The sequence below is a fragment of the Microbacterium sp. F01 genome (assembly GCF_056156365.1).
Genome location: NZ_CM149592.1, coordinates 3,758,051 through 3,988,736, shown reverse-complemented (window position 1 = coordinate 3,988,736; position 230,686 = coordinate 3,758,051). Strand labels below are relative to the sequence as shown.

Sequence of the window (230,686 nt, the reverse complement as noted above, 5' to 3'; positions counted from 1 at the left end):
CGCGGCACTCCGCGCCTCCGCGCCGGCCGGCATCGAGGACCCCAACGTCGTCGTGCTGACGCCCGGGGTCTACAACTCCGCGTACTTCGAGCACACGCTCCTGGCCCGCCTCATGGGCGTCGAACTCGTCGAGGGCCGCGACCTGCTGTGCATCGGCGGCAAGGTCTTCATGCGCACGACCCGCGGCCCGAAGCGCGTCGACGTCATCTACCGCCGCGTCGACGACGACTTCCTCGACCCGCTGCAGTTCCGCGCCGACTCGATGCTCGGCGCGCCCGGGCTCATGCTCGCGGCGCGCCTCGGCAACGTCACGATCGCCAACGCTGTCGGCAACGGCGTCGCCGACGACAAGCTGCTCTACACCTACGTGCCCGACCTCATCCGGTACTACCTCGCCGAGGAGCCGATCCTCAAGAACGTCGACACGTGGCGCCTCGAAGACCCGAACGCCCTCGAGGAGGTGCTCGACCGGCTCGACGAGCTCGTCGTGAAGCCCGTCGACGGTTCGGGCGGCAAGGGCCTCGTCGTGGGCCCGGATGCGTCACCTGCCGAGCTCGAGAAGCTCCGCAAGAACCTGCTCGCCGACCCTCGCGGCTGGATCGCGCAGCCCGTGGTCATGCTCTCGACGATCCCCACGCTCGTCGAGGACGGTATGCGCCCGCGGCACGCCGACCTCCGCCCCTTCGCGGTGAACGACGGCGAGGACGTGTGGGTGCTCCCCGGCGGCCTCACCCGCGTGGCCCTGCCCGAGGGGCAGCTCGTGGTGAACTCGTCGCAGGGCGGCGGGTCGAAGGACACCTGGATCGTCGGCGGCGCCGCACCGGGTCAGGTCGAATACGCACAGGGTCAGAGCGTGGCCGGCCTCGTCGCCGACCAGGCCGCCACGGTGACGGCGGCGATCCCGATCATCTACGACGCCCAGACCGAGCCCACGCACTCGCCGCAGGACCGCCCGCGCTCCCGCGTCGAGCAGCAGGAGCAGCAACAGCAGGCTGCGGAGCAGGACGGAGGCGCGTCATGCTGAGCCGCATCGCGGAGTCGCTCTTCTGGATCGGGCGCTACATCGAGCGCAGCGACGGCACGGCCCGCATCCTCGACGTGCACCTGCAGCTCCTCCTCGAGGACCCGTGGATCGATGAAGACACGGCGTGCCGGTCGCTCCTCAGCGTCATGGGCTCGCTCCCGCCGGAGGGCGTCGACCAGGTGCGCCGCGAGGACGTGCTGTCGCGTCTCGCGGTCGACCGCATGAACCCGTCGAGCATCGCGTACGCCCTCACCGCCGCGCGCGAGAACGCCCGCCGTGCCCGCGAGATCGTCTCGACGGAACTGTGGGAGACGCTCAACACGACGAACGCCCGCATGCCGCGTCGCCTGCAGAACGACCGCGTGCACGAGTTCTTCCAGTGGGTGCGCGAGCGCGCGGCGCTCGCGGTCGGCATCGTGGACTCGTCGACGAGCCGCGACGAGGCCTGGCAGTTCTTCACGCTGGGCCGCAGCATCGAGCGCACCGACATGACCGCGCGCCTGCTGGCGACGAGGTCGCTGACCGAGGCATCCGGTCCGTCGTGGACCACGATCCTGCGCTCGTGCGGCGCCTACGAGGCGTACCTGCGCACGTACCGCGGCATGCCGAGCGCGCGCAATGCCGCCGAATTCCTGCTGCTCGACCGGCTCTTCCCGCGCTCGATCATCTACTCGATCCAGCGCGCCGAGGAGTGCATGAGCGCCATCGACCCCCGCGCCGACCGCGTGGGCCACTCCAACACGGTGCTGCGGGCCCTCGGCCAGATCCGCAACGACCTCGAGTACCGGCCGATCTCCGAGATCCTCGGCGAGCTGCCGACGCACATGGACCGCGTGCAGACCGTCACGCGCGAGGCATCCGAAGCCATCCGCGGCCGGTTCTTCCCGACGCAGGCCGAGCCCAGCTGGATCGGAGAGATCTCATGAAGCGCCTCCGGATCGAGCATCAGACCGGCTTCAGCTATCAGGGCGACGTGACCGCGTCGTACAACGAGGCGCGCATGCTGCCGGGCTCCACCGACAGCCAGTTCGTGCTCAACTCGTCGCTCGACATCGAGCCGTCCACCTCCGTCAACCAGTACGTCGACTACTTCGGTACGCGGGTCGCCGCGTTCGACGTGCTGTCGCCGCACTCGTCGCTCACGATCACCGCACGCTCGCTGGTGGAGGTGCGCCCCCGGCCGCTCGAGCACATCGATGTGACGTGGGAGGGGCTCGCCCGCGAGGCGGCCCGCTCGCTCGAGACCGTCGAGCAGATGTCGCAGACGCGGCGCACCCGCCCGCACGAGGAGGTCGCCGAGCTCGCCCGGTCGATCGCCGCGCAGCACGATCACCCCGGCCGGGCCGCCCACGCGATCGCGGTCGCGATCGGCGACGCCGTCGAGTACATGCACGGCATCACCGGCGTCCACTCGACCGCGGCCGAGGCGTGGGAGGCGCGCAAGGGCGTCTGCCAGGACATGGCGCACATCGCCCTCGGCGCGCTGCGCGAGGTCGGCATCCCGGCGCGATACGTGTCGGGCTACCTGCACCCGCGCCCTTCGGCCGAGGTCGGCGTCGCCGTGACCGGCGAGTCCCACGCGTGGATCGAGTGGTTCGCTGGCGAGTGGCAGGGCTTCGACCCCACGAACAACATCGAGATCGGCGACCGCCACGTGCTCGTGGGCCGCGGCCGCGACTACGGCGACGTGCCGCCGCTGCGCGGCGTGTACGCCGGCCCGTTCAAGAGCAACCTGCACGTGAAGGTGACGATCACGCGCGAGGCGTAGGCCCCGGCCCCGCTCAGGCCGGGGGATTGTCGGGGTCGAGCGTCTCGAGGGTGTCCTCCTCGACGGGGTTGTCGGCCTCGAGCTGCTCCTCGGTGGTCTCGTCGCCGCCGATCGGGTTCTCGCCCTCGGGAGGCTCGTGTTCGGTTCGCCGTTCGTCCATGACTCCACGTTCGTCTGCGCCGGCGCGGCGGCACAAGGACTTGACGCGAGCCCCGCCGCGTGAGTCGGCGGGGGCGAGGTACGTTTGCACTGCAGAAGCCACTCCCGAGGAGAAGAATGACGGACCCTCGTCCACCGCGCCGTGCGACGATCGAGGATGTCGCGACCCGGGCAGGCGTGTCGCGCGCGGCAGTGTCGAAGGTACTGCGCGATGCGTACGGCGTGAGCGACGCGATGCGTGAGCGTGTGACAGCGGCAATGACCGAGCTGAACTATCGCCCCAGCATCGCCGCGCGCGGCATGCGAGGCCGTACCTACACGATCGGCATCGAACTCCCGGACCTCTCGAACCAGTTCTTCCCGCGCATCGTCCGCGGTGCGGCGGGCGCGCTCGAGGGCACCCCGTACCAGCTCATCCTGGCGCCCGCCGAGACCGGCACCCGGTATGGTTTTCGCGCGCTTGAAGCGCTTGTGGACCGGCAGGTCGACGGGCTCATCGCCGTGTCGCCGCGCGTCGAGGAGCCGGCGCTGGAGCGGATCGCGGCATCCGTCCCGCTCGTGATGTTCGGCCGGCTCGACACCTCCGATCGATACGACGTGGTCGCGGGCGACGACCTGGGCGGGGCTCGCCTCGCGATGCAGCACCTGTTCGACCTCGGTCATAGGCGGATCGCCCACCTGACTCTCAACGAAGAGGACCCGAGTTCCCCGTTTCCGCACAGCGGGCGCCTGCGCGAGTATTTCGCGGAGATGGCCGCGCGAGGCTACGACGCCGAGGTGTGGAACGCCGACGACGGCCAGGATCCGGCTTACCAGGCCACGCGCCGTGCGATCGAGGGCGGTACCCCGGCCACCGCCGTGTTCGCGGGGCACGACGAGCTGGCCTTCGGTGCGATGCGCGCGATCGCCGACACCGGCGCTGACCTCTCGGTGATCGGCTATGACGACGTCGCTCTCGCCTCGCACCCGGCGCTCGGCCTCACGAGCATCAATCAGCCCGGTGAGCGCATGGGTGCGCGGGCCGTCGAGATGCTGTTGGAGCGCATCGCCGGCCGCACCGCAGCCGTGCACGAGGTCTTCGAGGTCCGACTCGAGCCCCGCGCCTCCACACGGCCGCCGCGCGGCTGACCGGCTCACCGCGGTGACGTGGCGTTCAGGGCGGCCTCAGATGCCCGACACCACCGCGTTGTCGAGCTCGTCGGCGTCGACGCCCGGCCGCTCGGCCTGGTTCGTCAGCAGCACCCACGCGACGCCCGCGGTCGGGTGCACCCAGAACTCGGTGCCCGCCCAGCCTGCGTGGCCGAACACGTCGCGGTCGATCAGGCCTGGCGCCCGGGTGCGCAGGTTGAACGTGAAGCCCCAGTCCTGGCCGCGTTCAGCCGGGTATGGCTCGAGCCGCGGGATGTCGCAAGTGAGTGGGCGTCGCATCATGTCCAGGGTCGCCGGCTGCACGACGCCGCCGGCTTCGCCCTGCCCGATTCGCAGCAGCGCCGAGCCGAGCGCGAGCAGATCGCCGGCCGTGCCGATCATGCCGGCGCCGGGATTGCGATGGCTCGCGAACCCGGCCATGTCGAGGCCCAGGCGCTCCGCGTCGACGACGGTGTGCGGATCGACGCCCGGATCGAGCGTGAAGCCGGTCGCGCCGAGCGCGGGAGCCCACGCCGAGACGTCAGCATCCCAGTCCCGTCCCGTGGTGTGCCGGACGAGCTCGGCGATGCCGTCGAACGCCACCGTCGAGTAGCGCGAGGCGGTGCCGGCGGCGAAGTCGCGCCCTGGCGCGAGCAGGGCGGCGCGCAGCCCTTCGGCAGGGTCGAGCGTGGGTTCGCGGATGCCCGCCGTATGGCTCACGAGGTGGCGGAGGCGCACCACGTCGTCACGGGTGCGGCCGAACTCGGCAAGCGCGGCGCTGAGCGGCGTCTCGGTGGTGAGCAGCCCGCGCTCGATCGCGCGCGCGGCGGTGAGGCCGGTGAGCACCTTGGTGATCGAGAAGAGCCAGTACGGGTCTTCGACGCGGGCCGTGCGTCCGTTCGTCGCACCGAAGGCATCGAGTGCGACCACACCGTCGGCGGTCGCGACGCCGAGCACCGCGCTGGGCAGGCGCCCCGCCTCGACGTGGCGCCGGGCCCAGTCGAACGCGGCCGCGTAGCCGGTCACGACCGCGGCTCGTAGCGCTCGGGAGAGACGGATGCCGCCACCACGCGCCGCAGATCCTCCAGGCTCGCGTCGGGGCCGAACCAGCCGTGCGCGCGCGCCTGCACGAGCACGTTGCCGAGCGCGGTCGCCTCGACCGGGCCGGCGAGCACGGGAAGGCCCGAGCGGTCTGCGGTCGCCTGGCACAGCAGCCGGTTGAGCGCGCCGCCGCCGACGATGTGGATCACGTCGATGTCGCGGTCGGTGAGGCGGCCTGCGGTCGCGACCGCATCGGCGAACGCCTGCGCGATGCTCTCGACGATCGTCCGCGCGAACGCCTCGCGGCTCGCGGGCACTGCGGCGCCGGCCTCGCCGAGCACCGCTGCGATCCGCGCGGGCATGTCGCCGGGCGCCGACAAACGCGCGTCGTTGGCGTCGAACAGCGGGATCTCGCCGTCGACGGAGGCCGCAGCATCCAGCAATCCCGGAAGATCGATCGCCGCACCGTCCTCGGCCTCCCACGTGCGCACGGCCTCGCTCAAGAGCCACAGGCCCGTGACGTTGTGGAGGAAGCGCACGCGGCCATCGACGCCGCCCTCGTTCGTGAAGTTCGCCTCGCGGGCCGCGTCGCTGACGACCGGGTCGTCGAGCTCGACGCCGACGAGGCCCCACGTGCCGCACGAGATGTACGCCGCGTCGGGGGTGCTCAGCGGCACCGCGACGACGGCCGACGCCGTATCGTGCGAGCCGACCGCGATCACCTCGAGCGGAGCGCCGACGCGCTCGCGCGCCTCGCCGTGCAGCGTGCCGAGGTGGGCACCCGCGTCGACGAGGGCGGGGAGGATGGATGCCGGAATCCCCAGCTTCGCCGCGAGTTCGAGGTCCCACTCACCGGTGGACACATCCACCAGGCCGGTCGTCGAGGCGTTGGTGCGCTCAGCGACCCGTGCGCCGGTCAGCAGGAACGCGACGAGGTCGGGGACGAGCAGCGCGGAGCTCGCGTCGGGCAGCGCCGACTCCACGACGTACTGGTAGAGCGTGTTGAACGGCAGGAACTGCAGCCCGTTGCGGCGGTAGAGCTCGTCGAACGGCACGCGCGCGTGCACCATCTCGACGCCGCGCGCGGTGCGCGCGTCGCGATAGTGGAACGGCTCGCCGAGCAGCTCCTCACCGTTCACCAGGCCGTAGTCGACGGCCCACGAGTCGATGCCGATGCTCGCGATGCCCGGCTCGCGGCGCAGCGCCTCGGTGAGGCCCTCGACGATGTGCCGGTACAGCGCCGTGAAGTCCCAGTGCAGCGTGCCGTCGGCGCCGGGCACGGGTCCGTTCGGGAATCGCGAGACCTGCTCGAGGCGCAGCATCCTGTCGCTCACGTAGCCGAGCATGACGCGCCCGCTGGTCGCGCCGAGGTCGACCGCCGCGACCACGCCCCCGGTCATGCCGCACCTCCACTCAGGAATCGCGAAAGGGAAGAGCTCCGCACGCCGTGAGCGTCACACCGTGCCGTGATATACCCTCTCGCGGTTCCGTGTCGCTCTGTCATCGCAGGAACGCGGCGGCGACGCCGGAGTCGACGGGGATGTGGAGGCCCGTGGTGCGGCTCAGCTCGGGGCCGGTGAGCACGTACACCGCGTCGGCGACGTTCTCGGGCACGACCTCGCGCTTGAGGATGGTGCGGTTGGCGTAGAACTGGCCGAGGTCCTCTTCCTTGACGCCGTAGGTCGCGGCGCGGTTGGCGCCCCAGCCGGCGGCGAAGATGCCCGAGCCGCGCACGACGCCGTCGGGGTTGATGCCGTTCACGCGCACGCCGTGCTCGCCGAGCTCGACCGCGAGCAGGCGCACCTGGTGGGCCTGGTCGGCCTTGGTGGCCGAGTACGCGATGTTGTTCGGGCCGGCGAAGACGGAGTTCTTCGACGAGATGTAGATGACGTCGCCGCCGAGCTTCTGCTCGATGAGGATCTTCGCGGCCGCCTTCGACACCAGGAACGAGCCCTTCGCCATCACGTCGTGCTGCAGGTCCCAGTCCTTCTCGGTGGTCTCCAGCAGCGGCTTCGACAGCGACAGCCCGGCGTTGTTCACGACGAGGTCGACCCCGCCGAACGCGAGCACAGCGGCGTCGAACGCGGCCTGGATCGCGTCGGCGTCGGCGACGTTCGCGGCCACGCCGATGGCGACGTCCGTGCCTCCGAGCTCGGCTGCGGCGGCCCGCGCCTTCTCGAGGTCGAGGTCGGCGACGACCACGCACGCGCCCTCGGCGGCGAGGCGGACGGCGATGGCCTTGCCGATGCCGGATGCTGCGCCCGTGACGAGCGCGATACGGCCCTGGTGGGTCTTGGGCTTCGGCATGCGCTGCAGCTTCGCCTCTTCGAGGGCCCAATACTCGATGCGGAACTTCTCGGCGTCGGAGATGGGCGAGTACGTCGACAGCGCCTCGGCGCCGCGCATCACGTTGATCGCGTTGACGTAGAACTCGCCCGCGACCCGGGCGGTCTGCTTGTTCGCACCGTACGAGAACATGCCCACACCGGGGATCAGGACGATGAGCGGGTCGGCGCCGCGGATCGCGGGGGACTCGGTCGTCGCGTACGCGTCGTAGTACGCCTGGTAGTCGGCGCGGTACGCCTCGTGCAGCTCCTTCAGGCGTGCGAGGGAGTCCTCGACCGACGCGTCGGCGGGCAGGTCGAGGATGAGCGGCTTGACCTTGGTGCGCAGGAAGTGGTCGGGGCAGCTGGTGCCGAGCGCGGCGAGCTCGGGAGCGCGCTCCGAGGCGAGGAAGTCGGTGACGACCGCGGCGTCGGTGAAGTGGCCCACCATCGGCTTGTCGGTCGACGCGAGACCGCGGATCGTCGCGGCGAGAGCGGCGGCCTTGGCGCGACGCTCCGTCTCGGGGAGAGCCTCGAAGCCGGCGCGCACGCCGCCGAACGGGTCGGACTTGCCGTTGGCGTCGATGTACGCCTGCGCGGTCTCGATGATCCAGAGCGAGTTCTGCTCGGCCTCGTCCGACGTGTCGCCCCAGGCCGTGATGCCGTGGCCGCCGAGGATCGTGCCGATCGCCTGCGGGTTCTGCTCCTTGATCGCCGCGATGTCCAGACCCAGCTGGAAGCCGGGACGACGCCACGGCACCCACACCACCTTGTCGCCGAAGATCTTCGCGGTCAGCTCCTCGCCGTCCGCGGCGGTCGCGATCGCGATGCCCGAGTCGGGGTGCAGGTGGTCCACGTGCGCCGCGTCGACGAGACCGTGCATGGCGGTGTCGATCGAGGGGGCGGCGCCCCCCTTGCCGTGCAGGCAGTAATCGAACGCGGCGACCATCTCGTCCTCGCGGTCGACGCCGGGGTAGACGTCGACGAGGGCGCGCATGCGGTCCAGGCGCAGCACCGCGAGGCCGGACTCCTTGAGCGTGCCGAGGTCGCCGCCCGAGCCCTTGACCCACAGCAACTCGACGGGCTCACCGGTGACCGGATCGGTCTCGGTGCCCTTCGCCGACGTGTTGCCGCCGGCATAGTTCGTGTTCTTCGGGTCGGCGCCGAGGCGGTTCGACCGGGAGATGAGGTCGGAGACGGCCGGGTTGGTCATGATTGCGTTCCTTCTGATGTGGCTGAGGGCGCTCAGACGAGCGAAGTGGTGGCGGGCTGGGGGTGACTGACGGGGAGGGCGGCGAGGCGGGTCGCGAAGCGTGCGATGGTGACGGATGCTGCGGCCTCTTGCGGACGGTTCAGATGGCCGTGCTCGGTGCCGAGCTCGGTGACCATCTCGATGGGGCGGCCGGCGGCGCGCAGCGACGCGGCGAACGCCTCTCCCGAGACGCGGAGCTCGTCGACGTCGCCGTTGACGATGAGGGTGGGCGGGAACTGCGCGAGGTCGACGGGGCGCGCGAGCCCCGGAATCGCGCCGAGCGGGGCGCGGTCGACCGGGCCGCCGAGGTAGTTCTCGTACATCGCCCGCACCAGGTCGGCGCCGAAGCGGTCGGCCTCGGGCTGCGCGTCGAGCGCGGCGCGCAGCGCGGCGTCGGGCGCCGGCTGCACCGCGAGCAGCGTCGGGTAGGCGAGCAGCACGAGGGCGGGCAGCGCCGCGCGGCGCTCGATCAAGCGCAGCGTCGCACCCGCGGCGAGGTTGCCCCCGGCGCTCGTCCCGCCGATGGCGATGCGGTCGCGGTCGATGCGCAGGCGGCCGGCGTTCTCGGCGACCCACGACCAGGCGGCGAGCACATCGTCGGAGGCGGCGGGGTAGCGGTGTCCGCCCGGGCGGCGGCCCGCAGCATCCCATCCATTCGGAACCGGAGCGAGGCGGTAGTCGACCGACACGACAGTCGTGCCCCGCGCGGCGAGCTGGGAGGCGACCCAGTCGGACTCGGGCATGTCGAGGTCGCCGAACGCGAACGCGCCTCCGTGCGCCCAGACGAGTCCGGTGCCGTTCGGCTCGCGCGCGGGGTAGACGCGGACGAGACCGTCGGCGGCGGAGTAGGGCTCGCTCATTCGGATCCTTCGGTTCGGGCCGGCGTCGGTGCCGGGTTCGAAGTGGTGCACCGGAGGCTCGAGGATCGGCATCCCGAGCCTCCGGTGGGTCTGCGTCTGGGGCTTACGCGCCCCAGCCGGCCTGGGTGCCGCCGACGCGGTCGGCCGCGATCTGCTGCTGATAGCCGGATGCCGCGTACGCGGCCATCGGGTCGGCGGCGAGTCCGCGCGACTCGCGCCACTCGGCGAGGGCCGGACGCACGTCGGTGTAGAACGCGTCCATGAAGACGGCGTTCGCGGCGAGCACGTCGTTCTGCTGCTGCGCGGCGGCGAGGGCGTCGCGGTCGACGAGCAGGGCGCGGGCGGTCATCTCCTGGACGTTGAGCACGGAGCGGATCTGGCCGGGGATCTTGTCCTCGACGTTGTGGCACTGGTCGAGCATGAAGGCCACGTCGGGGTTGTTCAGGCCACCGCCGCGCACCACCTCGAAGATGATGCGGAACAGCTGGAACGGGTCGGCCGCGCCGACGATGAGGTCGTCGTCGGCGTAGAAGCGCGAGTTGAAGTCGAACGAGCCGAGCTTCCCGAGGCGCAGCAGCTGCATCACGATGAACTCGATGTTCGTGCCCGGCGCGTGGTGGCCGGTGTCGAGGCACACCATCGCCTTGTCGCCGAGGCTCGCGACCTGGGCGTACGAGGTGCCCCAGTCCGGAACGTCGGTGTGGTAGAACGCCGGCTCGAAGAACTTGTACTCGAGGACGAGGCGCTGCTCATCGGACAGGCGGTCGTAGATCTTCTGCAGCGAATCCTGCAGGCGGTCCTGGCGGGCGCGCATGTCGCCCTGGCCCGGGTAGTTCGAGCCCTCGGCGAGCCAGATCTTGAGGTCGCGCGAGCCCGTCGCATCCATGATGTCGATGCACTCGAGGTGGTGGTCGATCGCCTTGTTGCGGATGCGGTCGTCGTGGTGCGTGAGCGCCCCGAACTTGTAGTCCTCGTCCTGGAACGTGTTCGAGTTGATGGTGCCCAGGCTCACCCCGAGGTCCTCCGCGTGACGGCGGAGGTCGGAGTAGTCGTCGACCTTGTCCCACGGGATGTGCAGGGCGACGCTCGGCGCGAGCTTCGTGTAGGCGTTGACCTGCGCGGCATCCGCGATCTTCTCGTACGGGTCGCGCGGGGTGCCGGGCGTGGTGAACACGCGGAACCGGGTGCCGGAGTTGCCGAACGCCCAGCTGGGCAGCTCGATGCCCTGGCCTTCGAGCGCGGACTGGATGTCGGGTGACAGCGTCGTCATGATGCGTTGCCTTCTTCGGTGGTGTCGGTCGCCGCGCCCCGGGCAGCGGCGAGTTGGTCGTGGAGGTTGAAGACTTCGGTGAGGGAGGTGGCCGCCTGGTCGGGTCGGCCCTCGAGGCCGACGAAGAACCGGCCCATCTCGGCCTCCCAGCGGGCGGCGATCTCGGAACTCGCGAGGTAGGCCTGTGCGGCCTCGTCGTCGTCGGTCTCGTAGTAGCCGATGAGGCGTCCGCCGTCGCCGAGGAAGAGCGTGTAGTTGCGGCGCCCGGAGGCGGCGATCTCGGCGAGCATCTCAGGCCACACCGGGCTGTGGCGGGCGATGTACTCGTCCAGCAGTTCGGGCCGCACCATCAGCTGGAAGCAGACGCGCTTCGTCGCGGTCGCGCTCGTCATGAGTGGGTGCTCCTCGGGTGGTGGGGGATGCCTGTCGACACCGGCCGTGTAATGAATCGTTTCAACGATAGGGGTCCAACTCGTTCTTCGCAAGTGGGAGAGCGCTTTCCGTTGAATCGCACGCCGAGGGCCGCGGTGTGTCGATAGCGTGAGAGCGGATTCGACGCGAAGGAGCACGGATGCAGCAGCAGGAGCGGGCGCTCGAGGCCTACGTGGATTCGGTGCGCGACGAGCCGGGCGCACTCGGCGTGGTGCTCGTCGGCTCGGTGGCGCAGGGGAGAGAACGCGAGGACTCCGATGTCGACGTGTATTTCGTCGTCGACGAGGACCGCTTCGCCGCCGAGACCGCGCGGGGCCGGTACGCGTGGGTTGAACGGCGCGACGTCGAGTACCCGGGCTCGTACATCGACATCAAGCTCGTGAGCCCGTCGTACCTCGCCGCGGCCGTCGAGCGCGCCGACGACCCCACGCGCGCATCGTTCATCGACGCTCGCGTCGCATGGAGCGTGCTCCCGGGACTCGACGACACCGTCGCCCGCATCGCGGAGCTGCCCGACGAGGCCTGGGGTGAACGCGTGCGCTCCTACGTGGCGCAGGCCCAGCTCTACGGCGGCTACTTCCTGCGTCAGGCGGTCGAGCGCGACGACGGATTCCTTCGCCGCCACGCCGGTCTGCACCTGGCACTCGCGGCCGCCCGCGCGGCGCTGGCGGCCAACCGGGTGATGCTTCCCGGCCCCAAATACATCTCGAGGCTGGTGCACGAGGTGGCCACGCCCGACGGCTTCGTCGAGGCCTGGAGCCGGGTCGTGGACGACCCCGACGCCGACTCCGGCCGCGACCTGCTGCGCATCCTCGAGGACTGGCTCGCCGATGGGCTCACCCCCGACGAGGCGCTGTCGACGTTCATCCGCGACAACGAACTCGCCTGGCTCCGGGGGACCGTCCCCGCGGAGTACTGGTGAACCCACGGCGCGTCACCCCTTGACCGCTCCGCTGGTCATGCCCGCGACGATCTGCCGGTTGAAGAAGATGTACATGATCAGCGGCGGGATCGTGATGAGCAGGATGTCCATGAACAGCAGGTTCCACTGGCTGAGGTTCTGGCTCGAGAAGTTGTAGAGCGTCAGCTGCACCGTCGCGTTCGCCTCACCGGGGAAGAAGTACAGCGGTCCGGTGAAGTCGTTGAAGACGGCGACCGCCTGCACGACGATGACGGTGATCACGACGGGCTTCAGCAGCGGCAGCACGACCTGGAAGAACAGCCGGATCGGGCCGGCGCCGTCGATCACCGCCGCCTCGTCGAGCTCCTTCGGGATCGTCGAGACGAACGCCCGGAAGAGCAGGATGCAGAACGAGAGTCCGAAGGTCACCTCGATGAGGATCATCCCGGGCATCGTCTTGAACAGGCCGAGACCCTGCATCACCCAAATGGTCGGCACCACCGCCGGCGGAACGATCAGGCCCGCGAGGACGAAGAAGTTGACCAACGCGTTCCACTTCGACTTGCGGCGCTGGAGCACGTAGCCGACCATGGCGGCGAGCACGACCATGAGTGCCACGGAGGCGACGGTCAGGATCGTGCTGTTGATGAAGGCGGTCAGCAGGATGTAGTCGCGCGCCGAGAAGACGGTCACGAGGTTCTCCCACAGCTGCCACCCCTGCTCCGGAAGTGTGAACTGCAGCAGCGAGGCCTCTTGCTCGTTCTTGGCGGCGGTCACGAAGATGAACGCGAACGGCACGATGAAGATCACGATCGACGCCAGGATCGCGACGATGCCGACGAAGTACTTCTTCATGAATCGTCTGAACGTCAGCGGCCGCCGATCGGGCTTGACCCGAGCCTCCTTCGGCCCGGCGGTGGTGATGGTGCGCGTGAGGCTCATGACTCGACCTGCCGCTTCGTGAGGAAGTAGTTGAGGGGCAGGACGATGGCGGTCACGATGATGAACAGCACCACGTTGCCCGCCGTCGACAGGCCGTAGAACCCGGCCTGGTACTGCTTGTAGATGACGGACGCGATCACGTCGCTCGAGAATCCCGGGCCGCCTCGGGTCATCGCCCAGATGATCTCGAACGAGCGGAGGCCTCCGATGAGCGAGAGCAGGACGACGGTCGCGGTCGCGGGCTGGACGAGGGGAAGCGTGATGTTCTTGAACGTCTGCCAGGCGCTGGCGCCGTCGACCTTGGCGGCCTCGAAGAACTCCTGGGGAATCGCCACGATGCCGGCGATGTAGATCAACGTCGCGATGCCGACGCCCTTCCAGACGTCGACCAGGGCGACGGAGATCAGAGCGAGGTTGGGATCGGTGAGCCATGCCGGCCCCTGGATGCCGAACACCGCGAGGGTCTCATTGATGAGGCCGTCGAACGGGTCCATCAGCACCTTGAAGGTCACTCCGATGCCGATGGTCGAGACGAGGACCGGGAAGAAGATGGTGGCGCGAAGATAGCCGCGGCCGAGGATGCTGCCGGTCAGCAGCAGTGCGAGGGCGAGCCCGAAGACCACCTTCAGGCCGGAAGTGATGAAGCCGTAGATGAAGGTGTTGATGAGGCTCTGGTAGAGCATCGGCTCGGTGAAGAACGTCACGAAGTTGTCGAAGCCGATGAACTCGACGTCGAACAGCGACCAGCGCGTGAGGCTGAAGTAGAACGACGCGAACGTCGGAACGGCGAAGAGCGCGATGAACAGCACTCCGGCCGGGATGTAGAACCAGAGCGGGTACATGCTCGTCATCGAGCGCCGCTTGTCGCGTGGTGGCGGTGGCGTCTTCTGCTGCTGCGGGCGTTCCGCGATCGTTGTCATCTCATCTCCATTGATGTGGGTCGGGGGCCGCGCCGCCTGCGACGCGGCCCCCGACGGTCAGCTGTCAGAGCCGGTGGATCACCAGCCCTCGAGGCCCAGCTGCTGCGCCTGCTTGACGACATCCTCGTCGTACAGGGCGGCGCCGTCATCGGCGGTGTTGATGCCGGAGCCCACCGCGACCGTGATGTTCTCGAGGTTCGGTCCCTTGATCGGCGACAGGAACTCGAGAGCGGGGTTGGTGTTGCCCTCGTCGAAGTACGGCTGCATGTCCTTCAGCAGGCCGGGCACGTCGTCGGGCAGCGTGCACGCGCTCGTGGCGAACGGACCGCTGGGCACCATGACCGTCGTCTGGATCTCGCAGCCGGCCGGGGAGTTGATGAACGCGACGAACTTCTTCGCGGCCTCGAGCTTGTCGCCCTCCGTCGTCTTCGGGATGTAGACGGCGTTCGGCAGCCAGACCGTGAGCTTGGTGTCGGCAGCGTCGGCTGCAGGCAGCGCGAACACGCCGATGTTCTCGAGGTCGTCCGGGTAGTTCTGCTGGAACGTCGAGACGATGCCGGTCAGGATCGGGTAGTGCGCGCCCTCACCCGTCGCGACCATGCGAGCCCCGTCGTCGTAGAGTGCCGACGCGAAGTCCTCGTTCCACCAGCCCTTGTCGAAGCCCTCCTGCTGGTTCGCGAAGCCCGCCAGTGCCGGCTCGTCGACGTACTTGCGGTCGCCGGCGGTGTACGCCTCGGCCCAGTCGGGATCGGCCGCGAGCACGTTGCCGAAGTCTCCGAGCACGAACAGCTGGCTCGTCCACGTGTCGCCGTACGTCTGGATGACAGGTGTGATCCCCGCCGCCTTGATCGCCTCGTTGTTGGCGGCGAACTCGTCCCAGCTCGTCGGGATCTCGAGGCCGAGGTCGGCGTAGACCTTCTTGTTGTAAACGACCGCGCCCGCCTGGCTCGCGCCGATCGGCGCACCGTAGATGTGGTCATCGGTGGAGACGACCGCCTTCATCGTGTCGATCAGGTCGCCGACCCATTCCTCGTCGTCGAGGGGGACGAGGTTCTGGTCCGGGTTCATCGCTTGGAAGAGCGAACCGGAGTTGTAGCCGAAGACGTCCTCCATCTCGCCGGTGGCGAGCTTGGTCTTGATGAGGTTGTCGCCCTCGGTGCCGGCGGGCTGGGTCTCCAGTCGCACGGTGATGTCGGGGTTCTCCTCTTCGAACGCCTCGATGAATGCCTCCGCGACGGGGACGTTCGTTCCGGTGTTCTGCGTCAGGAATGAGATCTCGACCGTTCCGTCGTCGGATCCGCCGCCTCCGCCGCTGCACGCGGCCAGCGGCAGGGCGAGAGCAAGTACACCTGCGCCTGCGACGAGCACTCTCCGTGTCGGGGAGCTCTTCATCTTTACCTCCTTGTAAAGCCGAGCGGATGGTCCGCCCACGCTGCCGGATTCCCTGGTGCTGCGCTGATCGGATTCTCCGCCATCGGGCGTTGAAACCATTCAACCCTCGTAAGGTACGTCCGTTCCGGAGCGGGGTCAACAGCCCGATACGATCTGGCCCGTCACGATTGTGTAACGGTCTACACTTTGATTGACAATAACCCTGAATCGTTTCACGATGGTCACGCGGGTCGGCGACGCGGCCGACCGCCGAAAGGACTCAGCCATGACGGCTCTTCCCTCTCCCGCCGCAGTCGACGCCGCCGTGCGTGTCGCCGGACTGCGCACCCAGCACGGCGACGGACTGCTCGGCGTGCCGCGCGCAGGTCTCCGCCTGAGCTGGCGTGCCGAGAGCGACGACCCCGATGCCCGCCTCGTCGGCTACCAGCTCCGCGCAGGCGCCGAGGGCGACGAGCAGGCCGTGGCTGAGCCCATCGCGAGCCCTCGCACGGTCGGCATCGCCGTCGCCGGCGAGCTCGCCGCCCGCGAGCGCCGCGCCTTCTCCGTCCGCGTCGCCACGCAGCGCGGCTGGAGCGCGTGGAGCGAATTCCTCGTCGTCGAGGCCGGTATCGATGGGCCGGATCTCGAGGCGGCCGTGATCGGGGCCGATATCCCCGCCGGCGGTCCTGTTCCGCTGCTGCGCACCGAGTTCGTCCTCGAGAGCGCGCCCGAGACCGCACGCCTGCGCCTCAGCGCCCTCGGCCTGGTCGACGCCTGGATCAACGGCGTCCGCGCGACCGACGCCCTCCTCACTCCGGGCTGGACGTCGTACCAGGAGCGCATCCTCGTCGACACGCTCGACGTCACGTCCCTCCTGCGACCCGGCGCGAACGTCATCGTGCTCGCCGTCGCCGACGGCTGGTATCGCGGCAGCTTCGGCTTCGCCCGCCGCCAGGCCATCTACGGCGATCGCACCGGCGCGCTCGCGCAGGTCGAGGTCGACGGCGAGATCGTGTGCTCGACGGATGCCTCGTGGAAGACCGGCTTCGGACCGCTCCGCAGCGCCAGCATCTACGACGGCACCTCGACCGACCTGCGCCTCGCCGACCCCGCCGTGCACGAGCCCGGGTTCGCGGGCGAGGGGTGGGTCGCAGCATCCATCGTCGACATCGACTTCACGCGATTCGAGCCGCGCTCGGCGCCGCCGGTGCGCGTGGTGGCGGAGCTGCCGATGGCGACGACGCCGCACGGCGGCCGCACGCGCCTGGACGGCGGGCAGAACGTGTCGGGCTGGGTTCGTCTGGTCGTGCGCGGGAGCGCGGGCGATGTCGTCACGGTGCGCCACGCCGAGGTGCTCGAGCCCTCCGGCGACCTGCACGTCAAGGCACTGCGCTCGGCGAAGGCCACCGATGTGTACACGCTCGACCGCGACGGCGAGCACACGCTCGAGCCCGCCTTCACGTTCCACGGCTTCCGCTACGCCGACGTCGAGGGCGCCGAGGTCGTCTCGGCGACGGCCGTCGCGATCTCGAGCGGCCTTGCACCGCGCAGCACCTTCGCCTCGTCGCACGAGGCGCTCGACCGGTTCCACTCGAACGTCTTCTGGTCGCAGCGCGACAACTTCGTGTCGGTGCCCACCGACTGCCCGCAGCGCGACGAGCGTCTCGGCTGGACCGGCGACGCGCAGGCGTTCGCCGCGACGGCGAACACCCTCATGGACACAGAGTCGTTCTGGATGTCGTGGCTGCGCGACCTCGAGATCGACCAGACCGACACCGGCGGCGTGCCCGCTGTCGTGCCCGACATCATCCGCCCGCAGGACATGCTGATGGGCGGCGTGCCGACCGAGAACATGGGCAGGGCCGGATGGGCGGATGCTGCGACCATCGTGCCGCTCGCGGTCTACGAGTCGTACGGCTCGACGGAGGTGCTCGCGCGCCAGCGCAGCAGCATGCGGCGGTGGGTCGAGCATCTGCGCCGCCGCGCCGGCGACGGCGTCGTGCTCCCCGGCGGCGACTTCCAGTTCGGCGACTGGCTCGACCCGGACGCCCCCGGCGAGCGGCCCTGGGAGGCCAAGGTCTCGAGCGAGTTCGTCGCGAACGCGTTCTACTCGTGGTCGGCCCGACTGCTGTCCCGGGCGGAGCGCATCCTCGGTGACCGCGAGAGCGCCGACGACTACGAGGCCCTCGCCGACCGCGTCGGCGCAGCGACCTTCGAGCGCTGGGGCGAGGAGGCGATCCTCACGCAGAGCGGTGCCGCGATCGCCCTCGAGTTCGCCCTGGCTCCGGCCGAGCGTCGCGCCGAGATCGCCGACGCGCTCGCCGCGAACGTGCGCCGCGAGAACGGGCGCATCGCGACGGGTTTCCTCGGCACGCCGCTCGTGCTGTTCGCGCTGTCGAACTCGGGCCATCTCGACGAGGCGTATCTCATGCTGCTGCGGCGCGAGGCCCCGTCATGGCTCTACCAGGTGGACCGCGGGGCGACCACGGTCTGGGAGCGCTGGGACGCGATCCTGCCCGACGGCAGCATCCACTCCGGCGCCATGGACGCCCTCCCCACCGAGGACGCCTCCGAAGATGACACCGGCATGCTGTCGTTCAACCACTACGCGTACGGCGCGATGATCGACTGGGTCTACCGCACCGTGGCGGGACTGGCTCCGGATGCTGCCGACCCCGGGTATCGCACCGTGCACGTGGCTCCGCGCCCGGCAGTGGGGATCGAGCACGCCTCGGCGTCGATCCAGACCTCTCTGGGGCGGCTCGCGATCGACTGGCGCGTCGACGGCGACGTCTTCGAAGCCACCCTCGAGGTGCCGTTCGGCTCGCGAGCCGTGCTCGACCTGCCGGTGACCGCCGGTTCGGCCTCGACCGTCGACGGCGCTCCCGCCCCCGCCGAACTCGGCCACGGCACGCACCGCATCGCGGTCACCGCGCCGGCCGTCGCGACACCGGGCGCGGTCGTGCCCGCCTGATCGCAGCATCCGTCCACAGAACACCGAAGCCCCACACACCAGACCCTTCAAGGAGTGCCATGAGCGGCCCCGTTCCCCACATCGTCATCGACGCGCCCTACGGCAGCGACGTCGTCGCCTCGCCTGTCCCTGAGATCGGCTGGTGCACCGAGACCGACACCCCCGACTGGCTGCAGGCGGGTGCCGAGGTCGAGGTCACGCGAGCCGGCGAGGTGTCGTCGCACCGCGTCGAGGGCCGCGCGTCCACGCGGATCCCGTGGCCGTTCGCACCGCTCGCCGCACGCGAGGAGGCCTCGCTGCGGGTGCGGGTCACCGGCGTCGACGCCGCCCCGGGCGACTGGAGCGAGCCGCAGCGTGTCGTCGCCGGGTTCCTCGCCGAGGGCGAGTGGCAGGCCGTGACGATCGGCCTCGGCGAGCCTGCCGAGAACGCCCAGCCGGCGTACCTGCGCACCGAGTTCGACGTGACCGGCCCGGTCGCGCGCGCCACGCTCTATGCGACGGCGCTCGGTGTGTATCAGGTGGCGATCGGCGGCGTCGACGTCGATGACCAGGTCATGAAGCCCGGCTGGACGCCGTACGCACACCGCACCATCCATGAGACGACCGACGTCACCCGCCTCCTCGCGGAGGGCCGCAACGCGATCGGGGTGCGCCTCGCGGGCGCGTGGGCGACGGAGAGCTTCGGGTTCCGCGAGAACGCGCGGCCCCTCTACGCCGACCAGCCGCGCTTCGCGGGCCAGCTGCTCATCGAGTACGCCGACGGGTCGAGCCGGTGGATCGTCACGGGTGCCGCGTGGCAGGCGTCCACCGGACCGATCACGGCCAGCGGGCTCTACGCGGGCGAGGACCACGACGCCCGGCGGGCCCTCGTGGACGGCGACGGCCGCGGCTTCGCCGAGGCGGGCTACAGCGCCGACGACTGGGCGCCGGTCGCCGAACTCGAGGCGCTCCGCACACCCGAGGCCCGGGTGTCGCCCTTCGTGCGTCGCATCGAAGACATCGCGGTGCGCGAGGTCATCACCACCCCGAGCGGCAGGACCGTCCTCGACTTCGGGCAGAACCTGGTCGGCCGGCTTCGGATCCGTGTCTCGGGCCCGGCGGGCACCGTGATCACGCTGAAGCACGCCGAGGTGCTCGAGCACGGCGAGCTCGGAACGAGGCCGCTGCGCGCCGCCGCCGCGACCGACCACTACACGCTGGCAGGCGAGGGCGTCGAGGAGTGGGAGCCGGAGTTCACCTTCCACGGCTTCCGCTACGCCGAGATCGAGGGGTGGCCCGGGGAGTTCGACCCGTCGTCCGTCACCGCGGTCGTCATCCACAGCGACATGGAGCGCACCGGCTGGTTCGAGGCATCCCACCCCCTCGTCAACCAGCTGCACGAGAATATCGTGTGGGGCCTGCGCGGCAACTTCCTGTACCTGCCGACCGACTGCCCGCAGCGCGACGAGCGCCTCGGCTGGACGGGCGACATCCAGGTGTTCGCGCCGACAGCGTCGTTCCTCTACGACGTGCGCGGGTTCCTGGACTCGTGGCTGCGCGACCTCGCACTCGAGCAGGTCGACGGCGTGGTGCCGTTCGTCGTGCCGAACGCGCTCGGCGTCGCCCGCCCCGCCGCGGCGTGGGGCGATGCCGCGACGATCGTGCCGTGGGTGCTGCACGAGCGCTACGCCGACGTCGCCACCGTCGAGCGCCAGTACCCGAGCATGAAGGGCTGGGCGGACGTGCTGATCCGCCTGGCCGGGCCGCGCCGGCTGTGGGAGGGCATGTTCCAATTCGGCGACTGGCTCGACCCCGACGCGCCGCCCCACCTGCCCGCGAACGCGAAGACGGATGCCGACATCGTGGCGTCGGCGTACCTCTTCCGGTCGGCGGACGCCGTTGCCCGCGCCGCCGCCCTCCTCGGAAAGGACGACGAGGCACGGGAGTACGCGCAGATCGCAGAGGAGGTGCGCGCCGCGTTCCTCGCCGAGTACGTGACGCCCGCCGGGCGCATGATGTCGGACGCGCAGACCGCGTACGCCATGGCGATCGTGTTCGACATCGCGCCGGCCGACCAGCACGAGGTGCTCGGCGCGCGGCTCGCCGAGCTCACTCGACTGTCGGGCTACCGCATCAGCACCGGGTTCGTCGGCACGCCGATCATCCAGGACGCCCTGACGCGCACCGGCAACCTCGAGACCGCACGCCGCCTGCTGGTGCAGACGGAGAACCCGTCGTGGCTGTACCCGGTCACCATGGGGGCGACCACCATCTGGGAGCGGTGGGACTCGATGCTCCCCGACGGGTCGATCAATCCGGGTGAGATGACATCGTTCAACCACTACGCGCTCGGCGCGGTCGGGGACTGGCTGCACCGCGTGGTCGCGGGCCTCGCGCCCGACGCTCCCGGGTATGAGCGGATCCGCATCCAGCCGCACCCGCTCGCCGAGTTCGACCACGCGTCGGCCGAGCACCTCACGCCCTACGGGACCGCCCGTGCGGGGTGGTCGCGCGAGGACGGCGTGCTGCGCGTCGAGGCGACCGTGCCGCCGAACACGACGGCCGTCGTCGTGCTGCCCGACGGACGCGAGCTCGAGGTCGGCTCGGGGACCCACGAGTGGGAGGTCGCCGACCCCGCACCCGCGGCCCCCGCGTCGCGCATCGGCATGGACTCCACCCTCGCCGCCGTCATCGACGACCTCGAGGCGTACGAGGCCATCGGCCAGGTGCTCGAGGCGTCGAGCCCCGAGGCCGCGCACGGCTTCCGCACGCACACGAAGTGGTCGGACGCCCGCGAGCTCGGAGAGGCGCTGTTCATGCACGCCGGCCCCGAGACGCAGCAGGAGATCGCCGCGGCGCTCGCCGCGCTGTCGGCCGAGCGTGAGGGGTCGACCGCGAATGCGTAAGCCCGTCCGGGGCGAGGGGGAGACCGCTTGCCTCGTGCCCTACACTCGCGGGAAGCGGATCTGAACCCTGGGGGAGCAATGGTGGTGAGCGTGCGCGATGTCGCGGCTGCGGCATCCGTCTCCGTCGGCACAGTCTCGAACGTGCTCAATCGTCCCGAGAAGGTGTCGCCCGCGACCGTCGAGCGTGTGACGCAGGCGATCGAGGAGCTGGGCTTCGTGCGCAATGACGCCGCGCGGCAGCTCAGAGCCGGCCGCAGCCGCAGCATCGCGCTCATTGTGCTGGACGCCGGCAACCCGTTCTTCGCGGAGGTCGCCCGAGGCGCGGAGGACCGCGCCGCAGAGGCCGGGATGAGCGTGCTGCTCGGCAACAGCGACGAGCGCTCCGACCGCGAGGACGCCTACCTCGAGCTCTTCCGCGAGCAGCGGGTGAACGGCGTGCTCGTCACGCCCGTCGACGGCGACCTCGCCGGGCTCGCCCGCCTGCACGCCGGCGGGGTCCCGGTGGTGCTCGTCGACCACGAGGACGCCGAACGGGCGTTCGGGTCGGTGTCGGTGGACGACGTCGAGGGCGGCTACCTCGCGGCGGCGCACCTGCTGTCGACCGGGCGCCGGCGTATCGCGTTCATCGGCGGTCCCCGCACCATCCGCCAGGTCGCGGACCGCCTCGAGGGGGCGCGCCGCGCGGTCGCCGAGGTGGGCGGGGCGAGCATCGAGGTCGTCGAGATGTCGGCGCTGTCGGTGCTGCAGGGGCGGGAGGCGGGTGAGCTCCTCCGCGGCCGCGCCCCCGCCGACCGGCCCGATGCCGTGTTCGCGGCGAACGACCTGCTCGCCGTCGGCGCGCTGCAGGCGTTCACGCTGATGGCCGACGTGCAGGTGCCGCGCGACATCGCGCTGATCGGCTACGACGACATCGACTTCGCGTCGGCGACTGTCGTGCCGCTGAGCTCGATCCGTCAGCCGGCCCACCTCATCGGGTACACCGCCGTCGACCTGCTCCTCAAGGATCTCGAAGAGCCCGACGGCGACCACGCGCGCACCGTGCGCTTCCAGCCCGAGCTCGTCGTGCGGGAGTCCACGGCCGGCTGACCTCAGGGGGTCGACGCCGGCCGGGTGGCCTCCTCGAGCAGCTCGAGCACGTGGCGGTAGTCGGCTCCGGTGGCGCGCGTCATGCCCAGCTCGCACGTGCGGTTGCACGACGCGTGCGCGTCGGCGCCCAGGGCCTGGACCTCGGCGGCCTCGGCGGCCGTGGCGGACGCGGTCAGCTCGGGATGCAGCATCCCGCGGTCCCCGGCGAAGCCGCAGCACGACCACGCGTCCGGCACGACCACCTCGGTCGCGACGGCCTCGGCCACGCGGCGCAGCGCGGGGTCCAGGCCGAGCTGGGTCGACGAGCACGTGGGGTGCAGTGCCAGAGAGCCGACGAGCGGCGACACTTCGCCCAGGCGGGGGAGCAGCACGCGCTCGGCGAAGGCGACGGCGTCTTCGACACGGGCGTTCACGCCGGCATCGGCGAGCAGGTGGATGAAGCCCTCGGTGCAGCTCGCAGCATCCGTCACGATCGTGAGCGCTCCGCCGCGCGAGGCGTCTGCGATCGACGCGGCCACCCGGCGGGCCATGACCTCGCGCCCGCCCAAATACCCCTTGGAGGTCCAGGGCGTGCTGCAGCACAGCGCGTCGACATCGTCGGGCACCGCGAGCCGCACGCCCGCGCGTTCGGCGAGCCGGCGGAGGGCCTCGGTCACGCCCACCCCGTCGCCCGCCGGGCCGAACATGGTGTTCACGCACGCGGGGAGGTAGACAGCGACCGGCGCCTCGGTTCCCGCGCCGACCGTCGCGCCGAGACGCGAGCGCGCGCGTCCGCCGCGCGGGAGATCGTCCGAGTAGCGCGGCATGGTGTCGGCGCCGAGCGCAGCGCGCCCGACGTCGGTCACCGCCGTGACGGCCACGGCCGGCAGCTTGTCGGCGAGCGTCAGGCCGATGCTCGCGACCCGCGTGGCGGCGCCCCACGCGGTGGCAGCGCCCTTCCACGACGCACTCGCCACCGGGTGAGCGCTCTCGCGGCGCAGGCGCTTCACGAGGGTGCCCGTGTTGATGAGCACAGGGCACGCGGTCTGGCACATGCCGTCGACGGCGCACGTGTCGACGCCGGCGTAGTCGTAGTCGTGTTCCAGCTCGCGCACGAGCGCGTGATCGCCGGATGCCTCGGCCCGGGCGATCGCGCGCCGCGTGACGATGCGCTGGCGCGGCGTGAGGGTGAGGTCCCGGCTCGGGCACACCGGCTCGCAGTAGCCGCACTCGACGCACCGGTCGGCTTCCGGCTCGATCGGGTCGGCGAGCTTGATGTTGCGCAGGTGCGCCTCGTGGTCGTCGTCGATGATGACACCCGGGTTCAGGATCCCCGCCGGGTCGCACCGTTGTTTGAGCTCGCGCATGACGTCGTAGAGCTCGTCGCCGTACTGCCGGCGCACGTAGGGCGCCATGACGCGGCCGGTGCCGTGCTCGGCCTTGAGGTTGCCGCCGGCGTCGAGCACGAGCTCGACCATGTCTTCCGTGAACGCGCGGTAGCGGGCGAGCTGGTCGGGCGACTCGAAGCGGTCGGTCAGCATGAAGTGGATGTTGCCGTCCTTCGCGTGCCCGAAGATGACGCTGTCATCGTAGGCGTACCGCTCGAACAGCGCCTGCAGCGTCGCGCAGGTCGGTGCGAGGCGGTCGACCGGCACGACGACGTCTTCGAGGAGTGCTGTCGTGCCGCTCGGGCGCGCGCCGGCGACCGACGCGTACAGGCCCTTGCGCAGCTTCCACGCGGCGGCGCGCGCCACCGGGTCGGACGAGAAGGATGCTGCGGCCTCGAGCGGCTGCGTGGCGAGGGTCTGTGAGCCCTGCGCGACGAGCCCGGCCAGTTCGTCGTCATCGTGCGCGTGGAACTCGACGAGGAGCGCAGCCTGGTCGCGCACCGCGAGCCCCGTGATCTCGCGCGGGGCGCCGGCGAGCGACTGGCCGACACGCAGGGAGGTGGCATCCATCAGCTCGAGGGTCGCCGCGCCGGTCGCGACCAGCTCGGGGAGCGCACGCGTGGCGGCCGCGAGATCGGGGAAGACCGTGAGCGCCGTCGCCATGCGCGGGAGGATCGGCACCGTGCGGTACGTCGCCTCCGCGACGAACGCCAGCGTCCCCTCGCTGCCCACCACGAGGTGCGCCAGCAGCTCTGCCGGGGTGTCGAAGTCGAGGAACGCGTTCACGGCGTACCCCATCGTGTTCTTCATCGCGAACTGCCGGCGGATGATCTCGACGGACCGCGGGTTCGAGACCACGCGTTCGCGCAGTCTCATCAGGCCGTCGACCAGATCGGGCTCGGCTGCCCGGAGCGCCGCGTCGGCATCGGGCGCGCCCGAGTCGACGACCGTGCCCGACGGCAGCACGAACACGAGCGACTCGAGCGTCTGGTACGTGTTCTCGGTGATGCCGCAGGCCATGCCGCTGGAGTTGTTGTTGACGACCCCGCCGATCGTGCAGGCGAGCTCGCTCGCCGGGTCGGGGCCGAGCCGGAAGCCGTGGCGGGCAAGCCGCGCGTTGACCTGCCGCACCGTCGCGCCGGGCTGCACGCGCACGCGGCGCCCGCCGTCGAGCACGTCGATGCGGCGGAACCGCTGCCGCACGTCGACGAGCAGTCCGTCGGTGGACGCCTGGCCCGAGAGGCTCGTGCCGCCCGAGCGGAACGTGAGCCGCGCCCCGCTGCGGCCGGCTTCCCGCATCACGCGGCCGACCTCGGCCGCGTCGGCGGCGACGAGCACGGCCTCGGGGGTGAGCAGGAAGTGGGAGGCGTCGCTCGCGTACGCGACGCGGTCGATGGCGCGGGTCTTGAGGCGCGATGCCTCGCCGACGGCGTGCGCGACACCGTCCGGAACGGCGGCGGCGGACAGGGTCGCGGCAGCGGCGCTTCTTGCCATGGGAACTCCTCGCTGAGCTAGACTGCAATCACATTCAAGAGAGAATGGATATGCAAGCTCCTATGGACATGCAGACTAGCGGATCGTCCACCGCCATCTCCACCGAGCTCGACTTCTCCGGCGCCGACATCGCGCGGTACTGGGAGAGCACCGCCCCGGGAGCAGGACGACGGATGCCGCGTGCCGGCGCCGTGGGCGACGCCCCGGTGCTGAACCTCAACGGGGTGTGGCGCTTCCGGCTCTCGCCGACCGCTTCGGGGACGGGGAAGGCGTGGCTCGCCGACGACTTCGACGACTCCGGCTGGGACGCCATGCCGGTGCCGTCGCACTGGGTGCTCGAGGAGTTCACGCCGCTCGCCGGTGGCCCGGCGCGCCGCATGCTCGGCACGGAAGAGGGACCGCTCTACACGAACACGGCCTACCCGATCCCGCTCGACCCGCCCCGCATCCCGACGGAGAACCCGACGGGCGACTATCGGCTCGCCTTCGACGTCCCCGACGGGTTCGGGCCGGTGGCGCTGCGCTTCCAGGGCGTCGACTCGTGCGCGAAGGTGTGGCTCAACGGCGAGGAGCTCGGCTGGTCGATGGGCAGCCGCCTGCCGTTCGAGTTCGACGCGCCGATGCGGTCCGGCCGCAACGTGCTGTGCGTGCGCGTGCACCGCTGGTCGGCCGGCACGTACCTCGAGGACCAGGACATGTGGTGGCTCCCCGGCATCTTCCGCGACGTCGAGTTGCTCGGGCGACCCGACGGCGCGATCGATGACCACTTCGTGCACGCCGACTACGACGCTGCAACGGGGCTCGGCACGCTGCGAGTGGATGCCTCGACCGAGGCCGTCGTCGAGATCCCCGAGCTCGGCATCCGTGTCCCGACGGGCGAGACGGTGACGGTCGCCGTCGAGCCGTGGAGCGCGGAGCGTCCCCGCCTGTATCGCGGCACCCTGCGTTCGAGCGGTGAGAGCATCGAACTCGCCGTCGGGTTCCGCCACGTCGAGATCGTCGACGGCGTGTTCACGGTGAACGGACGGCCCGTCACGTTCCGCGGCGTCAATCGCCACGAGCACCACCCCGACACGGGGCGCGCCCTCGACCGCGGCGCGATGATCCAGGACGTCGTGATGATGAAGCGGGCGAACATCGACGCCGTGCGCACCAGCCACTACCCGCCGCATCCGGAGTTCCTCCGCCTGTGCGACGAGTACGGGCTGTGGGTGATCGTCGAAGCCGACCTCGAGACGCACGGCTTCATCTACGAGGGCTGGGCGCACAACCCGCCGGCGCTGCCCGAGTGGCGGGGCGCTGTCATGGATCGCCTGCTCCGCACGGTCGAGCCGCACAAGAACCACCCGAGCATCGTCGTCTGGTCGCTCGCCAACGAGAGCATGACCGGCGACGGCTTCGCCGAGATGCGCCGCTGGCTCGACGAGCGCGATCTGTCACGCGCCGTGCTCTACGAGCGCGACCCGAGCTACCGCGACTCGGATTTCTACTCGCTCATGTACCCGTCGCTCGAGCTGCTCGAGCGGATCGGCCGTCACGAAGAGCCGCGCGGCGGCCGGCTGAGCATGCACGGCATGATGTTCAACGAATCCGATGGTGTCGCACCGCTGCCTCCGGGCGTGACCGAGGCGGACGAGGAGCGCCGCCGCGGTCTCCCCTTCCTCCTCGTCGAGTACGCCCACGCGCAGGGAAACGGGCCCGGATCCCTGCAGGACTACTGGCGCATCATCCGCGCCCACGACCGCCTGTGCGGCGCGTTCGTGTGGGAGTGGATCGATCACGGCTTGAACACCCTGACCGACGACGGGGTGCCGCTCGTCATGCACGGGGACGACGTGGACTACGAGCCGCGCGGCGGTCGCTTCGGCCTGCACGGGCTGGTGTTCAGCGACCGTTCGCCGACGCCGGGCCTCGCCGAACTGGCCAAAGCGCACGAGACCGTCGCGATCACCGTGCGCGACGACACCGTGCACATCGCGAACGACCGACACAGTGCCGACACCGCGGACCTCGCCTTCCGCTGGTCGGTCGAGGCCGACGGCGGGGTCGCCGCGAGTGGCCCGCTTGCCGTTCCGGTGCTCGTGCCGGGGGAGTCGGTCGAGGTCGCGATCCCGGATGCTGCGACCCGTGTGCTCGTGGCGGGTGGCAACGACGTCGTGCTCACGGTCGAGGCAGCGCTCGCCGTCGATGAGCTGTGGGCGCCCGCCGGCCACGTCGTCGCGTGGGGTCAGCGGGTGCTCGCTGCTCGCGTCGCCGAGAAACCTCAGCCCGATCCAGACACCGCGCCGCGCGCGGTTTCCTCACACGTCCACGATCTCTCACGCGCAGAGGCCGAGATCGTGGTGGGATCGGCCGCGTTCGACCGAGCGACCGGCCGGCTCGTGCGGCTCGGCGGCCTGGAGCTCGACGGCCCGGTGCTCGACCTGTACCGCGCACCCACCGAGAACGACTACGGCCAGGGCGAGACCAACAACATCGCCGGGGTGTGGCGCAAGACGATGCTGCACCGGCTGCTGCACCGCGTCGACGAGGTCGACGCGAGCGACGGGCGGCTGCGGGTCGCGGGCCGCACGGCCCCGCGCACGCATCCGCACGGCGTCGCGTGGACGATGACGTGGACGCCTGACGGTGACGGTCTCGTGCTCGAGGTCGACGCGGACTTCGTCGGGCCATGGACCGACACCCCGTACATGCATCGAGACATCCTCGTGCCCCGCCTCGGGCTGCTGTTCGGGTTGCCCGGAGCCACCGAGCGGGTCACGTGGTTCGGACGCGGCCCGGGTGAGACGTACGTCGACTCGTTCGAGGCCTCGCGCGTCGGGCGCTTCGCCCGGTCGATCGACGACCTCCAGGTGCCCTACCCCGTGCCGCAGGAGAACGGCAACCACGTGCAGACGCGCTGGCTGGAGGTCGCCGGCGCCGGCATCCCGTCGCTTCGGGTCGACGGCCGTCCCGAGTTCGACTTCACCGCCCGCCGCTGGACGTCGCACGACCTCGACCGCGCGACCAAGCCGCACGAACTCGTCGACTCGGGCCGGGTCTGGCTCAACATCGATCACGCGCAGCAGGGTGTGGGCTCGGCATCCGTCGGCCCTGCCCTTCCGGAGCAGTACCGGATCCCGCGCGAGCGCACGTCGTGGAGCGTGCGGCTCGAGGCCCGCTGAGGTCGTCGGCGGCGCGGGCGCGTCAGAAGCCGTGCGCGAGGAGGGTCGCTCCGGCGCCCTGGCGCAGTGCGACCAGCGCCTCGCGCTCGTACTCGGGCATGCGGTCGGGCAGCGCGTCGATGTCGAACCACTCCAACGCCGCGCACTTGTGTGGCTCGAGGATCTCGGGCTCGCCCTCCCACACGTCGCACACGAAGAACCAGTCGACGCGCTGCTCGATCGGGTTGTCGGTGCCGTCCGTGCGCTGCATGACCGCGACGGGCGTCAGCGCGGCGGGCGCGAGCGAAAGCCCGAGCTCTTCGCGCACCTCGCGGAGCGCGGCGTCCACCGCGGTCTCGCCGAGCTCGACGTGTCCTGCCGCGCCGGCGGCCCAGCATCCGTCCATGTAGCCGGTGTTCTGACGCAGCTGCAGCATCACTGCACCGCCGCGGCGGAGATAGACGTACGACGAGGGGACGACGGAGAAGCGGGGCACGGCGACCCAACCTACCGTCAGCCGAGCGCGGCGACGTCGGTGAACAGGGTGTCGGCGCCCACCTGTCCGCCCTTGAGCAGCAGCTCCAGTCCGTCGATGGCGGGGTCGGCGGCGTGCGCCTGCAGCAGCACGACGTTGCCCCACGGGTTCGCGGCGATCGAGAGCGACTCGACGCCGAGCAGGCGCGCGACGCGGCTGGAGGTGTCGCCTCCGCACACGATCACGCGGCGTGTCGCGCCGTCGCGGGCGACGGTGGAGATGACGGATGCTGCAGCCTCGGCGATCGCCTCGAGCACCGGGCGGTCGCCGGCCGAGGTCGCGTCGGCGTCGTCGGAGGTGAGCACGACGCCGCGCTCCGCGCGCAGGGCGGCGAGGAGGACCGGCATGATGGCCTCCACCCCGGCATCGTCGAGCGGCAGCGGCCGCACCAGCCAGCCTGCGCCGGCGGCGGCATCCGCCTGGCGGCGCGTCTGGGCCGAGCGGCTGCCTGAGACCACGACCACCGGGCCCGTCGAGGGCGTCGACACGGGCACGGCGGGGCCGCCGCGCGGGTCCGCAGCAGCGATGCCGTGGGAGAGGCCGCCCGAGCCGATGGCGAACACCGGAGCGGGCAGCGCCGCGACGGCCTCGCCGATGGCGACGAGGTGCTCGTCGGTGAGGGCGTCGAGCACGAGCGCGGCCTCGGGTGCGCCGCGCAGCAGCGGCTCGAGGTCGTCGTAGACGACGAGGGGGAGCGAGCCGACGGGCAGCTCCGTCTGGCGGCCGATGTGGACCGCGAGGTCGGCCTCGGTCATCGGCGTCGACGGGTGGTGCGACATCGTCGGCTGCCGGTCGAGCCGGTACACCGTGCCCCGCTCTGCCGCGAAGTGCTGGCCGAACAGCGTGTACCGCCCGAAGTCGGGCTGGGCGAAGAGCATCGGCACGGGGCGGTCGCCGAACGTCTCGCGCGCGAGCTCGACCACGCGACCGAGGCTCCCCACGTGCGGAGCGGAGTCGGCTGTCGAGCACGCCTTGTACTGCACGATCGCGGGCTCGAGCTCTGCGAACGCGGTGAAGACCGGACGCAGCTCGGCGTCCATCTCGTCGGGCGAGAGCGAACGCGAGATGCCAGCCACGCCGACCACGTCCACCTCGTCCGCCGCACGGCGCAGGGCGGCAGCATCCGGGAGTCCCGTGAAGAGCCGCCCCGTCCAGCCGCGCCGCGCGAACTGCAGGAGCGCGTCGACGCTGCCGGTGAAGTCGTCGCCGTAGAACAGGGCGGCGCGGTGAGCGGCTCTAGGCACGGACCGGACCGAAGAGCTCGGCGGCCCGGCGGAGGGCGGAGGAGCTCTCGTACGCGTCGTCGATGGTCTCGCCGCGCGCCGCCGACGCCCACGCGTCGCGCATGCTCGCGACACCGGCTGCCGCACCGTCGGGATGACCGTGGATGCCGCCGCCGGCGAGGACGAGCAGGTCGGTGGTGCCCACCGCGGCGTAGGTCGCGTGCGCGAGCCCGCCCCACTGACCCGACGACAGCACGGGCAGCGTGGGCGTGAGGCCCAGCAGCGGCTCACGCACCGCGGCGATGGAGTCGAGCACCTGTTCGTCCGTCTCGTAGAACTTGTTGCTGATGCCGTTCGTGTGCAGGTGATCGGCGCCGGCGAGCCGCGCGAGCTTCTGCCACGCACGGAACCCTATCCCCACCTGCTCCGAGCGGCCGAACGAGCCGAACATCGCACGGTGCCCGTGGATCGGCACACTGCTGTGGCTGCGGAGGAACTCGAGGCCCGGCAGGCCGATGAGGTTGATGCACGCCATCACGCACGTGCCGCCGGCGGCCACGACGAGGTCGTGGTTCGCCTCGAGCCGGCCGATGTCGTCCGTGATGTTGAACGCGTACATGGGCTTGCGGCCGGTGCGGTCGGCGTAGCGCTCGAGCACCGGCATGACGGCGGCGACCCGCTCGGCCAGCGGGGCGCTCGGCCCGTTGCCCTGCAGTTCGTCGTCCTTGATGAAGTCGATGCCCGACTCGGCGAGCTGACCGACGACCTCGGCGAGGTCGGCGGGGGACAGGCCGATGCTGGGCTTGACGATCGTGCCGATGAGCGCGCCCTCCGGGCGTCCGACCAGCTGGCGCGTGCCCTCGACCCCGAACGCGGGACCGGGGTAGCGCTCGGCGAACGCCGGCGGCAGCTCGAGGTCGACCAAGCGGATCGCCGCCAGTTCCTTGATCTCGAAGAGGTTCCCCGCGACAGCGGCGAGGAGGTTCGGGAGGGACGGGCCGAAGTTGTCGAGCGGGAACCGCAGCCGCAGCCGCGCGCGGCGCCGCAGCGCCGGATCGCCGACCGCTCCCGGCAGGGGCGAGGCGCCGGTGAGGGGCAGCTCGTCGATGGACTCGACCTGGGCGGCGAAGCGCGCGCGCAGGTCGTCGGACTCGCGCTCGACGCGGACGAACGTGCCGGTCGACTGCTCGCCGGCGAGCACCTCGGCGGCCTGCCGCAGGGGCAGCGAGGTCTCGATGATGTACGTCGCGACGACGTGCTGGGACGTGAAGGGTGAGGTGGACATCTGCGTCACCAGGCCAGTGGGAGCCAGACCGACATCTCACCGGCGCCGCGATTGCCCCACGCGAAGTAGGGGATCAGTCGCACGGGCGCCGTCGAGAGCGCGGTGTCTGCGAGGTCGTCGTACAGTGCGTCTTCGTCGGAGCCCGGGAGCACGACCGCCTCCGTGTCGAGAGCGATCACGCGGTGGCCGGCGACCTCGGCCTCGACCGGCGTCAACGGCGTGCCGCGCCGCAGCGCGACCTGCTCGAGCACGACGCCCGCGGGAAGGTCGGCGCTCTCGACGCAGTACACGATCGGTCCGCGGCGCACCGCGACCTGGTTGGTCGCCTCCTCCGCGAGTCGGTGAGCGCGGAGTACCCGGACAGGCATGGGCAGGGTCAGCTCGACGACGTCGCCGGCCTGCCACTCGCGCTCTATGCGCGTGTACGTGCCGGGTTCGGTCACCGGCGCCGGCGACCCGTTGACGGTGAGCGTCGCCCCCGACGACCAGCCGGGAATGCGGAGGTGGAGCGGGATGCCCCCGGCGGCAGCATCCGTCACGGTGAACGTGATCTGCTCGCTCCAGGGGTAGTCGCCGTCTTCGCGCAGGGCGAGACGGCGCCTGTCGTCGGTCGTCACGTCGAGCGTGCTGCCACCGTAGAGGTGGACGAACAGGCCCTGATCTCCCGACGGCCCCGCGCCGAGCGACGCGGCGCGCTCGTGGAACCGTGCGAGCGTGCGAGCGATGTTCGGCGGGCAGCAGAAGCAGCTGAGGTACGGCTCGCGCAGCCGCTCGTCTGACGGAGGCGGCGTCGGCACCGGGTGGATCGCGGTGTCGCCTGGGCGGCGGAGCGGATAGGGGAGGTCGCGCACCTGGCGCAGCGCGTTCGTGTAGAAGTACTCGGAGCCCGCGAGGCTGATGCTCGACAGGAGGCTGTTGAAGGCCACCTGCTCGATGACGTCGGCGTAGGCCGCGTCGCCCGTCAACGCCAGCATCCGCTCGCCCCACAGGATCAGGCCGATGTTCGCGCACGACTCGTTGTGCGCAGTGGTGTGCGGCAGCTGGAACGCACGGCCGTACGCCTGGTGCACGCGGCTGATCTGGTGCTGCCACGGCGAGCCGTCGGGGGAGGCGCCGTCGTAGAGCGCACCGGCGCCACCGGTGATGTAGAGCTTCGTGTCGACCACGTCGCGCCACAGGTTCTCGAGCACCGACTCGAGCTCTTCGTCGCCGGTCTCGGCGACGAAGTCGGCGAGACCCGCATAGAGGTAGTTGGCCCGCACGGCGTGACCGGCGACGACCGTCTGCTCGCGGACGGGGACACGGTCCTGGTTGTCGTCGCCGCCCTCGAAGTCGTCGCGGACGCGGATGAACGCCTCCGACAGGCGCAGGTACTGCTCATCGCCGGTCGCGCGGTAGAGGTCGATGACCGCCATGTAGTGGGACGGGCAGATCGCGCTGCGCGCGAGCTCGAGCGGCCTGTTGGTCGCGAGGTCCTCGAGGAAGCCCGCAGCCTTGCGTGCGGCGTCCAGCAGCGTCGTCGACCCGGTCACTTCGTAGTGGCGGACGCCCGCGGTGATGAGGTGGCCGAGGTTGTACGTCTCGAAGTTGAAGCGGTCGGCGAGCGCGATCGCGTCCTCGTGGTTGCGCGTCGAGATGAGGGTCGGCGTGTGGAGGTAGCCGTCCTCGCGCTGCACCGAGGCGATGAGCCGTGCGATCTCCTCGATGCGGGCGGCGAGCTCGGGGTCGGGGTCGGTCTCGAGGCGGGCGACGGCCGCCTCGAACCACTTGTAGAAATCGCCGTCCATGAAGGGCGGGCCGGCGTGCGAGCCCTCCTCGAGGCCGGCGGCGATGCGGAAGTTCGCCAGCCCGGCGCTCACGGCGGGGTCGCTGAGCGAGGACCAGATCTGCGGGATGGTCACGTCGCGCGTGCGCTCGTGGACGTCGCCCCAGAAGCCGCTCGCCCAGCGCGCGCTGTCGGCGCCGAGCGGTCGCAGCCGGGCGTGGGCCCTGGTCGCGGTGGTGGCGGTCATCGTTGTTCCTTCCGAGTGGCGTTCAGTCTCGTGCTGGTCGCGGCGTCGCGGCAAGACGGGGCAGATGCGGGTCAGACTAAGCAGCGCTGAAAAATCTCGCAACGCTGCATGGAAATGCAGTCTAGCCCCTGAATCGTCTCAAAGTGAATAGAATTTCAGTACTGACTGTTGACACACGCCGAAATCGTGCCTACTGTCGTGCTCGTACCTTTCACCCGCATGGTCGTCGTCAAGGAGGACGCTATGAACACCCGCAGCAACCGCCGCCGCATCGCGGCGCTGGGAATCGCACTCGCCGCGGTGCTGCCGCTGGCCGCCTGTGCCGGTGGCGGCACTCCCGACACCGGATCTTCCGAGGGGGGCGGCGCCGGTGCCGGCGGCACCGATCCCGAAGCCTTCACCGTCATGACGGCGAACGAGAACCCCGTGCTCGAGGAGCAGCTCACAGCGCTGTCGGAAGGCGCCTGCAAGGCCGAGAACGAGGCCCTGCCGATCGAGCATCAGAAGGTCGCGCAGGCCGACACCGTGCAGAAGGTCACCCTGCTCGCCAGCCAGGGCGCGCTGCCCACGCACACGATCGCCGGCACGGCGCTCATCCGTCCCGACGGCGACCTCAACGCGGCCGGCCTGGTCGGCGACCTCAAGGCAGCCCTCGAGGGTTCCGGCGCGTGGGACAACGTGCTCCCCGCTGCGGCGTCCACCGTCGAGCAGGTCTACGGCGGCATGTTCTCGATGCCGTACCAGTACAACGTCGAGGGCATCTTCTACAACAAGGAGATCCTCGCCGACAACGACATCGAAGAGCCCCAGACCTGGGACGACCTCGTCGACGCCGCCGACGCACTGGCCGACGCGGGCGTCGTCCCCATGACCGAGGCGGGCGCCAACGGCTGGCCGCTCACCCGCATCATGGGCATGTACATCTTCCGCAACGTCGGCCCCGACGCGATGGCGGCGGTGCGCGACGGCGACGCGAAGCTCACCGACCCGGAGTACGTCGAGGGCGCGCAGGCGCTCGCCGACTTCGCCGAGGCCGGCTATTTCGGCGAGGGCTTCTCCACGCGTGACGGCGACACCTCGTCGAACATGTTCCTCACCGGCCAGGCCGCGATGACGTACGACGGATCCTGGCTGCTGAGCGCCATCAACGACCCCGAGCGCAACCAGATCGGCGGCGAGAACGTCGGCTTCATGCCGTTCCCCGAGGTCGACGGCGGCAAGGGCTCCATCGACCAGTACGCCGCGAACGCGGGCGCCCCGATGATCATCAACGCCGAGCAGTTCGGCCCGAAGGTCGTCGACTGGATCAGCTGCATCGCCGAGAACTACGGCCAGCAGGCCCTGCAGGACGCCGGCGTGATCTCCGGCTTCAAGGTCAACGGCGAGGTCACCGACGTCTCGGCGAACACCGCCGAGATCCAGGAGCGGATCGCGGGCATCGACGAGACCGTACTGTGGTTCGAGGCCCTCATGGATTCGAAGAGCAACTCGCTCGCCTCGACGAACGCGACGCTGCTGACGACCGGTCAGATGACCGCCGAGGAGTACATGACCCAGCTCCAGGCGAGCATCGACGCCAACGGCTGAGACCCCGTACCGGCTCCCCGGGCGCTCGCCCGGGGAGCCGGCTCTTCGAGAAAGAAAGCAGTTCGCAGATGAACTCGATCTTCGGAGATCGGAAGACGATCTTCATCCTGCTGGCGCCGGCGCTGGTGCTCTACACCCTGCTGAAGGTGGTGCCGGTCGGCTGGTCCCTCGGCCTCTCGTTCTTCGAGGGCAACTCGCTGCGCGGGTTCGACTGGGTGGGCCTGCAGAACTTCGCCACCTTCTTCACCGACCCGAACGCGCTCCAGTCGATGTGGGTCAGCGTGTTCTTCGCGATCGTCGCCACGATCGGCCAGGTCGCTCTCGGCTATGGTCTCGCGCTCCTGTACGTCTTCGTCCTGCGCAAGGGCTCGACGCTCGTGCGGACGTTCGTCTTCTTCCCGACCGTGCTCCCGACCGTCGCCGTGGCGCTGCTGTTCCGCAGCTTCGTCGCCGTCGGCGACAACCAGGGCCCGGTGAACGACATCATCAACTTCTTCGGCGGCGAGAGCGTCGAGGTGCTCGCCTCCACCGTGGGCACCATGACCCTGGCGATCGTCATGACGCTGTGGAGCTCGATGGGCTTCTACGCCGTGCTCCTCTACGCGGGACTCCTCGACATCCCCGAAGAGGTGATCGAATCCGCCCGCCTGGACGGTGCGAACGGCCTGAAACTCGTCCGCCACATCGTGGTGCCGCTGTCGCTGCCGATCCTGCTGTCGTCGATCATCTTCAGCCTCAACGCGACGCTCAAGGTCTTCGACAGCCTGCTCGCCCTCAACGGCGGCGGACCCGGCACGTCGACCGCGCCGATGACCCTGTACATGTACCGCACCGCATTCGAGTACGCCGAGTACGGCTACGGCTCGACGATCGCCGTCCTCCTCACCGCGCTCTGCCTGGTGTTCACCCTGGCGATCTTCCGATCGTCGCGCCGCAAGGCGGAGGTCTGACATGACTCTGACGCACACCGAGAAGCCCGCCTACACCGTCGCGACGCCGACGGTCCGCAGGCCCGGCCCGGGCCGCGCCAAGCGCACCGCGGTGAAGGCGCTCCGACGCCTGCCGGTATGGATCCTCGTCGCAGTCCTGATGGTCGTGGTGCTGTACCCGCAGGTCTGGATGGTGCTCGGCTCGTTCAAGACGCAGTCCGAGTTCCTCTCGAACCCCGCGCTGTCGCTTCCCGAGACGTGGAACTTCGACAACTACGTCACCGCCCTCACCAACGGCAACGTCGCGCGCAACTGGCTCAACAGCGTGCTCGTGACGATCCCGTCGGTCATCTTCATCGTGTTCATCGGCGTCGCCGCCGGCTACGCGCTCGAGGTGATGATCTGGAAGGGCCGCAACGGGGTCCTGCTGTACATCCTCGCGGGCATCATGGTGCCCGGTCAGATGATCCTCGTCCCGCTGTTCATCACGTACTTCCGCATCGGCATCACCGACACGCTGTGGCCGCTGATCATCACGTACACCGTGATGGGGCTCCCGCTGACGACGTTCCTCATGGCGACGTACTTCCGGTCGGTGCCGCGCGAGATCTTCGAGGCCGCGACCGTCGACGGCTCGGGGCCGCTGCGCTCGTTCTTCGTGATCGGGATCCCGATGATGAAGAACGCCATCCTCACGATCGGTCTCGTGCAGTTCTTCAGCGTGTGGAACGACCTGCTCATCGCGCTGACGTTCACGACGCGCCCCGAGCTCGCGACGATCCAGGTGGGCCTGTTGAGCCTCAGCGACGAGTACGGGTCGACGCAGTACGGCCCGCTGTTCGCGGCCGTCAGCATCAACATCGTGGTGCTGCTGATCCTCTTCCTGACGCTCAACAAGAAGATCATGGCCGGCATGTCCGGCGGCGCCCTCAAGGGCTGAGAAGCTGAGAGGCTGGTCCTGTGACCTCGACCCCACCGCGCATCGCGTTCCTGCACACCGGAGCCGTCAACATCGCGCCGTTCGGCGCGCTGGCTGCGGAGTTCCTGCCGGGCGCGACAGTCGTGAACTATCTCGACGACCGCATCGTCGCCGACCTCGGCGATGAGGCGCGCGCGGACTCGGTGCCCGAGCGCATCGACGAGCTCGTACGCGCGGCGGCGGCAGGGGGAGCGGATGCCGTGATGTTCACGTGCTCGTCGATCTCCGAGCTCGCCGCGCCCGCCGCCGCGGCGGCAGGTGTGCCGGTCCTCCGCGTGGATGAGGCGATGGCGGATGCTGCGGTCCGCACGGGACGCCGCATCCGTGTGCTCGCGACCCTGCCGACGACGTGCCGCCCGACCCTGGGCCTGCTCCAGGAGCGCGCGGCCCTCGCCGGCGTCGAGCCGGAGTTCACGAGCGAGGTCATCGAGGGCGCGTTCGCGGCCGTCGCGGGCGGCGACCGCCCGACCCACGACCGTCTGGTCGCCGCCGCCATCCAGCGCGGCGCCGCCGAGGCCGACGTCATCGTGCTGGCTCAGGCCTCCATGGCCTCCGCCGCCGACGCCGTGTCGGTCGACGTGCCTGTGCTCACGAGCCCGCGGCTCGGGGTCGAGCGCCTCGCGGCGTCGCTCGCCGACCGCTGACCCGGCGGCGAGCCCGCTGCCCGGGTGTTCGTGCGTGGGTGCTTCGCGTCCTCAATTGAGGACCTGAGCCGGAATGAGGACGCTACAGCCGTGTTGCGCCCTCAGCTCAGCCCTCGTCCTCATTTGAGGAGGTGCGTCGACGACGGTTCGAGCATCCCTGGCGGTATCGTCGCAGCCGTCGTCCTCATTTGAGGACGCGAAGCGTTCGTGCGCGTGCTTCGGACGAGGAGCGGCACCGCGGCCGAGTCAGCGCTCGGCGAGAGCTTCGGCCGAGCGCAGGTCGGTCACCAGCGTCGTGACCCAGTCGCCCGCCAGGGCGCCGTGGATCGCCTCGAGCTTGCGCTCGCCGCCGGCGATGCCGACGCGGCGCGGGATGCGCCGCAGATTCTCTACGGTGATCGCGATGATCCGGTCGTCGAGCGCGCCGCGCACGAGCGACCCGTCGGCGCGGAATATGCGGTGGCAGATGTCGCCGACGGCGCCCTCGTCGAGAAGGGCCTGGCGCTCCTCGGCGGCGAAGGCGTTGCCGCTCGCGGCGAGGGCGTCGGACGGCTCGATGCTGCCGATGCCCATGATCGCCATCGTGAGCTCGTTCCAGTGGCGTGCGACCTCCTGCATCGAGGGGTCCTGCAGCAGGCTGTCGCGGATCGCCGGGTCGCCGACGACGCCCGGGGCCTGCACGTAGACGGGCTCTGCGCCGAGCGTGCGCGCGAGTTCGCCGAGGAGGCGGTTCGAGTGGCTCTGCGCCTCGGGGGCGCCGACGCCGCCGAGCAGCTGCACGACCTCTGTCGCGCCGCGCACCGTGAAGGGGCGCATGCGGTCGACCATCGCGAGGATCGTCTGGCTCCACGACGAGACGCCGATGCGGTCTGCGCCCGAGAGGGTCGCCTCGAGGTACGCGGCCGCCCCCGCTCCGAGCGAGGCCAGCAGCTCGCCCCCGTCGGCCTCGGGGTCGACGTCGACGATGACGGCCTCGGCGAGGCCGTACTTCTCTTCGAGCTGCTCTTCGAGATCGGCGTAGACGCCCGGGGCGACGGTCACGATGGTGCGCACGATGCCCACGGATTCCGCACGCTTGAGCAGACGCGAGACCTTGGCCTGTGAGATATTGAGCGCGGCCGCGATGTCGGCCTGGCGCACGCCGCGCTCGTGGTACATGCGCGCGACCTTCGTGAGCAGGCGCACCTGCCCGTCCGCGGGCCGGGTGTAGGGCGTCAGGGGCACGGCGTCTCCGATCGTGGCGATCCGAAGTGTGTATTCGGATTCGCTAACGAAAGGATATTCACTCCCCGCGGAGAACGCCAGTGCCGATGACGCGCGGATTCACACAGCGACCGGGGATTTCGGATGCTGCGGGCCGCAGCATCCGAAATCCGACACGGTCGGCGGTGATCGAACGCGGATCAGGCGGGGACGGCGGCCCCCGTCGACACGGGCACCGTACGGGTGTGCGTGCCATGGCTCAGCGTCTCAGCGTCGGCGCCCTCCAGGTCGAGCACGGCCTCGGCGCCGACAGGGACCGTCAGCTCGACGTGCAGCCGCCCGTCCTCGAGGCGCCACGAGATCGCCGCCTCGCCGTACGCGGTGAGCTGACGCGCCGACGCCGACGTGAGCCCTCCGCCGGGGCGCGGTGCGAAGCGGATGCGGCGGTAGCCGGGGGCGTCCGGCGCGAGTCCGCCGATGACGCGGTGCATCCAGTCGGCGACGGCGCCCAGCGCGTAGTGGTTGAACGAGGTCATCTGTCCCGGGTTCACGGTGCCGTCGGGCAGCAGCGAGTCCCACCGCTCCCACACCGTGGTGGCGCCCTGCTCGACCTGATAGAGCCAGGACGGGCACTCCCGCTCCAGCAGCAGATCGTACGCGGTCGAAATCTGGCCGCCCGAGCTCAGCGCGTCGGAGACGAGCGGCGTGCCGACGAAGCCCGTCGCGATGCGGTTGCCCGCGGCGTGCACAAGGTCGGCGAGGCGTGTGGCCGCAGCATCCCGCCTGACGGGGTCGGTGATGAGGTCGAACTGCAGACCGAGCGCGTACGCCGTCTGCGCGTCGCTCGTCATCGTGCCGTCGTCGTTCACATACGTCGTCTGGAACGCCGCGACCACCTCGTCGGCGAGCGCGTCGTAGTGCGCGCGCTCGTCGGCGAGTCCGAGCACCTCGGCGATGCGCGCCACCGTGCGCGCCGACTTCGCGAAGTACGCTGTCGCGACGAGGTAGCGGTCCGTGAGGGCGTCGGCGGGGTCGTCCGGCGGGGCGGCCGGGTCGAGCCAGTCGCCGAGCTGGAAGCCCGAGTCCCACAGGCGCGAGGGCCCCGCGAGGCGCTCGAGCAGGTCGACCCAGCGGTGCGCGCTGTCCCATTGTGCGGCGAGCACGCCGACGTCGCCGAACCGCTCGTACAGGGTCCAGGGGAGGAGCGTCGCGACGTCGCCCCACGCGGCGCCCGGACGTATCGGCGTCCACGCCCTGTCGGAGGGGATCACCGGCACGTACCAGGGCACGGTGCCGTCGGGCAGCTGCTCGATGGCGAGGTCCGTCAGCCACCCCGAGAGCATTCCCGACACGTCGTAAAGGGTGGATGCCGTCGGCCCGAAGACCTGGATGTCGCCGGTCCAGCCGATGCGCTCGTCGCGCTGCGGGCAGTCGGTGGGGATGTCGACGAAGTTGCCGCGCATGCCCCAGCGCACGTTCTCGTGGAGGCGGTTGAGGGCGGGATCGGACGACTCGAACCAGCCGGTGCGCTCGAGGTCCGTGTGGTACACCCGGGCGACGAGGGCGCCCGCGGCGGCATCGGCGTCGAGGTCGCCCGGCCAGCCGGTGACCTCGACGTACCGGAAGCCGTGGAAGGTGAAGCGCGGCTCCCACTCCTCGACCTCGCGGCCGGCGAGCGTGTAGTTGTCCGTCGAGCGTGCGGCGCGGAGCGGTCGGGTGTAGATCTCGCCGTCCTGCATGACCTCCGCGGTGCGCAGGCTCACCGTAACGCCGGCCTCACCCGAGACCCGGATCCGCACGCGGCCGACGAGGTTCTGGCCGAAGTCGAGGATGCGCGAGCCGCTGGGCCCGGTCAGCACCGCGATCGGCCGCACCTCCTCGGTGGAGCGCACGGGGGGAGCGGTCGGCGCGACGAGCGTCGCGGGGTCGCGGTGGCGCTCCTGCACGCCCTCCCACGCCGAGTCGTCGTAGCCGGGGGCGGACCAGCCGGGCAGCTCCTCGCGGGCGTCGTAGTCCTCGCCGTCGTAGATGCCGCTGGCGAGGATGGGGCTCGGCGCCGAACGCCACGAGTGGTCGGTCGCCACGATCTCGCGGGATCCGTCGGCGTACGTGAGCTCGAGCTGGCCGAGGAACGACTGGTCGTCGCCGTAGAGGTTGCGGAAGCCGCCGCGCCAGCCGAGGCGCCCGCGATACCAGCCGTCGCCGAGCCACGCGCCCAGCGCGTTGGCGCCGGGAGTCACGAGGTCGGTCACGTCGTACGTGTAGTAGCGCAGGCGCTTGCCGTACACGGTCCAGCCGGGTGAGAGCGTGTCGTCGCCGACGCGGGCGCCGTTGAGCTCGGCCTCGTACACGCCGTGAGCCGTTGCGTAGAGGCGCGCGCGCACGAGCCCGTCGCGCACGTCGAAGCCGCGGCGCACGAGCGAGGGCCGCCGCTGGTCCGACATGGGGTTCTCGTTGCGCGTCGCGCCGACGGGCCGGGCGACCCAGTCCGAGGGCTCGAGCAGCCCGGCCTCGACAACGGTGGGGACGGATGCTGCGGACCACGCGCCGTCCGCACCGCGAACGGAGACCCGCACCGAGACGATCTCCCGCGAACGCAGGGGTTCGGCGGGCCAGGCGACGAGCAACTGCTCTTCGGAGTCGATGACGTAGGTCGTGACGTCGCCGTCGCCGCGGTCGACCTCGACCGAGTACGACGTCTGGCGCCAGCCGGACGGGGCCGAGACGACGCGCCACGAGAGGCGCGGCATCCGTTCCCCGATGCCGAGCGGCTCGCGATGGTGTTCGATGCGGGGTGCGTCGACGATGACGGACATCGGGGTCCTTTCCGAGAGAACTGAAACGTTTCGGTTTCGACGTGTACAGTGAGTGTCGCACCGAATTCGAAACGTTTCAAGCCGCGTTCGAGGGGTGAGTACACGGAGGTACGACATGCGCATCGGCGTCACCGGCAGCGGAGGCAAGCTCGGGCGGGCCACGGTCGAGCGACTGCGCGCCGACGGCCACGAGGTGATGGGGTTCGATCTCGCCGGAACGCCGGGTCCCGGCTTCACGCGGGTCGACCTCACCGACTTCGGACAGACCCTTGACGCCTTCCTCTCCGTCACCGCGCGCCACGACGGGCTCGACGCGCTCGTGCACCTCGCTGCGATCCCGGTGAACGGGCTCGTGCCCGATGCGGCGACCTTCCACAACAACGTCGCGGTGTCGTTCAACGCGCTGTTCGCCGCGCATCGCGCTGGCATCCGCACGATCGTGCTCGCGTCGAGCATCACGGCGATGGGCTTCCCCTTCGACGAGGCGCCCCCGTTCCTCCCCGTCGACGAGACGTACACGAGCGCCAACAACACCTACGGTCTCGGCAAGGTGGCGGAAGAGGCGATCGCCGCACAGCTGGTGCGTTGGCACCCCGAGACGTCGATCACGGCGCTGCGGTTCACCAACGTGGTCGCGTCCGACGAGTACGCCACGTTCGAGCGGGCTTCCGAGCCGGGCTATCGCCGCGACCTCGTCGGCTCGTGGGTCGATGCGCGCGACGGGGCGCTCGCGGTGGCCCTCGCGCTGGAGGCCGCCGAGCCCGGATTCGAGGTGTACAACGTCGCGGCACCGGAGTCCGGCAACGCGCAGCCCTCCCGCGAGGTCGCCGAGCGCTGGTTCCCCGGCACCGCGGTCGCGGATGACCTCGGCGAGTTCGAGTCGCTGATGTCGACCCGCAAGATCCGCGAGCGCCTCGGGTTCGTCGCCGAGCACGACTGGCGCTGACATGTCCCGCCCCGGAATCCGTCAGGTGGCCGCCCGCGCCGGCGTCGCGGTCGGCACGGTCTCGGCGTACCTCAATCACCCCGATCGCGTCTCGCCCGAGCGGGCGGGGCGCATCGCCGAGGCGATCGACGAACTCGGCTTCGTGCCCTCGAGCGCCGGCCGCCAGCTGCGCCTCGGGGTCTCGAGCCTCATCGGGTACCTGTCGCCCGACGTCAGCAACCCGCACTTCAGCGAGCTCGCGCAGGAGGTCGAGTACCGCGCCGAGCGCCTCGGCATGACGGTGTTCTTCGCGCACTCCCACGGCGACCGCGAGCGTGAGGACGCGTACCTCGAGGCCTTCGAGCAGCGGCAGGTGCGCGGGATCCTCGTCTCCTCTTTCCAGCCGATCGAGGCGCGGCTCGCGACGATGCGCGAGCGCGGCACGCCCTCGGTCCTCGTCGGCCGGCGCGCGTGCGACGAGCTGCAGCCGTCGGTGTCGATCGACGACGACTCGGGAGGCCGGCAGGCGGGCGAGCACCTCATCGCGAACGAATGCCGCCGCCTCGCGTTCGTCGGCGGCCCGCTGCCCGTGCAGCAGGTGGGCGATCGCCTCGAGGGCATGCGGAGCGCCGCGGTCGCAGCATCCGTCCACCCTCCGGAGGTCATCGAGGTCGCAGAGCGGTCCATCGCCGCCGGACGCGCGGTCGGTGCGGCCCTGGCGGCTCGCCCCGCGGCCCAGCGGCCGGACGGTGTCTTCGCGGCGAACGACGTGCTGGCACTCGGCCTGCTGCAGGCGCTCGTCGCCGGCGGCGTCTCGGTTCCCGGCGAGCTCGCACTCGTCGGATACGACGACAACGAGTTCGCGGAGGCCTCCCTCATCCCGCTCACGAGCGTGCGCGCGCGCCACGACGACTTCGGCGCGGCCGCGGTCGACCTGCTGTTCGAGGCGATCGAGCGCGGGACGGGCTCGACCGCCGACGGCACCACGGTGCACCGCGTCTACGAACCCGAGCTGATCGTGCGCGAGAGCTCGCGCCGCGTCCGCTGACCCCCACGACATCGAAGGAGAATCCCCGTGTCCTCTGAGCATCGCGCTCCCCAGCCCGAGCTGTACCGCCCCGTCGAGTTGACGTTCGCCGGTACCGGCGTGATCCCCGCCGACCGCACGCCCGTGACCGTGCGCGCGCGGCACGAGGCATCCGGAGCCGAGCGCGTGGTGCCCGGCTTCTGGGACGGCGGCACCACCTACCGCGTGCGGTTCGCGCCCGACCTCGAGGGGCAGTGGTCGTGGACGAGCGAGAGCACGGATGCTGCGCTCTCGGGCCTGTCGGGCACGTTCGAGGTGGTGCGCGGCACCGACCACGGGCCGGTGCGCGTGGCGCACCGCTTCCACTTCGCGCACGCCGACGGCACGCCGTTCCGGCCGGTCGGCGCGACCGCCTACAACTGGCTGCATCAGGACGAGCCGCTGTTCTCGTCGACGGTCGACGCGATCGCGGAGGCCGGCTTCAACAAGTTCCGCTTCATGGTGTTCCCGCAGGGCGGCGGGTACATCGAGCACGTCCCGACGCTCATGCCCTTCGAGAAGACCGACGGACGATGGGACGTCGCAAAGCCCGTGCCGGAGTTCTTCCAGCGTCTCGACCGCGCCGTCGAGGTGCTCGGGGAGCGCGGCATCCAGGCCGACGTGCTGATCTACAACGCGTACGACCGCGGCCAGTTCGGGTTGAACGAGCTCACCGAGGAGGAGGACGCGATCTACCTCCGCTACCTCGTCGCGCGGCTCGCCGCGTACCCGCACGTGTGGTGGTCGCTGTGCAACGAGTTCGACCAGCTCGAGCGCCCCGACGACCGCTGGGATCGCACCGGCGCGCTCCTCGCCGAGATCGATCCGTACGATCACCTCCGCTCCATCCACAACTGGATCGAGCTCTACGACAACAACCAACCCTGGGTCACGCACGCGTCGATCCAGAACGGCTCGGTGACCACCGACTTCGGCCGCGCGAACCTGTACCGCGACGTGTACGGCAAGCCGGTCGTGCTCGACGAGATCAAGTACGAGGGCGACATCCCCGACCGCTGGGGCCACCTCGACGCCGAGCAGCTCGTGCACCAATTCTGGATCTCGACCGTCGCCGGCACGTACGCCTCGCACGGCGAGAGCTTCGTCACCGCGTCGGGGAGCCTCCACATGGTCGAGGGCGGTCCCTTCCGCGGCGACTCGCCCTCGCGACTGGCGTTCCTCCGCACGATCCTCGAGGAGGTCGACGGAGCGGGCCTCGACCCGATCGACAAGTGGGACGACCCGGCGTACGTCGCCGGCATTCCGCGCCGCCTCTACGTGCAGTACCTCGGCGCCTCGGCACCGGCGACGTGGGACTTCCGCCTGCCGATCGGCGTCCCCGGCGAACGGCCGGAGCCCGGCGACCGGTTCGAGGTCGACGTCATCGACACGTGGAACATGACGGTCACCCCTGTGGGCCGCGTCTTCACGCTCGACGACGTGCAGCGCAACGACGCCTACGACCGCACGTCAGCCCCGGTGGAGCTGCCCGAGGGCGAGGCGCTCGCGCTGCGCATCACGCGCGTCGGGGGCTGAGCCGTGGCATCCGTCGATCGCCTGCGGGCGTGGCGGGGCGGCCCGCGCCTTGGCACGGCGTACTACAACGAGTACCTGCCCGATCCGGCTCGGCTCGAGACCGACCTCCGGCTGATGACGGAGGCGGGGATCACGTGCATCCGCGTCGGCGAATCGGTGTGGTCGACCTGGGAGCCGCGAGACGGCGAGTTCGACCTCGAGTGGATGACGCCGGTCCTCGACGCCGCGCACCGGCACGGGATCGGGGTCATCCTCGGCACGCCCACCTACGCGGTGCCGCCGTGGCTGGCGCGCGCCCACCCCGAGCTCGCGGTCGTGCGCCGCGACGGGTCGTCGGTGCCGTGGGGCGGGCGGCAGGAGGTCGACTACACGTCGGAGCTCTTCCGCGACTACGCCGAGCGGGTGATCCGCGCCGTCGTCGGCCGGCATGGCCGGCATCCGGCCGTGATCGGGGTGCAGCTCGGCAATGAAGCGGGCCTCCACCTCATCCACAACGTCGACGTCGTGCAGCGCTTCCGCGAGTGGGTCGCGGCGTGCTACGGCGATGTCGAGACGCTCAACCGGGAGTGGGGACTGACGTACTGGTCGCACCGCATCGGCGCCTTCGATGAGCTGTGGCACCCGGCCGGCAACACCACCCCCGCCTACGACCTCGCGTGGCGCCGGTTCCAGGCGGAGCTCACGGCGGACTTCATCGGCTGGCAGGCGGGTGTCGTCCGCGACCTCGTCGACGACGCGACCTTCTTGACGACGTGCATCGCCTACCAGCGCCCGGCGATGGACGACGTCGCGGTCGGCGCACAGCTCGACATCGCGAGCGGCAACGCCTACTACCTCGCACAGGACGCGCTCGATCTCGACCGCGCGGGCGCCGGCGGCCAGTGGTACGCCGACGACGTCCCCCAGCTCGTGCTCATGGCCGACCGCATGCGGGCGACGACGCAGGGACCGTTCCTCGTCACCGAGACCGGCGCCGCGTCCATCGGCCCCGCGTGGCTCACGCGCCCGCCGTACGACGGGCAGCTCGCCCAGGCGGCCTGGCTGCTCGTCGCGCGCGGCGCGCGGCTCGTCTCGTACTGGCACTGGCACACATTGCACTCCGGCGCCGAGGTGCACTGGGGCGGCATCCTCGGGCACGACCTCGAGCCCGGTCGTGTCTACGGCGAGGTCGCCCGAATCGGGCGCGAGTTCGCCGCGGCCGCGGAATGGCTGACGGATGCTGAGTCCGACGCCGACGTCGGGCTCGTGTACGCGCACGACAGCGAGTGGATGATGTCGTTCGAGCCGCCGCTCGCCGCCGGGGCCGAGGGTGACCGCGGGTCGTACGCGCGGATCGTCGGAGCCTTCGGCCGCGCCGCGATCGATGCCGGGCTGCAGGTCGGCTACGTGAACGAACGCCAGCTGCCCGAGGCCGGCGAGCTCGTGCGGCAGTACCCGGTGCTCGTGGTCGCGGGCCTGGTCGCGGCATCCGATCCGACTCTCGAGACGCTGGTCGACTACGCGCGCCTCGGCGGCCGGCTCGTCGTGGGCCCGCGGACGGGATACGGCGACGACGAGGGCCGCATGCGCGCGGCGTCGGCGCCCGCGATCGTGGGCGCCTCGGCGGGAGTCGGCTACCGGGAGTTCGCGGCGCTCGCCGCGCCGTTCGACGTGGTCCGCGGCGGCGAGGTCGTCGGGAGCACCCACGGCTGGGTCGACGGCCTCGAGGCCGACGAGGCCGAGGTCGTGCTCGGGTACCGGCACGAGCTGTTCGGACGGTGGGCCGCCGTGACGCGGCGGGACGTCGGCGAGGGGTCGATCACCGTGGTGGGCTCGCTCCTCGACCGGGCGACGCTCGCCGAGGTGATCGCCGACGTCGCGGGCGCGCGCCCGGGGATCCTGGCGGCGCGGCCGAGCTCCGTCACGGCGCACTCCCTCACGGGGACCCGGGGCCGGGTGTGGGTGGTGCACAACTGGTCGCCCGAGCCTCGCGCGGTGGTTGTCGCCCGGGCCGCAGCATCCGTCCTCGATGACACGGTGTTCGACGCAGGTACCGAGGTGACACTCGCCCCCTGGGACGCGCGCGTCTGGCGCGAGGCCTGAGTCAGACGCGGACGAAGCATCCGGGGGCGAGTTCCGCCGTGCGGATCTCCCCGCCCGGGAGCTCGACCTCGACGGTGCGCGAACGGCGGTCGACGTTGGCGACGAGCACGACGTCGCCGTCGGCGGTGCGGGCACCGAGCGCCCACACGAGGCCGTCGGGAGACTCGCCGCGGAGGCCGGGCGCGCCCGCAAGCGCCGCGAGTGCGGTGACGGCGTCGAACGCCGGCCGAGTGGTGCCGTCGACCGTGCGCACCCCACGAGGGCCCCACTCCTCGAAGTACGCGAGGGTCGCGACGCCGGGCACGGCGAAGGCCGCGGCGCTGGCGACGGTCCACGCGGCCAGTTCGGGGGCCGTCTGGCGCGCGTCGACGGCGTCCGTCAGGGCCGAGCCGTAGCCGTCGCGCAGGTCGTCGTGCGCCGGCATCGGCGGCGGGGTCGTCGCCACGTCGTTGAAGTGCGGCCGCAGCGAGATCGGCCCGATGTGGACCGGCAGCCCGCCGGCGAGACGGACGCCCTGGGCGGCGACCAGCCGTTGCATCGGCAGCGCTTCGACGAGCTGGGCGGAGCTGAGGCTGTGGAACAGGGGCGTGCTGCTGAAGACGATCCCGTCGAGGCCTCGCGGGAGGCGGTGGTGCTCTCGGTTGAGCTCGGTGAAGTGCGAGCGGGCGCCGCCGACCACCTCGGCCTCGACGCCCGCCTCGGTGAGCGCGTGGCGCAGGGCTCCGATCGCATCGATGTCCGACACGTGCCTCGCCGCGCCCGTGGGCGGGAACGCGGTCACGCGGGCGACGGCGAGATCGCGCAACGCGGGGACGGCGCGGTCGATGGCCGCGGGGTCGTCGTCGGCGAGCACGAACCTGACATCGAGTGGGAGACCGGATGCTGCCGCCCGGTCGAGTGCGGCGCGCCAATTGCGGGTCGCGAGGTCGAGCTCGACGAGCACCGCGGAGCCCGTGGGGGCGAAGGCGGGATCGGGATCGGGCGCGGTGGACGCCGACACCGCGATCGCGGGCAGCGCCGGCCCTTGCTCGAGCCGGATGCGGGTGACCGGGTCCTCGTCCACCGGCGTTGGGACTCCCGACACCTTGATGTCGATCGACTGCACGATCCGCTCACCCGCCGCGAGCGGGTACGGGAAGGGCAGCGCGAGCGGGCGGCTGTACGTCTTGTACGAGGCATCCGTCCAGTTGCGCTGGTCTTCCATCTCGAACACGTCACCGGCGAAGCGCACGTCGACGTCGAGGCCGTCGTGCGACCACGACAGGCCGGCGATGTCGAATGCGGGCTGATGCGGGCTGATGTCGGCGGGAAACCGGGAATGCGTCACTGCGCCGTCGGGGTGGCGGACGTCCATCGCGGCGCCCGCGAGCGCAGGCGGGTGCAGGGCGACGAGACCCGTGCGGTTCGTCTGGAACTCCGAGGTCGATTCGAGGTCGGCGAGCAGGCGCAGGCGCCCGCCGCCGCGCACCTCGGCGCGGACGACACCGCGGAGGTCCGAGCCGAGATCGACCGAGTGCACGTGAAGCGTCAGCGCGATGCCCGACGCGTCGACGCCGTCGACGACAAGGTCCGCTGTGTCCCAGTTGCGATCGCGGACGACCGCGCGCACCGAACGGAGCACGACGCGGCCTTCGTACGCGATGTCGGCGAACTCGTCGTCACGGAGTTCGAGCGACCACGGGCCGCTCTGCCACTCGCGCGCCGGCTCGCCGTTCCACAGGTCCGTCATGGTCCCCATCCTCGTCCTCCGCGTCCGGTCCTGCGCCACCCCCGAGGTGCGCGGCCCGTCGTCGTTCCGGGTCCGGGGCGCCGAATCGCCGTTCGGGGCGCTCGAAATGCGCCCCGAACGGACGAAGTGCGCCCCGAACCCGAAGGGCTCCGGGTCAGAGCGAGGTCATCCCGCCGTCGACCTGGAAGGTGGCACCCGTCGCGAACGCGCCGTCGTCGCTGGCGAGGTACACCATGATGCCCGCGACATCGTCGGGGGTGCCGGCGCGGCCGATCGGGATGCGGCTGATGATCGCGGCGCGCGACTCGGGGTCCTCGCTGATCGCCGCCACCAGCGGCGTCTCGGTGTACGCCGGCTGCACCGTGTTGACGCGGATGCCCTTGTCGGCGTACGCCGCCGCGACCGTGCGGCCGAGGCCGTGCATGCCGGCCTTCGACGCGCTGTACGCGGTGAAGTCCTTGCCCTCGCCGTTGACCGCGGTGGGGCTGCCGGTGAGGATGATCGACCCGCCGCCGAGCTTCAGCATCGTGCGCACCGCGTACTTGACCGTCAGGAAAGTGCCCGTCAGGTTGATGTCGATCGTGCGCCGCCAGACATCCAGGTCGAGGTCGGCTGCCGGGGCGTCCTGCCCGAACAGCTGCACGCCGGCGTTGGCCACGACGACGTCGGGCGCCCAGCCGGCCGCTTCCACCTCAGCGAAGGCCGCGGCGACCGCGTGCTCGTCGGAGATGTCCATCGTGACGGCACGGGCGTTGTCGCCGATCTGGGCAGCGGCCGCGGCCGCGCCCTCGCCGTTGCGGTCGGCGAGGATGACCCGCGCGCCCTCACGAGCGAACCGCGTCGCGACGGCGAGGCCGATACCGAGCGCCCCGCCCGTGACGAGCGCGGTCTTGCCCTCGAGCTGTCCCATGGATCAGCGCTCGATGTGGTCGAGGTGCAGCATGCGCGCGAGGTTCTTGTCGAGCTCGTCGTCGCGGAAGATCTTCTTCCAGTCGTCCTTGATGATCGACTCGCGACCGTAGTCCATGGCGATCAGGCACGCGTCCGAGAACGGGTTGTCACCGCGGAGTCCGTTGGCGAGCGCCACCTGCGTGTGGCCGTACAGGATGCTGCGCGCCGCCGCCTCGGGGACGCCCATGGTGTTGATCGCCTCGTCGAGCGCTTCGTTGAGGAGCGCGCCGATCATGCAGGCGACGGTCTCGACGAGGGTCGGCTCGAGCTGGGCGAGCTGCTTGACGGTGACGAAGTGCACGTCGATGACGGGGGCGTAGATCGCGCGGACGGTCGCCTCGACGATGGCCTTGTGCGCCGGGTCGTCGGATTCGACGGCCGCGATGGCGTCCTGCGGGGCGGCGATGCCGCCGAACGTGTCGGCCCACTCCTCCTTGGTGGTGCGCTCGAGGAACACCGACGGGTGGCACGGGTGCGCGACGGCCTGGATGACGTCCTCGCGGGTGGTGAGCAGGCCCGCGTACGCGGCGGCCGGGTCGAGCGTGAGAACGATCGCGCCGGACTTGAGCTGCGGCACGAGGTCGGCGGTGACGGGGCCGAGGGCGAGGTCAGGCACCGCCAGCACGACGATGTCGGCGTCGGCGACGGCGGTGGCGGCATCCGTCAGCTCACGGCCCGCGTCGATCGTGCGCTGCTGGCCGGCGGGCGAGTTCTCGACGTACCAGACGGTGTGGTCGGTCTTGACGAGGTTGTTGGACACGCGCATGCCCATCTTCCCGCCGGCGCCGACGACGGCGATCTTGTACGTCTCTGTCGAAGTGGTGCTCATGTCGTGCTCCTCAGATATTCGATGGTGCGGCGGGTCCATTCCCGCTCGGTGCGGACAGTGGTCTCGGGGTCTCCCTGCCAGGAGAGCCAGTGCTCGACGACCTCGTTGATCCCGCGCTCGCGCGGGCGGACGGTCTCGAGCAGGTGGGGGTAGTCGTGGAGGCCGTCGCCCATCGGCGCGCCCCCGTACGTGAAGCCGACCCAGCCCGGCTGGCGGGCGAAGGCGAAGTCCTTCACGTGGATGTTCTTGACGTGCGTGGTGGTCAGCTCGACGCAGTCGCGGGGGCGCTCGAGGTGGGCGACGACGTTCGCGGGGTCGAGGCAGATGCCGAGTCGGTCGCTCCCGATGCGCGCGACGAGGTCGACGAGGTCTGCCGTGGCGACCTGCTCGTAGGTCTCGAGCGCGAGGTCGACGCCGGCGGCCTCGAACGAGGGGAGCACGGCGCCGAGCCACTCCTCGGCCTGGTCGAGGGTCGGACGGGTGTCGGCCGAGTAGAGCATGCTGCGCACCAGGGTGGTGTCGAACGCGCTCGCGAGGTCGAGGAAGCGGGTCAGCCGGTGCGGCTCGATGCCCTTGGTGCCGAGCTCGATGGTGAGGCCGAGGTCGCGTGCGGCGGCCGCGGCATCGGTGAGCTCGGCGCCGGTCATCTCCTCGAGGGGCGCGTAGTCGCAGATCTGGAACAGGTCGACGCCGAGCTCTCTCGTCGCCTCGAACGCTCCGATCAACGAGAGCGGCTCGGGCACCTGGTCGGAGTGCTGCCAGAAGAAGGCGTACGTGCCGAGGCCGATCATGCGTCGACCTCCGACCGGGAGGAGGCGAGGGCGGATGCTTCGTCCCAGACGGCGACGAGGGCATCGGGGTCGTGGGCGAAGCGGCCGAGGAAGAGGCCGTCGACGCTGCCTGCGAGGCGGGTGAGCAGGCCGGGGCCCGCGGAGCCGCCGTAGATCACGACGCTGCCGGTGCGGGCGGGGTCGGCGTCGACCGCGGCGCGGAGGGCGCGGGTGACGGTGGCGATGTGGTCGTCGGGGGCGGGCTCGGCGGCGCCGATCGCCCACACCGGCTCGTACGCGACGATGACCGGACCGGCCGGGACGTCCTCGAGGTTGGCGGCGAGCTGTTCGACGTTCGCGAGTGCGGCGGCGGGCGCGCCGAGGTGTTCGGCCTCGCCGATGCAGAGCACGGGGGTGATGCCGTGGCTGAGGGCGGCGGTGGCCTTGCCGGCGGTGACGGTGTCGGTCTCGTCGAACAGGCGGCGGCGTTCGGCGTGGCCGATCTCGGCGACCTGCACGCCGACCTCGGCAAGCTCTTCGGCGGTGACCTCGCCGGTGTATGCGCCGGGCGGGTAGGCCGAGACGTCCTGCGCGCCGACCAGCACCGGGGTGCCGGCGAACGCGGCGAGGGCTGCCGGGATCTGCAGGTAGGTGGGGATCACGAAGAACCGCACGTCCCCTGCGGCCACGGCGGGGTGGCCGGCCGCGCGCCGCGCCACGTCGGCGAACCAGGCGCGCGCCCGCTCGTGCCCGAAGTACGTCTTCAGGCTCACCCCGACCGTGACCTCGGTCATCAGCAGGACCCGGTGGTCTCGAACTCGTCGATGACGGCGACCTTGTCGGCCGACGCCGAGGTGGTGTCGAACCGGTAGGTGAGCCACTCCCGCACCAGGCGGCGGGCGAGTTCGATGCCGACGACGCGCTGGCCCATGGTGAGCACCTGCGCGTTGTTGGAGAGCACGCCGCGCTCGACCGAGAACGAGTCGTGGGCGGTGACGGCGCGGATGCCGGGGACCTTGTTCGCCGCGATCGCGACGCCCAGGCCGGTGCCGCAGATCAGCAGTGCGCGGTCGGCGTCGCCGTTCGCGACCTGCTGGGCGGCCTCGATGGCGACCTTCGGGTACGGGGTGTGGCCGTCGGCGTCCACGCCCACGTCGATGACCTCCACCACACCGGGGTTGGCGAGGAGGTCCTTCTTGAGAATCTCCTTGTAGTCGAATCCGGCGTCGTCGGCGCCGATCACGATGCGCAGCGGCTCAGGCATCTGCGTTCTCCTTCTGGGTCTGGGCCGTGAGGGTCTCGCCCACGGCGGTCACGATGAGCGCGAGACTGATCGCGCCCGGGTCGGGGGTGCCCACGCTGTTCTGGCCGTGCGTGCGCGCGCGGCCCATGCGGGGCAGGAGCTCGGCGGTCGCGATCGCGGCGCGGGTCGCAGCATCCGCCGCCGTCCGCCACGCGTCGACCAGACCCGCACCCGCGTCCACCGCACCGGTGAGGGTGGTGCTGAACGGCACGAGCGCGTCGACGAGGGTCTTGTCGCCGACCTCGGCCTTGCCGTAGTCCGTGACGCCGCGCGAGCCGGCCGCGACGCCCGCGGCGACCGCGGCGGCGTCGGGGCGGCCCTCGTCGGCGAGTTTCGCGGCGACCGCGTTCAGGATGACGCCCCACAGCGCCCCCGACGTGCCGCCGGCCTTGTCGGCCCACGCGTCGGCGGCGTGCGCGAGCGTGGTGCGGGCGCCGGCACCGGCGTCGACGGCGGCCGTCGCGGCGGCGAGCGCCGCGTGCGAGCCGCGCTGCATGCCGATGCCGTGGTCGCCGTCACCGGCGATCGCATCGATCCGGCCGAGCTCGTCGACGTGCGCGTCGACGGTCTCCGAGATGGTGCGCACCGCGGCGAGCACCGTGCGGGCGACGGACTGGGATGCCTCGTCCCCGGGCTGAATCTCCTCCGCCACGGTGGCGGTGCTGTCGGCGGCGACGAGCCGCTGCTGGGGTGCAACGGAACCTCGCCGGTAGGCGGGGGTGTCGACGGGGGTCTCCCACAGGGGCGCGAGCTCGTCGTCCAGCCAGAACAGGGTCAGCGACGTGCCGGCCATGTCGAAGCTCGTGCAGTACTCGCCCACGTGCGGGTCGACGATCTCCAGGCCCGCGTCGGTGAGCAGCTGGGCGATGCGCCGGTAGACGACGAACATCTCCTCGTACTTCAGCGAGCCCAGGCCGTTCAGGATGGGAACGACGCGGGCCCCCCGGACCGCGTCGACACCCGTCGGCACCTCGGCCAGCAGCCGCGAGACGAGCAGCTCGGCCAGCCCGTCGGCGGTGGGGATGTCGGTCTCGTCGATGCCCGGCTCGCCGTGGATGCCCAGGCCGATCGCCATCCGCCCCTCGGGGACGGTGAACAGCGGCTGCTCGGCGCCCGGCAGGGTGCAGCCGGTGAACGCGACCCCGAACGACCGGGTGCGCTCGTTCGCGAGGCGCGCGAGACGGGTGACCTCGGCGAGGTCGGCGCCGGCCTCGGCCGCGGCGGCCGCGATGCGGAACACCGTCAGGTCGCCGGCGATGCCGCGACGCTTGTGCTTCTCATCCGCCGATGCCGACACGATGTCGTCGGTGACCGTGACGGTCTCGCACGCGATGCCCTCGGCACGCAGCCGCTCCTGCGCCGCGTCGAAGTTCAGTACATCGCCGGCGTAGTTGCCGTACGAGAAGAACACGCCGCCGCCGTTGTCGGCGGCCTTCGCGACCGCGAACACCTGCTGCGTCGACGGGGACGCGAACAGGTTGCCCATCGCCGCGCCGTGCGCGAGCCCGGGGCCGACGAGCCCGCCGAACGCGGGGTAGTGGCCCGAACCGCCGCCGACCACGACCGCGACCTGACCCGCCGGCGACACCGTCGAACGCACCACACCACCGGGCACCCGGCGCACATACCGCTCGTTCGCCGCGACGAACCCGTCGATCATCTCGTCGGCGAAATCCGCCGGCTCGTTCCACAGACGGGTCATCGCGCGTCGCCCTTGGGGTCGGCCGCGGTGTGCAGGGCATCCGCGCCCTCGGCGGGTGCAGCACTTGCACTGAGCGACGGAGGAGTCGAAGTGTCCGTCTCCGCGCCCGCGTCGTCGACGACGACCGGGTTGATGCGGTTGCTGCGGGCGAGCAGCACCATGAGCACCGCCGAGACGAGCATGACGAAGCCGACGATGAACATCGGGACCTCGTAGCCGCCGGTCCAGTCGTGCACGAAGCCCGTGACGAACGGAGCCGAGAAGCCGGCCAGGTTGCCGATCGTGTTGATGAGCGCGACGCCCGCTGCGGCCGCGGCGCCCGTCAGGAAGCGGGTCGGGAGCGTCCAGAAGTTCGGCAGCGCGGCGAAGATCGCGCAGGCCGTGACCGTGATGACCGCGATCGTGGCGGCCGGTGATCCCATGAACAGGGCGAGCGGGATGCTGATCGCCCCGGCGATCGCAGGACCCGCGATGTGCCATGTCTTGAGGCCGCGCTTGGAGGCGTCGCGCGACCAGAAGTACATGACGATCGCCGCGGGCAGGTACGGGATCGCGGTGATGAGGCCCTTCTGCAGCGTGTCGAAGGTCTGCCCGGTCTGGCTCTGGAAGCCCTCGATGATCGTGGGCAGGAAGAAGGCCAGCGCGTAGAGGCCGTAGATGAAGCCGAAGTAGATGAAGGACAGCACCCACACGCGACCGCTCTTGAAGGCGAAGCGCGCCGACACGTGGCCGTGCTCCTGCTTCTGCGTCGCCGCCTTCTCGCGGTCGAGCGCGTCGGTCAGCCAGACCTGCTCGTCACGGGTGAGCCACTTCGCGTCGGCCGGCTTGTCCTTGAGGTAGAACCACGCGACGACACCCACGATGATCGCGGGGATTGCGACGCCGAAGAACATGAAGCGCCAGCCCTCGAGGCCGAAGAAGACCTCGTGCTGCTGGATGAGCCAGCCGGCCAGCGGGGCGCCGATGACCGTCGTGAGCGGCTGCGCCAGGTAGAACAGCATGAGGATGCGGCCGCGGTACTGCGCGGGCACCCAGAGGCTGAGGAAGAGGATCGCGCCGGGGAAGAAGCCCGCCTCGGCGACGCCGAGGAGGAAGCGCAGCACGACGAGCTGCTCGAAGTTCTGCACCCACGTGAACAGCAGCGCGACGATGCCCCAGCTCACCATGATGCGGGAGAGCCAGCGGCGGGCGCCGAACTTGTGCAGAGCCAGGTTCGACGGCACCTCGAGCAGGATGTAGCCGATGAAGAAGACCCCCGACGCGAAGCCGAACTGAGCGGCGCTGAGCGCGAGGTCTTCGTTCATGCCGTTGGGGGCGGCGAAGCCGATCGCGGTGCGGTCGAGGTAGTTGATGAAGAACATCAGCGCGACGAACGGCACGAGGCGGATCGACACCTTGCGGATTGCGGATCGCGCGACGGGCGGCGCGTCTGCGACTGTCTGGTTCTGGTCCACGGTGACTCCTGGCTCATCGACGGTGATCGAGGGTGATTCCGACGACAATTGTGACAAACCGGTTGACCAATTGCAAGTGCGAATGGATGCCTCGTCCGCCCCGCCGCCTCAGGCGCGGGGGTGTGCGCGACTCCAGGTGGGTGCGGGCGGGGTTCAGTCGACGCGTCGGGCCGCAGCATCCGCGATCTCGAACTCGAGGATCTCGCCGCTGGGATTCGTCGCGGAGATGCGCAGTTCGACCTCGCCGAAGCGTTGCGTCCACACGTCCGCCGCGCCCGCGTGCGCGGCGATCGCCTCGTGCGCGGCGGGATCGGCGAACGTCTCGTACACGATCCAGCGCCCGTCGCCGACCCGCGCCGAGCGCGAGCGATCAGGATCGCACAGCCAGGCGGCGACGAGCACTGTCGCTCCGGCCGCCGCGCGGGCATGCAGCGCGTCGAGCGTCGCACGCGGGAGGCGGCTGCCCGCGACCACGACGAGACCCGCGTCGGCGAGCTGGTCGGCGCGCACGTGCTCGTCGAACACGAGCACGCTGCGGGTCGCCTGGAACAGCCCGTGCATGTGCGTCTGCTCGGCGGCTCCCGCCTGGAGCGGGAACTGCGATCGCGGGATGCCATCGAGCTCATGACGGGGGAAGTCGTACCCGGCGATGTGGAGGCAGCTCCCATGGTCGGGAAGCTGCCCGTGGCTGAGCGCGTGCCAGGCCTCGAAGACGCTGCGCGAGGCGCTCGGCGCTGTCGTCGCGCGGTTGCCGAACGGCCGGGCGCCGCGTCCGAAGTCGCTGTCGTCGGCGTGGATGAGGGCGATGTCGGCGCGCGCGTCGCGATGGCTCCAGCGGAGCGGATGCCGCGGCACGAAGTCGCGCACGAACTCCCGCCAGACCTCGCCGTGGGCGGTGCGCTCGAATGTGCCGGCGCCGCGGTGGCGCACCAGCACGTCGATGTTCTCGACGAACAGCCGCGTCGGGGCGAACAGGTAGGCGAGTCGCAGCGCCGACGCGAACTCGGCGGGGGAGTGCCCGGGGAAGCCCGGGGCGCGGGTGAGCCAGGGGCCGATGTCGGGGCCCCACAGGTCCGCGCAGATCCAGAGCTCGCGGCCGTACTGCCGCGCCGCGCCCAGCGCGGTGCCCAGCTGCACGGGCTGGAACGACTCCTTCATCACCTTGGGCGTCGGCGTCATCCCGGCGCGGGCGAGCGTGTGGAACATCACCGGGAACACCTGTTCGGCGAGCACGGGCACGGGCGGGCCGCCCGCCGCGGAGGTCGCGGAGTCGACGTCACGCACGATGCCGCGCACGGTGTCGTCGATCACCGCGATCGCCTCCTCTGTCGCGAGTCCATCGGTCTGCCCGAAGTGGGGCAGGTGGGCGTCGTGGCGGTACTGATCCGCGTGGATCTGGAGGTGCTCGGGCTCGTCGTACAGCACGCCGGTGAGAACGCCGGCGGCCGCAGCATCCCGGATCAGCTCCGACGGCACGTCGTACCGGTTCGTGCCGTCGACGAAGGGCCCGTTGATGTTGCCGTACTCGTTGCCCAGCACGAGGTCGATGCCTGCCTCGGCGAGGTCGCCCAGCAGGCCGCCGTGATCGGAGTACGTCGGAATGACGTGGTGCACGTAGAAGTCGGCGCCGAGATCGCGCAGCGCGGCGACGAACTCGCGCGCCGTCGGCGCCGGGTCCTGCGACGGGATGGGGATGCCGGTGCCGGTGCGCATGATCTCGTCGGACGCGGATCCCGCCCAGGGATCCTGGAACGCGACGACCGGGCCCTGGATGCCGAGCGACGGCCGAGGCGGAGCGGGGACGGATGAGGGGGCGGTGGATTCGTCGACGGGCATGGGGAGACTCCTCGGAGCGTGAAAGGGAAGGTGCGGCGGCCGACGTTCCCTGGCGCCGGCCGCCGCGCGCGACGGGTTACTGGCTCAGCACCACGTCCATCTCGGCGAAGAACTGCTCGACGGCCTGGTCGACCGTGAGCGTGCCGAAGTTGAGCTCCTCGGTCAGCTCGCGGAACTTCTCGTGCAACGAGCCGTAGCCGACGATAGGCGCCGGCGGCGCTTCGCCCAGCCGGTCGGCGATCGACGCCTCATAGTCCACGATGTCCTGGCTCACCGGATCCAGGTCCGCGGCCTCGCGTGCCGTCGCCGACGCCGGCAGACCGCGGTTGGTGCCGAAGATCTCGCCCGACTCCGGCGAGTTGATGAGGAAGTCGATGAGCGTGGCGGCCGCGGCGGGGTGCTCCGAGTTCGCCGCGATGGAGTACATCTGCGACGCCTTCAGGTAGAGGTCCTTCGCACCGTCCACCGACAGCGGCGGAGCCTGCAGTGTGACCTCGTAGCCCTCGCCGAGGTTGGCGAGATAGCCCGCGAGGAAGTTGTCGGTCTGCGTGTCGCTCGCGCCGAGCCAGGCATCGAACGCCGTCAGCGGCTGTACCTCGGCGACCCGCTGCTGCGGGACGAACTTTCCACCCTCGCGCGCGTCGGCACCCTCATCCCAGTACTCCGTCAACCGCTCCTCGTCGAAGCCGGGGTCGCCCTCGTCGTCGAAGAGGTCCTCGCCCTCGGCGCGGAGCTGCATCTCGAAGTTCACGAAGCGCGAGGACGGATCGACGCCGCCCCAGACGTCCGGCACGCCGGCCGCCTGAGCGGCATCGGTCACCTCGGCGACCCACTCGTAGTAGTCGTCCCACGTGCCGCCTGCGAACGGCTCGACGCCGATCTCGTCGAGGATCGTCGTGTTCATGAACATCGACCACGCATTGGTGGAGATCGGCACGGCCGTGGTGACCCCGTCGACCACGCCGGCGCCGAGCACCGACGGCTCGATCGGGTCGGTCTGGATGATGCTGCCGAGGTACGGCTCCAGGTCGAGCAGCGAGCCGCTCTCGGAGTACTGGCGGATGTAGGCGAGATCCATGGTGACCACGTCGGGGAGTCCTCCGCCGCCGGCTTCGATCTGGCGCTTCTCCCAGTAGTCGTTGGGTGAGAGGAACAGCACGGAGACATCGATGTTGGGGTGCTGCTCCTCGAAGGCCGCGATCGCCTCGTTGTAGAGCTCGGCGCGCACGTCGTTGCCCCAGAACGTGAAGGTGATCGACACCTCCTCGTCGGGGTCGAGGGTCGGTTGCGAGCTGGACGGGGCGGCCGAAGCGCATCCCGTCAATCCGACGAGGGTCGCCAGGGTCACGCCCGCCGCACCCGCCATCAGCTTCCTGCTCCGGAACTTCATCGTTGATTCGCCTCTCGTCGTCGAGCTCAGGAAACGTTTTCTCGCAGTGCCGCGAGAAAGGCGACTGACGTCGCCTTCCCACAGTCTGACAAACCGGTTGACCGAAAGCAATACAAGATCGCCTCGACCTGCCGTAAGTTGTTCGCATGCCCGCCTACCCCGACGACCGCTCGGCCGAGATCACGGCGGCCCTGGGCGCCCTTCCGACGGGCACGCCCGTGTCGGAGGTCGCCCGTCGCCTGATGGACCTCTTCACCAGCGGCGACCTCGAGGCCGGCACCCGCCTGCCCCCCGAGCGGCAGCTGGCGGCGACGCTCGGCGTCGGGCGATCCGCGGTACGGGAGGCCCTGGCCGCGCTCGAGATCCTCGGCATCGTCGACGTGCGTCCGGGCTCGGGCACATACCTCCGCGGCACCGCGAGCGAACTCCTGCCGCAGACGCTGCGCTGGGGACTGCTGATCGGGCAGAAGAACACCGCCGAGCTGCTCGAGCTGCGCTCCGGGCTCGAGATCTACGTCGCACGTCTCGCCGCCGGCCGGGCCGCGGCATCCGATCTGAGCGCCATCTCGGGCTCGCTCGAACGCATGCGCGGCGGCGTGGGCGACCTCAAGGCGTTCGCGCGGGCCGACCTCGATTTCCACAACGCGCTGGCGGCGGCCGCGGGCAACGACACGCTCATCGACCTGCTGCACGTGGTGCGATCGCTGCTTCAGGTGTACGCCGACCGCGCCGTGCACGACGAGGACGAGGCCCGCACCGCCATCGACGAGCACGACGCGGTCTTCCGCGCGATCGAGGCGGGGGATGAGGATGCCGCGGCCTCCGCGATGGCGCTGCACATGGCGACCGCCTCGCAACGGCTCGCGGCCGAAGCCGCGCACTGAACCGCAGATCCGAGAAGGGGGCGCGATGGCGCGCAATTGGGCTGGAACCTACGAGTACTCCGCACCGCGGATCGTCGAGGCGACCTCGGTCGACGACGTCGTGCGGGTGCTGCGCGAACCCGGCCGGGTGCGCGCGCTCGGTACCCGGCACTCCTTCACCGACCTCCCCGACACCACCGGCACGCTCGTCGACGTGACCGGGTTCGCGGCCGAGTTCGAGCTCGACGAAGCAGCGCAGACGGTCACCGTGCCCGCCGGCATCCGCTACGGCGTGCTCGCGGTGTGGCTCGACGACCGCGGATGGGCTCTGCGCAACATGGGGTCGCTCCCGCACATCAACGTCGGCGGCGCGACGGCCACCGGAACCCACGGTTCGGGCGACGCGAACCCGGTGCTGTCGGCATCCGTCCGCGCACTGCGCTACGTCGGGGCCGATGCCGAGGTGCACGACGTGCGCCGCGGCGACCCCGACTTCGACGCCCTCGTGGTCGGGCTCGGCGCCTACGGCATCGTGGTGTCGCTGACCCTCGACATCGTGCCCGCCTTCCGCGCCCGGCAGGACATCTACTCCGGCGTCTCGTGGGAGGCCGCGCTCGCCTCCTACGACGAGCTCACCTCGGCCGGGTACAGCGTCTCGGTGTTCTCGCGCTGGGAGGAGTCGTCGATCGGCTTCATCTGGGTGAAGACGCGACTGGACGCCGACGACGACGCCGTGCCCGACACGATCCTCGACGGGGTGCGCGCCCAGGCGGAGGAATCGCCGCTCGGCGTGGAGGACAACGTCACGGAACTCTCCGAGCCAGGACCCTGGATGCTGCGACTCCCGCACTTCCGCCTCGACGCCGAGCCCTCGTTCGGCGACGAGATCCAGAGCGAGTACTTCGTCGCCCGCGCCGATGCGACCGCGGCGCTGAACGCGGTGCGGGCGCTGGGCGACAGCATCCGTCCCCATCTGATCTGGACCGAGCTGCGCACCGCCGCCGCCGACGAGCTGTGGCTGAGCCCCGCATACCGGCGCGACGTCGTGATCATCCACTTCACCTGGTTCAACCACCCCGACGACGTGGCCGCCGCGGTGGCCCGCGTGGAGGCCGCGCTCGAGCCCTTCGGGGCGCGCCCGCACTGGGGCAAGCTTCACGGCTTCGACCGCGCCGCGATCGAGCGGGTGCACCCGCGCCTCGCCGACGCGCGCGCCGTGTTCGAGCGGCTGGACCCCGAGGGCCGCTTCTCGAACGCGCACCTCGAGCGCCTCGGCGTGCGCGAGGCACGGTGACCCGAGGCCCGATGTCCCTCGCCGTGATCCCCTGGACGGTCGCCGGATGAGCGATCGGCGCTTTCCCCGTTCGGTGTTCTCGCGGGGAACCGAACCAGACGCCCGGTTCACGCTCGCCAGCGAGCGCACCTTCCTCGCGTGGATCCGCACCGCGCTCGCCCTGATCGCGGGCGGGGTCGCGCTCGAAGTGCTCGGGCTGGACCTTCACGCGGGTCTTCGCCTGGCAGCGTCTCTGGTGCTCGTCGTCGTCGGAGTCCTCACCCCCGCGTTCGCCTGGTTCGGCTGGATGCGCACCGAGCTCGCGCTCCGCGAGACAAGGCCCCTGCCGACTTCGCCGCTCGGGGTCATCCTCGGCTCCTCGGTCACGCTGGCCGGGATCCTCGTGGTCCTGGCGATCCTGCTGCGATGACCCCGCTCTTCGACGACGGCCTGCAGCCCGAGCGCACCGAACTGGCGTGGCGGCGCACGGCGCTGGCACTCGCCGTCGGCTCGCTCGTGGCGTTCCGTCTCCTGCCCTCGGCATTCGGCGATGCCTGGTGGGCGCTCGGCGGCGTCGCGGGCCTTCTGGCCACCGCCTGGCTCTACCTCAGCGCGCGACGGCGCTACCGCCGCGTGAACGAGGTTCTCCGCCTCGAGGGTGACAGGGCGAGGATGCCGGGCGCCGGCGTCCTCGGCATCCTCGCGCTGTTCATCCTCGCGGTTGGGATCGCCGGCCTCGCGGTCGTCCTCGCCGTGGCCGTGCGAGGCGGCGCAACGGTCTGATCGATGTCGGTCGCCCGGCGGCCGGCGTGTTCACACCCGTCAGTCGGCGACGCGGATCGCGCGGACGGCCATGAACTGGCGGCCGGGCAGGGGCACCCGAACTGTGGTGCGGTGGGTGCCCTCGAGGCGCTCGACGGTCATGTTCCAGGTGTCGATGACGTCGATCGTCCACTCGCCGTCGCCGAGCACGACGTTGCGGAAGCGCGGGCGGTTGAAGCCGAAGTAGCCGACGCGGTGGGTGTCGGCGCCGCCCCACGGGACGTCCCAGTCGGACGGGAGCGGGTCCCACACGCCCTCGGGCGCGTCGGCGAGCAGTCGCTCGAGGAACCCGATGCGGGCAGGAGACGTGCCGTGCAGGACGCCGCCCTTCGACCACCACAGCACCTCGTCGTCGAGCCCGAGCGCCGAGGGGAGGTAGGTCTCGCCGTGGCCGACGTAGCCGCCGCGCACCGCACCCTCCCAGAACCGGCGCACCATCTCCTCGCCGGTGATGTTGCCCCAGCCCTGATCGATGTCGCCCTCGTAGGCGCACTCGTCGATCACGACGGGCTTGCCCCAGTTCTCACGCCACTCGTCGGTGTTCTCGGCGGTGCGGTAGACGTCGACGCGCTGGATGCTGACGTGCGTGATCCAGGGCTTCGCGTAGTCGTAGAGAGGGCGGCAGTTGTGGATCGAGTTGAGGTGCCCGAACGGGTCCTCCTCGCCGACGACCGCGGCCAGGCGCTCCCAGTCGGCGCCGGTCTTCGACCACAGCAGGTCGTACTCGTTCGCCATCGACCACCACACGTTCGAGAACGCGGCGAGGCGGCGGACAGCGTAGCGCAGGTAGCGCTCGTCGACGGCGGGTCCGAGGTCGGCGAAGCCCCACCGGTCGTACGCGTGGAACAGGATGAGGTCGGCCTCGATGCCCAGCTCGCCCAGCTGCGCGATGCGCTGCTCGAGCCGGCGGAAGTGGGCGGGGTCGAACCGCTCGAGGTCGAAGCCGTCGTCGAGCGACCCGGGGAACACGAAATCGGCCGGCTCGTTCGCGTTGAACAGGTAGGACTTCGGGAACAGGCACATGCGGATCTTCGTGAACGGCGCGTCGGCGAGCGTCTGCAGGGTCTGCTCCTGCAGCTCATCGCTCTGGTGCGTCCATGCGTACGCCGTCGTGCCGAGGGGGCGGTGGCGCGTGCCGTCGGCGTGCCGGAAGTGGAAGCCGTCGACCCGCACCGGCCCGTGCGCGCCCTCGCGCGCCGCCGTCACGGTGACCGTGCCGCCGAGACCGTCGAGCGAACGCGCCGTCGAGCGCGTGACGAACGTCCAGTCGCCCTCCGCGTCGGCGAGCGCGCGCACGAGGTACCGGCCGTCGCCGTCGTAGAAGCCGCCGACCCGCACGGTCGAGGTGTCCGGGCGCGTGAATACCGCGTCGAACTCGACGTCGACGAACGGGTTGCCGTGGCTCGGCCCGTCGACGCGCACCTCGAGGACGCCCCACTTCGCCGTCGGGGAGGGAAGGACGACGGATGCTGAGCCCCGCGTCACCTCGTCGCCCTCGTAGCCGGGGTCGGGGTTGATCGCCGGCGCGTAGGGCGCACGGGCGTCGTCGCCGTCCTCGACGGCGGCCAGCGCATCCCACAGGAGCTCCTGCGCCGCGAGGTCTTCGAGCGCCGGTACGAGCGCCACGAGCTGGCCGAGCCGCACGCCCCGGTACTGCGCCGCCATCGGCGAGGCGGCGATGCCGGGGAGATGGGTCTCGAGCACGGCACGGCCGGCGGGGCTGTCGAGGGTGTCTCCGAAGGTGGAGGCGCGGTCGAACACGGGGTTCCTTCCGGTCAGAGGGTCGAGGTCAGCGGGGCACGGCGCGGCGCGCAGCGGCGGCGCGGGCGAACGCGGTGGCGATCCGGGAGCGCGGGAGGAGCAGCATCCGTCATTCGTCGTGTCCTTCCGCGACCCAGTGCAGCATGGCGATGTCGCCCTCGACGGCGTACACGCCGATGACGCGGCCGGTGAACGACTCCGCGACCTCCGACGACAGGAACCGCCCGTCGACCTCGGCGAGTTCGACGCGCTCGCCGCCGTCGGTCGTGAACCCGACGTGGAAGATGTCGCTCGTCGAGACCATGCGCCAGCCGGGGCCGGGCTTCGCGGAGTCGAGGTGCAGGTCGACGACGTCGCCCTCGAGCGGGGCGCTCCACTCCTGCAGCAGGCCGCCGAGCGACGCGCGGGCGGTCACGGTGCCGCGACCCGCCTCGATCTCGAGTCGGAAGCCCTCGTCGTAGCGCACGGCCAGGCCGCCCACGCCGCCGCTGACGTCGACACGCACGGTCACGGCATTGTTCAGGTGCTCCTGGCGGCGGCCCACGAAGACGGGACGCGCGTCGGCGAGCGTCGTGCCGTCGGCATGGAGCACGAGCGCGCCCGGCCGGGCCTCGACGTCGGCGATTTCGGAGGGCAGACGGCGGATGCCGACCCACTCGTGGTCGAGCGGGCCGTCGAAGGCGACCTCGACGCGTGTCCCGGGCCGCGGGTTCAGCTCGACGGGCGCGATCGCGGGCCACCCGTCGTCCCACGTCACCGGCGTCACGAAGGTCTCGCGCCCGAGCGCCGAGAACGCGCGGGTGCCGCTGCGCGGCCGCACGCCGAGCAGCACACACAGCCAGTCGCCGTCGGGGCCGACGACGAGGTCGCCGTGGCCGGTGTTCTGGATGGGCCGCGGCGTCGAGCGGGCCGAGACGAGGGGGTTGCCCGGAGAGCCGACGAACGGGCCTTCGGGCGAGGAGCCCCGCGCGATCGAGATCGAGTGTCCGCGCTCGGTGCCGCCCTCGGCGATCAGGAGGTACCACGCGCCGTCGATCTCGTAGAGGTGCGGTGCCTCGGGGAACATCAGCCCCGTGCCCGACCACAGCGAGCGCGGCTCCTCGAGCGCGCGGTGCGCCGCGAGGTCGACGCGCACCTGCTGGATGCCGAGGTGCGCCGGCTGGTTGGGGTTCAGCGCCCCGGTCAGCTGCAGCCCCGAGAACGTGACGTAGCAGGCGCCGTCGGCATCCCAGGCGATGTCGGGGTCGATGCCCTCGATCGTGCCCGTGCCGTCCGCCTTGAGCAGCAGGTCGCCGTCGCTCCACGGACCCGCAGTATCCTGCGCGGTGAAGTGCAGCATGCCGCGGCCCATCGCGTCGGTGATGACGAGGTGGAAGACCCCGTCGTGATGACGGATCGTCGGCGCCCACGCGCCGCCCCCGGTCGGCACGTCCTCGACGCCCAGCTGTCCAGGTCGCGTCGCGACGTGGCCGATGAGCTCCCACGTCTCGAAGTCCGTCGAGCGGTGGATCGGGATCCCGGGCAGGTACTCGAAGGTCGAGGTGGCGAGGTAGTACACGCCGTCGACCGCGACGACGCTGGGGTCGGGGTGGAAGCCGTTGAGGAGCGGGTTGTGGAGCGTGGTCACGAGGTTCCTTCGGAGGGGAGGTTCAGGACGAGAGACGGATGCCGAGTTCCCGGGCGAGCGCCACGGCGCGGGGGTCCGCGCCGCCCGGCCACGGACCGCGCGCGATGGTCCACGCGAAGGCCAGGCCGGTGTCGGGGTCGACGCAGGCCAGGGCCCCCGCCGCGCCGTCGTGGCCGAACGCACGCGGCCCGCCGAACGCGAGCTGCTGCGACGGCTTCTGGAACACGATCGCGTGGGCGCGGTCCTGCTGGTGCAGCACTTCGTCATAGCCGCGGATCTGCTGCTGGCCGATCTCAGCCACCGTGTCGGCGCTGAGGAACGGATCGGCGCCGTCGACGCCGGTGACCGCCGAGGCGAAGAGGCGCGCGATGCCCCGGGCCGTCCCCGTGCCCGAACCGGCGGGATGGCCGTACTCCCAGCTGCGGCGCGAGTTGGCGAGGTCGACCTCGCCGCCCATCGAGCCGAACACGACCGGGCCGAGCGCCGAGAAGGTCGGCGCGGAGGTGTCGGAGACCGGCTTGATCATCGGCAGCACGTCCACGCGGCGCGACTCGTACTCGGCGGGGAGGCCGAGGAAGAAGTCGATGCCGTGCGGGGCGCGGATCTCCTGCTCGTAGAACTCGTGCAGCGTCCGGCCGGTCACCCGGAACACGAGCTCGTCGCCGAGGTTGCCGATCGTGATGGCGTGGTAGCCGAAGGCGCTCCCGGGGTGCCAGAACGGGCGGCTCGCGGCGAGCCGCTCCGCCGCCGAGTGGTGGTCGAGCAGCTCGTCCCACGTGAGCGCGGGCTCCGCCTGCGGGAGGCCGGCCTGGTGCGACAGCAGCTGCCGCACCGTGACAGGCTGCTTGCCCTTCGCGGCGAACTCGGGCCAGTAGGTCGCGACGCGCTCGTCGAGGTCGAGCTCGCCCCGCTCGACGAGCAGGCCGATCGCGACCCCGATCGTGTTCTTCGTGACCGAGTAGGGCACGATGACCGAGTCCTCCGCCATGTGCGGCCCGCCCCACGCGTCGAGCACAGGGTGCCCGTCGTGGAACGCCGCGACCTGGAACGACAGGTCGGGGTCGGCGGCGAGGAGCCCGTCGAGGCGCTCGACGATGTCCTCGAGGCGCGCGTCGGCGCTCCCGCTCAGGCGGGCGCTGTCCAGCGCCTTCACTCGACAGTCCAGTCGACCGACAGCGGCAGGTCTGCCACCGAGGCGCCGGCGCGGAGCGTGAACGCGCCGGGCTCGACGACCCACTCGCCTGCCCAGTGCGCGAGGCGACGCTGCGGGACGGGGATGATCGCGGTCACCGTCTCGCCGGGGGCGGCGTGCACGGTCGCGAAGCCGACGAGCCAGCGCTCGGGGCGCTCCACCGCAGACTCCGCGCGCTCGGCGTACACCTGCACGACCTGCTTGCCGGCGCGATCGCCGGTGTTGGCGAGCGTGACCTCGACGGAGTCGCCGTTGCGCTGCGCCGCACCCCACGACCACGTCGTGTAGCCGAGGCCGTGGCCGAACGGGAACGCCGGCTCGGTGTCCGCCTTCAGCCACGCGCGGTAGCCGATGTGCAGGCCCTCGCGGTACTCCAGGCGGCCGTCCGTGGGAACGACCTCGGTCACCGGCACGTCGGCGAGCGCAGCCGGCCACGTCGTAGGAAGGCGTCCGCCGGGCTCGGCGGCGCCGGTGAGCACGTCCGCGATCGCGTGCCCGAACTCCTCGCCCCCGAAGTATCCCTGCACGACGGCCGCGACCTCGTCCGCCCACGGCAGCACGACCGGCGAGCCGGCGTTGACGACGACGATGGTCGGGGTCCCGGTGGCGGCGACGGCGCGGACGAGGTCGTCCTGGCGGCCGGGCAGGTCGAGGCTGGTCCGGTCGTAGCCCTCCGACTCGACCTTCGAGTTCGTGCCCACGACGACGATCGCGACCTCGGATGCCGCGGCCTCCGCGACCGCGCGGGCGATCAGCTCGTCGGAGTCGGTGCGCTCGGGCGCGATGCCGAGCGTGGCGCTGAGCGCGCCCGACAGCGCGCCGTGGCTCTCGCGCGTGAACTCGACGCGCACGGCGGTCTCGCGACCGGCCTCGACCGCGACGGTGGCCGTGATCGACGGCGGGTTGAGGAACGCCGCGCCGAGGTCGGTGCCCTCGATGATCGGGGCGTCGTCGAGGACGAGACGCTCGTCCACGTACAGCTTGCCCGGGTTCGCGCCGGCGAAGCCGAGCTCGATCTCGCCCGACTCGGTCGGCGTGTACAGCGTCTCGAACACCACCGTGGCGCTCGCCGAGATCGGGGCGTCGCCGCCGAACCAGACCAGCGCCGTGGAGCGGCGGTTCTCGGCGAAGAGCTCCGTGCCGTCCGCGTCGAAGAACGCGACGCGGATGCCGGCCTCGCCGGTCGCCGGGTTGGTGAGCTGCGCGAGCGGGATCTCGGCGACCCCCTCCTGCACGACCGCGCCGATCTCGAAGCGGACGTCGGCGCCGGGCGCGGCGGCGCGGATGGCGTCGAGCGGCGAGACCACGGACTCGGGGATCACGGTGGCGCTGCCGCCGCCCTGTGTGCGGGCCTCGCGCGCGTTCTGCCCGATGACGGCGACGCGGCCGAGGGACGCGGCATCCATCGGCAGAACACCCTCGTTGCGCAGCAGCACGGTGCCCTCGATGGCGGCGGCGCGCGCGAACGCCGGACCGTCGAGCGGAGCAGGTTCGAGCGGCCTCGCGTCGCCGAGGGCGCCGACGCGTTCGGCGAGCAGGAGCAGGCGCAGCACCTTGCGGTCGAGGTCGGCCTCATTCACGCGGCCGTCGCGGATCGCGTCCACCAGGTCGGCCCACGCCGGGGCGGGACCGGGCATCGCGAGGTCCTGCGCGGCGGGCACCGACCCCAGCGAACGGACCGCGGTCCAGTCGCTGACCACGACGCCGTCGAAGCCCCACTCGGAGTTGAGCGGCGTCTCGAGCAGGTCGTTCTCGGTCATGGTCACGCCGTCGACCGCGTTGTATGCGCTCATGAGGGTCCACGCTCCGGCCTCGACCGCGCGCTCGAACGGCGCAAGGTAGAGCTCCCGCAGCGCCCGGTCGTCGACGCGCACGTCCACGGTGACGCGGTCGGTCTCGGCGTCGTTCGCGACATAGTGCTTGGGGCACGCGGCGACGCCGTTCTCCTGCAGGCCCCGCACGTACGCGGCGGCGAGCTCGGCGCTCAGCTCGGGGTCTTCGCTGAAGCATTCGAAGTGACGGCCGCCGAGCGGCGAGCGATGCAGGTTTATCGTCGGTCCGAGGACGACGTCGACACCCTTGCGGCGGGCCTCGGATGCTGCGGCCGCGCCGTACCGGTAGGCGAGGTCGACGTCCCACGAGGCGGCGAGGGCCGATCCCGACGGCAGGTTGAGCGACGGCTCGCGCTCGTCCCAGCGAGGACCGCGGACCCCTGCGGGGCCGTCCGACAGGGTCATCGCCCGGAGCCCGATCTCGGGCAGGGGGACGGTGGTCCAGAAGTCGGCGCCCTGCACGAGGGCGGCCTTCTGCTCGAGCGTGAGGCGCTCGAGCAGCGGAACGAGGTGCAGCACCGAGTCCGGGTGGGTGGAGGTGGCGGTGTCGGTCATCGGGGAGGGTTCTTTCTCGCAGGAGTTTCGGGGGCGGATGCTGCGACCCGGGGTGCACGGACCGGCCGGGCCGGAGTATCCGTCTTCGTCAGGCGACGCTCGCGGACGCTTCGGCGTCGAGGAGGGCACGGCGCGCGATGCGGCGCTCCTCCTGCTTGTCGGGGTCGGGGACCGGCGCGGCCATGAAGAGACGCTGGGTGTACGGGTGCTGGGGCTCGGAGGTCACCCGGTCGCCGTCGCCGGTCTCGACGATCTCGCCGCGGTACATCACGGCCACGCGGTGGCTGATGTGGCGCACCACCGCGAGGTCGTGGGTCACGAAGAGGTACGCGACGCCGGTGCGGTTCTGGATGTCGATGAAGAGGTCCAGCACGCGGGCCTGCGTCGACAGGTCGAGCGCCGACACCGGCTCGTCGCACACGATGAGCCGCGGCTCCAGGGCGAGCGCCCGCGCGATCGCGACGCGCTGCCGCTGCCCACCCGAGAACTCGCGGGGGAGGCGTCCGCGCGCGTCGGCGGGCAGGCCCACCTGGTCGAGAAGGTCGCGCACCCGGGACTTCGCCTCGCTCGAGCTCACGCCCGCCGCGGTGAGCGGCTCGGTGAGGATCTGCTCGATCGTCATCGACGGGTTCAGCGACGAGTACGGGTCCTGGAACACGACCTGGATCTCGGAGCTGAGCGCGCGGCGCTCCTGGCGCTTCAGGTGCGAGATGTCCTTGCCGTCGTAGACGATCGACCCCTCGGTCACCGGGGCGAGGCCGAGGGCAGCACGGCCGAGAGTGGTCTTACCCGAGCCCGACTCGCCGACGAGGCCGACCGTCTCGCCCGGCAGGATGTCGAGCGAGACGCCCTTGAGGGCCCGGAACGGCTGGGCGCGGAAGCCCTTGCCCGGGTACTCGACGACGAGGTCCTTGATGTCCAGCAGCGGGGTGCTCATGCGCTTGCTCCCTTCATGACGAGCGGACCGCGGGCGGGACCCTCGTCGAGGATCGCGTCCAGCAGCGACCGCGTGTACGGGTGCTGCGCGTCGTTGAAGATCGCGCGCACCGGGCCCTGCTCGACGAACCTGCCGCTCTGCATGACGGTGACCCGGTCGCACAGGTCGGCGACGACGCCGAAGTTGTGGGTCACCAGGAGCATCGCCATGTGGCGCTCGGCTTGCAGGTCGCGCAGCAGCTCGAGCACCTCGGCCTGCACCGTGACGTCGAGGGCCGTGGTCGGCTCGTCGGCGATGATGAGGTCGGGGTCGGTCGAGACGGCGCCCGCGATGAGCACGCGCTGCGCCATGCCGCCCGAGACCTCGAACGGGTAGGCGTCGAACGTGCGCTTGGGCTGCGGGATGCCGACTCGTGCCAGCAGCTCGAGGGAGCGGTCGGTCGCGGCCTTCTTCGACAGCCCGAGGTTCTTGCGCAGCGGCTCGACCAGCTGGCTGCCGATCGTGAACGACGGGTCGAGGTTCGACATCGGCTCCTGCGGGATGTACCCGATGCGCTTGCCGCGCAGGCCCGCGTAGGTGCGGTCGTCGCCGTCGGCGATCTCGGTGCCTTCGTAGAGGATCGAACCGCCGGTGACGTGGCCGCCGCGGGGGAGCAGGCCCAGCACGGCGAACGCGGTCTGGGTCTTTCCCGAGCCGGACTCGCCGATGAGACCGTGCACCTCGCGCTTGCGGATGTCGAGCGAGACGCCGTGCACGACCTCGATGTGCGAGCCGTCGGGCTGGTCGTAACCGACGTGCAGGTCGCGGACGTCGAGCACCTTCTCAGTCGCTTTGCTGCGGGCGTCGCCCTTGTGGACGATGACGCCGTCGCTCTCGAAGACCGGCGGTTCGTCGAGGTCGACGACGTCGCCGCCGCTGAGCCCGACGGAGGTCGTCACCGCGGCCACCGAGCCGGTGGCGGTGGCGACCGCGCGCCGGCGCTTGCGGCGCACCGACACCGTGCGCTCCAGCTCGTCGCGCATCACGTTGGCGAGAAGCGTCAGCGCGATGCAGGTGAGGGCGATCGCAAGCGACGGCCAGAGCATCAGGAGCGGCTCTTTGTAGATGTTCTTGAAGCCGTCGTTGAGCATCTGGCCCCACGTGGGAACGGAGATGTCGCCGAGGCCCAGGAACTCGAGGCCCGACTGGATCGCGATGGCGATGCCGGCGATGATCGCCGACTGGATGATGATCGGAGCCCGCACCACCGAGAGCACGTGGCGGCCGATGATGCGCGTGTCGCTGAGGCCAGACACGCGGGCCGCGTCGACGTACAGCTCGGTGCGCACGGCGGTCACGGAGGCGTACACCAGCCGGTAGAACGCCGGGGCGAGCAGGATGCCGAAGATGAACATCGAGATCCACACCGACGGGCCGAGCACGGCGCGCGCCGCCAGCAGCACCACGATGCCGGGCAGGGCCATGTTGAGCTCCGTCACCCATGTCGCCGTGCTGTTGAACCAGCCCTGGTAGTAGCCGGCGATGAGGCCGCTGATGACACCGAGGATGAGCGCCACGACGAGGGCGAGCAGCGCTGCGGCGACCGTCGTCTGGGTCGCCGCCAGCAGTCGCGAGAACACGTCACGGCCGCTGCCGTCGGTGCCGAGGAGATGCGCGGCGCTCGGCGGCGCGAGCACATTGCGGATGTCGGCGTAGTTCGGATCCTGCGGAGCGATCGCCGGGCCGACGACCGCGATGATCCCGAGGAAGACCAGGAAGATCAGCGAGGCGAGGCCGATCGGCCGGCGCAGCAGACGGCGCCAGAGCGAGACGCGTACCGGGGCGACCGGCACGTCGAGGGGGACGTCGATGGCGGTCATGAGAGTCGCACCTTCGGGTTCAGCGCCGCCTGGGCGAGGTCGATGAGGAGGTTCACGATGACGACGATGATCGCGAAGGCGATCACGACGCCCATGACGACGGGGATGTCGCCGAGGGTGGTGGCGCGGACGGTGAGCTGGCCCATGCCGGGGATGGCGAAGACCTGCTCGACGATCACTGCCCCGCCGAGGAGGCCGATGAACTGCACGGCGAGGACCGCCAGCGCGGGGCCGCCGGCGTTGCGGAGCACGTGGCGGTACACGACCGAGTTCGTGCTGAGGCCGCGCGAGCGGAGCGTGCGGACGTAGTCCCGCGACATCGCGTCGATGACCGAGCCGCGGACCTGCTGCGACACCGCCGCGATCGCGCCGATCGACAGCGCCACGATGGGCAGGGTCACGGAAGACAGCCAGCCCGACACCGAGGTGGTCAGAGGCACGTAGCCGGTGGCCTTGAACCAGCCGAGGTTGATCGCGAACACGAGCACGAGGCCCAGCGCGATGAGGAAGCCGGGGATGGCGAAGCCGATGAGCGCGACCACCTGGACGCTGCCGTCGACCCAGCCGCCGCGGCGCGCGGCGAGGATGCCGAGGACGACCGCGACGATCGCCGACACGAGGGTCGCACCGATCACGATCGCGAGGGTGACCGAGAGGCGGTTGCTGACGCTCGTCGACACCAGCTCGCCGGTGAACCAGCTGCGACCGAGGTTGCCGGTGAGAGCGCCGGTGACCCAGTTCCAGTACTGCTGGAGCAGCGGCTGATCCAGCCCGAGCTGCTCGGTCTTCTTGGCGACGGTCTCGGCGGTGGCGTTCTCGCCGAGGATGCGGCGGGCGATGTCGCCGCCGGCCGCATAGAGGAGGACGAACGCGAGGAACGAGATCACCGCGATGAGGATGACGCCCGACAGCAGGCGCCGGAGGATGAATGCAAGCATGTCGCTTTCCCGTGGGGTGGTGTCTCCCCGTCCGCCCGCGGAGCGCGGGCGGACGGGGAGAGGATTCAGTTCTTCGGCGAGAAGTCGAAGATCGACGGGTAGGCGTTGGTGGGCCAGAACTCGAGGTTCGTGTTCGCGTCCGTGGCGTAGGTGCCCTGGACCCGGAAGAACGGCGCGAACCAGGCCTGCTCGACCAGGTAGGCGTTGAGGTCCTTCGTCGCCTGCTCGGCCTCGTCCTCGGTGCCCATCTGGATCGTCGAGATGTACTCGTCGACCTGGGGGTCCTGCGAGTGGAACGGGTTGAACGTGGCGTCAGGAGCGATCATGAAGTTGATCAGCTGCCAGTCGGGGTTCTGCTCGAGCGCCATCCACGTCGCCGGGTACTTCGGGGCGAGCATGTCGGTGATGAAGTTGCCGGTGCCGGGGTCGGTGTAGTTCACCGTGACTCCGATGTCGGCGAGCTGCTGCGCGACGAGGTCGAACGTGGTCTGGAACGCGGGCGTCGACATCATGTCGATCGAGAACCCGTCGGGGTAGCCGGCCTCGGCGAGGAGCTCCTTGGCGCCTTCGGGGTCGTACTCGTAGGTGCTGTCGAGCGCCTCGTCGTAGCCGACCGACGTCGCGGGGAAGACCTGCTCGGTGACGGTGCCGTAGCCGGCCTGGAGCGCCTCGAGCAGCGCCTCGCGGTCGAAGGCCATGTTGATGGCCTGGCGCACCTTGACGTCGGCGAGCTCGGGCGCCATCGTTCCCGCGCGGTCGAACAGCAAGAGGCCCTGGAAGTCGAGCTCGTTCGACTCGATCGTCCAGCCGGATGCCTCGATCTCGGGGATCGTGTCGTTGTTCACGATCTTCGCGCCGTTGGCCTCGCCCGCCTTGAGGGCGTTGAGCGTCGCGGTCGGGTCCTCGATGACGTTGATCGTGAGGTTGTCGTACTTGACGGCATCCGGGTTCCAGTAGTCCGGGTTGGCCGTGTAGACGTAGGTCGTGCCGGTGACGGTGGCCGCCGTGTCGAGCACGTAGGGACCGGAGCCGATGGGCTCGGTGGCCGAATCCGGGTCGTCGAACGTCGAGGGCGCCTGGATGAGGCCGGGTGCGATCGACAGCATGTTGACCAGCGAGGGGTCGGGGGCGGTCTGCGTGATGGTGACGGTCGTGGCGTCGACCGCCGCGAACTCCTTGCCGGCGAGCGTCGCGGCCTGCGGCGAGGTGCCGTCGCGGAAGCGCTCGAGGCTCGCGACCACGGCGTCGGCATCGAGCTTCGTGCCGTCGGTGAACTCGACGTCGTCGCGGAGCGTCAGCGTCAGCACGGTGTTGTCTTCGTTGTACGCCCACTCGGTAGCGAGCCAGGGCTCGATCTCACCGGCCGAGTTCTTCTGGAGCAGCGTGTCGAACACGGCCTGGAAGAACGGGCTGCGGTTGCCGTATTCGGCGCCCTGGCCGATGTCGTAGCTCGTGGGCCCGATGATCGCGGTGAGGGTGAGTCGGTCTGCTCGACCGGATTCGCTGGCGCCCGACCCGTCGTCTCCTGCGCCGGCGCAGCCGGTGAGAGCGAGAGCGGCGATCGCGATGGTGGCTGCTGCGGCCTTCCAACGGAACATCCTTGGTCCCTTCATCAGTGGCGATGCCCCTGCGGATCGCCTACTGCCGGGAGACGCTAACAGCAATTTCTAGTGGACGCTAGGTTTTTGAGCTAAAAAACTAGCGAGCATTTGGAATTCGTTATAGAACGGAGAAGAGGGACCCGGACGGGCGCCGACGGAGGTGCTCGGGATGACGCGGGGATACGGTGTGACGATGACCGAGACGACTTCCGCTCCAGGCAAGGCGGAGACCGCTCCCACGAGGACGCGCAAGCCGCGCGGCGAGTACGCCAAGTCGAAGGAGACGCGGACCGCGATCCTCGACGCCGCCCTGGAGGTGTTCGCAGAGTCGGGTTACCGCGCGGGCTCGCTGCGGGAAGTGGCCGAACGCGTGGGCATGAGCGAAGCAGGGCTGCTCCACCACTTCCGCAGCAAGAGCGCGCTGCTGCTGGCGCTGCTGGATCACCGCGACCAGCTGGCGCGGGGGCGCGTCGACTTCGACATCCCCGACGGGGTCGAGGCGCTGCGTGCGCTCGCGGAGCTGGCGCGCTTCAACGCCGCCAACCCCGGCATCGTCGAGCTTTACTGCGTGCTGTCGGCCGAAGCCACATCGCCGGCGCACCCGGCGCACGACTACTTCGTCAATCGCTACGAGACGGTGCGCGCGAGCGTGACGGGCTCGTTCGAGCGGGCGGCCGCCGCCGGGCGCCTCAACGACGGCGTGGATCCCGCTCGCGCAGCGGTCGCCACGATCGCCCTGATGGACGGTCTGCAGGTGCAGTGGCTCCTCGCTCGGGAGGCCACCGACATGGCGGAGGCGCTGCATGACAGCTTCCGCAGCCTGATCCGGGGCTACGACCTCGTTGCGATCGAGAATGCACTCGACGTGCTCGACGCGGAGACCGAGGCCGCCGACGCCGATTCGCCTGCCGAGCGGATCGAGGAGCAGGCGTGATCCGCGCGCCGTTCCTCGACGGCTGGACCGTCGGCCCGAAGCTCGGCGCCTTCGAGGCGCCCACCCCCGAGTCCGCACCCCGAGCCGTGCGGCTGCCGCACGACGCCGTGCGCGACCTGCCCCGCTCGGCCGACAGCGACCAGGGCGTGCACACCGGCTACGTCCCCGGCGGCGTGTTCGAGTACGCCAAGACCTTCGACGTACCCGACGGGTGGCGCGAGAAGACCGTGCGGCTGGAGTTCGAGGGCGTCTACCGCGACGCCGTCGTGTTCCTCAACGGCGATGCCGTCGTGCACGAGCCCAACGGCTACAACGCGTTCGAAGCCGTGCTGGACCCGTACCTCCGCTACGGCGAGCCCAATCGCGTCACCGTGGAGGCTCGCGCGCACCGTGACACCCGGTGGTATTCCGGCGCGGGCATCTATCGCCCGGTCCATCTTGTGGTGGCCGATCCCGTGCACATCCCGCTCGACGGCACGCGCGTCACGACGCCCGACACCGACGCGGATCGTGCCCTCGTGGAACTCGCGACGACGGTGCGCAACACCTCGCGCCACACCCGCACCATGCGGCTCACCTGGACGGTGTCGGCGCCGGACGGCTCGGACGTCGCGTCCGCAACGGCGCCAGTGACGGTGCTCCCCGGCGCCGACGCCGTGGCGCGCGTGCGCCTCGCGGTCGACGACCCCTCGCTCTGGAGCGTCGACGCGCCCTCACTGCACCGCGCGTTGACGACCCTCGCCGATGGGGGCGGAGAGCTGATCGACACGGATGCTGCGGACTTCGGCATCCGTCGCCTGCAGGTTGATGCGGCGCGCGGGCTGCGGATCAACGGCGAGACCGTGAAGCTGCGGGGCGCGTGCGTGCACCATGACAGCGGACCCCTGGGAGCGGCGACTTTCGCCGCGGCCGAGGACCGGCGGGTGCGCGTGCTCAAACAAGCCGGCTTCAACGCGCTGCGGAGCTCCCACAACCCGATGAGCCGCGCGATGCTCGACGCGTGCGACCGTCACGGCGTGCTCGTGATGGACGAGCTCACCGACACGTGGACCCGCTCCAAGGTCGCGTTCGACGCCGCCCCGAGCTTCCCCGAGCGCTGGCGACGTGATGTCGCGGCGCTCATCGCGAAGGACCTCAACCATCCCAGCGTCATCATGTACTCGATCGGGAATGAGATCCTCGAGCTGGCGACGCCGGCGGGCTCCGCGTGGAGCCGACGCCTCGCCGAGGAGATCCGCGCGCACGACGACACCCGCTTCGTGACGAACGGCATCAACGGGATCATCGCGAACCTCGACAAGATGGGCCGCCCCGAGGACGCCGGCGAGACCGGACCGGCGGACCCGAACACGATGATGGCGACCATGGGCGACACGATGGCGCGGGCCAACGCATCCGAGCTCGTGACCGCGTCGACCGAGGAGTCGGCGTCGGTGCTCGATGTCGTGGGCTTCAACTACGCCGAGTCCCGGTATGAGCTCGACCGCGAGCTGTTCCCGAACCGCGTGATCGTCGGGTCCGAGACGTTCCCGTCGCGCATCGAGAAGATGTGGGAGCTCGTCGAGCGGCTCGATCACGTCATCGGCGACTTCACCTGGACCGGCTGGGACTACCTCGGCGAGGCCGGCATCGGCCGCGTGGACTACACCGACGAGCCGGGTTACGAGCCGACCGGAACAGCCGGGCCGTACCCACACCTGCTCGCCGGCTGCGGCGACATCGACATCACGGGCTTTCGCCGCCCGGTCTCGTACTACCGCGAGATCGTGTTCGGGCTGCGCGCCGAGCCGTACCTGGCGGTGCATCCGCCGCGGCACCACGGCCGGCCCACCGCGACGACCCCGTGGTCGTGGGACGACTCCGTGTCGTCGTGGACGTGGGATGCCGGGCCCGGCGCTCCGGTCACGGTCGACGTGTACGCGCCGGCGGAGGAGGTGGAGCTCCAGCTCGACGGCGTCTCGCTGGGCGTCGCCCCCGTCGGAGCCGAGAAGGCGTTCCGCGCGCGCTTCGAGACCGAGTACCGCCCGGGCGAGCTCGTCGCGATCGCCCGCATCGCCGGTGACGAAGTGGGGCGCGCGACGCTGCGCACGGCCGGCGAGGTGGGGCTCGCGGCATCCGTCGAGCAGTCCGAGATGACGGCCGACGGACTCGGGTTCGTCGCGATTTCGCTGGCCGACGCCGACGGGGTCGTGGCGACGCAGGCCGACCGGCTCGTGACGGTGAAGGTCGACGGCCCCGCCGAGCTCATCGGCCTCGGCACTGGGCGCATCCGCACCGAGGAGTCCTTCGCCGGGCCTTCGGTCACGACGCACGACGGGAGAGCGCTCGCGATCGTGCGGCCGACAGGCCCCGGCAGCGCGACCGTGACGGTCAGCGCCGACGGCCTGGCCGCGGCATCCATCTCCCTCACCGTGTCCTGACGACGCTGGACCGAGGGAATCGCGAAAGGGTAGGTTTCCGCACGCGCGGTGTGCGGAAACCTACCCTTTCGCGTTTCCGCGTCAGCTCGCGCGGGCGCGGGTGCGGATCTCGTCCTCGTCGCCGGGAAGCACGCGGATCGGCGTCGTGCCGGCGACCTCGTCGCTGAACTCCTCGGGAGCGACGATCGTGAGCGGGCGCGTCTCATCGAGCGTGAGGCGGAACCGCTTCTCTTCGTGACGGTGGAGGCGTCCCGACCACAGCAGCCATGTGGCGCCGATCGCGAAGGCGACGAAGGCGGCGACGGCGCCGACGAGGATCGCCATGCGGGGGCCGAACTCGGCGGCGACCCATCCGACGATCGGCGCGCCGATGGGCGTGCCGCCCATCAGGATCGCCATGTACAGCGCGAGCACGCGGCCGCGCAGCACTGGGTCGGTGGTCGTCTGCACGTAGCCGTTCGCCGTCGTCATCATCGTGACGACCGCGAAGCCGGTGAACATGAGCGTGATCGCGTACAGCCAGTACGTCGGCATGAACGCCGACACCACAGCCGCGATGCCGAACATCGCGGTGCCGATGATGAGGACGCGCAGTCGCGCGCGGTCGCGGCGGGCTGCCATGAGCGCGCCCGCGACCGAGCCGATCGCGAGGATCGAGCTCAGCAGGCCGAACCCGTCGGCCTCCTTGCCGAACTCGACCGCCATCGTCGACGCGAGGATGGGGAAGTTCATGCCGAACGCGCCGATGAGGAACACCATCGCGCACGTCACGATGAGGTCGGGGCGGCCGGCGACGTAGCGGAATCCGTCGGCGAGGCGCGAGGACTGCGGCACCTTCACCCGCGGCACGAGCTCGTGCGTGCGGATCAGGAGGAGCGCCGCCAGCATCGCGAGGAACGTCACCGCGTTGGCGACGAACACCCACCCCGTCCCGACCGCGACGATGACGATGCCGGCGACGGCCGGGCCGATCATGCGCGCGCCGTTGAACGACGCGGCGTTCAGCGCGACCGCGTTCGAGGCGTTCTCGCGGGCGACGAGGTCGGACACGAAGGCCTGGCGCGCCGGGTTGTCGAACGCGGCGACGACGCCCAGCGCCAGCGCGAACGCGTACATGGTCGGCAGCGTCATCACGCCGGCGAAGATGAGCACGCCGATCGCGACGCCGAGCAGGAGCAGCAGGCTCTGCGTGACGAGGAGCAGCTTGCGGCGGTCGAAGCGGTCGGCCACGAGGCCGGTGACGCCGACGAGCAGCAGCGGCGGGGCGAACTGCAGCGCCATCGTCACGCCCATCGCGGCGGCGTCGTTGTCGGTGAGCTCGGTGAGCACCACCCAGCTGATCGCCGTCGACTGCATCCACGCGCCGATGTTCGACACCAGCGCGCCGATGAACCACACGCGGTAGTTGAAGGCGGAGAAGGACCGGAACATCGCGCTCATCGGGCCACCATCCGCTCCATGATCTCGGCGGCGGCGGCGAGCGTCTCGCGTTCGGCCGGCGTGAGCTCGGCGAGCGTGGCCTCGACCCACGCGTCGCGGCGACGGGCGGTCTCTTCGACGACCGCGACCCCCTCGGGGGTCAGCGAGATCACGACCTTGCGGCCGTCGCGCTCGTCGGCGCCGCGCACGATGTAGCCGGAGTCCTGCAGGCAGTTGACCGTGCGGTTCATCGACGGGGCCGAGACGCGCTCACGCTCGGCGAGGTCGCCGAGCGTGTGGGGGCCGTGCACCTTGAGGGCCGCGAGCACCGCGAACTGCCCGTCGCTCATCGAGTCGACGGCGCGCTGCGTGCGCATGCGCCGAGCGAGACGGAAGGTCGCGATGCGCAGCTGCGAGGCGGCGGGGGAGAGGTCGGCGTGAGTACCGGCGTCGGGGCCGGTGTCTGAATCTGAAGTCTCGATGCTGCTCATCCGGTTAGTTAGCATAGCTCATTAGTCTTGCTAAAGAAACTTCGGCGGGGATGGATGCTGCGTCCCCGCGTCAGACGCGGGGTGCGATGTTCCGCGCCCATAGACTTCTGCGCATGCCCGAGTTCATCGATGCGCATGACATCACGATCCACTACGACGTGCATCCGGCCGAGGCGTCGCCGCGCGCGATCGTGCAGCTGCTGCACGGCATCGGCGAGCACGCCGGACGATACGGTGCGCTGATCGCCGCGCTCGTCGCCGAGGGGTACATCGTCTACGCGGCTGATCACCGCGGCCACGGCCGCACCGGCATGGGCCAGCACGGCGGCGACGCGACTCGTCTCGGGCACCTGGGCAAGGGCGGGCTGCGCGGCGCGCTCGCCGCGATGTGGCAGTTCACGCAGCAGATCCGCGGACAGAACCCCGGGCTGCCGCTCGTGCTGCTGGGGCACTCCGGCGGCTCGGTGCTCGCGCAGATGCTCGTCAACGACCACCCCGACGCGTACGACGCGGTCGTGCTGACCGGCACCGCGCTGCGCATGCCGGGGTCCATCCACACCACGGGCCTCAACAAGCCGTGGGACGGTCCCGGAGCGATGGGCACCGAGTGGCTGTCGAGCGACCTGTCGGTGGGTCAGGCCTTCCTCGACGACCCGCTCACCACCAGCGAGGACCCGATCAAGCTCATCGGGGTGGTCGACTCCCTTCGCATGTGCGGTCTGCCGCGCAAGAACCTCGGCCGCGACATCCCGACGCTCCTCATGATCGGCCGCGACGACACCGTCGGCGGTCCGCGCAGCGTGCACCGCCTCGCCGACGCGTACCGCACGCGCTCGGGCTTCACCGACGTGACGACGCTCATCTACCCCGACGCGCGCCACGAGATCTTCAACGAGGTCATGCAGGCCGAGGTGCGCGCCGACCTGCTCGCCTGGCTCGACAGGCACATCGCCGACCGGAGCTGAGGGCGGCGGCGCATGCCCGATCGGCGTCCGTGCCCGCCGCGCGAATAGGCTGAAGCCCATGCACGGCGAATACAAGGTGCCCGGCGGCAAGCTCGTGGTGGTCGACCTCGAGGAGCGCGACGGGCGCATCGCGGACTTCCACCTCGCGGGGGACTTCTTCCTCGAACCCGACGACGCGCTCGCCGACATCGACGCGGCGGTCAACGGGCTGCCGATCGAGGCGGATGTCGCGACCATCGCCGCCGCCGTGCGCTCGGCGCTCCCCGAAGGTGCGCAGCTCCTCGGCTTCACTCCCGAGGCGGTCGGCACGGCGGTGCGCCGCGCGTTCGTGACCGCCCCCGGCTGGCGCGACTTCGACTGGGAGATCGTGCACGAGAAGCCGGTCTCGCCGCGCATGAACCTCGCCCTCGACGAGGTGCTCACCGGCCGTGTCGGCGACGGCCGCCGGCGCCCGACGCTGCGCATCTGGGAGTGGGACGAGAACGCCGTCGTGATCGGCTCGTTCCAGTCCCTCCGCAACGAGGTCGATCCCGAGGGTGCTGCGACGCACGGCTACGACGTGGTCCGCCGCATCTCGGGCGGCGGCGCCATGCTCATGGGCGCGAACTCCATCGTCACGTACTCGCTGTACGTGCCCGCGTCCCTCGTCGCGGGGCTCACCTTCGCCGACTCGTACGCCTTCCTCGACGACTGGGTGCTGCAGGCGCTGCGCGCCCTCGGCATCGAGGCGACCTATCAGCCGCTCAACGACATCGCCTCCCCGCAGGGCAAGATCGGCGGCGCCGCGCAGAAGCGCCTCGCGAACGGCGGAGTGCTGCACCACGCGACCCTCAGCTACGACATGGACGGCAACGTCATGACCGAGGTGCTGCGCATCGGCCGCGAGAAGCTCAGCGACAAAGGCACGACGTCGGCCGCCAAGCGCGTCGACCCGCTGCGGCGGCAGACGGGTCTGCCCCGTGAGGCGATCATCGCCAAGCTCGAGGAGACCTTCACGAACCTCTACGGCGCCGTCCCCGGACACATCACCGACGACGAATACGCCGAGGCGGAAGCCCTCGTGGCGTCGAAGTTCGCGACGGACGCATGGCTTCGCCGGGTTCCTTGATCGGGGCGACGGATGCTGCGCCCCCCGGCTCCGTCGAGATCCACCACGGCGACAACCTCGTGGTGTCGCGAACGCTGCCCGACGCGTCGTTCACCCTGATCTATCTCGACCCGCCCTTCAACACCGGCCGCCCGCAGGAGCGGTCCATCGAGATCGCGCGGACCGCAGCATCCGTCGCTCCCTCCGGCGAAGCGATCGTGCGGCGAGGGTTCCACGGGCGCGAGTACGAGCGGATCCGCGGCGACCTGCGCGCGTACGACGACAGCTTCGACGACTACTGGGGGTTCCTCGAGCCGCGGCTGCTCGAGGCGTGGCGGCTGCTCGCCGACGACGGCACGCTGTATCTGCACCTCGACTACCGCGAGGCGCATTACGCGAAGGTGCTGCTGGACGCCCTCGTCGGGCGCGAGCGGTTCCTCAACGAGCTCATCTGGGCGTACGACTACGGCGCCAAGACGCGCAAACGGTGGCCCACGAAGCACGACACGATCCTGGTGTACGTGAAGGACCCGAAGGCGTACTGGTTCGACTCGGACGCTGTCGACCGCGAGCCGTACATGGCACCGGGACTCGTCACGCCTGAGAAGGCCGAGCGCGGCAAGCTGCCCACCGACGTCTGGTGGCACACGATCGTGCCCACGACCGGGCGGGAGAAGACCGGCTACCCGACGCAGAAGCCCGAGGGGATCCTGCGGCGCATCGTGCAGGCCTCGTCGCGTCCTGGCGACCGTGTGCTCGACTTCTTCGCGGGCAGCGGCACGACCGGCGCTGTCGCGTCGGCGCTCGGCCGTGACGCCGTGCTCGTCGACCACAACCCCGCCGCGATCGCGGTGATGCGCGAACGGATGCCGCACGCCCGGGTCGTGGAGAACGTTTCCTGAACGGCGGATCCGGGCCCGTCGCGCGCCCTTAGGCTGGGGCCCATGCGTTTCGGAACCTTCATCCCCCAGGGCTGGCGATTCGATCTCGTCGGCATCGATCCTTCGGAGCACTGGGCGGTGATGAAAGGGCTCGCGCAGCGCGCCGACGCGGGGCCGTGGGAGTCGCTCTGGGTCTACGACCACTTCCACACCACCCCGGTGCCGAGCGACGAGGCCACTCACGAGGCGTGGACGCTGATGGCGGCCTTCGCGGCGTCGACCGACCGCATCCGCCTCGGCCAGATGTGCACCTGCATGGGGTACCGCAGTCCCGCGTACCTCGCGAAGGTCGCCGCGACCGTCGACATCGTCTCGGGCGGACGCACCGAGATGGGCATCGGCGGCGGGTGGTACGAGCACGAGTGGGAGGCCTACGGCTACGGTTTCCCGCCGGTTCCCGAACGGCTCCGGATGCTGCGCGAGGGCGTCGACATCATGCAGCAGGCCTGGACGACCGGGCGTGCCACGCTCGCCGGCACGCACTACCAGGTGGACGGCGCGATCGTGCAGCCGCTGCCGCTGCAGGACGGCGGCATCCCCATCTGGGTCGCCGGCGGCGGCGAGAAGGTCACGCTCAAGATCGCGGCGAAGTACGCGTCGTACACGAACTACACCGGTTCGCTCGACGACATCGACCGCAAGAGCGCGGTCCTGCAGGGCCACTGCGACGCGCTCGGCCGCGACTTCTCCGAGATCACGCGCACGTCGAACTTCAACACCATCGTCGGTGCAACCGAGGCCGAGGCGCGCGATCGCCTGGCCGCCGTCAAGGCGCGCCTGCTCCCGCACGTCGGGCAGGAGCGCGCCGACCACATCGAGCACGACTATCTGAACTCGCCCGCCTTCGGCACGCCCGAGCAGGTCGCGGAGCGCCTCGCCGAGCGCGAGCGCCACGGCATCGCCTACGCGATCCACTACTTCCCCGAGGCCGCCTACGACCTCTCGGGCGTGGAGCTGTTCGAGCGCGAGGTCGTCGCCGCGCTGTCCTGACGCACTTCGTGCATACGAAAGGGTGGGTCCTCGCCGCTGCATCGGCGGGGACCCACCCTTTCGCGATTCCCCCGCTGCAGGGGCGGCGGGAGCCTGCGGTCAGACGAGCGCCGCGATCGCGGCGTAACCGTGTGCGTCGACGCCGGGCGAGCCGGACGACCCGCCGAACACCCGCGTCGTACCCGGCGCGCCCGACCACGCGGGCCAGCCGGGATCGCCGTCGACGATCAGCCCGACGGCCGCCGCGTGCGTCTGATCGGCGAGCTGCTGCGGCGGGTTCGGGCCGGTGAGGGGCTCGATCTGCACCGAGTCGAGGCAGTCGAACCAGAACGGCACGTCGATGCAGTGCACCGCCGACCCGTTGACCGCACCGGGCTGTGACGAGCGGAACGCGTAGCGGTACACCCACGTCGGGGCGGCGCCGCGCGCCCGCGCCGTGCGCACGACGGCGCTGCGGAACATGCGGTCGGTGATGTACCGGCCGAGCACGGCGGCGTGGCCGCGGGCGACGACGTCCCGGTTCGCGGCGACGTAGGCCTTGCGCTGAGCGCCCTTGAGACCCGACCGGCCGAGCAGAAAGCCCAGCGGGATCCAGCGGAGCGTCTTCGCCTGGCCCGCCACGACCATCGAGAACTCGTCGTCGGTCGCGCCGAGCACGAGCGGCTTGTCGGCCCCGACACCGGCTGCGATCGATGCCATCGTGGGCCGGGTGAGGAGATCGCCGTCGATCGACGGGCCGAGCAGCAGCCCGTCGTCGAGCAGCTTGGTGATGGCATCCGGGCCTGCCACGCTCGTCGCCTTCTTCTGCGCCTCGATGATGCGCTCCTCCGGCACCGTCGACAGCGCCGCCCGGGTCGGTGCGACACCGACCCGGGCCGCCACATCCCGTCCGATCGCCTCCCAGCGGTCGGCCGCCACGTCGGCGGTGGCGCCGGACAGCGCCCACACCGAGTGGAACAGGTGCTGGGCCGCCGGCATCCCGAGCAGCGTCAGCACCGCCCCGCCGCCGGCAGACTGGCCCGCGATCGTCACGCGCGACGGGTCGCCGCCGAAGCCCCGGATGTTGTCCTGCACCCACTCGAGGGCCAGCAGCCAGTCGCGCACGCCGCGGTTCGACGGCGCGTCCTCGATCCAGCCGAAGCCGTCGAAGCCGAGCCGGTACGAGATCGTCACGGTGACCACGCCGTCGCGGTTGAACGAGCGGCCGTCGTACCAAGGGCTCGCCGGCGAGCCGGCGGAGTAGCCGCCGCCGTGGATCCAGACGAGCACCGGGAGCGCAGCATCCGTCACTGCCGGCACCGGCGTGAAGACGTTGACGTTGAGCGTCGACTCGCCCGGCACGGACGGCTCGGGGATGAGGGTCACGCCGGGGTCGCCGCGCTGCGCGGTGGCGCCGAACGCGAGGGCATCGCGCACGCCCTCCCACGGCTCGGCCGGCTCCGGCGCCGTGAACCGCAGCTCCCCGACGGGCGGCTTCGCGAACGGGATGCCGAGGAACGCGGCCGACCCCCCGGCGCCGGGCTCACCCCGCCAGAAGCCGCGCACCCTTCCGGTGACGGTGTCGGCCTCCGCAAAGAGCGTGATGGTCGTCATCGCTTCTCCGGGGTGAGCAGCTCGAAGAGGGCGCCCACCGTGGCGGCCATGTCGACGTCGGGCTCGAGCATCCACTGCAGCTGCATGCCGTCGGCGACGGCCTGGAAGATGCGTGCGAGGGTCTCGGGATCGATGCGGGCGTCGAGCTCGCCGGCCGACTGCTTCGCCGCGATCGCCGAGGAGAAGAACCTGCGGAGGTTCTCGCCGCGGGTCAGGAAGAACTGGTGTGCGGGATGCGCCGGATCCGCGGCGTCGACCGACAGCCGGGCGAACAGGTGCACGAGGCCCGGGACGTCGGCGTTGTGACGGATGAGCTGGACGTAGCCGGCGCGGATGTCGGGATCCTCGCCGGTCGCCGTCGCGAGTCCATGCTCGAGGTCGCCGGTCATCCCCTGGTCGCCCGCGTCGACCTCGTCGCGCTTGCGGAGGATCTCGGTGAAGAGCTCCTCCTTGCTGTCGAAGTAGTGGAGGAGTCCTGCCTGGCTGAGGCCCACGGCATCCGCCAGCTCCCTCACCGACGCGCCGCGATAGCCTTCGCGGGCGATCACGTCGAGTGCGCGCGCGAGGATCTCTTCGCGCTTGGCGACGCCCTTCGCGTAGGAGCCGCGTCGCCCCGTGCCGCTCTCTGTCATAGGGAAAGTAAACCCGAATATCGCTTGATTTCTCAAAACCAAATGACATAAGGTTTTGGTCGAGCGCTCACTGCGGAGCCTCGTCACTCCAGCGTGGAAGGAACGCCATGAGCATCCCGGATCTCACGGAACTCACCCTCGAAGAGAAGGCGTCGCTCACCAGCGGCGCGAGCTTCTGGTACACCAAGCCCGTCGAGCGCGTGGGCGTGCCCGCGATCATGGTGACCGACGGCCCGCACGGCCTGCGCAAGCAGCGCGAGGGCGGCGACCACCTCGGCATCGGCGACAGCGTGCCCGCGACCTGCTTCCCGCCCGCCGTCGGCCTCGGCTCGTCGTGGGACGTCGACCTCGTCCATCGCGTGGGCGAGGCGCTCGGCACCGAGACCTCGATCGAGAACGTCGCGGTGCTGCTCGGGCCCGGCATCAACATCAAGCGGTCGCCCCTGTGCGGTCGCAACTTCGAGTACCTCTCCGAGGACCCCATCGTGTCGGGCGTGCTCGGCGCCGCGATCGTGCAGGGCATCCAGTCGAAGGGCGTGGGCACCTCGCTCAAGCACTTCGCGGCCAACAACCAGGAGAACGACCGCATGCGGTCCTCGTCCGACGTCGACCCGCGCCCGCTGCGTGAGATCTATCTGCGCGGCTTCCAGCGGGTCGTCGAGGACGCCCAGCCGTGGACGGTCATGTGCTCGTACAACCGCATCAACGGCGTGTACGCCTCGGAGGACCCGTGGCTGCTCACCCAGGTGCTGCGCGACGAGTGGGGCTTCGAGGGACTGGTCGTCTCGGACTGGGGCGCCGTCAACGAGCGCGTGCCGGGTCTCGCCGCGGGCATGGACCTCGAGATGCCGTCATCGAACGGCGTCACAGACGCACAGATCGTGGCAGCCGTGCAGGACGGCTCCCTCGACGAGTCGGCGGTGGATGTCGCCGCCGGACGCGTGCTGGACCTCGTGCGCAAGGCGACCGAGGGCGCGGGCGCTGTCGCAGGACCCCTCGACGTCGACGCCCACCACGCCCTCGCCCGCGAGGCCGCCGGCCGCTCGATCGTGCTGCTCAAGAACGAGGGAGGCGCTCTCCCGCTCGCGAAGGACGCGAAGATCGCGGTCATCGGCGAGTTCGCCGCGACGCCTCGCTACCAGGGCGCCGGTTCCTCCATGATCAACCCGACGCGTCTCGACACCGCGCTCGACGGGATCCGCGCGCTCGCGGCGGGCGACGTCGCGTACGCGCAGGGCTTCAGCAACGCGCTCGAGGTCTCGGCCGACGAGGCGTCGGCCCTGCGCGACGAGGCCGTGGCCGCAGCATCCGTCTCCGATGTCGCGGTGCTGTTCCTGGGCCTTCCCGCCCGTCTCGAGTCCGAGGGCTACGACCGCGACGACATCGACCTGCCCGCCGCGCAGCTCGAACTCGTCGACGCGGTGCTCGCCGTGAACCCGAACACCGTGGTGGTCCTGTCGAACGGCGGCGTGGTCGCGCTGCCGTTCGCCGACCGCGTTCCGGCGATCCTCGAGGCCTGGCTGCTCGGTCAGGCCGGCGGCGGTGCGACCGCCGACGTGCTGTTCGGCGACGTCAACCCGTCGGCGAAGCTCACCGAGACGATCCCGGTGCGCCTCGAAGACACGCCCGCGTTCCTCGACTTCCCGGGGGAGTTCTCGCACACCCGCTACGGCGAGGGTCTGTTCGTCGGCTACCGCTGGTACGACGCGCGTCGCCTCGATGTCGCGTTCCCGTTCGGCCACGGCCTGTCGTACACGTCTTTCTCGTACACGGATGCCGCGGCCCAGGTCGACGCGAACGGAGACGTCGAGGTGACCGTCGCCGTCACCAACACCGGCGACCGCGCGGGTCGCGAGGTCGTGCAGGTCTACACGTCGCTGAAGGCATCGTCGGTGCAGCGCGCGCCGCGCGAGCTGAAGGCTTTCGCGTCGGTCGCTCTCGAACCGGGCGAGACCCGGACGGTGGCGCTTACCGTGCGCCGCCAGGACCTCGCCTACTGGGACATCCGTGCCGACCGCTGGGTCGTCGAGGGCGGCGAGTACGCGGTCGATGTCGCGGCGTCGAGCCGCGACATCCGCTCGTCCGTCGCCGTGGCGGTCGAAGGCGACGTGCTCACGCTGCCGCTGTCGCGCACGTCGTCGATGGGCGAGGTGCTGAGCCACCCCGTCGCGGGCCCGGTCGTGCAGGCCGCGATCGCCCAGATGATGGGCGGGCTCGGCGACAGCGCCGCGTCGATCATGCCCGAGGGCGTCGACATGTCCAAGATGATGGAGTCCTTCCCCATCGGCCGGATCGGCATGATGGGCGCCCTCGCCGGCGACGGCGCCGCAGCCGGCCCCGAGATGATCGACGGCCTCCTCGCGATGGCGAACGCCGGCGGCGCGCCCGAGCAGGACTGACGCCGACGACCGGATGCCCGGCGTCGGCCGTCGCGGGCCGGCGCCGGGGCATCCGGGCGATGTCGTGCCGTCGGGCACCGTCACAGACTTCGCAGGGTCGCGCCGACTTCGCAGGTCTCCCGCGATCCGCTGCGAGCCCGGCGTCCTTCTGCGAAGTCTGTGAAGCTCGGGGATGCCGCGCGACCCGCGGCATCCGGAGTCTCAGCTGTTGAGGAAGGCGAGCAGCGCCTCGTTGACCTCGGCGCCGTGCGTCCATAGGAGTCCGTGCGGGGCGCCCTCGAGCTCGACGTAGGTCGCGTCGGGGAGGAGGTCCTTGAAGCGGCGGGCCGTGACGTCGATCGGCAGGATGTTGTCAGCGGTGCCGTGCAGGATGAGCGCGGGCACGTCGATCGCGGGGATGTCGGCGCGGAAGTCCGTGGGCCAGGTGAGCGGCGCTGTGGCGATCGCGGTGTTGCCGGCGTACGTCGCGACCTGGATGCTCGCGTCGAGCGCCTCCTGCGAGATGCGCGAGCCCAGCGTGTCGTCGAGGTTGTAGAAGTCCTTGTAGAACCCGGCGATGAACGCGTAGCGGTCGTCGCGCACCGACTGCGCGATGCCGTCGAAGAACTCCTGCGGGCCGGCGCCCTCGGGGTTGTCCTCGGTCTTGAGGAGGTACGGCTCGAGCGACCCGAGGAACGCCGCCTTCGCGACCCGGCCGCTGCCGTAGCGCGACAGGTAGCGGGCGATCTCGCCGGTGCCCATCGAGAAGCCCACGAGCACGGCGTCGTGGAGGTCGAGATCCTCGATGAGAGCGTGCAGATCGCCGGCGAACGTGTCGTAGTCGTACCCCGAGCCGACCTTGCTCGACTGCCCGAACCCGCGGCGGTCGTACGCGATCACGCGGTAACCGGCGTCCAGCAGCGCCGCCTGCTGCTTGCCCCACGACTCGCCGTTCAGCGGGAAGCCGTGGATCAGCACGACGGGCTGGGCATCCGACGGACCCTGGTCGGTGTAGTAGAGGTCGATGTCCACCGAGTTCTCGGTCCCGACGGTGATGTACGCCACGATCGCTCCTTCCGGGTCGCGAACGGATGCCGCGGCCCTGCGTTCGACGCTAGGCCGCGGCATCCGTCATCGCCAGTGGCTTGCGTCCGCGCGTCACGAGCGTTCACGCGGCGTTCAGCCATTCTTGCGCGCGGGTCAGTCGCGCCCCGCTCCGGCCGACGGCGTCACCGTGAAGATCGTGGGAGCGGCGAAGCCGGCGGCCGCGAAGGCGGCGGTCGCGGCATCCGTGACCGCTCCGACGAGATCGTGCGCGACGAGCGCGATCGCGGCGCCGCCGAACCCGCCACCCGTCATGCGGGCGCCGACGGCACCCGCCGCGAGGGCGGCTTCGACCGCCGTGTCGAGCTCGGGGACCGAGATCTCGAAGTCGTCGCGCATCGACGCGTGCGACGCGACGAGGAGGTCGCCGATGGCGGTGGGTCCCTGCTCGCGGAGCGTGCGCACAGTGTCGAGCACCCGCTGGTTCTCGGTGACGACGTGGCGCACGCGGCGGTAGGTGACGTCGTCGACGAGCTCCGCGAGGCGCGGGAGATCGTCGACGCTCACGTCACGCAGCGCCGGCACGCCCAGCGCTGCTGCGCCCCGCTCGCACGCGGCGCGGCGCTCGCCGTATCCACCTGTGGCGTGGGAGTGCTTCACGCCGGTGTCGATGACGACGAGCTCGAGGCCGGCATCTGCGAAGCCGAGGTCGATGACCTGTGCCTCGAGGGAGCGGCAGTCCAGGAAGATGGCCGCGTCTGCCCGGCCGAGCAGCGACGCCATCTGGTCCATGATGCCCGTGGGCGCGCCGACGGCCTCGTTCTCGGCGCGTCGTCCGACCTTCGCCAGGGCGATCCGGTCGAGGTCGATGCCCCACGTGTCGGCGAGGGCGACGGCGGTCGCGCCCTCGATCGCGGCCGACGACGACAGACCCGCACCCACCGGCACGTCCGACGCGAACGCGAGGTCGACGCCCGTGACGGTCGAAGGATCGGTTCCGGATGCTGCGAGCAGCGTCCACGCGACACCCAGGGGGTAGCGGGCCCACTCCGGGACGTCGTCGCGCTGCGCGGGGAAGAGCGCGTCGAGCTCGTCGAGGGCGACCTCGACGGTCGCGTCGTCGAACGTCGAGGCGACGCGCGCGCGGAAGACGCCGTCGGCGCGCGGCGCGAGCGCGACATGGGTGCGGTGCTGGATCGCGAACGGCAGCACGAAGCCGTCGTTGTAGTCGGTGTGCTCGCCGATGAGGTTCACGCGTCCGGGAGCCGACCAGGTGCCGACCGGATCTGCGCCGAACCGTGCGGCGAAGAGCGCGCGCGCGATGGCGGCGGTGCGGATATCGGTGGCGGTCACAGGGTCTCCTCGGGGATGGATGCGACGGCATCGCGCAACTTCGCCGCGGCCGTCTCGGGCGGGATGTCGCCGATCCAGGCGCCCATGGCGGCCTCGGATCCGGCGAGGAACTTGAGCTTGTCGGCCGCGCGGCGCGGCGACGTGAGCTGCAGATGCAGGCGCGCCGCGTCGCGGCCGCGATGCGCCGGCGCCTGGTGCCAGGCGGCGATGTAGGGCGTGGGGGAGTCGTAGAGCGCGTCGACGCCGCGGAGCAGCCGCAGGTAGAGCGGGGCGAGCTCGTCGCGTTCTGCATCCGTCGTCTCGGCGAAGTCGGCGACGTGACGGTGGGGGAGCAGGTGGATCTCGATCGGCCACCGCGCGGCGAACGGCACGAACGCCGTCCAGTGCTCGCCCTCGAGGATCACGCGGTCGCCCGCGCGCTCGAACTCGAGGATGCGCGCGAACAGGTCGGGCCCCTCGCGATCGATCGACGTGAGCAGGCTCGTCGTGCGCGGTGTGATGTAGGGGTAGGCGTAGATCTGCCCGTGCGGGTGGGGGAGCGTCACGCCGATCGCCTCGCCGCGGTTCTCGAACGGAAAGACCTGCTCGATGCCCGGCAGTGCCGACAGCGCCGCCGTGCGGTCGGCCCACGCCTCGATCACGGTGCGGGCGCGGGTCGCCGAGAGCGACCCGAACGAACCCGAGTGCTCGGGGCTGAAGCACACGACCTCGCAGCGGCCCACACTCGTGCGCGTTCGGCCGAGGCCCGGGGCGACCAGGTCGTCGAGGTCGCGGGGAGCATCGACACCGGCCGGGGCGTCGCCGTGGGCGACCGCCAGCGCGGGACCGAACGACGGCGACTTGTTCTCGAACACGGCCACGTCGTACAGCGACGGGATCTCGGACGGGTTCGTCGGCGTCTGCGGCGCGAGCGGGTCGAGGTGGGCAGGCGGCAGGAACGCGCGGTTCTGGCGCGCCGCGGCGATCGACACCCAGTCGCCGGTCAGCACGTCGCGGCGCATGGTCGCGGTGTCGGGACGCGGCGCGAGCTCGCGGGCGTCGATCGCGCGGTCGGGGCCGAGCGTCGTCTCGGGATCGTCGTAGTAGATCAGCTCGCGGCCGTCGGCGAGGCGGGTCGGGCGCTTGACGACGCCGGCGCGGAGCAACTCAGCGGGCAGATCGCGGGCGGACACGACGGTGTCGTCCTGAGGGATGTTCACGTCAACACGGTACCAAATCGGCTATGTTAGCGTCAACATGGATGCTGCATCCGACGTGATGGCGACGGCATCCGGTGGATCGGGGTGAAGCATGACAGCCAGGCGCGTGTCGATGGCGGACGTCGCGGAGCGCGCGGGCGTCTCGGGCCAGACCGTGTCGCGGGTGGTCAACGCGAGCCCCCGCGTCGACCCCGAGACCCGGGCCCGCGTCGAGGCGGCGATGAGCGCGCTCGGCTACCGACCGCACCGTGCCGCGCGCGCCCTGCGCACCGGACGCACGCAGACCATCGGGCTCGTGGTGTCGACCCTCGCCTCGGTGGGCAACTCCCGCATGCTGCAGGCGGTGGCGGATGCCGCGGCCACCCGCGGTTACGCACTTACGGTCGTGACGCTCGGCGCCGACGGCGACGTGGCTGCCGCCTTCGAGCGGCTGGCAGAGCAGGGCGTGGACGGGGCGATCGTGCTGAACGAGGCCACCGCTCGGGTCCGTGGCGCCGATGCCGGCGCACCCGGGCTGCGCCTCGTCGTCGTCGACTCGCCGCCTGACGACCGGTTCGGGGTGGTCGAGACCGATCACGCCGCGGGCGCGCGGTCGGCGGTCGAGCATCTGCTCGCACTCGGCCACGCCACCGTGCATCACCTCGCCGGGCCCGAAGGATCGTTCGCCACGGCCGAGCGCGAGCGGGGCTGGCGCGAGGCACTGGCGGCGGCGCGCGCCGCGCAGCCGCCCGTGGTGCGCGGAGACTGGACGTCCGCGTCGGGGTTCGCCGCAGCATCCACTCTTCTCGAAGCGGGTGCGACCGCCGTCTTCGCCGCCAACGACCAGATGGCGCTCGGGGTGCTCCGCGCCGTGGCAGAGTCGGGTCGCGAGGTGCCGGGTGATGTGAGTGTCGTCGGCTTCGATGACGTGGCGGATGCCGCGGACTACCGTCCCCCGCTCACCACCGTGCGCCAGGACTTCGATGCCCTCGGCGCGCATGCTGTCGCCGCACTCGTCGACGGGATCGAGGCGGGCACACCGGTGGCGTTCGAGACGGTGCCCACGCGCCTCGTCGTGCGCGAGAGCACCGCGCCCGCGCGCTGAGCTCGAGCACAGCATCGGAGGTGATGCGCGACGCGCCGGGTGGCGGCATCCGCTTCCCGGCGTGTCGGCTGAATAGTCCGATTCTGTGCGCGATCAGCTCGCGGCCCGACGGGCCTCCCAGCCGGTGCGGACCATCTCGTCGACGGTGTAGCGGTTCTTCCAGTCGAGGTCGCGCGCGGCCAGCTCGCCGGTCGCGACGATGCGGTCGGGGTCGCCGGGGCGGCGGGGCGCGATCTCGGGCGTGAAGTCGATGCCCGTGACGCGGGCCATCGCGTCCATGATCTCGCGGACGCTCAGGCCGTTCTGCGAGCCCAGGTTGTAGGCGGGTTCGATCGGGCGGTTCGCGAGCAGACGCTGCGCGGCCGCCACGTGTGCCGCCGCGATGTCGGCCACGTGGACGTAGTCGCGCACGTTGGTGCCGTCGGGGGTGTCGTAGTCGTCGCCGTTGATGCGGGGAGTCTTGCCCGCGAGCAGCGCTTCGAACACGAGCGGGAAGAGGTTGTGCGGGCTGGTGTCGTAGACCGACGGGTCACCTGAGCCGACCACGTTGAAGTAGCGCAACGCGGTGTACCGGAGCGCGTGCTCGGAGGTTGCGGTTGCGATCGCCTGGTCGCGGATGATCCACTCGCCGATGAGCTTCGACTCGCCGTACGGCGAGGCGGGGCGCTTGGGCAGGTCCTCGGTGACGAGCGGCACGTCGGGGGTGCCGTACACGGCGGCCGACGACGAGAACACGAGGTTGGCGACATTCGCCGCCTGCATCGCGGCGAGGAGCACGCGCGTGCCCTCGACGTTCTGCGCGTAGGTGTGCAGCGGACGCTGCACCGAGACCCCGGCGTACTTGAAGCCGGCGAGGTGGATGACGCCCACGACCTTGTTCTCGCGCAAGGTGCGCTCGACGAGCTCGCCGTCGAGGATCGAGCCCTGCACGAACGGCACGCCCTCGGGAACGAACGGCGCGTGCCCGCTCGAGAGGTCGTCGATGACGACGGAGTTCAGGCCCGCATCTGCGAGCGCACGGACGATGTGGGCGCCGATGTAGCCGGCACCTCCGGTCACGAGCCAGGACATGTCACTCCGGATTCAGGTGGGGGCGGATACGCCGAGCGGCGCCGTCTCCATTCTGCCCGGTCGGACGGATGCTGCGTTCCCGGCGTGCGCCGAGCCTCAGGCGCGCGCCGCCCAGCGCGCGGCGCGCTGGAGCAGAGCCACGTGTTCGGGGGAGTCGTAGGAACGCTCGTCGTGGCCGAGGGAGCACACGACGGCGCGGGTCGGCTGCTCCCGCACCCACACGGCGGGATGCCCGGCGCCGTCGACGTCGTGCACGGCGAGCACGCGCGCGCCGTCGTCGACCACGAGGTCGCTGTAGCGCTCGTCGAAGACGTCGAGGTGCAGCATCCGCTCGCTCACGGGGTGGTCGCCGTCGACGACTCTCACCCGTGCCTCGCCGATCGGCGGATGCCACGAGAGCCCGGGCTGCCATTCGCCGCCGATGGCCTCCCGCCAGGCAGGGTGGTCGCGCAGGCTCGAGAGCGCGGCGTGCACGGCGACCAGTCCGATGCCGCGGGCGATCGCGGTGCGCAGGCCGGCGGCGGGGTCGGCGCGATGGCCGAGGTCGGTCGCGCCCTCGCGCCACGGGTCGCCGGCGTTCACCACGAGCAGGTCGAAGCCGTCGAGGTGCGCCAGGGCGTGGTCGACGTCGTCGTCGACCACGACCTCCCAGCCGTCCGCGCGCAGCGCGTCGGCGATGCGGGCCGAGGTGGCGGGGAACGGATGCCACGGGTCGGCGTATCGGCCGGTGCCGGTGGCGATCACCGCCCGGCGTGGGGTGGGCTCGGCTTCCGGACGCTCCATGGATACCATGATCTGGAGGATAACGCTTTCCCGCGAGGATCGCGCCGGAAGCGATAAGACCGCGCATGTCCGAGGAGAATGACGCCATGTCCCACACCGTCGTGATCGCCCCCGATTCGTTCAAGGGAACGATCGCCGCCGCGGCCGCCGCCGAGGCGCTCGCCGCCGGGTGGCGTCGCGAGCGCCCCGACAGCGAGCTCCGGCTGATGCCGATGGCCGACGGCGGCGAGGGCACCGTCGACGCCTTCGCGGCCGCGGTGCCGGGCGCCCGGCGCATGCCGGTGACCGTGACTGGCCCTGAGGGCGAGCCCATCGAGACGTCGTGGGTCGTGCTGCCGCCGACAGCCGAGGCGCCGGGTGGCACCGCTGTCGTCGAGCTCGCGAACACGAGCGGCATCGAGCTGCTCGGCACCCCGCCGCGCCTGCGCGCCTTCGACGCCCACACCGGCGGCTTCGGCGAGGCGATCGCCGACGCCCTCGCGCACGGGGTGTCCCGCCTCGTGCTCGGGATCGGCTCGAGCTCGTCGACGGATGGGGGAACCGGCATGCTCACGGCGCTCGGAGCGCGATTCACGGATGCTGCGGACCGGCCCGTCGCCGCCGGCGCGCGCGGACTCGACTCGGTGGCGGCGGCCGACCTGTCAGGGCTCGCACCGCTCCCGTCCGGCGGAGTGACGGTGCTGAGTGACGTGACGAACCCGCTCCTCGGCGCGCGCGGCGCTGCGGCCGTCTTCGGCCCGCAGAAGGGTGCCGGGCCCGATGACATCGCGGTGCTCGACGCCGATCTCGCACGACTCGCCGCGCTGGTCGACGCGGATCCCGAGACCCCGGGGGCGGGCGCCGCGGGCGGCACCGGGTTCGGGTTGCTGGCGTGGGGTGCGCGGCTCGTTCCGGGCTCAGCGGCGGTCGCGGAGCTCGTGGGACTCGACGCGGCGGTGGCCGCAGCATCCGTCGTCGTCACCGGCGAAGGGTCGTACGACGGTCAGTCCGCGGCGGGCAAGGTGCCCGCCCACGTCGGCGCCGTGGCCTCGGCCGCGGGCGTGCCGGTGGCGCTCGTCGCGGGCCGCATCGCCGCGGATGCCGACACCTCCGGCTTCGCCGCGACGGCCTCGCTCACCGAGCTCGCGGGCTCCGGCGAGGCCGCGATGGCCGAGACCGGGCGGTGGCTCGAGGAGGCCGGGGCACGGCTGGCGCGCGAGTTCGACCCCCGCTGATCCCGGTGACCCCCAGCGATCGCCGCCACCACGTTCGTTCGTCACAGATGTACGCGAAACCCGCCTCGGGGCGTACATCCGTGACGAACGAACAGAGTGGTCGCGTCAGCGGCCCGTGTGGAGCACTCCGTTGCGGCGGTGCGGCAGACGCGTCAACGCCGCGTCGCGTAGCGCGTCCGGCAGCAGCGCTTCGGGGGCGTCCTGGAACACGACCGGCCGGAGGAACCGGCGGATCGCGGTCGCGCCGACCGACGTGTGCAGCGACGTCGTCGCGGGCCACGGGCCGCCGTGGTGCTGTGACCAGGTCACGGCGACGCCCGTCGGCCAGCCCGCGAACAGCACGCGCCCGGCCTTGCGGGTGAGCACTTCGAGAACGTCCGCGACGTCGTCGCCGGCCTCGGAGTGCAGCGTCGCGGTGAGAGAGCCCGGCACCGCTTCGAGCGCGGCCTGCAACTCGTCGTCCGAGGAGTAGCGCACGAGCAGCGTGACCGGCCCGAAGCACTCCTCCAACAGCGTCGAAGGGCGCGCGGCGACGGCCGCGGCATCCGTCGACAGCACGACCGGCTGCGCCGAACCGGCCTCGGCGGGAAGGCCCTGAGCGACCACCGACACCGACGGGTCGGCCTCCAGGTGCTCGATGCCCGACGGGAACGCCGCGGTGATGCGGTCGGTGAGCAGCGGCCCGCCCGCGGCACCGGCCGCGAAGCCGGCGACGAGTTCCTCGAAGCCGGCGCCCTCGGGCACGAACACGACGCCGGGCTTGGTGCAGAACTGGCCGACGCCGAGCGTGAAGGAGCCGACGAGGCCCTGCGCGAGCGCCTCGCCGCGCGCCGCGACGGCGGCCGGCGTGATGACGACCGGGTTCACCGATCCGAGCTCCCCGTAGAACGGGATCGGGTCGGGGCGGCCCGACGCCAGATCGAACAGGGCGCGGCCGCCGCCGAGCGAGCCGGTGAAGCCCGCAGCCTGGATGGACGGATGCTGCACCAGCGCGTTGCCCGCCTCGCGACCTTCGACCAGGGCGAGGGAACCCTCGGGCGCGCCGGCCTCGACGAGGGCGGTGGCCACGATGGCGGCGGTGCGCTCCGACAGGCGCGGGTGGCCCGAGTGGGCCTTCACGATGACCGGGTTGCCGGCCGCGAGGGCCGAGGCGGTGTCGCCGCCTGCGACCGAGAACGCGAACGGGAAGTTCGATGCCGAGAAGACCGCGACCGGGCCCACGCCGGTGAGCATGCGGCGCAGCTCGGGGCGGGGCGGGGTCGCCGACGCGTCCGCGTCGTCGACCGTGAGCTCGAGGTACGAGCCCTCCTCGACGACGCCCGCGAAGAGGCGCAGCTGGCCGGTCGTGCGTCCGACCTCGCCGCGCAGGCGCGTCTCGCCCAGGCGGGTCTCCTCGTCGGCGATCGCGACGAGCTCGTCGATGTTCGCGTCGAGCGCGTCGGCCGCCGCGCGCAGCCACGAGGCGCGGGTCGCAGCATCCGTCGCCCGCCAGATGGGTGCGGCAGCGGCGGCGGCCTGCGTGAGCGCCTCGAGTTCGGCCGTGGTCGTCGTGGTCGTGGTGGTGGTCATGGGGGAACCTTCCGATCAGGTGGGATCAGGCGAAGCGGATGCCGAGGCCGACGTGCGGGACCTCGGTGAGGGCGCCGTTCGCGATGCGCACGGGCGACGGATCGCGGAGCGCGCCGAGCGCGCCGAAGCCGGCGTCTTCGACGTCTTCGACCAGAGGCTCCGGCACACCCGGCACGGCGCGGAGGCACAGGGCGAGCTGGCCCGACAGCTCGGGCAGCAGGTGCGGGTGCACCGCCGCGCCATAGGCGCCCGCGATGCCCGTGATGCCGAGGAACGGGGTGATCCCGCCGACGCGCACGATGTTCGGCTGCACGATCTGTGCCGCTCCGGTGCGCAGGAAGTCGTCGAACCGGTACACGTTGTGCAGGTTCTCGCCTACCGCGATCGGGATGCCGCTCGACGCGCTCAGCCGCTTGGACAGCTCATAGTGGCCGTACAGGTCGTCGGCGCGCAACGGCTCTTCGATCCAGGCGGGCGAGACCTCGGCGAGCACCTCGAGGCTCCGGGTCGCGCGGTCGAGCTCCCACCGCTGGTTCGCGTCGATCATGAGCGCGCGGTCGGGGCCGAGCACCTCGCGCACCGCCTCTATGCGGTCGAGGTCCTCGGCGACGTCGGGCTTTCCGACCTTCACCTTCACCGCGTCGAAGCCGGCGCCGACCCAGCGCCGCACCTGCGCGACGAGCTCGTCGAGCGAGTAGTGCAGGTTCACGCCCGAGCCGTAGGCCCGGACACTCTCGCGCTGCGGGCCGAGCCACTGCGCCACCGACCGGTCGTCGGCACGCGCCGCGGCGTCCCAGAGGGCGAGGTCGAGCCCGGCCATCGCGATCGTCGTGATCCCGCCGCCGCCGGCCTCGTGCAGGTGCTGCCAGAGCGGGAGCCACGTCTCTCCCGGCTCGGCCGAGCGGCCGACTGCCCACGCCGCGATGTCGTGGGCGAGCAGCGCGTGCACCGCCTCGGCGCCGATCTGCGGCGTCCACGAGAAGCCCCAGCCCTCGGCGCCGTCCGAGCGCACGACGTGCGTCGCCACGACGCCGACCGACGTCACGTCGGCCGCCCACGGCCGCGTCAGCGGCACGCGGAGGAGCCGCGCGTCGAACGACGCGATCGTGGTGCGGGGCGACGCCGCCGAAGCCGAAGCGGAGGTCACAGCAGCGCTCGTCCCGCCTCGAGGATCTCGGCCAGACGCGCCTCCTGCGCGGGCGTCGGGTCGACGAGCGGCGCACGCACCGAGCCGACGGGCAGGCCACCCAGGCGCAGGCCGGTCTTGATGAGCGAGACACCGAAGCCCGGGGTCTCGTCGCGCAGCGCGACGAGCGGCGAATAGAAGCCGTCGAGGAGCTCGGCGCGCCGCGCCTCGTGGCCGTCGACGTACGCGCGGTGGTACGCGTTGGCGACCTCGGGGATCATGGCGAACGCGGCCGACGAGTACAGCGGGATGCCGATGCCGCGGTACGCGCCCTGCGTCAGCTCCGCCGTGAGCAGACCGTTGAAGAACGCGAAGTCCTCGCGGCCTTCCGCAGCGACGGCGCGCACGATCTGCTGGGCGAGGCCGACGTCGCCGACGCCGTCCTTGAAGCCCACCACCTTCGGGTTCTGCGCCAGGCGGCGCACCGAGTCGACCGAGTACTGGGCGGTGCCGCGGTGGTAGATGACGACGGGGAGATCGGATGCTGCCGCCACCGCCTCGACATAGGCGACGAGTCCGGCCTGCGGACCGCCGACCAGGTACGGCGGCAGCACGAGCAGCGCGTCGGCTCCGGCGTCGGCCGCGGCACGCGCGAGCGTCGTCGCGTGTCCGAGCGGACCGCCGGTGCCGGCGACGACGGGCACGCGGCCCGCGACGGTCTCGGTCGCGATCTGCACGACGCGGGTCGCTTCGTCGGTCGACAGGGCGTGGAACTCGCCGGTGCCGCACGCCGGGAACACGCCGCCGGGCGCGTGCGCGAGGGTGGTGTCGAGGTGCTGCCGCAGCACGTCCTCGTCGACGCGGCCGTCGGTGTCGAAGGGGGTGACGGGGAAGAAGAGGATGCCGTCGAAGTTCACGCCAGCACGTCCTTTCGGGCGGGGTCGGGGATGGGGGCGGAGTCGTGGGCGATCGCGGGGCCAGCGTCGTACGTCGGCTCGCCGAGCTCGCCGCGCCAGGTGTGGGCAGGGCGCCAGCCCAGCACGTGCCGGGCTTTCGCGTTCGAGAAGGCCGGCGCCGTGCCGGTGAGCCCCGCCGCGAGGTCGTCGGTCCCGGGCACGAACCGCGGCAGCAGCTCGGCGAGCGGCCGGCGCGCGAGCGCGTCGTCCGCTCCGACGAAGAACACCTCGGCGTTCGGGATCTCGGGGAGTGCGACCAGCAGAGTGTCCACGAAGGTCGCGACGTCGCGCGCGTCGACGTAGTTGAAGAGCGCGGGTGCCGACAGCGCGGGGTCGGCGAGACGCTCGCGCACCGTGTGGCCCTGCTGCGTGAGTGCGCCCTGCCACTCCTCGGGGGCGATGACGTAGCACGGCCGGAACGCGGCGAAGCGGGTGGCGTCGCCGGTCTGGCGTGCCAGCATCGCGATCGTCTGCTCGGCGAGGTGCTTCGACAGCGCGTAGGCGTTCCACGGCTTCGGCGTCGTCTCCTCGTCGAGCGGGAACCGATCGGGGAGCCAGCCCGTGGGCGAGTTGTACCCGAGGACGGTCGGGCTCGACGCCGTCACGATCTTCGGGATGCCCGCTGCCACGCCGGCCGACATCACGTTGAGCGCCATCGCCGCGTTCGTGCGCAGGATGACGTCCTCGGGCGCGCTGAAGGGCACGGCGATCGCGGCGAGGTGGATCAGGGCGTCGGCCCGGGTCTCGGCGATCGCGCGGGTCGCAGCATCCGTGTCGGTCAGGTCCACGGCGATCTGCTCGATGTCGTGCAGCTCCCCGGCGTCCGAGACGGCGCGGTCGAGCGACACGAGCTCATGCCCCGCGGCGGCGAGTCCCGCGACGAGGCTGCGACCGAGGCGCCCGGCGCCGCCGGTGACGGCGGTGCGCGTCATGCCCGGACGGCCTCGGCGCTCGCCGCGTCGCTCGCGAGGAAGCGGATGCCGAGGTCGGCGACCTTGACGGGGAGGCCGGTCTCGAGGGAGCGGTTGCCGGCGATGCCGACCGCGATGGAGCGGACGCCGTCGCGCCAGTCGGCGGGACGCGCGAGCGGGTCGTCGCCGGGGCCCTCGAACACGTCGGCCAGCAGGAGTGCGTCGCCGCCGCCGTGGCCGTCGCTGTTGCCCTCGAGCGGGACCTCGTAGGCGGCCTCCCAGTGGCGCTGCACGAGGAGCCGCTCGCCCTCGGGGCGGAGGGATCCGGTGGTGCCGGCGTCGCTGGCGGACGGGTCGAGCACCGGGTGCAGACCCTCGTCGGCGAGCACGGCACCGCGTTCGACGACCTCGAGCTCGGCGCGGCCGAGGGTGCCGTTGACGGCGACCCGGTAGCCCTCCCACGGGGAGTGGGCGTTGAGCGAGTAGCTCAGGGTGGCGCCGGAGGCGTAGTCGACGACGAGGGCGAGGTTGTCCTCGATGGTGATCCCTTCACCGAACACGTCGCGGTCGCGGAGGTACCCGTCGTGCTGCTCGGCGTCCAAATACAGGGCCTTCAGGCGCTCGTCGTCGCGCAGGTCGAGCTCGAAGGCATCGCCGCCGTCGTGGGTGCCGCGCGCCGGGCGCTCGCCGAGGCCTCGGGCGGCGGCGTTCTCGGCACCGTAGAAGCGCAGCGCGCCGGACGCGTACACGCGGCGCGGGGCGGAGCGGATCCACCAGTTCACGAGGTCGAAGTGATGGCTGGCCTTGTGCACCAGCAGGCCGCCGGAGTGCGCCTTCTCACGGTGCCAGCGGCGGAAGTAGTCCGCACCGTGCTTGGTGTCGAGCACCCACGAGAAGTCCACCGAGGTGACCTCGCCGATGGTGCCGTCCTGGATGACCTGGCGCAGCGCCGAGTTGCGCGGCGAGTACCGGTAGTTGAACGTGATGACGACCTCGCGGCCGGTGCGGTCGATCGCATCCTCGATCGCCGCCGCGGACGGTCCGTCGATGGTCAGCGGCTTCTCGACGACGACGTCGGCGCCGGCATCCAGCGCCCGCACGATCAGCGGAGCGTGCAGGTCGTCGCGCGCGCAGATCAGCACGCGGTCCACTTGCAGCTCGCGGATCATCGTCTCGAGGTCGCCGGGACCGTAGACCGCGGGCGCGGCGAACCCGGCCTCGACCACGCGGTCGACGTAGTACTGGGCGCGCACCGGGTTCGGCTCGCAGATCGCGACCAGCGCGGCGTCGTCGGCATACCGCCCGATGATCGCGTCGACGTACATCTGGGCGCGGTGACCCGCACCGACGAGGGCATACCGGCGGTGACTCATCTCACTCCTTCAGGAAACGTTTTCTCAGCGTACCACGAGTGATTCGGGAACGCGCTCGCCCGATGCTTCCGGCTGCAGGAATCGCGAAAGGGTAGATTCCCGCACGGCGCGGTGTGCGGGAATCTACCCTCTCGCGATCCCCGACATTGGGCTCAGGCGGGCGCCGGGCCGGTCGTGCCGCGGACCGTCAGCTCGGGAAGGACGGTGAGCGGATGCCCCGGCTCGGCGCCTTCGAGCAGCTCGCGCATGCGCGCCCACGCCTGTACGCCGAGCTCCGTGGCGGGCACGGCCGCGGTCGTCAGCGGGGGAGTCGTGTACCGCGCGAACGGGATGTCGTCGAACCCCACGATCGAGAGGTCGTCGGGGACGCGGCATCCGTCCGCCTGCACGGCGCTCAACAGACCCATCGCCACGAGGTCGTTGAAGGCGAGTGCGGCTGTCGCGCCGGACGCCCGCACCGCGGGGCCTGCGGCCGCGCCCGCTTCGAAGTCGACGCCGCAGGGGATCTCGGCGACCTCGGTGTCGGGGTGCTCGGCGACGAAGGACGCGATCGCCTCGAGGCGCGCGGTGTTCGCGACGCTGCCCGGAGCACCGGCGAGGAAGACGATCCGCCGGTGTCCGAGCCCGTGGAGGTGGGCGAGCTCGGTGGCGAGGGCGGTGCGGTAGTCCGCGCGCACGTGCGGTACGCCGCCGGCGGCGCGGTTGATCAGCACGACCGGCCGGAGCCCGCCGACGAGCCTGTCGAGCTCGTCCTGCGGCAGGCGTGGCGCGCACAGGATGACGCCGTCGGTGCGTCGCCGCGTCGTGCCCGCGAGCACGCGCTCCTCCTCGACGGACTCCGCCGAGTCGGCGACCAGCACGTGGTAGTCGTCGGCCGCGGCGGCGTGGCTGAGTCCGCGCAGGATCGCCTGGAAGGTGGGGTTGCCGAGGTCCGGCACCACGACCGCGACGGTCTGCGTGCGGCCGAGCACGAGGCTGCGCGCGACGGGGCTCGCGGTGTAGTCGAGTTCTGCGGCGGCCTCCCTCACGCGCTCCGCGAGCGCGGGGTCCACCGTGGGATTGCCGTTCAGCGCGCGGGACACCGTCGACAGCGACACCCCCGCCCGGGCGGCGACATCGGCGATGGTGACGCGCGTCGAGCGGTCGGCGCGGGGCGGTCGAGGCATCCGTGTGTCTCCCTGGGTCTCGGCGCGCTCAGCCTACCCGGAAGCGTTTCCTCACCGGGGCATACCCCCGGTCGTCGGCGCCATCGCGCGTGTCAGCTGCGCGGCGGGGTGCTGCCGCGCACGATCACCTCGAGCGGGAGCTGCGGCTCGGCGGCGTCCCATTCCGGGTCGGTCGCGGCGTGCAGAGCGCGGTAGCCGAGATCCTCGAGGGGGACGCGGACGGTCGTCAGACCGGGACGGATGTCGCGTCCCGTGGCGATGTCGTCGAAACCGGCGACGGCGATGTCGGCGCCGACCTGGCGCCCGGCGTCGCGCACTGCCGACATGATGCCGATCGCGACGACGTCGCTGATGCCGAAGATCAGCGTGCCCTCGGGTACGTCGCCCTCGAGCAGCTCCGCCGCTGCCGCGTATCCGGCGTCGCGGGTGAAGCCCGCGCGGCGGACCTCGCGCACCGTGCCGCCCGCCGCGGTGAAGCCCTCGGTGAACCCGTCGACGCGGTCGTCGGAGGTGCGGATACCCTCGGATGCCGCGAGCACGATCGCATCGCGATAGCCGAGGCCGGCGAGCTCGGCGCCGAGCGCCGCCGCGCCGCCGCGGTTGTCGACCGCGACCGAACGGGCGGAGCCCCCGCCGGGACCGACGACGACGACGCGGCCGCCCATGTTCGAGAACGCCTCGAGCTCGCCCTGCAGGCCCACGGCGTCGGGTCCTTCGACGCGGGAGGCCGCCAGGATCAGGCCGCGCGGCCGTTGTCCGCGGAGGGCCCGCACCAGTCTGACCTCGCGCTGCGGATCGCGCTCGGTGATCGCGATCGTGACGACGAGGCCCGCCTCGTCGGCGCCGCGTGCGACACCGGAGGCGAGCTGGCCGAAGTAGGGGTCGGCGATGTCGGCGACCAGGAGCGCGACGATGGCAGCGGTGCCTCGCGCGGTGGCCTGGGCGGAGAGATTGGCCGTGTAGCCGAGCTTCTCGGCGGCGGTCTCGACGCGCTCGCGGTAGCTCTCGGCCACCTTCCGCGTCGAGCCGTTGAGCACCCGCGACGCGGTCGCGAGCGAGACCCCAGCCTCGCGCGCGACATCGTGAAGGGTGGCGGCGCCTCGGGTAGGCGCGATCATGTCGCTCACAGGCCAGAGTCTAGAGCCTGTGTCCGGTTCCGGCGATAGGTTGGGAAGCGATTTCCCCTTTCCCTTTTCCCCAGTTGAGGAACCACATGCCCCGCACTGCAGAGAAGCAGTTCGTCTCCGTCGCCGATGTGCGCCTCGCCGGCGCCGAGCTCGACGCGCAGCGCACCGTCAGCGCGACGCTCCAGCGGCTCGATCCTGAGCGGCTCCTGGCCCCGTTCCGGCGAGAGGCCGGGCTCCCCGCGCGGGCCGAGAACTACGGCGGGTGGGAGTCCGACGGACTCGACGGCCACACGGCCGGTCATGTGCTGTCGGCGGCGAGCATGCTCGCCGCATCCGGGGACGCGGAGGCGGCGGCGCTCGCGCGGACCCTCGTGCGCAGCATCCGTGAATGTCAGCTCGCGAACGGGACGGGGTACCTCGGTGGCGTGCCCGACGGCGAGGCGCTGTGGGACGAACTGCGCGCCGGAGATGTCCAGGCGGGCGCGTTCCACCTCAACGGGCGGTGGGTGCCGCTGTACAACCTGCACAAGATTCTCGCCGGACTCGTCGACGCGGTCGAGCTGACCGGCGACTCAACCGCGCGCGAGACCCTCGAGCACCTCGGCGCCTGGTGGCTGCGTGTCACCGGCGACCTCGACGACGAGACGTTCGAGCGCATCCTCGAGTGCGAGTTCGGCGGCATGACCGAGGCGTTCGCGCGACTGGCGATCGTGCTGCAGGATGCTGCGTACCTGCGGCTCGCGCGCCGGTTCGCGCGGCGCGGGCTCGTGGAGCCGCTCGCCGCCGGCCGCGACGAGCTCGACGGCCTGCACGCGAACACCCAGATCCCGGTGGCCGTCGGCTTCGCGACCATCGAGCGCGCGGCGCGCACGCTCGCGCCGGAGCTGCTGCCCGACATCGAAGTGCGCGAAGGGGCGGCCGCCCGCGTGTTCTTCGATCGCGTCGCGCGGCATCGCAGCGCCGCCATCGGCGGAGACAGCGTGCGGGAGCACTTCCCCCAGGACTTCGCGAGCATGTTCATCGCCCGCGAGGGCCCCGAGACCTGCAACACGCACAACATGATCAAGCTCGCGGCCGAGCTGCACCAGCTCACCGCCGACGACGCCTACCTGCTGTGGGCGGAGCGCGCGCGGGCGAACCACCTGCGCTCGGCGCAGCACCCCGGCCACGGCGGACTGGTGTACTTCACGCCGCAGCGCCCCGCGCACTACCGCGTGTACTCGCCGGAGGCCGAAGGCTTCTGGTGCTGCATGGGCTCGGGCTTCGAGGCGCAGGCGCGGCATGGCGCGCTCATGTACTCGACCGATGGCGACGCGGTGCTCGTCAACGCACTCGTTCCATCCCGCGCCGTGCTCGGCACGGTCGAGGTTGCGCTCGACGTCGACGACACCACCGACCCCGGGTCGGTGCGTGCGACTCTCGAGGTGCAGGCGACCGTCCCCGCGCGCCTCGCCGTGCTCGTGCCGGACTGGGTCGACGGCGACGCGGTCGCCTTCACCGCCGGTGCTGCGATGACGGATGCCGCCACCGCCGTGGGCACGCGCGTGCGGATCGAACTCGGTGCCGGGGCGTCCGTGGTGACGCTCACGCTGCCGCGACGGCTGCGGTTCGAGCGTCCGGCCGACGGCTCGGCGTGGGCGTGGGTCGTCGACGGCCCCGACGTGCTGGCGTTGCGGCTCCCCGACGACGGCGTCGCCTACCGGGGATCCGGCGCGCGCATGGGGCACATCGCGGTCGGGCCTCTCCGCCCGCTCGCGGCGACCCCGGTGCTCGCCCCCGACGGGCTCGCGCGCGCGGTGCGGCTCGGCGCCGGCCGGGTGCGCGTCCCCACGGCAGACGGCGGCAGCGTCGAGCTCGAGCCGTTCGCCGGCATCCACGACGCGCGCTACACCCTCGCGTGGCCGGTCGCCGCCGACGGCCGCGCCGAGTCGGTCGCCGCACGTCGTGCGGAGCTCGAGGCGATCGACGCCGCCTCGCTCGGGCTCGAGGCCCGCACGCGCGATGTCGTGACGTTCGGCGAGCAGCAGCCGGAGTCCGATCATGGCCTCGCCGCCTCCGACGAGGAGATCGGCGTGGAGGGCGACGCCCGCTGGCGCCGCACCCGCGGCGCGATCACGGTGACCCTGCGCGACTGGAGCGGCACGGCCGAGACGCTGCGTCTGTCGTGGCTCGCGCCCGACGAACCGGCGCACGTGCGGGTGACGGCGGGAGATGTCGTCGTGCTCGATGAGCGCGTGCCGGCCGGTGCGGAGGTGCTCACGCGTGAGGTGCCCCTGGGCGCCGCGACCGGCACCGTGGAGTTGCCCGTTCGCATCGAGGCGGGACGCTCGGCGACCCCGCGCCTGCGCGAGCTGCGCCTGCTCGCCGCGGCCTCCGACCGCTGAGCACCCGACCACGCCGAGCACTGTCCGCTGAACCGGCCTTCACCTCGCAGGAACGACGAAGCGCCCGCGGGGGCCAAGAACCCCGCGGGCGCTTCGAGACTGCGGCGGACCGTCAGCTCGCGACGCGAGCCCGCAGGTGCGGGGAGACGGATGCTGCGAACCCGGCGGCCGTGCGCTGCACGGCGATCAGCGCGTCGGTGGCCCAGATCTCCTCGTTGAAGATCTCGACCTCGATGTCGCGGTCGTAGCCGGTCGCCTCGACGGCCTCGGTCAGCGACGCGAAGTCGATGACGCCGTCGCCCGGGTAGTGGCGGCTGAGGAGCGGATCCGCGGCGAGCGGCGTCTTCCAGTCGCACACCTGGTACGTCGCGATGCGGCCCTCGCGGCCCGCGCGCGCGATCGACGCCAGCACGTCCGGGTCCCACCAGATGTGGAACGTGTCGACGGTCGCACCGACGACGGCCGGGTCGAAGTCCGCCGCGATGTCGAGTGCCTGCCCGAGCGTCGAAACGACACAGCGGTCGGACGCGTACATCGGGTGCAGCGGCTCGATGGCCAGCGTCACACCCGCGGCCGCAGCATCCGGTGCCAGCTCGCCGATGGCGTCGCGCACCCGCTCGCGCGCGCCCACCAGGTCGCGGGAGCCCTCGGGCAGCCCGCCGGCGACGAGCACGAGGATCGCGGTCGAGCCCTCGGCGCCTGCGGCGGCGAGCGTCGCGGCCTCCTCGATCGCGACGCGGTTGTCGTCGATCGACGCGCGGCGCGCCGGACCCTCGGGCATCGTGAAGAAGCCCGAGCGGCAGTGCGTCGTGAAGCGCCGACCCGAGTCGGTCAGCATCGAGGCGGCGGTCCGGAGACCCACCTCCTGCACCGGCTCGCGCCACAGGCCGATCGCCTGCACGCCCGCCTCCGCCGTCACGCGCAGCGCGGTGGCGAGGTCGGCGTATTTGATCGTCGCCTGATTGATCGACAGGCGCGGATCCACCGTCATGAGATCACCCCCGGAACATCGATGCCGTTGTGGCGCAGCATCCCGTGCCAGCGGACGGCCGCCAGCTCGGGACGCTCGAAGGCGAGCGATGCGTTCGCGAGCTCGACGATGCGCGACAGGTGCGGAAGGCTCCGCGCCGAGTGCAGGCCGCCGACCATCTGGAACGCCGGCTGGTGGCCGTTGAGCCACGACAGAAAGGCGACACCGGTCTTGTAGTAGAACGTCGGCGCGGCGAACACCTGGCGGCTGAGCTCCTCGGTCGGGCCGAGGATCTCGAGGTACCGCGCGGGGTCGCCGGCGTCGAGCGCCTGGATCGCCGCCGACGCCACCGGCGTGATCGCCGCGAAGGCGCCGAGCAGCGCGTCGGAGTGCTGGCGGGCGGATGCTGCGTTCCGCTCGGGCTGGGTCGCCTCGGGCACGTCCTGCCCGCCGATGAGGCCGACATAGTTGAAGTCGTCGCCGGTGAACATGCGCACGCCCTCGGGCAGGCGCTCGCGCACCGACACCTCGGAGGCGGCATCGAGCAGGCTCATCTTGACGCCCGCGACCTTGTCGACGTTCTCCTCGATGATCTCCAGCAGCACCGCCGACGCCTCGCGCCACGAGGGCGAGCCGAAGTAGCCCTCGAGCACCGGGTCGAACGCCGTGCCCAGCCAGTGGAGCACCACCGGTACGGTCGCCGACTGCAGCACCTCGCGGTACACGTGGCGGTAGTCGTCCGCCGACTCGGCGACGCGCGCCAGGTGGCGCGAGGCCATGAGCACGGGGCCCGCGCCCTGCTCCTCGGTGAAGTGCAGCTGCTCCTTGTAGGCGTCGATGACCTCCTGGAGCGAGATGCGCTCGGCCTCGACGTGGTCGGTGTTGACCCCGACCACGACCGAGCCGCCCTCTTCACGGGCGACCTCGGCCGACCGTGCGATGAGGTCGCGCGTCGCCGCGGCGTCGAGGCCCATGTTGCGCTGGGCGGTGTCCATGGCGTCGGCGACGCCGAGACCCCACGAGTACACGGCGCGCCGGAAGTCGAGCGTCGCGTCCCAGTCGACCTCGGCGGGCTGGCCCGGGGTGTTGTCAGCCCAGGTCTTCGGCACGACGTGCGCCGCGGCGTACGCCACGCGGCTCTTCAGCGCGCCCTCGGGCTTGGTGTAGCCCGGGGACTCGTTCAGCTCGACGGCCGAGAGCGCCCCGGCATCGGAGAGAAGGGTGAGCTTCGGCATCCGTGCTTCCCGTCAGTCCAGCGACAGCGTCGGCAGCTCGACCTTGCGGCCTTCGCGGCTCGACTGCAGGCCGGCCTCGGCGAGCAGCACGCCGCGCGCGCCCGACAGCAGGTCGAACTCGTACTCGGTGCCCTGGACGTACGAGACGAGGAACTCCTCCCACTGCTGGCGGAAGCCGTTCTGGAACACGTCGTTCGTGGGGACCTCGGCCCAGTCGGCGTCGTAGTCGTGGTCGTCGGCCAGGTCGGGGTTCCAGACCGGCTTCGGGGTCGCGTTGCGGTGCTGGATCTTCGCGCCGAACAGGCCCACGACTGCCGAGCCGTGCGTGCCGTCGACGTGGAACTCGACGAGCTCGTCGCGGTTCACGCGCACGGTCCACGACGAGTTGATCTGCGCGACGATGTCGCCCTCGAGCTCGAAGATGCCGTATGCGGCGTCCTCGGCGGTGGCGGTGTAGTGCTCGCCGTTCTCGTCCCAGCGGTCCGCGATGTGCACGGCTGCCTGCGCGTACACGCTCTTGACCTCGCCGAACAGGTTCTCGAGCACGTAGTTCCAGTGCGGGAACATGTCGACGATGATGCCGCCGCCGTCCTCCGCGCGGTAGTTCCAGGACGGACGCTGCGCGGGCTGCCAGTCGCCTTCGAAGACCCAGTAGCCGAATTCGCCGCGCACCGACAGGATGCGGCCGAAGAAGCCGGAGTCGATGAGGCGCTTCAGCTTCTGCAGGCCCGGCAGGTACAGCTTGTCGTGGACGACGCCGGTCTTGACGCCGGCTGCCTGCGCGAGCTTCGCGAGCTCGAGGGCCTCGTCGACCGTCTCGGCCGTGGGCTTCTCGGTGTAGATGGTCTTGCCGGCGGCGATCGCCTTGCGCAGCGCCGACGCGCGGGCCTTGGTGACGAGGAAGTCGGCGTAGATCTCCCAGCGCGGGTCGGCGAGGGCGGCGTCGAGGTCGGTCGTGTAGTCCTCGATGCCGTGCTTGGCGGCGAGCTCGGCGAGCTTGGCCTCGCTGCGGCCGACGAGGAGCGGCTTCACGGTGACCTTGGTGCCGTCGGGCAGCTCGATGCCGCCCTGCTCGCGGATCGCGAGGATCGAGCGCACCAGGTGCTGGCGGTAGCCCATCCGGCCCGAGACGCCGTTCATGATGATGCCGATCTCACGCACGGAGGGACGGACGGACGCATCGGCAGACGCCGGGGCGAGAGTCGTGTCAGTCATGGGGTCCTGCTTTCTGCTCTGAAGGCTGTGGGTACCCGGCTCCGGCAACGGGACCGAAAGGCGGGTAAACGCTTTCCAATAGTGTGACACGGGATCGGATGCGGCGCAAGCGCTTTCCCAGCAGCATCCGATCACCGTTCCGTCAGGCGCGCAAGAGCACGCACCCGTGCGGCTCGAGCGACACCCGCACGACCGAGCTGCCGGGAGCGACCCCGCGCGCGGCATCCGACTGCTCGTGCACGGCTTCGACCGGAATGGATGCTGCGCCCCACACGTCCACGACGGCGACCGGCGCGGGACCCAACCCGAGGGAGCGGGTGTCGAACGGCACCTCGCGCGCCTCGTCGGCGGTGTTGAAGACGGCGACCCAGCGGGTGGCGCCGCGTTCGGCGGTCCAGACCACCAGGTCGCGCTCGCGCAGCAGCTCGCGGTTGCCGGTGGAGTCCTGCAGGATCTCGAGCACGTCGTCGTTCTGGAAGAGCGCGACCGTCTCGGGCGCGCTCGTCGGCAGGTCGCCGCCGATCATGAGCGGGGAGCGCGCCATGACCCAGAGCGTGACGAGCGAACGGCGCTCGGCGAGCGTGAGCGCGCCCTCGCGCGGTTCGCCGCGCTCGGCGCGGATGCCGATGCGGCCGAGCGGCAGCATGTCGGCGTCGGGCCAGCCCTCGGGTCCGGCCGACGGCGCCCAGCGCGCGAGGCGCGCGAAGTTCGCCTCGAGGTCGTCCCACCGGTCCCAGAGGTCGTCGCAGATGCGCCACATGGTGGCGTGCGCGCGCAGGTGCTCGAGGTGCGCGGCCGACAGGTCGCGGCCGGGCGACAGCGACAGGGCGATCTCGCGCGGCGCGGTCTCGATCGCCGTCGAGAGGGCCTCGATCTCGGCGGCCTGGTACGGCCACAGCATGTCGTCCGCCTTGATGAAGTCGACGCCCCACTGCGCGTACTGGTCGGCGATCGAGTGGTAGTAGGCCGCCGCACCTGGCGTGCTGTGGTCGAGCCCGACGTAGTGCGGGTTCCACTCGCAGGCGTTCGCCGGTTCGGCGATGCCCGCCGCGGTGGCCTCGACACCGAGCACGGGCACGTCGCGATCGACGGCGATCCGCGGGATGCCGCGCATGATGTGGATGCCGAACTTCAGGCCCAGCTCGTGCACGCGCGCCGCGAGCGGGCCGAACCCGGCGCCGCCGGCCGCCGAGGGGAAGCGCACCGGATCCGGTTGGACGCGTCCGAACCCGTCGATCACCAGCGGGGCGGACTCGTTGTAGCCGTGCGACCGGGCGGTGGGGTCTGCCCAGTCGATGTCGACGACGATCGTGTCCCAGCCATGGGGGAGCAGGTGCTCGGCCATGAACTCGGCGTTGGCGAGCACCTCGGCCTCGGTCACGGTCGTGCCATAGCAGTCCCAGCTGTTCCACCCCATGGGCGGGGTGGCGGCCTTGCGCAGCGTCATCGCTGTCTCGCCTTCCTGTCGTGGCTCTTCAGCGGATCTCGCGCCAGAGGGCGCGCTGGTCGACACGGGCGTCGTCGAGCTCGCAGAGCCCGTCGGCCGACGCCGCGAGGCGGGCCGCGGCGTCCTCCGGCAGATGCACGCCGGTGCCGCGCCGCAGCGGAAGGACGTGCAGCTCGACGCTCGCGTCGGGGCGTGCGCCGACGTCGCGGAGATTCGCGACGAGTTCGGAGCCGTCCCAGAACCGGTCGGTCGCGGTCACGCCGTCGACGCGCAGCTGCGCGACGTCGCCCGCCCATCGCACACGGAGCACGGCGTCGGCATCGAGGCCCGACGGGATCTCGAGCCGGTACACCGCCGCGTGTGCGTCGAGCACGGCGTCGTCCGGCGCCGCCTGCCGGCCGTCGCGCGAACCGTAGTCCCCGGACGGCAGCGTCGACGCGCGTGTGAGACTGAAGGGAACGGATGCTGCGATCCCAGCGCCGTCCACGTGCCCCCACTCCGGCGTCTTCCAGGTGCCGGCGCGGTACTCGCGCACATCGGGTTCCGCGCCGCTCGCGCGGACCGAGACCTCGCCGCCGGCGTCCCACGTGAGCTCGTCGGATCCGACGAAGAGCCGTCGCCCGCCCGCGGCAGCGTCGACGACCCACACGCGGGGGGCATCCGCGGCGGGGAGCACGAGCACGTCGAGGTTCGCGCCGTCGGCCTCCTCGATCCGCACCGGCGCCGCGCCCGGCGTCACCGCGTGCGCGAAGCCGTCGTGCGCGACTTCGACGGGGATGCCGGCGTCCTCGATCAGCACGAGCGTCGGCGGAGTGCTCCCCGACCCGGGCAGCACCGTGACCGCGGAGGCCGTCGCCCAGTCGATCGTGACGCCGGCGACCTGGAGCCCGAGCGGCCAGCGGGCCAGCGTCCCGGGTGGGATGTCGACCGGTGCGCTCGGCAGCTCGACCGGGCCGTGGCTCGTGTCGATGCGGAGGCGCGCGCCGCGATACGTCGGCAGCGGCACGTGCGGCTGATGCCACCCGATGAAGACGAACCCCGCGCCGTCGTCGGCACGCACCGCCCAGCGAAGCGTCTCCGAATCCTCGACGCCCGACGGACGCACATCGGGAAGATGCGACGGCAGCGGCGCGAGCCCATCGCCGAACGCCTCGACGAACGCGTGCTGCAGGCGCAGCGCCGCGTGACTCGGCGCGGTGCGGCCGGCCTCGCCGATGGGCGCGTGGAAGTCGTAGCTCAGCCGCGTCATGTCGTTGGGGTAGCCCGTGGACTGCGTCTCCTCGAGGCCGGGCCCGGGGTTCGTGCCCCCGGTGTACATGTAGTACCCCTGCCACGCCGAGCCGCTTCCGAGCTTCGCGTGCGCGACGGCCGCGATGTCGAGCGCGTCAGGACGCGGGCGCCGATGGTAGGCCGTGGCCATGCCGCCGCCCAGCTCGCAGGTCGCCGCGGGGAACCACGGCGACAGCTCGGACTGCCGCGCGGCATCCTCGCCCCGCACATCCGCGCCGATGCCGGGGTCGTCCCACGCGTCGGAGAAGAAGTAGTGCGCGCGGAACGTCGGGTCCCAGGGCTCGCCGGGGTCGACCCAGAATCCGTCGCCGTAGCCGCCCCACAGCGGCAGCACCTCGGGATCGGGGAGCTGCGCGCCGCCCCACGCCGTCGCGGTCCACAGCGGCGCGGACAACCCTGCCTCCCGAACCAGCCGCTTCAGCGTGACGAGGTGCCCGGGCTGGTCGTAGAGCTCGTTGTCGAGCTGGATCCCGAGCACGGTCTCGGGCGTGCAGCGGCCGTCGAGCGCGGCCGCGAGGTGCGCGAACCACTCCCGGACGAGTTCGAGGTAGGCGGGGTCGTCGGTGCGATGCTTCACGTGGGCCTGCTGCACCCAGTCGGGGAACCCGCCGTTGCGCATCTCGCCGTGCGCCCACGGCCCGATCCGCATGATGATCTCGAGGCCTTCAGCGCGGACGGCGTCGACGAACGCTGCCACGTCGTAACGCCCGTCGAAGCGGGTCTCGCCGCGCACCGGCTCGTGGTGCAGCCAGAACACGTAAGTCGACACGACCGAGATGCCGCCCGCGCGCATCAGCCGCAGTCGCTCGGTCCACCGCTCGCGCGGCACGCGCGTGTAGTGCAGCTCGCCCGACACCGGCAGCCACGGCCGACCGTCGCGCAGGAGCGCGCGACTGGTGAGCGTGAGCCCTGCGCGCGTGTCCTCGGTGTTCGCCATCGCCGGACGCAGCTCCGCGCGGGAGTGGCCGGCGGCGTCGGCGCGCAGCATCCGTGTGTCCGTCCGAAGAGTCGGCGAAGCGCTCACGCGAGCCGGACCGCCGTCCATGACACGGCCGGCAGTGCCAGCGACAGTACATCGCCGTCGATGGATGCTGCGGCCTCGCGCACGCCGACCCGCTCACGGTCTTCGAGCGTGTTGGCCGCGTAGAGGTCGTCGTCGTGGAGCAGGTGCGACTCGACGACCGCGACCTCGCGACCGAGGGCGCGCACCAGCGGAGCGAGGTCGACGCGCAGGTCCGCGGCATCCGTCGTCGAACGGTTCACGACGAACAGCGACACGCCCTCGTCGTCGACGGTGGCGACCGCGTTCACCGCCTCGACCTCGCCGAGCTTCTCGCTGGTGAACGTGCCCGCCGACACCGGCACGCGCACGGCGCGGCCCTGCGCGAGGCGCGAGGTGATCGAGAACGGGAAGAACGTCGTCTGGCGCCAGGCGGGTCCGCCCGGCTCGGTCATGATCGGGGCGATCACGTTGACGAGCTGCGCGAGCGACGCCGAGCGCACGCGGTCGGCGTGCTGCAGCAGCGTGATCATGAGGTCGCCGAACACGACGGCGTCGAGGGCGCTGTAGGTGTCTTCGAGCAGGCGCGGTGCGACCGGCCAGCCCTTCTCCTCGGGCTTGTCGTTCTGACCGCCCTGGTCGTCGTGGAGGTACCAGACGTTCCATTCGTCGAACGAGATCATGATGCGCTTGTCGCTCTTCTTCGTCGCGGCGACCGTGTCGGCGATGGCGACCACCGACTCGATGAAGCGCGCCATGTCGACGCCCGACGCCAGGAACTCCTGCGCGTCGCCGCCCTGCTCCTGGTAGTAGGAGTGGCACGAGATGAACTCGACGTCGTCGAACGTGTGCTCGAGGACCGTGCGCTCCCACGTGCCGAAGGTGGGCATAGACCGGGCGGACGAGCCGCACACGACCAGCTCGACACCGGGGTCGATCATGCGCATCGCCTTCGCGGTCTGCGCGGCGAGCTTGCCGTAGTCGTCGGCGTTCTTGTGCCCGACCTGCCACGGCCCGTCCATCTCGTTGCCGAGACACCACATCTTCACGGAGAACGGCGTCTCGCGCCCGTTGGCTGCGCGCTGGTCGGTCCATGCCGTCTGCGTGTCGGCGTTGGCGTACTCGAGCAGGTCGAGCGCCTCCTGCGTGCCGCGGGTGCCGAGGTTGACGGCGAGCATCAGCTCGCTGCCGACGCGGTCGAGCCAAGCCTGGAACTCGTGCAGGCCCACCTCGTTGGTCTCGGTCGAGTGCCACGCCAGGTCGAGGCGGCGCGGGCGCTCTGACACCGGGCCGATGCCGTCCTCCCACTTGTAGCCGGACACGAAATTGCCGCCCGGGTAGCGGATGGTCGAGACGCCCAGCTCCTTCACGAGCTCGACGACGTCGGTGCGGAAGCCGTCGGCGTCGGCGGAGGGGTGCCCCGGCTCGAAGATGCCGTCGTAGATGTGGCGTCCGAGGTGCTCGACGAAGCCGCCGAACAGGCGGCGGTCGATGTCGGCGATCTCGTAGTGCGGGTCGAGTCGTGCGGTCGCGTCGGTCACGGGGTGGTCCTCTCGAGTGCGGGGGAGCGGATGCTGCGGCACGGGGCCGTGCCGCAGCATCCGCTCACGTGAATCTGGTCGGATCAGCCGAGGATGGCGTCCGCCTCGGCGAAGAACTGGGTCACGGCGTCGTCGACCGAGAGCACACCGAGGCCGATCGACTTGCCGGCGTCCCAGAAGGCCTGCTCGAGCGAGCCGTAGCCGACCACGGGGACCGGCGGGGCATCGCCGATGCGCTCGGACGCCGACTCGATGTAATCGGCGACCTGCTTGTCGGCACCCTCGAGCGTCGTGCCCTCGAGCTTCGACGAGGACGCGGGGAAGCCGAGCGTGGTGCCGAAGATCTCGCCTGCCTCCGGGCTGTTCACGACGAAGTCGAGGAAGAGCGCCGCTGCCTCGGGGTGCTCCGTGTTCGCGGCGATCGCGACTTGGAGGCCCGCCTGGCGGTAGAGGTCCTTCGAGCCCTCCTTCGCGGTGGGCGGCGCGACGAGCGAGATCGACGAGGCGCCGGAGTCGGCGAGATAGCCGCCCAGGAAGTTGCTCCAGCTCATCTCACTCGCGGTGATGCCGGCGCCGAAACCGGACTTGGGCGAGAGCTCCTCGAGCTTCTGCTGCGGCACGGTGACCCCGTCGCGGATCTCGGCGCCGGACTCCCAGAACTCGCGCAGGTCGTCCTCGGTGAACCCGAGCTCGCCGTCCTCGGTGTAGAGGTTGTCGCCGTTCGCCCGCAGCTGCAGCTCGAAGACCTGGATGCGCTGCGTGTAGTCGGTGCCGCCGTACACCGCGCCGCCGGTGGCGTCGGTGACCGAGGCCATCCACTCGTCGAAGTCGGCGAAGCTCGTGCCGCCCTCCGGCGCCTCGACGCCCGCCTGCGTGACGAGGTCGTCGTTGACGAAGTTCGCCCACAGGCTGTAGCCGGTCGGCAGCGAGTACTGCACGCCCTCCAGGGCGCCCGTGCCGAGCAGCGACTCCTCGAAGGTCGTGGTGTCGATGTAGTCCGACACGTCGGCGAGATCGAGCAGGTTCCCCGACTCCGCGTACTGGCGGAGGTAGCTGTCGGAGAACTGGAACACGTCCGGGAGGCCCCCGCCGGCCGCCTCGGTCTGGCGCTTCTCCCAGAAGCTCGGGAAGTCGGTGAACGACGTGTTGATCGTGATGTTCGGGTACTCCTCGTTGAACGCCGCGATCAGGTCGTTGTAGCGGGTCGCGCGGTCGTCATTTCCCCAGAAGGCGAAGTCGATGCTGACCTTCTCGTCCGGGTCGAACGCGGCGGCGTCCTCCTGGGCGCCGCCGGAGCAGCCCGAGAGGACGAGCGCGGCGCCGGCGGTCAGGGCGGCGGCCGCGAGCAGGGGGCGAGGTGCAGGCATGGAGGTGCTCCAGTCGTGTGTGGTGGTGAGGGTCAGGAGTGGGTCGCGGTGGCGCGGGCGCGGGGCGCGGCGGCGCCTGCGGTGGCGACCGGCGCCGACACGAACGCGACGCCCTGCGGATCGAGCACCACGCGCTCGACGGCGACACCGGTCTCGGCATCCGTCCCGTCGAGCGCGATCTCGACGCGCACGTCGCCGTGGTTGATGAGCGTGACGAGGTCGCCCCGGCGCGCGGCCTCGACACCGGCGGGCAGATCCGCCACGACGGGACGGACACCGGATGCTGCGACCACGGCCGCGACGACGGCGTCGAGCGCGTCGGAGGCCGGTCCGCCGGCCGAACCGCCGTCGGTCACCGGCTGCGTGGCGGTGTACCAGGCCTCGCCCGAGCCGAAGCGGTGGCGCGTGAGTGCGGGGGCACCGGCCTGCGGGCCCGAGGAGAACGCTGCGACCACTGTCGCGCCGGCGGCGTGGACCGCCTCGGCGACCAGGCGCCCCGGCAGCTCGACCCCGTCGAGCTCGAACGTCACGGTGCCGCGACTCGCGGCATCGCGTGCGGCCTGGACGGCGTCGGCGCTCAGCGCGCCGACGCCCGAACCGCCCGAGGATCGGCCGGCGAGCACGTTGAAGTCCTCGAAGCGCAGGCCCAGCACCGGGCCGAGCTGCGTCAGGAAGCCGCCGGTGCGGAACTGGTCGTGCCCGTCGACGATGTCGGTGAACGGGCCGGTGAGGAGCGTCCCGCCGTCGTCGACGAAGCGGGCGAGCGCCGAGGCGCCCTCGTCGCGCAGCAGGTAGAGGGCCGGGGCGACGACGAGGTCGTACGAGTGGTCGACCTCCTCGGGGCCGACGATGTCGACCTGGATGCCCCGAGCGTGGAAGGCGCCGTACCACTCGAGCACGAGCGCGAGGTAGTCGACCTCGGTGGGGTGGTCCCGCTCTTCGACGGCCCACCAGTTCTCCCAGTCGAACACCAGGGCGACCTGCGCGTCGCGCCCGGGCGCCGGGAGCTCCGGCAGCGCGGCCAGGCGCGCGCCGAGTTCGGTCACCGCGTCCCACGTGCGGGTCTCGGTGCCGGCGTGGGGGAGCATCGCCGAGTGGAACTTCTCGCTGCCGGCGCGGGACTGGCGCCACTGGAAGAACATGATGCCGTCGGCGCCGCGCGCGATGGACTGCGCTGTCTCGGCCATCAGGGCGCCCGGGCGCTTGCCGGGATTCGCGGGACGCCAGTTGACGGCATCCGTCGCCTGCTCCCACAGGAGCCACGGCACGCCGGGCTTCAGCGAGCGGACGAGGTCGCGCTGGAACGCGGCGTCGCGCACGCGGTTCGGGTTCGCGGGGTCGGGGTAGCAGTCGTCGGCGATGACGTCCATGAACGGCGCCCATCTGCGGTAGTCCGCCGGCTTGAACGGGCCCATGAAGTTCGTGGTGATCGGCTGCGTGGCACCCGCCTCGAGCAGGATCTCCCGCTCCATGAGGTAGCACTCGAGCAGCATGTCGCTCGTGAACCGGCGCCAGTCGAGCATCGACGAGGGGTTGTGGCTGTAGGGGGCGAGGCGCGGCGGGAAGATCTCGTCGAACGAGCCGTAGCGCTGCGACCAGAAGCTCGTGCCCCAGGCCTCGTTGAGCGCCTCGACGGTGGCGTAGCGCTTGTGGAGCCAATCGCGGTACGCGTCGCGCGCAGCATCCGAGAAGTCCATCCAGAGGTGGCAGCCGAATTCGTTGCCGACGTGCCACATCACCACGGCGGGATGGTGCGCGTAGCGCTCCGCGAGCCGGCGCACCAGCTCGGCGGCGAGGCGGCGGTAGGTCGGCGACGACGGGGCGAAGTGCTGGCGGCTGCCCGGCCAGTACGACGCGCCCGACTCGTTCGCCGGCAGCGTCTCGGGGTAGGTCTTGCTCACCCACGGCGGGGGAGAGGCGGTCGCCGTCGCGAGGTTCACGGCGATGCCTCCCGCGTGCAGCTTCTCGATGACGGTGTCGAGCCACGCGAAGTCCCACGCGTCCTCGGTGGGCTGGATGCGCGACCACGCGAAGATGCCGAGGCTCACGATGTTGACGCCGGCCTCCTGCATGAGACGCACGTCGTCGTCCCACACCTCCTCGGGCCACTGGTCGGGGTTGTAGTCGGCGCCGTACAGCACGTCGAGCAGCTCCTTCTGGCTGGTCTTGCTATCGAGAGGGGTGTGTGCGCGGTCAGCGGCGGCCGCGGCGCGCCGGCAGAGCGACGACGGCGAACGTTGCGCAGCCGAGTCCCGCGATGATGAGGGGCGCGAGCATCCACGACATGACGCCGACCAGCACCGCGGCGGCCGCCAGGTACAGGGCGGCGATCGGGTCGGAGGTGAGGGACGACGGGATGCTGCGCACCGCCGCGCGCCAGCCGCCCTCGGGCGTCCACGCACCCGCGGCGACGAGCAGCGCCACGGAGCCTGCGACCAGGCCCGCCCAGCCGACGATCGAGATGAGGCCGCCGCCGGGGAGGGCCCCGGAGTTCGCGAGGTAGATGTCGAGCGTGAGGACGAAGGTGAGGACGACGGCGGCGACGCCGACGACGAGTCCGCCGGGGAGGGCGCGGCGCCAGTCCTGCCAGAACGTCTTCACGTGCGACTGCTCCGCGTTCACGTAGCGGCGCAGGTGACGGATGCCGGCGGCCAGCGCCGCGGGCAGCGTCACGACCAGGAGCCCTGCCGCGGTGACCAGCAGCCCGGTCAGCAGCACCTCGCCGAACAGGGCGAACGCTCCCTTGGCGCCCGGGTAGCGGGCCGGAGCGCGCTCCTCGAGCGTCGGCCCGGCGCCGGACGCGTCGGCGCGACGCGCGGCGCGGAGTTCTCGGCGGTCCATGGTGGGGTCCTATCCCTTGAGGCCCTGGGTGGCGACGCCGTCGACGAGGAAGCGCTGGAACACCAGGAAGAACAGCAGCACCGGCAGCAGCGCGATGAAGGAGGCGGTGACGGTGGCGCCGTAGTCGCTGACGGAGGTCTGGTCGTTGTAGAGGCGCAGCGCGATGGGGAGCGGGTAGTTCTCGGGGCTGGTGAGGTACAGCAGCGGTCCGAGGAAGTCGTTCCAGGCCCAGATGAACGCGAAGATCGAGCAGGTGATCAGCGCGGGCTTGATCAGCGGCAGGATGATCGACCAGAAGATCCGGAGGTGTCCGGCGCCGTCGATGCGGGCGGCCTCGTCCATGTCGCGGGGCATCTGGCGGATGAACTGCACCAGCAGGAACACGAAGAACGCCTCGGTGGCGAGGAACTTCGGCAGCAGCAGCGGGATGAACGTGTCGATCATGTCGAGGCGCTGGAAGATGATGTACTGCGGGATGATCACGACGTGGAACGGCAGCAGCAGGGTGCCGATCATCGCGGCGAACAGGATGCCGAGGCCCTTGAACTGGATGCGGGCGAACGCGTACGCGGCCAGTGACGAGGACAGCAGCACGCCGATCACGGAGCCGACGGCGATGATGAGGCTGTTGGCGAAGAATCGCCACATCGGGACGCCGGCGATGCCCTCCATCACCTTCGCGTAATTGTCCAGGGTGGGGTTGTTCGGCAGCAGGCCCATGTTGGAGCCGAACTCGCTGTTGGGCTTGAAGGTGGAGAACAGCAGCCAGACCAGCGGGTAGAGCACGACCGCGGTGATGACGAGCAGCACGACGAACCAGATGATGGTCTGCCAGGTGGAGCGCTTGACCTTGCGGCGGGGCTGCTGCGGGGTGGCGTCGAGCTGGTTCTCGAGGGTGGCGATGGCGGGTTCGCCGAAGCTTGTGGTGCTCATCGGTTGTCTCCGGCGTAGTGGACCCAGCTGCGCTGGGTGCGGAAGAGGATGAAGGCGATGATCGCGACGACGATCAGCAGGACCCAGGCGATGGCGGCGGCGTAGCCCATCTGGCCGTCGCTGAAGCCACGCTTGTACAGGTACAGGGTGATGAAGTTCGTCATGCCGGCGGGGCCGCCGGTGCCGTTGGAGATGATGTAGGCGGACGCGAACACCTGGAACGCGCCGATCAGGCCGAGCAGCAGGTTGAAGAAGATCACCGGTGACAGCATCGGCAGGGTCACCGCGCGGAAGCGGTGCCAGGGGCCGGCGCCGTCCATCTCGGCCGCCTCGTACAGCTCCTTGGGGATCTGCTTCAGGCCGGCGAGGAAGATGACCATGGTGGCGCCGAACATCCAGATCGCCAGCAGGATCATCGCCGGCAGCACCAGGGCGGGGTTGCCGATCCAGCCACCCAGGTCGATCCCGATGGAGGAGAGGGCGGTGTCGACGGGGCCGTCACTGGCGAACATGGCCCGCCACACGATCGCGACCGAGACGGAGCCGCCGATGAGGGAGGGGGCGTAGAACGCGGAGCGGAAGAACCCGGCGCCCTTGTCGCGGTAGTTCAGCAGCATCGCGACGCCCAGCGCGGCGGCGAGGGTGATCGGGGTGCCGACGAGCACGTAGATCAGGGTGATCTGCGCGGACTGCACGAACGCGGGGTCGTTCGTGAACATCCGGATGTAATTGTCGAAGCCGATCCACTTCGGCGGCGCGAAGATGTTGTACCGCGTGAACGACAGGTACAGCGAGTACGCCATCGGGATCAGCGTCAAGCCGAAGAACCCGATCAGCCACGGCACGAGGAACCCGTACCCGGCCAGCGTCTCCTTCACGACACGCTGCCGCTGACCCGGCCGATTCACGTGCTCAGGGCTGCTCCGGCGGAACAGGGACCGGCGTGAGGACTTCTCACCGGTCACGATGACTCTGGTCGCTGTGGTGCTCACGAGACTCTCCGATACGGGTTGTGGAGGAGTGGTTTTCCGGGCCCGGGCGCATCGTACGCCCGGACCCGGAAGCTGTCACTGGTTGAGGACGACGTCCATCTCGGAGAAGAACTGCGAGACCGCTTCTTCCACCGTGACGGTGCCGAAGTTGAGCTCGGTGCCGAGCTGGCGGAACTTCTCTTCCAGGGTGCCGTAGCCGACGATCGGCACGGGCGGGGCGTCGCCGAGGCGGTCGGCGATCGACGCCTCGTAGTCCTTGACCTGCTGGCTCAGCGGGTCGAGCTCGGCCGCCTCGAGGGCGGTCTCCGACGCGGGCAGGCCGCGGTTGGTGCCGAAGATCTCACCGGACTCGGGCGAGTTCACGAGGAAGTTGACGAGAGTGGCCGCCGCCTCCGGGTGCTCGGTGTTGGCCGAGATCGTGTGCAGCATGGACGGCTTGAGGTACAGGTCCTTCGCGCCCTCCTCGGTCACCGGCGGAGCGATGAGGCCGAGCTCGGTGTAGCCCTCGCCGAGACCGGCGAGGTAGCCGGCGCCGAAGTTGTCCCACGTCAGCTCGCTCGCGGTGAGCGCACTGTCGAAGGCGCCCTTCGGGGCGACCTCCTCGACACGCTGCTGCGGGATGCCGATGCCGTCGCGGATGTCCTGGCCGGACTCCCAGAACTCGGTGAGGCGCTCCTCGTCGAAGCCGGGCTCGCCGTCCTCGCTGAACAGGTACGAGCCCTCCGAGCGCAGCTGCAGCTCGAAGTTCTGGATGCGGCCGGTGTAGTCGCCGCCACCCCAGAACGCGCCGCCGGCGCCGTCGGTGACCTCACCCATCCACTCGGCGTAGTCGTCCCAGCTGCCCCCGGCGAACTCCTCGACGCCGGCCTGCTCGAGCAGGACCGGGTTGGTGAACAGGCCCCATGCGTTGGTCGAGGTCGGGATGCCGGTGGTCTCGTCGCCGACGACGCCGATGCTGAGGATGTTCTCGGGCAGCGGCTCGGTCTCGATGATGTTGCCGAGGTACGGGTCGAGGGGAAGCAGCAGGCCGTTCTCGGAGTACTGGCGGAGGTACGAGTAGTCGAACTGCATGACGTCGGGAAGGTTGCCGCCGGCAGCCTCGGTCTGACGCTTCTCCCAGAACTCCGGGAACGCGAGGAACGTCGCGTTCACCGTGATGTTCGGGTACTCCTCGTTGAACGCGGCGATGGCCTCGTTGTAGAGCTCGGCACGCACGTCGTTGCCCCAGAATGCGAGGTCGAGCGTGACCTCTTCGTTCGGGTCGAACGTGGGCGCGGCATCCGGGGTCTCGTCGCTGCCGCCGGCGCAGCCGGCAAGCACCAGGGCGGCGCCGGCCGCGAACGCGGCTGCGGCGAATGCCCGCTTCTTGCTGAACATCCTTGTCCTCCTTGTGAACGTCTGCGTTCTCTTGTCCGCGCGAGACGTTCCTCGTCTGTGTGTGCGGTGTAGGGCGCTCGTGGTGCTGATCTTGCAATGCTGGAAAGCGCTTGCCCGCTACGGTACTCGCTCTAAAAACGTTTCGCAAGACGTGCGGATGAGAATTTTGAACGATTCAGTAACGGCCCTGTCGCGACGCGAGCGGACGACCTGTGCGCGGTCCCAGTCAGGGGGCGGATCAGCGCTCGGCGACGAGCTCGCCGTCGGCCACGCGCAGGCGCGCGACGTGGATCGCGCTGCGCCGGTGGCTGCGCTCTTCGACGTCGGCGAGCTCGCTGCCGTCCCACCACGGATGCGTGAAGTAGTACAGCCGGGCCTCATCGCCGATCACGACGACCGAGCCGTGCCGCCCGATCTGGATGCCGTCTCGCGGAGCGCCGCTCTCACCGAGGATGACAGCATCCGTCCCGCCCTGCCGCTCCCACGTGACGGCGTCGGTGCTGCGGTAGACGGCCATCCCGCGCCATTCGTCGGTGAGGAGGAACCACGTGCCCTCGAGCGCGAAGACGAACGGGCCCTCGTGCGGGCGCCCGCCGATGGCCGTGCCGTCCAGGCGCCACGTGTCGAGGTCGTCCGACACCGCGACCGCGGTCGTCGAATCCGCCGCCTCATCCTTGTACCAGAGCCGCCAGAGCCCGTCCGGGCAGCGCGCGACGGCGGCGTCGATCACCCGGTCGCTCGCGAGCGGCAGTGGGTCGCGACGGGTCCACGTGAGCAGGTCGGCCGAGTGATACTCGACGATCCGGCGCTCGTGCCCCTCCCACCGTGTGGGCACGCCGTCGATCTCGGTGAGGTACATGCGCCAGCGGGTGCCGTCGTGGATGATCTCGGGCGCCCAGTGCGTGCCGCCGACTGCGGCGGGCGGCGGTCCTTCGCGGAGGCGCAGGCCCGCAGCATCCGGTTCCAGAGTCCCCACGTAGGTCCAGCGCAGGCCGTCGTCGCTGCGCGCGACGCCGATGCGCGTGCCGTGAACCCACGCGACGCCGTCGCCGGGGTGCGGGTGTGTGGCGTGGCGCTGCGTGTAGAACATCCACCAGCCCTCCGCGTCCTGCACCACGGTGGGGTCGGTCGCGCCGTCGTAGACGGGATCGCGGTAGATCTCGCGGGGCGCCGGCGCGCCGGGGTCGAGGGTCGGGTCGACCGTCATCGGGCGGGCCGCAGGTCGATCACGGCGCTCGCGAAGCTCTTGCGGTGCGTCGGGTGTGCCGCGAGGTCGGCGGGCGTGACGACCGCACCGTCGGCGTCGGCCGACGCGTAGATCGCGGCGACCAGCTCGATCGAACGCGCCGGCGCCTCGGCAGTGGGCGGGAGCGGCGCGCCCGAGCGGAGGGCGTCGAACACGTCGCGCAGCAGCGGCGCGTGGTCGCTGCGCTCCTCGGGTCCGGTGATCTCCCAGGCCGCAGCCTCGTCGGCCTCGACGAAGGGCGCCGGGGTGATGCGCCAGTTCTCGTGGCCGTGGCCGTAGAGGTGGTCGACGGTGATCGTGGCCTTCTCGGTGTCGATGCGGATCGAGCTCGTCTCCCGCGGCGACAGCGTGCTCGAGACCACCTGCGCGACGACCCCGCCCTCGAAGACCACGGTCGCGGTCGAGACGTCCTCCGTGTTCGTCTCTCGGTCGAGGCGCCAGAGGCGGCCCTCGACGCGCGTCCAGTCGCCGAGCAGGAAGGCCAGCAGGTCGAGCTGGTGGATGGCGTGGCCGAGTGTCGTGCCGCCGCCCTCGGTCTCCCACTTCCCCCGCCACGGCACGGCGAAGTACGACGCGTCGCGGTACCAGAGGGTCTGGCACTGCGCGACGAGCGGCCGCCCCAGCGCGCCGGAGTCGAGCAGGCGCTTCACGTGGGCGGGGGCGGTGCCGGTGCGCTGCTGGAAGACGACCGCGAGCTCGCGGCCCGCGGCGGCTGCAGCGTCCGTCATCTCCTGCAGTTCGTCGAGGGAGGGAGCCGGGGGTTTCTCGACCACGACGTGCGCGCCGGCCGCGAATGCGGCGAGCGTCTGTGCGGGGTGCGCGCCCGGGGGAGTGCAGACGTGGACGACGTCCGGGTGCTCGGCGGCGAGCAGGGCATCGAGGCCGTCGTACACGGTGGGCGAGCCGTACGTGGCGGCGAAGGCCTCCGCCGACGCGCGGCTGAGGTCGTTGACGGCCACCAGCTCGGCGTGCGGGTAGGCCGCGATGGCCTTGGCATGCATGTGCGCGATCGCACCGGTGCCCACGATGGCGCAGCGGAGGGTATCGGTCACGGTGGCTCCTTCGGGTGGATCGCGAACGGATGCTGCGGCCCCGCCGCACCCGCTCCTCCAGGGTAGGCGGTGGGAACGGAAAGCGCTATCCCGCCGCGCAATCTGGTCCCGGTCAGCGGGGGAGGCCGGTCTGCGTCGCGTGCAGGTGGGCGTAACGGCCGGCAGCGGCGACGAGGGCGTCGTGCCCGCCGATCTCGACGACCTCGCCGTGCTCGAGCACCACGATGCGGTCGGCCTGGCGGATCGTCGACAGACGGTGTGCGACGACGAGAGTGGTGCGGCCCTTCATCAGGCGGTTGAGCGCCTCCTTGACGAGCTCCTCCGACTCGGGGTCGAGGGCCGAGGTCGCCTCGTCGAGCAGCAGGATGCGGGGGTCTCGCACCAGCGCCCGCGCGATCGCGAGGCGCTGACGCTGGCCGCCGGAGAGGCGTGCACCGCGTTCGCCCACCACGGTGTCCCAGCCGTCGGGGAGCCGGTCGACGAACTCCGCGGCGTTCGCATCGCGCAGGGCCGCGCGGAGGCGATCGTCCGTCACGTCGTCGAGGCCGTACGCGATGTTCTCCCGGATCGTGCCCTCGAAGAGCACCGACTCCTGCGGCACCACCGACACCGACTGGCGCACAGTGCGCAGGTCGAGGGCCTGCATGTCGACGCCGTCGAGCAGGATGCGGCCCGAGGTCGGGCGCACGAAGCCGAGCACGAGGTTGAGCATCGTCGACTTGCCCGAGCCCGACGAGCCCACGAAGGCCACAGTCTCGCCGGGCGTGATGTCCAGCGAGATGTCGTGCACGGCATCCCGCTCCGCCTCGTCATAGCGGTGCGACACATGCTCCAGCTCCAGGTGTCCGCCGACGTCCGCGACGGCGCGCTTGCCCTCGTTCTGCTCGAGGTCGGGCTCCTGCAGCACCTCCGAGATCGACCGCATCGACTCCAGGCCGCGCGCGCCGACCGGGATCAGCATGAGGAGCTGTGTCAGGCCGCCGGTCAAGAGCGTGAAGTAGGTCGACAGCAGCACGACCTCGCCCGGGGTGATGGGCAGGAATCCGGTGAGCGAGAAGATCGCCGCGAGCACGAGGCATCCCACTCCCAGAATCTGCATCGCGACCCACGAGATCGAGGCGACATGGCCGTTCAGCATGTCGAGGTGCAGGCCCGCGCGACGCACGCCGTCGGCGCCCGAGGCCACTCGCGTGACGGCGGTCTGCTCGAGGCCGTGCGCGCGGGTGACGGGGATGAGCGACGCCATCTCACCGACGCGTGCGGAGAGGGTCTCGACCTCGCGGCGGAACACCTCGTTGCGCTCGCGCGAGCGGTTGCGCAGTCCATAGCGGATGCCGATGGCGATCGGGATCGCGAGCGCATAGACGGGCAGGAACTGCGGCACGGCGATCGCGGTCATCGAGATCGCGCCGATCATGACCATCGTCGCCGACAGCAGCGGGTGGGTCACCTGCTGGAGCATGAGCTCGATGTTCTCGACGTCGCGCACGACCTTCGTCTGCACGATCGACGAGCTCACCCGCGTGTGGTAGCCGATCGAGAGGCTCTGCAGCCGCGCGGCGAGCGCGTTGCGCAGGTCGGCCCCGGTGTCGCGCACGACCGTCATGAAGTTGCGCGTGTAGACGATGTGCATCGGGTAGTTCTGGAGGAGCAGCACTGCCGCCACCGCGAACCAGATGAGCACCGTGGAGACCTCGCCGCCGGTCGCGACGATGTCGATGATCCGTGCCGTGACGACCGGCAGGAACCACAGCGGGATCTCCTTGCAGGCGAACGCGAGGATGGCCAGCGTCATGCGGCCGGGCCGGCGTGCGAGCAGCTTCAGCACGGAGCGGCCAGGGCGGGGGTTCTGGGCGATCGAGATGATGCGGATGGGTCCGGTAAACGCTTTCTGCGTCATGCCGACATGGTACTGGCGCGAACGATCAGTTCGGGTCGATAGACCACATTTCCGAGGTCGGCGCCCGCGGTGCCGCTGATCCGGGCGAGCAGCATCTCGGCTGCGGTGCGGCCCATCTCGCGGGCCGGCTGGCGCACGGAGGTCAGCGGAACCCCGGCGATCGCCGCGAACTCGATGTCGTCGTAGCCGACGACGGCGACGTCCTCGGGCACTCGCACGCCGCGCGAGATGAGGCCGTGCACGAGTCCGATGGCGAGGTGGTCGTTCGAGGCGACCAGTCCGTCGGGGCGATCGGCGGGGGAGCGGGCGGCGAGCTGCTCGCCGAACGCCACGCCGCGGTCCGACGTCGTGCGCTCGGTCCAGATCGGCTCGAGGGTCGCTCCTGGGCAGCCGGCGACGGCGAGGCGCGCGCCCTGCAGTCGCTCCCGCACCTGCCGTACCGCTTCGCGCGCGCCGACGAAGGCGAGCCGCCGCCGCCCGGTCGCCAGCAGATGCTCGGCGGCGAGCCGGCCGCCGGCGACGTCGTCGAACGACACCGAGGGCAGTTCGCCGGTGTCGTCGATCGCGTCGACGAGGACGACCGGGATGCCGCGGCCCCGCAATCGCTGCAGCCAGGGTTCGAGGGGGCCGAACGGGCTCACCAGCGCCCCCTCGACCTGCACGCGCTCGAACAGCTCGAGGTGGTCGCGCTCCTTGGCGACGTCGTCGCTCGAGTTGCCGACCAGCACCCGCAGCCCCGCGGCGGAGGCGGCATCCTCGGCGCCGGCGACCATGTCGGCGAAGAAGGGGTTCGCGATGTTGATGACCGTCATGCCGAGCAGGCCCGAGCGCCCCGCCCGAAGCTGCTGGGCTGCCTGGAGCGGCACGTAGCCCAGCTGGTCGGCCGCGGAGCGCACGCGGTCGACGAGTCGCTCGCTGACCATGTGCGGTCGGTTGAGGGCGTTCGAGACGGTGCTGATGGAGACGCCCGCGCGCTCGGCGACATCGCGGATGCCGACTCGCTTCATGTCGTTCGTCCTGTCCTGCTCACCGGATCGGGTCCGGGGCCGGACGCCCCCGCGCGTCCGATGCGACCATGGTAGGCGCTTTCCGACCCGTGGGAGAGGACCGCGAGCGCTCCTGATCGTTACCTCCGCGTTACGAGGAGACATTTGACGAATCGAGCACTGCCGCCTACTCTTCAATCGAAGCGGTTCGAAATCGAAGCGGTTCGACGAATGAACCTCGGATCCCGCCTCTCGACAGAGCGGCAGCCACGTACACGAAGGAGTGACATGGAACGGCATGCTCACCCGGCGGCCCCCTCGGCGGATGCCGCGACCCGGGGCACGCTCCGATGACCACTCAGGCGCAGTCGCAGGTCGTCTTCCAGGAGGCGGCCGTCCACAACCTCGACCAGAACGCGAAGAAGGGACGGGGACGGCGGCTGCGTCCCGCGGGCAGCCGCACGTCGTTCACGCTGTTCCTCTGCATCGTGCCGTTCCTGGTGCTGGCGTTCCTGTTCTCGTACCTGCCGCTGTACGGCTGGATCTACTCGCTGTACGACTACAAGCCGGCGCTCGGACTCGAGGGCAGTGAGTTCGTCGGCCTGCAGTGGTTCCAGATGCTGGTCTCCTCTCCCACCCAGATGGCGCAGATCGGCCAGGTGCTGCTGAACACGCTGGCGATCAGCTTCCTCGGGATCGCGACATCCGTCCTGCCGCTGTTCTTCGCGATCCTCCTCAACGAGATCAAGGCGCCGTGGTTCCGCAACTCCGTGCAGACGCTCACGGCCCTCCCGAACTTCATCTCGTGGGTGCTCGTGTACATGATCGCGTTCTCGCTGTTCTCGAGCTCGGGCCTCGTCAACGACGTCCTCACCGACGCGGGACTCATCACGGCGCCCATCAAGTTCCTCGACACCGACCAGAACGTCTGGATCACCATGACGCTCTGGAGCATCTGGAAGGGACTCGGCTGGGGCGCGATCATCTACCTCGCCGCGATCGCGGGCATCGACCAGTCGCTGTACGAATCGGCGCGCATCGACGGCGCCGGCCGCTTCCAGCTCATGCGGTACATCACGATCCCGCAGCTGATGCCGACCTACCTCGTGCTCCTGCTGCTGTCGATCGCGAACATCCTCAACAACGGGATGGAGCAGTACTACGTGTTCCAGAACGCGTTCAACAAGCAGTGGATCCAGGTGCTCGACCTGTACGTCTACAACATCGGCATGACCGGCAACAGCCTGTCGATGGCCACCGCGATCGGCATGCTCAAGAGCCTCATCTCGGTCGCCCTGCTGCTCACCGTCAATGCGGTCTCCAAGCGCGTCCGCGGCGAATCGATCGTCTGAGAGGCCAGGACATGACCACGACGATGACGAAGACGCTCACCACGACGAAGAAGGGCGACACCTCGGCCCGCTATCGCGGGACCGTCGGCGATGCGGTGTTCCGCCTCGCGAACTACGCGCTGTTCCTCCTCTTCGCGCTGATCTGCGCGTACCCCTTCTACTACCTGATCATCAACTCCGTCAGCGCCAACGACATCTCGGCGCTCGGCGACGTGCGCCTGTGGCCCGTCGGGTTCCACCTGTCGAACTACGCCCAGGTCTTCCAGCTGCCGGGCCTGCCGATGGCGACCGTCGTCAGCGTCGGCCGCACGGTGATCGGCACGGCGCTCACGGTGCTCGCGTCCGCGTTCCTCGGGTTCATGTTCACGCAGACCCGCATGTGGGGACGCAAGTTCTGGTACCGCTTCCTGATCATCACGATGTACTTCAGCGCGGGCCTGATCCCGGTGTTCATCATCATGAAGACGCTGGGGCTCACCAACAACTTCTGGGTCTACGTGCTCCCGTTCGTGGTGCAGCCGTTCAACGTCATCCTCGCGAAGACCTACGTCGAGTCGATGCCGAAGGAGCTGCAGGAGGCGGCCGAGGTCGACGGCGCCAACATCCTCCAGGTCTTCTTCAAGGTGTACCTGCCGAACATGACGCCGATCCTCGCGACGATCGCGATCTTCAGCGCCGTGACGCAGTGGAACAGCTTCCAGGACACCCTGATCTACATCACCGACCAGAGCCTGTACACGCTGCAGTACCTGCTCTACATGTTCATCAACCAGGCATCGAGCCTCGCTCAGGCCGCGCAGAACGCCGGCGGCAACATCGGCCAGATCGCCGGACTCGCCACCGAGCAGACGCCCACCTCGATACGCATGACCGTCTCGGTGCTCGTCGTGCTGCCCATCATCTTCATCTATCCCCTCTTCCAGCGCTTCTTCGTGAAGGGCATCATGCTGGGCGCCGTCAAGGGTTGACGGCGGCCACGGACCACCAACAGAACCACCAAGAAAGGAAAGCAATGACGCTTCGAAAGAAGGTGTCCCTGGCTCTCGTGGCGCTGCTCGCCGCGGGCTCGCTCGCCTCCTGCAGCGCGGGCGGCGGAGACGACCAGGGCGCGATCGACAAGTTCCCCGAGAAGTGGGACGAGGAGATCACGATCGACGTGTTCGACGGTCTCGCGAACTACATGGGCGTCCAGCAGGGCTGGTTCGCCAAGATCGTCGAAGACAAGTTCAACATGAAGCTGAACATCATCGCCCCGAACGTCGCGGGCGGCGGTGACACGCTCTACAACACGCGGGTCGCGGCCGGCGACCTCGGTGACCTGATCATCACCGACAAGGGCGAGAAGCTCGACGAGCTCATCGAGGGCGGACTGGTCAAGGACTCGGCGAACTACTACGGCGCGATGGACAATCTCGCGAAGTTCGACGCCGCGGTCGAGCACCTCAACGAGGGCAAGGACGGCGTCTACGGCTTCCCGTCGGCCGTCTCGTCGATCAAGCCCACCGAGCCGTCCGAGGGCCTCAACCCCACCTTCGGCCCCTACCTCCGCTGGGACTACTACAAGGAGGCCGGCTACCCCGAGCTCGCCACCCTCGAGGACCTGCTGCCCGTGCTCGCCGACATGCAGGCCGCGCACCCCACCGCCGACAACGGCCAGCCCACGTACGCCTTCTCGCTGTTCAAGGACTGGGACGGCAACATGATGGTCACGGCCAAGCAGCCCGCGTGCTTCTACGGCTACGACGAGATCGGCTTCGTGCTGGCCAAGGCGGACGGCTCGGACTACCAGAGCATCCTCGACCCCGACAGCGAGTACATCCGCAACCTGAAGCTGTACTTCGACGCCAACCAGCTCGGCCTCGTCGACCCCGAGTCGACGACGCAGAACTACGACACCCTCTTCTCGAAGTTCCAGAACGGCCAGGTGCTGTTCTCGTGGTGGCCGTGGCTGGGCCAGTCCGCCTTCAACACCGAGGAGAACATGGCCGCCGGCAAGGGTTTCGAGATGGTGCCCCTGCAGGACCAGAACATCTTCTCGTACGGCGCCGAGGCGTACGGCGGCAAGCAGGTGTTCGCGATCGGCTCGAAGGCCGAGGACCCCGAGCGCATCGCCGCGTTCATCGACTGGCTCTACTCGCCCGAGGGTGCGTACGCCAACAGCAGCCAGACCGGTGCGTCCGCGGGCCCGAAGGGTCTCACGTGGGACGTCAACGACGCGGGCGAGCCCGAGCTCACCGAGTTCGGCAACGAGGTCTTCCTGCAGGGCGGTGCGACCGTTCCCGAAGAGTGGGGCGGCGGTGAGTACGCCGACGGCGTGTCGGCGCTGAACCTCAGCGCGGTGCTCCCGAACGACACCGACCCCGAGACGGGTCTGCCGTACAGCTACACGTTCTGGCCGACGTACCAGGCCTCGATCGCCAACCCGCTGACCGTCGACTGGTCGGCGAAGATGGGCGGCGCGACCTCGACCATGGAGTACCTGCAGACCAACAACCAGGTGCTGGTCGCCCCGGGTGCGAGCTACGCGGCTCCAGCCGACGACTCCGAGATCGAGACCCTCCGCAACCAGGTCAAGGAGATCATCAAGCAGTTCTCGTGGCAGATGGTCTTCGCCGAGAACGAGGCCCAGTTCGAGTCGCTGCGCGACGAGCTCGTCGAGACGGCGAACGGGCTCGGCTACGAGAAGGTGCTCGACTTCGACATGACCAACGCGAAGTCGCAGAACGACGCGCGCGAAGCCGTGGCAGAGGAGTTCGCAGGCTAGTACGCCGGCACGAATGAAGGGCTCGGGATGCTGCATCCCGAGCCCTTCGTCGTGTCCGCTCGCGCCAGTGTCCTCATCCGAGGAGATCTGCCGAGATGAGGACCCCGGCGTCGGGATGCGTCCGCAGCTGGGCTCTCGTCCTCAGTTGAGGATCACGGATGCTGCGGGCCGGGGCCTCCGTTCCTCGCGTCGCGTCCTCAGATGAGGCGAGGGCGTCGCGTCCTCAGATGAGGCGATGCGCCGAGATGAGGATCCCGGCGTCGGGATGCGTCCGCAGCTGGGCTCTCGTCCTCAGTTGAGGATCACGGATGCTGCGGGGTCGCAGCATCCGTCACCGCGAAGGCCGAAGGGTCAGGCCTCGTGGCGGGTGAAGACGCTGCGGAAGAGGAAGGCCGTGGCGTAGGCGCCGACGGAGAAGCCGATCGTCGCCACGAGGATCGCGACGGGCGGGAAGAGGATCGTCAGAGCGACCGCCGTCACCGGGATGACCAGCACACCGAGGGTGCGCACGGGCTCCGCGGCCGGGAGCAGCAGCGAGTTCTTCAGCGTCTGGCGCACGGGGGCCGTGAGGTATGCGACCTGCGCCATGGCGTAGAGGAACGCGGCGAAGAGGTAGACCGCGCCGATCACCGCGACGACCCCCGCCACGCCCCCGAACAGCGCGGGGTACGAGAACCAGAACACGCTCGAGAACCCGAGCAGCACGGCGGGCAGGAGCAGGCACAGCATCAGCACCGTCGCGCGGCCGAAGTTCGCGCGGAACGCCGGGAAGAAGTCCTTGAGGGGGCGTCCGCTCTCGTCGTCGGAATAGCGGATCGTGACCTCGTACAGTGCGCTCGTCGCGGCGCCGATCGTGACGATCGGCAGGCACACGAGGATGTAGAGCAGGTTGAGCCCGACGAAGGTCAGGAACGTCGAGAAGCCGCCGAGGGCGCGGCTGTCGGGGTCGATCCTCATGCCGCGGTCAGGGTGTCGTAGAGGCGCCGGTCAGCGCCGGCGGCAGCAGCCGCACGGCGGGCTTCGCACCGCTGGAGAGGATCTCGCAGATCATGTCGGTCGCCGCGGCGCCGATCGCCTCGGCGGGCACCGCGATGCTGTCGGCGAGCCCCGGCACCGAGCGGGCCACGTCGTCGGGGCACAGCGCCACGATCGCCGGCTCGTCGCCGCGCTGGCGGCCGCGCTGGGCGATCGTCGTCGCGACGTGGGGGAGGGCGCCCTCGTTGTGCACGAAGAAGCCGGTGATGCCCGGGTCCTCGGTCATCACGGCGTCGACGGTGGCAATGGACTCGGCGGAGCTCGGGCACGCGTGCACGGTGCCCGTCACGCCGTTCGCCTCGCACGCTGCGTGGAAACCGCGGGCCAGGCGGTCGGCGTACGACGTGTGGCGCGACATGACCTCGGGCGGCGAGCCGATGAGCGCGATGCGCTTGTGTCCCAGTGCGACGAGCCGGTCGACGGCGAGCCAGCCGGCAGCCTCGAAGTCGAAGTCCACGCAGGGCACGGCGCGGCGCCCCGCCGGCAGCCCGATGAGCACGCTCGGATGCCCCAGACCCGACAGCGTGTCGATGCGCGGGTCGTCGGACTCGACGTCCATCACCAGCAGCGCGTCGACCATCGACCCCTTCGCCGCGCGCTGCAGCGCCTTCGAGTCGTCGCTCGCGAGCAGCAGGATGTCGTACCCGTGCTTGCGCGCCTGGGTGACGACGCCGGTGACGATCTGCATCACGACGTGCACGTCGACGCCGGTGCGCAGCGGTGCCTGCAGGCCGATGACGTTCGTCGAGCGGGAAGCGAGCGAGCGCGCGCCCGCGTGCGGGCTGAAGCCGAGGCTGTCTATCGCCTTCTCGACGCGGTCGCGCGTCTCCTGCGAGATGGCTCGCTTGCCGCTCATGACGTACGACACCGTCGAGATCGACACGCCCGCCTTCTGCGCGACGTCCGCGATCGTCACCATGAGGTCCCCCGCTCTCCTTGTTCGATCACCCGTGTGGTTCCGGGTGCGAGCTCGTACGTTCCGATCGAACCGTCCGGCCCGTGCACACTCATTGTCACCGCTCGCGCGCCCGCGCGAAGCCGCGCCCCCACGAGTTCGCCGCCGGCCCACTCCACGTCGACCGACACGTCCCCTCGGGAACGGATGCCGCGTACCCGGCCGTCCGGCCACGCCGGGGGCAGTGCGGGCAGCAGTCGCAGCGTGACGCGGACCGGCTCGGCGGCCGCCGCGGCGGGCCCGTCGAACGACTGGACGAGGGCCTCTGCGATCGCCGCGGTCACGCCGAGGTTGCCGTCGATCTGGTACGGCGGGTGGGCGCTGAAGAGGTTCGGGTAGAGGCCGCCGCGGTGCTCCTCGCCGGCGCCGGACTCCGCCGGACGCAGCGCGAGGCGCAGCTGCGTGTGGACGGCCTCGCCGTCGCCCAGACGCGCCTGCATCGCCGCCCGCCAGGCGAGCGCCCAGCCGGTCGATTCCGGGCCGCGCAGACGGATGGACGCGGATGCTGCGCGCGCAAGGCCCGGCGTCGCGTCCGGTGTGATCTGCGCCAGCGGGAACAGGCCGACGAGGTGTGAAAGGTGGCGGTGCTCGGGTTCGGCCTCGACGCGCTCGCGGTCCCACTCGAGGAGGTCGCCGCGCGCCGACACCTGCGGGTCGGGGAGGGCGTCGGTGAGCCGGGTGAGCTCCGCGATCCACGCGTCGTCGAGGTCGAGCATCGCGGCGGCTGTGCGGCACACACTCGCCAGCTCTCGCAGCAGCGCGACGTCCATCGTGGCCGACACCGCGACGCCGCGCTCGCGGCCTTCGGCGTCGAGGTAGTGGTTCTCGGGTGACGTCGAAGGGCTCGTCCACGCGCGCTCGCCGTCTGTCTGGATCCACGACAGCGCGAACGCGGCGGCCGACGCCAGCACCGGCCAGGCCTCGTCGCGCAGGTACGACCGGTCGCGGCCGAACGCGTAGTGCTCCCACAGGTGCAGCGCGAGCCACACGCCGCCGAGCGACCAGTTCGCCCAGGCCGGATCGCCGTGGCCGGCGCCGACGGGCGCGGCGAACGCCCAGGCGTCCGAGTTGTGGTGCAGGGCCCAGCCGTCCGCGCCGTAGAGCTCGCGGGCGACCACAGGGCCCGTCGTCTCGGAGACCCGTCGGGTGAACCGCAGCAGCGGCTCGTGGCACTCGGCGAGGTCGGTCGTCTCGGCCGGCCAGTACGCCATCTGGGTGTTGATGTTGAGCGTGTACGCGCTCGACCACGGACCCGGAAGCTCCGCGTTCCACAGGCCCTGCAGTGTGACCGGCAGCCCGCCGGGCTGCGACGACGCGATGAGCAGGTACCGCCCGTAGTGGAACATGAGGGCGGCGAGAGCCGGGTCGTCGTGCTCCTGCGCGCGGTCGATGCGGGCCACTGTGTCGAGTTCCGCGATCTCGTCCGCCACCGGCAGTTCGAGCGCGCAACGCGCATAGAGCTCGCCGTGCGCCGTTTCGTGCGCGGTGCGCAGGTCGGCGGCGGTCGCGTGCACATCGAAGGACCCACGGATGCCGCGCAGCAGCGCCGCGGCGTGGCCCTCGGCATCGCGGCCGTCGGCCGGGTCGCCGGGCAGCGAGGGAGCAGTGGCGGTCGCGATCGCGAACAGGTGGGTCGTCGCGGAGGCGTCGACGAGCGCCCCGTCGACGACCTCGGAGGCGCCGCGGGCCTGCACCACGATCGCGCCGTGGCGGCCGTGCTCCTCGTCGTAGCGGATGGGTTCGGCGGGGTCCTCATGGCCCGGGGCGACGTCGACGGGAAGCCACCACTCGGTGGCGAGGTCGCCGCCCGCCGACCGCGGCCCCGAGCGCGGGCGCAGCAGCGACCCGACCTGGACGCGCACCCGCACCGGCTCGCTCGCCGCGACCTCGTGCATGACGGCGCCGGTCACGAGATCCGCCCAGGTGCGGTGGCGCACCTCCACATCGCCCAGCGTGTACTGGTGCGTTGCGACGCCGGTAGCGAGTTCGAGGCGCCGGGCATGAACCGCGGGCGCGGGCGCGGGTGGGGCAGCATCCGTCTCCACCGTCAGATCGACCCACCCGAGCGGCAGGTACGCCTGCACCCACGGTGCCTGCATGCCCTGCAGCAGTTCCTCGGCGGCGTCGATGTCGTCGGCGTCGATCGCGGCGCGCACCGATTCGAGCGCCTCCGGACCGCGGGCCGTGACCCCGTCCAGCGGGTCGGCGTCCGCGTGCCCCGACCACGCCGTGATGTCGTTCAGCCACAGTCGCTCGCCGCCGACGTGCCCCGCGCACATGGCACCCCGCACTCCGTTGCCGACCGGATACGCCTCGAGCCATCGCGCCGCGGGCGCCGAGGCGCGCAGCACGTGCAGGGCCTCGGAGAGGGCTGGCGGGACCGCATCATCGCGGCGCGTGGACATCGTCACCCTCGTAGTATACCTTCTCAGTGTTGAAGCGCTTCGAAAGTTCGACGCCCTTCTCGCCGACAATCCCATGACCGCCCGATCGAAACTCAGCGAAGAGGTTCCCCGCTCCATGGCCACCATCTCCGACCCGCGCCGCATCGACGCGTTCTCCGAGATCACCCGCGACCTCGGCATCTGCTTCGGCGGTGACTACAACCCCGAGCAGTGGCCGCGCGAGGTCTGGCGGGAGGATGCCGAGCTCATGGTCCGGGCCGGCGTCAACCTCGTGACCGTCGGCGTGTTCAGCTGGGCGCGCCTCGAGCCGTCGCCGGGCGAGTACGACTTCGCGTGGCTCGACCAGGTGCTCGACCTGCTGCACGCGCACGGCATCGCCGTGGACCTCGCCACCCCGACCGCGTCGCCCCCGCCGTGGCTCGGCATCCTTCATCCCGAAACGCTCCCGGTGAACCCCGACGGTGTGCGCCTCGCCGCGGGGTCGCGCAACCAGTTCACGCCGGCCTCGCGGGTCTACCGCGAGTACGCCCTGGCGATCGCGACCGCCCTGGCCGAGCGCTACGTGGCTCACCCTGCCGTTCGCATGTGGCACGTCGGCAACGAGTTCGGCCAGATCGACTTCGGTGACGAGGCGGCCCGCGAGTTCCGGCTGTGGCTGCGCGAGCGGTACGGCTCCATCGACGCGCTCAACGATGCGTGGGGAACTCTCGTCTGGTCGCAGCGCTACCGCGACTTCGACGAGGTCGTGCCGCCCCGGCGCATGCCGTATCTCGTGAACCCCGCGCAGTCGCTCGACTTCCGCCGATACACGTCGTGGGCGCTGCAGCGCGTCTTCACCGAGCAGCGCGACGCGATCCGCAGGGCCGGGGCGACCCAGCCCGTCACCACGAACTTCATGGGCTTCGAGCCGCTCACCGACCTGTGGGAGTGGGCCGGCGACGTCGATGTCGTCGCCGACGATCAGTACCCCGACCACGCCACCGCCACGTCGTCATCCGACATCGCGCTCGTGCAGGACCTCATGCGCTCGCTGGGCCGCGGCCGGCCGTGGGTGCTCATGGAGCAGGCCGTCAGCGCGACGTCGTGGCGCCCGCACAACCTGCCCAAGAGCCGCGACCGCGCCCGCCTCGACTCACTGCAGGCGATCGCCCGCGGAGCCGACGCGATCTGCTTCTTCCAGTGGCGTCAGGCCCGCACCGGCGCCGAGCGCTTCCACTCGGCGATGCTGCCGCACGCCGGCGCCGACACCGAGGTCTTCGAGACCACGTGCGCGCTCGGCGCCGATCTGCGTCGACTGCGGTCCGTGGTCGGCGGGCGGGTCGCAGCATCCGTCGCCCTGCTCTTCGACTGGCCGTCGCGGTGGGCCGCCGACGAGCCCGGTCGCCCGACGCAGCGCCTCGACACGCTCGAGCAGGTGCAGCGCTGGCACCGCGCGCTGTGGCGCCGCGGCATCGCGGTCGACCTCGTGCGTCCGGGCGCCGACCTCTCCGCATACGCCGCGGTGCTGGTGCCGCACACGTACATCGTGGAGACGGATGCCGCCGCCACCCTCCGTGCGGCGGTGGAACGCGGTGCGAGCCTCGTGGTGGGCCCGTTCTCGGGGGTGTCGGACGGCAACGCCGGCATACTCACCGGGCGCTCGCCGGTGCTGCTGCGCGACCTGCTCGGCGTGAGCGGCGAGGAGTGGGTCGGTCTTCCCGACGCGCTCACCCCGCTCGTCGTGGAGCACACCTGGGCGACCGCCCCCGCGGCGGCCGAGGCATCCGTCCTCGGCGAACGGCTTCGCGCAGACGGCGCCACCGTGCTCGCGCGGTTCGGTGCGGGTCACCTCGCCGGCGCTCCCGCGATCACCCGCCACCGCGTCGGCGACGGCACGGCGTGGTATCTCGGCGCCGTCGTCTCGGACGACGCGCTCGCCGCGGTGCTCGATGACGCCCTCGACGCCGCGGGCGTCGCCGGCGTCACCCCCGACCGCGTGCTGCCCGACGACGTCGAGGCCGTGCAACGCGGCGAGGCCCTCTTCCTCCTCAACCACGGCGAACGGGACCGCAGCGTCACGCTGCCCGGCCGCCGCCACGATCTCCTGTCGGACGCGGACGTCGAGGCGCAGCTGACGCTCGCCCCCGGCGCCGCCATGGTGCTCATCGAAAGGCACGCAGAGTGAAGTTCACCGATGGCTACTGGCTGACCCGGCCCGGCCTCGCCCCGCTGTACGCGGTCGAGGTCGACGACATCCGCGTCGACGAGGCGGCGGGCACGATGACCGTGTACGCGCCGACCGCCGCGATCCGCGATCGGGGCGACACCCTCAACCGCGCGATGCTCACGATGACCTTCTCGGCGCCGGCGCCGGGCGTCGTCAAGGTGCGGGTCGAGCGTCACGCGGGCGCCGTGCACCGCGGTCCCGACTTCGAGATCTTCGGCGCGGAGGGGTTCCGGCCCGCGATCACCGTCGGTGACGACGAGGGCGTGCTCGACGCCGGCCCGCTGAAGGTGCGCGTCGGCCGCGCGGCTGGCCAGTGGCGCGTCGACTTCCTCGAGGCCGACGGACGCGTGCTCACGAGCTCGCTGCCGCGGTCGATCGGCCACTTCACCGACACGACGGGCAAGAACGGCACCGCCGCCACCGCGGGCACGGCAGGCACAGCGGGCACAGCCGCCGGGGGCACGAAGCCGACGTGGGTGCACCAGCAGCTCAGCATCGAGCCGGGCGAGCGCGTCTACGGACTCGGCGAGCGCTTCGGCGCCTTCATCAAGAACGGCCAGGTCGTCGACACGTGGAACGCCGACGGCGGCACCTCCAGCGAGCAGGCGTACAAGAACGTGCCGTTCTACCTCACCTCTCGCGGGTACGGCGTGTTCGTCGACCACCCCGAGAACGTCTCGTTCGAGGTCGGCAGCGAGGTCAACTCGCGCGTGCAGTTCTCGGTCGGCGGCGAGTCCCTCGACTACTACGTCATCGCCGGCCCCGAGCCGAAGGACGTGCTGCGCCGTTACACCGCGCTCACCGGCCGGCCGGCGCGCGTGCCCGCGTGGTCGTTCGGACTGTGGCTCACGACATCCTTCACCGCCAGCTACGACGAAGACACGGTCAGCGCGTTCGTCGACGGCATGGCCGAGCGCGACATCCCGCTGTCGGTATTCCACTACGACTGCTTCTGGATGCGCGAGTACCAGTGGAGCGACTTCGAGTGGGACTCCCGCGCGTTCCACGATCCTGTGGGGCAGATCGCCCGCATGCACGAGCGCGACGTGCACGTGTCGTTGTGGATCAACCCCTACATCGCACAGCGCTCGGCGCTCTTCCGCGAGGCGGCCGACAACGGCTACCTGCTCAAGCGCACCGACGGCAGCGTGTGGCAGTGGGACATGTGGCAGGCGGGCATGGGGCTTGTCGACTTCACGAACCCGGATGCCGCGGACTGGTATGTCGCGAAGCTGCAGGGCCTGCTCGACCAGGGCGTCGACGCGTTCAAGACGGACTTCGGTGAGCGGATCCCGGTCGAAGGCGTCGTGTGGCACGACGGGTCCGACCCGCACCGCATGCACAACTACTACGCGAAGCTCTACAACGAGGTCGTGTTCCGCGCGCTCGAGCGGCACCATGGCGTCGGCGACGCGGTCGTCTTCGCCCGTTCGGCGACCGCGGGCTCGCAGCAGTTCCCGGTGCACTGGGGCGGCGACAACGACTCGACGTTCCTGTCGATGGCCGAGTCCCTCCGCGGCGGGCTGTCTCTCGCGATGTCGGGCTTCGGCTACTGGAGCCACGACATCGGCGGATTCGAGGGCACGCCCGATCCGGGCCTGTTCAAGCGCTGGCTCGCCTTCGGCCTGCTGTCGTCGCACTCGCGGCTGCACGGCTCGTCGTCGGTGCGCGTGCCGTGGGCTTTCGACGAGGAGGCCGTCGACATCGCCCGCGCGTTCACGAAGCTCAAGATGCGGCTCATGCCGTACCTCGCGGGTGCCGCCGAACAGGCACACCGCTGCGGGACCCCGATGATGCGCCCGATGGCGCTCGAGTTCCCCGGCGACCGCTCCGGGTTCGACGCCGACACCCAGTACATGCTGGGCGACGCGCTGCTGGTCGCCCCGATCTTCACCGCCGACGGCAGTGTCGAGTACTACGTGCCCGAGGGGGAGTGGACCTCGCTCCTCGACGGATCCATCGTCGACGGCCGCCGGTGGGTCTCCGAGACCCACGGCTACGACTCGGTGCCGTTGCGCGTGCGTCCGGGCACCGTGCTGCCCTTCGGCGCCGACGACAGCCGCCCCGACTACGACTGGTCGGACGGTGTGACGCTGCGGTGCTTCGAGCTGCCCGACGGCTATGACCGTGAGACCCGGGTGCCGGGCCACGACGCCAAGGGATCCATCGACGGCGTCGGAGCGACGACGTTCCGCGTGCGTCGCGAGGGCGCCACGGTCATCGCGTCGACGGACGACGCGCACGCCCCGTGGGCGCTGCAGGTGGGGGAGAGGATCGCCCGGGCCGCAGCATCCGGAGAGATCCGCATCCAACTCGACGAGGAGACCGCACGATGACTGACACGATCACGGATGCTGCGACCATGACGCTCCCCGACGACCAGACGCCCGTGTTCCGGCAGGTCGACCAGCCGCTCGCCACCCGCGCTCGCGACCTGCTCGACCGGCTGACACCCGACGAGCGCATCGCGATGCTGCACCAGGCCGCGCCCGCGGTCGAGCGGCTCGGCGTGGCGGCGTGGCACACGGGATGCGAGGCGCTGCACGGTGCTGCGTGGCTCGGGCGTGCGACGGTGTTCCCGCAGCCGGTCGGCCTCGCCGCGACGTGGGACACCGAGCTCGTCGAGAAGGTCGGCGAGGTCGCCGCGATCGAGGTGCGCGCGAAGCGCGCCGAGAACCCGCTGGTGAGCCTCAACGTCTGGGCGCCGGTCGTCAACACGCTGCGTCACCCGGGGTGGGGCCGCAACGAGGAGGGCTACTCCGAAGACCCGCACGTGACCGCGGTGTTCGGCACCGCGTACTCACGGGGGCTTCGCGGCGACCACCCGCGCGTGTGGCGCACCGTGCCCGCGCTCAAGCACTTCCTGGCCTACAACAACGAGACCGACCGCTCGACGACGTCGTCCGAGATGTCGCTGCGCACGCTCCACGAGGAGGAGCTGCCCGCCTTCCGGCAGGCGATCGAGGAGGGCGTCGCGGGCGGCATGATGCTCGCGTACAACCGCGTGAACGGCGTCCCGGCGCACACGCAGCCCGAGCTCGTCGCCGAGGCCCGGACGTGGTCCGACGAGTCGATCGCGGTGGTGTCGGATGCCGGCGCCCCGACCTTCCTCGTCACCACGCAGCGCACCCAGCCCGACCACGTGCACGCCGCGGCGGCCCTCGTGACCTCGGGGCTCGACTCGTTCACCGACAACGACGCGAACGCCGCTCCCACCATCGGGTACGTGACGGAGGCGCTCGCCGAGGGCCTGCTCACCGCGGACGACGTCGACCAGGCGGTGCTGCGGCTGCTCGAGCTGCGCCTCCGCACCGGCGAGTTCGACGGCGACGCCGACCCGTACGCGGGGATCGGCGTCGACGCCATCGACGCGCCCGGAGCCCGTGAACTCGCTCGGGAGGCGGTGGTGCGCTCGGTCGTCGTGCTGCGGAACGACGCCGGCGTGCTGCCGCTCTCCCGGGCGTCACGGGTCGCGGTCGTGGGCCCGCTCGCCGACCTCGTGCTCACCGACTGGTACGCCGGCACCCCGCCGTATGCGGTCGGGATCGGCGCGGCCGCCGCAGAGCGGTTCGGTGAAGCCGAGGTCGTGACCGGCGCCGACACGATCGCGCTCCGGGCATCGTCCAACGGACGGTACGTCGTGGCCGACGCCGACGGTTCGGTGGTCGAGGCGGCCGGCGACGCCGCGGCCGGCGACGCGCTGTTCGACGTGACGGACTGGGGCGACGGCATCCTGACCCTCCGCTCCCACGCGAGCGGACTGCTGCTCACCGGTGCGAAGTGGCCGATGCGCGCCGACGCCACCCGCGTCGGCGAATGGGTCGTGCAGGAGAGCTTCCGCAAGCATGTCCACCCCGACGGCACGTGGTCGCTGCTGCACCTCGGGTCGGGGCGGTGGCTGCGGGTGTTCCGCGATTCGGGGTTGCTCGCCGCCGAGGCCGTCACGCTCGACAAGGCCGAGCGCTTCGGCGTGCGTGTGGTGCGATCGGGCGCCGCGGCGGTGGTCGAGGCTGCCGCGCGTGCCGACGCCGTCGTCGTCGCGGTCGGCAACGACCCGCACCTCAACGGCCGCGAGACCGAGGATCGTCCGCATCTGCGCCTTCCCGCCGCGTGGGCCGAGCTGTGGCGCGCGGCCCGCGAGGCGAACCCGCGCGCCGTGCTCACGATCGTGTCGAGCTACCCCTACGTGCTCGAGGGCGTCGAGGCCGAGACCGTCGTATGGTCGAGCCACGGCGGGCAGGAACTCGGGCACGGCGTGATCGACGTGCTCTCGGGCGACCGTGAGCCGTCGGGCCGCCTCTCGCAGAGCTGGCCCGCCACCGAGGAGCAGGCGGGCGACCTGTTCGACTACGACACCCTCCGCCAGGGTGCGACCTACCGTCACCAGCCCGACGAGCCGACGTTCGCGTTCGGCCACGGGCTCACGTACACGTCCGTCGTGTACGAGTCGGTTTCGCTGACGGATGCTGCGACCCCCGCGCCCGCGCCGACCCACCGGCACGCCGGCTTCGCGCCGCGCGCCGACGAGTCCGTGGTGAACGCGGTGGTGCGGATGCGCAACTCCGGCGACCGCGACGCCGAGGAGCTCGTGCAGCTGTACGCGCTGTCGTCGGGCCTCCCGCTGCCGACGCCGCGGCGACTGCTCGTGGCTTATCGCCGCGTGCTGCTCGCGCCCGGCGAGACCCGCGACGTGGAGCTGTCGTTCTCGCCCGCGCGCCTCGCCGTGTGGGACGACGCCGTGCGCCTCCCGGGTACGGTCGACGACTGGCTGCACGCCGGCGCGCTGCGCGTGCAGCCCGGCACGTATGCGATCGCCGCAGGCCCGTCGGCGTGGGATCTGCCCGTCCGGGCCGAGCTCGAGATCACGCCGACCGAGTAACCCGTGCCTGAGCGCGGCGCAGGGCTCCGAGCGCGAGCTCCTCCGCGAGAGCCCGCGTCTCGTCCGGAGTCCACACGCGGTCGCCGAAGACGTGACGATGCGCGAGCGACACGTCGGCGCCCGGGGCCAGCACCACGTACTCGTCGAACGACGGGGACGGCGCCAGCACCGGGATCGGCGCGCTCCGCACGAACCAGCGGATCGGCGGCGCACCGGTCGACGTGCCCGCGAACGCGAGGATCGTGGCACCGCCGTCGACGTCGTCGTGTTGGCCCGAGAAGGCCACCCACGGCGCGACGCGGCCCATGACGCCGTCGTCGCCGGCGTCGTCAGGGAAGCCGCCCGCCAGGACACGGCCGCCGGTCCACGCCCGAGGCATCCGGATCATGAAGCCGGTGTAGCCGGCACCGGGGCGTCCCTCGGTCGTCGGGCTGCCGAGCTCGAGCTCGCGGCCGGAGACGTTGCGCAGCGTCGTCGAGAAGTCGAGCACCCAGAGGCCGCGGTCGGTGTCGACGCCGTGGAAGCGGTGGGTGCGAGTCTCGGTGATCCACTCCTCGCCGTTCTGCGTGATCCACGTGAGCTCCTCGGTGAACGCGACCTCGGATCCGGCGTCAGCGACCGTGGTGAAAGCGTCGTGGCGGATGCTGCCGACGTTGTCGAGGAGTGCGTAGTCGCCGTGCTCCGGCCGGAAGGTGTTGCCGCCCCAGAAGTTCTGACCCGAGACGTGGGTCCACGTCATCTGCAGGCCCTTGTGCCACCGGTGATCCCACGGGCGGAAGCCGGTGAGCAGCGCGCCGTCGAGCGCTCGCAGCGGGTGCAGGAAGGGCTTGGGTCCCTCCGAGATCTCCCCGCCGGGGTCGAACGCGTAGCGCGCGATGTCGACGCCGGCAGCGGTGACGGTCAGGTCGGTCTGGTCGAGGCGGAGGGTGAGGTCGGTCACCGCCCCATTGTGGCCCAGATCCTTGGAAAGCGTTTGCCCACTGCGCGGACGCGTAATGTACCGCTCCCGAGGCTCGAGCGGTAGAGGCCTCCGCGTGGGGAAGCGCGGCGATAGCGTCTTCGTCATCTCATACGAGACACCGCACCCCCCGCGGCGTCCACGAGACAGAAGGAGAGAAACATGCTCTGGACCATTCTCGGCCTGATCCTCATCGGCCTCATCGCCGGTCTCATCGCTCGCGCCATCATCCCCGGCAAGCAGAGCATGGGCATCCTGCTGACGATCGTCCTCGGAATCGTCGGCTCGTTCGTCGGCGGCTTCCTCGGCTTCCTGCTGTTCGGCAGCGACCCCAACGGCGGCTTCCTGCAGCCGTCGGGCATCATCGGCTCGATCCTCGGCTCGATCGTCGTGCTGGGTCTCTACGTGCTCTTCACGCGCCGCCGCGGCGTCAACCGCGCCTGACCGGCTGCCCCGGGCTCGAACCCCTCGCCCGGACCTGTGCGCTCCCTCGCACGGGTCCGGGCGTCGCTGTATGTGGCGGCGGTCAGGCGCCCGCGAGCGCCTCCGACACCACCTCGCGGGCCTCGGCCTGCACCTGCGCGAGGTGTTCGGGGCCGCGCAGCGACTCGGCGTAGAGCTTGTAGACGTCTTCGGTGCCCGACGGGCGGGCGGCGAACCACGCGTGCTCGGTCTGCACCTTGAGGCCGCCGATCGCGGCGCCGTTGCCCGGCGCGTGCGAGAGCTTCGCGGTGATGGGCTCACCGGCGAGCTCGGTCGCGGTCACGGCTTCGGGGGCGAGCTTGCCGAGCGCCGCCTTCTGCGCAGGGGAAGCTGGAGCATCCACGCGCTGATACGCCGAAGCGCCGAACTCGGCCTCGAGCTCGGCGTAGCGCTGCGAGGGCGTCTTGCCGGTGACGGCGAGGATCTCGGATGCGAGGAGGCACAGCAGGATGCCGTCCTTATCGGTCGTCCACACCGAGCCGTCCTTGCGGAGGAACGACGCGCCCGCCGATTCCTCGCCGCCGAAGGCGACCGATCCGTCCAGCAGCCCAGGCACGAACCACTTGAACCCGACCGGAACCTCCAGCAGTTCGCGGCCCAGCGATTCGGCCACGCGGTCGATGATCATCGAGCTCACCAGGGTCTTGCCGATCGCGGCATCCGTCGGCCAATCCGGCCGGTGCGAGTACAGGTAGTCGATCGCGACGGCGAGGTAGTGGTTGGGGTTCATGAGGCCGGCGTCGGGCGTGACGATGCCGTGGCGGTCGGCGTCGGCGTCGTTGCCGGTGAGGATGTCGTACTCCTCGCGGCGGCCGATGAGCCCGGCCATCGCCGACGGCGACGACGGGTCCATGCGGATCTTCTCGTCCCAGTCGAGCGTCATGAACTTCCACGTCGGGTCGACGTCGGGGTTCACGACCGTGAGATCGAGGCCGTGCACCTCGGCGATGAGCGCCCAGTATTCGACCGACGCGCCGCCCAGCGGGTCGGCGCCGATGCGCACACCGGCGGAGCGGATCGCGTCGACGTCGATGATGTTCGCGAGGTCGCGCACGTAGGCGTCCCGGAAGTCGTACTCGCCCAGCTTGTCGCCGTCGATGTCCTTGAACGGCGTGCGGGCGACGCCCTCGAGGCCGGCCGCGATGAGCTCGTTCGCGCGGTTCGCGATCCAGCCGGTCGCGTCGGTGTCGGCGGGGCCGCCGTTCGGCGGGTTGTACTTGAAGCCGCCGTCGCGCGGCGGGTTGTGGCTGGGCGTCACGACGATGCCGTCGGCGCGGGTGGGATCCGCGGCATCCTTCCCGCGGTTGAAGGTGAGGATCGCGTGGCTGAGCGCGGGGGTGGGCACCCATGAGTCCCGCGAGTCGACCCGCACGTCGACGCCGTTGGCGACGAGCACTTCGATGGCGCTGCGCTCGGCCGGCAGCGACAGACCGTGCGTGTCGCGGCCGAGGAAGAGCGGGCCCTCGATGCCCTGAGAGCGCCGGTAGTCGACGATCGCCTGCGTCGTGGCGAGGATGTGGTTCTCGTTGAAGCTGGCCGACAGGGACGAGCCGCGGTGACCGCTCGTCCCGAACGCGACCCGCTGCTCGGGGACGGCGGGGTCTGGCTTGACGTCGTAATAAGCGGCGATCAGCTCATCGATGTCGATGAGGTCGGATGCTTCGGCGGGCTGTCCTGCGCGAGTCATGCGTCCCAGTCTGCCCGTCCTCGGCCCGCCGTGCACGATCCGTGACGCCGGTGCCCGGTTCGCAATTCAGGATGAGCGCGGCGTGGGATCGGCGGCGCTCCCGGATTTCCGCGGGCTGGCTGGATGTCGCACCGCGTTCATCCTGAATTGCGCACGGGATCGGGCGGACATGGCCCGGGCTAGGCTGGCACGCGTGACTTCCGAGGTCGCCTCCGCCGAGGCATCCGTTCCCGTCCGCCGCACGTACAGCTACCTGGGGCCCGCGGGCACGTTCACCGAGGCGGCGCTCGCCCAGGTGCCCGAGGCCCGCGGCCAGGAATGGCGTCCCGTGCGCAACGTGGGCGAGGCGCTCGCCGATGTCGTCGACGGCCGCTCCGACGCCGCGATGATCGCGATCGAGAACTCCGTCGACGGCGGTGTGTCGACCGCGCAGGACGCCCTCGCCACCGTGCCGGGGCTGCGTATCGTGGGCGAATACCTCGTGCCGGTCGAGTTCGTGCTGGTCGGGCGCCCGGGCGCGCGACTCGAGGACGTCTCGCTCATCGCCGCGCACCCGGTCGCCTACGCGCAGTGCCTGCAGTGGCTCTCGGCCGCACTGCCCGCGCACGCGCACGTGCCGGCGGCGAGCAATGTCGCGAGCGCGATGAGCCTCCTCGACGGATCGAGCGACGCGGACGCGGCGATCGCGCCGCCCGGGATCCTCGAGCACCACCAGCTCGAGCTGCTCGCCTCGAACATCGGCGACAATCCCAACGCCGTCACCCGGTTCGTGCTGGTCAGCCGCACCGTCGTGCCCCCGCCGCCGACCGGCGCCGACAAGACCTCGCTCATCGTCGAGCTGCCCGACGACCACCCCGGCGGCCTGCTCGAGATGCTGGAGCAGTTCGCCACCCGCGGCATCAACCTCTCGCTCCTGGCATCGCGCCCGATCGGCGATGAACTCGGCCGGTACCGCTTCGTCGTCGACGCCGACGGGCACCTCGAGGACGAGCGCATGGCCGACGCCCTGATGGGGCTGCGCCGCTTCAGCCCCCGGGTCACGTTCCTCGGGTCGTATCCGCGTGCCGACCGCACCGTCGTCCGCTATCCCGAGCGCTACGCCGACGACGTCTTCGTCGAGGCGCGCGATTGGTTGCGGGGTCTCATCTCCGGGGAGCCCGAAGTTCAGGACTAGGACTTAAGACCCGGCGTTCGGAGCCTGCCCAACCACCGGCCAGCGCAGGTGCGAAGTCCGGACTTCGGCGCTCTCGGGGCGTCTCATGCCCGGCTTGTCCGGACTTCGGTGGGGTGTGTTCGAACGCGTGGGTTCGGCCGGCGTCAACGGTGGGTGCGAAGTCCGGACTTCGCACGCTGCGAGTTCTGCGATCCCGCGTTGTCCGGACTTCGCTCAGGAGTGCACGCCGGGCGATCCCATTCCGCCGACTTCTGCGGTGGGCAGCAGGGCCGCGCCCGGTACTAGAGCCCCAGCTCGGCGGCCAGCAGCTCGAGGGTCTGCAGGCGGCCGGGTGCGGCATCCATCGGCTCATTCTCGTACGACCCCGCGATGGGCGAGATCATCACCTCGTCGACGCCGTGCTTCGTGGCGAAGGAGCGGAGATCGGATGCTACGGCCGACGCCGTGCCGACGAACCACTTCGCGCGGGCCGAGGCGATGAACGTGTCGCCCAGGCCGGCGAAGTCGGCCGCGTTCGCGAGGGCGTGCTCCACCGTCTCGAGCGGAACCAGCGGCTTGTTGGTGCGCAGCCGCGCCGTCATGCGCAGGTTCGGCAGGGCGCGCTCCTCGGCTTCATCCTGCGTCGATGCGACCAGCACGTTCGCGGTGAGGAAGGTCCGCGGTGCCGGGAGTGCCTCCGACGGCACGAACGCCGAGCGATAGAGGTCGAGCGCGCGCTCGAGGCCCTCGCCCGAGAAGTGGTTCGCGAAGACGTACGGCAGACCCAGCGACGCGGCGAGCTGCGCCGAGTAGTCGCTCGACCCGAGCAGCCACACCTCGGGTGTCGTCGTCGCGGCGGGCGTCGCGTGCACGTCGTAGGTGCCGCCGGACGTGAATCGCAGCGAGGCGCCGTCGGGGGCGACGAGGGAGAGGATGTCGCGCACGTGGTCGGGGAACCGCTCGACGTCGCTCGTCGTGCCGCTCTGGCGCAGCAGCTGCGTGATCACCGGGTCGGATCCGGGCGCTCGCCCGAGCCCGAGATCGATGCGACCCGGCGCGAGAGCCTCCAGGGCCGCGAACTGCTCGGCGACGACGAGCGGGGAGTGGTTCGGCAGCATCACGCCACCCGACCCGAGCCGGATGCGCGACGTTCGCGCGGCGGCCGCCGCCGCGAGCACCGGCGGCGTCGTCGACGCGACTGCCGGCATGTTGTGGTGCTCGGCGAACCAGTACCGGCGATAGCCGAGTCGATCCGCCGCATCCACGAGGGAGAGGGATGCCGCGACCGCCTGCGCGCTCGTCTGCCCGGTGCGCACCGGAACGAGGTCGAGAACGGACAGGGCCGGGGCGGAGGTCGCAGTGCTCATCGTCTTCTGCAACCCCGCGCCCCGGCATCCGCATTCCGGATCTTCGATTTTGGCGAGTCGCCGGAATCGGTCGCTGGTGGGTGGGCTTCGTGGCGACTCGCCAAGAAGCGCCCCCACTGGGCAGGGTTACGGCAGGCGGTTGGCCTTGGCGAGGTTGTCGCGCAGCTCGCCGGCGGTCTGCGCGACGACGTACGCGGGGCGGTCTCGCTCGAGGCGCCACGATTCGCTCAGGGGACCCGCGCTCACGGTGTCGAAGCCCAGCGCGTCGTAGACGCCGGTGACGAACTCGATCGCATCGGCGTCGTCGCTCGCGGTGCCGAGGGCACGGCGCTGCGGGTCGCCGGCGGCGAGCCCGCCGGCGTTGATGTCGGACGCGTACAGGTGGTTGAAGGCCTTCACGACCTTCGACGAGGGCAGGTGCTCCTGGAGGAGCCCGGACGTCGTGGCCTCGCCGCGGTCGAGGGCGTCGATGCGGCCGTCGCGCTCGAAGTAGTAGTTGTTCGTGTCGAGCACGATCTTGCCGGCGAGCGGCTCGACCGGGACGTCCTTCAGCGCCTTGAGCGGCACCGTCACGACGGCGATGTCCGCAGCCGCGGCCGCGTCGACGGCGGTCGCCGCGCTGACCTGGGGTCCCAGTTCGTCGACGAGTCCCGTGAGGCTCTCGGGTCCGCGAGAGTTCGAGATCACGACGTCGTAGCCGAGTCCCGAGAAGGCGCGGGCGAGCGCGCTGCCGATGTGTCCTGCACCGATGATTCCGATCGTGGTCATGACGGCGGCAACCGCGGGGCGCAGCATCCCATTCCGGAATTCCGTCACGGGACGTAACCCGCGCCGCGCGCTCAGCGGCGCACGGCCCGCTTGACGTGCTCGTAGGCCTCGAGCGCGGCCTTGCGCGTCTCGCCGAGATCGACGAGCGGCTCGGGGGCGTCGTCGCCGAGCGCATCGGGTGCCCACTCGCGCACGTAGTGTGCGTCGGCGTCGAACTTCTTCGCCTGCAGTTCGGGGTTGAAGATCCGGAAGTACGGTGCCGCGTCGGCACCGGAGCCCGCAACCCACTGCCAGTTGAACGGGTTGTTGGCCTCGTCGGCGTCGACGAGCGTGTCCCAGAACCACTCCTCGCCGCGCCGCCAGTCGATGAGCAGGTTCTTCACGAGGAAGGACGCCGCGACCATCCGCACGCGATTGTGCATGTAGCCGGTCGTCCAGAGCTCGCGCATCCCCGCGTCGACGAGCGGGACGCCCGTCTGCCCGTGCTGCCACGCCGCGAGGTGCGTCGGCTTGATCCGGGGCCACGGGAACGCGTCGAACTCCGGCCGGAGGTTCTTCGTCGCGAGCGCGGGGAAATGGAACAGCGTGTGCCACGCGAACTCGCGCCAGCCGAGCTCCGAGAGGAAGCGTCCGCCATGCCCTGCCTCGACCGTCTCGTGCCACACCGTGAACGGGCTCACCTCGCCCCACCGCAGCCGCGGCGACAGCAGCGACGTCGCACCGGCCGCCGGCTCGTCACGCGCGCGGTCGTATACGGCGAGGTCGTCGTCGAGGAACTCGCGCAGACGCCGTCGTGCCGCGGGTTCGCCCGGCTCCCACGTCTCGCGCAGCCCGCCCGCCCAGTCCGGGTTGCGGGGGAGCAGTCCCCATTCATCGAGGGAGTCGGATGCTGCGCCCCGGCGCACGCCGTCGAGCTCGCGCGCCTCGGGCAGAGGTGCCCGAGGCGACGGCAGCGCGAGGCACGCGCGCCAGAAGGGCGTGAACACGGAGAAATGCGTTCCGGCGCCCGTCTTCACGGTCCACGGCTCGAACAGCAGCGATCCCGCGAAGGAGCCGACCTCGACGCCCTCGTCCCGCAGCCCCGCCTTGAGCGCGGCGTCGATCTCGCGCTCGGGACCGCCGTAGCGCCGGTTCCAGAAGACGGCGCCGGCCGAGGCATCCGTCACCACTTCCCGAACGACGCGCTCAGCCGGGCCGCGCCGCAGGACGAGGGTCGCGCCGCGCTCGCGCAATCTCTCGTCGAGCGAGGCGAGGGAGTGATGCAGCCACCAGCGTGCGGCGCCGCCGAGCGCGCGGATTCCGGGCGACTCCTCGTCGAGCACGTAGAGGGCGATGATCGGCTCACCACGGTCGATCGCCGCGCGCAGCGCGGGGTTGTCGGCGAGGCGGAGGTCATCGCGGAACCACACGATCGACGGGCTGGCCATGGCCCCATCCTCGCCCGCCGGCCGTCGCGCGCGCCCGGCATTGACAGGCGGGCGCGCGTCTGTCTCGTCAGAGGTCGTCGGTCGTGTGCCCCTTGGGAACCACGACGAGAAGCGCCGAGGCCGCGACCCGGGTCTTGACCGAGAGGGCCTCGCCGAATTCGTCGCCGTCGAGCTGCACGGGACGCGGCTCATGCGTCGCGAGCTCGATCCCCGCGCCCCTCGAGTAGATGACGGAGTTGTCCTTGGTTCGCAGCGACAGCACGCGGCGGCCGGCGCGGAAGCGTCGCAGGAAGCTGTTGTCCCAGGCGACGCGGCGCCACACGAACAGCCAGCCGAACAGGCCCTTGGGCTGGAAGATCACGATGTCGAGTGACCCGTCCGCCACCGATGCCTCCGGGATGAGGTCGAGGCCGGCCGGCAGCTTGCCGCAGTTCGCGAACAGCACGCTCTGCACGCGGGACGAGTGCAGCCGGTGTCCTGGCAGCTCGTAGACGACGCGGAAGGGCTTCGCGTTCGGCAGCGACCGTGCCGCGCCGTCGACGTACGCGACCCAGCCGACGGTCTTCTTCAGCTGCGGGTTCGTGTTGGCGATCATCGCCGCGTCGAGCCCGATGCCGCCCATCACGACGAACGCGTGCTCGGCCGTCGTGCCGTCGGGGCGGGCGAGCTCGGTCCACCCGACGTCCATCGCGAGGGTGTCGCCGTCGAAGACCGCCTGCACCATCGCGGTGGGCTCGGTGAGAGGGAGCTTCAGATTGCGGGCCAGCAGGTTGCCGGTGCCACTGGGGACGATCGCGAGGGGAACGCCGGTGCCGCTCATCGCCTCCGACACCGCGCGCACCGTGCCGTCGCCGCCCGCGACCAGCACGGCGTCCACGCCCTCCTCGAGCGCCTGACGCGTCACGTCGTCGCCGAGGTCGTCGACTGTCGTCTCGTAGAAGAGCGGCTCCGACCAGCCCGCCTGCGCCGCGAGGCGGGTGACCGTGTCGCGGAGCGAGGCGGCGTCGACCTTGATCGGGTTGTACACCAGCGCCGCCTTCGGCGAGGGGCGCTCGCCGTTCTCCGAGATCGGTCGGGTGGCGCCCTCCTGGCCGACGCGACGCGCGTGGCCGCTCCCGTCCTCGGCCGAGTCGGGCGCGACGTCGCCGGGCTGGCGGATCACGTCGTCGGGCTCGGCGGCCTTCTCGGGGTCGGGCGCGTCGGCACCGGACGATGACACGGAGGCCGGGGGCGCAGCATCCGTCATCCCCTCCTGCACCTCGGCGAGATCGAGCTCGGAGGTGTCGGGGCCGTCGGCGTAGATCTTGTCGGCGGGGTGGGGAGTGAGGTCGTCGGGGCGATCGCCGTCGCTGGATCCGGATGCCGCCGCCATGAAGTACAGATTAGGACCCGGAGGGGTCCCCGGGCGCAAACGACGTGGAGATACCTGGTCGGGTGCCGGTTCGCGGTCGCCGACTAAGCTTGCAGGGTGATCGATCCCGTGCTGCTTCGCGACAATCCCGAGCTGGTCAAGCGCTCGCAGGAAGCGCGGGGCGAGTCACCCGACACCGTCGACGCCGCCGTCGAGGCCGACCGCGCGCGACGCGCCGCCATCACCGCCTTCGAAGAGCTCCGCGCGGCGCAGAACGCGCACGGCAAGAAGGTCGCGCAGGCGCCGAAAGAGGAGAAGGCGGCACTCGTCGCCGAGGCCAAGGAGCTCAGCGAGCGGGTGAAGCAGGCCCAGCACGCGGTCGCCGCCGCGGAGGAGGCCGCCGCCGAGGCCTTCGGCGTCCTCGAGAACATCGTGATCGACGGCGTGCCCTCCGGAGGCGAGGACGACTTCATCACCCTGCGCACGCACGGCGACGTTCCGGCGTTCGGCTTCGAGCCGCGCGACCACCTCGAGCTCGGCGAGAAGCTCGGCGCGATCGACATGGAGCGCGGCACCAAGGTGTCGGGCAGCCGCTTCTACTTCCTCACGGGCATCGGTGCGCGGCTCGAGATCGCGCTCATGAACCTCGCACTCGACCGCGCGCTGCAGGCCGGCTTCACGCCGATCATCCCGCCGACGCTGGTGCGTCCCGAGGTGATGCGCGGCACCGGGTTCCTCGGCAAGCACGCCGCCGAGGTCTATCACCTCGAAGACGACGACCTCTACCTCGTCGGCACCAGCGAGGTGCCCCTCGCCGGGTACCACATGGACGAGATCCTCGACCTGACGCGCGGCGCGAAGCGCTACGCGGGCTGGTCGACCTGCTACCGCAGCGAGGCCGGCTCGTACGGCAAAGACACCCGCGGCATCATCCGCGTGCACCAGTTCAACAAGCTCGAGATGTTCGTCTACACGACGCCCGAGGAGGCGGAGGCCGAGCACCTGCGCCTCGTCGCGATGCAGGAGGGGATGCTGCAGGACCTCGGCCTCTCGTACCGCGTGATCGACGTCGCCGCCGGCGATCTCGGCTCGAGCGCCGCCCGCAAGTACGACGTCGAAGCCTGGGTCCCCACGCAGAACGCGTACCGCGAGCTCACCTCGACCTCGAACTGCACGACATACCAGGCGCGCCGGCTCGACATCCGCTACCGGCCCGGGGGCGGCAAGACGCAGCCGGTCGCGACCCTCAACGGCACGCTCGCGACCACCCGCTGGATCGTCGCGCTGCTCGAGACCCACCAGCGTGAGGACGGATCCGTCACGGTCCCCGAGGTGCTCAGGCCCTTCCTCGGCGGACTCGAGGTGATGGAGCCGATCGCGTGAGCGAAGCGCACCTGCCCAAGACCGGCTCCATCAAGGTCGTCGCGCCGAAGAAGGCCGCGAAGATCGTCGAGCAGGTGGCGCGCGACACCGAGAACCCCGCCGTCGCAACCGAGCAGCTGCTCATCGCGCTCGACATCGACGGCACCGTCCTCCTCGAAGACGAATCGCTGAGCCCCGGCGTCGTCGACGCCGTCGAGCACGCCCACCGCGCCGGCCACGAGGTGATGGTCGCGACCGGACGCAGCTGGGAGGGCACGCGTGGCATCGTGCGCGTGCTCGGCATCGCGCCCGAGTTCGTGGTCTGTTCCAACGGCGCTGTGGTGCTCAAGCGCGTCGAGGCCGACGAGCTGCGCTACGACCGCTGGCATGTCGAGACCTTCGACCCGCGCGAGGTGCTGGAGCAGTTGCGCGTGCACCTGCCCGATGCCCGCTACCTCGTCGAGCTCGCCGACGGGCGGCGCCTGTACACCGAGTACCTCGAGGACTGGAACCTCACGCAGGCTCGACGTGTGCCGTTCGAGGAACTCGGCGCGCAGCCGGTGTGCCGCGTGGTCGTCGTCTCGCCCGACAAGGGCGAGCAGGACTTCGTCGACCTCGTCAAGCGCATCGGCCTCAACCACGTCTCGTACGCGGTCGGCTGGACGGCGTGGCTCGACATCGCCCCGAAGGGCGTCGACAAGAGCACCGGCCTGGAGCTCGTGCGCACCGAGCTCGGTATCGACCCCGCGCACGTGCTGGTGATGGGCGACGGACGAAACGACGTCGGCATGTTCCGCTGGGCGCTCGACAACGGCGGCCGCGCCGTCGCGATGGCGCAGGGCCCGCAGGAAGTGCGGGACGCGGCGGGCGAGATCACCGACTCGGTGCACGAGGGCGGCGTGGCCGCAGTGCTCCGCCGCCTCTGACTCCGTCGGCTAGACTCGACGACTGTTCGACGGATGCCTCCCCCCGGGGCGGGATCGGTCGGGAGGGTTGTCCGAGCGGCCGATGGACCTGGTCTTGAAAACCAGTGGGCAGCAATGTCCCGTGGGTTCGAATCCCACACCCTCCGCAGTGTGCTGTCCGACTCAGCCGATCTTCGACAGGCGGACGTTGCGGGAGCCTTCCGGGCTGGCGAAAAGCGCGCCGCAGTCGGCGTCGACGGTGACTTCGGTGTGGTTGGGGCCGGGCGAGTGACGCAGCTCCAGCGGGCCGAGATCGCCGTCGGGCAGCTGGACTTCGTACGAGATCGTCCGCTCTTCGCCCATCTCCAGGAGGAGCGTGCGGCTGAGTGCGGTGTTGTCGTGGTCGACACCTGAGCGGTCGCGGAAACGGTTGCCCTGCCAATTGGCGGAGTCCTGCCAGTCGCCCCGCTTGGGGTCGGTCGAGAGGATCTCCGCCCCCGGCGGTGCGAAGAACAGCACGTCCAGCATCATCGTCCTCGGGTCGATCCCGCGGAACTGGTTGCGCAGCCCCAGGGTGTACTCGCTCTTGATGTCCTCAGTCATGCGACTGTGCAGATCCATCGTGACCGTGATCGTGCGCTCTTCCACGTTGCAGCTCGCACGCTGCGAGTAGTCCAGCCAGTAGTTCAGCTTGCCGACGGTGTAGTCGTTGAAGTAGATGCCGAGCTGGGTGGCCTCGGTGGTGTCCTCCCGGAGGATCCCGTCCAGCCCGTACTCATGTGCGAGCGCCTGCAGGCCGTCGTCCTCGAACCATGCGAAGACGCGGCCTTCCTCGGCGCTGCGCACGAGCTGATCCCACATCGCGCCGATCTCCCAGTCGCCGCCGGTGAGGGCATCGAACATGACGGTCGTCACCTCACTGAAGTACGCGTCCATCGCGGCGTTGTCCGTGCCGAACCGCTCGTAGGGCTCGCTCATCAGCAGGGAAGCGGTGTTCTCGGCGTTCACGACCTCGCCGGAGGCGAGAGTCAGCGGTCCGGTCGCCTCGAGCATGTGAGCAAGCACGACGGGATCGATCGAGATCACCCCGTCGAACTCCGTCTTCCCGGTCAGCTCCCGCGTCGCCTGGAACAGCTCCACGGCGCGGGGGAAGTGCGGCGTCATCGTGAAGTTCGAAGACCAGTTCGTCAGCTCGAAGGGATACAGCGAACGGGTCTCGGCCGGCAGCCTGAGGAGCGACCCGTTCACGGTGTCGAACCCCAGTGCGGGGAGCTCGCTGTACATCAGGTCCACGCCGTTCTCCTGGCCGAGCATCTCCACCTGACCGTTCTCGACCTTCAGGACGAGCCAGTGGGCGGGCCCGCCGCCGGTCGCGCGGATCTCCGCCGGCGTCTGGATCACCAGCTGGTACACCATGGGCCCGTCCGCACCCGCCGCGTGCAGGATGGCCGGGAGGTGCTCCTGGACGATGTTCAGGGTGGGGATGGCGACGGCGATGAGCTCCACCATCCCGTCGAGGGGCTCGTACACGGCGGGGAGGACGCCCGTCCGATCCATGCCCGCCGCGATCGCCGACGCCTCCTCGAGGGACGAGATGATCGTGGGGAGAACAGGACCCGCCCCGAGGAACGGCCGTAGATCGATCCCGAGGCTGTCCCCGGTGCGCTCCTCCGCGCCGGCGGCGGCCATCATGTCGACGAGGGGCGGGAGGGACTGCGAGGTGATCGTGTTCACCGCTTCCGCCACGGTGCGCACCGCCAGCACGTTGTTCCCGACCTGAGGAAGCTCCGCAGCGAGATCCCACAGGATGCCGTTCGACGTGGCGTGCGCTCGGGTCGTCCGGGTGACGACGTCATCGCTCGCCTGCTCGAGCAGGTTGACATCCATGGACACCGCGGCGGCGGCGAGGACCTTCAGCTGCTCCTTCGCGGCCTCCATGTCGTCGCGAACCTGCAGCACCTGCTGCACGAACGCCCCGACGGTGAACAGCGCGGCCAGAAGCACGGTGGCGACCGGCCCGACGACGAGGCAGAGCACGAGATACGTGCGTCGGCGACGGAGCTGGGCTCGCGTCTCCCGGGCGGCGTGGCGGGCAAGCGGTTGCCTCGAGGCAGGGCGCCGGCGCGCAGCGGAACTCTTGGTGGCGAGGCGCGGTGCCGGCGAGGGCGCGGAGGCGGTCACGCCCGGGATGCTACCGGGTGAGTGTGGCGGAAGTCTTTCCGGCTGGGGTCGATCGTCGGGCCGGGGCGTGCCCTCAGCCCACCCCCAGGGGGGTGTGAAAGGATACCCCGATACTTCGGCATCGGTCTGATGTGTCCCGGGCGAATCACAGAACGACTGTGGAATTCTTGTCTGCGATGGAGTCTCCCGGGTTGATACGTCATGTCTTCGGCGGTGTCCCAGACCCCTTGAAAGGATCCGAGTGAGTTCGACGCACAAGCCCACGAGGCGCGGCCGCCACACGGTGGCCCGTCACGGTGAGCTGTCGTCTCCGAGCCCGTTCGGTTTCATCCTCAAGCTCGTCGGCGTCGTCGCCGCCGTCGTGCTGGTGTCGGGTGCGGGCGTCGCCGCGTACGCCGCGACGGACTTCACGACGAGCTTCACCGAGGACGCCGTCGAGCTCGAGGGTCAGGGCTCGGTCCCGCCCGACATCGGCGCGATCGAGGGCGGCGTCGACGTGCTCCTGGTCGGCACCGACGAGTGCGAAGAGGAGTTCGCCTACATCTTCGGCGACCGCTGCACCGGCGCGGACGCCGAAGGGCAGCTCAACGACGTCAACATGCTCGTGCACATCTCCGATAACCCACGCCGGGTGACGGTGGTGTCGTTCCCTCGTGACCTCATGGTGCCGATCCCGTCGTGCACGCGCGAGGACGGCTCGACCACGTCCGCCACGAGCAAGACGCAGATCAACGAAGCGTGGAGCTACGGCGGGCTCTCCTGCGTGGCGAAGACGGTCAAGGAGCTCAGCGGCCAGAACATCCCGTTCGCCGCGAAGGTCAGCTTCGGCAACGTCATCAACATCACCGACGCGATCGGCGGCGTCGACGTCTGCATCGGCAACGGCGGCATCAAAGACAGGTACACCGCCATCAACTGGCCGGCGGGCCCTCGCACGATCCAGGGCGTCGAGGCCCTGCAGTTCCTGCGCACTCGCCATGGCCTGCAGAACGGCAGCGACCTGGCCCGCATCAGCAACCAGCAGCAGTACATGTCGAGCCTCGCGCGCAAGCTCGTGAGCGACGAGGTGCTGTCGAACCCGGCGACGCTGTACAAGCTCGCGGCGACGGCCGTCGACAACATCACGCCGAGCAAGTCGCTGACCAACCCGATGACGCTCGTGCAGATCGCGCTCGCGGTCAAGAACGTGCCGTTCGAAGACATCGTGTTCGTGCAGTACCCGGTGCTGACCGACCCCGCCGACACCAACCGCGTGGTGCCCGACTACGACTCGGCGCAGGAGCTGTGGGCGGCGCTCGCGGCCAACGAGCCGATCGAGGTCACGCACGACCAGGACCTCACCGGAGGAGTGATCGTGGCCGACCCGCAGCCCACCGAGGCGCCCGCCGACCCCGCACCCACGGCGACCGCCGACCCTTCGGCGACGCCCGCGCCCAGCGAGACCGCGGTAGCACTTCCCGGCAACATCCCGGGCCAGAACGCCGCTCAGCAAACCTGCTCCGCAGGCAACGTCAGGTCCAACGGCTGATGGCATCGACGAAGCGGCCCTCGAGAGAGGGCCAGACGCCCCTTGCGCGCCACGGAGTGCTGAAGTCGCGGCATCCGTTCATGACCCTCTTCGCGATGTTCGGAGTCGCGCTCGCCGTCTTCGGCGTGAGTGCGGCCGGCATCGCCGCCTACAACGTGTGGGATGCCACCCAGGCGATCACCGCGAACGCCGTCGTGCTCGACGATGAGAAGCCGCTCCCGCCGTCGCTCGGCGCCATCGAAGGTGGCGTGAACATCCTCATGGTCGGCACCGACTCGTGCGAGGGTGCGAATGCCGCGCTCTCGGGGGCGTGCCAGGCCAAGACGACCGAGGGCGAGCGCAACGACGTCACGATGCTCGTGCACATCTCCGACGAGCCGCGCCGCGTGACCGTGGTCTCGTTCCCGCGTGACATGCTCGTGCCGATCCCGTCGTGCCCGAAAGAAGACGGCAGCGGGAACTACTCGGCGATGTCGTCGCAGATGGTCAACGCGTCGTATCAGTACGGCGGTCTCGCGTGCACGGTGCTCACGATCGAGTCCCTCATCGAGGATGAGATCGACTTCGCCGCGGCGATCCGCTGGACCGGTGTGATCAACATGTCGGACGCGATCGGCGGGGTCGACGTCTGCGTCGCCGGTGACATCGACGACTCGCACACGGGCCTGCATCTGACGGCCGGCACCCACACGCTCCAGGGTGCGGAGGCGCTGCAGTTCCTGCGCATCCGTCACGGCATCGGCGACGGGTCCGACCTCGGCCGCATCTCGAACCAGCAGCAGTTCATGTCGTCCATGGTGCGCAAGCTCCAGTCCGATTCCGTGCTCGCGAACCCGGCGACACTGCTGAACCTCGCGACCACCGCGATCAGCCAGGTGCAGCAGGAGCAGCTCGTGCTGAGCTCCGGCCTCACGAACCCCACCCTCATGGTGCAGATCGCGATGGCGGTCAAGGACGTGCCGTACGAGGACATCGTCTTCGTGCAGTACCCGACGCGCTACGCCTCCGGCGATGGTGCCAGCCGGGTGATGCCGGTGAAGGATGCTGCGAAGGTTCTCTTCGACGCGCTCAAGGCCAACCAGCCGCTGACGCTGACCGGTGACGCGAGCCAGGGTTATGGCGTCGAGGTGACCGGCGAGGCCGTCAAGCCCGAGGCGGCTCCGACTCCTGCGGCGACCGAGGCCGCCGCCGAGTCGCCCGCGGCCGAGGCTCCTGTCACCGAGACCCCGGCATCGGAGACGCGTGTCGAGCTGCCGTCGGCGATCGCGGGGCAGACCGCGGCGCAGACCACCTGCACCGTTCCCGAGGGCTGATCGCGGGCGGGCGCTCGGGTGCGCTGAATCGCTCGTGTGAGTTCCGGCTCACACGGGGTGGCCGAGACTGTCGGTGCGGTCGGACTGCGTCGAGAACTTCGAGATGAACACGACCCAGCTGCCGTCGGCCTGCTGGGTTGCGACGCCGCCGTCCTGCCAGATCCCGTTCTCGGAGAACCATTGCGATCCAGCGGGGTCGCCCTGGTTCTGATGGACGTTGTGGATGCCGCGCACCGACGCCGGCGCCGCGCCCTCGGGGAACGGCTCGCCCCAGACCAGGGTGAGCGCGCCGACGCGCAGCGTCGCCTCCAGCGCCTGCGACGCCTGGAGCTGATCGCCCGAGCGCCACGGCCGGAGGAACCGGATCCAGAAGCGCGATCGGTCGGCGGGCACAGCATCCCGTGCACGGAACAGCCACAGAAGGAACCAGCGGATGCCGACGACTCGCAGTTCGCGGTGGCGGATGACGTCGATGGCGCCGGAGGTGGGGGTGGAGGCGAGCTGCGTGAAGCCCGGAGCCGGAAGGGTCGGCCACCCGAGCTTCGCGCCCGTGGTGCGGATGGTCTTCCACTGCACTCCGGCGGCGGAGTTCTTGCTGTCGACATCGACCGCGACGCGGTAGTCGCGGGCTCCGCTGCGGAGCTTGAGGTTGACGTGCCACCAGCGCCCGAACTCGTCCGGGTCGTCCCGCTCGTGCGACACGAGGGTTCCGCTGAGCACTCCGTACGGTGTGAAGGGCATACCAGGATGAGCGGGCGGCTGTCGCGGGTGATACCCGAGGCCGGCGCCCCGGGTGCAAGAAGCGGTCCCGGTCTCGGTTATGATTGCTGGGTGCATCCGCGCCCTCGCGGCCGGATGCCTGGAGACGTCGCATAGTCAGGCCTAGTGCACCACCCTGCTAAGGTGGAGTCCTCGTAAGGGGACCGAGGGTTCAAATCCCTCCGTCTCCGCCACTTTTCGCTCGATTTGACGTCGTTCTGAGGCGTGTTTTCGGGGTTTTGATCCTTCCCGATCCGTGTGGCTCCGTCTCAGATGTGGGCACGGCGACGGACGAAGATGCCTGGTCGGCGGCGAGCCTCATCGGGGGTGCGGCCGTCTCCGACGTTCTGCGCTACACCAGGCGCACCTGCTGAGCGATCTGCGTGGCCATCGACAGATGCGATCGCCTGCCCAACTCCTGCCCACGGATGAGACGGAGGGGTACTGGCCCTCCGTCTCCGCACCGGGGAAGTGTGACGCCCCGCTGGAGAACTGGGTGGAGTCCCGGCGGAACGGGCTCGGCGGTGAGGCGCAAGTTGCGGCCCGCCCTTCACTGTTGACTGCCGCAGGATCCTTCGATACTGTCTGCAACTAGTTGCATGGATAGCGCTTACCAAACCGAGCGCGCAAGAGGTTGTGAAACGCCGATCGAAGGAGATCCTGTGTTCCCCACATTCCCGAGCGACCAGACGCGCCGGGCCAGCCGAGCAGCGACCCTGCTGATAGCGGGCGCAACGACGCTCACGCTCACGCTCTCGGTCGCGCCCGCGGCGTCCGCAGCGGCGTCCGCCGAGGTCAACGCGAGGCACGGTGAGCGCGCCGCTGCACCGGTCGCCGGCGTGATCGATCGCGTGACGTTCGGTGATGCCGCATCCGAGGAGGCGCATCGATTCCAGACGGACGGGAGCACGGTCGAGACGCGTGAGTCGGGTTCGGTCCGCATCGCGCAGCCGCTCGCGCCCACCCAGAACCGATTGGGCGATCTGGTGGTGACGCTGGCGGTGGATCCGGCCGCGCAGAACCACGTGAGCATGACGTTCTCGGGGGACGAGGCGTCGCCACTCCGCACCCACCTCCTCGTGGACGGCCAGTACATCAACTATCTCGCCGCGGGCGACTACGAGTCGATCAACCCCGCGTTCGGTGCCGGGCTCCCCGGACGCACGTACACGGCGACTACACTCCTGCCTCTCGAGTCGACGCAAGGACGCACGCACGTGCAGGTGACGGTCCGCACCGCGGCGGCCGCGGCGACGGCGCACGCCGCCAGCCCGTCGCGTTCGTACTACGACATCAGCACCCACGTCGAGGCGTCCGCAACGCTGCCGTCGGGGTCTGCGCGTGGAGCGCTCGACGCCGTCGGTGTCGCCGACGCCTGGAATGAGGCTGATGAGCAGGCGGCGATCGATGGATACCGTTCCCTTCAGCTGAGCCGTGTCGCCACGATCGAGGGCAAGATCGATGCGGGTCCGGCGGGCATCCCCGACATCTCGAAGTACGCGAACGAGCTCCGCTACTACGCCGAATCGCTGACGAGCTCCTGGTCGCCCGACGACACCCCTGCGGAGCAGCGCACGGCGCTCGGACGGATCTTCTCGGCGCTCGATCGATACACCGTCCGCTACTACGACGACGTGCGCTCGCTGGGCAGCGGCGGCCACCAGTCCGACTGGGGCGGCTACTACGCGGAGCTCGGCGAGGCGCTGTACATCGTCGAGAACCTGATCGCGGATGACTCGGTCCTCGGCCGCGAGGCATTCGAGGCGTTCCTCGAGGAGCCGTTCACGACGGGCACCGTCGACGGGCCCAACACGATCGCCGGGGTGGACTGGAGCGGGGACTCGCTCAGCCGCGGTGAAGCCTGGGAGCGGGTGCTCAAGGCGAACTTCGACTTCGCCCGGTCACGGCTCTCGTACATTTCGAACCAGGTCCACTACACCTACGAGGGGGCATGGCGCTCACACGAGGGCCTGCGCGTGATCGGGTCCGACTTCTATGAGGGCAAGGAGCGTAGCCACGAGATCCTGCGAGAGATCTGGGGCATCTCCCCGTTCCGGGGCGAGGAGGTCCTCGTCGGTCCTGACGGTGAGGAACTCGACGTCTACCACTCGCTGTTCAACCACGACGCCAACGCCGAGTACACCGAGGACTACCTCCAAGTGATCATGCGCGGGCTCGCCAGGAGCGCCCTGGACGACCAGGGCGAGGTTCAGCGGCGTTTGCCGTACGGCACGAAGTACACCTCGATCAGCGAGGAGGCGCTGCTGCGTGAGAACCACTACGTCGGCAACTACGGTGAGACCGCGAACTGGATCCCGACGTACTTCTGGCGCACCTGGGGTCACGCCGGCGACGAGCAGCTCAATGCCGAGCTGCTCCAGCAGGCGCTCAAGAACATGCACTCCCGCGCGCTCACCCGCTATCAGGGTGTGACGGCAGCCGGAGACCGGGCGATGTTCATGGAGCAGATCGTCGACGATCGAAACACCGCCTATCCGGGCAAGATCGCGTACGCCACCGACAGTGGAACGAACCTCGGACTGATGTACGTGTCGCTCGAGCAGCACATGGTTGAGAACGCCTCGCTCTACGACGGCGACGAGTGGGACGAGTACTGGGAGTACGCACGCGAGGGCGTGGGCATCATGCAGCAGCAGCTCGCCGACAACCAGTACTTCCCTTACTTCTCCAGCGCCACCCGTGCCACGCCGCAGGTCAACAAGGATCATCGCCTTCCTGAGTCGTGGGCCTACCTCAACGGTGGTCGCGAAGCGGCGCTGGGGGATGCTGATGCGGCGGTCGTGCTGCCGAACACCGACCTGGCTCTTTACTCCGACGCCGAACTCGCCGACCTCGGGGTAGCCCGAGACGCACTGGACGAGCCGGGCGCGTGGGTCGACATCGACAACCTCTTCGTGCGGATGCGCGACGGGTCGACCACGATTCTCGGATCGCTCGCGATGCGCAACTACGGCTACCTCGCGAACGGACGCTTGCACGTTCAGTCTGACGGGAATGAGCACCTGGCGCAGATCGCCACATCCGGGGTGTTCACCTACAACCAGACGACGACGATCGGCGAGGGCGTGAGCAATCCCATCTTCGTCGACCCGGACGCGGACGGCCCGAAACCGGGCAATGCTCGCGCGGGGCAGGTGGTTCCGATCACGTCCCAGCCCGGTGTCGGGGAGGTCGTTCGCGACAACTTCACCGTCGACACCCCGTACTCCGGGTATCCGGACCTGATCCGTGCTGTCTACGGTGACTACCTGTTCGCCGTGAACACCACGCGCGACGCGTATGACAACGCGAAGACGATCGCCGTGGAGCTCCCTCACGGGGTGCAGGCGCGAACCGTGTTCGACCTCGTCTCGGGCAGTGAGTTGAAGGTCCGCGACGGGGCGGTGCAGGTACCCTCGCACACCGCGGTGGTGCTCCGTGTCGCCGACGCCGACCAGCCGCAGGAGGCGCCGGCGAAGGTCGACGCGGTGGAGTTGACGCCCTCGCCGTCCGGCGTCGTCGTCTCGTGGCGCCTCGCATCCGGCGCGAGCAGCTACCGTATCGAGCGCGAAGCAAAGAACGGTCGCTTCGAGGTCGTCGCACGCAAGGTCACCGGGTCCACCTACCTCGACGACAATGTGCGCAGCGGAACCCAGCGGTATCGAGTGGTCGCGGTGAACGGCAAGACCGAAGCCTCGCCCTCCGGCCCGCGTTCGACCGAGGTCGCCGGCTCCACGCTCAAGAAGGACTGGGACAACACGTCGGTCGGCGCTATTGGACACCCCGTGATCGAGGTCCGCGGCGACCGCATCCGGATCAGCGGTGCCACCGCCTCCGGATACGGCGTCGGAGACGACTACATGATCTACGACCGATTCGCCGAAGACTCGCTCGCGCAGGTGACCACGGCGCAAACGGGGAGCTATTCGATCTCCACCAAGCTCACCGCGCACACTGGTGACATCGCCGGCATCACCGTGCGCGGCGGTGCGAGCGCCACCGCGCCGTACGTCTACCTGGGCGCTCGGGCAGACGGCCAACTGGAGATTCGACAGCGCACCCTCGACACGCGGGTGAACCTCGTCGGATCGGCAGGCGGTGCGGGCACGACTCGTTCAGACCAGACGTCGCCGCGGACGATTGCACTGCCCGACGCGACCCTTGCGCAGTATCCCTACCTCCGTCTGGATCGGGATGCCGACGGGCAACGCGTGATCGCGCTGGTGTCGGCCGATGGGAAGACGTGGACTCAGCTCGCTCAGCTCGCGCTGGTCACCGTCGGCGGCTCGCACGCCGGAGTCGTCGCCACCTCGGCCGTGACCGCCGAGAAGATCGACGTCGACGCGTTCAAGGCCGACGAAGTCGTCGCATCCGCCCGACAGGCGGACCAGCTGGTCTCGCTGGTGTGGAACCGGCCCGATCCGGCGTCCGCCTTCCGCGTCTACCGCACCTTCGACGCGAAGGCCGCGGCGAAGGGTCTCCGAGGCGATGCGTGGTCGGTCATCGCCGACGGCATCATCGATTCCGGATACACCGACAGCCTGGTGGGCAACGACGCGTGGTACATCGTGGCGTCGCTCGACGAGCGCGGCGACATCATCGCGAGCAGCGCCGCGGTCGGGGCATCCGGCTATCCAATCGCATCGCTGATCGAAGACGCTCGCAGCATCGACCTGAGCGGGTTCACGGCGACCAGCGTGAGCCTGTACCTCGCAGAGATCGACGCGGTCGAAGCCGAGGCGGCACACCCCGAGGCGGATCACGGCGCGCTGGCCGTGCGCCTGGCGGCGGCGTCCGACCTGCTTGTGCAGCTCTACATCGATGGGTTCGAGCAGGGGACCGCGGATCGCTGGGAGGGCCTCCGGACGACGAGCACCCCAGCGGCCTACACACAGGAGGTCAGTCAGGATCCCGCGGTCGCACGGACCGGCTCAGGGTCGCTCGTGATCACGAACTCGGGCGCGGACCGCAACGCCGCGCACAACGCGTGGTTCACGAACATCTCGAGTCCGTTCCAGATCGACGCAGCACCGCAGACCACCTACCGGGTGTCGTTCGCGTACCGACTTGAGGACTACGCGTATGCCTCCGGCGTCGGCGCGTACCTCTTCCTCCGCGGGTACAGTGGGTCGAGCGCGCCCGAGCCGGAGACCCGGTTCTGGTTGCAGGAGTCGAGCACGCCCGGGAGCGAGTGGAAGACCTTCACCACCCTGCACACGACAAGCGCAGCGCCGATCGATCGGTTCGTGACGCAATTCGGCCTGCGCGGAGCCACGGGAACCGTGCGAATCGACGATCTCCGCATCGAACCGGTCGACCTGCTGACCGAACTCATCGCGGACGCCCGCCTCGTCGACCTCGCTGGCTACACCGAGGCGAGTGCGGCGGCGTACACCGCCGAGATCGACGCGATCGCCGCCGCAGCGACGGCGCCGGGTGCCGATAAGGATGCTCTCGTCGCACGTGTCCGCGCCGCGGCGTCACTCCTGGTCCAGGTCTTCACCGAGGGGTTCGAGGCAGGCGCCTCGAGCCGGTGGGCGGTGGGACGTGCGAGCGGAACGCCGACGACCTACGCAGCGACGATCGAATCGGATGCGGCGACCGCGCACACCGGCGAGGGCTCGCTCCTGCTCGCCGGCAACGAACCGACGCTGAACGCGGCGCACAACGTGTGGTTCACCAACTCGGCATCGAATTCGCTCGTCAAAGCGGCGCCGTCGGCGACCTACCGGATCCGCTTCAGCTACCAGCTGACCGACCTCTCGGCCGCCCCGACTGTCGGCGCGTATCTGTTCGTCCGCGGGTTCTCCGGCTCCACCGGCGGAACCGAGACGCGCTACTGGCTGCGCGAGGCGACGAGCGCCGGGGAGTGGCGCGAGTTCGACGCGACGCTGACAACGTCTGCGGCGGCGGTCGATCGGCTCGTACTGCAGTTCGGGTTGCGTGGGTCGACCGGTGCGTTCCGGATCGACGATGTGCGGGTGGAGCCGGTGCGGCCGTGAGCTGAGGCATCCCCGTCCACACAGATGGTCCCGACCCGCGAAGGGTCGGGACCATCCCTCCTCCGCTCATCAGATCGGCTGAAGCACTGTGATGTCCTCGTTCAGCACGGTGCATCCCTCGATCACATAAGGCGGTCGCACGTCCGGATGCTGCGCCTCCAGGACGATCGCGTCGAGCCGAAGTTGCTCCACATTGCGGACGTCGAGGAAGGTCGTGCGGCTCCACGACGGGTAGTAGTTCGAGGAAGCGCCCTCGATGCTCTGCTCGAGCGCGTCGACGACCTCCGGGTACTCGTCGAACGGGCGTGATGGGTCCTGCACCCCGCCCCAAGGGACATAGGTGATGTCGCGGAGCGTGAGATTCCGGATGGGCCTGCTCCTCGCGGCATCCACGCGCATGCCCGCGAACTCGGGCGTGCCCTGGATGTCGTGGTCGAACCTCCACTGTTCGCGCGCCATGTCTGCGGAGTCGACGGCGGTCAGTCCAGCGATCCGGACGTGGGACAGCTCGCCGATCGGCGGCATGTGGTCGAGCTCGATCGACGAGCCCAGGTCATCGGGCTCGAAACGGTTGTTGAGCAGGATCCAGACTGGGCGGCGGACATCGTGCATGACGACGTCGCTGATCGCGATGCGGGTGATCGTGCCACCCTCGGTGCACTCGAGCTTCACGCCCTCGCGGAGGATGCGGTTCATCGTGATGCCACGGACCGTGACGTCGCTGATCGTCCCGATCGACTTCAGCCCGATGCGGATGCCGGCGCACACCGAGCTGAGCTCGCAGTCGCTGATGTGGATGTTCCGCGTCGGATACGCCTCGCTGGAGGACTGCAGGCAGATGTTGTCGTCGGTGCCGACGATGTGGCATCCGCGCACGAAGACATGCTCGCAGCCGTCGAAGTTCAGGCCGTCGCCGTTGAAATTCGATTCGTTGTGGATGCGGACGTCCTCCACCCAGATCCATCGGGAATCGAGGAAAGCCGTCGTCCAGCCGGCCGCGTCGAGGAGCCGCAGGTCGCGCACGCGCACATGGCTCGCTCGGAGCGTGCGCAGCATCATGGCGCGCTGGCCCGTGTCTCGCTGGGGGAACGCGGGCCCGTTGCCGTTGATCTCGCCCGGGCCACTGAGGGTGACGTGCTCCACGTCGCGGGCCAGGAGCAGACACCGGTCGAGTTCGGGTTCGTTGCGGTACCTGTTGTGGTGGACGTCTTCTGGATAGTCCGCGATGTCGGGGCTCGCGAGCAGCCGGGCCGAGGCCGCGACGTGCAACTCCACACGCGACCGGAGGAAGAGCGTTCCGGTGAGGTACGTGCCGTCCTCGACGGCGACGAGGCCGCCGCCGGCCGCCCCGCAGGCGTCGAGTGCCGCCTGCAGAGCTGCAGTATCGAGCGTTGTCCCATCGCCGATGGCGCCGAAGTCACGTGGGTCGAAAGTGTGGGGCATAGCTGAGGTTCCCTCTCTTCGTCGTTTGCATCTCGTCGTTAGCGGCGGCCATGGGCGGCGTCATCGCCTGGGTTGAATCGGCTCTCGAGCGGTCGCCAGGACTCGGTCCACTCGAGTACGGCGGATCCGGCCGATAGTCGGAGTGGGAGCCAGACCGCCGGAGAGTTTGCGAGATCGTCGGGCAGCCAACGGTCCCCGACGTAGAGGAACCGGTCGCCGTCCAGCGCAACCACCGCGCTCACCTGAGACTCGAACGTGCGGCTTCCGGGAGGGGCGAACTCTTGCCAGCCGGACCATGGCCCGCGGAGGTCGGCCGCCGTGGCGTACTTGTTGTCGTTCATGGACCAGCCTGTGAGATCCGAGCCGAACAGGTAGTACAGGCCGTCGTGCTTCACGAGCGCAGGGGACTCGTACCCGAGCTCGGGTCGCGCCTGTTGCGACGGCGTCGCGACGATCGACTCCGCGCCGGTCCACTCCGCGTTCAAGCGGTAGATGTGCAGGCCGTTGTCGCGGTCCTCTGACAGCAGATACGCCACGTCGCCTTCGGCGTAGACACCGATGTCGCGACTGAGATTCGACAGCGGTCGTTCGCTGCCGAGGTACTTGTATGGTCCGGCGGGGGAGTCGGCTATCGCGTAGCCGACGCGGGCATCGGCGTAGTCCGTGCTGTCGATGTGGAGATAGAGCACCCAGCGTCCGTCGGGGCGTCGCAGCGCCTTCGGTCGTTCGACGATGCGGTGGCGAGCGAGGTCGCCGGTGCCGGCTTCGATCGCGTTGCCCTCGAATCGCCAGGCAGCGAGATCGGCGGACGAGTACACCGCGACGGCGGTGAAGGTCGAGCCCGCAGACTTGTCCTCGCCCCAGGCCCACCACCGGTCGTCGATGCGCTGGATGCCGACGCCGTGCAACTGCGCGACGCGGCCACGGTCGTCGATGAAGGGGGTCCCCGGCGTGATCGCCGCCGAGGCAGCCGTGGGGTCGAGCTGTGTCATGGGGTGGTCCTTTCACCTCTCATGGAGCGAACCTCGGCTCCGGCGCACATCAAGTTCGGCACTGGACTTGCGGAAACCGCCCGTCGAGATCAAACTGTAATGCAACTAGTTGCAAAAATCTCTGGAAAACGCCTTCCTCCGGAGTTATGCTTCGAGCGGCGGACCTGATCCGGCCGAAAATCAAGGGAGATGACATGACAATCGCAACGACGCGTAAGGCAGCAGGCCGCATCGCAATCGTGGCCGCAGGGGCGGCTGTGTCGGCGCTCGTTCTCGCCGGCTGCACTGCCTCCGAAGGAAGCGACGCGGCTGCAGAGAAGACGGAGATCCGTTTCCTCTACGCCACAGGTGACGAGACCTGGAACAGCACCGTGGACGCTCTCGTGACGGCGTTCAACGAGCAGAGCGACACCACGACGGTCGAGCTCGACCCGCTTCCCGCCGGCACCGACTACCCGACCGCGCTGAAGACGGTGGACGCGACCGGCAACTGGCCGGCGATCGTCGACATGCGCGACACCCTGACCTACGTCACCGCGGGCAAGCTCGCCCCTATCCCGTCCGAGGTCACCGACCTGCTCGAATCCGACGCGTACGCCGCTGCCGCAGACGGCAACGTCTACACCACGCCCTACAGCGCGCTCAACGGCGAGCTCGGCATCAACATCGTCTACAACAAGGACTACTTCGAGGAGAACGACCTCGAAGTGCCCGAGACGTACGACGAGTTCGTGGAACTGCTCGAGGACATCAAGGCGAACGGCGACGTTCCGCTCGCGACCGCCGCCGCCGAGATCTGGCCGGCCGACCAGCTGTGGAAGTCGCTGGCCGCATCGACATTCGCGGAGTACTCCGAGGACGGTGGCTACTGGAACACCGCGGCGGCCGGTGACGCGTCCGTCGAGGATCTGCGCGAGCCGCTGGAGAAGCTGCAGTACATCGTCGACAACTTCGTCCTCGACGGCTGGCAGTCCACCGCGGACGCACAGACGACCACGCTGCTCGTCAACGACCAGGCGGTCATGGCGACCTCGTCGGCCGGCCTCGGCCGGCTGATGGACATCAGCAAGGTCGACCCCGATTTCAACGCGGGCATGTTCATCGTCCCGGCCGAGGACGGCAACATGTACGTCCTGAAGAACAGCCCCGTCGGTGACACCGCCGGTGGCCTCGCGATCTCCTCACAGGCCGCCGAGGACGAGGACGAGTATGCGTCGTCGATCGAGTTCCTCGAGTACTTCTACTCGGTCGATGCCGCGAACCTGATGCAGGAGAACGGCTGGCTGTCGCCGAACATCGTCAAGTCGGACGAGGTCGTGCAGAACGACTCGATCCCCGGTGCCGCCGACTACTTCGGTCTGCTCGAGAACCCGAACCTGGTCTGGTACGAGAACGCACCCGAGTTCTCGACCTTCAGCGCTCTGAACACGTTCTTCCGCCAGGCCCGCATCGAGATGCAGGACGGCCAGACCACGATCGACGAGACGATCGCCAAGACGCAGACCGAGCTCGAGACCCAGGTCGCAGCCGCCAAGTAAGACCACTGCCGGGTGGGGGTGTGGCTCCCCACCCGGCAGATCCACAGTTCGGTCCGAAGGAGGACGACATGAGCGATCAGAGCTCACAAGAAGGCAGTGGCGGCATCGTTGCCGCGACGACGCTGCTGACCGGGAAGCGTCCCCTCGACGGCATTCCGGATGATGATCTCGCGCCCGAGACCGCGGCGCCCCCGAAGGCGCGGCGGTTCACCGCAGCCCATCGCGGGAAGCTGGTGCTGTTCGGGTTCGTCGCTCCCGCGCTCGCGATCTACCTCCTGATGGTGATCGTCCCCTCGATCCAGTCCGTGCAGCTGAGCTTCACGAACTGGGACGGCATCAGCGACGGCTACGACTACATCGGCTTCCAGAATTACCAAGACATCCTCACCAGCGGCCGGTTCTGGAACGCGGTGAAGAACACCCTGATCCTGGGCCTCGGATCGGCCATCATCATCAACGTCATCGCCCTCATCGTCGCCCTCCTCCTGGACCGGCTGAACCACGGGCAGGGGTTCTTCCGCACTGCCGTGTATCTGCCGGCCCTCGTCAGCGCGTTCATCATGGCGACGATCTGGAAGTACCTCCTCAACTACAACTTCGGCATGGTCAACAACGTGCTGCGCGATCTCGGGCTGCCCGAGTGGGCCCGCGACTGGCTCGGCGACAGCAGCATCGTCGTCTGGGTGATCCTCTTCATCACCTGCTTCACCCTCGGCGGCAACACCACCCTCATCTACCTCGCCAACCTGCAGTCCGTGCCGCAGGAACTGCTCGAGGCCTCCAAGATCGACGGCGCGAACGGCTGGCAGTCCTTCTGGAACGTCACCTGGCCCATGATCGCCGGCGCCGTCACCGTCAACATGACCCTCGCGATGATCGCGGGCTGGGTCATCTTCGACCAGGTCATGGTGCTCACCTCGGGTGGCCCCGGTTTCGTCAGCGAGACCATGGCGTTCTTCATCTACAAGGTCGGCTTCGGCGAATACCGCGCCGGGTTCGGCTCGGCAGCCGCCGTCGTGCTGTTCCTCGTCGTCATCGTCAGCACCGTGGGCGCGAACGCCTACATGCGCAAGAGGGAGATCCAGGCATGAGCACCTCGGACGCCACCCGCCTCAACGTCCTCCCGAAGGCGCGCCGTCAGAAGACGCCCAAAGAGAAGAAGAAGTGGACCATCGGCGAAGTCGTCGTCATGGTCATCCTCTCGATCCTGGTCCTCATCGTCGCGTTCCCCGTGATCTATGCCCTTCTGCAGTCCTTCCGCAGCTACGCCGAGATCACCATCGACCCGATGGGGCTTCCGACCAGCTTCACCTTCGACAACTACGTCGCGCTGTTCGAGCAGACCGATTACGCCGAGGCCCTGCTGAACACGCTCATCATCACGGTCGGCACGGTGGTGCTGCTGGTCGCGATCGTGCCGATGGCAGCGTGGGGCATCGAGCGCATCGGCGGCTCGTGGGGGCGCTTCCTCTACATCCTGTTCATCGCCGGACTCATGATCCCGTTCCAGGTGCGCATGATCCCGCTCGTGAAGGGCTTCAACGAGGTCGGCCTCTACAGCACCCTCACCGCGGTCATCCTGGTGCACCTGGGCGGGGCGGCGAGCTTCGGCATCCTGCTGTACTGCAGCTTCATCAAGGGCATCCCCATCGACGTCGAGGAAGCCGCGCACGTCGACGGCGCCGGCCGATTCCGCACCTTCTGGTCGATCGTCTTCCCCATGCTGCTGCCTGTGACGAGCGCATTCGTCATCATCCAGGCGCTCGGCCTGTGGAACGACTTCTTCATCCCGCTGGTGTTCCTCGACTCGTCGTCGGCCGGCACGATCAACGTCGCGATCAACCGGATGGTGGGACTGCTCACCTCGCAGTGGCAGCTCATCTACACCGGTGCGATCCTCGCGATCGTCCCGTCGATCGCGATCTTCGCGGCGTTCCAGCGCTACTTCATCAAGGGCATGTCGGTCGGGGCGGTGAAGGGATGACCACCGCACGTCTCGCAACGCGGCGCCCGCCGTCGCGGATGCAGCGCCTGCTCGCCTACGACGGGCCGGTCGCGACCATGCTGCTGGCGACCTTCCAGTACTTCACCGTCTCGGTCTCGTTCATCGCCTGCCTCTCGCCGGTGCTCGCGTTCCAAGCCCTCGTGGGCTGGCAGGCGACGCACCTGGCGATCGGGCTCGGCGCGCTGTCGCTGCTTCCCGTGTTCCCCGCCGTGCACGGTCTGCTGCTCGCGGCCGAGGTGCTTCGGGCGGAGGGCGCGAGGGGCCGCGCTGGTCGTCGGTTCTGGGCGGGCTTCACTTCGGCGTTCCGCATCATGACGTGGGCGGCTGTCGGCGTCGTCGTCGCCGCGCTGCTGATCGGCTACGACCTCGCCCTGTTCGGTCACGAAGACATCGTGTTCCTCATGGCCGTCGGCGCGTCCGCAGTCGTGGTGACCCTCGCGATCGCAATCTCCTCCGTCGCCGCATCGCGCGAGCGGATGTCGCCGATCGCGCTGCTCACCGCTGCTGTCGGCGGAATCGCGAGGCGCCCCCACGTCGCGCTCGCCTGGCTGCTGCTGGTGAGCCTCGCGGGAGCCGTCACGATGCTTCCCGTCGTCGGCGCGGTGGCGTGGGTCTTCGCGCCCGCCGCCGCGGCCGTGGCGGTGCGGATCTGCAACCGGGCTCTGGGCTTCGACCGGGTGGTGGCCACCCGATGACGAACACCCTCGATGCGGTCGAGATCCCGGATGTCGATGCGGCTGCATCCCGCGCAGCCGTGATCGGCGGGTTCACGCTGGAGTGGGACGACGACCGCCCCGCCTCCCTTCGAGTCTCGGGTTCGGTGTTCGTCGGTCGTCGCGCCGTCGCGCTCGTCGAGATCTTCACCGCGGCCGAGCAGCGTGCTCGGACCAGTCAGGCGTACTACCGCTCGGCGGTCGGCGAGCGGCTGCGCGTCGGCGCGGTCGAGCAGGACGGCGACGGCCTCACCGTCACCCAGCTCGACCCCGTGACCGGTCTAGTAGCGACCACCCGGCTGACCGCTCCGACGGAAGACAGCATCCGCTTCGAGACCCGCGTCCAGAACACTTCCGCCAAGTCGGTCATCCTCACCGCGGTCGGTTCCGCGACTATCGGCATCGCACGCTCCGAGGCCGACCTCGACCGCATCGTCGTCTCGACCGCCCGCAGCGAATGGCTCGCCGAGAACCGATGGGTCGACGCGCCGCTGCGTGACAGCGTCCCGGACCTCTCCCTTCCCATCCACGGTCAGGATGGCCGTGGCCACGGCTCGTGGACGAGTCACGGCGCCTGGTCCACCGGCGAGCTGCTGCCGGTCGGGGCTCTCGCCGACACCACCACCGGCGCGGCGATCGCATGGCAGATCGAATCGAGCGCCGGCTGGCACGTCGACATCAGCCAGGGCGCGGACGGCGCCGTGCTCACCCTGCTCGGCCCGACCGACCTCGAGCACCAGTTCGCGCAGGCGCTCGGCCCCGGTGAGTGGTTCGATGCGGTGCCCGTCGCGCTGACGGTCTCGGCCGCGGGTCGCGACGGCGCCCTCGCGGCGCTCACGCCGTACCGTCGCACGCTGCGACCGGATGCCGCGGCCGAGGGCGTGCCGATCGTCTACAACGACTTCATGAACACCCTGATGGGTCAGCCCTCGACCGAGAAGCTGCTCCCACTGATCGCAGCGGCCGCCGAGGCGGGCGCTGAGGTGTTCTGCATCGACGCCGGCTGGTTCGCCGATCCCGAGATCGGGGACTGGTGGTCGACCGTCGGCGAGTGGCGCGAGGCCTCCACCCGATTCGATGCCGCCGGATTGCGGGGCGTGATCGATGAGATCCACCGACGCGGCCTGCGGTCGGGGCTCTGGCTCGAGCCCGAGGTCGTCGGGGTGCGCAGTCCCGCGGCGGCGACGCTCCCCGATGAAGCTTTCTTCACGCGGTTCGGCGTGCGCGTGCAGGAGCACGAGCGCTTCCACCTCGACTTCCGGCATCCTGCCGCCCGCGCACACCTCGATGCCACCGTCGATCACCTGGTGGCCGAGTACGGCATCTCGTACCTGAAGCTGGACTACAACATCAATCCCGGCGCGGGAACCGAATCGGATGCGGCGGGTGTCGGCGCAGGCCTGCTCGGGCACGTGCGGGCCTACCGCGACTGGCTGGTCGCCGTTCAGGACCGCCACCCGGGGCTGCTGCTGGAGAACTGCAGCTCCGGTGCGATGCGCGCCGACTACGGACTCCTCGCCGTGACGCACCTGCAGTCCACCACCGACCAGCAGGACTTCCTCCGCTACCCGCCTGTCGCAGCGTCGGCTCCCGCCTCGATCCTGCCTGAGCAGTGCGGGAACTGGGCGTATCCGGCGGCGGACATGACCGATGCCGAGACGGCGTTCACCCTCGTGACCGGGCTCAGTGGGCGTCTCTACCTCTCGGGGTTCCTCGGACGGCTGCGGCCATCGCAGTGGGCGCTGGTGACGGAGGCGACCGCGCTGTACAAGGACCTTCGCGCCGGGTTGGCCGAGACCACCCCGTTCTGGCCGCTGGGCCTTCCGGGGTGGGACGACGAGGTGATCTGCCTCGGTCTGCACACCTCCGACGGCGACCTGATCTTCGTCTGGGACCGCGGTGCCGAAGTTGGCGAGGTGCTTATTCCCGGCGTGTTCGGCGAGGCGTCATTCCTGTTCCCCGCCGCGCCGGCCGACTGGTCCGCGGTCAGCACCCGGTACGGGCTTCTGCTGCGAACCGCGCCCGGGACAGCGGCGCGCGTGCTTCGCGTCGACACCCAGCCCGGCGGTCGTGCACACGACTACCGCAACGAGAAAGGCGATCTGATGAAGGCCGTGATGGTGATGGCTTCGGATGCCCGGGACCTCGTCTTCACAGAGGACGACCTCGCGAAGCTGCGCGACATGCTCGATGTCGACACCGATCGGATCATCACATCGCTCGACGCTTTGTCCGAAGAGGAGCGCGCGCGCACGGAACTGCTCGTCACTGGCTGGGGCACCCCCGACATCGGTCCCGCCGATCTCGACACGCTGCCGTCGCTGCGGGCGGTCGTGCACTGGGGCGGAGGCGTGGGCTTCCTCGACTCATCCGCGAACGAACGCGGGATCGCGGTCTCGTCCGCGCGTGCCGTGAACGCGATCCCCGTCGCTCAGTTCACCGTCGCGATGATCGTCCTCGCCGCGAAAGAGGCGTTCTGGGTCTCGCGGCGGTACGGAGCCGAGCAGCGGTTCATCGACCGCGAGGCGGAGCTGTCTCACACAGGCCTCTACCGCTCGACGATCGGCATCGTCGGCGCCTCCAGCATCGGATCGATGACCATCGAGATGCTCGAGAACTATGACGTCGACGTGCTCGTCTACGACCCGTACCTCACCGCGGATCGCGCCGCCGCGCTCGGGGTCGAGATCGTGGGCGACTTGGTCGAGCTCGCGCGGCGCAGCAGCATCCTGTCGATCCACACCCCCGACATCCCCGAGCTGCGTGGCATGATCTCGCGCGACGTGCTGGCCGCACTTCCCGACGCGGCGACGGTGATCAACACCGCGCGCGGCCGACTGGTAGACCAGGATGCCCTCGTCGACGAGCTCCAGTCAGGACGACTCCGGGCGATCCTCGACGTGACCTACCCGGACGTGCTTCCGGCCGGGCACCCCCTGTACACGCTGCCGAACGTGTTCCTGACGCCGCACCTGGCAGGTTCGACGGGAAGCGAACTGCGTCGGCTCGGCGCCACCGCCACCGACGAGGTCGAGCGACTCGTCACAGGTCGGGAATTCCAGCATCCGATCACACCCTGAGTGAGGCCCGCCGCATGGCGACGATTCACAACCCCGTACTGCGGGGGTTCAACCCCGACCCGTCGATCGTTCGCGTCGGCGAGGACTACTACCTCGCCACGAGCACGTTCGAGTATCACCCTGCCGTCCGGATCCATCATTCGCGCGACCTCGTGAACTGGACCGTGCTGGGGCACGCCCTCGCCGAGGGATTCGACCTGCGCGGCGTCCCCGACTCCGGTGGGGTCTGGGCGCCGAGCCTAAGCCACGCGGACGGGAGGTTCTGGCTCGCGTACTCGATCGTGCGGACCATGGACGGCGACGACAAGGACATCGACAACTACCTCGTCACCGCGGACAGCATCACCGGCCCCTGGTCGGCACCGGTCCACCTCGGGTCGCGCGGATTCGACTTCTCGTTCTTCCACGACATCGACGGCACCCACTGGATCGTCGGCGTGCAGTGGGACCACCGGCCGGAGCACCCCTCGTTCAGCGGGCTCGTGATCGAGCAGTACCTTCCCGACGAACAGCGCGTCTCGGGCGAGGCGACGGTGATCTACCAGGAGGACGTCCTCGTCGAAGGACCGAACCTGTACCGCATCGGCGACGAGTACGTGCTGACGATCGCGTCAGGTGGCACCGGCTGGAATCACAGCATCACCACCGCCCGATCCCGTACCCTCACTGGGCCTTACGAGCGCGACGCGCTGCCTGCGATGCTCACCGGTCGCGATGCCCCCGGCGCCCCGCTGCAGAAGGCCGGGCACGGTGAACTCGTGCAGACACCAGACGGCGAATGGATGCTGGCACACCTCGCCAGCCGACCCGCCCTGCACCTCGGCGAGCGGTACTGCACCCTGGGTCGCGAGACCTCGATCCAGGCCGTGGCCTTCGAGAACGGCTGGCTGCGCCTGCGCGACGGAGGCCACCACGCGGCGCTCGACGTCGAGGTCGCGACCACCCCGATGCCTGCGAAGGACTCGGCACCGTCCGACGACGGCGGCTCGTGGATCGAGGACTTCGCCGGCGAACGGGTCGACAGCCGCCGCTGGTCGACCCTGCGCGTCGCACCCGCCCCCGACGTCTTCGACCTGCGCGCGCGCCCCGGCGCCCTGCGCCTGCGGGGAGGCCACTCGACAGCGTCGGTGTTCGAGCAGTCGATGCTCCTCACACGCGTGCAGGAGCACCGCACCACCTTTGAGGCGGTGATCGACGCCGCACCCCGCACCACACGCGAGGCGGCCGGAATCATCGCCTGGTACGACCGTCAGGGCTGGATCTGGATGCAACAGTCCTGGGACGAAGCGGCGGGACGCAGCATCCGGATCGTGGCGCGCGATGGGGCTCGCACGACGCGCTCGGCCGCGGTGCCGGTTCCGGACGGGCCATTGCGTCTGCGCGCCGACCTCGATGGGTCCACCCTCACCTTCGCGTGGGCGACGACGACGGGGGAGTGGAACGCTGTCGACGGCGAGTATCCGGCCTGGACGCTGTCGGACGACCACGGCCCCCGACTCCGCTTCACCGGGATGTTCTTCGGCGTGCGCGCCGAAGACCTCGACGGCCGAGACTGGACTGCGGACGTCCTGAGCACATCGTTGCGAGCGCAGGCATGACTCGACGCCCACGACCGCGTGTCCGGGTGATCGTCGACAACGACTTCTCCGGCGATCCCGACGACCTGTTCCAGCTCGTCCATCATGTGCTGTCGCCCAGTGTTCAGATCCCGCTTGTCATCGCGTCGCACCTGTCACCGGGCGACCCGATGGACCCCAGCGACCGCCAGGCCCAGAACGCCGCTTCGATCGCTCGCGACCTTCTCGGGCGGATGAATGCCGGCACCCCGGTGGTGGCAGGCAGCGATGCGGCACTGGATGCCGCGGGGTCGGACTCCACGCGGCGGTTGACGCCATCGTCAGCGAGGCGCTGCGCGACGACACCGACCTGCCGCTGTACTACGCGGCGGGCGGGGGACTCCCCGACATCGCTGCGGCACTGCGGGTGGCGCCGCACATCGCCGACAGGCTCACCCTCGTCTGGATCGGCGGCCATGCCTACGACGACCCGGCGGCCGTGACCCTGCCCGTCGAGTACAACCTCGCGATCGACCCGGTGGCTGCGCACGAGATCTTCGCCTCCCGCATCCCGTTCTGGCAGGTGCCGCGCGACGCCTACCGGCAGTGCCTGGTCTCGATCGCCGAACTCGACACGCGGGTGCGCGACCGCGGCGAGCTCGGGCGTCACCTCTCGGATGCGATCGACCGCGTCCGCGACTTTCACGGCCGCGGCACCCTGGACGGCGAGACCTACTGCCTCGGCGACAACCCGCTCGTGCTCGTGACCGCGCTGCAGTCCTTCTACGGACCTGACGCGTCATCGTCGGGCTGGCGGTGGCGACCAGCGCCATCGATCGACGAGCGTGGCCACTACGCCGAGCCCCGCTCTGACACGCGACGGATCAGGGTGATGACGCGCGTCGACACGCGCCTCATGTTCGAGGACTTCTTCCACAAGCTGGACGTGTTTACGCGCTGATCCGACCCGCCGCGGCTACTTCGCGCGAAGAGGCCCCGAGGAGTCGCGGGCGATGAATTCGCTCGGCAGCACGATCGGCGACTCGTACGGCACGTCGCCGACAGCGATCCGGCCGGCGAGTACGCCGACCTCGTGGAACGGCGCGTGCACGGTCGACAGCGCCGGCGTCAGGTACCCCGCGAGCGGCATGTCGTCGAACCCGACGACCGAGACGTCGTCGGGCAACCGCACTCCCTCGGCGCGGAGGGCGCCCGAAACTCCGACGGCGATCATGTCGGTCTGGCACACGTACGCCGTCACGTCGGGATGCTCGGCACGGAAGAGGTGCAGGATCTCCTCCGCCTGCTCCGTGAAGTTGTCGGTGTGCATCACGAGTGACTCATCGAGTTCGAGTCCGGCCCGCTCGAGCGCGGATCGATAACCGAGGTAGCGCTGCTGCGAAGTGGTCATCCGGTCCGTCTCGCCGACATAAGCGATGCGGCGGTGGCCGAGGCTGACGAGGTGCGCCACCGCGGCTTCGATGCCGCCGACGTGGTCGTAGTCGATGCTCGCGATCTCCGGCAGCCCCTCGACAGCGGGGCGGCCGCAGACGATCAGCCGCGCGCCGACGCGAGCGAGCTTGTCGGCGTAGGAGGCCGCGCGGTCCGTGAAGACGTCATCGGTGGGCGTCGAGCCCACCATCAGCACGGCCGCGGCCCGCTGTTCGCTGAGCGAGTCGATGAGTTCGGCCTCGACCGCCGGGTCGCCGTGGGTGGTGCACATCATGAACAGATGGCCGTGGGTGGTGACGACACTCTCAGCGCCGGAGGCCATCGCGGCAAACGTCGGGCCCACCATCTGGCTCGACACGAACGCGATGCTGCGCCGTCCGACCCCCATCATCGACCGCGCAAGCCCGTTCACCACGTAGCCGAGTTCGTCCGCGGCCGCGAGCACTCGGGCATGGCTGGCCGCCTTGCCGGTCCCACGACCCGCGAGCACCCGGGAGGCCGTCGCGGTCGAGACGCCGGCCAACCGCGCGACATCAGCGAGGTTCGCCCGCCCGACAGGCTCGGGACCGCGCGTCGCGCCACTGCGGTTCGAGGTGCTCACAACTGCAAATGTACGCGACGGGAGAGCGCTTTCGCCGTGTTGTACGGTGATTTCAAGACACGCTGTGCAACTAGTTGCCCAGCGTGGCTGTTCTGGGGGCGGTATGTCACGACTCCGTGCCCACGTGATGCCCACGGCTGATCCGGAACGGCGTGGATCCGGAGCGAAGCAGATCGGCTTCCGCGCCTACGCAAGCCGCATGATCACGCGGAAATCGGCCGACAACAGATCGAGCGGGATCGAGGCGGACGTCGCTCGGCGTGGTTCAAATCCCTCCGTCTCCGCAGAAAAACCCCCGGTCATCCGGGGGTTTTCTCGTTGCGTGGGTGCGAGTCTAGCGCATTTCGGACAAGTGCATCGTGTGTGTGGAGTGGACTGCGTGCGAACTCGGTTCGCGCGGCCTTGCACCGCGGAGGGGTGGAGTCCCTTCTTGGCGAGAGGACGCTCTTCACCCGTTGAGCGCCCTATGGCAGCCATGCTCGGTCGTCGTCGTAGGTCTCGCATGTCGACGTGCGCATGGCCCTCGTCGCCGCGACCGCAGCGTTCACTTGAGGCGCCGCCGTAAGGCTTCTCATCGGGCGGGGCATGCGGTCGGATCCGCCTACCCCGCCCGATGTTCGCTGCACTGGGCAGGGGACTCTGGAGGACCGCTACGCGAACACCGGCGAGAGGAACCGACGCTCGTAGCGGCGGATACACCCAGTCCGTCGTGCGAGCTCGAATGCCTCCTGACACCCTGGGTCCGTCTTCGAGGCGTTCCGGTAGACCTCATACTCGGCCAGAGACGGAAAGGTGAACAACGCGAACGCTTCGTCGCTGTCACCCTCGCTGGGCATGAAGTAGCCGTGGTGGGTTCCGCCGAGCTTGTTGACAAGGTGGATCCACGCACGGCCGTACTCGGTGAAGTCGTCGAGCTTGTCAGGATCGATCTCATAGCGAAGATGAACAGTGATCATCGAGGGTCCTTTGCAGTCAGACGGTCTCAAGATTCTTGCCGGTCAGAAGACTGCTCGACGATGATCACTGTCCCGTGTGCGAAGAGTGGCGGATAGAGCTCGGAAAGTTGGCAGAGTGGAACGCGCTGAGCGACCCGCTGGCGCGCTCCCCGCGCGGCGACATGAGCGGAAGTGACCGCGCGCGCCGCGTCGGCGCTGAGGTGCCTGCCGAAGGGCAGGCAGGGGCTTCACTGTTGTGGCGGCGAGTCTGGGGTGGCGTTCGGGCGCCAGTGGGCAACGGTGGGCACCACGTCGTCGAACAGCGGTTCGACGGGAGGTTCGTCGGGAAGGTTCAGGGCGCGGTAGTGCCGCGGAAGCTCGTCGACGAGCTGCCCGTCGCGTGGTCCGTCTCGCAGTCGGAACACCATGCCTCAACGCTAGGAACGCGCACAACGTGTCCGCGAGGCGGTTGCGTTCTGCGTGAGCATCGTCTACCCCCGAACTTCGATCCCTCGCGCGGCGTCGACAGATCTATCCTGAGCGTGGAGGGGTACACCGATTCCGGGGTACTTAGTCGGCCGAGACGAACGGTGATGATGGGAACGATCTTCTATGGCGGGTCCGACACGCAGATCCATATCGAGGATCGCGCACTCGCTCACCTGAAAGTCGTGATTGCGACCAAGCTCCGCCGCGGGGAGAGCTTCACCGTGTCGTGGCGGCATCCGGATGATCAGCCGCGCGGCCGCAGCACCATCTGGCTGAACCCGTCGATCCCGCTGCGATTCGTGTTCGACGACCCGGAGCCCGCCGAACTCAGCCACGCGTGGATCCAGGAGCTTGCCAACTCGGCCAGCTCCACCGGCGGGATCACGCTCGTCGCCGAGCACATCGACAGCGAACCCCTTCACCTACTCGAAGGCGAGAGCACGGATGTATCGCTCGGCCGCGTCGCTGTCGAGCACCTGAACGTCGATCGCGCGACCATCGCCGGCACCGATCTGGCCGGCGCCGACCTCGCCGGCGCCACGCCGTGAGAGCGCGCGCGGGTCTCGACTCGTGGTGCCACCGGTCACCGCCGACAATACGCGGCACCGTCGCGAGTGACCCTCCCGCGTCGCACCGATGAGCGCGCACCCCTGATCCCGCAGCGCCGACTCACCGGGCCCAGTTACCTCCTCGCGGCGCTCTGACGGGCGGTTAAGGACCGCCCAGGGGCGGGCGAGTTGCGGGTTCAGGTCACGGTACTCACTCGACGTGTTGCGAGTGCGCGATCGGGTGGTCGGTTCTTCTATGCAGCCAGATAGGCCATGCGTAGGGTGATCGGCATGAGCGAAGACGGGTGGCGCGCTTTCCTGTCCGGCGATGGTGTCGAGGATTGGGTGGTTCTGCACGGTGGTCCGACGGCCGTGTTCAAAGTGGCATCGCTGAGGAGCGCGGCGCGCTTGGCGGCGGCGGTGTCTGAGGTGCCCGGCCTCGGGCCGCGAACGCTGCTCACCGCGACATCGGATCGCCTCACCGTGAAGCTAACGCGCAAGATGTGGGGAACCGAACACGATCACCTCGACGTGGCCCGTACGATCTCCGCACTCGCGCGCCAGCAGGGCGCCATCGCGGATCGACAGGCGGTGCAGGAGGTCCAGATCGCGATCGCCGCGAAACCCGAGGCAAGAGACCTGCCGTTCTGGCGTGCCGTGCTCGGCTACGCGCCGTTACACGAAGACAACGGCATCGACCCGCTCGGCCAAGGATCGACCGTGTGGATGCAAGACCTCGACCCGTCCAAACCACTACGGCACGCCATGCACCTCGACGTCTCGCTTCCACGCGACCAGATCGAGTCGAGACTGTCGCAGGCCGTCGCCGCCGGCGGACGGGTCGTGGACGACACGGAAGCACCGAGCGCGTGGATCCTCGCCGATCAGTCGGGGAACAAAGTGTGCCTGGCGGCGTGGCCCGACGGAGCTCAGCCCACAGCGGCAGACAACGCTCCAGCCGCGAGCCCGACCTGACAGACGACCGACGAACCCAACCCCCGCCGCACCCCGGGAGAGGGCCCTACTCCGCTCGCACGAGAACCGCCCTGCGGGCGTGAGGTTCCCCGCGTCTGCCACCGCCCGGTGGATCTAGCTGGCGCCGGCGGGCGTGGGCGCGTCGATCGCCAGCTTGATCCCGATGGCGCCCAGGAGTGAGCCCGTGACCCATTTCTGCCACCGCATCCAGGCGGGCTTGCTCTGAAGGAACACCACGACCGAGCCCGCCGCGAGGATGATCGCCGCGTTCACCGTCACGCCGACCAGAATCTGTATCGCACCTAGTTGGAACCCCTGAGCGACGACGTTCCCGGCCGCCGGATCGATGAACTGCGGGATCAGGGCCAGGTAGAGGATTGCGACCTTGGGATTGAGAAGGTTCGTGATCAGCCCCATCCGGAACAACTTGCCTGCGGAATCGCGAGGAAGCGCACTGGTATCGAACGGTGACTTGCCGCCCGGGCGAAGGATCTTGTACGCCAGCCACAGAAGGTAGCCGGCGCCCACGACCTTCAGCGCGATGAAGAGCCACGGGACCACGAAGAACACTGCCGCCAGCCCGAGGTTCGCCATTGCCATGTAGACGACGAAGCCAAGCGCCGTGCCGGCGAGCGAGGTCATTCCAGCGCGCCACCCTTGGCTGATGCTGCGCGATACCAGGTACATCATGTTCGGGCCGGGTGTGAGCGCCAAGCCCAACTCCACGAGTGCGATACCGGAAGCAGCGGCTAACGAGATCATGAACTTCCTTCGCAAGATCGGATGAGCATCCTCATCGATGCGAAGTCCCTCAGATTGTGCCACGACCGGGCCCGAGCCAACGTGGCGTGTCCATGACCGGCGTGAAGGCAGATTGGCTATGCCAGGTCTCCACAGCGGATCAAGACCTCACCTCGCAGCGGGATGCCCTGCTGCGACTGGGAGTCCTGGATTCGAACATCTACGTCGATCACGGGCTGACCGGCACCGACCGGGCCAGGCCCGGACTGCGCGAAGCTCTCGCCGCCGTCCGGGAAGGGGACACGCTGGTGGTCACCAAACTCGACCGGCTCGCCCGATCGGTGAGAGACGCACGCGACATCGCCGACGAACTGACAACGAAAGGCGTCGCGCTCAGTCTCGGCAGGAGCAGGTACGACCCCCCCACAGACCCCGTGGGGCGGCTGCTTTTCAACGTGCTCGCCATGGTCGCCGAGTTCGAACGCGACCTGATCAGCATGCGTACCAAAGAAGGGATGGCAGTGGCGCGGGGAAGGGTCACCCGAAGGGCAAGCAGCCAAAGCTGTCGATGACGCAGCGAAAGCTTCTGTTCGACGTCCAGGACCAGGGTGAGTACACCCAGACTGAGATCGCTGAGCTGCTCAATGTGTCCCGCGCCACCGTCTACCGCGAATTACGGCGCCGCCGCGTGGCATACCTCGCCACGCGCGAAGCGCACATCTTCTGAACGCGCGTGGTCGAGGCCCTGGCCGGAAAGCCTCTAGGCCGCCACGTACTCCTGCCGGGCCGCGCCGCGTGTGGCGATCTCGATGAACCCGAAGTCGTGGTCGGAGTTCAGGATGACGGCGTCGTTGACGACCGCGTACGCCGCGATGAGGCAATCGAACGCCGCTGCCGCGCGGGTGAGCCCTGAGTCCCATAGCGCCTGCTGGACGTCCAGTGCGTGCTGTTCGTCGGGGTGTTCCCACGCGGGCAATAGCTGCTCCATGTCCGCGCGGAGTTCTTGGTACTCCTGAGGCGTCCGGGCCGAATGGCAGTACTCGAGGACTTGGGGAGGACACGTGATGATCAGATGAGTGGGTGAGAGCTCCCGGAGCCTTGCCGCAATCGCATCGCTCGTCGAGGCCTTCTGCCAGATGCTGTTGTCGACGAGGTAGGTCGTCACTGGCCGGCGATCGCCGTCCGCGGCGGGATCGTCGGAGCGTCGATCTGGTCGGGCTCGAACGTACGGGCGATGATCCGCTCGACGGCGGCGGGCTGGCGACGGACGGCGATGAGCGTCCGCAGGGCGAGGTCCACTGTTTCGCGATTGGAGGTCGTGCCGGCGAGTTCTTTCGCTTGGCGCAGCTCGTCCGGGTCGATATCGATTGACGTGACGGTCATGATTCCTCCTCCGGTTTGTATAGAGCAGTATATAGACCTGTCGCGCAACTCCGCCTCGATGTCAAGCGCCTACGGCTTCCAGGGGCAGGCGATGCGTTGCTCGGCATGCTCTGATCGATCTGTCGGGGCGCGTGCTACTCTAATCGCAACAAACGCAATCCCCTGCGTTCACGTGTATTGAGGTGATTCCTGTGTCTCGTCCTGCAGTCGTTGAGGAGACGTACCTTCCCAGCAGAGGCGACGAGCTTGCCCCCGTTCTGGACTTCCTGACCGCCCATGAGGCTGCCGGCCGGGCGCTCCCCGGGCCGCGGTACTTTCTTGCGGGTGCGCGCCCCGGAGATCAGGTCGAACTCCCGGAAGAGGTCTATCTCGCGCTTCGCAAGATCGTGGACGCGATGCGGAGCGGGCTGGCGGTCTCGGTCGTGCCGCAGACGACACGGCTGACCACTCAGCAGGCAGCGGATCTGCTGAACGTGAGTCGGCCGACCGTTGTGAAGCTCCTCGACGAGGGGGAGATCCCGTTCGAGAAGGCCGGAACACATCGTCGCGTTCTCCTCGCTGATCTCCTCCACTATCGGGAGCGCCGGCGAGAGCGTCAGTACGACGTGCTCGCCGCCACGCGCGACGCCGTCGACGAAGACAACGTCGAGCAGACGCTCGAGGACCTTAAGGCGGCGAGGAAGGCGGTCGCGGCGAGGCGGGCTGCCCGGCTCTAGCTTCGCAGCCTGACAGGATGGGGTCGTGTTCACGGCGGCCCTCGACACCAGCGTGCTGTGGCCGAGTCTGCAACGTGACTTCCTGCTCTCCCTCGCAGTCGAGGGCGCGTATCGCCCGACGTGGAGCTCGGTGATCCTCGACGAGCTTGAGTTTCACGAGGACGCCACGGTATGCCGGTGATGCCCGCAGCCGCGTCGAGAGAATCACCCATTCACCTGACGTCGCCGTGGGACGTCTCGCGCACAGCTCAGCCGGCCAGCCCGTGCCGGAAGGCGAACGCGGTCGCTGCAGACCGCGTCGACACGCCGAGCTTTCCGAAGATGTTGCTGAGGTGCCGCTGGACGGTCTTCTCACTGAGGTAGAGCTCGCGGGCGATCTGGCGATTCGTGTCGCCGGCCGCAACGAGCCTGAGCACCTCGACCTCCCTGGTTGAGAGCCCGCCCGGCTGCGGGGTGGGCGTTGTCGGCGATTCGGTCTCCATCGCCCCGAGCGCCTGCCCGGCCCCCAGGTCGGCGAACTCGACGCGCGCCGCATCGAGCTCCATCGCGGCGGATGCCTCGTCGTCGAGGGCCCGGCACGCCCGCGCCGCGAGCACGCGGCAGCGCGCTGCCTCGTACGGGACGTCGAGTTCCCGCCACTTCGTCCACGCGTGCCGCGCGGCGGTGAGGGCGGCGCGGGGATCGTCCTCGGCCAGGAGCACGGTTGCGTCTGCCTGCTCGACGACCGCCCGCAGCAGCGGCATCGTGCTGGATCTGGTGAGCGCCCGGATCTCATCGGCCGCCGCGCGCGCGGCCACCACCTCGCCCGCGCCGAGGTGGATCTCCACGGTCGCCGGGAGCAGCCAGCGTCGCTCAGCAGGGTCCAGGCGGTCTGCGGCGGCGAGGATCATCGTGCGCGCGATCGCTGGTTCCCCCTGTGCCAGCCGCAGCAGCGCGAGGCCGGGCTGCGGCTCCCAGCCGGTGCGCGAGGCCTGTTCGTACGCCGCCATCGCGGCATCCGGCTCGCCGCGCAGCCGGTGCACCTCGCCAAGCTGATACCAGGCGCTGTAAAGCCCGTCGCGGTCTCCGCGGGCCGAGCGCTCTTGCGCCTCCTCGGCCGCAGCGAGGGCATCCGCCCAGGCGCCGTGCAACAGGAACAGCGCGGAACGCTGCGCGTGACACTGGCCGCTGAACGCGACCATGTCGGGCCGTTCGGCGCACCAGCGGTCGAACGCCCGGGTCCACTCGTGGGCGCGCTGCACGTCGAAAGCCAGCCGGCACGCCTGCAGTACGGCGCAGTAGACGATGCCGGAGGGGACAGGTGAGACCTCGCCGGCCGTGACGGCGACCATGACCTCGTCGAGCCGGGCGAGTCCCGCCGCGGGACGCCCGAGCATGATCTCCGACTGCCCGAGGCCGAGTTCGGCGAGCGCGACGAGGTCGGGGTCCTTCGCGGCGCGGGCGAGTTCCGCGGCACGACCGAACACGGCTGCGGCTCGAGCGCCGTCACCGCCGTACAACGCGGCGAGCCCTTCGGGGATGAGGAGGAAGCCGTGGTCGGGGCGCCCCTCCGGGTGCTCGTCCACCAGTCGCTGAGCGCGCGCGAACCACCCACCGGCCTGTGCGCGGTCTCCGACATCCATGAACTGCATCCCGAGCCACGCGGCGCAGCGGACCGCGCCGTCCACGTCGCCGTCCGCAAGGAAGGCCTCATGGGCCCGCGTCAGCCAGTCGATGCCCTCTTCGAATCGCCCGACCAGGGTTGCCGCGATCGCGAACTGCGCGAGGTCGAGGGCGGTCGCCGCCGACGCTCGATCCGTCGCATCGAAGTCGGCGATGGCGTCACTCCAGCGATGCTCGCCGTAAGCGGTGCGCCTGCGATCGAGGGCGGTCGGCGCGTCCATGAGGACTCCCTGAACTGACGGCGACGGCCGTGCCCGGAGTCGGGGACCGTCGGCTCCGACCGGCACCAGCGTCAGGCTAGCCCCGCGGGAGCGTCGTTGGCAACGCCGCAGCGCCGCCGGCGCTGGAGGAGCGTTGCTCATCACGCGCGAGCGATTACGTCAGCGCGGTCGCCGATGACACTGCGCCATCTCGAGCAGCGCGAGGCCGCCTACGCACCTTCCTTCTCCGACGCCCGATACCGCTCGGGCTCCGGCGTGCGTGCGAACCACCGCCCGGTGATCTGTGTCGGCACGATGCGCACCCAGCGGTACTTGAGGGTGGGGATCCACGGGGTGAGCGGGAGCGCGTCCGCCTCATCGATCTCGCGTTGCAGTTCGACGCGTTCCGCCACACCTTTGACGATGACGCTCGAGGCGTAGGTGTCGTCGTACTCGTCCACTTCGAACGCGACCCGCGGATGCTGCGTGAGCTCGGCGAGCTTGGACCCGGGCGCGGTGCGGAACAGGACGCGAGGCCCGTCGATCACGTAGTTCACCGGGAAGATGTCCGGATCGCCGTCTGCATCCAGGGCGAGGTGCCCCAGCTCGCCGCGCGCGAGCAGATTCCAGCACTGCTCCTCGCTGAGGGTCACGACCGCATCGTTCGTGTCTTCCATGACGTCATCTCCATCGATCCCGTCCGCCGCACCACGGCCCTTGCGCACACCATTGTTCCGTCTCGACGAAAAGCAGACCAGATCACTTCCACGGAGAGGATGACGGATGCTGCGGGGCACAGCATCCGTCCCTTCCCCCTAGTCTCGTCACCATGGGCGCGACTGCGAATGCCTATCTGACCGGGTTCGGCCGGTACCTCCCGGGAGAACCGGTCGACAACGACGGCATCGCAGCGCGCCTCGGGGGCGATGACGCCGTCACGGAGCGGATCCGGCGGCGCATCCTCGATTCGAACGGCATCCGGAAGCGGCACTACGCGCTCGATGAACGAGGTGAGCCGACGGAACTCAACGAGGAGCTCGCGGTCAAGGCCCTCCGTGCCGCGTTCGACGACCGCGGCATCGACGCCGGCGACATCCGCATGCTCGCATGCGCCACCACGATGGGCGACGTCCTCGTACCCGGGTTCGCGTCGATGGTGCACGGGCGACTGGGCGGCGGGCCGATGCAGCTGCTCTCGGCATCCGGGGTGTGCGCGTCCAGCCTCGCCGCACTCGATGCGGTCGTCAGCAAGGTCCGGCTCGGCGACCACCCGCGCGCGGCCGTGGTCGGCTCGGAGCTCGCCAGCCGGAGCCTCCGCCAACGCCGCTATGACGGCATCCGTGCCGGCATGGACGCCCACTTCCTCCGCTGGATGCTGTCGGACGGCGCGGGCGCGGTCGTCGTCGAATTCCAGCCCCACCCGAGCAAGCCGTCGCTGCGGGTCGACTGGGTGCGGCACGTCTCGCTCGCGCACGAGCACGACGTGTGCATGCGTGCCGGCATGGTGGGTGCGGAGCCGGAGGTCGGGGGCACCTGGCAGGATGTCGGCATCGCCGAGGGGGACGCGGCCGGCATGTTCCTGCTTCGGCAGGACGTGAGCATGCTCGACGACCTCGCGGATGCCGGGATCCGCCAGTTCGAGGAGCTCGTCGACATCGGGCTGGTCGACGTTCGCCATCTCGACCACGTCGTCTGCCACTACAGCACCAACATGTTCCGCGACGTCGCGTTCGAGGCGCTGCGCCGCCGCATCCCGACGCTCGACACCGACCGCTGGTTCTCGAACCTGGAGACGCGCGGCAACACGGGTTCGGCGAGCATCTTCATCGCGCTCGAAGAGGCGTGGCACACGGGGCGCTTCGCGCCGGGCGAGACCATCCTTCTCGCCGTGCCCGAGTCCGGGCGGTTCTCGTTCGCCTTCGCCCATCTCACCGTGGTCGCACCCCGCGGCCGGCAAGGAGCACCGACATGAGCAGCACCACCACCGTCTCCGCCGACACCGCCTCGGACGGCGCAGGCACCCTGTTCGAGCGACTCGCGGACGTCTGGGTCGAGCTCGAGGAACGGCTGGACGGGGTGCCGATCCTGCAGCGCCTCGCCGACGGCACCGTCACGCTCGAGGACTACCGGCGACTGCTCTTCAACCTCCGCCAGCAGGTGGTCGACGGATCACCGTGGATCTCGCGGGCGGCATCCAGCTTCGACATCGAGCACTTCGAGCTCCGTGCGGCTGCGATCCGCCACGCCGAGGAGGAGCACCGCGACTATCTGATGCTCGAGCGCGACTACGTCGCGATCGGCGGCTCGCTCGACGAGCTGCGCCGCGGCCGCAAGAACGTCGGCTCGGAGGCGCTGTCGGGCTACATGTTCCACTACGCGGCCCAGCCCAATCCGGTCGGGCTGCTGGGCGCGATGTTCATCATCGAGGGGCTGGGTGCGAAGCGCGCGGCGGGCTGGGCGGCGCGGTTCCAGGAGGTGCTCGGTCTCGCCGACAACCAGGTCCACTTCATGCGGTACCACCAGGATGCCGACGCCGAGCACACCGGAGACATGGAGGCGATCCTGACCTCGGGCATCATCGGCGACCGCGACGCCGACGACATCGTGCGCTGCGCGCAGGTGGTCGCGCGCCTGTACGCGCTGCAGCTCGAGGAACTGGATCGCTGACGTGGCGGCGCCGCGACCGAGCATGCCGGAGTTCGTGCGCTCCGACCCGAGCATGTGGGAGGCGGTGTACGCCGATCCCTCCGTCCCTCTGGACCGCGCGCTCGTGCGTCGGATCATCAACGATCAGCGGCGCCTTTCGCGCCGGTGGCTCTACCCGATCGCGCGGATCGTCTCCCGCGTGCTCGTCGCGATCATCTCGATCGTGAAGCGCGTGCTGCCGTTCCGGTGGATGCCGCTTGCGACGATGGACGCGCTGTGCGTGTGGTTCCTGCGGCGATTCGTCGCGCCCGGCGCGGTCGAGCTGCTGATCCGGCACTTCGTGGTCGAGACGAACCTCGTGAACTTCATCATCCGCAACACCGCGGTCGACATGGCCCCGGTCACCCTCCGGCCGGAGACCCTCGCGGGGCTCGGCGACTCGGCCGTCGTCGAGCACGACGTCAACGTGTACGACGTGCTCATCGCGCTCGACGGCGTCCCGCTCACGCGGCCCGAGTCGTTGGACTTCCAGCAGCTCGACATCCCGCCGCTCGACGCTGAGCGGGGCCGCCGGCGCTACCTGCGGCTCGACATCCAGACGGCGCTGTGCTTCATGAACATCCCGTTCTCCATGGCGCTCACCGTGGAGGAGTACCGGCGTGCGGTGCACTCGATCCGGTTCGACGACTCGTTCCTCGAGATCCTCGCGCTCGTCACCGGCGACGACACCTTCCGCCACTGGAAGCTCGCCGGCATGAGCCTCTGGATGGACTCGAACGTCGACGTCCCGCGCATGGTCTACCGCCACGCACTCGTCTGCGAGTACGCCCATGCGCACCTCGTTAAGCTCGCCGGCGGCGCCTACCCTCGCGACACCGCGGCCGAGCTCGACTGAGGCTGACGGGTCAGGAGCCGGCGTCGGCGACCATCGCCCTGAGGCGCTTGTACTCCTCGGGCATCCCCGGATTCGCGAGGCGCGGATCGCCCGGCACCCGCCCGGCGATCACGGCGTCGAGGTAGCGTCGGTCGGCGTCGAGGCGCGCCGCGGCGTCGGATCCTGGCCTCCCGTGGCCCGGGATGACCAGCGCCGCGGATGCGACATACGGCGCGAGAACGTCGAGGGCCGCGAGGTAGGCGGGCAGGTCGTCGGGCTCGAAGGGGAGGGGCAGCTCGAGGTCGCTGAGCATGTCGCCGGCGATCAGCACCCGTGGCTCGGGCAGCCACACGGCGGTGTGACCCGGTGCGTGACCGTCGTGCACCACCAGCTCGGGGGCGAATCCCCGAGGGATCGACGCGGGCGGGATCGCAGCATCCGTCGCGTCTACACGCCCCATCAGCTCGACCAGCTCGCTCGCGAAATCCCCGCCGAGCGCGGCGACGAGGGCCTCCCGCTCGTCGCGGGCGAGCGCCGCCGTCGCGGGCGACGCCCAGCGCGGGGCGGCGCCGAAGCGCGGGTGCCACAGCAGGTGGTCGTGATGCGCGTGCGTGGCGAAGCCGCCGATCACGCGCAGGCCGCGTGCGTCCAGTTCGTCGGCGAGGGCGTCGAGCTCATCGGGCATCCACGCCGGATCGATGAGGAGCGCCTCGCCGTCGCGGCACAGCACCGTCGACGTCGTCGACATCACGCGGCTCGTGGCGACGAGCACGCCGTCCGCAACCTCGATCATCGCGGCTCACTCTAACGGCCCGGCTCCCGCCCCGGCGCGTTAGCATCGCACCGACGGAACGCGTGCGATGAGAGGCAGGCGGATGAGCCTGAGCGAGATCGACCCCACCGTGCCGCCCTCGGGCGAGGGCTGCGCCGACTGCGACGACGTCGGCGGCTGGTGGGTGCACCTGCGGCGCTGTGCGATGTGCGGCGATGTGCGGTGCTGCGACACCTCGCCGGCGCAGCACGCCACCGCGCACTTCCGTGCGACCGGACACCGGTATGTCCGCAGCTTCGAGCCGGGCGAGGAGTGGTTCTGGGACTACGTCGCCGAGGACTATGTCGACGGGCCGCGGCTCTCGCCGCCCGAGTCGCGACCGGAGACGCAGCCGTCGCCGGGGCCGGAGGGCCGGGTTCCGGCCGACTGGCGCGAGCTGATCCACCGCTGAAGAAGGAGACCGCGATGGCAGGCGCCAAGATGACGCAGCGCGAGTTCGAGCGCATGATGAAGCCCACGCTCACCGAGGCGCAGTGGGGCCGCCTGTGCGCGTTCGGCGAGCCGCACGACGTCACGCAGGGCGAGTATCTGTTCGAGGCCGGCGACCTCGACTACGACCTGATCCTCGTCGACACCGGTGAGGTCGAGATCGTCCGTGTCGCATTCGGCTGGGTGGGCGAGACCCACGTGGGCAGGTTCGGACCGCGCAGCTTCATCGGTGAACTCGGCCTCCTCAACGGGCAGGGCGCCTTCCTGTCGGCACGGGCGTCGAAAGCGGGACGGATGCTGCGGGTCAGCCGCTCGCGCCTCAGGCTGCTGATGGCCGAAGACGACGAACTGTGCGACATCATCCTGCACGCGCTGTGGGCGCGGCGGGAGATCCTCCGCACCGGACCCGCCGCGCTGACCCTCAAGCTCGTCGGACCGCGTTCGTCCAGGGAGTTCCTGGCGCTGCGACGTTTCGCCGAGCGGGTCGACCTGGTGCACAAGGCGATCGAGCTGGAGCCGGGGGACCTCTGGACACTCGGCGAGCACGGGATCGGCCTCGACGACCTGCCGGTCGCCTTCATCCAGGGCGAGCCGATGAAGAACGCGACGCCGGGCATGGTCGCCGAGCGGCTCGGGCTCAGTTACCAGGGCCGTGCGGACGAGGTGGTCGACCTCGTCGTCGTCGGCGGCGGGCCCGCGGGACTCGCCGCTGCCATCTACGGCGCGTCCGAGGGGCTGAGCACGGTGCTGCTGGATGCCGTGGCCCCGGGTGGGCAGGCGGCGGCGACGTCGCGCATCGAGAACTTCCTGGGCTTCCCGTTCGGCGTGAGCGGCGGCGACCTCATCGGCCAGGCGTCGCTGCAGGCGCTCAAGTTCGGAGTGCGGGTCTACGCGCCCTGCGAGGCGGCGGATCTCCGTCCGGCAGGGCGCGACCTCGACGTCACGCTCACCGACGGCCGCGTCATCCACGCCCGCACGGCGATCGTCACGTCGGGAGCCGCGTATCGCACCCTCGACCTCGACCGCTGGAACGAGTTCGAGGGCGCGGGCATCTTCTACGCCGCCACTCCGCTCGAACTGCGACAGGTGTTCGACTCGCCGGTGGTGGTCGTCGGCGGGGCCAACTCCGCGGGGCAGGCGTCGCTGTACCTCGCCGCGAACGGATGCCCTGTGCACCTGGTGGTGCGCGGCTCCGACCTCGGCAGCCGCATGTCGTCGTACCTCGTCGACAGGCTGCTCGAAGACCCGCGGATCGACGTGCACACCCAGTCCCGCGTCACGGCGCTCGGTGGCGGGTCGGTACTCGAGAGGGTGAGCATCGACTCGATCGGCGACGTCGCGGCGCGCGGACTGTTCTGCTTCATCGGCGCGGAGCCGGCGACGTCCTGGCTCGCCGAGCTCGATCGCGACGCCGACGGGTTCCTCCGCACCGGCACCGATGTGTCGGTGCAATCGCTCGAGCGCTGGTCGACACTGGGCCGCGAGCCGCTGCCGTTCGAGACCTCCGTGCCTCGCATCTTCGCCGCGGGTGACGTGCGCCGCGGCTCGATGAAGCGCGTCGCCGCCGCGGTGGGCGAGGGATCCAGCGCGGTGGCATCCGTCCACCGCGCGCTCGCCGACATCCGTTGACGCGGTCGCGAGGGGTTCTCGCGGTACCTGTCACAGCGGGGTCTCCCGCCTGCAGTCTTGCAGGAGTGGGATGGAGGATGCCGCGGGCGAGCGCTCTGCGGCACGAGGAGGAACCATGCACACCAGGCAGCTCGGCCAGGGCCTCGAGGTCTCGGCGATCGGCATCGGCGCCATGGGGATGTCGATGAGCTACGGCCCGATTCCCGGCGACCGCGACGACATGATCGGCGTGCTCCGCTACGCCGTGGATCAGGGCGTGACGTTCATCGACACCGCCGAGGTGTACGGCCCGTACGACAACGAGAAGCTCGTCGGCGAGGGGATCGCCCCGATCCTCGACCGCGTGGTCGTCGCGACGAAGTTCGGCTGGGACATCGTCGACGGCACGATGCGCGGCACCGACTCGCGCCCGGAGCAGATCCGTCGGGTGGCGGACGCCTCGCTCCAGCGCCTCGGCGTCGACGCGATCGACCTGTTCTACCAGCACCGCGTCGACCCCGACGTGCCCATCGAAGACGTAGCCGGCGCGGTCGGCGAACTCGTCGCGGCGGGCAAGGTGAAGCATTTCGGCCACTCCGAGGCGGGAGCCGCGACCATCCGTCGCGCGCATGCCGAGTTTCCGGTGACGGCCGTGCAGAGCGAGTACTCGCTGTGGACCCGCGACCCCGAAGCGGAGGTGCTGCCGACGTGCATCGAGCTGGGCATCGGGTTCGTGCCGTTCAGCCCGCTGGGCAAGGGCTTCCTCACCGGGACCGTGTCGGCCGACTCCACGTTCGGCGCCGGCGAGATCCGCGGCAGGGTTCCCCGCTTCGAGCCCGACAACCTCCGCGCGAACCAGGCCGTCGTCGACGGGGTGCGCGACGTCGCCGCCGCACGCGGGGCGACACCCGGCCAGGTCGCTCTCGCGTGGCTGCTGTCGCGGCATCCGTCCGTCGTCCCGATCCCGGGAACCCGCCGCCGCGAGCGCGTCGACGAGAACGCCGGCGCGACCGCCGTTGCGCTGTCGGCCGACGACATCGCGACGCTCGACGCGCTCGCCGCGGTCGTGGCGGGCAACCGCTACGACGACGCCGGCATGGCGATGGTGGGTCTGTGATGGGCGGCTGGGACCAGACCGAGCTGCGCCGCATCGGCGCCGCCACCGAGCTGCGCATCTCGTCGCGGCGGCCCGACGGGACGCTCCGCCCCGCCGTCACGATCTGGCACGCGGCGGTCGGGGACGCGCTGTACGTCCGTTCAGCGCATGGCCCAGAGAACGGCTGGTTCCGCCGCGCCGTGCGGTCGGGTGCGGGTCGCGTGACGGCGGGAGGCGTCGAGAAGGACGTGACGTTCACGCTCGCCGACGAGGCAGTGGCGTCCGACGTCGACGCCGCGCTGCACGCCAAGTACGACCGCTACGGTCCGGGGCCCGTCGGCGCGATCACCGGAACGGATGCTGCGACCACGACGCTGCTCGTCCTGCCGGCCTGATGAGGGCGCCGGCGCTCAGCGGGCGGTGTCGGCGGTCGCGGAGGCGTCGTAGGCGGCGAACTCCGCGGCCTGCGTCGCCGCCCACGACGCCAGGAGCGTGAGGGCGTCGGCCGAGGGCGAACCCGTCGGCGCCGTGTACACGTTCAGCACGAGTCCGGGTTCGCTCGGCAGGTCCATCGACTCGTAGTTCAACTCGAGGTCGCCGACGACGGGGTGGTGCAGGCGCTTGAGTCCGCTGCGGTGGAACTTCACGTCGCGCGAGGCCCAGCGCTCACGGAACAGCTCGCTCTGCGTCGACAGCTCGCCGACAAGCCGGATGAGCTCGGGGTCGTGCGGGTTGCGGCCCGCCTCCATGCGCAGCATCGCGGCGGAGTCGTGCGTGATCTGGTCGTAGTCGCGCCAGAACTCGCGGGCAGCCGGGTTGAGGTAGGCGAACCGCGTGGTGTTGACGGGCCGGCGCGGGTCGTCGAACACGGGGGAGTAGAGGGCCCGCGCGAGCAGGTTCGCGGCGAGGATGTCGTGCCGGCCGTTGCGCACCCATGCCGGAGCCTCGGTGAACGCGTCCAGCACCTGCTGCACCGCCGGCCTCACGGTCGCCGAGGGCCGTCGCGCGGGCTTGCGGCCGGGACCGGCCGCGCGCGCGAGGTCGAAGAGGTACTCGCGCTCTGCCTCATCGAGCTGCAGCGTGCGGGCGACGGCGTCGAGCACGCCCTCCGACGCACCGGCGAGGTTACCCCGCTCGAGGCGCACGTAGTAGTCGACGGAGACGCCGGCGAGCATCGCCACCTCCTCGCGGCGCAGGCCCGCGACCCGGCGGTTGCCGCCGTACGCGGGCAGCCCCGCCTGTTCGGGGGTGAGCCGGGCGCGACGGGAGCTCAAGAACTCCTTCACCTCGGCGCGGATGTCAGCCATGACTCCACGCTACGTCCGCCCGGGCGGCGCAGACAGGCTCTGCGAGTGCCCGTCACCGCGCCGGTCAGGCGCTGCCGAGCGGTCGCACGTAGGCGTCGCCTTGCCGCGAGCGACCGGACGCCGACACCGTGAACCGCACGATGTCACTGAGATAGCGATCATCGGATGCCTCGAACGTGCGCCCTGCGGCATCTCTGGCGACGCGCCGCAGGCGCAGCACGGGGGCGCCGAGCGGCACCTCGAGGAGCCGGCTGTCGGTCTCGTCGGCGGCGACGGCGTCGATCTCGTGGTCGACGTCCGCCGATCCGGTCCCGTGCTCCTCGAGGTACTCGGTGATCGAGACGCCGTCGAGATCGACGCCGAACAGCACGCGGCCGACCGGCTCGATGTAGGTGAGCCGCTCGAGCATGGTGGGTCGGTCGTCGAGCAGCCGCAGGCGGAGCACATCGACCACGAGGTCGCCCTCGGCGATTCCGAGCAGCGCAGCTTTCTCAGCATCCGCTCGCCGCAGGCTCACCTCCTGGGTGCGGGCGCCGGGCACGGCGTCGATCTCGCGCGCCCACCGCGTGAACGGGATGGAGACGTCGACGGCCTGGTGCGCCTTGCGGGCGGTGACGCGGGCGGGTCGTCCCCGCGTGGTCTCGATGAGTCCCTCCTGGCGGAGGGTCGCGAGCGCGTTGCGGATGGGTCCGCGCGACGTGTTCCACTGGTCGGCCAGCACGGCCTCAGTGGGCACGTCGTCGCCGGGGGCGAGGCGCCCGCTGACGATCAGTCCGCGCAGGTCGTCTGCGATCAGCTTGTACACCGTGTCTGCCACATGGGAATACTACTCAGCCGCGAGGTGTCCGCGGAGTCGCGGCACGAAGAGTTCGCCTGATGACAAGTTAGGTGAACAACCCTTGAACAATCGCGACGTAGGTACACATCTTGCACGAGCGGGTGCGAGAGTTCTCGAGGTTCTTCATCCCTCCCCTCACCCGAAAGGCTGTCATGAACCTCCGTGCAAAGAACGCGTCGATCGCACTGGCCGGCGCCGCACTCCTCGCCCTCGGACTCTCCGCCTGCTCCGGCACGGCCGGCGCCACGACCGAGGACGCCGCGACCACCGGCTTCGCCGTGGACGCAGACACCCTGGTCTTCGGCGTCGTCCCCGACTCCGCCGACACCGAGACCAACTACCAGCCGCTCATGGACTACATCGCCCAGGAGACCGGCAAGACTGTCGAGTACCACGAGTCCACCGACTACGCCGCGCTCATCGAGGCCGCGATCGCCGGCAAGATCGACGTCGCGTCGTTCTCGGGCTTCACGTATGTGACCGCCGCCAACAACGGCGCGGAGCTCACCCCGATCTCGTCGATCGTCACCGAGGAGGGCCAGGAGCCGGGTTACTACTCGCAGGCGATCGTGCCGACGGGCAGCGACATCCAGACGCTCGCCGAGTTCGAGGGCAAGAAGGTCTGCTTCGTCGACCCGTCGTCGACCTCGGGCTACCTGTTCCCGTCGTACAACCTCCTCGAGGAGGGCATCGACCCCGAGACGGACGTCACGCCGGTGTTCGCGGGCAAGCACGACGTGAGCGTGCAGAAGACCGGCGAGGGCGTCGAGTGCGAGGTCGGGTTCGCCGAGGACAGCGAGGTCGAGAAGTCCGACAAGGTGCGCGTCATCGACGAAACGATGGTGCCCGGCGCGCCGCTCGTCTCCTCGAACACGCTGCCCGCCGACCTGCAGGAGCAGCTCCTCGACATCCTCGGCGAGGTCACGATCGACGACATCATCGCGAGCGGCGTGGACAGCGCCGACTCCGACGGCTTCCGCAGCGTCTTCTACGCCACGAAGCCGGTCGACGACGCGTACTACGACCTCATCCGCGACATCTGCGCCCAGACCAACGCCACCCAGTGCCAGGGCTGAGCCCGGCGCGCTGACGAGGACCCGAGCAGTCATGAACACTCCCGCACCCGAGACGGTCGTCAGCCTGGACGGTGTCACCAAGCGCTTCGGCGCCACCACCGCCCTCGACGATGTGTCGCTCACTGTGAACCGCGGCGAGATCGTCGTGCTGCTCGGGCTCTCGGGCTCCGGCAAGTCCACCCTGCTGCGGCACCTCGACGGGCTGGAGGTCCCCACCTCCGGTTCCGTCGAGGTGCTCGGCGAGGACGTGCCGCGCCTGTCCGGCCGGCGCCTGCGCACCCTGCGCTCGAGCGTCGGCTTCATCTTCCAGCAGTTCGAGCTCGTGCCGTCCCTGACCGTGCTCGAGAACGTCCTGACCGGGGCCTTGTCGAGTGTCCGCGGTCCACGCCTCGGGTTGTGGACGTACTCCAAGGCCCGGCGCCTCGCAGCCCTCGGGCACCTCGACCGGGTCGGCCTCCTCGACCGCGCCTACCAGCGCGCCGACACCCTCTCGGGCGGCCAGCAGCAGCGCGTTGCGATCGCCCGGGCCTTGATGCAGAACCCGAGCGTGCTGCTCGCCGACGAGCCTGTCGCCTCGCTCGACCCCGAGTCCAGCGACCAGGTGATGGCGCTGATCCGCGAGATCGCCGCGGAGGAGGGACTCACCGTCGTCTGCAGCCTTCACCAGGTGGACCTCGCGATCTCGTGGGCCGACCGCATCGTCGGTCTTCGTCACGGCGCGGTCGTGCTCGACCTCCCCACCCGCGACCTCACCAAGGCGCAGGTCATGGAGATCTACGGCCGCGTCGCGACGACCACGGCAGAACTGCGCGCGGTGCAGGATGAGCTCCTGCTCGACTCCGCGGAGACGACACGATGACCACGACCGTCGAGCGTCCCCGCGCGGCGTCCACCTCGGCGTCGCTGCTCGACCGCGCGCCGAAGCGTCCCTTCTCGCCGGAGCGACTCGCCGCGGGCCTCACTCTCCTCGCGCTCCTCGGGCTGGCGGTCTCCGCGGTGAACGAGGTGCAGATCTCGATCCCCGACATGGTCGCCAGCTGGGGCAACGCGGAGCGGTTCTTCGCCCGCGTCGGTGCGTTGTCGTTCCCCGAGCCGGCCGAGCTCGCGTGGCTCATCGCGCTGACGCTCGGCCTCGTGCTGACTGGCACCCTCCTCGCCGCGCTGCTGTCCGTGCCGATCGCGTACCTCGCCGCGTCCAACACGACGCCGGGCAATGGCTGGCGCGCCGCCGCGCGTTTCGTGGGCGTCCTCACCCGGGCGCTGCCCGACGTGGTGCTCGCCATGGTCTTCGTCCTGATGTTCTCGCTCGGCGCGCTGCCCGGCATCCTCGCGATCGGCATCCACTCCATCGGCATGATCTCGAAGATGTTCGCCGACGCGATCGAGCAGATCGACGAAGGCCCGCGCCTCGCGATCCGCGCCGCGGGCGGCACCCGCGCGCAGGAGTTCTTCAGCGGCATCCTTCCGCAGGTGCTGCCGTCGTGGACCGCCACCGTGCTGCACCGCAACGACATCAACCTCCGCGGCTCCGTCGTGCTCGGCTACGTCGGCGTCGCGGGTCTCGGTCTCGAGATGTCCTACGCGTTCAAGTCCTTGAACTACGGCCTCGGGCTCGGCATCGCGCTGGTCATCTTCGTCCTCTGCGTCGTGATGGAGATCATCTCGAGCGTCGTGCGCGCCGCCATGCTGGGCCGCGTCGGCGACCGCGGCTCGTGGGCCGACCGGCTGATCGGCCGGCGACTGCGGACGAGGAGAACGGATGCTGCGGCCCGGCCCGCGTCGCCCCCTGCGGGTACGTTGTGGGCGCGGTCGCCCGAGACGGCCCTGCACCGGCCGTGGACCGCTGCGCGCGTGCGCAACGTCGCGGCCGGATGGCTCGCCGCTGCGATCGTCGTGGCAGGCGTCTGGGTCTGCCAGATCAACTGGGCCGACTTCCTGACGTTCTGGGCGAAGCTCCCGGCCGTCGCCGCGCAGTTCTGGCCGCCCACGTTCGGCGTGTACGGCGCCGAGGTCATGTTCGAGGCGCTGCGCGAGACGATCGCGATCGCCCTCGCGGCTACCCTGCTCGCCCTCGTCCCCTCCGTGCTCCTCGGCTCCTTCGCGGCGCGCAACGTCGCCCCGAACGGCGGGCTGCGCGCCACGGCGCGCTTTGCGCTGGTCGGCATCCGCGGCATCCCCGAGATCATCCTCGCCATCGTGCTCATCGTGATCACCGGCCTCGGCATGCAGGCCGGCACGATCGCGCTCGCCGTCGGGGGCGTCGGCCTGCTCGGCAAGCTCATCGCGGATTCGCTCGAGGAGGTCGACCGCGGCCCCGAGCGCGCGCTCTTCGCGACCGGTGCGACGCGGGTGCAGGTGTATGCCGGCGCGACCGTGCCCCAGGGCACGCGTGCGCTCATCGGGCACTCGTTCTACCTGCTCGACACCAACGTCCGCGCGGCGACGATCCTCGGCATCGTCGGCGGCGGGGGAGTGGGCTACTACCTGCTCAACGCGAGCCAGGGCGCGAACTACGGCATGGTCACCGCGATCGTGCTGATGATCCTCGTGACGGTGCTGATCGTCGAGGGGATCGCGATGTGGATGAGGAAGGTGTTCCGTTGACCCGGGGCTATGACGTCGCCGTGATCGGCGCGGGAATCGTCGGACTCGGCGCAGCCTACGCGGCCGCCCGGCGCGGCCGGAGCGTGGTGGTGATCGAGCGCGCGCCCGAGACACTCGGCGCCACCGTCCGCAACTTCGGGCACCTGTGCATCGGGGCGCAGACGGGCCTCGCCCGCGAGTACGCCGATGCGTCGCGTCCGATCTGGCTGCAGCTCGCACGCGACGCCGGGTTCTGGCTGCGCGAGTCGGGCACGCTCGTCGTCGCCCGCGACGCCGACGAGCTCGCTCTGCTGGAAGTCGCGGCGCACGAGGGCGGCATCGACCTCCTCACCGGCGCCGAGCTCGAGTCCCGCGTCTCGGTGCGGCCGGGCGTGGCGGCCGGCGGCGCGTGGATCGCGCCCGACCTCCAGACGAATCCTCGTGCGGCGGCCGCGGCGATCCGCGCGCACCTGCAGGAGCTCGGCGTCGAGTTCCGCACCCGCACTTCCGCCGGGGCGGTGCACACCGGACGCGTCGACACGACGCGGGGTCCGATCGATGCCGGGCTCGTCGTGGTCGCGGTCAACCACGACCTCGACCAGCTGCTGCCCGACCTCGCCGAGTCGGCCGGCGTCGTGCGCTGCGGCCTCGACATGCTGCGCGTGCGCGGGGAGGCAGCATCCATTCCCGCTCCGCTTCTGACCGGCTGGTCGCTGGTGCGATACGGCAGATTCGCCGCGCTGCCGGGAGCGCACGCCGTGCGGGAGCGCCTGCACGCGGAACGTCCCGACCTCGCCGCGCTCGACCTCAACCAGATGTACACGCAGCTGCCCGACGGATCGATCGTCGTCGGCGACACGCACTACAAGGGCGTCGGCATCGCGCCGTTCCAGGCCGAAGCCGCCGCCGACCTCCTGCTGGAGGAGTTCGAGGCCCTGTTCGGCGTGCGCCCGCGCGTGCTCGAACGCTGGCAGGGCGTGTACGCCAGCGGCCCCGGCGACTTCCTCGTCGCCGAACCCGAACCCGATGTGCTCGCGCTCGCCGCGACGACCGGCATCGGCATGACCACCGGTCTCGGACTCGCCGAGACCGTGCTCGCCCCTCGCCTCGGCGCCGACGCCGGCGTCGCCACCCCGGAAGGAATCCACCGATGACCGTCCCCGCCGCCGTTCACGTCAACGCCGCCGCCGCCACGCTCCCGCGTCTGATCGCCCCCGAGCTCGTGGTGCTCGACATGGCGGGCACGACCGTCCGCGACGACGGTGTCGTCGAGCGCGCCTTCGCGCGAGCGGCTTCCGAGACGGGGGTGGCGGAACGGATGCTGTGGCCCGACGCCCTCGACTACGTCCGGCGCACGATGGGCCAGTCCAAGATCGACGTGTTCACGCACCTCTCCGGCGGCGACGTCGCACGCGCGACCGAGGCGACGGCGGCGTTCGAGCGGGCGTACGCGGACCTGATCGCGACGGAGGGCGTCGAGCCGATCGACGGCGCGCGCGACACGCTCGAGCGCCTGCGCCGGGCGGGACTGTCCGTCGTGCTCACCACGGGCTTCGCGCCCACCACGCGCGACGCGATCCTCGACGGCCTCGGGTGGCGGCCGCTCGTCGACGCCGCGCTCTCGCCGGTCGACGTCGGGCGCGGGCGTCCCGCACCCGACCTGGTGCTGGCCGCGGTCATCCGGGCTCAGGCGTCGGCAGTCGCATCGGTCGTCGTCGTGGGCGACACCACCAGCGACGTCGCCTCGGGACGCTCCGCCGGCGCCGGCCTCGTGGTCGGTGTGCTCAGCGGCGCCCACCGTCGCGACGCGCTCGCCGCCGCCGGAGCGGACGCCGTGATCGACGACGTGACGGCGCTGCCCGCGCTGCTCGGAATCGGCGCCTGACGTGGCGTCGCCGCTGGCGGCGCCGCCGGTGGCCACGCGGGACGTGTGCCTGACGCCGCCCGCCTCCGCGATGGTGTGGCTCGGCCAGGGTCGGCACCACGAGACGATCGCCGTGCCCGGGGTGCGGCTCGCGGAGGGTGAGGTTCTCGTGGAGCTCGAGCTCGCCACCGTGTGCGGATCGGATGTCCACACCGTGGCAGGCCACCGCCAGGCGCCGACGCCGCTGGTGCTCGGGCACGAGTACGTCGGACGCGTGGCCGCCGTGCTCGACGACGTGCGGAGCGTGGACGGCGTCCGCCTCGCGGTCGGCGACCGCGTGGTGTGGTCGATCATGGCCGCGTGCGCGCGGTGCGACCGTTGTGCGCGGGGTCTGCCGCAGAAGTGCCGGGAGCTGCGCAAGTACGGCCACGAGCGGCTCGTCCCGCGCTGGGAGCTGTCGGGCGGCTTCGCCACGCACGTCCACCTTCGTGCCGGGACGGCGATCGTGCGCGTGGGCGAGGCGGTGCCCGCCGCCGTGCTCGCGCCCGCGGCATGCGCCACCGCGACCGCCTGGGCGGCCGTCGACCGCGCCGCCGATGTCGTCGACGTCGAAGGAGCGACGATGCTCGTGACCGGCGCCGGCCTGATCGGGCTCACGGCGACGGCGATCGCCACCCGTGCGGCCGCTCGCGTGATCGTCGCCGATCCCGATCCCGCCCGCCGAACGCTCGCGCGCGAATTCGGCGCCGTCGCGAGCGTCGATCCGGCCGAGTCTTCGGGGCTCGATCGCGCGCTGCGACGTCTGCGCGCACGGGAGATCGACATCGCGATCGAGGCGTCGGGAGCACCGGCTGCGGTATCGGCGGCGATCGACGGCATCGGCGTCGGCGGTGTCGTCGTACTCGTGGGGAGCGTGTCGCCGAGCCCGTCGTACGCCCTCGACCCCGAGCTGGTCGTGCGGAACCTGACGACGATCCGCGGCGTGCACAACTACGACGCCGAGGACCTCGCCGGCGCGGTGGCCTTCCTGGAGGAGCACGGCGACCGCTATCCGTTCGCGCAGCTCGTCGGGAGGCCGCATCCGCTGTCCGACCTGGAGACGGCACTCGAACGCGCCGCCGCGAGGACCGACGTGCGGGTCGCCATCGACCCGCGCTTGTGAACGCGTCCGGGCGGGAGTCACCAGCCGCCGCGGGTCGGCGTGTGGCCCTCGCGGGCGTCGTCGGGCATCGCCATCTCGGCGCGCACGCCGAGGAGGCGGATCGGGCGGCCGGGCTCGATCTTCGCGACGAGCTCCATCGTGCGGGACAGTACGACCTCGCGGTCGGACGTCGACGGGATCTTCTTGGTGAACGTCTTGGTGAGGAACGGCGCGTAGCGCACCTTCAGGCCGAGCCCGACGACGGGGCGATCGTCGGCGGCGACCTCGTCGAGCACCTCGCCCAGCAGCCGGCGAGCGGCGTCCTCGATCTCGGCCGGCTCGACGATGTCGACCTGGAACGTCGTCTCCTTGCTGTGGCCGCGCGCGACCCACGGTGTGTCGTCGACGACGTTCGATCCGTCGCCGCGTCCGAGCTGGCGGTACCAGAGGCCCATCTTCGGCCCGAACTCCTGCGTCAGGGCATCCGGGTCGGCGACCGCGAGCTCGGACACCGTCTCAATGCCGAGCAGCGCGAGCCGTTTCGAGATCTTCGAGCCCACGCCCCAGAGCGCGATCGTGGGACGGTGGCCCATCACCTCGAGCCAGTTGTCGGCAGTGAGGTGGAAAGTGCCCCGCGGCTTGCCGAAGTCGGTGGCGTTCTTGGCGCGCACCAGGTTGTCGCCGATGCCGACGCTGCAGTGCAGCCGTGTGCGGTCGAGCACGTCCTGCTGCAGCCTGCGTGCGTAGCCTTCGGGGTCGTCGGTCTCGACACCGACGAACGCCTCGTCCCACCCGAGCACCTGCACCACGGCTCCCGGCTGGGTGCGCAGCGTCGCCATGACCTCCTCGGACGCCGCAAGGTACAGCGGCGCGTCGACCGGCAGGATCACGGCATCCGGGATCTTCCGCGCGGCGATGCGCAGCGGCATCCCTGATCCGACACCGAACTCGCGTGCTTCGTACGACGCCGTCGAGACGACCGCGCGCTCGGTGGGATCGCCCCGACCGCCCACGATGACCGGCTTGCCGGCGAGTTCGGGGTTGCGCAGGATCTCGACGGCGGCGATGAACTGGTCGAGGTCGACGTGGAGCACCCAGCGGCGGATGCCGGCGCCGGTCACGGGCGCGCCCCTCGCGTCGTGCGCATGGGATGAGCGTATGCCGGGCCGCGGACGTGCGCTCGCTCCCCGCCGCCCGACCCGCATCCTCCGTCGCGATCTGACGTGTATCACCACCGCCCTCGGCAACCTCTTCGGACGAGCACCCTCACGTCGATGATCAGAGGAGCCTTCCATGGAACCCATGTCAGCGCGGTCGCCGGGCCGCCGCAGTCAGAGCCGGATCGCGATCGCCGCGGTCGCGATTCTCGCGGGATCGACCTTCGCCGTTCTCATACCCTCTGCGGCGAGCGGCGAGACCCTGACCAACGTGCGCGTCGTGATCGAGCGCGTCGAGGAGCGCGGCTGTACTGACACGTTCGACGGCTCCGACTTCTACTCCCGCGTCACGATCGATGGCGCCGCCACGAACTTCGGTGAGATCGAGGATGAGGACGAGATCTCGCCCAACTGGATCGCCGAGCACGTGGTCGACGCCGATGTGACGGCGTCCGTACCGGTCGTCGTCAAGATCTCGGACTCCGACGGGTTCCTGAACTTCGACGACGATGTGTGCGACCTCACAGCGGGTCCCGGCGACGACCTCCACCTCACCGTTAATCTGACGGTCGCAGGCTGCACGGTCACCGGCGACGTGAGCGGGGCGTGCGATTCGCAGCTGACGACCACCGGCGGCGGCGACGAGAGCGTGTTCGTTCGGTTCCGTGTCGAGGCAGACGTCGACGCGCCCCCGCAGACGGCGTCCGATGCGCTCGTCCGCTGCACCCACTCGCCGTTGTGGCCACAGCCGGGTGACACCGTGACCATCACGGCGGAGGCCCTCGATCCCGCCCTCAACGTCGGTGACACGATCCAGGACACCTCCACGGGATCGGGACCGCCGCTGGTCAACCGCGCGGTCGTGGTGGATCAACTCGAGATCTGGGTGAACGACAAGGGCGGGCCGGATCAGGTCGCCACGACGGCATCAACCACCACCTTCACGGTGCCCAACGTCAACGCCGGTGATCTCGTGTACTCGTGCAAGGTGGCGACGAACGGCGAAGTGAGCTTCACCGGCTGGCGACGCACGCGCGTCGGCCCGCCCGAGCAGGGATCCGCTGTTCCCGTGCTCCTCACCGGAGGGCGCGCGAACCGGGTGGACGTCGTGCTCATCGCCGACGGCGATGACTTCACCGGCGCGGCGGACGCGGCGTTCCAGACGGCGGTGAGCAGCACGATCCAGGGAGCGCACTTCGGCGAGGGCTTCTTCCTCGCGCGTCAGCAGGGCTTCAACTTCTGGCTGGCCACCGGCACAGGCGATTCCGAGGTGCCCGCGCCCACGCCCGCCGACCCGAACGCGACCAGGTGCCAGCCGCAGGGTCCCGCGAACTGGGCGACCGACTACTCATGGGCCGATACGGGGGCGGTGCTGCATGCCAACACGTTCCGCGATTGCGCCTCGAACGGCATGTTCACCAGCGAGCCGACATCCCTCGGGACCGTGCTGCACGAGACGGGACACGCGCCGTTCGGACTCCCCGACGAGTACTGCTGCGACGGCGGGTACTGGGAGAACACGCCCAACCCGACGATGTTCGACACGCAGGCCGAGTGCCAGGCGGATGCACCGGGCCTCGGGCGCACCGCCGCCGACTGCCGTTCCATCGCGGAGACCGGCGGTGGAACGTGGTGGGTCTCGGAGCCGACGCCCGACGACCTCATGAACAGCGACAGACGACCACCCAGAGCCGGCGACGTCCGGCGGATCGACTGGTTCCTGACCGAGTGCCTCGACGGCAACTGCTGAGGAGACGACGATGAACATCACAACGAAGCGACGCGCCGCTCTGCTGGTCGCCGCGGTGGCCGCGGCGACGACGCTGACCATCGCCGCAGGCGCCGTGAGCGTCTCCGCCGAGCCGTTCAGTGACACCGACCCCGCGGCGGCGCCGATCCCGGAGTACGACTACGACGACACGGCACGGTCCTTCGTCGTCGAGGCCGACTTCGGTCCGACGACGGCGAGCCCCACGTCGGTGGTCGTCGGCATGCAGCGGGCGCGCACGCACATCGGCGATCCCGCACTGCTCGAACTGCGCCTCCAGGGCAACGGGGGCGATCTGGTCGACAGCATCCACGCCTGGGATCCCCGCTGGGTCTTCGAGGAGACCGAGACCGGGGGAGAGCGTCGCGTGATCCGTCCGGGGCATGGCCTCTTGACCGTGCCGTTCGACGCGGACGCGGAGACCATGGTCGTGCGCGACGTCCGGGCGGGCACCACTCTGGCCGAGGTCGATCTGGCCCCGGCCGTGAGGGAGTATTGCCTGGCCCACCCGGACGACGCCCAGTGCGTCGAGGCGGACCTGGCCGTCACCGCGGTCGCGGCGGCCGGAGTCGGATTCAGCGTCGTCGGCGCGACGACCGGCTTCGAGGTCACTGCCGAGGTAACGAACCTCGGCCCGGACGGGCCCGTGGATGCCATCGTCGAAGAGGTGGTGAGCGCTGATCCGGGGGTCATCGTCACCCCGGTCGCGGCCACCTGGGATGCCGACGCGCTCGCGGTGGGAGCACCGCGCGAGCACACCGGCTCGTACACGATCACCTGCACCGAGCCGGGCATGCACACCGCGACGATCGCCGCCACCGTCGCGCCGGTGCTCGCCAAGGTCGCGGATCCGGATCCGTCCAACGACCACGCGTCGACGGAGTTCGCCATCGACTGCGCCGTCCCGGTGAAGCTCGACGTCAAGCCGGGCTCCGCACGCAATCCCGTCAACGTGAAAGAGGCGACCATCCCGATGGCCGTGCTGACCACGGCGGCGGGGGAGTTCGGCCTGCCGCTCGCCTTCGACGCGACCGCGATCGATGCCGGCAGCGTCCGCATCGGCGACCGCGAGCCGCTGGTCACCCCGGGCACGGGTGTGCCGGAACGGCACGGCAAGGTGCACCTCGAGGACGTGGCGCCCGCCGACGGCGACCGCGACGCGATGCTGCACGCCGCGGGCCGCGACATCCCGGTACGCACGACGACGACCGAGCTGTGCGTGCGCGGGACGACCGCAGACGGGCTGAGCTTCTTCGGCTGCGACGCCGTCGACGTCGTGCCCTGATCGCGCTCGCCTGACACGGGACGGATGCTGCGAGCCGCAGCATCCGTTCCGTTCCGCGTCCGCGTGACCTCAGCGAGAGGGCGGAGCCACCGACTCGCGGACCACCATCTCGGGCTCCAGCACGAGGTGCTGGGCGTGCTCCCCGGTCAGGATCTGGTGGTGCAGCATGCGGAACGTCGCGTCGCCGACCGCGCGGAAGTCGATCCGCATCGAGGTCAGCGGGGGAGAGAAGTACGCCGCCGTCGGCATGTCGTCGACGCCGATGATCGAGAAGTCGGCCGGTGCGCGCAGCCCCCGCTGCTCCATGGCACTCATGAAGCCGAGTGCGATCTCGTCGTTGGCGGCGAACACCGCGGTGAAGGCAGCCGTGTCGACAAGCTCGCCGGCGCGAAAGCCACTCGCCGACGACCAGTCGGTCGCGCCCGTCACGACGAACGGCTCCAGGCCCGCTTCGGCGATCGCGTCGCGGTAGCCGCGCTCGCGCTCGACGGCCTCGTTGCGCGTGGCCGGTCCGGCGACGTGGATGATGCGCCGATGGCCGAGCGACGCGAGGTACCGCGTCGCCTCCAGTCCGGCCGTGTGGGAGTGCGTGCTCGCCGACCCCTCCGCCGACCAGGGGAGCTCCGCGACCGTGATGACCGGGAGATTCTCGTCCCACCCCTCGAGGAGCGACTGGATGCCGGGGATCGGCGTCGAGACGACCACTCCGTCGACGGGCACCGAGAGGAAGTGGGCGAGCGCGCGCTTGGCCTCGCCCTCCCAGTTCTTCGCCTCGAAGTCGAGGTCGAGCTGGGCGATCATCAGGGTCACGTCGGCTTCGCGGGCGGCGAGCCCGAGACCCGTGAGCACGCCTGCGCTGCCGTAGTTGAGCGCGCCCATCGCGAGTACGCCGACGGTGTTGGTGCGCTGTGAGCGCAGGTTGCGCGCTGACTGGTTGGGCACGTAGCCCAATTCGTCGATGGCGCTCGTGATGCGGGTTCGCGTCTCGGCGCGGACGTAGCCGACCCCGGTGAAGTACCGCGAGACCGTCTGGGTCGACACGCCCGCGAGGCGGGCGACGTCGGCCATGCTCGGGCGCGTTCGGGCGCGTGGTGTCGACATGTCCTTCACTCTCACAGGCCTTTGTAACGATGAGATAACGCTCGTCGTCATCCTATAGGTTTACGTTCACCTATCGCGTAGGTTTTCGATCACCTAATCGGTCAACCGGTTAGACGAACCACCCCGAAGAGAAGGTCAAGGATGACTTCCATCCCCGACGCCGCCGTCATCACCCGCACCGCGAAGAGCTGGACCCTCGGGACCAGCCCGTGGCAGCGCATCCCCGCCGCCGGCGCTCCGCGCGCCCGCGTGATCATCGACAACGACTTCTCGGGCGACCCCGACGACCTGTACCAGCTCGTGCACCACCTGCTGTCGCCGAACGTCGACATCCGTCTCGTAGTGGCGTCGCACTTGCGCGACGGCGACCCTTTCGACAGCGGCCCCGACACCGCCGACAACGCGACGCTCGTGGTGCGCGATGTCTTCGCCCGGATGGGGCTCGAGTCGACCGAGGTCATCGTCACCGGATCCAACCGTCCGCTGGCCGACCGCGCGACCCCGCAGCCGGCGCCCGCCGTCGACGCGATCGTCGCCGAGGCGATGCGCGACGACGACACGCCGCTGTTCTTCGTCGCCGGCGGCGGCCTGACCGACCTCGCGTCGGCGTTTCTCGTCGAGCCCCGCATCGCGGAGCGCCTGACGGTGATCTGGATCGGCGGCCTCGAGCACTCCGGTCTCGCGGTGCCACCACCGGACGCCATGCCGATCGAATACAACCTGCTCATCGACCTCGTGGCCGGCCAGGTCGTGTTCAACGACTCCGACCTCACCGTGTGGCAGGTGCCGCGCGACGTCTACCGTCAGTGCCTGGTGTCGGATGCCGAGCTGCGCATCCGCGTCGCAGCATCCGGGCCCCTCGGCCGCTACCTCTACGACGAGACCGCCCTCGTGGTGGAGCGGGCCACCGGCGAGGGCCGCGGCCCCGCCGAGACCTACGCGCTCGGCGACTCGCCGCTGGTGCTGCTCACGGCGCTGCGCTCGCTGTTCGAGGCGGACCCGTCGTCGAGCCGTTACGTCGGGATGCCGACGCCGGCGCTCGCGGACGACGGCACGTACGTCGTCGTGGACGGCGCGCGGCCGATGCGCGTCTACACCTGGGTCGACACCCGCCTCATGTTCGAGGACTTCTATCTCAAGCTTCACGAGTTCAGCGCCTGGCAGGAGCGGCCAGCCGACTCGTGACCCGGCGCCCGATCGCCGGACGACTCGGTGACGGGTCAGAACCACCAACCCAACAGAAGGAAGCAATGATGCACACCAAGCGCACGTGGGGCGCAGTCGCCCTCACCGCGGCGGCCGTGACGGTTCTCGCCGGATGCTCCGGTGGTGGCGGCGGGAGTGACGCCGACGAACTGGTCATCTGGATGCCCACCCAGGAGGACACCCAGGGCACAGCCATCAATGCGCTCATCGACGAGTTCGAGGCGCAGAACGACGGTGTCACGATCAAGCTCGAAGAGCGCTCGGTCGACGAACACAAGACCGCGCTGCGACAGGTCGCCGGCACGGACGCCGGGCCCGACATCTACTGGTACTGGGAGGGCTCGGGCCTCGGCGGCGAGCTGGTCGACGCCGGCATGAGCCTCGACCTCAGCGAGTACTACGACGAGTACGGCTGGGAGGACCGGTTCACCCCGGCGTCGCTGAGCGGCATCACGCAGTACGGCGGGTTCAACGGCGTGCCGTGGAGCCAGCAGGGCGAGGGGATCTATTACAACAAGACCCTCTTCGAGCAGGCTGGCGTCACCGAGGTGCCGACCGACTACGACAGCCTCGTCGACGCCGCCGAGAAGCTCAAGGCGGCCGGCATCACCCCGATCGAGTTCGGCGGCACCGTCAACTGGGACGTGATGCGCCTGCTCGACTCGCTCATCGAGACCGAGTGCGGCGCCGACGTCGCCGACGAGCTCAACATGGGCGACGGCGACTGGGGCGCCGAGGACTGCGTCACCGCCGCATTCACCGAGCTGAAGACGTGGGGGGACGACTACTTCAACGAGGGTTACCTCGGCATCAACAACGACGACGCGGCGCAGCTGTTCTTCTCCGGAGATGCCGCGATGTCGCTCGAGGGCACCTGGTACAACGCGCAGGTCGTCGACAACGGCATGAGCCCGGACGACATCGGAATCTTCATGTTCCCGACCGGCACCGGCCGCCTGTACGGCTTCGGTGAGGCCTTCTACATCAACGCGGCCAGCGGCAAGGCCGACCTCGCGGCGCAGTTCCTCGATTTCGGCACCTCCGAGGAAGGCCAGGAGATCGTCGGCTCGGCGTGGGCGGCGCTCTCGGTCAACAAGGATGTCGCGGTCGACGACTCGAACCCGCTCAACACGGTGTGGGCCGAACTGTTCAACCAGGCCGACGGCGGCTACACCAACAACGACCAGAACTTCTCGACGGCCGAGACGACGGAGTACTGGCGCATCCAGAACTCCGTGCTCACCGGCGACATCGACCCGGCCGACGCCGGCGCCGAGTTCCAGAAGTTCCGCGACTCGCAGTAGTCCACTCTCGGTGGGGCGGGCGGCCGTCCGCCCCACCGATCCCTTCCCGGCCTCTCAGAACCCCAGAGGTGAACCATGGCCACCGTCACCCTCGTGACCCAGGGGCGCGCGAAGCGGCGCACCCCGAAACACCACCGACTCACGCTCGCGCTGCCGTACCTGATCCCGGCGGTCGTGCTCTACGGGTGGTTCCTGCTGTACCCGATGCTCGACGCCGTCCGCCTGTCGTTCTTCGAATGGTCGGGCTTCCGCACCCAGGAGCCCGTCTGGGTCGGGTTCGAGAACTACGTGCGCCTGTTCACGCAGGACGCCGTGTTCTGGACCGCGTTCCGCAACTCCGTGGTGTGGGTGATCCTGTCGCTGATCCTCCCCACCGGCATCGCGCTGCTGCTCGCGCTGGGACTCAACCGCAAGATGATCGGGCGCAACCTGATGCGCGCGGTGTTCTACATCCCCGCCGTGTTCGCCTCGATCACCGTCGCCGCGATGTGGCGCTGGATCTACAACCCCACCCTCGGCGCCGTGAACCAGTTCCTCGAGGCGGTCGGCCTCGGCGCCTGGACGCAGTCCTGGCTCGGCGACCCGCAGTTCGCGCTCGGCTCGATCTTCGTCGCCAACATCTGGCAGGCCGTCGGGTTCAGCATGGTGCTGTTCCTCGCCGGCCTCCAGACCGTGCCGGTCGAGCTGATCGAAGCGTCCAAGCTCGACGGCGCCAACGCGTGGCAGCGGTTCCGCGCCGTCACCATCCCGGCGCTGCGCCCCACCACGATCGTCGTGATCATCCTCACGATCATCAACTCGCTGAAGGTCTTCGACCTCGTTGTCGGCATGACCGGCGGCGGACCCGCCCAGTCCACCCAGGTGCTCGCGCTGTGGTCGTACACGCAGTCGTTCACCAACCACGAATTCGGCATGGGCGGCGCCGTCGCCACCGTGCTCCTCATCGTCACACTCGCCCTGGTCATTCCGTACATGGCCTGGTCCATGAAGGGAGAAGACCGATGAGCAGCGCCGTCGCCACTCCGGTCATCGCACCCGAGATCTACGACTCGAAGAAACTGCGCCGTGGCCGTCGCGGCCGCCCCGACTACGTCGGCATCGGCCTGTGGATCGCCCTGGGCGTCACCGCCCTGCTGTGGTTCCTGCCGCTCTACCTGATGTTCATGACGTCGGTGAAGAGCAAGCCCGACCTCAACACCCTGCCGATGTGGTCGCTGCCGACCTCGTGGGAGTGGAGCAACTACGCCTCCGCCATCGACACGGGCGACTTCTGGACCACCGCCGGCAACAGCCTGCTCGTCGCGATCATCAAGGTGCCCCTCGGCCTCGCGATCGCCGCGGCCGCGGCCTATGCGCTGGCCCGCATCCGGTTCCGCGGCGGGCGCACGGTGCTCATGGTCATCGCAATCGGCTCGATGGTCCCGGTGCAGATCGGACTCGGTCCGCTGTTCAGCACCATGCTGAACCTCGGCCTGCTCGACTCGCTGTACGGCCTGATCCTGCCGTACCTCGCGTTCGGCATCCCTTATCAGATCTTCGTGCTCTACGGCTTCTTCCGCGGCATTCCGGAAGAGCTCGAGGAGTCCGCCCGCATCGACGGCGCCTCGACCTTCCGGATCTTCTGGCAGATCATCCTGCCGCTCGCGAAGCCCGCGCTCGCCGCCCTGTTCGTGCTCGACTTCGTCGCCACGTGGAACGAGTACGCGATGGCGACGACGCTGCTGCGCACGCAGTCGAACTGGACCATCCCGCTCGCGGTGCAGAGCTTCTCGACCCAGCACGGCACCGACTACGGCCCGATGAACGCCTTCATCTTCATGTCGGCGATCCCCGTGCTCATCGTCTACCTGCTGTTCCAGCGCTACTTCGTGCAGGGCGCGCTCGCCGGCGCCGTCAAGGGCTGACCCACCTCAACACGGAACGGGACGGATGCTGCGGCCTGGCGAGTCACGCCGGGCCGCAGCATCCGTGTCCTGTCTAGACGTATGAGAACAGCGGCGGGAAGACGACCACGACGATCGCCGCCCACGCGAGGTAGACGGGCATGAAGCCGGTCTGCCAGCGCTCGAGACGCTCGTACGGCGCGCGTGCATCGCGAAGCGCAGCTGCAGCCATGCGGCACCCGCGAGGTTCGCGAGCAGGATGACGTTCAGCCCGAGCGAGGCCAGCTTGTTGGGGCTCGCGCCCCATTCGGCGATTCGTCCGATCATCGCGACGAGCACCATGATGTCGACCACGAGCGCTGCGACGACCATGAGCAGCTGCATCCGGTCGAACCACGACGGCGGCGCCAGTGGATCACGCGCCGAGAGGGCATAGAGCAGCAGGCCGACCACCACGACCAGCACGATGTCGAAGAGGATGAGCAGGTCGCGCTGGCCGAACACCTCGGTCGTGCTGTCATCGATCAGGTTTCCCTGGATGAAGCCGGCGACGATGAACGCGAGCAGGAGCAGGGTGAACAGTGGCGTGAAGAGCTTCGTGAGCACGGGGGCGATGTTCTCGATCACGCTCTGCTTCGCCTCGACCAGCCACGCGGCGACGATGATGGCGCCCGCGAGGCCGCACGGGACCATGACCTCTTCGACGAACCAGCCGGCGTCGAGGTCGATCGCGGCGAAGACGCCCATCGTGAGCGCGATGAGCACGCCACCGCCGAGGGCGATGAGCGCGAGGTAGACGACCCATTCGCCGGTGAAGCGGATGAAGTCCATGCGGGCGCGACTCGACCTGACGCGCCCGTTGACATAGGCGATGCCGCTCACCAGCCACAGGACCACGACGAGATGCGTCGCCGCGAGCATCAGCGTTGCGCCACCCGGCGCGAACGGGTAGACCGCCATCACGACGGCCGCGGCGAGGAAGGGCACGGTCACGACCGCGATCGTCGCGAGCGCCGCCTTGCGGCGCACCAGGAACTAGGCCGCGAGGAAGGGGAGAACGAGCAGTGCGTACCACCGGCCGTAGAAGTCGCCGTTCTCTGCGAACCCGATGCCGAACAGGGCCGGGATCTTCACCGCGAGGGCGGCGCCCATCGCGAGCCCGACCGCGACCAGGAGTCCGCCGGTGCTGCGCGGTGCGCGCGGCTCGTCCTGGAACATCAGCTGCTTCCAGAGCCGTTCCGAGTGCTCGCGTGCGAACTCCCGCGACAGGTCGTCGAGGCCGCCGAGCCGCTTCACCGCGACGAGGAAGGCTTCGTCGCCGTCGAGGCCAGAGGCCTCGAGTCGGTCGATCTGGCCGCGCAGGTGGTCTTCGAGCTCGTCGACATCGCGGCCGTCGATCGACTCGGGGCGCGAGACGTACGCGCGCCATGTCGAGATCTGGTCTTCGATGCGGGGGTCGAGGTCTTCGGTCATGTCAGGCCCCTCCGAAGGCCGGGATGCCGGCGAAGTCGGTGCCGCCGTCGCGATCGGACCACACGCGCTGCAGCGCGCGGCTCACGACGGCCCATTGCTGTCGCTGCTCGGCGAATGCAGCGCGCCCCGTCGAACTGAGGCGGTAGTGCTTGCGGGGTCGGCCGCTCGGGGAGGCGCCCCACGACGACTCCACATGGCCGAGACGCTCGAGCCGGTGCAGCAGCGGGTACAGCATGCCGTCGCTCCACTCGAGCTCACCGCCCGACAGCTCGCCCACCCGCTGCAGGATCGCGTAGCCGTACGACTCGCCCTCCGCGAGGATGCCGAGCACCATCGGCGTCGCCGCGGCGGCGACCAGGTCTTTGCCGATCTTCACGTCGTCCTCCATGCCTAGAAGTTCTAGGTACATAGAAGTACAAGTTACCTAGAACTGCAAGGTATGCCTCGCGATGTCGCGTGGTGCTCGCGTGTCGGTCGGGGGTGCGAGCACAATGGGGCCACAGCCGGACGCCTCCGGCCTCGCCCGACCCGAGGAGCCTCGCCATGGCCCGTTCCCTCTCCGAGATCCGCGAGCGTTCCCGCGCGCGTGCGAAGGCCCGCGCCGAGGCGCGGGCCGAGCTGAAGAACACCGCTTACGAGATCTTCATCGGCGCGCTGTCGATCCTGTCGATCTTCAACCTCGTGCTGGTCTACGCGGTGAGCGGCGACAGCGCGCTCGAGCTGGTGCTGTCGGTCATGAACGCCCTGTTCAGCGCCATCTTCCTCGGTGACTTCATCTACCGGATCTCGACGGCGCCGTCCGCGATGCGGTACTTCTTCCGCGGCTTCGGCTGGGCGGACCTCCTTGCCAGCCTGCCGTTCCCGCAGTTCAAGATCCTGCGACTGTTCCGTCTGCTGCGGGTGTTCCGTCTGCTGCGCGAACTCGGCCCGCGGACCGTCTGGACCACCCTCATCCACGACCGCGCGAACAGCGCCCTGATGACGCTGCTGCTGATGGGCATCCTCGTGCTGCAGTTCGGCAGCATCTCGATCCTCTACGTCGAAGAGAACGCGGAGGGCGCCAACATCACGTCGGCGTCCGACGCTCTCTGGTACACGATCGTGACCATCTCGACCGTCGGCTACGGCGACCAGTTCCCCGTGACCAACGCCGGCCGCCTCATCGGCACGCTCATCATCATCGTGGGCGTCGGCATCTTCGGCACGTTCACCGGTTACCTCGCGAACCTCTTCCTCGGTCCGCGCAAGAACGCAGAGGACGCGGAGACGGATGCTGCGACCCCGGCGCCGACCGGCGACACCACCGATGCGCCCGCCGAGGCGGCGCAGCCGTCCATCGCCGATCACGCCGCGAAGGGCGTCGCCGCCGGCGCGGTGGCCGGAGCCGTCAAGGCGGGCGCCGCGGCGGGAAGCGGGCCCGGAGCGCCGATGGCCGCAACGTCGGAGTCGTCGGGGCTCGAACCCCGGGCCGAAGAATCCGAGGAGACCGTCGAGCGCCTCCGCGTGCTGCTCGCCCAGTCCGAGGAGGCCATGGCCGAGATGCGCCGGCTTCTCGCCGACGCCACCCGGTAGCAGGCGCAGTCAGCCGCGCGAGGCGAGGGCGTTCCAGACACCCGCGCCGAGCACCACCGACGCGGCGAGCAGCGGCGCGACGAGCGCGGTGCCGGATCCGGCGGCGTCGGCGACGAGTCCCGTGAGGGCGGATGCTGCGGACTGGCCGACGACGATGGCTGAGCCGAGCATCGTCATCACGGTGGCCGAGCGGCCGCGCGGGCTGAACGCGGCGGCGAGGCTGTACTGCGTGACCAACGTCGGTCCGATTCCGACGCCGATCACGAGGAGGCAGATCGCGATCGCGCCGATGCTCCCGACGAACGGGAGCGCGATCGTGCCCGCGACGAGGATCGAGGCGAAGGTCAGCCAGCGGGCGCGCAGCGTGAAGCGCGCGGGGAACAGCGCCACGCCGAGGGCGAGGGCCGCTGAGCCGATGCCCATCGCGCCGTAGACGAGCCCGGCCTGCTCGGGCACACCGCGCTCGGCCATGAACGCCGTGAGCGAGGTGAGCATCGCGCCGAAGAACAGCCCCATGCCCAGCGCGCCGACCACGGGCGCGAGCACGCGCGGGCGGAACAGTTCGCGCACGGGCGCCTGCTCCGGACGCGCGGCACCGACGGCCGCCGTGACGGTCTGCGCCGTGGGGTGCAGCGCGAACGCGCTCACGAAGACCAGTCCGAGCACGGCGGCGCCGATCACCGGAGCTGCCGGGTTGAGGGTGGTTGCGAGGAGACCCACGATCACCGGGCCGAAGACGAACACGATCTCGTCGGCCGCCGACTCGTACGCCATGGCCCCGTTGACGGCCGCAGTCCGTCGCTCCTTCGGGTATGCCCGGCCGATGATCCCGACCAGGCGGCTGCGCGAGAGCGGCGCGACCTGGGGCATGGTCGCGCCGATGAAGAACGCGACGGCGAGGAGCGCAGCATCCGGAACCGGCGCGAAAGCCAGCCATGCCAGCGTCGCGAGCATCGCGCTGTTGGCCGCGCCCGCGATCAGCAGCACGCGGCGCTGGCCGAAGCGGTCGGCGGCGGCGCCGAGCAGCGGGCCGATCAGGGCGGTGCCGAGGCCCGTCATGGCGCTCGTCGCGCCACCGAGGGCGAGCGAACCGCGCGCCGAGACGACGAGGGTCAGGATGCCGACCACCATCATCGCGAACGGCAGGCGCGCGATCAGCGCGATGGGGAAGTAGGCGTAGCCTGCCTCGCGGATGAGGCTCGGGCGCCGGACGGCGGTGCGCGCAGCGGTGTCGGTCTCGACGAGTGTCGTGTGCATCTTGCTCCTGGCCGTGCGCCGAGGGTCGGCGGCTGTTGGTGCCGCCTTGTGCGCAGCCGGGAGCCGCAGACAGGTAGATGCACATCGAAATGGGCACGGCGAGTCTACCGTGGCCCACCTGAGTGGGGCCTGGCCGGAGCGGATCAGAGCACCGCGCCGACCATCGCCTCGCCGAGGGGGGTGCGGCGGTGCAGCACCCGGGCGCCGTCGCGAGCGCTGGCGACCAGACCCGCGTCGCGCAGCACGGTGAGATGGTGCGAGGCCGTCGACAGGGCAAGCGCGGTGTCGCGCGCGACCTGCGAGGTCGTGCGCGGCTCGTGCGCGTCGAGCAGGATGCGGGCGCGTGCGGGGCCGAGCAGCGCGCCGAGCGCCGACGCCACGTCGGCGGGATCGCGTGCCCAGGTCGCCGTCACTCCCTGCGCCGGGTAGAACAGCGTCGGCTGCGCCGGCGGTTCGGTGAGGACGAAGCATCCCGTCGCGCCCATCACCGAGGGCACCAGCACGAGGCCGCTGCCGCGGCAGTCGACCACCTCGCTCCAGATGCGCATCGTGACGCGCACGCCCCCGTCGGCCCACGCGATGCGGTCGTGCAGGCCCCCGATCATCGCGCCGATGCCGCTCTCGGCGATGCGGCGCGAGCGCACCGCGATGTCGGCGCGCAGCAGTCGCTCGAGCTGCGTCCAGACCGGGGCGATGCCGGCGTTCCACACCGACAGCCACGCCTCGGCGATCATCGCGCGGGCACGGTCGGGTTGCTCCAGCATGCGCTGCACGGCGGCACGGCGGGCGCCGTCGGTGCGCACGAGCACCTTGGTCATGTCGACCTCGAAGCGCGCGTCGTCGATGTCGCGCAGGCGCTCGGCCTCGGCCTCCGGCGTGAGCTCCCACGTCGGGGTCGTGGTGAGGAAGTCGGGGAAGTAGCCCTCGTCGCGGATCAGCAGCGCGAGCACGTCGAAGTCGTCGCGCGGGATAGCACCGCGGGTCGCCCGCATCCATCCCCACTGCAGCGGGTACTCGTCGGGCCGCAGCATCGCGCGCACCGCGTGGCAGAGCTCGTGGCCGGGCGAGATCCCGAACCGGATCGCCGTGAGGTCGTCCGGCGCGAGCTGGAAGTCGACGAACTTTCGATCCACATCGAAACTATAGGGTTCACGGATGCCGGCGAGGAGGGTGAGATCACACCGACAGGACGGAGCACCTCATGAGCATCGCGATCCCGGACATCGTCCACGCCGCGGACACCCGCGTCGGCACGGGCACGCTGCGCCGTTTCATCGGCGCCGAGCACGGCGCGGGCGTGTCGTACTTCTTCGTCGACAACGAGCCCGGGCAGGGGCCCGACATCCACCGCCATCCATACCCCGAGACGTGGGTGCTCCTCGAGGGCGAGGCGCGCATCACGATCGACGGCGAGACGCTCCACGCGGTCGCCGGCGACACGGCCACCGCGCCGGCGGGAGCGTGGCACGGCTTCAAGAACTGCGGCGAGGGGCGGCTGCGGGTGCTGTGCATCCACGCCTCCGACCGCATCATCCAGGAGTGGCAGGATGCTCCTGGAGTGCTCGACATCCCGTCCACCAGCAGCTGAGGAGAACCGCATGTCGTTCCAGGCATATCTCGACAACATCGAGACGAAGACCGGCCTCACGCCGCGTCAGCTCATCGAGAAGGCGCACGAGAAGGGCTTCGACGAGAACACCAAGGCGACGCCGATCGTCGAGTGGCTCGCGGCCGACTACGGTCTCGGCCGCGGCCACGCGATGGCCGTGGTGCACGTCATCACCAAGGGGCCGCAGATCAGCGACAAGCACGTCGGCACCGACACCACTCACTCCGACCCGTCGAACACGCTCTGGCTCGACGGCAGGGCGACGAACCCGAACCCGTGAGGCCGACCGCCGCGCCCGCTACGCGCCCCGCGGACGCCGCCACCACGGGCGACGCGCGGGCGCGGCATCCGTCTCCGACAGAGCAGCGACGTCGCCAGCGTGCCGGCGCGCGCGCCACGCGACCACCTCGGCGTCGACATCCCGCGTGGGTGTCACGACCGGCGGGCCGCCCAGCAGCTGCCGCCGCGCCTCGATCACGCGGCGGTTGAAGTCCTCGAGGGCCTCGCGCACGTCGCCCTCGCGCGAGAGCTCGTCGAGCTTCGCGTCGAGTTCGGTGTTCTCGACCCGCAGCATCAGCGCCGGCGGGCCGAGGCCCGTCAGCTGCTCGGTCTCGATCTTGCGGCGGATCCACCAGTCCGGGTCGTGCGTCTCGCCGAGGCCGGGGATCGGCTTGCCCGCGCCGGGCAGGTCGTCGAACTCGCCGCGGCGGATCGCCTGCTGGATCGCCGTCTCGACGACCGCCGCGCGATCGGCCGCCGAATACGCCTGAGCCGCCTGCGAGCCCTGGGGCGCAGCATCCGTTCCGTCATCAGCATCCGCGCCACGATGCGCCGCGCGGTAGCGGGCGGCAGCGAGGCGCGGGTCGTCGGTCATGAGCCCGAGACGTGATCCCGCCAGGAGTGCTGCGGGTGGTAGCCCAGGACGCGCCGGGCCTTGTCGATCGACAGGAGCGTGTCGTGCTCGCCGAACCCGCGGGTCTCGACGCCGGGGAAGACCTCGGCGACGAGTTCGGCGTTGGGGCGTGACATCACGGTGTCGGCAGCCGCGATGATGTACGTCTCGAAGCCCGCGGGCGCGACCTCGAGTGCGCGCTGCACCGCCTGCGCGCCGTCGCGCGCGTCGATGTAGCCCCAGAGGTTCCACTTGCGCTTCAGTGCATCGTCGTCGTACGAGGGGAAGGTCTCGTAGTCCTCCGGCACCATCACGTTCGAGAACCGCAGGCCGGTGATCGACAGGTCGGGGTGCCAGCGCACCAGCTCGACCGCCATGCGCTCCTCGAGCGTCTTCACGAGCGAGTACACCGACTCGGGGCGCGGCGGATACTCCTCGTCGACCGGGATGTACGGCGGCGGCACGTCGAACGGGAGTCCCAGCACCGTCTCGCTCGACGCGTAGACGATGCGATGGATGCCGAGTCTCACGGCCGCCCAGAACACATTGAACGTCGCGTTCATGTTGTTGTGGAACGTCGCGACGTCGGAACGGATGCCGGGGGCCGGGATCGCGCCGAGATGCACGACGGCGTCGAACCCGTCGTGGCGGTCGTTCACAGCGGAGAGGGCGTCGACGACCTGGCCGTAGTCGGTGAGGTCGACCTGCACGAAGTCGGGGCCGCGGGTGCCGACGACGTCGATGCCGATGACGTCGTACCCGGCCGCGCGGAGTTCCCGGGCGACGACGGTGCCGAGCTTGCCGGAAGAACCGGTGAGGGCGATGCGCATGACTCCAGCCTGCCACTGCGCCGAGAGGACCGGGGCGCGAGGGCTAAGGTTGCCGCGATGGACGAGAGCGACGCGGCGCCCGGCGCCCGGGTGGGGGTGCGCGAGGTCGCGCGCGCCGCGGGTGTGTCGACGCAGACGGTGTCGCGCGTCATCAACGATCAGCCCAACATCCGCCCCGAGACGCGCGCCCGCGTTCTGCAGGCGATCGGCGACCTCGGCTACCGCGTCAACAACGCCGCCCGCACCCTCGGCACCCGCACGACGCGCACGCTCGGAGTCATCGCCTCCGACGCCACCCTGTACGGACCCGCCGTGGGCATCGCGGCGCTCGAGGCGGCGGCGCGCGATGCCGGGCGATGGATCGCGACGGCGTACGCGGATGCCTCGGCCGAGGCATCCGTCCGCGACGCGGCCGACCGTCTGCTCGCGCAGGGGGTCGACGGGCTCATCGTGCTCGCGCCCCACGCGGCGACGCTCACCGCGCTGGTCGAGGCCCACCCCGGCGTCGCGATCGCGGCGCTGCACACCGGCCCCGGCGCCGACCAGCAGGAGGCGGGCGCTGCGCTCGCGATCTCGCACCTCCTCGACCTCGGGCATCGACGCGTCGGCCGCGTGGCCGGCCCCGACGAATGGCTCGAGGCGCGCTCCCGCGAGGCGGGCATGCTGCGGGCGATCGCCGCCGCGGGGATCGAGCCGGGCCGACGCTGGAGCGGCGACTGGACGGCGGGGTCGGGCGCCGCGCTGGCGTCCGAGATCGCCGCCGCGCTGCGCGCCCCCGGCGGCCCGACCGCGATCGCGGTCGCGAACGACCAGATGGCACTCGGACTCATCGCGGGACTGCGCGCGGCCGGTGTCGACGTGCCGGGCGACGTGAGCATCGTGGGCTTCGATGACAATCCGGATGCTGCGTACTACCGTCCTGCGCTCACCACGGTCGGTCTCGACCTCGGCGGGGAGGCGCGCCGCGCGGTCGCCGAGGTGCTCGGGGAGGCGGCATCCGTCCCCGCTCCGCCACGTCTCGTCGTGCGCACGTCCACCGCCCCGCCCCGCTGACCCGCGCGGGGGGCACGCGCCCTTCGGGTGGCGCAACCCGCGGGGTGTGCGCGTCGATCCCGCGTGTCGTGTCCCCTGAGCAGGGCGCGAGGTTGGCAAGCATCGATGTTACCGGTAACATCGATGCTGGCCGAGTGCGCCGACACCACACGAGACCCGACGGAGGACCCCGTGACCAGCCCTGAACCGGCGACGCCGGCCCTGACGTTCAGCCCTGAGGTCGAGGCATCCATCGCCGAAGTCCGCGCCGATGTCGCCAAGCTCCACGCCGAGCTCGTCCGCTACAACCTCATCGTCTGGACCGGCGGCAACGTGTCGGGGCGCGTGCCCGGCGCCGACCTCTTCGTCATCAAGCCGAGCGGAGTGAGCTACGACGACCTCGCGCCCGAGAACATGATCCTGTGCGATCTCGACGGCAACGTCGTGCCGGGGAGCCTCGGCAGCGAGCGGAGCCCGTCGAGCGACACCGCGGCGCACGCCTACGTGTACCGGAACATGCCCGAGGTCGGGGGAGTGGTGCACACGCACTCGACGTTCGCCGTCGCGTGGGCCGCGCGCGGCGAGGAGATCCCGTGCGTCATCACGGCGATGGCCGACGAATTCGGCGGCCCGATCCCGATCGGCCCGTTCGCGATCATCGGCGACGATTCGATCGGCCGCGGCATCGTCCAGACGCTCACCGGCCACCGCTCGCGCGCGGTGCTGATGCAGAACCACGGACCTTTCACGATCGGCGTCTCGGCCAAGGACGCGGTGAAGGCCGCCGTCATGGTCGAGGACGTCGCCCGCACGGTGCACTACGCGCGTGAGGCGGGCCCGCTCATCCCCATCCCGCAGGACGCGATCGACAGCCTCTACGACCGGTACCAGAACGTCTACGGCCAGTCCTCGGACGAGCGTCGTGACGCGGAGGACGAACGATGACGGATGCTGCGGCCCAGGCCATCCGCGACGGCCGTACCGCGCTCGGCATCGAGTTCGGATCGACGCGGATCAAGGCGTGCCTCGTCGACGCGGATGACCCGGCGACCGTGCTGGCGGTCGGTTCGCACGCGTGGGAGAACCGGTACGAGGACGGCCGCTGGACCTACACCCTCGACGACGTGTGGGCGGGACTCCAGGCGGCGTACGCCGACCTCGTCGCCGACGCGCAACAGCGCCACGGTGTCGCGCCCGACACATTCGGGGCGATCGGCGTCTCGGCGATGATGCACGGCTACCTCGCGTTCGACGACGCCGGCGAGCTTCTCGCGCCGTTCCGCACGTGGCGCAACACGAACACCGGTGCGGCTGCGGCCGAGCTCACCGACGCGTTCGGGGTGAACATCCCGCTCCGCTGGTCGATCGCGCACCTGCACCAGGTCCTGCTCGACGGTGAGGCGCACGTAGCCGACATCCGCTTCGTCACCACGCTCGCGGGCTACGTGCACTGGAAGCTGACGGGCGAGAAAGTGCTCGGCGTCGGCGACGCCTCGGGCATGTTCCCGATCGACTCGGCGACCCGCGACTACGACGCCGACCTCCTCGCTCGCTACGACGCCCTCGCGGCCGGACGGCTGCCCGTCGCGCACGTCGCCGAGCTCCTGCCCGCATCGCTCGTCGCAGGCGCGCCCGCGGGTGCGCTCACGCCCGAAGGGGCGGCGCTGCTCGACGCATCCGGCGCCCTGCGCCCCGGCATCCCGTTCTGCGCTCCCGAAGGCGACGCCGGCACCGGCATGGTCGCGACCAACGCCGTCGCCCCGCGCACGGGTAACGTCAGCGCCGGCACGAGCATCTTCGCGATGGTCGTGCTCGAGCGCCCGCTCGCCGAGGTGCACCACGAGCTCGACCTCGTCACGACCCCCGTCGGCGACACCGTCGCGATGGTGCACTGCAACAACGGCGCGAGCGAACTCGCGGCCTGGGCCGGCATGTTCGCACGCTTCGCCGAGGCGGCCGGCACCCCGCTCGCCGACGACGCCGTGTACGAGACCCTGTTCCGCGAGGCGCTCGACGGCGAGCCCGACGCCGGCGGACTGCTCGCCTACAACCACCTCGCCGGCGAGCCCATCGCCGGGCTCACCGAGGGCCGCCCGCTGTTCGTGCGCACCCCCGACAGCCGCCTCACGCTCGCGAACGCGATGCGCGCCCAGCTGTACGGCGTCTTCGGCACGCTCGCGCTCGGCATGCGCGTGCTCGACGACGAGGGCGTGGCGCTGGACCGCATGTTCGCGCACGGGGGCATGTTCCGCACCGCCGGCGTCGCGCAGCGCTTCCTCGCCGGGGCGCTCGGCGCTCCGGTGTCGGTCGGCGACACCGCCTCGGAGGGCGGCGCGTGGGGCATCGCGGTGCTCGCCGCGTACGCACGGGCCGTGGCGATGACGGATGCTGCGGCCGCAGCATCCGGGATCACCCTCGCCTCTTATCTCGACGACCGTGTCTTCGCGGACGCGGCCATCGCGACCGCCGAACCGGATCCCGCCGACGTCGCGGGCTTCGCCGCCTACCTCGACCGCTATCGCGCCGGCCTCGCCGTCGAAGCCGCCGCCGTCTCCGCCCTCTGACCCACGAAGGACCCACGATGACCCGCACGCCACTGTCCACCACGCTCGACGCCTACGAGATCTGGTTCGTCACCGGCAGCCAGACGCTCTACGGCGAAGAGACGCTCCGCCAGGTCGCCGAGCAGTCCCAGGCCGTCGCGGCCGGGCTCGAGGGCCTTCCCGTCAAGGTGGTGTGGAAGCCCGTTCTCAAGGACTCCGACTCGATCCGCCGCCTCGCGCTCGACGTGAACGCCCGCGACGAGGTCATCGGCGTCGTCGCGTGGATGCACACGTTCAGCCCGGCGAAGATGTGGATCGCCGGCCTCGACGCGCTGCACAAGCCGCTGCTGCACCTGCACACGCAGGCGAACGTCGAGCTGCCGTGGGCCGACATCGACTTCGACTTCATGAACCTCAACCAGGCCGCGCACGGCGACCGCGAGTTCGGGTACATCCAGACGCGCCTCGGCGTCGCGCGCAAGACGGTCGTCGGTCACGTGTCGAACCCCGCCGTGCTGCAGCAGGTCGAGGACTGGCAGCGCGCCGCCGCCGGCTGGGCCGCCTCGCGCTCGCTCAAGCTCGCGCGCTTCGGCGACAACATGCGCTACGTCGCGGTGACCGAGGGTGACAAGACCGAGGCCGAGCTGCGGTTCGGCGTGCAGGTCAACACATGGGGGGTGAACGAGCTGGTCGCCGCTGTCGAGGCTGCCACCGAGGACGACATCGACGCGCTGGTCGAGGTCTACCTCGCCGAGTACGACGTCGCCGACGAGCTGCTGCCGGGCGCCGATCGCCACCAGTCGCTGCGCGACGGCGCCGCGATCGAGCTCGGCCTGCGGTCGTTCCTCGAGGAGGGCGGGTTCGGCGCCTTCACAACCTCGTTCGAGGACCTCGGCGCGTTGAAGCAGCTGCCCGGTCTCGCCGTGCAGCGCCTGATGGCCGAGGGCTACGGGTTCGGCGCCGAGGGCGACTGGAAGACGGCGATCCTGGTGCGCGTGGCCAACGTGATGGGTGCGGGCCTCCCCGGCGGTGCGAGCCTCATGGAGGACTACACCTACGACCTGGTGCCCGGCAGCGAGCGGATCCTCGGCGCGCACATGCTCGAGGTGTCGCCGTCGCTGACGACCGCCAAGCCTCGCCTCGAAGTGCACGCGCTCGGCATCGGCGGCAAGGAGGACCCGGTGCGCCTGGTCTTCACCGCAGACCCCGGCCCCGCGCTCGTCGTCGCGATGAGCGACATGCGCGACCGCTTCCGCCTCGTCGCCAACGTCGTCGAGAACGTCGACGCCCCCGACCTGCCGAAGCTGCCCGTCGGCCGCGCGGTGTGGGAGCCCGCGCCCGACTTCGCGACGAGCGCCGCCTGCTGGCTCGCCGCCGGCGCCGCGCACCACACCGTCATGACGACCGCGGTCGGTATCGAGGTGTTCCGCGACTTCGCCGACATCGCCGCCACCGAGCTCGTCGTGATCGACGAAGACACCACGGTGCGCGGGTTCCAGCGGGAGCTCCGCTGGAACCAGGCGTACTACCGCCTCGCCCAGGGCTTCTGATCCCACCCGGAATCCCCGGTCTCGACGAGACCGGGGATTCCGCGCGAGACCGGGGGCATCGCCCTCGGTCTCGGCCCGATTCCCCGGGTTCGAGGCGCGAACCCGGGGAATCGGGCGCGAACCGCCGGTTCCGGGCGCGCCGAACCTCGACCCCTGGGTTCGAGGCGCCCCGAACCTCGCCGCTACTCTGGTTGGCGGCATCCCCGATCCGCAAGGAGCCTCACATGGCACGTCCCCCCGCATCCGGAACCCAGCACGCCCTGCGCGCCGGCGACTACGAAGCCGTCGTGGCGAGCGTCGGCGCGACGCTCCGCTCGCTCACCTATCGCGGCCGCGACCTCGTCGTGCCCTTCGAGGCCGACGAGGTGCGCCCCGCGCACCGCGGCGCGACCCTCGCACCCTGGCCGAACCGCGTCGTCGACGGGCGCTACTCGTTCGGTGGCCGCGATTTCCAGCTGCCGCTCACCGAGCCCGCGCGCTCGCACGCCCTGCACGGTCTGGCGACCTGGCTCGACTTCGAGGCGATCGACAAGGGCCCCGACCACGTGACCCTCGCGGCCGTCATCCAGCCGCACACGTTCTTCCCGTGGCGCCTCGTCATCACGACGACGTTCTCCCTCGGGCCCGACGGGCTCACGCAGTCCGTGACGGCGTTCAATGAGAGCGACGAGCCCGCCCCGTGGGGCACGGGCCCGCACCCGTACCTCGTCGCCGGCGACGGCCGCGTCGACGGCTGGACGCTCGAGCTGCCCGCCGCCCAGGTGCTCGCGGTCACGCCCGACCGCCTCATCCCGACGGAGCTCGTGGCGGTCGACGCCGAAGACCCGCAGCGCTTCGACTTCCGCTCGCCGCGCGCGATCGGGGCGGCCGAGATCGACCACGCCTACTCGGGCCTCATCCGCGATGCAGACGGCAACGCCACGGTGCGCGTCACCGATGCGGCAGGCCTCGGTGTCGAGATGACGTGGGATGCCGCGTGCCCGTGGGTTCAGATCCACACCGCCGACAAGCCCGACGCCGCGCAGAGCCGCCTCGGCCTCGCCGTCGAGCCCATGACGTGCGCGCCCGATGCGTTCAACGCCGGGTCGTACGCCTACGACGCGGGTCTCATCGTCATCGAGCCCGCGGCATCCGTCTCCGCATCCTGGCGCATCGCCGCGATCGACTGAATCTCTCGCACACGCGGCACAGCGAAAGCGGAGCCGGCCCCCCGGTCGGCTCCGCTTTCTGCGGATCAGCTGTCGCGCAGGTCTTCCTTGATGTCGTTGCGCGTTTTCACCGAGTCGCGCTCCGCTTCGGCCTTCTTGACTTCGGCATCAGCCTTCATCTCGTCGACCTTGTCCCCGACTCGATCGGTGGTGTCTTCCCACGCATCCTGGATCTTCTCGCCGACGGCCTTGGCCGTCTCCTTCGCGTCTTCCATGAATCCCATCGATCTCTCCTCTCATGAGGGATGACATCGACGGTACGCGCGAGGCCCCGAGCACTGCAGGGGGTTGATTCGGAGCGTGACGCTTGATACACGGACGGATGCTGCGCCGCGGCGTGGGTGCCGCACCGCCGAGGCCGGCCCGCGTCAGGGCGGGTGCCGACCTCAGCGCACCGGCGTCGTGGTGTCGATCGCGTCGCGCAGCGGGCGGCGCATCGGCGCCCAGTAGTTCGTCGGCGTGACGCGCGCCAGGACGTCGACCAGGCGCGCCTCGCGGCCGATCATCGTGCGCGGACGCCGGCGGACCGTCGCCTCGACGATGCGCGCCGCCGCGTCGTCGGGCTCGGTGTGGTACATCTTGGCCTGCGCCGCGGCCGCGCGCTGCGCGACCGCCGGGTCGATCGCCGCGGCGTACCGGCCGTGCAGGATGATGCCGGTCTTCACCCCGGCGGGATAGACCGCGCCGACGGTGATCGTCGAGCGTTCGAGCTCGTGCCGCAACGACTCGGTGAACCCGCGCACCGCGAACTTGCTCATCGCATAGGGGATACGCCCGGCCGGCGCCGCGAGCCCGTAGATCGACACCAAATGCGTGATGTGCGCGGCGGGCTCGCGCCGCAGCGCCGGCAGCAGCGCCTGCGTGACGTTCACGGTTCCCCACAGGTTCACGTCCATGAGCCAGCGCATCTCGGCCATCGTGACCTGGTCGATGTCGCCGAGCATCGAAGAGCCGGCGCACGTCACGAGCGCCTGGATCCGGGGATGGGATGCCTCGACCTCCGCCACCACGGCGGCCACGGCGTCGTCGTCCGTGAGGTCGATGACGTGTGTCGTGTGCCCGGTGCCGTCCAGGGTGGCGGCCACCTCGGCGAGCCCGTCGGCGTTGCGGTCGAGGAGGGCGATGCGGGCTCCGCGCGCGGCGAGCTGCCGGGCGACGTCGGCCCCCATGCCCGCGGCGGCGCCGGTGATGACGGTCGTGCGCCCGCGCACGTCCAGGGGTGGCCGCTTCGCCATGTGATGCCTCTCGGTCCGGCCGTCGCCGTCGACGAGCCGCGCATACGATTCTCGCTGACTCGGGAGGGCTCGACGGACGCTAGCCTTTGAGGGGAGGTTCGATGGGCAAGACCGCAGAGGCGATCGCCGAGGGCGTGTCCATCGCGTCCGCCGCCGCGCGCCTGGCGATCCGCAACCGCATCCTCGTCGAGACGATCGCGCACGACGAGCCGTTCGACGTGGTGGCCTTCACGCCGTTCGCGCGCGAGACGCTCCTCGCCCTCGCCGACGAGCAGGAGCAGGCTGCCGCGCTCGTCAAGCGCCAGCGCAAGAAGGCGTGGGGCAAGTTCACCGACCCCGACGGCACGCACGACTACCGCGATCGCGACACCCGCAACCTCCGCCGGCGCGGCCGTCAGTACGCCGGAGTGGCGACGGCGCTGCGACGCATGGCCGACGATCCGCACGTCGTGCGGACGCTCATCGAGCAGTCCCGCGATGCCGCATGGGGAGACGTCGAGGCCAATCTCCAGCGCCGCCTGCGCGTCGAGGGCATGCGCCCCGAGCTCGACCCCGACTACGACCGCATGCGCGCTGCTCGCATGCAGTCGATCCGCCTCGTCGATCTCCCGCGCCTGGCGGCGCACAAGCGCCATCACGAGACGGATGCTGCGTCCCCGGCCGAGCCCGCGGCGCACTCGCCGCGCATCTCGGGCATCGACGTCAGCGAGCTCGAGTCCTGACAGCGTCGGCGGTCGCGGCTACGCTCGCGGTGTGGACGGCGACGCGGCCCTGAGCCACCCGATGTGGTTCCCGCCCGAGCACGCGCTCCCGGTGCGCGTGCGTGCGCTGTGCATGGCGTACCCGGAGGCGGTCGAGGTGGTCTCGCACGGCCGGTGCACGTTCCGCGCCGGGAAGCGGCAGTTCGCGATCGTCGGAGTCGGACCCGAGCCCGCGGTCGTGTTCATCCCCGACGAGCTCGAGCGCCCGGTGCTGCTCGAGCGCGACGACGTCTTCGTGCCGCCCTACGAGGGCGCATACGGCTGGCTCGCCCTGCGGGTGGGACCGGATGCCGGGGACTGGGAGCTGCTCGCCGAGCTCATCGACACGTCCTACCGACAGGTCGCACTGCAGCGGCAGCTGCGCGCTCTCGACGGTGGGTAGGGTCGGCCTCGAGCGCGCGGACACGCCCGGGAATCCAGCATCCGTCCGTCGATTCGCGCGGCGCGCATCCGTCAGGTATTCTTGACGACGTTGTGCGCGAGAGCGAGCAACATGCGCCCGTAGCTCAATGGATAGAGCATCTGACTACGGATCAGAAGGTTAGGGGTTCGAGTCCCTTCGGGCGCGCACTGTGTTGAGACAGTAACCTCGAGAAAAGCGCCGGTTTACCGGCGCTTTTCTTGTTTCTGCGGGTGATGGCTCGAATGGCGAGGACGCCACATGGCGTCACAGCACACCACACGTATGTGTGCACCTATGTGTGCACTAGATCGAGGCTGTTGGACCCGTTCAGCGGTCATCAGATAGACAGGCGCGGGCGATTGCGCCGGGTATGCGCTCGCCATATCGGCTCAACCTCCAGAAGCGGGCGCTGATGTCGATATCCGTGGGGCCCACGCGCTAACCTCGTGGCGTGGGAGCGACCGA

General features: G+C 70.4%; 187 protein-coding genes, 3 tRNA genes and 2 pseudogenes (2 of these 192 cut by a window edge). 90 read left to right on the top strand and 102 right to left on the bottom strand.

Going from position 1 to position 230,686, the window contains the following annotated elements:
* The 3 genes in view from ACVN90_RS18265 to ACVN90_RS18255 are tightly spaced (each overlapping or abutting the next) and all read left to right on the top strand, a layout consistent with a single transcriptional unit that may run on beyond the window.
* Nucleotides 1-1,024 carry the 3' portion of a circularly permuted type 2 ATP-grasp protein gene (locus ACVN90_RS18265; protein ID WP_475099617.1) on the top strand. Its footprint begins 662 nt before the window's first position, so the window shows 1,024 of its 1,686 coding nt (coding positions 663-1,686); its start codon lies off the left edge, out of view; the stop codon is at nt 1,022-1,024.
* Entirely contained in the window at nt 1,018-1,950 is a 933-nt protein-coding gene (locus ACVN90_RS18260; RefSeq protein WP_310286061.1) for an alpha-E domain-containing protein, read from the top strand. The genes ACVN90_RS18265 and ACVN90_RS18260 overlap by 7 nt, the downstream gene beginning before the upstream one ends.
* Complete coding sequence (locus ACVN90_RS18255) at nt 1,947-2,792, top strand: transglutaminase family protein (protein ID WP_475099616.1); 846 nt, start codon at nt 1,947-1,949, stop codon at nt 2,790-2,792. Before ACVN90_RS18260 ends, ACVN90_RS18255 begins: the two co-directional genes overlap by 4 nt.
* A 13-nt stretch (nt 2,793-2,805) precedes the next feature.
* Here the strand turns inward: ACVN90_RS18255 and ACVN90_RS18250 are convergent, their stop codons facing one another.
* On the bottom strand, nt 2,806-2,952 hold the full coding sequence (locus ACVN90_RS18250) for a hypothetical protein (protein WP_475099615.1): 147 nt from the start codon (nt 2,950-2,952) through the stop codon (nt 2,806-2,808).
* 116 nt (nt 2,953-3,068) lie between these two features.
* On the opposite strand from ACVN90_RS18250, the gene ACVN90_RS18245 reads away from it, so the two are divergent.
* Nucleotides 3,069-4,079: a LacI family DNA-binding transcriptional regulator gene (locus tag ACVN90_RS18245; RefSeq protein WP_475099614.1), complete on the top strand. Its 1,011-nt coding sequence runs from the start codon at nt 3,069-3,071 to the stop codon at nt 4,077-4,079.
* A 36-nt stretch (nt 4,080-4,115) separates the two neighbouring features.
* Here ACVN90_RS18245 and ACVN90_RS18240 read toward each other — a convergent pair whose 3' ends face one another.
* From ACVN90_RS18240 to ACVN90_RS18215, 6 genes are all read right to left on the bottom strand, one after another.
* Complete coding sequence (locus ACVN90_RS18240) at nt 4,116-5,105, bottom strand: serine hydrolase domain-containing protein (protein WP_475099613.1); 990 nt, start codon at nt 5,103-5,105, stop codon at nt 4,116-4,118.
* Nucleotides 5,102-6,520, bottom strand: coding sequence for a rhamnulokinase (locus ACVN90_RS18235; RefSeq protein WP_475099612.1), 1,419 nt, complete (start codon nt 6,518-6,520; stop codon nt 5,102-5,104). Before ACVN90_RS18235 ends, ACVN90_RS18240 begins: the two co-directional genes overlap by 4 nt.
* A gap of 100 nt (nt 6,521-6,620) precedes the next feature.
* A complete protein-coding gene (locus ACVN90_RS18230) occupies nt 6,621-8,657 on the bottom strand; it encodes a bifunctional aldolase/short-chain dehydrogenase (protein ID WP_475099611.1) in 2,037 nt (678 codons plus the stop codon).
* Nucleotides 8,658-8,689: 32 nt separating this feature from the next.
* Nucleotides 8,690-9,556, bottom strand: coding sequence for an alpha/beta hydrolase fold domain-containing protein (locus ACVN90_RS18225; protein WP_475099610.1), 867 nt, complete (start codon nt 9,554-9,556; stop codon nt 8,690-8,692).
* 103 nt (nt 9,557-9,659) lie between these two features.
* A complete protein-coding gene (gene rhaI, locus ACVN90_RS18220; RefSeq protein WP_475099609.1) occupies nt 9,660-10,826 on the bottom strand; it encodes an L-rhamnose isomerase in 1,167 nt (388 codons plus the stop codon).
* The gene (locus tag ACVN90_RS18215; RefSeq protein WP_475099608.1) at nt 10,823-11,218 is read right to left on the bottom strand and encodes an L-rhamnose mutarotase; all 396 of its coding nucleotides are present in this window, start codon (nt 11,216-11,218) and stop codon (nt 10,823-10,825) included. Before ACVN90_RS18215 ends, rhaI begins: the two co-directional genes overlap by 4 nt.
* Nucleotides 11,219-11,397: 179 nt before the next feature.
* On the opposite strand from ACVN90_RS18215, the gene ACVN90_RS18210 reads away from it, so the two are divergent.
* Nucleotides 11,398-12,180: a nucleotidyltransferase domain-containing protein gene (locus tag ACVN90_RS18210; RefSeq protein ID WP_475099607.1), complete on the top strand. Its 783-nt coding sequence runs from the start codon at nt 11,398-11,400 to the stop codon at nt 12,178-12,180.
* 12 nt (nt 12,181-12,192) lie between these two features.
* On the opposite strand, the gene ACVN90_RS18205 is transcribed toward ACVN90_RS18210, so the two are convergent.
* The 3 genes from ACVN90_RS18205 to ACVN90_RS18195 all read right to left on the bottom strand — a co-directional run bounded on the left by ACVN90_RS18205 (nt 12,193) and on the right by ACVN90_RS18195 (nt 15,413).
* Complete coding sequence (locus ACVN90_RS18205) at nt 12,193-13,014, bottom strand: carbohydrate ABC transporter permease (protein WP_475102153.1); 822 nt, start codon at nt 13,012-13,014, stop codon at nt 12,193-12,195.
* A gap of 83 nt (nt 13,015-13,097) precedes the next feature.
* On the bottom strand, nt 13,098-14,021 hold the full coding sequence (locus ACVN90_RS18200; RefSeq protein ID WP_475099606.1) for a carbohydrate ABC transporter permease: 924 nt from the start codon (nt 14,019-14,021) through the stop codon (nt 13,098-13,100).
* A 78-nt stretch (nt 14,022-14,099) separates the two neighbouring features.
* Nucleotides 14,100-15,413, bottom strand: a complete 1,314-nt coding sequence (locus tag ACVN90_RS18195) for an ABC transporter substrate-binding protein (protein ID WP_475099605.1) — start codon at nt 15,411-15,413, stop codon at nt 14,100-14,102.
* Between the two features lie 265 nt (nt 15,414-15,678).
* Here ACVN90_RS18195 and ACVN90_RS18190 point away from each other — a divergent pair, with 265 nt between their 5' ends.
* From ACVN90_RS18190 to ACVN90_RS18180, 3 genes are all read left to right on the top strand, one after another.
* Complete coding sequence (locus tag ACVN90_RS18190; RefSeq protein ID WP_475099604.1) at nt 15,679-18,366, top strand: family 78 glycoside hydrolase catalytic domain; 2,688 nt, start codon at nt 15,679-15,681, stop codon at nt 18,364-18,366.
* A 59-nt stretch (nt 18,367-18,425) separates the two neighbouring features.
* Nucleotides 18,426-21,251 (top strand): family 78 glycoside hydrolase catalytic domain, encoded by a 2,826-nt coding sequence (locus ACVN90_RS18185; RefSeq protein WP_475099603.1) that lies wholly within the window; start codon nt 18,426-18,428, stop codon nt 21,249-21,251.
* A gap of 78 nt (nt 21,252-21,329) precedes the next feature.
* On the top strand, nt 21,330-22,337 hold the full coding sequence (locus ACVN90_RS18180; protein WP_475099602.1) for a LacI family DNA-binding transcriptional regulator: 1,008 nt from the start codon (nt 21,330-21,332) through the stop codon (nt 22,335-22,337).
* A gap of 2 nt (nt 22,338-22,339) precedes the next feature.
* Here the strand turns inward: ACVN90_RS18180 and ACVN90_RS18175 are convergent, their stop codons facing one another.
* Nucleotides 22,340-25,198 (bottom strand): FAD-binding and (Fe-S)-binding domain-containing protein, encoded by a 2,859-nt coding sequence (locus ACVN90_RS18175; RefSeq protein WP_475099601.1) that lies wholly within the window; start codon nt 25,196-25,198, stop codon nt 22,340-22,342.
* A 62-nt stretch (nt 25,199-25,260) separates the two neighbouring features.
* Between ACVN90_RS18175 and ACVN90_RS18170 the strand changes: the two genes are divergently transcribed.
* Complete coding sequence (locus tag ACVN90_RS18170) at nt 25,261-28,362, top strand: glycoside hydrolase family 2 TIM barrel-domain containing protein (RefSeq protein ID WP_475099600.1); 3,102 nt, start codon at nt 25,261-25,263, stop codon at nt 28,360-28,362.
* Between the two features lie 22 nt (nt 28,363-28,384).
* On the opposite strand, the gene ACVN90_RS18165 is transcribed toward ACVN90_RS18170, so the two are convergent.
* The 4 genes from ACVN90_RS18165 to ACVN90_RS18150 are packed head-to-tail and all read right to left on the bottom strand — an operon-like array spanning nt 28,385 to nt 33,396.
* Nucleotides 28,385-28,837, bottom strand: a complete 453-nt coding sequence (locus ACVN90_RS18165; RefSeq protein WP_475099599.1) for an NUDIX hydrolase — start codon at nt 28,835-28,837, stop codon at nt 28,385-28,387.
* Between the two features lie 17 nt (nt 28,838-28,854).
* Nucleotides 28,855-30,120: a four-carbon acid sugar kinase family protein gene (locus ACVN90_RS18160; protein ID WP_475099598.1), complete on the bottom strand. Its 1,266-nt coding sequence runs from the start codon at nt 30,118-30,120 to the stop codon at nt 28,855-28,857.
* Nucleotides 30,113-31,384 (bottom strand): RuBisCO large subunit C-terminal-like domain-containing protein, encoded by a 1,272-nt coding sequence (locus ACVN90_RS18155; protein WP_475099597.1) that lies wholly within the window; start codon nt 31,382-31,384, stop codon nt 30,113-30,115. Before ACVN90_RS18155 ends, ACVN90_RS18160 begins: the two co-directional genes overlap by 8 nt.
* Before the next feature lie 5 nt (nt 31,385-31,389).
* The gene (locus tag ACVN90_RS18150; protein WP_475099596.1) at nt 31,390-33,396 is read right to left on the bottom strand and encodes a glycoside hydrolase family 127 protein; all 2,007 of its coding nucleotides are present in this window, start codon (nt 33,394-33,396) and stop codon (nt 31,390-31,392) included.
* A gap of 243 nt (nt 33,397-33,639) precedes the next feature.
* Between ACVN90_RS18150 and ACVN90_RS18145 the strand changes: the two genes are divergently transcribed.
* The 4 genes from ACVN90_RS18145 (at nt 33,640) to ACVN90_RS18130 (ending at nt 37,535) form a co-directional block, all read left to right on the top strand.
* Entirely contained in the window at nt 33,640-34,983 is a 1,344-nt protein-coding gene (locus ACVN90_RS18145) for an ABC transporter substrate-binding protein (protein WP_475099595.1), read from the top strand.
* Nucleotides 34,984-35,051: 68 nt separating this feature from the next.
* A complete protein-coding gene (locus ACVN90_RS18140) occupies nt 35,052-35,933 on the top strand; it encodes a carbohydrate ABC transporter permease (protein WP_116195597.1) in 882 nt (293 codons plus the stop codon).
* Nucleotide 35,934: 1 nt separating this feature from the next.
* Nucleotides 35,935-36,852: a carbohydrate ABC transporter permease gene (locus tag ACVN90_RS18135; RefSeq protein WP_475099594.1), complete on the top strand. Its 918-nt coding sequence runs from the start codon at nt 35,935-35,937 to the stop codon at nt 36,850-36,852.
* Between the two features lie 20 nt (nt 36,853-36,872).
* Nucleotides 36,873-37,535, top strand: a complete 663-nt coding sequence (locus ACVN90_RS18130) for an aspartate/glutamate racemase family protein (RefSeq protein ID WP_475099593.1) — start codon at nt 36,873-36,875, stop codon at nt 37,533-37,535.
* Between the two features lie 246 nt (nt 37,536-37,781).
* On the opposite strand, the gene ACVN90_RS18125 is transcribed toward ACVN90_RS18130, so the two are convergent.
* On the bottom strand, nt 37,782-38,759 hold the full coding sequence (locus tag ACVN90_RS18125) for a sugar-binding transcriptional regulator (RefSeq protein ID WP_475099592.1): 978 nt from the start codon (nt 38,757-38,759) through the stop codon (nt 37,782-37,784).
* A 179-nt stretch (nt 38,760-38,938) separates the two neighbouring features.
* On the bottom strand, nt 38,939-41,554 hold the full coding sequence (locus ACVN90_RS18120; RefSeq protein ID WP_475099591.1) for a family 78 glycoside hydrolase catalytic domain: 2,616 nt from the start codon (nt 41,552-41,554) through the stop codon (nt 38,939-38,941).
* A gap of 115 nt (nt 41,555-41,669) precedes the next feature.
* Here ACVN90_RS18120 and ACVN90_RS18115 point away from each other — a divergent pair, with 115 nt between their 5' ends.
* From ACVN90_RS18115 to ACVN90_RS18100, 4 genes are read left to right on the top strand one after another with little or no spacing between them, the layout of a single operon-like run.
* Nucleotides 41,670-42,500: an NAD-dependent epimerase/dehydratase family protein gene (locus ACVN90_RS18115; RefSeq protein ID WP_475099590.1), complete on the top strand. Its 831-nt coding sequence runs from the start codon at nt 41,670-41,672 to the stop codon at nt 42,498-42,500.
* 1 nt (nt 42,501) lies between these two features.
* A complete protein-coding gene (locus ACVN90_RS18110; RefSeq protein ID WP_475099589.1) occupies nt 42,502-43,527 on the top strand; it encodes a LacI family DNA-binding transcriptional regulator in 1,026 nt (341 codons plus the stop codon).
* 27 nt (nt 43,528-43,554) lie between these two features.
* Nucleotides 43,555-45,081 carry an apiosidase-like domain-containing protein gene (locus ACVN90_RS18105; RefSeq protein WP_475099588.1) on the top strand — a complete coding sequence of 509 codons (1,527 nt, stop codon included), beginning with the start codon at nt 43,555-43,557 and terminating at the stop codon, nt 45,079-45,081.
* A gap of 3 nt (nt 45,082-45,084) precedes the next feature.
* Nucleotides 45,085-47,163: a beta-galactosidase gene (locus tag ACVN90_RS18100; protein WP_475099587.1), complete on the top strand. Its 2,079-nt coding sequence runs from the start codon at nt 45,085-45,087 to the stop codon at nt 47,161-47,163.
* A 1-nt stretch (nt 47,164) separates the two neighbouring features.
* On the opposite strand, the gene ACVN90_RS18095 is transcribed toward ACVN90_RS18100, so the two are convergent.
* From ACVN90_RS18095 to ACVN90_RS18050, 10 genes are all read right to left on the bottom strand, one after another.
* Nucleotides 47,165-48,892, bottom strand: coding sequence for a D-apionate lactonase family protein (locus tag ACVN90_RS18095; protein WP_475099586.1), 1,728 nt, complete (start codon nt 48,890-48,892; stop codon nt 47,165-47,167).
* 154 nt (nt 48,893-49,046) lie between these two features.
* On the bottom strand, nt 49,047-49,802 hold the full coding sequence (locus ACVN90_RS18090) for an SDR family NAD(P)-dependent oxidoreductase (protein WP_475099585.1): 756 nt from the start codon (nt 49,800-49,802) through the stop codon (nt 49,047-49,049).
* 3 nt (nt 49,803-49,805) lie between these two features.
* Entirely contained in the window at nt 49,806-50,672 is an 867-nt protein-coding gene (locus ACVN90_RS18085) for a phosphogluconate dehydrogenase C-terminal domain-containing protein (RefSeq protein WP_475099584.1), read from the bottom strand.
* Nucleotides 50,669-51,463, bottom strand: coding sequence for a sugar phosphate isomerase/epimerase family protein (locus ACVN90_RS18080; RefSeq protein ID WP_475099583.1), 795 nt, complete (start codon nt 51,461-51,463; stop codon nt 50,669-50,671). Before ACVN90_RS18080 ends, ACVN90_RS18085 begins: the two co-directional genes overlap by 4 nt.
* Nucleotides 51,460-52,236: a triose-phosphate isomerase family protein gene (locus ACVN90_RS18075; RefSeq protein WP_475099582.1), complete on the bottom strand. Its 777-nt coding sequence runs from the start codon at nt 52,234-52,236 to the stop codon at nt 51,460-51,462. The genes ACVN90_RS18080 and ACVN90_RS18075 overlap by 4 nt, the downstream gene beginning before the upstream one ends.
* Entirely contained in the window at nt 52,236-52,706 is a 471-nt protein-coding gene (locus ACVN90_RS18070; protein ID WP_475099581.1) for a ribose-5-phosphate isomerase, read from the bottom strand. Before ACVN90_RS18070 ends, ACVN90_RS18075 begins: the two co-directional genes overlap by 1 nt.
* Nucleotides 52,699-54,447 carry a dihydroxyacetone kinase family protein gene (locus ACVN90_RS18065; protein WP_475099580.1) on the bottom strand — a complete coding sequence of 583 codons (1,749 nt, stop codon included), beginning with the start codon at nt 54,445-54,447 and terminating at the stop codon, nt 52,699-52,701. The genes ACVN90_RS18070 and ACVN90_RS18065 overlap by 8 nt, the downstream gene beginning before the upstream one ends.
* Nucleotides 54,444-55,901 (bottom strand): MFS transporter, encoded by a 1,458-nt coding sequence (locus ACVN90_RS18060; protein WP_475099579.1) that lies wholly within the window; start codon nt 55,899-55,901, stop codon nt 54,444-54,446. The genes ACVN90_RS18065 and ACVN90_RS18060 overlap by 4 nt, the downstream gene beginning before the upstream one ends.
* Before the next feature lie 153 nt (nt 55,902-56,054).
* Entirely contained in the window at nt 56,055-57,737 is a 1,683-nt protein-coding gene (locus ACVN90_RS18055; RefSeq protein ID WP_475099578.1) for a hypothetical protein, read from the bottom strand.
* A 76-nt stretch (nt 57,738-57,813) separates the two neighbouring features.
* The gene (locus ACVN90_RS18050; RefSeq protein ID WP_475099577.1) at nt 57,814-59,127 is read right to left on the bottom strand and encodes an ABC transporter substrate-binding protein; all 1,314 of its coding nucleotides are present in this window, start codon (nt 59,125-59,127) and stop codon (nt 57,814-57,816) included.
* 146 nt (nt 59,128-59,273) lie between these two features.
* Here ACVN90_RS18050 and ACVN90_RS18045 point away from each other — a divergent pair, with 146 nt between their 5' ends.
* From ACVN90_RS18045 to ACVN90_RS18030, 4 genes are read left to right on the top strand one after another with little or no spacing between them, the layout of a single operon-like run.
* Entirely contained in the window at nt 59,274-60,011 is a 738-nt protein-coding gene (locus ACVN90_RS18045; RefSeq protein ID WP_475099576.1) for a FadR/GntR family transcriptional regulator, read from the top strand.
* 25 nt (nt 60,012-60,036) lie between these two features.
* The gene (locus tag ACVN90_RS18040; protein ID WP_475099575.1) at nt 60,037-61,284 is read left to right on the top strand and encodes a D-arabinono-1,4-lactone oxidase; all 1,248 of its coding nucleotides are present in this window, start codon (nt 60,037-60,039) and stop codon (nt 61,282-61,284) included.
* Between the two features lie 46 nt (nt 61,285-61,330).
* The gene (locus tag ACVN90_RS18035) at nt 61,331-61,693 is read left to right on the top strand and encodes a YidH family protein (protein ID WP_475099574.1); all 363 of its coding nucleotides are present in this window, start codon (nt 61,331-61,333) and stop codon (nt 61,691-61,693) included.
* Nucleotides 61,690-62,046 carry a DUF202 domain-containing protein gene (locus ACVN90_RS18030; protein ID WP_475099573.1) on the top strand — a complete coding sequence of 119 codons (357 nt, stop codon included), beginning with the start codon at nt 61,690-61,692 and terminating at the stop codon, nt 62,044-62,046. Before ACVN90_RS18035 ends, ACVN90_RS18030 begins: the two co-directional genes overlap by 4 nt.
* Before the next feature lie 39 nt (nt 62,047-62,085).
* Here the strand turns inward: ACVN90_RS18030 and ACVN90_RS18025 are convergent, their stop codons facing one another.
* The 8 genes from ACVN90_RS18025 to ACVN90_RS17990 all read right to left on the bottom strand — a co-directional run bounded on the left by ACVN90_RS18025 (nt 62,086) and on the right by ACVN90_RS17990 (nt 74,384).
* Complete coding sequence (locus tag ACVN90_RS18025; RefSeq protein WP_475099572.1) at nt 62,086-63,846, bottom strand: DUF5605 domain-containing protein; 1,761 nt, start codon at nt 63,844-63,846, stop codon at nt 62,086-62,088.
* 109 nt (nt 63,847-63,955) lie between these two features.
* A complete protein-coding gene (locus ACVN90_RS18020) occupies nt 63,956-65,473 on the bottom strand; it encodes a glycoside hydrolase family 43 protein (protein WP_475099571.1) in 1,518 nt (505 codons plus the stop codon).
* Nucleotides 65,474-65,495: 22 nt separating this feature from the next.
* Entirely contained in the window at nt 65,496-66,626 is a 1,131-nt protein-coding gene (locus tag ACVN90_RS18015; protein WP_475099570.1) for a serine hydrolase domain-containing protein, read from the bottom strand.
* Nucleotides 66,623-69,052, bottom strand: a complete 2,430-nt coding sequence (locus ACVN90_RS18010) for a glycoside hydrolase family 3 protein (protein WP_475099569.1) — start codon at nt 69,050-69,052, stop codon at nt 66,623-66,625. The genes ACVN90_RS18015 and ACVN90_RS18010 overlap by 4 nt, the downstream gene beginning before the upstream one ends.
* Before the next feature lie 88 nt (nt 69,053-69,140).
* Nucleotides 69,141-69,989, bottom strand: coding sequence for an ATP-binding cassette domain-containing protein (locus ACVN90_RS18005; RefSeq protein WP_475099568.1), 849 nt, complete (start codon nt 69,987-69,989; stop codon nt 69,141-69,143).
* Nucleotides 69,986-71,848, bottom strand: a complete 1,863-nt coding sequence (locus tag ACVN90_RS18000; protein ID WP_475099567.1) for a dipeptide/oligopeptide/nickel ABC transporter permease/ATP-binding protein — start codon at nt 71,846-71,848, stop codon at nt 69,986-69,988. The genes ACVN90_RS18005 and ACVN90_RS18000 overlap by 4 nt, the downstream gene beginning before the upstream one ends.
* On the bottom strand, nt 71,845-72,786 hold the full coding sequence (locus ACVN90_RS17995; RefSeq protein WP_475099566.1) for an ABC transporter permease: 942 nt from the start codon (nt 72,784-72,786) through the stop codon (nt 71,845-71,847). Before ACVN90_RS17995 ends, ACVN90_RS18000 begins: the two co-directional genes overlap by 4 nt.
* 65 nt (nt 72,787-72,851) lie before the next feature.
* On the bottom strand, nt 72,852-74,384 hold the full coding sequence (locus ACVN90_RS17990) for an ABC transporter substrate-binding protein (RefSeq protein WP_475099565.1): 1,533 nt from the start codon (nt 74,382-74,384) through the stop codon (nt 72,852-72,854).
* A gap of 196 nt (nt 74,385-74,580) precedes the next feature.
* On the opposite strand from ACVN90_RS17990, the gene ACVN90_RS17985 reads away from it, so the two are divergent.
* Entirely contained in the window at nt 74,581-75,321 is a 741-nt protein-coding gene (locus tag ACVN90_RS17985) for a TetR/AcrR family transcriptional regulator (protein ID WP_475099564.1), read from the top strand.
* Entirely contained in the window at nt 75,318-77,741 is a 2,424-nt protein-coding gene (locus ACVN90_RS17980; protein WP_475099563.1) for a glycoside hydrolase family 2 TIM barrel-domain containing protein, read from the top strand. Before ACVN90_RS17985 ends, ACVN90_RS17980 begins: the two co-directional genes overlap by 4 nt.
* Nucleotides 77,742-77,822: 81 nt before the next feature.
* Here the strand turns inward: ACVN90_RS17980 and ACVN90_RS17975 are convergent, their stop codons facing one another.
* Together ACVN90_RS17975 and ACVN90_RS17970 are read right to left on the bottom strand one after the other, a co-directional pair.
* A complete protein-coding gene (locus ACVN90_RS17975) occupies nt 77,823-79,181 on the bottom strand; it encodes an MFS transporter (RefSeq protein WP_475099562.1) in 1,359 nt (452 codons plus the stop codon).
* Entirely contained in the window at nt 79,178-79,651 is a 474-nt protein-coding gene (locus ACVN90_RS17970) for a MarR family winged helix-turn-helix transcriptional regulator (protein WP_475099561.1), read from the bottom strand. The genes ACVN90_RS17975 and ACVN90_RS17970 overlap by 4 nt, the downstream gene beginning before the upstream one ends.
* A gap of 113 nt (nt 79,652-79,764) precedes the next feature.
* Between ACVN90_RS17970 and ACVN90_RS17965 the strand changes: the two genes are divergently transcribed.
* From ACVN90_RS17965 to ACVN90_RS17950, 4 genes are read left to right on the top strand one after another with little or no spacing between them, the layout of a single operon-like run.
* Complete coding sequence (locus tag ACVN90_RS17965) at nt 79,765-80,616, top strand: alpha/beta hydrolase (protein ID WP_475099560.1); 852 nt, start codon at nt 79,765-79,767, stop codon at nt 80,614-80,616.
* 58 nt (nt 80,617-80,674) lie between these two features.
* Nucleotides 80,675-81,724 (top strand): lipoate--protein ligase family protein, encoded by a 1,050-nt coding sequence (locus ACVN90_RS17960; RefSeq protein ID WP_475099559.1) that lies wholly within the window; start codon nt 80,675-80,677, stop codon nt 81,722-81,724.
* Nucleotides 81,703-82,605: a DNA-methyltransferase gene (locus ACVN90_RS17955; protein ID WP_475099558.1), complete on the top strand. Its 903-nt coding sequence runs from the start codon at nt 81,703-81,705 to the stop codon at nt 82,603-82,605. The genes ACVN90_RS17960 and ACVN90_RS17955 overlap by 22 nt, the downstream gene beginning before the upstream one ends.
* Nucleotides 82,606-82,647: 42 nt before the next feature.
* Nucleotides 82,648-83,634 carry an LLM class F420-dependent oxidoreductase gene (locus ACVN90_RS17950; protein ID WP_475099557.1) on the top strand — a complete coding sequence of 329 codons (987 nt, stop codon included), beginning with the start codon at nt 82,648-82,650 and terminating at the stop codon, nt 83,632-83,634.
* A 99-nt stretch (nt 83,635-83,733) separates the two neighbouring features.
* Here the strand turns inward: ACVN90_RS17950 and ACVN90_RS17945 are convergent, their stop codons facing one another.
* Complete coding sequence (locus tag ACVN90_RS17945; RefSeq protein WP_475099556.1) at nt 83,734-85,227, bottom strand: carboxylesterase/lipase family protein; 1,494 nt, start codon at nt 85,225-85,227, stop codon at nt 83,734-83,736.
* Nucleotides 85,224-85,859 (bottom strand): TetR/AcrR family transcriptional regulator, encoded by a 636-nt coding sequence (locus tag ACVN90_RS17940; RefSeq protein ID WP_475099555.1) that lies wholly within the window; start codon nt 85,857-85,859, stop codon nt 85,224-85,226. The genes ACVN90_RS17945 and ACVN90_RS17940 overlap by 4 nt, the downstream gene beginning before the upstream one ends.
* Before the next feature lie 107 nt (nt 85,860-85,966).
* Here ACVN90_RS17940 and ACVN90_RS17935 point away from each other — a divergent pair, with 107 nt between their 5' ends.
* Nucleotides 85,967-88,258 (top strand): glycoside hydrolase family 3 C-terminal domain-containing protein, encoded by a 2,292-nt coding sequence (locus tag ACVN90_RS17935; protein ID WP_475099554.1) that lies wholly within the window; start codon nt 85,967-85,969, stop codon nt 88,256-88,258.
* Nucleotides 88,259-88,459: 201 nt separating this feature from the next.
* Here the strand turns inward: ACVN90_RS17935 and ACVN90_RS17930 are convergent, their stop codons facing one another.
* The 3 genes from ACVN90_RS17930 to galT form a co-directional block, all read right to left on the bottom strand.
* Complete coding sequence (locus ACVN90_RS17930) at nt 88,460-89,302, bottom strand: alpha/beta fold hydrolase (protein ID WP_475099553.1); 843 nt, start codon at nt 89,300-89,302, stop codon at nt 88,460-88,462.
* Nucleotides 89,303-89,437: 135 nt separating this feature from the next.
* A complete protein-coding gene (gene galK, locus ACVN90_RS17925; protein ID WP_475099552.1) occupies nt 89,438-90,634 on the bottom strand; it encodes a galactokinase in 1,197 nt (398 codons plus the stop codon).
* Nucleotides 90,631-91,791 carry a galactose-1-phosphate uridylyltransferase gene (gene galT, locus ACVN90_RS17920; protein ID WP_475102152.1) on the bottom strand — a complete coding sequence of 387 codons (1,161 nt, stop codon included), beginning with the start codon at nt 91,789-91,791 and terminating at the stop codon, nt 90,631-90,633. Before galT ends, galK begins: the two co-directional genes overlap by 4 nt.
* A 133-nt stretch (nt 91,792-91,924) precedes the next feature.
* On the opposite strand from galT, the gene ACVN90_RS17915 reads away from it, so the two are divergent.
* The gene (locus ACVN90_RS17915) at nt 91,925-92,917 is read left to right on the top strand and encodes a LacI family DNA-binding transcriptional regulator (RefSeq protein ID WP_475099551.1); all 993 of its coding nucleotides are present in this window, start codon (nt 91,925-91,927) and stop codon (nt 92,915-92,917) included.
* Between the two features lie 93 nt (nt 92,918-93,010).
* Here ACVN90_RS17915 and galE read toward each other — a convergent pair whose 3' ends face one another.
* Both galE and ACVN90_RS17905 read right to left on the bottom strand, forming a co-directional pair.
* Nucleotides 93,011-93,988 (bottom strand): UDP-glucose 4-epimerase GalE, encoded by a 978-nt coding sequence (gene galE, locus ACVN90_RS17910; protein ID WP_475099550.1) that lies wholly within the window; start codon nt 93,986-93,988, stop codon nt 93,011-93,013.
* Nucleotides 93,989-94,084: 96 nt separating this feature from the next.
* Complete coding sequence (locus ACVN90_RS17905; RefSeq protein WP_475099549.1) at nt 94,085-94,771, bottom strand: ThuA domain-containing protein; 687 nt, start codon at nt 94,769-94,771, stop codon at nt 94,085-94,087.
* An 86-nt stretch (nt 94,772-94,857) separates the two neighbouring features.
* On the opposite strand from ACVN90_RS17905, the gene ACVN90_RS17900 reads away from it, so the two are divergent.
* Nucleotides 94,858-95,985 (top strand): glycerate kinase, encoded by a 1,128-nt coding sequence (locus ACVN90_RS17900; RefSeq protein ID WP_475099548.1) that lies wholly within the window; start codon nt 94,858-94,860, stop codon nt 95,983-95,985.
* Between the two features lie 105 nt (nt 95,986-96,090).
* Here the strand turns inward: ACVN90_RS17900 and ACVN90_RS17895 are convergent, their stop codons facing one another.
* The 7 genes from ACVN90_RS17895 to ACVN90_RS17865 all read right to left on the bottom strand — a co-directional run bounded on the left by ACVN90_RS17895 (nt 96,091) and on the right by ACVN90_RS17865 (nt 104,204).
* Nucleotides 96,091-97,554, bottom strand: coding sequence for an aldehyde dehydrogenase (NADP(+)) (locus tag ACVN90_RS17895; RefSeq protein ID WP_475099547.1), 1,464 nt, complete (start codon nt 97,552-97,554; stop codon nt 96,091-96,093).
* A 25-nt stretch (nt 97,555-97,579) separates the two neighbouring features.
* Nucleotides 97,580-98,701, bottom strand: coding sequence for a mandelate racemase/muconate lactonizing enzyme family protein (locus ACVN90_RS17890; protein ID WP_475099546.1), 1,122 nt, complete (start codon nt 98,699-98,701; stop codon nt 97,580-97,582).
* Nucleotides 98,698-99,597 (bottom strand): 5-dehydro-4-deoxyglucarate dehydratase, encoded by a 900-nt coding sequence (locus ACVN90_RS17885; protein ID WP_475099545.1) that lies wholly within the window; start codon nt 99,595-99,597, stop codon nt 98,698-98,700. The genes ACVN90_RS17890 and ACVN90_RS17885 overlap by 4 nt, the downstream gene beginning before the upstream one ends.
* Nucleotides 99,594-100,568, bottom strand: a complete 975-nt coding sequence (locus ACVN90_RS17880) for an NAD-dependent epimerase/dehydratase family protein (protein ID WP_475099544.1) — start codon at nt 100,566-100,568, stop codon at nt 99,594-99,596. Before ACVN90_RS17880 ends, ACVN90_RS17885 begins: the two co-directional genes overlap by 4 nt.
* Complete coding sequence (locus ACVN90_RS17875) at nt 100,565-101,920, bottom strand: Gfo/Idh/MocA family protein (RefSeq protein ID WP_475099543.1); 1,356 nt, start codon at nt 101,918-101,920, stop codon at nt 100,565-100,567. The genes ACVN90_RS17880 and ACVN90_RS17875 overlap by 4 nt, the downstream gene beginning before the upstream one ends.
* 152 nt (nt 101,921-102,072) lie before the next feature.
* Nucleotides 102,073-103,086, bottom strand: coding sequence for a LacI family DNA-binding transcriptional regulator (locus ACVN90_RS17870; protein WP_475099542.1), 1,014 nt, complete (start codon nt 103,084-103,086; stop codon nt 102,073-102,075).
* Nucleotides 103,087-103,178: 92 nt separating this feature from the next.
* Nucleotides 103,179-104,204: a LacI family DNA-binding transcriptional regulator gene (locus ACVN90_RS17865; RefSeq protein ID WP_475102151.1), complete on the bottom strand. Its 1,026-nt coding sequence runs from the start codon at nt 104,202-104,204 to the stop codon at nt 103,179-103,181.
* A gap of 95 nt (nt 104,205-104,299) precedes the next feature.
* Between ACVN90_RS17865 and ACVN90_RS17860 the strand changes: the two genes are divergently transcribed.
* Nucleotides 104,300-106,597: a beta-L-arabinofuranosidase domain-containing protein gene (locus tag ACVN90_RS17860; protein WP_475099541.1), complete on the top strand. Its 2,298-nt coding sequence runs from the start codon at nt 104,300-104,302 to the stop codon at nt 106,595-106,597.
* Between the two features lie 112 nt (nt 106,598-106,709).
* On the opposite strand, the gene ACVN90_RS17855 is transcribed toward ACVN90_RS17860, so the two are convergent.
* The 16 genes from ACVN90_RS17855 to ACVN90_RS17780 all read right to left on the bottom strand — a co-directional run bounded on the left by ACVN90_RS17855 (nt 106,710) and on the right by ACVN90_RS17780 (nt 128,010).
* Entirely contained in the window at nt 106,710-107,588 is an 879-nt protein-coding gene (locus ACVN90_RS17855) for a sugar phosphate isomerase/epimerase family protein (protein WP_475099540.1), read from the bottom strand.
* Nucleotides 107,585-108,802, bottom strand: a complete 1,218-nt coding sequence (locus ACVN90_RS17850; RefSeq protein WP_475099539.1) for a dihydrodipicolinate synthase family protein — start codon at nt 108,800-108,802, stop codon at nt 107,585-107,587. Before ACVN90_RS17850 ends, ACVN90_RS17855 begins: the two co-directional genes overlap by 4 nt.
* Before the next feature lie 12 nt (nt 108,803-108,814).
* The gene (locus ACVN90_RS17845; protein WP_475099538.1) at nt 108,815-110,017 is read right to left on the bottom strand and encodes a Gfo/Idh/MocA family protein; all 1,203 of its coding nucleotides are present in this window, start codon (nt 110,015-110,017) and stop codon (nt 108,815-108,817) included.
* A 142-nt stretch (nt 110,018-110,159) separates the two neighbouring features.
* On the bottom strand, nt 110,160-111,464 hold the full coding sequence (locus tag ACVN90_RS17840; RefSeq protein ID WP_475099537.1) for an alpha-galactosidase: 1,305 nt from the start codon (nt 111,462-111,464) through the stop codon (nt 110,160-110,162).
* A 28-nt stretch (nt 111,465-111,492) separates the two neighbouring features.
* Nucleotides 111,493-113,742: a beta-galactosidase gene (locus ACVN90_RS17835; protein ID WP_475099536.1), complete on the bottom strand. Its 2,250-nt coding sequence runs from the start codon at nt 113,740-113,742 to the stop codon at nt 111,493-111,495.
* A 32-nt stretch (nt 113,743-113,774) separates the two neighbouring features.
* Complete coding sequence (arfA, locus tag ACVN90_RS17830; protein WP_475099535.1) at nt 113,775-115,295, bottom strand: arabinosylfuranosidase ArfA; 1,521 nt, start codon at nt 115,293-115,295, stop codon at nt 113,775-113,777.
* A gap of 83 nt (nt 115,296-115,378) precedes the next feature.
* Nucleotides 115,379-116,662 (bottom strand): ABC transporter substrate-binding protein, encoded by a 1,284-nt coding sequence (locus ACVN90_RS17825; RefSeq protein WP_475099534.1) that lies wholly within the window; start codon nt 116,660-116,662, stop codon nt 115,379-115,381.
* 32 nt (nt 116,663-116,694) lie between these two features.
* Nucleotides 116,695-118,803 (bottom strand): beta-galactosidase, encoded by a 2,109-nt coding sequence (locus ACVN90_RS17820; protein WP_475099533.1) that lies wholly within the window; start codon nt 118,801-118,803, stop codon nt 116,695-116,697.
* A gap of 52 nt (nt 118,804-118,855) precedes the next feature.
* Complete coding sequence (locus ACVN90_RS17815; RefSeq protein WP_475099532.1) at nt 118,856-119,503, bottom strand: DUF624 domain-containing protein; 648 nt, start codon at nt 119,501-119,503, stop codon at nt 118,856-118,858.
* Nucleotides 119,504-119,512: 9 nt separating this feature from the next.
* Nucleotides 119,513-120,436: a carbohydrate ABC transporter permease gene (locus ACVN90_RS17810; RefSeq protein WP_475099531.1), complete on the bottom strand. Its 924-nt coding sequence runs from the start codon at nt 120,434-120,436 to the stop codon at nt 119,513-119,515.
* Nucleotides 120,433-121,428 (bottom strand): carbohydrate ABC transporter permease, encoded by a 996-nt coding sequence (locus ACVN90_RS17805; protein WP_475099530.1) that lies wholly within the window; start codon nt 121,426-121,428, stop codon nt 120,433-120,435. Before ACVN90_RS17805 ends, ACVN90_RS17810 begins: the two co-directional genes overlap by 4 nt.
* A gap of 75 nt (nt 121,429-121,503) precedes the next feature.
* Entirely contained in the window at nt 121,504-122,805 is a 1,302-nt protein-coding gene (locus tag ACVN90_RS17800) for an ABC transporter substrate-binding protein (protein WP_475099529.1), read from the bottom strand.
* A 238-nt stretch (nt 122,806-123,043) separates the two neighbouring features.
* On the bottom strand, nt 123,044-124,012 hold the full coding sequence (locus ACVN90_RS17795; protein WP_475099528.1) for a family 43 glycosylhydrolase: 969 nt from the start codon (nt 124,010-124,012) through the stop codon (nt 123,044-123,046).
* The gene (locus ACVN90_RS17790) at nt 124,009-125,103 is read right to left on the bottom strand and encodes a Gfo/Idh/MocA family protein (protein WP_475099527.1); all 1,095 of its coding nucleotides are present in this window, start codon (nt 125,101-125,103) and stop codon (nt 124,009-124,011) included. Before ACVN90_RS17790 ends, ACVN90_RS17795 begins: the two co-directional genes overlap by 4 nt.
* Before the next feature lie 112 nt (nt 125,104-125,215).
* Nucleotides 125,216-127,003, bottom strand: a complete 1,788-nt coding sequence (locus tag ACVN90_RS17785) for an ABC transporter ATP-binding protein (RefSeq protein WP_475099526.1) — start codon at nt 127,001-127,003, stop codon at nt 125,216-125,218.
* Nucleotides 127,000-128,010 carry a LacI family DNA-binding transcriptional regulator gene (locus ACVN90_RS17780; protein ID WP_475099525.1) on the bottom strand — a complete coding sequence of 337 codons (1,011 nt, stop codon included), beginning with the start codon at nt 128,008-128,010 and terminating at the stop codon, nt 127,000-127,002. The genes ACVN90_RS17785 and ACVN90_RS17780 overlap by 4 nt, the downstream gene beginning before the upstream one ends.
* A 329-nt stretch (nt 128,011-128,339) precedes the next feature.
* On the opposite strand from ACVN90_RS17780, the gene ACVN90_RS17775 reads away from it, so the two are divergent.
* Genes ACVN90_RS17775 through ACVN90_RS17765 form a run of 3 tightly spaced genes read left to right on the top strand, consistent with a single transcriptional unit; the run spans nt 128,340 to nt 132,105 of the window.
* Complete coding sequence (locus tag ACVN90_RS17775) at nt 128,340-129,341, top strand: ABC transporter permease subunit (RefSeq protein WP_220375568.1); 1,002 nt, start codon at nt 128,340-128,342, stop codon at nt 129,339-129,341.
* Nucleotides 129,342-129,352: 11 nt separating this feature from the next.
* Nucleotides 129,353-130,309, top strand: coding sequence for a carbohydrate ABC transporter permease (locus ACVN90_RS17770; RefSeq protein ID WP_475099524.1), 957 nt, complete (start codon nt 129,353-129,355; stop codon nt 130,307-130,309).
* Nucleotides 130,310-130,353: 44 nt separating this feature from the next.
* On the top strand, nt 130,354-132,105 hold the full coding sequence (locus ACVN90_RS17765) for a type 2 periplasmic-binding domain-containing protein (RefSeq protein WP_475099523.1): 1,752 nt from the start codon (nt 130,354-130,356) through the stop codon (nt 132,103-132,105).
* A gap of 351 nt (nt 132,106-132,456) precedes the next feature.
* On the opposite strand, the gene ACVN90_RS17760 is transcribed toward ACVN90_RS17765, so the two are convergent.
* Genes ACVN90_RS17760 through ACVN90_RS17750 form a run of 3 tightly spaced genes read right to left on the bottom strand, consistent with a single transcriptional unit; the run spans nt 132,457 to nt 136,500 of the window.
* Entirely contained in the window at nt 132,457-133,062 is a 606-nt protein-coding gene (locus ACVN90_RS17760; protein WP_475099522.1) for a YesL family protein, read from the bottom strand.
* Nucleotides 133,063-133,069: 7 nt separating this feature from the next.
* Nucleotides 133,070-134,059, bottom strand: a complete 990-nt coding sequence (locus tag ACVN90_RS17755; RefSeq protein ID WP_475099521.1) for a LacI family DNA-binding transcriptional regulator — start codon at nt 134,057-134,059, stop codon at nt 133,070-133,072.
* Nucleotides 134,053-136,500 carry a glycosyl hydrolase family 95 catalytic domain-containing protein gene (locus tag ACVN90_RS17750; protein ID WP_475102150.1) on the bottom strand — a complete coding sequence of 816 codons (2,448 nt, stop codon included), beginning with the start codon at nt 136,498-136,500 and terminating at the stop codon, nt 134,053-134,055. The genes ACVN90_RS17755 and ACVN90_RS17750 overlap by 7 nt, the downstream gene beginning before the upstream one ends.
* A gap of 115 nt (nt 136,501-136,615) precedes the next feature.
* On the opposite strand from ACVN90_RS17750, the gene ACVN90_RS17745 reads away from it, so the two are divergent.
* From ACVN90_RS17745 to ACVN90_RS17735, 3 genes are read left to right on the top strand one after another with little or no spacing between them, the layout of a single operon-like run.
* Nucleotides 136,616-138,664, top strand: a complete 2,049-nt coding sequence (locus tag ACVN90_RS17745; RefSeq protein ID WP_475099520.1) for a beta-galactosidase — start codon at nt 136,616-136,618, stop codon at nt 138,662-138,664.
* Complete coding sequence (gene yicI, locus ACVN90_RS17740; protein WP_475099519.1) at nt 138,661-141,042, top strand: alpha-xylosidase; 2,382 nt, start codon at nt 138,661-138,663, stop codon at nt 141,040-141,042. The genes ACVN90_RS17745 and yicI overlap by 4 nt, the downstream gene beginning before the upstream one ends.
* Nucleotides 141,039-143,585 carry a glycoside hydrolase family 3 C-terminal domain-containing protein gene (locus tag ACVN90_RS17735; RefSeq protein ID WP_475099518.1) on the top strand — a complete coding sequence of 849 codons (2,547 nt, stop codon included), beginning with the start codon at nt 141,039-141,041 and terminating at the stop codon, nt 143,583-143,585. Before yicI ends, ACVN90_RS17735 begins: the two co-directional genes overlap by 4 nt.
* On the opposite strand, the gene ACVN90_RS17730 is transcribed toward ACVN90_RS17735, so the two are convergent.
* A complete protein-coding gene (locus tag ACVN90_RS17730; protein ID WP_475099517.1) occupies nt 143,569-144,525 on the bottom strand; it encodes a DUF6807 domain-containing protein in 957 nt (318 codons plus the stop codon). The two genes, ACVN90_RS17735 and ACVN90_RS17730, sit on opposite strands and share 17 nt — an antisense overlap.
* Before the next feature lie 180 nt (nt 144,526-144,705).
* Here ACVN90_RS17730 and ACVN90_RS17725 point away from each other — a divergent pair, with 180 nt between their 5' ends.
* A complete protein-coding gene (locus ACVN90_RS17725; RefSeq protein ID WP_475099516.1) occupies nt 144,706-144,987 on the top strand; it encodes a GlsB/YeaQ/YmgE family stress response membrane protein in 282 nt (93 codons plus the stop codon).
* Nucleotides 144,988-145,069: 82 nt separating this feature from the next.
* On the opposite strand, the gene pgm is transcribed toward ACVN90_RS17725, so the two are convergent.
* Nucleotides 145,070-146,713 (bottom strand): phosphoglucomutase (alpha-D-glucose-1,6-bisphosphate-dependent), encoded by a 1,644-nt coding sequence (gene pgm / locus ACVN90_RS17720; RefSeq protein WP_475099515.1) that lies wholly within the window; start codon nt 146,711-146,713, stop codon nt 145,070-145,072.
* Between the two features lie 193 nt (nt 146,714-146,906).
* Between pgm and pheA the strand changes: the two genes are divergently transcribed.
* Nucleotides 146,907-147,887, top strand: coding sequence for a prephenate dehydratase (pheA, locus tag ACVN90_RS17715; RefSeq protein ID WP_475099514.1), 981 nt, complete (start codon nt 146,907-146,909; stop codon nt 147,885-147,887).
* Between the two features lie 281 nt (nt 147,888-148,168).
* Here the strand turns inward: pheA and ACVN90_RS17710 are convergent, their stop codons facing one another.
* The 4 genes from ACVN90_RS17710 to ACVN90_RS17695 all read right to left on the bottom strand — a co-directional run bounded on the left by ACVN90_RS17710 (nt 148,169) and on the right by ACVN90_RS17695 (nt 152,800).
* Entirely contained in the window at nt 148,169-149,233 is a 1,065-nt protein-coding gene (locus ACVN90_RS17710) for an LLM class flavin-dependent oxidoreductase (protein ID WP_475099513.1), read from the bottom strand.
* Nucleotides 149,234-149,359: 126 nt separating this feature from the next.
* Nucleotides 149,360-150,001: an NADPH-dependent F420 reductase gene (locus ACVN90_RS17705; protein WP_475099512.1), complete on the bottom strand. Its 642-nt coding sequence runs from the start codon at nt 149,999-150,001 to the stop codon at nt 149,360-149,362.
* A gap of 71 nt (nt 150,002-150,072) precedes the next feature.
* Nucleotides 150,073-151,428: a cryptochrome/photolyase family protein gene (locus ACVN90_RS17700; RefSeq protein ID WP_475099511.1), complete on the bottom strand. Its 1,356-nt coding sequence runs from the start codon at nt 151,426-151,428 to the stop codon at nt 150,073-150,075.
* Between the two features lie 67 nt (nt 151,429-151,495).
* Nucleotides 151,496-152,800 carry a diacylglycerol kinase family protein gene (locus ACVN90_RS17695; RefSeq protein ID WP_475099510.1) on the bottom strand — a complete coding sequence of 435 codons (1,305 nt, stop codon included), beginning with the start codon at nt 152,798-152,800 and terminating at the stop codon, nt 151,496-151,498.
* A 96-nt stretch (nt 152,801-152,896) separates the two neighbouring features.
* Between ACVN90_RS17695 and serS the strand changes: the two genes are divergently transcribed.
* The 3 genes from serS to ACVN90_RS17680 all read left to right on the top strand — a co-directional run bounded on the left by serS (nt 152,897) and on the right by ACVN90_RS17680 (nt 155,213).
* Nucleotides 152,897-154,162, top strand: a complete 1,266-nt coding sequence (gene serS / locus ACVN90_RS17690) for a serine--tRNA ligase (protein WP_475099509.1) — start codon at nt 152,897-152,899, stop codon at nt 154,160-154,162.
* Nucleotides 154,159-155,067: an HAD family hydrolase gene (locus ACVN90_RS17685; RefSeq protein WP_475099508.1), complete on the top strand. Its 909-nt coding sequence runs from the start codon at nt 154,159-154,161 to the stop codon at nt 155,065-155,067. Before serS ends, ACVN90_RS17685 begins: the two co-directional genes overlap by 4 nt.
* A 61-nt stretch (nt 155,068-155,128) precedes the next feature.
* Nucleotides 155,129-155,213, top strand: a tRNA-Ser gene (locus ACVN90_RS17680).
* A gap of 16 nt (nt 155,214-155,229) precedes the next feature.
* Here ACVN90_RS17680 and ACVN90_RS17675 read toward each other — a convergent pair.
* Nucleotides 155,230-157,227, bottom strand: coding sequence for a DUF4012 domain-containing protein (locus ACVN90_RS17675; RefSeq protein ID WP_475099507.1), 1,998 nt, complete (start codon nt 157,225-157,227; stop codon nt 155,230-155,232).
* Nucleotides 157,228-157,468: 241 nt separating this feature from the next.
* On the opposite strand from ACVN90_RS17675, the gene ACVN90_RS17670 reads away from it, so the two are divergent.
* Both ACVN90_RS17670 and ACVN90_RS17665 read left to right on the top strand, forming a co-directional pair.
* Nucleotides 157,469-158,755, top strand: a complete 1,287-nt coding sequence (locus tag ACVN90_RS17670; RefSeq protein ID WP_475099506.1) for an LCP family protein — start codon at nt 157,469-157,471, stop codon at nt 158,753-158,755.
* An 80-nt stretch (nt 158,756-158,835) separates the two neighbouring features.
* A complete protein-coding gene (locus tag ACVN90_RS17665; protein ID WP_475099505.1) occupies nt 158,836-160,068 on the top strand; it encodes an LCP family protein in 1,233 nt (410 codons plus the stop codon).
* 48 nt (nt 160,069-160,116) lie between these two features.
* Here ACVN90_RS17665 and ACVN90_RS17660 read toward each other — a convergent pair whose 3' ends face one another.
* Complete coding sequence (locus tag ACVN90_RS17660) at nt 160,117-160,809, bottom strand: DUF2278 family protein (RefSeq protein ID WP_475099504.1); 693 nt, start codon at nt 160,807-160,809, stop codon at nt 160,117-160,119.
* A 120-nt stretch (nt 160,810-160,929) separates the two neighbouring features.
* On the opposite strand from ACVN90_RS17660, the gene ACVN90_RS17655 reads away from it, so the two are divergent.
* Nucleotides 160,930-161,021: transfer RNA gene (locus ACVN90_RS17655), tRNA-Ser, on the top strand.
* Between the two features lie 468 nt (nt 161,022-161,489).
* Entirely contained in the window at nt 161,490-166,829 is a 5,340-nt protein-coding gene (locus ACVN90_RS17650) for a fibronectin type III domain-containing protein (RefSeq protein ID WP_475099503.1), read from the top strand.
* Between the two features lie 69 nt (nt 166,830-166,898).
* Here ACVN90_RS17650 and ACVN90_RS17645 read toward each other — a convergent pair whose 3' ends face one another.
* Nucleotides 166,899-168,272, bottom strand: coding sequence for a glycoside hydrolase family 28 protein (locus ACVN90_RS17645; protein ID WP_475099502.1), 1,374 nt, complete (start codon nt 168,270-168,272; stop codon nt 166,899-166,901).
* A gap of 38 nt (nt 168,273-168,310) precedes the next feature.
* Nucleotides 168,311-169,264 carry a family 43 glycosylhydrolase gene (locus tag ACVN90_RS17640; RefSeq protein ID WP_475099501.1) on the bottom strand — a complete coding sequence of 318 codons (954 nt, stop codon included), beginning with the start codon at nt 169,262-169,264 and terminating at the stop codon, nt 168,311-168,313.
* Nucleotides 169,265-169,458: 194 nt separating this feature from the next.
* Between ACVN90_RS17640 and ACVN90_RS17635 the strand changes: the two genes are divergently transcribed.
* The 7 genes and pseudogenes from ACVN90_RS17635 to ACVN90_RS17605 form a co-directional block, all read left to right on the top strand.
* Nucleotides 169,459-170,802, top strand: coding sequence for an ABC transporter substrate-binding protein (locus ACVN90_RS17635; RefSeq protein WP_475099500.1), 1,344 nt, complete (start codon nt 169,459-169,461; stop codon nt 170,800-170,802).
* A gap of 68 nt (nt 170,803-170,870) precedes the next feature.
* Nucleotides 170,871-171,893 carry a carbohydrate ABC transporter permease gene (locus tag ACVN90_RS17630; protein ID WP_475099499.1) on the top strand — a complete coding sequence of 341 codons (1,023 nt, stop codon included), beginning with the start codon at nt 170,871-170,873 and terminating at the stop codon, nt 171,891-171,893.
* Nucleotides 171,890-172,786, top strand: coding sequence for a carbohydrate ABC transporter permease (locus tag ACVN90_RS17625; protein ID WP_475099498.1), 897 nt, complete (start codon nt 171,890-171,892; stop codon nt 172,784-172,786). Before ACVN90_RS17630 ends, ACVN90_RS17625 begins: the two co-directional genes overlap by 4 nt.
* Entirely contained in the window at nt 172,783-173,502 is a 720-nt protein-coding gene (locus ACVN90_RS17620) for a hypothetical protein (protein ID WP_475099497.1), read from the top strand. Before ACVN90_RS17625 ends, ACVN90_RS17620 begins: the two co-directional genes overlap by 4 nt.
* The gene (locus tag ACVN90_RS17615; protein WP_475099496.1) at nt 173,499-176,600 is read left to right on the top strand and encodes an NAD(P)-dependent oxidoreductase; all 3,102 of its coding nucleotides are present in this window, start codon (nt 173,499-173,501) and stop codon (nt 176,598-176,600) included. Before ACVN90_RS17620 ends, ACVN90_RS17615 begins: the two co-directional genes overlap by 4 nt.
* A 14-nt stretch (nt 176,601-176,614) precedes the next feature.
* The gene (locus tag ACVN90_RS17610) at nt 176,615-178,198 is read left to right on the top strand and encodes a glycoside hydrolase family 43 protein (RefSeq protein WP_475099495.1); all 1,584 of its coding nucleotides are present in this window, start codon (nt 176,615-176,617) and stop codon (nt 178,196-178,198) included.
* Between the two features lie 292 nt (nt 178,199-178,490).
* Nucleotides 178,491-179,117: pseudogene (locus tag ACVN90_RS17605) on the top strand (nucleoside hydrolase); the annotation flags it as partial.
* A gap of 15 nt (nt 179,118-179,132) precedes the next feature.
* On the opposite strand, the gene ACVN90_RS17600 reads toward ACVN90_RS17605, so the two are convergent.
* The 3 genes from ACVN90_RS17600 to ACVN90_RS17590 all read right to left on the bottom strand — a co-directional run bounded on the left by ACVN90_RS17600 (nt 179,133) and on the right by ACVN90_RS17590 (nt 181,572).
* Nucleotides 179,133-180,209 carry a LacI family DNA-binding transcriptional regulator gene (locus ACVN90_RS17600; RefSeq protein WP_475099494.1) on the bottom strand — a complete coding sequence of 359 codons (1,077 nt, stop codon included), beginning with the start codon at nt 180,207-180,209 and terminating at the stop codon, nt 179,133-179,135.
* 650 nt (nt 180,210-180,859) lie between these two features.
* A complete protein-coding gene (locus tag ACVN90_RS17595) occupies nt 180,860-181,165 on the bottom strand; it encodes an NIPSNAP family protein (RefSeq protein WP_475099493.1) in 306 nt (101 codons plus the stop codon).
* A gap of 227 nt (nt 181,166-181,392) precedes the next feature.
* Nucleotides 181,393-181,572: a hypothetical protein gene (locus ACVN90_RS17590; protein ID WP_475099492.1), complete on the bottom strand. Its 180-nt coding sequence runs from the start codon at nt 181,570-181,572 to the stop codon at nt 181,393-181,395.
* Nucleotides 181,573-181,740: 168 nt separating this feature from the next.
* On the opposite strand from ACVN90_RS17590, the pseudogene ACVN90_RS17585 reads away from it, so the two are divergent.
* Both ACVN90_RS17585 and ACVN90_RS17580 read left to right on the top strand, forming a co-directional pair.
* A pseudogene (locus tag ACVN90_RS17585) lies at nt 181,741-182,043 on the top strand (DUF7882 family protein); the annotation flags it as partial.
* A gap of 429 nt (nt 182,044-182,472) precedes the next feature.
* Complete coding sequence (locus ACVN90_RS17580; RefSeq protein ID WP_475102149.1) at nt 182,473-183,156, top strand: VOC family protein; 684 nt, start codon at nt 182,473-182,475, stop codon at nt 183,154-183,156.
* Between the two features lie 114 nt (nt 183,157-183,270).
* On the opposite strand, the gene ACVN90_RS17575 is transcribed toward ACVN90_RS17580, so the two are convergent.
* On the bottom strand, nt 183,271-183,918 hold the full coding sequence (locus tag ACVN90_RS17575; RefSeq protein ID WP_475099491.1) for a LysE family translocator: 648 nt from the start codon (nt 183,916-183,918) through the stop codon (nt 183,271-183,273).
* Between the two features lie 92 nt (nt 183,919-184,010).
* On the opposite strand from ACVN90_RS17575, the gene ACVN90_RS17570 reads away from it, so the two are divergent.
* The gene (locus tag ACVN90_RS17570; RefSeq protein WP_475099490.1) at nt 184,011-184,469 is read left to right on the top strand and encodes a recombinase family protein; all 459 of its coding nucleotides are present in this window, start codon (nt 184,011-184,013) and stop codon (nt 184,467-184,469) included.
* Complete coding sequence (locus ACVN90_RS17565; RefSeq protein ID WP_475099489.1) at nt 184,466-184,624, top strand: helix-turn-helix domain-containing protein; 159 nt, start codon at nt 184,466-184,468, stop codon at nt 184,622-184,624. The genes ACVN90_RS17570 and ACVN90_RS17565 overlap by 4 nt, the downstream gene beginning before the upstream one ends.
* 33 nt (nt 184,625-184,657) lie before the next feature.
* Here ACVN90_RS17565 and ACVN90_RS17560 read toward each other — a convergent pair whose 3' ends face one another.
* Together ACVN90_RS17560 and ACVN90_RS17555 are read right to left on the bottom strand one after the other, a co-directional pair.
* Nucleotides 184,658-185,062 carry a PIN domain-containing protein gene (locus tag ACVN90_RS17560; RefSeq protein ID WP_475099488.1) on the bottom strand — a complete coding sequence of 135 codons (405 nt, stop codon included), beginning with the start codon at nt 185,060-185,062 and terminating at the stop codon, nt 184,658-184,660.
* On the bottom strand, nt 185,059-185,280 hold the full coding sequence (locus ACVN90_RS17555; protein ID WP_475099487.1) for a type II toxin-antitoxin system VapB family antitoxin: 222 nt from the start codon (nt 185,278-185,280) through the stop codon (nt 185,059-185,061). The genes ACVN90_RS17560 and ACVN90_RS17555 overlap by 4 nt, the downstream gene beginning before the upstream one ends.
* Before the next feature lie 191 nt (nt 185,281-185,471).
* On the opposite strand from ACVN90_RS17555, the gene ACVN90_RS17550 reads away from it, so the two are divergent.
* On the top strand, nt 185,472-185,996 hold the full coding sequence (locus ACVN90_RS17550) for a helix-turn-helix domain-containing protein (protein WP_475099486.1): 525 nt from the start codon (nt 185,472-185,474) through the stop codon (nt 185,994-185,996).
* 25 nt (nt 185,997-186,021) lie between these two features.
* Entirely contained in the window at nt 186,022-186,177 is a 156-nt protein-coding gene (locus ACVN90_RS17545; protein ID WP_475099485.1) for a hypothetical protein, read from the top strand.
* A gap of 67 nt (nt 186,178-186,244) precedes the next feature.
* On the opposite strand, the gene ACVN90_RS17540 is transcribed toward ACVN90_RS17545, so the two are convergent.
* Both ACVN90_RS17540 and ACVN90_RS17535 read right to left on the bottom strand, forming a co-directional pair.
* Entirely contained in the window at nt 186,245-187,879 is a 1,635-nt protein-coding gene (locus tag ACVN90_RS17540; protein ID WP_475099484.1) for a LuxR C-terminal-related transcriptional regulator, read from the bottom strand.
* Between the two features lie 209 nt (nt 187,880-188,088).
* Nucleotides 188,089-188,535, bottom strand: a complete 447-nt coding sequence (locus ACVN90_RS17535; protein ID WP_475099483.1) for a pyridoxamine 5'-phosphate oxidase family protein — start codon at nt 188,533-188,535, stop codon at nt 188,089-188,091.
* A 152-nt stretch (nt 188,536-188,687) separates the two neighbouring features.
* Here ACVN90_RS17535 and ACVN90_RS17530 point away from each other — a divergent pair, with 152 nt between their 5' ends.
* Genes ACVN90_RS17530 through ACVN90_RS17520 form a run of 3 tightly spaced genes read left to right on the top strand, consistent with a single transcriptional unit; the run spans nt 188,688 to nt 191,399 of the window.
* The gene (locus ACVN90_RS17530; RefSeq protein ID WP_475099482.1) at nt 188,688-189,830 is read left to right on the top strand and encodes a 3-oxoacyl-[acyl-carrier-protein] synthase III C-terminal domain-containing protein; all 1,143 of its coding nucleotides are present in this window, start codon (nt 188,688-188,690) and stop codon (nt 189,828-189,830) included.
* Nucleotides 189,827-190,525 (top strand): iron-containing redox enzyme family protein, encoded by a 699-nt coding sequence (locus ACVN90_RS17525; RefSeq protein WP_475099481.1) that lies wholly within the window; start codon nt 189,827-189,829, stop codon nt 190,523-190,525. Before ACVN90_RS17530 ends, ACVN90_RS17525 begins: the two co-directional genes overlap by 4 nt.
* A 1-nt stretch (nt 190,526) precedes the next feature.
* Complete coding sequence (locus ACVN90_RS17520) at nt 190,527-191,399, top strand: DUF6999 family protein (protein ID WP_475099480.1); 873 nt, start codon at nt 190,527-190,529, stop codon at nt 191,397-191,399.
* Between the two features lie 10 nt (nt 191,400-191,409).
* On the opposite strand, the gene ACVN90_RS17515 is transcribed toward ACVN90_RS17520, so the two are convergent.
* Entirely contained in the window at nt 191,410-192,171 is a 762-nt protein-coding gene (locus ACVN90_RS17515; protein WP_475099479.1) for an MBL fold metallo-hydrolase, read from the bottom strand.
* A gap of 82 nt (nt 192,172-192,253) precedes the next feature.
* On the opposite strand from ACVN90_RS17515, the gene ACVN90_RS17510 reads away from it, so the two are divergent.
* The 4 genes from ACVN90_RS17510 to ACVN90_RS17495 all read left to right on the top strand — a co-directional run bounded on the left by ACVN90_RS17510 (nt 192,254) and on the right by ACVN90_RS17495 (nt 195,738).
* Nucleotides 192,254-192,601, top strand: coding sequence for a UBP-type zinc finger domain-containing protein (locus ACVN90_RS17510; protein WP_475099478.1), 348 nt, complete (start codon nt 192,254-192,256; stop codon nt 192,599-192,601).
* A gap of 14 nt (nt 192,602-192,615) precedes the next feature.
* Nucleotides 192,616-194,268 carry an FAD-dependent oxidoreductase gene (locus tag ACVN90_RS17505; protein ID WP_475099477.1) on the top strand — a complete coding sequence of 551 codons (1,653 nt, stop codon included), beginning with the start codon at nt 192,616-192,618 and terminating at the stop codon, nt 194,266-194,268.
* 115 nt (nt 194,269-194,383) lie between these two features.
* Entirely contained in the window at nt 194,384-195,364 is a 981-nt protein-coding gene (locus ACVN90_RS17500; RefSeq protein ID WP_475099476.1) for an aldo/keto reductase, read from the top strand.
* The gene (locus ACVN90_RS17495; RefSeq protein ID WP_475099475.1) at nt 195,364-195,738 is read left to right on the top strand and encodes a DUF2255 family protein; all 375 of its coding nucleotides are present in this window, start codon (nt 195,364-195,366) and stop codon (nt 195,736-195,738) included. The genes ACVN90_RS17500 and ACVN90_RS17495 overlap by 1 nt, the downstream gene beginning before the upstream one ends.
* A 15-nt stretch (nt 195,739-195,753) precedes the next feature.
* On the opposite strand, the gene ACVN90_RS17490 is transcribed toward ACVN90_RS17495, so the two are convergent.
* Nucleotides 195,754-196,650 (bottom strand): helix-turn-helix transcriptional regulator, encoded by an 897-nt coding sequence (locus ACVN90_RS17490; RefSeq protein WP_475099474.1) that lies wholly within the window; start codon nt 196,648-196,650, stop codon nt 195,754-195,756.
* Between the two features lie 64 nt (nt 196,651-196,714).
* The gene (locus tag ACVN90_RS17485; RefSeq protein WP_475099473.1) at nt 196,715-197,467 is read right to left on the bottom strand and encodes a GntR family transcriptional regulator; all 753 of its coding nucleotides are present in this window, start codon (nt 197,465-197,467) and stop codon (nt 196,715-196,717) included.
* 173 nt (nt 197,468-197,640) lie between these two features.
* Here ACVN90_RS17485 and ACVN90_RS17480 point away from each other — a divergent pair, with 173 nt between their 5' ends.
* From ACVN90_RS17480 to ACVN90_RS17455, 6 genes are read left to right on the top strand one after another with little or no spacing between them, the layout of a single operon-like run.
* Nucleotides 197,641-198,564, top strand: a complete 924-nt coding sequence (locus tag ACVN90_RS17480) for a phosphate/phosphite/phosphonate ABC transporter substrate-binding protein (RefSeq protein WP_475099472.1) — start codon at nt 197,641-197,643, stop codon at nt 198,562-198,564.
* A gap of 31 nt (nt 198,565-198,595) precedes the next feature.
* Entirely contained in the window at nt 198,596-199,423 is an 828-nt protein-coding gene (gene phnC, locus ACVN90_RS17475) for a phosphonate ABC transporter ATP-binding protein (protein ID WP_475099471.1), read from the top strand.
* Complete coding sequence (locus tag ACVN90_RS17470; RefSeq protein WP_475099470.1) at nt 199,420-201,168, top strand: PhnE/PtxC family ABC transporter permease; 1,749 nt, start codon at nt 199,420-199,422, stop codon at nt 201,166-201,168. The genes phnC and ACVN90_RS17470 overlap by 4 nt, the downstream gene beginning before the upstream one ends.
* The gene (locus ACVN90_RS17465; protein ID WP_475099469.1) at nt 201,165-202,301 is read left to right on the top strand and encodes a TIGR03364 family FAD-dependent oxidoreductase; all 1,137 of its coding nucleotides are present in this window, start codon (nt 201,165-201,167) and stop codon (nt 202,299-202,301) included. The genes ACVN90_RS17470 and ACVN90_RS17465 overlap by 4 nt, the downstream gene beginning before the upstream one ends.
* Complete coding sequence (locus ACVN90_RS17460; RefSeq protein WP_475099468.1) at nt 202,298-203,032, top strand: HAD-IA family hydrolase; 735 nt, start codon at nt 202,298-202,300, stop codon at nt 203,030-203,032. The genes ACVN90_RS17465 and ACVN90_RS17460 overlap by 4 nt, the downstream gene beginning before the upstream one ends.
* A gap of 1 nt (nt 203,033) precedes the next feature.
* Nucleotides 203,034-204,173: an alcohol dehydrogenase catalytic domain-containing protein gene (locus ACVN90_RS17455; protein ID WP_475099467.1), complete on the top strand. Its 1,140-nt coding sequence runs from the start codon at nt 203,034-203,036 to the stop codon at nt 204,171-204,173.
* 17 nt (nt 204,174-204,190) lie between these two features.
* On the opposite strand, the gene ACVN90_RS17450 is transcribed toward ACVN90_RS17455, so the two are convergent.
* Nucleotides 204,191-205,273 (bottom strand): DNA polymerase IV, encoded by a 1,083-nt coding sequence (locus ACVN90_RS17450; RefSeq protein ID WP_475099466.1) that lies wholly within the window; start codon nt 205,271-205,273, stop codon nt 204,191-204,193.
* Nucleotides 205,274-205,445: 172 nt separating this feature from the next.
* Here ACVN90_RS17450 and ACVN90_RS17445 point away from each other — a divergent pair, with 172 nt between their 5' ends.
* Together ACVN90_RS17445 and ACVN90_RS17440 are read left to right on the top strand one after the other, a co-directional pair.
* The gene (locus ACVN90_RS17445; protein WP_475099465.1) at nt 205,446-207,059 is read left to right on the top strand and encodes a hypothetical protein; all 1,614 of its coding nucleotides are present in this window, start codon (nt 205,446-205,448) and stop codon (nt 207,057-207,059) included.
* 10 nt (nt 207,060-207,069) lie between these two features.
* Nucleotides 207,070-208,362 (top strand): hypothetical protein, encoded by a 1,293-nt coding sequence (locus tag ACVN90_RS17440; protein ID WP_475099464.1) that lies wholly within the window; start codon nt 207,070-207,072, stop codon nt 208,360-208,362.
* Nucleotides 208,363-208,431: 69 nt separating this feature from the next.
* On the opposite strand, the gene ACVN90_RS17435 is transcribed toward ACVN90_RS17440, so the two are convergent.
* Nucleotides 208,432-209,430 (bottom strand): LacI family DNA-binding transcriptional regulator, encoded by a 999-nt coding sequence (locus ACVN90_RS17435; RefSeq protein ID WP_475099463.1) that lies wholly within the window; start codon nt 209,428-209,430, stop codon nt 208,432-208,434.
* A gap of 174 nt (nt 209,431-209,604) precedes the next feature.
* Between ACVN90_RS17435 and ACVN90_RS17430 the strand changes: the two genes are divergently transcribed.
* The 4 genes from ACVN90_RS17430 (at nt 209,605) to ACVN90_RS17415 (ending at nt 213,877) form a co-directional block, all read left to right on the top strand.
* On the top strand, nt 209,605-210,648 hold the full coding sequence (locus ACVN90_RS17430; RefSeq protein WP_475099462.1) for a nucleoside hydrolase: 1,044 nt from the start codon (nt 209,605-209,607) through the stop codon (nt 210,646-210,648).
* Between the two features lie 68 nt (nt 210,649-210,716).
* Nucleotides 210,717-211,973, top strand: coding sequence for an ABC transporter substrate-binding protein (locus ACVN90_RS17425; protein WP_475099461.1), 1,257 nt, complete (start codon nt 210,717-210,719; stop codon nt 211,971-211,973).
* A 75-nt stretch (nt 211,974-212,048) separates the two neighbouring features.
* Complete coding sequence (locus ACVN90_RS17420) at nt 212,049-212,978, top strand: carbohydrate ABC transporter permease (protein WP_475099460.1); 930 nt, start codon at nt 212,049-212,051, stop codon at nt 212,976-212,978.
* Complete coding sequence (locus ACVN90_RS17415) at nt 212,975-213,877, top strand: carbohydrate ABC transporter permease (RefSeq protein WP_475099459.1); 903 nt, start codon at nt 212,975-212,977, stop codon at nt 213,875-213,877. The genes ACVN90_RS17420 and ACVN90_RS17415 overlap by 4 nt, the downstream gene beginning before the upstream one ends.
* A gap of 6 nt (nt 213,878-213,883) precedes the next feature.
* Here the strand turns inward: ACVN90_RS17415 and ACVN90_RS17410 are convergent, their stop codons facing one another.
* Genes ACVN90_RS17410 through ACVN90_RS17400 form a run of 3 tightly spaced genes read right to left on the bottom strand, consistent with a single transcriptional unit; the run spans nt 213,884 to nt 215,705 of the window.
* A complete protein-coding gene (locus ACVN90_RS17410) occupies nt 213,884-214,849 on the bottom strand; it encodes a hypothetical protein (protein ID WP_475099458.1) in 966 nt (321 codons plus the stop codon).
* 42 nt (nt 214,850-214,891) lie between these two features.
* A complete protein-coding gene (locus tag ACVN90_RS17405) occupies nt 214,892-215,329 on the bottom strand; it encodes a permease prefix domain 1-containing protein (RefSeq protein ID WP_475099457.1) in 438 nt (145 codons plus the stop codon).
* A 1-nt stretch (nt 215,330) separates the two neighbouring features.
* The gene (locus tag ACVN90_RS17400) at nt 215,331-215,705 is read right to left on the bottom strand and encodes a PadR family transcriptional regulator (RefSeq protein ID WP_341996797.1); all 375 of its coding nucleotides are present in this window, start codon (nt 215,703-215,705) and stop codon (nt 215,331-215,333) included.
* 167 nt (nt 215,706-215,872) lie between these two features.
* On the opposite strand from ACVN90_RS17400, the gene ACVN90_RS17395 reads away from it, so the two are divergent.
* Complete coding sequence (locus tag ACVN90_RS17395; RefSeq protein ID WP_475099456.1) at nt 215,873-216,901, top strand: potassium channel family protein; 1,029 nt, start codon at nt 215,873-215,875, stop codon at nt 216,899-216,901.
* Nucleotides 216,902-216,910: 9 nt separating this feature from the next.
* Here the strand turns inward: ACVN90_RS17395 and ACVN90_RS17390 are convergent, their stop codons facing one another.
* Nucleotides 216,911-218,158 (bottom strand): MFS transporter, encoded by a 1,248-nt coding sequence (locus ACVN90_RS17390; RefSeq protein ID WP_475099455.1) that lies wholly within the window; start codon nt 218,156-218,158, stop codon nt 216,911-216,913.
* 143 nt (nt 218,159-218,301) lie between these two features.
* Entirely contained in the window at nt 218,302-219,291 is a 990-nt protein-coding gene (locus ACVN90_RS17385; protein WP_475099454.1) for an ArsR/SmtB family transcription factor, read from the bottom strand.
* Nucleotides 219,292-219,359: 68 nt separating this feature from the next.
* Here ACVN90_RS17385 and ACVN90_RS17380 point away from each other — a divergent pair, with 68 nt between their 5' ends.
* Nucleotides 219,360-219,746 (top strand): cupin domain-containing protein, encoded by a 387-nt coding sequence (locus ACVN90_RS17380; RefSeq protein ID WP_475099453.1) that lies wholly within the window; start codon nt 219,360-219,362, stop codon nt 219,744-219,746.
* A 10-nt stretch (nt 219,747-219,756) separates the two neighbouring features.
* Entirely contained in the window at nt 219,757-220,047 is a 291-nt protein-coding gene (locus ACVN90_RS17375; protein ID WP_475099452.1) for a DUF4287 domain-containing protein, read from the top strand.
* A gap of 18 nt (nt 220,048-220,065) precedes the next feature.
* On the opposite strand, the gene ACVN90_RS17370 is transcribed toward ACVN90_RS17375, so the two are convergent.
* Nucleotides 220,066-220,641, bottom strand: coding sequence for a DnaJ family domain-containing protein (locus tag ACVN90_RS17370; protein WP_475099451.1), 576 nt, complete (start codon nt 220,639-220,641; stop codon nt 220,066-220,068).
* Nucleotides 220,638-221,489 carry an NAD-dependent epimerase/dehydratase family protein gene (locus ACVN90_RS17365; RefSeq protein WP_475099450.1) on the bottom strand — a complete coding sequence of 284 codons (852 nt, stop codon included), beginning with the start codon at nt 221,487-221,489 and terminating at the stop codon, nt 220,638-220,640. The genes ACVN90_RS17370 and ACVN90_RS17365 overlap by 4 nt, the downstream gene beginning before the upstream one ends.
* 57 nt (nt 221,490-221,546) lie before the next feature.
* Between ACVN90_RS17365 and ACVN90_RS17360 the strand changes: the two genes are divergently transcribed.
* The 5 genes from ACVN90_RS17360 (at nt 221,547) to ACVN90_RS17340 (ending at nt 227,783) form a co-directional block, all read left to right on the top strand.
* Nucleotides 221,547-222,542 (top strand): LacI family DNA-binding transcriptional regulator, encoded by a 996-nt coding sequence (locus tag ACVN90_RS17360; protein WP_475099449.1) that lies wholly within the window; start codon nt 221,547-221,549, stop codon nt 222,540-222,542.
* A 171-nt stretch (nt 222,543-222,713) separates the two neighbouring features.
* Nucleotides 222,714-223,466 (top strand): L-ribulose-5-phosphate 4-epimerase, encoded by a 753-nt coding sequence (locus ACVN90_RS17355; protein ID WP_475099448.1) that lies wholly within the window; start codon nt 222,714-222,716, stop codon nt 223,464-223,466.
* On the top strand, nt 223,463-225,085 hold the full coding sequence (locus ACVN90_RS17350) for a xylulokinase (RefSeq protein WP_475099447.1): 1,623 nt from the start codon (nt 223,463-223,465) through the stop codon (nt 225,083-225,085). Before ACVN90_RS17355 ends, ACVN90_RS17350 begins: the two co-directional genes overlap by 4 nt.
* Before the next feature lie 17 nt (nt 225,086-225,102).
* Nucleotides 225,103-226,614, top strand: coding sequence for an L-arabinose isomerase (gene araA, locus ACVN90_RS17345; RefSeq protein WP_475099446.1), 1,512 nt, complete (start codon nt 225,103-225,105; stop codon nt 226,612-226,614).
* A gap of 224 nt (nt 226,615-226,838) precedes the next feature.
* Nucleotides 226,839-227,783 (top strand): aldose 1-epimerase family protein, encoded by a 945-nt coding sequence (locus tag ACVN90_RS17340; RefSeq protein WP_475099445.1) that lies wholly within the window; start codon nt 226,839-226,841, stop codon nt 227,781-227,783.
* A 65-nt stretch (nt 227,784-227,848) separates the two neighbouring features.
* Here ACVN90_RS17340 and ACVN90_RS17335 read toward each other — a convergent pair whose 3' ends face one another.
* A complete protein-coding gene (locus ACVN90_RS17335; RefSeq protein ID WP_475099444.1) occupies nt 227,849-228,037 on the bottom strand; it encodes a hypothetical protein in 189 nt (62 codons plus the stop codon).
* Between the two features lie 171 nt (nt 228,038-228,208).
* A complete protein-coding gene (locus ACVN90_RS17330; protein ID WP_475099443.1) occupies nt 228,209-229,057 on the bottom strand; it encodes an SDR family NAD(P)-dependent oxidoreductase in 849 nt (282 codons plus the stop codon).
* Between the two features lie 101 nt (nt 229,058-229,158).
* On the opposite strand from ACVN90_RS17330, the gene ACVN90_RS17325 reads away from it, so the two are divergent.
* The 4 genes from ACVN90_RS17325 to ACVN90_RS17310 all read left to right on the top strand — a co-directional run.
* Nucleotides 229,159-229,779, top strand: coding sequence for an asparagine synthase (locus ACVN90_RS17325; protein ID WP_475099442.1), 621 nt, complete (start codon nt 229,159-229,161; stop codon nt 229,777-229,779).
* 31 nt (nt 229,780-229,810) lie between these two features.
* Complete coding sequence (locus ACVN90_RS17320) at nt 229,811-230,200, top strand: MmcQ/YjbR family DNA-binding protein (protein ID WP_475099441.1); 390 nt, start codon at nt 229,811-229,813, stop codon at nt 230,198-230,200.
* Nucleotides 230,201-230,313: 113 nt separating this feature from the next.
* A tRNA-Arg gene (locus tag ACVN90_RS17315) sits at nt 230,314-230,386 on the top strand.
* A 286-nt stretch (nt 230,387-230,672) separates the two neighbouring features.
* On the top strand, nt 230,673-230,686 hold the start of the coding sequence (locus ACVN90_RS17310) for a nuclear transport factor 2 family protein (RefSeq protein ID WP_475099440.1). The gene runs 313 nt beyond the window's last position; the window shows 14 of its 327 coding nt (coding positions 1-14); its start codon is at nt 230,673-230,675; the stop codon falls past the right edge of the window.

Excerpts from the sequence above, each read along its gene's own strand:
- ACVN90_RS18260 (WP_310286061.1), top strand. The coding sequence starts at position 1,018 with ATGCTGAGCCGCATCGCGGAGTCGCTCTTCTGGATCGGGCGCTACATC.
- ACVN90_RS18255 (WP_475099616.1), top strand. The coding sequence starts at position 1,947 with ATGAAGCGCCTCCGGATCGAGCATCAGACCGGCTTCAGCTATCAGGGC.
- ACVN90_RS18250 (WP_475099615.1), bottom strand. The coding sequence starts at position 2,952 with ATGGACGAACGGCGAACCGAACACGAGCCTCCCGAGGGCGAGAACCCG.
- ACVN90_RS18245 (WP_475099614.1), top strand. The coding sequence starts at position 3,069 with ATGACGGACCCTCGTCCACCGCGCCGTGCGACGATCGAGGATGTCGCG.
- ACVN90_RS18235 (WP_475099612.1), bottom strand. The coding sequence starts at position 6,520 with ATGACCGGGGGCGTGGTCGCGGCGGTCGACCTCGGCGCGACCAGCGGG.
- ACVN90_RS18230 (WP_475099611.1), bottom strand. The coding sequence starts at position 8,657 with ATGACCAACCCGGCCGTCTCCGACCTCATCTCCCGGTCGAACCGCCTC.
- ACVN90_RS18225 (WP_475099610.1), bottom strand. The coding sequence starts at position 9,556 with ATGAGCGAGCCCTACTCCGCCGCCGACGGTCTCGTCCGCGTCTACCCC.
- rhaI (WP_475099609.1), bottom strand. The coding sequence starts at position 10,826 with ATGACGACGCTGTCACCCGACATCCAGTCCGCGCTCGAAGGCCAGGGC.
- ACVN90_RS18215 (WP_475099608.1), bottom strand. The coding sequence starts at position 11,218 with ATGACGAGCGCGACCGCGACGAAGCGCGTCTGCTTCCAGCTGATGGTG.
- ACVN90_RS18210 (WP_475099607.1), top strand. The coding sequence starts at position 11,398 with ATGCAGCAGCAGGAGCGGGCGCTCGAGGCCTACGTGGATTCGGTGCGC.
- ACVN90_RS18205 (WP_475102153.1), bottom strand. The coding sequence starts at position 13,014 with ATGAAGAAGTACTTCGTCGGCATCGTCGCGATCCTGGCGTCGATCGTG.
- ACVN90_RS18200 (WP_475099606.1), bottom strand. The coding sequence starts at position 14,021 with ATGACAACGATCGCGGAACGCCCGCAGCAGCAGAAGACGCCACCGCCA.
- ACVN90_RS18195 (WP_475099605.1), bottom strand. The coding sequence starts at position 15,413 with ATGAAGAGCTCCCCGACACGGAGAGTGCTCGTCGCAGGCGCAGGTGTA.
- ACVN90_RS18190 (WP_475099604.1), top strand. The coding sequence starts at position 15,679 with ATGACGGCTCTTCCCTCTCCCGCCGCAGTCGACGCCGCCGTGCGTGTC.
- ACVN90_RS18185 (WP_475099603.1), top strand. The coding sequence starts at position 18,426 with ATGAGCGGCCCCGTTCCCCACATCGTCATCGACGCGCCCTACGGCAGC.
- ACVN90_RS18180 (WP_475099602.1), top strand. The coding sequence starts at position 21,330 with ATGGTGGTGAGCGTGCGCGATGTCGCGGCTGCGGCATCCGTCTCCGTC.
- ACVN90_RS18175 (WP_475099601.1), bottom strand. The coding sequence starts at position 25,198 with ATGGCAAGAAGCGCCGCTGCCGCGACCCTGTCCGCCGCCGCCGTTCCG.
- ACVN90_RS18170 (WP_475099600.1), top strand. The coding sequence starts at position 25,261 with ATGGACATGCAGACTAGCGGATCGTCCACCGCCATCTCCACCGAGCTC.
- ACVN90_RS18155 (WP_475099597.1), bottom strand. The coding sequence starts at position 31,384 with ATGTCCACCTCACCCTTCACGTCCCAGCACGTCGTCGCGACGTACATC.
- ACVN90_RS18150 (WP_475099596.1), bottom strand. The coding sequence starts at position 33,396 with ATGACCGCCACCACCGCGACCAGGGCCCACGCCCGGCTGCGACCGCTC.
- ACVN90_RS18145 (WP_475099595.1), top strand. The coding sequence starts at position 33,640 with ATGAACACCCGCAGCAACCGCCGCCGCATCGCGGCGCTGGGAATCGCA.
- ACVN90_RS18140 (WP_116195597.1), top strand. The coding sequence starts at position 35,052 with ATGAACTCGATCTTCGGAGATCGGAAGACGATCTTCATCCTGCTGGCG.
- ACVN90_RS18135 (WP_475099594.1), top strand. The coding sequence starts at position 35,935 with ATGACTCTGACGCACACCGAGAAGCCCGCCTACACCGTCGCGACGCCG.
- ACVN90_RS18120 (WP_475099591.1), bottom strand. The coding sequence starts at position 41,554 with ATGTCCGTCATCGTCGACGCACCCCGCATCGAACACCATCGCGAGCCG.
- ACVN90_RS18115 (WP_475099590.1), top strand. The coding sequence starts at position 41,670 with ATGCGCATCGGCGTCACCGGCAGCGGAGGCAAGCTCGGGCGGGCCACG.
- ACVN90_RS18110 (WP_475099589.1), top strand. The coding sequence starts at position 42,502 with ATGTCCCGCCCCGGAATCCGTCAGGTGGCCGCCCGCGCCGGCGTCGCG.
- ACVN90_RS18095 (WP_475099586.1), bottom strand. The coding sequence starts at position 48,892 with ATGACGGACCTGTGGAACGGCGAGCCGGCGCGCGAGTGGCAGAGCGGC.
- ACVN90_RS18090 (WP_475099585.1), bottom strand. The coding sequence starts at position 49,802 with ATGGGACAGCTCGAGGGCAAGACCGCGCTCGTCACGGGCGGGGCGCTC.
- ACVN90_RS18085 (WP_475099584.1), bottom strand. The coding sequence starts at position 50,672 with ATGAGCACCACTTCGACAGAGACGTACAAGATCGCCGTCGTCGGCGCC.
- ACVN90_RS18080 (WP_475099583.1), bottom strand. The coding sequence starts at position 51,463 with ATGATCGGCCTCGGCACGTACGCCTTCTTCTGGCAGCACTCCGACCAG.
- ACVN90_RS18075 (WP_475099582.1), bottom strand. The coding sequence starts at position 52,236 with ATGACCGAGGTCACGGTCGGGGTGAGCCTGAAGACGTACTTCGGGCAC.
- ACVN90_RS18070 (WP_475099581.1), bottom strand. The coding sequence starts at position 52,706 with ATGCCTGAGCCGCTGCGCATCGTGATCGGCGCCGACGACGCCGGATTC.
- ACVN90_RS18065 (WP_475099580.1), bottom strand. The coding sequence starts at position 54,447 with ATGACCCGTCTGTGGAACGAGCCGGCGGATTTCGCCGACGAGATGATC.
- ACVN90_RS18055 (WP_475099578.1), bottom strand. The coding sequence starts at position 57,737 with ATGCCCGTCGACGAATCCACCGCCCCCTCATCCGTCCCCGCTCCGCCT.
- ACVN90_RS18050 (WP_475099577.1), bottom strand. The coding sequence starts at position 59,127 with ATGAAGTTCCGGAGCAGGAAGCTGATGGCGGGTGCGGCGGGCGTGACC.
- ACVN90_RS18045 (WP_475099576.1), top strand. The coding sequence starts at position 59,274 with ATGCCCGCCTACCCCGACGACCGCTCGGCCGAGATCACGGCGGCCCTG.
- ACVN90_RS18040 (WP_475099575.1), top strand. The coding sequence starts at position 60,037 with ATGGCGCGCAATTGGGCTGGAACCTACGAGTACTCCGCACCGCGGATC.
- ACVN90_RS18035 (WP_475099574.1), top strand. The coding sequence starts at position 61,331 with ATGAGCGATCGGCGCTTTCCCCGTTCGGTGTTCTCGCGGGGAACCGAA.
- ACVN90_RS18030 (WP_475099573.1), top strand. The coding sequence starts at position 61,690 with ATGACCCCGCTCTTCGACGACGGCCTGCAGCCCGAGCGCACCGAACTG.
- ACVN90_RS18010 (WP_475099569.1), bottom strand. The coding sequence starts at position 69,052 with ATGACCGACACCGCCACCTCCACCCACCCGGACTCGGTGCTGCACCTC.
- ACVN90_RS18005 (WP_475099568.1), bottom strand. The coding sequence starts at position 69,989 with ATGAGCACCCCGCTGCTGGACATCAAGGACCTCGTCGTCGAGTACCCG.
- ACVN90_RS18000 (WP_475099567.1), bottom strand. The coding sequence starts at position 71,848 with ATGACCGCCATCGACGTCCCCCTCGACGTGCCGGTCGCCCCGGTACGC.
- ACVN90_RS17995 (WP_475099566.1), bottom strand. The coding sequence starts at position 72,786 with ATGCTTGCATTCATCCTCCGGCGCCTGCTGTCGGGCGTCATCCTCATC.
- ACVN90_RS17990 (WP_475099565.1), bottom strand. The coding sequence starts at position 74,384 with ATGTTCCGTTGGAAGGCCGCAGCAGCCACCATCGCGATCGCCGCTCTC.
- ACVN90_RS17985 (WP_475099564.1), top strand. The coding sequence starts at position 74,581 with ATGACCGAGACGACTTCCGCTCCAGGCAAGGCGGAGACCGCTCCCACG.
- ACVN90_RS17975 (WP_475099562.1), bottom strand. The coding sequence starts at position 79,181 with ATGAGCGCGATGTTCCGGTCCTTCTCCGCCTTCAACTACCGCGTGTGG.
- ACVN90_RS17970 (WP_475099561.1), bottom strand. The coding sequence starts at position 79,651 with ATGAGCAGCATCGAGACTTCAGATTCAGACACCGGCCCCGACGCCGGT.
- ACVN90_RS17965 (WP_475099560.1), top strand. The coding sequence starts at position 79,765 with ATGCCCGAGTTCATCGATGCGCATGACATCACGATCCACTACGACGTG.
- ACVN90_RS17960 (WP_475099559.1), top strand. The coding sequence starts at position 80,675 with ATGCACGGCGAATACAAGGTGCCCGGCGGCAAGCTCGTGGTGGTCGAC.
- ACVN90_RS17955 (WP_475099558.1), top strand. The coding sequence starts at position 81,703 with ATGGCTTCGCCGGGTTCCTTGATCGGGGCGACGGATGCTGCGCCCCCC.
- ACVN90_RS17950 (WP_475099557.1), top strand. The coding sequence starts at position 82,648 with ATGCGTTTCGGAACCTTCATCCCCCAGGGCTGGCGATTCGATCTCGTC.
- ACVN90_RS17945 (WP_475099556.1), bottom strand. The coding sequence starts at position 85,227 with ATGACGACCATCACGCTCTTTGCGGAGGCCGACACCGTCACCGGAAGG.
- ACVN90_RS17940 (WP_475099555.1), bottom strand. The coding sequence starts at position 85,859 with ATGACAGAGAGCGGCACGGGGCGACGCGGCTCCTACGCGAAGGGCGTC.
- ACVN90_RS17935 (WP_475099554.1), top strand. The coding sequence starts at position 85,967 with ATGAGCATCCCGGATCTCACGGAACTCACCCTCGAAGAGAAGGCGTCG.
- ACVN90_RS17915 (WP_475099551.1), top strand. The coding sequence starts at position 91,925 with ATGACAGCCAGGCGCGTGTCGATGGCGGACGTCGCGGAGCGCGCGGGC.
- galE (WP_475099550.1), bottom strand. The coding sequence starts at position 93,988 with ATGTCCTGGCTCGTGACCGGAGGTGCCGGCTACATCGGCGCCCACATC.
- ACVN90_RS17905 (WP_475099549.1), bottom strand. The coding sequence starts at position 94,771 with ATGGAGCGTCCGGAAGCCGAGCCCACCCCACGCCGGGCGGTGATCGCC.
- ACVN90_RS17900 (WP_475099548.1), top strand. The coding sequence starts at position 94,858 with ATGTCCCACACCGTCGTGATCGCCCCCGATTCGTTCAAGGGAACGATC.
- ACVN90_RS17895 (WP_475099547.1), bottom strand. The coding sequence starts at position 97,554 with ATGACCACCACCACGACCACGACGACCACGGCCGAACTCGAGGCGCTC.
- ACVN90_RS17880 (WP_475099544.1), bottom strand. The coding sequence starts at position 100,568 with ATGACGCGCACCGCCGTCACCGGCGGCGCCGGGCGCCTCGGTCGCAGC.
- ACVN90_RS17875 (WP_475099543.1), bottom strand. The coding sequence starts at position 101,920 with ATGAGTCACCGCCGGTATGCCCTCGTCGGTGCGGGTCACCGCGCCCAG.
- ACVN90_RS17870 (WP_475099542.1), bottom strand. The coding sequence starts at position 103,086 with ATGCCTCGACCGCCCCGCGCCGACCGCTCGACGCGCGTCACCATCGCC.
- ACVN90_RS17865 (WP_475102151.1), bottom strand. The coding sequence starts at position 104,204 with ATGATCGCGCCTACCCGAGGCGCCGCCACCCTTCACGATGTCGCGCGC.
- ACVN90_RS17860 (WP_475099541.1), top strand. The coding sequence starts at position 104,300 with ATGCCCCGCACTGCAGAGAAGCAGTTCGTCTCCGTCGCCGATGTGCGC.
- ACVN90_RS17855 (WP_475099540.1), bottom strand. The coding sequence starts at position 107,588 with ATGACGGTGGATCCGCGCCTGTCGATCAATCAGGCGACGATCAAATAC.
- ACVN90_RS17850 (WP_475099539.1), bottom strand. The coding sequence starts at position 108,802 with ATGCCGAAGCTCACCCTTCTCTCCGATGCCGGGGCGCTCTCGGCCGTC.
- ACVN90_RS17845 (WP_475099538.1), bottom strand. The coding sequence starts at position 110,017 with ATGACTGACACGACTCTCGCCCCGGCGTCTGCCGATGCGTCCGTCCGT.
- ACVN90_RS17840 (WP_475099537.1), bottom strand. The coding sequence starts at position 111,464 with ATGACGCTGCGCAAGGCCGCCACCCCGCCCATGGGGTGGAACAGCTGG.
- ACVN90_RS17835 (WP_475099536.1), bottom strand. The coding sequence starts at position 113,742 with ATGCTGCGCGCCGACGCCGCCGGCCACTCCCGCGCGGAGCTGCGTCCG.
- ACVN90_RS17825 (WP_475099534.1), bottom strand. The coding sequence starts at position 116,662 with ATGCCTGCACCTCGCCCCCTGCTCGCGGCCGCCGCCCTGACCGCCGGC.
- ACVN90_RS17815 (WP_475099532.1), bottom strand. The coding sequence starts at position 119,503 with ATGGACCGCCGAGAACTCCGCGCCGCGCGTCGCGCCGACGCGTCCGGC.
- ACVN90_RS17810 (WP_475099531.1), bottom strand. The coding sequence starts at position 120,436 with ATGAGCACCACAAGCTTCGGCGAACCCGCCATCGCCACCCTCGAGAAC.
- ACVN90_RS17800 (WP_475099529.1), bottom strand. The coding sequence starts at position 122,805 with ATGTTCAGCAAGAAGCGGGCATTCGCCGCAGCCGCGTTCGCGGCCGGC.
- ACVN90_RS17795 (WP_475099528.1), bottom strand. The coding sequence starts at position 124,012 with ATGACGGTCGACCCGACCCTCGACCCCGGCGCGCCGGCGCCCCGCGAG.
- ACVN90_RS17785 (WP_475099526.1), bottom strand. The coding sequence starts at position 127,003 with ATGACGCAGAAAGCGTTTACCGGACCCATCCGCATCATCTCGATCGCC.
- ACVN90_RS17780 (WP_475099525.1), bottom strand. The coding sequence starts at position 128,010 with ATGAAGCGAGTCGGCATCCGCGATGTCGCCGAGCGCGCGGGCGTCTCC.
- ACVN90_RS17775 (WP_220375568.1), top strand. The coding sequence starts at position 128,340 with ATGACCACTCAGGCGCAGTCGCAGGTCGTCTTCCAGGAGGCGGCCGTC.
- ACVN90_RS17770 (WP_475099524.1), top strand. The coding sequence starts at position 129,353 with ATGACCACGACGATGACGAAGACGCTCACCACGACGAAGAAGGGCGAC.
- ACVN90_RS17765 (WP_475099523.1), top strand. The coding sequence starts at position 130,354 with ATGACGCTTCGAAAGAAGGTGTCCCTGGCTCTCGTGGCGCTGCTCGCC.
- ACVN90_RS17760 (WP_475099522.1), bottom strand. The coding sequence starts at position 133,062 with ATGAGGATCGACCCCGACAGCCGCGCCCTCGGCGGCTTCTCGACGTTC.
- ACVN90_RS17755 (WP_475099521.1), bottom strand. The coding sequence starts at position 134,059 with ATGGTGACGATCGCGGACGTCGCGCAGAAGGCGGGCGTGTCGATCTCG.
- ACVN90_RS17750 (WP_475102150.1), bottom strand. The coding sequence starts at position 136,500 with ATGTCCACGCGCCGCGATGATGCGGTCCCGCCAGCCCTCTCCGAGGCC.
- ACVN90_RS17745 (WP_475099520.1), top strand. The coding sequence starts at position 136,616 with ATGGCCACCATCTCCGACCCGCGCCGCATCGACGCGTTCTCCGAGATC.
- ACVN90_RS17735 (WP_475099518.1), top strand. The coding sequence starts at position 141,039 with ATGACTGACACGATCACGGATGCTGCGACCATGACGCTCCCCGACGAC.
- ACVN90_RS17725 (WP_475099516.1), top strand. The coding sequence starts at position 144,706 with ATGCTCTGGACCATTCTCGGCCTGATCCTCATCGGCCTCATCGCCGGT.
- pgm (WP_475099515.1), bottom strand. The coding sequence starts at position 146,713 with ATGACTCGCGCAGGACAGCCCGCCGAAGCATCCGACCTCATCGACATC.
- ACVN90_RS17710 (WP_475099513.1), bottom strand. The coding sequence starts at position 149,233 with ATGAGCACTGCGACCTCCGCCCCGGCCCTGTCCGTTCTCGACCTCGTT.
- ACVN90_RS17705 (WP_475099512.1), bottom strand. The coding sequence starts at position 150,001 with ATGACCACGATCGGAATCATCGGTGCAGGACACATCGGCAGCGCGCTC.
- ACVN90_RS17700 (WP_475099511.1), bottom strand. The coding sequence starts at position 151,428 with ATGGCCAGCCCGTCGATCGTGTGGTTCCGCGATGACCTCCGCCTCGCC.
- ACVN90_RS17695 (WP_475099510.1), bottom strand. The coding sequence starts at position 152,800 with ATGGCGGCGGCATCCGGATCCAGCGACGGCGATCGCCCCGACGACCTC.
- ACVN90_RS17665 (WP_475099505.1), top strand. The coding sequence starts at position 158,836 with ATGACCCTCTTCGCGATGTTCGGAGTCGCGCTCGCCGTCTTCGGCGTG.
- ACVN90_RS17660 (WP_475099504.1), bottom strand. The coding sequence starts at position 160,809 with ATGCCCTTCACACCGTACGGAGTGCTCAGCGGAACCCTCGTGTCGCAC.
- ACVN90_RS17645 (WP_475099502.1), bottom strand. The coding sequence starts at position 168,272 with ATGCCCCACACTTTCGACCCACGTGACTTCGGCGCCATCGGCGATGGG.
- ACVN90_RS17640 (WP_475099501.1), bottom strand. The coding sequence starts at position 169,264 with ATGACACAGCTCGACCCCACGGCTGCCTCGGCGGCGATCACGCCGGGG.
- ACVN90_RS17635 (WP_475099500.1), top strand. The coding sequence starts at position 169,459 with ATGACAATCGCAACGACGCGTAAGGCAGCAGGCCGCATCGCAATCGTG.
- ACVN90_RS17630 (WP_475099499.1), top strand. The coding sequence starts at position 170,871 with ATGAGCGATCAGAGCTCACAAGAAGGCAGTGGCGGCATCGTTGCCGCG.
- ACVN90_RS17625 (WP_475099498.1), top strand. The coding sequence starts at position 171,890 with ATGAGCACCTCGGACGCCACCCGCCTCAACGTCCTCCCGAAGGCGCGC.
- ACVN90_RS17620 (WP_475099497.1), top strand. The coding sequence starts at position 172,783 with ATGACCACCGCACGTCTCGCAACGCGGCGCCCGCCGTCGCGGATGCAG.
- ACVN90_RS17615 (WP_475099496.1), top strand. The coding sequence starts at position 173,499 with ATGACGAACACCCTCGATGCGGTCGAGATCCCGGATGTCGATGCGGCT.
- ACVN90_RS17610 (WP_475099495.1), top strand. The coding sequence starts at position 176,615 with ATGGCGACGATTCACAACCCCGTACTGCGGGGGTTCAACCCCGACCCG.
- ACVN90_RS17595 (WP_475099493.1), bottom strand. The coding sequence starts at position 181,165 with ATGATCACTGTTCATCTTCGCTATGAGATCGATCCTGACAAGCTCGAC.
- ACVN90_RS17590 (WP_475099492.1), bottom strand. The coding sequence starts at position 181,572 with ATGGTGTTCCGACTGCGAGACGGACCACGCGACGGGCAGCTCGTCGAC.
- ACVN90_RS17580 (WP_475102149.1), top strand. The coding sequence starts at position 182,473 with ATGAGCGAAGACGGGTGGCGCGCTTTCCTGTCCGGCGATGGTGTCGAG.
- ACVN90_RS17575 (WP_475099491.1), bottom strand. The coding sequence starts at position 183,918 with ATGATCTCGTTAGCCGCTGCTTCCGGTATCGCACTCGTGGAGTTGGGC.
- ACVN90_RS17570 (WP_475099490.1), top strand. The coding sequence starts at position 184,011 with ATGACCGGCGTGAAGGCAGATTGGCTATGCCAGGTCTCCACAGCGGAT.
- ACVN90_RS17565 (WP_475099489.1), top strand. The coding sequence starts at position 184,466 with ATGACGCAGCGAAAGCTTCTGTTCGACGTCCAGGACCAGGGTGAGTAC.
- ACVN90_RS17555 (WP_475099487.1), bottom strand. The coding sequence starts at position 185,280 with ATGACCGTCACGTCAATCGATATCGACCCGGACGAGCTGCGCCAAGCG.
- ACVN90_RS17540 (WP_475099484.1), bottom strand. The coding sequence starts at position 187,879 with ATGGACGCGCCGACCGCCCTCGATCGCAGGCGCACCGCTTACGGCGAG.
- ACVN90_RS17535 (WP_475099483.1), bottom strand. The coding sequence starts at position 188,535 with ATGGAAGACACGAACGATGCGGTCGTGACCCTCAGCGAGGAGCAGTGC.
- ACVN90_RS17530 (WP_475099482.1), top strand. The coding sequence starts at position 188,688 with ATGGGCGCGACTGCGAATGCCTATCTGACCGGGTTCGGCCGGTACCTC.
- ACVN90_RS17525 (WP_475099481.1), top strand. The coding sequence starts at position 189,827 with ATGAGCAGCACCACCACCGTCTCCGCCGACACCGCCTCGGACGGCGCA.
- ACVN90_RS17515 (WP_475099479.1), bottom strand. The coding sequence starts at position 192,171 with ATGATCGAGGTTGCGGACGGCGTGCTCGTCGCCACGAGCCGCGTGATG.
- ACVN90_RS17510 (WP_475099478.1), top strand. The coding sequence starts at position 192,254 with ATGAGCCTGAGCGAGATCGACCCCACCGTGCCGCCCTCGGGCGAGGGC.
- ACVN90_RS17505 (WP_475099477.1), top strand. The coding sequence starts at position 192,616 with ATGGCAGGCGCCAAGATGACGCAGCGCGAGTTCGAGCGCATGATGAAG.
- ACVN90_RS17500 (WP_475099476.1), top strand. The coding sequence starts at position 194,384 with ATGCACACCAGGCAGCTCGGCCAGGGCCTCGAGGTCTCGGCGATCGGC.
- ACVN90_RS17495 (WP_475099475.1), top strand. The coding sequence starts at position 195,364 with ATGGGCGGCTGGGACCAGACCGAGCTGCGCCGCATCGGCGCCGCCACC.
- ACVN90_RS17490 (WP_475099474.1), bottom strand. The coding sequence starts at position 196,650 with ATGGCTGACATCCGCGCCGAGGTGAAGGAGTTCTTGAGCTCCCGTCGC.
- ACVN90_RS17480 (WP_475099472.1), top strand. The coding sequence starts at position 197,641 with ATGAACCTCCGTGCAAAGAACGCGTCGATCGCACTGGCCGGCGCCGCA.
- phnC (WP_475099471.1), top strand. The coding sequence starts at position 198,596 with ATGAACACTCCCGCACCCGAGACGGTCGTCAGCCTGGACGGTGTCACC.
- ACVN90_RS17470 (WP_475099470.1), top strand. The coding sequence starts at position 199,420 with ATGACCACGACCGTCGAGCGTCCCCGCGCGGCGTCCACCTCGGCGTCG.
- ACVN90_RS17460 (WP_475099468.1), top strand. The coding sequence starts at position 202,298 with ATGACCGTCCCCGCCGCCGTTCACGTCAACGCCGCCGCCGCCACGCTC.
- ACVN90_RS17445 (WP_475099465.1), top strand. The coding sequence starts at position 205,446 with ATGGAACCCATGTCAGCGCGGTCGCCGGGCCGCCGCAGTCAGAGCCGG.
- ACVN90_RS17440 (WP_475099464.1), top strand. The coding sequence starts at position 207,070 with ATGAACATCACAACGAAGCGACGCGCCGCTCTGCTGGTCGCCGCGGTG.
- ACVN90_RS17435 (WP_475099463.1), bottom strand. The coding sequence starts at position 209,430 with ATGGCCGACGTCGCCCGCCTCGCGGGCGTGTCGACCCAGACGGTCTCG.
- ACVN90_RS17430 (WP_475099462.1), top strand. The coding sequence starts at position 209,605 with ATGACTTCCATCCCCGACGCCGCCGTCATCACCCGCACCGCGAAGAGC.
- ACVN90_RS17425 (WP_475099461.1), top strand. The coding sequence starts at position 210,717 with ATGCACACCAAGCGCACGTGGGGCGCAGTCGCCCTCACCGCGGCGGCC.
- ACVN90_RS17420 (WP_475099460.1), top strand. The coding sequence starts at position 212,049 with ATGGCCACCGTCACCCTCGTGACCCAGGGGCGCGCGAAGCGGCGCACC.
- ACVN90_RS17415 (WP_475099459.1), top strand. The coding sequence starts at position 212,975 with ATGAGCAGCGCCGTCGCCACTCCGGTCATCGCACCCGAGATCTACGAC.
- ACVN90_RS17405 (WP_475099457.1), bottom strand. The coding sequence starts at position 215,329 with ATGACCGAAGACCTCGACCCCCGCATCGAAGACCAGATCTCGACATGG.
- ACVN90_RS17395 (WP_475099456.1), top strand. The coding sequence starts at position 215,873 with ATGGCCCGTTCCCTCTCCGAGATCCGCGAGCGTTCCCGCGCGCGTGCG.
- ACVN90_RS17390 (WP_475099455.1), bottom strand. The coding sequence starts at position 218,158 with ATGCACACGACACTCGTCGAGACCGACACCGCTGCGCGCACCGCCGTC.
- ACVN90_RS17380 (WP_475099453.1), top strand. The coding sequence starts at position 219,360 with ATGAGCATCGCGATCCCGGACATCGTCCACGCCGCGGACACCCGCGTC.
- ACVN90_RS17375 (WP_475099452.1), top strand. The coding sequence starts at position 219,757 with ATGTCGTTCCAGGCATATCTCGACAACATCGAGACGAAGACCGGCCTC.
- ACVN90_RS17370 (WP_475099451.1), bottom strand. The coding sequence starts at position 220,641 with ATGACCGACGACCCGCGCCTCGCTGCCGCCCGCTACCGCGCGGCGCAT.
- ACVN90_RS17365 (WP_475099450.1), bottom strand. The coding sequence starts at position 221,489 with ATGCGCATCGCCCTCACCGGTTCTTCCGGCAAGCTCGGCACCGTCGTC.
- ACVN90_RS17360 (WP_475099449.1), top strand. The coding sequence starts at position 221,547 with ATGGACGAGAGCGACGCGGCGCCCGGCGCCCGGGTGGGGGTGCGCGAG.
- ACVN90_RS17350 (WP_475099447.1), top strand. The coding sequence starts at position 223,463 with ATGACGGATGCTGCGGCCCAGGCCATCCGCGACGGCCGTACCGCGCTC.
- araA (WP_475099446.1), top strand. The coding sequence starts at position 225,103 with ATGACCCGCACGCCACTGTCCACCACGCTCGACGCCTACGAGATCTGG.
- ACVN90_RS17340 (WP_475099445.1), top strand. The coding sequence starts at position 226,839 with ATGGCACGTCCCCCCGCATCCGGAACCCAGCACGCCCTGCGCGCCGGC.
- ACVN90_RS17335 (WP_475099444.1), bottom strand. The coding sequence starts at position 228,037 with ATGGAAGACGCGAAGGAGACGGCCAAGGCCGTCGGCGAGAAGATCCAG.
- ACVN90_RS17330 (WP_475099443.1), bottom strand. The coding sequence starts at position 229,057 with ATGGCGAAGCGGCCACCCCTGGACGTGCGCGGGCGCACGACCGTCATC.
- ACVN90_RS17325 (WP_475099442.1), top strand. The coding sequence starts at position 229,159 with ATGGGCAAGACCGCAGAGGCGATCGCCGAGGGCGTGTCCATCGCGTCC.